The organism is Nonomuraea salmonea (assembly GCF_042428605.1).
GTDB classification, from domain to species: Bacteria; Actinomycetota; Actinomycetes; order Streptosporangiales; family Streptosporangiaceae; genus Nonomuraea; species Nonomuraea salmonea.
In genome coordinates this window covers 399,849-628,233 of the sequence record NZ_JBHMCF010000011.1, presented here as the reverse complement: position 1 = coordinate 628,233, position 228,385 = coordinate 399,849, and the positions used below count along the sequence as shown (strand labels likewise).

Sequence of the window (228,385 nt, the reverse complement as noted above, 5' to 3'; positions counted from 1 at the left end):
CAGGATCGTCGCCGGCAGCATCGCCATCCCGGCCGCGATGGGCGAGAACCCGGAGACCACCTGGAGCTGCACCACCAGCAGGAAGAACACCACGCCCATGGCGGCGTACATGACGAGCGTCACGACGTTCACCGCCGTGAACACCCGGTCGCGGAAGATGCCCACCGGCACCAGCGCGTCCGGCGACCTGCGCACCTCGACGACCACGAACGCCGCCGCCAGGACCAGCCCTGCGATCAGCGGCACCGCCGCGCCCTGCTGGATCAGCCCGTACGTGATGCCGGCCAGCGCCAGCGCCGCCAGCACGGATCCGAGCACGTCGAACCGCCCCGCGGCCTCCTCGTCCCGGCTCTCCGGCACGTGCCGCAGCGTGACGATCACGATGAGCACCGCGAACGGCAGGTTGATGAGGAACGCCCACCGCCAGCCGGCCGTCTGCACCACCCAGCCGCCCAGCAGCGGCCCGACCGCGCTCGCCACGCCGCCCAGCCCGGACCACACGCCCACCGCGCGCGGCCGGTCGTGGCGCACGAAACTGGCCTGGATGATCGCCAGCGACCCCGGCGTCAGCAGTGCCCCGCCAACACCTTGCAGGGCGCGTGCCGCGATGAGGACCTCGATGTTCGGCGACAGGCCGCACAGCGCCGAGGCGATCGCGAACCAGACGACGCCGACCAGGAAGATCCGCCGCCGGCCGTACCGATCACCGAGCGACCCGCCCAGGAGGATGAGCCCGGCGAGCGTCAGCGTGTACGCGTTGACCGTCCACTGCAGCCCGTCCATCTGCGCGTCGAGCTCGCGGCCGAGGAACGGCAGCGCCACGTTCACCACAGTGCCGTCGAGCAGCGCCAGCCCCGACCCGAGCACCGTGGCCCCGAGAATCCACCGCCCCCGAGCCGACTTGACGGCGACGTGCCCGTTGACCCGCCCGGCCGGATCACTCATGCGACCGAGGGGCCAAGGCCCTCAAGACGAACTCGGAGACCAGCTCCCCGGCCGCCTCCACCGTCACCTCACCACTGATCAGCGGCACCCGCTCAGCCCCGATGACCGCGAGCACCATCCGGGCGGTGGCCGCGACGTCGAGCACCCGGAACTCACCGGCCTCGACCCCGCTCTCCAGGATGTCCACCAGCACCCGCTGCATGGGCGCGACATGCTCGGCCAGCCGCTGATAGGCATCAGGCCCCAGAGCCGCACTGAGATCAGCGGCCCCGGGATGCGGATGAGCAACGAGCCCGGCCAACTGCAGCCGCACGAACCCTCGCAGCCGCTCGGACGGGGACGCCCCGACCGGCAGCTCCCGCTCGTAACTCTCGATGAAGTAGTGCGTCACCCGCTCGGTGAACGCCAGCAGCAGAGCCGCCTTGTCGGGAAAATAGTTGTACAGAACAGTTCGGGTGATCCCGGCCTCATGGGCGACGTCCGTCATGGAGATCGCATCGATGCCCTGCACCCGCGACAACCGCGACACGGCCTGCAGAATGCGGTCGCGCGTCTGAGCACGATGCTCACCGATGGTGGCGGCCTTGATCCGGGGCATACCCCCATCGTAGGCCGCCCCAAGCCCCGGCTCCCGCCCAACGCGGCCACCCATGACACGGGGAAACGACATAATGGATGAATCATTCATTCCTTTGGCCGAATGATTCGTTCATGCTTTCATGGCGGCATGCTCTACGGGACTCCTGCGCTTGAGGCGGCGGACAAGGTCGTGCTGGCCGAGATCGAGGACATGCGACAGGACCTTGAATACCGGTTGGCCGAGACCCACCGGTGGGATGGTCAGTTGCGCAGGCAGTTGCAGGCGCGTGCGATCCAGGGTTCCAACGCGATCGAGGGTTACCGCGCCAGCGTGGAGGACGTCCAATCCATCATGGCGGGGGAGGAGCCCCTGGACGCGTCGAATGCGGTGACCAAGGAGATCGCCGGGTACCAGCAGGCGCTGACGTACATCAGGTCGCTGTCCCGCGCCCCGGCGTTCCGCTACGACGCCGGCCTGCTGAACGCACTCAACTTCATGATGATCGGCCATCACGGCCCCCAGTCTCCGGGCGTCATCCGTTCCGGCGCCATCTACGTGCGCGACTTCTCATCCGGCCGGGTCGTCTACGAGGGCCCGGACGCCGTGCTCGTCCCCGCGCTCCTGGACGAGCTGGTCGCCTGGCTCAACGAGGGCGACCTGGAGGCGCCGAGCTACGTGCGGGCTGCGATGGCGCACCTAAACCTGGTCAACATCCACCCGTGGCGCGACGGGAACGGCCGCATGTCGCGAGCCCTCCAGACCCTGGTCCTGGGCCGTGACCAGATCATGACCCCGGAGTTCTGCTCGATCGAGGAGTGGCTCGGGCAGCAGCGCACGACCATCGAGTACTACGACGTGCTGGGCGCGGTCGGCCGGCGCCGCTGGAGCCCGCACGGCGACACGCTCGCCTGGGTGCGGTTCTGTCTCAGGGCGCACCACATGCAGGCGCAGCGGGTGGCGGCCAGGCTGGCCGAGGCGGGCGAGATCTGGACGTACCTGGAGGAGCAGGTGGACGCCGACGGGCTGAACGATCGGTGCGTGTCGGCGCTCTACGAGGCGTTCGTGAACCGGCGGCTGCGGCGCAGCCGTTACCAGGCCGACCAGGACCTCAGCCAGGGCCAGGCCGCCCGCGACCTGCGCGAGCTCGCCGCCAGGAAGTGGCTCCAGCCGTACGGGGAGACCAAGGGACGCTACTACCAGGCGGGCCCGCGCCTGAGGCGGCTGCGCGAGGAGTTCGCCGAGCGGGCCGTGCCGCTGCGGGATCCGTGCGCCTGACCGGGTCAGGCGGCGGTTTTGACGAGGTGGCGGAGGTCGCTCAGGACTTCGGTGTTGAGCTGGTAGGCCAGGCGGACCTCGGCGATCATGCGCTGTTGCTCGCGGTCGTCCAGATCCTGGCCGAGGGCGTCGAGGCGGGAGCGGTACTCCGTCTTGAAGCGGGGGAGGCTGCCCAGGTCGTCGAAGATGTAGAAGTCGACGCCTCCGCCCTTGGCGTAGCCGTAGATCTTCTGCAGTTCCATGCGGATGAACTGGCCGCCGGACAGGTCGCCGAGGTAGCGGGTGTAGTGGTGGGCGACGTAGCCGCCCGGCCAGTCGGCGACCTGGTGGATGCGGGCCACGAGGGTGCGGGTGGCCTTCGACGGGGTGATGCGCTCGCGCCAGCCGGGGCCGTAGATGGTGGCGAGGTCGCGTTCGAGCGCCTGCTCGCGGTACAGCTCGGGGAAGACGAAGCGGCCCGCCACCGGGTGGCCGGCCAGCTCGCGGGAGACGCCGTCGAGCGCGGTGTACGCGAAGTAGTGCTGGGCCACCATCTCGCCGTAGTCGTGCTCGGTCAGGCGGCCGGCCATCAGCGCGGAGAGGTAGCCGTCGGACTCGGCGGACTCGTGGTCGGCCCACGTGGCGTTCCGCAGGGTTTCTGAGAAGGACGAGGTCACGGCCCACCTCTGCTCGTGCTGACGTTTCATGACGAAGTGTCACAAACGGCGGCGGGCGGCGTCAAGCCGATGGCGACAGTGTGTCAGCAAAGCTTGCTCTCCCTCTCAGGTACCCCGGGAAAGGCCACGTCAAGACGGGCGTTCCGGGTAATGGCAGGCCGCGTAGTGCCCGGAAACGTCCTCCAGCACCGGCTCCACCTCCGCGCACCGGTCGGTGGCCTTCCAGCAGCGGGTGTGGAAGCGGCAGCCCGGGGGCGGCGCCACCGGGCTCGGCGGGTCGCCGGCCAGCATGATGCGGGAGCGGCCGCGCAGCGCCGGCTTCGGCACGGGCGCCGCCGACAGCAGCGCCATCGTGTACGGATGCGCCGGCGCCGAGTAGACGTCGGCCGCCGCGCCCAGCTCCGCCACCCGGCCCAGATACATCACGCCCACCCGGTGCGAGACGTGCCGGACCACGGCCAGGTCGTGCGCGATGAACACCAGGGCCACCCCGAGTGTCCGCTGCAGCTCGGCGAAGAGGTTGACCACCTGAGCCTGCACCGACATGTCGAGCGCCGACACCGGCTCGTCGCACACGATCACGTCGGGCTCGGTGGCCAGGGCGCGGGCGATGCCGATGCGCTGCCGCTGGCCGCCGGAGAACTCGTAAGGGAAGCGGCTCATCCGGTCGGGTGACAGGCCGACCAGGGTGAGCAGTTCGGCGACGCGGTCGCGCATGGCGCGGGAGTTCGGCGCGAGGCGGTGCACCCGCAGCGGCTCGGCCACGATGTCGTGCACGGTCATGCGCGGGTTGAGCGAGGTCAGCGGGTCCTGGAAGACCATCTGGACGCGGCGCCTGATGTCGCGCGGCACGCCGCCCCTGGTGAAGAACGGCCGGCCGCGGAAGGTGACCTCGCCCTGGTCGGGGCGTTCGAGGCCGACGAGCATGCGGGCCAGGGTGGACTTGCCGCAGCCGGACTCGCCGACGATGCCCAGCGTCTCGCCGGGGTGGAGGTCGAGGTCCACGCCGGCCACCGCGCGTACGGCGCCGCCCCTGGACAGCAGGCCGCCGCGGTACGTCTTGTGCAGGTTCGTGGCCCGCAGCACCGGCTCGCCCCGCTGTTCGAGGGGCTTGGGGGCGGCGTCAGGTGAGAGCGCCATCGAGCATCTCCTCCGCGTGGTGGCAGGCGACGGAACGGTCAGAGCCGGGTAGGACGGTCAGCGGCGGCCGGGTCGTGCCGCACACCTCGCTCGCCCGCGCGCACCGCGGCGCGAACGAGCAGCCGGGCGGCACCTCGGCGGGGCTGGGCGGCGCGCCGGGGATGGCGCGCAGCTCCGAGGCGGGGCTGTCCAGGTCGGGGATGGCGGCGAGCAGCGCCTCCGTGTACGGGTGCGCGGGCCGGTCGTACAGCTCGCCGACCTCGCCGCGCTCCACGATGCGCCCGGCGTACATGACCGCGATCCGGTCGCTGACCTCGGCCGCGACGCCGAGATCGTGCGTGATGAGCAGGACAGCGGTGCCGAGCTCGCGCCGCAGCCGGTCGATGAGCTCCAGGATCTGCGCCTGGACGGTCACGTCGAGCGCGGTCGTCGGCTCGTCGGCGATGATCAGGTCGGGTTCGAGCGCCACCGCCATGGCGACGAGGATGCGCTGCCGCATGCCGCCGGAGAACTGGTGGGGGTAGTCGTCGATGCGCTTGGCGGCGGCGGGGATGCCGACCAGGTCGAGCATCTCGATCGAGCGGGCCCGTGCCTCCTTGCGTGACAGGCCGCGGTGCACGCGGTACAGCTCGCCGATCTGGTCGCCGATGCTGAGCACGGGGTTGAGCGCGGACAGCGCGTCCTGGAAGACGAGCGTCATCTCGCTGCCGCGCAGCGCTCTGAGCTGCTCGGCGTTCATGGTGAGCAGGTCGCGCCCGCCGAGCCTGGCCGTCTCGAACCGTACGTGGGCGTTCGGCTGGTCGAGTAGCCCCATGACGGCTTTGGCGGTGACGGATTTGCCCGAGCCCGACTCGCCGAGCAGCGCGAGCGTCTGGCCGCGCTCGATGGTCAGGTCCACCCCGCGGACCGCCGGGATCTCGCGTCCCTGGGCGGTGAAGGTGACGTGGAGGCCGCGGATCTCCAGGGCCGGTGGTTCGCTCACCGCACCCCCTTCTGGATTGTGACGAATGCTGGCGCTGACTGGACGTCTGTTGCCGAAAAACAACTTGGATATTGTCTTTAGCGCCTGATCCTGGCAAACTTCCGGCAATCGGACAAGAGGGGATACCAGATGCTGGAAGCCGCGAAGAGCTACAAGGGCTACCGTTCGTACGAATACTTGGAGGAGGGCGTCGACTACCGGCACTTCGACCTGGCGCCTGAGATCGGCCGCGTCCCCGCGTACCAGGGCCCCGAGCTCACCACCGAGCAGACCGAGCGCGTCCGCCGCCTGCTCACCGACAGCCTGGTCGTCTCCCTGCACGACCACCCGTCGATCTTCCCCGACGACATCGGCCAGACCGTCGACTACAACCGCACCGCCCGCCACCGCACCGGCTACGAGGGCCTGGCCCGCTCCGGCATGACGGTCGTCTTCGACAACCTCATGGACGGCACCTGCTGCGTCACCAGCCAGGCCGGCTGGAAGTGGAACGACGTGATCGCCGACATCGGCATGCGCCTGTCGGACATCGCCCACCAGGACTACCTCATCAAGGTCGAGCGCCTGGCCGACGTGCACGAGGCGCACAGCAGCGGCCGCATGGGCCTCGTGCTCGCCCTGGAGGCGGCCACGATGATCGAGAACGAGGTCGACAGGATCGACATGCTGTACGGCTTCGGCGTACGGCAGATGGGCATCGCCTACAGCGAGGCCAACACGCTCGGCAGCGGCCTGAAGGAGCGCGGCGACGGCGGCCTGACCCTGTTCGGCGAGAGGGCCGTGCGCCGCATGAACAAGCTCGGCATCGCCATCGACGTCTCCCACTCCGGCGACCAGACCTCGCTCGACACGATCAAGCACTCCACCAAGCCGATCCTCATCACCCACGCCGGCGCCCGCTCGGTCTGGCCCACGAACCGCATGAAGCCGGACTCCGTCATCAAGGCGGCGGCCGAGCGCGGCGGCGTCATCGGCCTGGAGGCGGCCCCGCACACCACGCTGTCGCCCGACCACCCCAGGCACACCCTGGAGTCGGTCATGGACCACTTCACGTACTGTGTGGACCTGGTCGGCATCGACCACGTGGCCTTCGGCCCCGACACGTTGTTCGGCGACCACGTCGGGCTGCACGAGACGTTCGCCGACCACCTGTCGATCAGGGAGGCGCACGCCGGGATCGACTACGACAAGGTCGCGTACGTGGACGGCCTGGAGAACCCGGCCGAATGCTTCTGGAACATCATCTCCTGGCTCGTCGCCCACGGGTACTCCGACGACGAGATCACCAAGGTCGTCGGCGGCAACGTCATGCGGGTGCTGGAAGAGGTCTGGATCTGATGAGACGTGTCACCCTGGCCGCGGCGCTGGCCGCCGCACTTACCGGCATCGCCGCGTGCGCCCCGAGCGTGCCCGGCCAGTCGGGCTCCCCGTCGTCCGCCGAGCAGGGCGCCCCGGCCTCGGCCGACCGGCTGACCATCGGCACGACCGCCGACGTCGTCAACTACAACCCGCTGGTCGGCAACAGCCGGACGGACTCGTGGGTCACCAGCCTCATGTACCCGCACCTCATGCAGATGGACGAGGCCGGCAAGCGCACCCCGTACCTGGCGACCGAGTGGTCGTACGCGGAGGACGGCAAGAGCGCCACCGTCAAGCTGCGCGACGACATGAAGTGGTCCGACGGCAAGCCGGTCAGCGCCGACGACGTGGTGTTCGCGGTGACGGCCGTGCAGAAGGAGAAGTTCGGCGTCGTCGCCGGGCTCATCACCGCCCTCGACGAGGCCGAGGCCGTCTCGCCCACCGAGGTGCGCTTCAAGCTGAGCCGCCCCGACGGGACGTTCCTCGACAACGTCGGCTTCTGGCTGCCGATCGTGCCCAAGCACGTGTTCGAGAAGGCGCCGAGCGTGCAGAAGTTCGCCAACGACAAGGACTGGGTGAGCGCGGGGGCGTACAAGCTGACCAAGGTCGAGCGCGGCCAGCGCTACATCATGGACCGCGTCGACGACTTCGGGCCCGGCCAGCCGACCGTCAAGCAGGTCGTCTTCCGCGTCTTCCCCGACGTCAACACCGAGGTGCTGGCGCTGCGCAACGGCGAGATCGACATGATCGGCAACGTGCTGCCGCCCGCCACCGCGGCCGAGCTGAAGAACGACGCCCAGATCAAGCTGCAGGAGATCCCGTCGCTCGGCTGGGCGCACCTGCAGTACAACACCAAGCGCAAGCCGCTGGACGACGTCCGCGTGCGGCAGGCGCTGGCCCACGCCGTGGACTACGAGGCCATCAGGAACATCGCGCTCAAGGGCTTCGCCAAGTCCTCCAACTCCAGCGTCCTGACCCCGACGCTGCCCGACTACGCCGACCCGAGCTCGAAGGAGTACGCCTTCGACCCCGAGCAGTCCAAGAAGCTGCTGGCCGAGGCCGGGCAGACCAACCTGAAGCTCGGCATGATCTACGACCAGGCCGACCCGAACATCGCCCGCTGGGCGCCCATGGTGCGCGACGCGGCGAAGAAGGCCGGGATCACGATCGAGCTGCAGGGCCTGGAGCGCAACACGTACCTGGACAAGACGACCAAGCGGGACTTCGACATCTACGCCGGGTCGTGGGCGGTCATGGACAACCCGCCCGCCAACCTGGGGCTGGCCTTCAAGAGCGGCGGGTTCATCAACTACGCCCAGGTCGCCGACCCCAAGCTGGACGACCTCATCGACAAGGCGCAGCGCGCGCTGACCGTCGAGGAGGCCAGGACCCCGATCCAGGAGGCCGCCCGCATCATCCACGACCAGGTCTACGACAACGTCCTGTACGTGGAGACGTTCAACATCGCGTACTCCGCGAAGTGGACCGGCTTCAAGCCGATGCCGAGCGAGCTGCTGTCCATCCTCAACCCGCTCTCCCTCGCCTCGGCGAAGCCGGCGGGATGATCGCATGAGGTTCATCGGCCTCCGGCTGGCCCGCGGCCTGCTCACCCTGTGGTTCGCGGTCACGGTGACGTTCTTCCTGGTCCGCCTGCTGCCGGGCGACCCGGTGCTGGCCGTGGCCGACCCGAACATGACCGAGGAGCTGCGCCAGAAGCTGCTCGCGGACTTCGGCCTGGACAAACCCCTGGCCGCACAGTACGTCGACTACCTCGGCCAGCTCCTGCACGGCAACCTCGGCATGTCGTTCCGCCAGTCGGTCCCCGTGACGACCGTGCTGATGGAACGGCTGCCGTGGACGCTGATCCTCACCATCTCGGCCATGGCGGTGACGATCGTGCTGGGCATCCCGCTCGGCGTGCTCGCCGCCACCAGGGCCAAAGGCTGGCTCGACCGCGTCATCCAGCTCACCGGCGTCACCGCGCAGTCGCTGTTCGTGCCCAGCGTCGGCATCTTCCTCATGTACGTGCTGGGTGTCTGGCTCGGCTGGTTCCCCATCGGCGGCGCGGTGGACCTCGACGCCACCGGCATCGGCGCCACCGTCAGCATGGTGCACCACCTGGTGCTGCCCTGCCTGTCGCTGGTGCTCATCCAGCTCGGCGGCTACGTGCTGACCATGCGGACCACGCTCATCGACGCGCTCGGCGAGGACTACGTCTCGCTGGCCAAGGCCAAGGGCGTACGGCCCGGCAAGGTCGTGTGGAAGCACGCGCTGCGCAACGCGCTGCTGCCCACCACCACCATCGCCGGCCTGCAGCTCGGCACCCTGGTCGGCGGCGCGGTGCTGACCGAGACCATCTACGCCTACCCGGGCATCGGCCGCGCCATCTACGAGGCGGTCGGCCAGCTCGACTTCCCCGTGCTGCAGGGCGCGTTCGTGCTGCTGGCGGCCGCCGTCGTGGTGGCCAACCTCATCACGGACGTGGCCTACGGCATCCTCGACCCGAGAGTGCGCACCTCATGACCGCCATCGCAGCGGAGCTCACCCCCCGCGCGCGGACCTGGAGCTCCTTCCGCCGCAACCCGCTCGGCATGGCCAGCGCCGTCGTGCTGCTCCTCATGCTCCTGGTCGCGATCTTCGCGCCGCTCATCGCGCCCTTCCCCGAGGGATACGGCGCCGACACCTCCCAGCCGCCCTCCGCGGCCCACTGGTTCGGCACCGACGACATCGGCCAGGACGTGTTCGCCCAGGTCGTCTGGGGTACGCGGGTCAGCATGGCGGTCGGGGTCAGCGCCTCGGTCCTCGCCATCGTCATCGGCCTGCTCATCGGCGTCAGCGCCGCGTACTTCCGCCGCCTGGACACCCCGCTCGGCGTCCTGGTGGACCTGTCGCTGTCGCTGCCCGTGCTGCCGCTGATGATCCTGGTGGCGGCGCTGGCCGGGCCCAGCGTGCGCACGCTGGCCGTGGTGATCGCGCTGTTCAGCTGGCCCGAGGTGGCCCGCGTGGTGCGTTCGCAGGCGCTGGCCATCGTGCCCATGCCGTTCGTGTCCGCGGCCAAGGTCGTCGGCGGCTCGTCGCTGTGGATCGTGCGCAAGCACCTGCTGCCCGGCGTCGTCCCCGTCGTCGGCGTGTCCGTCGTGCTCACCACGTCCCGCGCCGTGCTGTCGGAGGCCGGGCTGTCCTTCCTCGGCCTGGGCGACCCCAACAGCTGGTCGTGGGGCACGATCCTGCACAAGGCGCAGCAGTCGGGCGCGCTCGCCTCCGCCTGGTGGACCACGCTGTTCCCGTCGCTGGCGATCCTGCTGCTGGTCCTGTCGACGACGCTGCTGTCCGTGGCCTACAACGACGCCCGCAACCACAGGAGCGACACATGACCTTCTCCCAGAAGCTGCCGGCCTCCTTCTACGCGGGCGCCCTCGACCGGGTACGCGCCCGCATGGCCGCGGACGGGCTCTCGGCGCTCCTGCTCGACGACCCGCTCGACGTCGCCTACCTCACCGGCTTTCACCACTTCCCGAACGAGCGGCCGGTCGCCTGCTGGCTGCCGCTCGACGGCGACCCGGTGCTGCTGGTGCCCGACCTCGAACGCGAGTACGCCGCCGACCAGGACGCCAGGGCCGAGATCCGCGCCTACCCCGAGTTCCCCGGCGTGCGCTCGCCGTTCGCGGTGCTCGCCGCGCACGTACCGGCCCCCGCCACGGCCGCCTACGCCTCCTCCACCTCCATCGGCCGTACGGCGGCGCTCGCGGCGGCGTTCCCCGGGACCCGGTGGAGCGTCTCCGACGCCGTCGGCCAGGTACGGCTGCGCAAGCTCCCCGAGGAGATCGCGCTGCACGAGGAGGCCGCCCGCATCGCCGACCGGATGATCGAGGCCGGCGTCGAGCTGGTCAGGCAGGCCGTCGAGGACGGCGGCGAGCTGCCCACCGAGACCGAGCTGGCCGGGCACGTCATCTCCTACGGCTCCCGCCTCATGTACGCCTCCCACGAGGATGTCGTGGTCGTCCCCATGCTGACCGGCGGCCTCGTCTACGGCGGCCCCAACTCCGCCCAGCCGCACCGCCTGCCCGGCGGCGACCGGCTGAAGGCGGGGGAGACGTTCATGCTCTCCCTCGGCTGCGCCGTCGGCGGCCGGTTCGTCGAGAGCGAGCGCACGTTCGTCATCGGCGAGCCCACCCCCGAGCAGGCCCGCTACTACGAGGCCGTACGCGAGGCGCAGGAGATCGGCACCGAGGCGCTCGTCCCCGGCGCCACCTGCGAGGAGGTCAACCGCCGCTGCCTGGCCGTCATCGAGGAGGCCGGCTACGGCGCGCACCTGCGCCACCGCCAGGGGCACGGCATCGGGCTCGGCTTCCACGAGCCGCCGTGGCTGTCCGACGGCGACGCCACCGAACTCGCCCCCGGCATGATCCTGTCCAGCGAGCCCGGCGTCTACGTGCCCGGCCACGCCGGCTACCGCATCTCCGACACCGTGCTCGTCACCGAGTCGGGGCCGCGCCGGCTCACCGCGTACCCCCGAGAGCTCACCGACATCGTCATCTGACGGCCATCTGAGAGGACCCCTGTGCACGTCGACATCAACGGCAACCGCCTCAACGTCGAGATACTCGGCGACGGCGACAACGTCGTCATCGCCCACCACGGCGCCCCCGGGCTCGGCTCACTCGCCGAGCCCAAGGCCAGCTTCGGCCGCCTCGCCGACGCCTACCGGGTGGTCGTCTTCGACGCCAGAGGCTCCGGGGCGAGCGGCCTGACCGGGCCGTTCACCCACGAGCAGTGGGTGGCCGACGTCGAGGCGCTGCGCGAGTGGATCGGCGCCGAGCAGGTCGTCATCGCCGGCGGCTCGTACGGCGGCTTCATCGCCATGGAGTACGCCGCCCGCCACCCCGACCGCGTCTCCGCCGTCGTGCTGCGCGACACCTCGGCCGACAACGGCAACCAGGACCTCGCCATCCGCAACGCCGCCGCCTCCTCCCGCGTGGCGATCGACCGCGACAAGCTCGACCGCATCATGGCGGGCACCGTGCGCGACGACGACGACCTGCGCGACTGCTGGCGCGAGATCCTCCCCCTGTACGACCACGACTACGACCCCGCCAAGGTCGAGCAGCGCGTGGCCGCCACCCCGTACCACTACGAGACGCACAACTACGCCTTCGCCCACAACCAGCCGAACTACGACATCAAGCACCTCCTGCCCGGCATCACCGCGCCGACCCTCATCACCGTCGGCCGGCACGACTGGATCACGCCGCCCGAGTGCAGCGAGACCATCGCCCGCCTCATCCCCGGCTCCGAGCTGCGGATCTTCGAGAAGTCCGGCCACTCGCCGCAGGTCGAGGAGGCCGAGCTGTGGGAGGCCACCGTCCGCGACTTCCTCGCCCGGGCCCTGACCGGTGGCTCAGGACAGGTGCGAGAACGGCCCTGATCGCGCGATGATGCCCCCGATGGAAGATCTCGACGACCTCGACCGCAAGATCCTCGCCGCGCTCCACGTGAACGGCCGGGCGAGCTGGACCGACATCGCCCAGCTCATCGGCACCTCCACCACGACGGTGGCGCGGCGGGCCCAGCACCTGTTCGGCGCCGGCCTGGCCCGGGTCGCGGTGCTGCCGCACCTGGAGCACGAAGGGCCGGTCCACGTGTTCCTCGTCCGGCTGACCTGCGCGCCCGGCAGCCAGCTCAGGGTGGCGGGGCTGCTCGCCGCCAACCCCGACATCCGGTACGTCACCATCGTCACCGGCGGCTACGACATCGTGTTCGAGCTGGTCGCGCCCAAGCACCGCGACCTCTACTCGATGCTGGTCGACTTCGTCCACACCATTCCGGGGGCGCAGCAGAGCAACGCCGACCTGGTGCTGCACACGTACAAGGTGAGCTACGACTGGAGCGCGCCCCTGCTCGGGCCCCAGGCGGCCGCGTTCGCCACGCCCAGGCCGCTCCACACCTGCGAGCGCGGGCACCTCGACGACGTCGACCGCGAGGTGCTGGCCGCCCTGCGCGACGACGGCCGGGCCAGCTTCCAGTCCGTCGGGCGCCGGCTCGGCATCAGCGAGAGCACCGCCAGGCGGCGCCTCGAAGCCATGCTCGATCGCGGCTGCGCCAGCGTCACCGCATTCATCCCGGCCGCCGCACTCGGCTACGAGGCCGAGATCCTGTTCTGGCTGTCGGTCGAGCCGAGCATGCAGGACAGCGTGGCCGAGCGGCTGTCCGGCGAGCGCGGCGTCCGCATGATCGCGTCCGTGCTCGGGCAGGCCTCGCTCATCTGCGAGGTCATCGTCCCCACCACCGCCGACCTCCACCACTTCACCTCCCGCACCCTGGCCTCCGTACCGGGCATCCAGTCGTGGACGGCCGGGGTGCAGGTGCTGACGGTCAAACGCGGCTTCCTCATGGTCCCCTGGGCCGAGAACCGCATCGCCGCCGCCCTGGTGAACTGACCCGCGCGGGTGCGCTCCGGCTGACGGCCCCACGGGTGGGCCTGCCCGCCCGGACAGGCCCCCGCACACGCCTCCTCTTGGCGGTCAGCGGGTGTAACGGTGCTTGGCGCCCGGAGGGAAGTACTCCGGGTCGCCGGCCTCCCGCAACCGGACGAACGGCCGCTGCCGATCGGCCGGCACGTAGGCGGCGAACTCGCTGTTCAGCCGCAGCAGCTGACCCAGGACCGCCCCGCCCACCGCGTCGGCGAACTCGTCCGACGGCCGCTCGCCGGGCATCAGCTCCACCGTGACCGTCAGGAACCGGTCACGCCGCTCGTCCTCGCCCACCTCCACCACGAACTTGCCGGTCACCGCCCCGCTCACCTCCGGCTGCTCCAGACCGACCGCGACGTTCTCCGGGTAGACGTTCGCGCCGTAGAAGGAGACCGTGAAGTGGCTGCGGCCGAACACGTACACGAACGGCCGCTCCGGGCCGCTCATCGACGGCGTGAACCCACGCTCCCCGACGAACGACAGGAGCCTGTCGTAGGGCAGCACGCCACCCTCATCCGCGATGTGATACCGGATCAGCGGCACACCGTTGTCCCCCGAGAACAGCAGCGTCCCCTCGTGCTCCTCGAAATACCGCACCCCGGGGTCGTACTGGACGAGGGTCGGCAGCCGCGACTCGCCGAACAACTCCCGCGCCGTCTCCGGCCTGGCCGCCAGGAACCGCCGGATCTCCGCCGACAGCGGCGTCTCGTTGCCCAGGACGCCCGCGTCGGCGGTGCCGTACAGGGAGGCGATGCCCCGCAGCGGATCGGCGATGCCCGCCCGCTCCGCCACCAGCGCCCGCCACTCCTCGCTGAACACCTCGCCCGCCGTCACCAGCTTGAGGTCCCACGCGTGCCACGGCAGGTCCTCGGTGTCGATCACGTTCTTCAGGAACGGCGGGTAGCCCAGCAGCACGACCTGGTCGAAGTGCGGGGCCAGCTCGGGCAGCACCCGCCGGATCTCCCGCCGGTCGGTCCCCGGCGCCACCACCGTGACCGGATAGCCGCGCTCGGCCAGCTGCCGGCAGCAGCTCACCGTGAACAGCCCGCCCACCCAGGTGCCTAGAGCGAAGCACACGACCGCCAGCGTCCGCCGCTCCCGCGCACTGAACGCGTCGAACACCTCCGCGAACCGATCCGCGATCACCCGCTCATCCGCCACCGACCGCGGCCAGAACGACGGCTCCCCGGTGGACCCCGACGACACCGCGATCATGTCCCCGATCACCCCGCCCCTGCACAGATCGGGGAGTGGATACCGACGGGTATAACCGTCCTTGGTCGTCATCGGCAACGCCGCGAACTCCGCCGGCGTCGTCACCTTCGCCGGATCGACGTGATGCTCGGCAAGAAACTCGCCGTAAGCAGGCACGGTGGCCGCCACCTGACGAAAAAGGTCAACAGGATCCACCCGCCGACTGTACGACCTGACTCCACCCCCAGAAAACCACCCCACCCGCCCCCTCTTCCCGGATCTCCCGCCGGTTCCCCTCAGCAGCGGCACCGGACCCAGCACCCGCCACGTGCCGACGGGCGGCATCCTGCTCACCGCGTCGATACCGCTGATCGGGACGGCCGCCCCAGGAGAAACCCGCGCTCGGCTTCGGCCGGGAGGGCCCAGCTCCTGGTGTCGTCGGGACGGCCCGCTCCGGCGTCGTCTTTCGGCGGTTGCCTCAGGTCGGTGTTGGCGCTTGGGGGTTGCGCGGTCCGGCGTCCGTCTTCGGGGGTCGTCCCCGGGTCGGTGTTGGCGCTTGGGGGTTGCGCGGTCCGGCGTCCGTCTTTCGAGAGTCGCCTCAGGACGACGTTCGCGCCTGGAGGTTGCGCTGTCCGGCGTCCGTCTTTCGGGGGTTGCCTCAGGACGACGTTCGCGCCTGGAGGTTGCGCGGTCCGGCCTCCGTCCCAGACGTTACTCGCCGGGGCGGACCAGGCCGCTTTCGTAGGCGAAGACGATGGCCTGAGCGCGGTCGCGCAGGCCCAGTTTCATCAGGACGCGGCCCACGTGGGTCTTGACCGTCTGTTCGGCCACGAAGAGCTTCTCCGCGATCTCCTGGTTGGACAGCGCCTGGGCGACCAGCAGGAGCACCTCGGTCTCCCGCTCGGTCAGCTCGTCGAGCCGCCGGCCCGGCACCGGGCGAGGGGAGCCGAGCCGGGCGAACTCGGTGATGAGCCGCTTGGTGACGGCCGGCGCGATGAGCGCCTCGCCGACGGCGACCACACGGACGGCCTCCGCGAGCTGAGTCGCCGACGCGTCCTTGAGCAGGAACCCGCTCGCCCCCGCCCGCAGCGCCTCGTAGACGTAGTCGTCGAGGTCGAACGTGGTCAGGATGAGCACCTTGGTCGCGCCGCCCCGGGCCATCAGCTCCCTGGTGGCCTCCAGGCCGTTCATGTTCGGCATGCGGACGTCCATCAGCACCACGTCGGGCTTGAGCTCGGCGGCCCGCTCGACGGCCTCGCGCCCGTCGGCCGCCTCGCCCACCACCTCGATGTCCGGCTGGCCGCTCAGGAACACCGTGAACCCGGTGCGCACCATGCCCTGGTCGTCGGCGATCAGCACCCTGATCACGCGCTCTCCCTCCCCGTGATCGGTAACGTGGCCCGCACCTCGAACCCGCCGCCGGGCACCGGACCCGCCTCCAGCGTGCCACCCAGCAGCACCGCCCGCTCCAGCATCCCCACGAGCCCTTGCCCGCTCCCGCTCACCGGCACCCGCCCCACCTCACCACCCGGCCCATCTCCGCCGTGGGCGTCGCCCGCGGCACCCGTCCGCCCCAGCCCGCCGACGTCACCCAAGCCACCCCCGCCCCCCGGTTCGCCAAGGCCGCGCGTGTCGCTGAGGCCGCGCGTGCGGCCCAGGCCGCCGGTGTCGGCCATGCCCCCCTGGCTGTCTCCGCCACCTGATCCGCCGTCACCGCGTCCGTGGCCCCCACCGAGTCCGTGGCCCCCACCGGCTGCGTCACTGAGGTCGTGGATGCGGATCGGGTCGCCGGTGTTGGCCCGGCCACTGCGTCCGCCCGGATCGTCGAGGCTGACGGCCTTGCCCGCATCGCCCCTGCTCCCCAGAAGGCCCCGGCCGCTCGCATCCTCAAGGGCGCCGGTGCCGTTCGGGGCGCTTCTGCTGCCTGACATGGCGCCGTGCGGCTCGCCTTGGCTCATGGGCTCGTGGGGCGTTCCGGCCTCGATGGCCGGTGGGTTGCGGGGTGTGGCTGCGCGGGCGGGGGTGGGGCCGTTGGCGATCGTCAGGTGGAGGGTGTCGGCGGTGCGGGTGATGTCGACGGCCACGGCGGCGCCGGGGGCGTGGCGCATGACGTTCGACAGTGACTCTTGCACGATCCGGTACGCCGACAGCTCCACCGCCGACGGCAGCCCGCTGAGCTCTCCGCTCCGCCTGACCAGCACCGCCAGCCCGGCCGCGCGGGCGTTGGCGATCAGCTCGTCGACGCGGTCGAGCCCCGGCTGCGGCGCGGTGTCGGCCCGCCCCGCGGGGTCGCGCAGGACGCCCAGCACCTGGCGGAGCTGCGCGATCGCCTCCAGGGACAGACCCCGGATCTCGGCCAGCCCCGCCTCCAGCTGGGCCGGGTCGCCCGCCGCCTTGAGCGGCACCGCCTCGGCCTGGATGGCGATCACCGACATGTGGTGGGCGACCACGTCGTGCAGCTCGCGGGCGATGCGGGCCCGCTCCTCCAGCACCGCCTGCGCGCTCTCGGCCGCCTTGACGCGCTGCTCCTCCTCGACGAGCTTGGCCGTGGCGCTGCGCCGCACGCGTACGTTGTAGCCGAACGCCGCGGCGATCGTCACGAACACGCCGGTCAGTGGCATCGAGTCGGGGTGGATGATCCACGCGGCCAGCATCGCGACCATCCACACGCCCACCGTGATCCGCCGCTCGCAGCGCACGGCGACCGAGTAGAGCACCATGAGGTAGCCGACCACCGTCGTCCACGGGTAGGGCGGCGGGCCGGAGTCGAGGCTGCCGTCGACCCACACCACGAGCGGCATCGCCCCGGCCGCCACCCGCCAGGCGGCCAGCGGCCACCGGTCGCGCAGCGCCACGGGGAGCGCGACGCCGAGCGCGGCCAGGTAGGCATAGGCGTCGAGGATGGGCACCCGGGTGCCGCCGTGCGGCCGGAGCAAGGCGGCCTCGGCGTTCCAGTCGAGCATCATGGAGACGGTCAGCCCGTAGAGAGCGAACGCCAGCACCAGGTCCGCGACCTGCACCAGGTTGACGGTGCGCGCCGGGATCACCGGCCACAGCCACTGCGGCATCCGGAAGGTCAGCCTGCGCCGGGCGGGCGGCGCATCGGCGTCGCCCCGGTAGAGGGCGAGCTTGAGCGGCCGCACCACCGCCCCCGTCGCCCGCCGCACCACCCCTTCGCTCACGACACCCCCCGCCCGGTCCGGCCCCGCCCTCCGGTGAGCAACGAAGAGGCGGGGAATACGCCTGCTCAAGAGTAGAAGAGGGGGTTGCCGGGCGTCGTCACACCAGGGTCTGATTCCGGGTCACCCTCAGGTATGGCTTACAACATTACGATCGCCGTGAGCGAACATCGGCAAGGAAGGGAACAATGCGCGGCTCCGATGAATTGAGTCGGTATAACTCAACCCTTTGGAGTTCGCATGAGTGAGAGCTTGATCCTCCCGGTCCTGCCGCTCGACGACGCCGTCGTCCTGCCGGGCATGGTGGTTCCGCTGGACCTGTCCGACTCCGAGGTGCGCGCTGCGATAGAGGCGGCCCGTGCATCCGGTGGCAACAAGCCACGGGTCCTCCTCGTTCCCCGCATAGACGGCCGCTACGGCGCGATCGGCGTCAGAGCCGTCGTCGAGCAGGTCGGGAGGCTGCCGGGCGGTGAGCCCGCCGCCGTCGTACGCGGCGTCGACCGGGTCCGCGTGGGCACCGGCACCACCGGCCCGGGCGCCGCACTGTGGGTCGAGGCCGAGAGCATCGACACCGTCGCCGCCGGCGAGCGCGCCCAGGAGCTGGCCAAGGAGTACAAGGCGCTGGCCACCACCATCCTGCAGAAGCGCGGCGCCTGGCAGGTGGTCGACCAGGTCAACCAGATCGACGACCCCTCCGTGCTGGCCGACAGCTCCGGCTACACCCCTTGGCTCACCACCGCCCAGAAGGTCGAGCTGCTGGAGCAGGCCGACCCGGCCGAGCGGCTGGCCCGGCTCATCGAGTGGTCCCGCGAGCACCTGGCCGAGCTCGACGTCGCCGAGACGATCCGCAAGGACGTCCAGGAGGGCATGGAGAAGCAGCAGCGCGAGTTCCTGCTGCGCCAGCAGATGAGCGCCATCCGCAAGGAGCTGAAGGAGCTCAACGGCGACGCCGCCGAGAGCGAGGAGGAGGACTACCGCGCCCGCGTCGAGGCCGCCGACCTGCCCGACAAGGTACGCGAGGCCGCGCTCAAGGAGGTCGACAAGCTCGAGCGCACCTCCGAGCAGTCGCCCGAGACCGGCTGGATCCGCACCTGGCTCGACACCGTCCTCGACATCCCGTGGAACGAGCGCACCGAGGACAACTACGACCTGACCGGCGCGCGCACCGTGCTCGACGCCGACCACACCGGCCTCGCCGACGTCAAGGACCGCATCATCGAGCACCTGGCCGTGCGCAAGCGCCGCCAGGACAAGGGGCTCGGCGTGGTGGGCGGCCGGCGTAGCGGCGCCGTGCTGGCGCTGGCCGGCCCTCCCGGAGTCGGCAAGACGTCGCTGGGCGAGTCCGTGGCCCGCGCGATGGGCCGCAAGTTCGTCCGGGTGGCGCTCGGCGGCGTACGCGACGAGGCCGAGATCCGCGGCCACCGCCGCACCTACGTCGGCGCCCTGCCCGGCCGCATCGTCCGCGCCATCCGCGAGGCCGGCTCGATGAACCCGGTCGTGCTGCTCGACGAGGTCGACAAGGTCGGCGCCGACTACCGCGGCGACCCCACGGCCGCGCTGCTGGAGGTCCTCGACCCGGCTCAGAACCACACGTTCCGCGACCACTACCTCGAGGTCGAGCTCGACCTGTCCGACGTGCTGTTCCTGGCCACCGCCAACGTCCTGGAGGCCATCCCCGGGCCGCTGCTCGACCGCATGGAGGTCGTCACGCTCGACGGCTACACCGAGGACGAGAAGGTCGCCATCGCCCGCGACCACCTGCTGCCCAGGCAGCGCGAGCTGGCCGGGCTGACGGCCGAGGAGGTCACGGTCGAGGAGGCGGCGCTGCGCAGGCTGGCCGCCGAGTACACGCGTGAGGCGGGCGTGCGCTCGCTGGAGCGGTCGGTGGCCCGCATCCTGCGCAAGGTCGCGGCCAAGGACGAGCTGCCCGTCACCGTCGGCGATGACGACCTGGTGGGCTACCTCGGGCGGCCGAGGTTCGTGCCCGAGTCGTCGCTGCCCGAGGCCAAGCAGCGCACGTCCGTGCCCGGCGTGGCGACCGGTCTGGCCGTCACCGGGGCCGGGGGAGACGTCCTCTACGTCGAGGCGTCGCTCGCCGACCCCGAGACCGGCGAGACGGGGCTCACGCTCACCGGCCAGCTCGGCGACGTGATGAAGGAGTCCGCCCGCATCGCGCTGTCCTACCTGCGCTCCCACGGCGCGGAGCTGGAGCTGCCGGTCACCGCGCTGAAGGACCGCTCGGTCCACGTGCACTTCCCGGCCGGCGCCGTGCCGAAGGACGGCCCGTCCGCCGGCGTGACGCTGACTACGGCGCTGGCCTCGCTGCTGTCCGGGCGGCTGGTCCGCAACGACGTCGCGATGACCGGCGAGATCTCGCTGACCGGGCGGGTGCTGCCGATCGGCGGCGTCAAGCAGAAGCTGCTCGCGGCTCACCGGGCCGGCATCACGACCGTGCTCATCCCGGCCCGCAACGAGCCCGACCTGGACGACGTGCCGCAGGAGGTCCGCGACGAGCTGACCATCCACACGGTGAGCGACGTGCGCGAGGTCCTCGACATCGCGCTCAGCCCGGCCGAGGTGGCCACCACGGTCGCCGCCTGACACCCGGCGGCGTCCCCCGCCACGAGCGGTCGTCCCGCCGTACCCGGCCTCCTGGGGTACGGCGGGACGGTCATGTTCGCAGGTCGTGACGTATCTCACTCAGAAGACGGGGAATAGCGGGAAATGTCACCATCGTTAGGACGGGCGTGAACGAGGCATACGCGACCGCTCGCCGCGTCCCCATGGGCGCCGCGTGTCGCAGCATGCGTATGGGGCGAATGCCGGCCCGCTAGAGCAGACCCACCGCCCGTTCCTCGATGTCGAAGGTCGTCATGATCACACCCGGTTTCGTGCTGCGCAGGCTGAGCCACCTGCCCTTCCACCCCGGCACGCGCTGACTCTGAAGCTGCCGGCGCCGACCCGCGCCGCCTTCCCAAGGATGTCCGTTTTCGCGGCCCGCCACGTGGCCGCCCTCAGTCGTGGGGATTCCTCCGTGATCCAGGCTTCCGGCCTGCGCAAGCAGTACGGCGAGACCGTCGCGCTCGACGGCGTCGACCTGCACGTGCGCGAAGGCGAGATCTACGGCGTGCTCGGCCAGAGCGGCGCCGGCAAGAGCACGCTGCTGCGCTGCGTCAACCTGCTCGAACGCCCCACGGCGGGCACCGTCACCGTCGCGGGACAGGACATGACCGCGCTCGGCGACCGCGACCTGAACCGCGCCAGGCAGCGCATCGGCATGATCCACCAGCACTTCGCGCTGCTGTCCTCGCGCACGGTCGCCGGGAACGTGGCCTTCCCGCTGGAGGTCATGGGCGTGCCCAGGGACGAGCGCGAGCGCCGGGTGGCCGAGCTGCTCGAGCTGGTCGGCCTGGCGGGACGCGGCAAGGACCGCCCGCACCAGCTGTCGGGCGGCCAGAAGCAGCGCGTCGGCATCGCCAGGGCCTTGGCGGGCAACCCGTCGGTGCTGCTGTCGGACGAGGCCACCTCGGCCCTGGACCCGGCCACCACGCAGTCGATCCTCGCCCTGCTCAAGCGGCTCAACACGGAGCTGGGCCTGACGATCCTGCTCATCACCCACGAGATGAACGTGGTCAAGAGCGTCTGCGACTCGGTCGCCATCATGGCGCGGGGCCGCATCGAGGAGTCCGGCGTCATCGCGGACCTCATCAGGACCCCCGGCTCCCGGCTGACCAGGGAGATCTTCCCGCTGCCCGAGCCCGCCCCGGCCGGCTCGGTGACGCTGACGTTCACCGGCGACCCGCGCCAGCCCGTGGTGTCGGAGGTCGTGCGCAAGTTCGAGGTGGACCTCAGCATCCTCGGCGGCTCCATCGAGGACCTCGCGGGCGGCTCGGTGGGCCGGCTGCGGGTGGCGCTCGACGGCGCCGACCGGCGGGCGGCGTTGGCGTACCTGAGCGACTGCGGTGTGATCGTGGAGGAAGCGGGGGAGGCCGCGTGACCTGGGAAGAGATGCTGCCGCTGCTGTGGCCGGCGACGGTGGAGACGGGCCTGATGGTCGGCTGGGCGACGCTGTTCACGCTGCTGCTCGGGCTGCCGCTGGGCGTGGCGCTGGTGGCGTTCGACCGTGACGGGCTGCGGCCGCTGCCGGCGCTGAAGAGCGCGCTCGGGTTCGTGGTGAACGTGGGGCGCTCGCTGCCGTTCATCGTGCTGATGATCGCGATCATCCCGTTCACCCGGCTCGTCGTCGGGACCACCATCGGGACGGCCGCGTTCGTGGTGCCGCTGACCGTCGGCGCGGTGCCGTTCTTCGCCCGGCTGGTCGAGACCGCGCTGCGCGAGGTCGGCTCGGACGTCGTGCAGGCCGCGCAGGCCATGGGCGCGAGCAGGACCGCGATCGTGCGCAAGGTCCTGCTGCCCGAGGCGCTGCCCGGCCTGGTCGCGGGCCTGACCGTGACCGTGGTGGCGCTCATCGGCTACAGCGCCATGGCCGGCACGCTCGGCGGCGGCGGGCTGGGCGACCTGGCCGTCCGGTACGGCTACCAGCGCTTCGAGACGCTCCTGATGATCGTCACGGTCGTGCTGCTGCTCGTCATCGTGCAACTCCTGCAGAGCCTGGGCGACTGGGTCGCTCGGCGCCTATCGCACAAGTAAGGAAAGATCATGAAAATTCACCGCTTTGTGGGTGCTGTCGCGCTGGCTCTGTCGCTCGCCGCATGCGGCACGTCGCAGTCCGCGACGAACGACACGGCCGAGTCGGCGGACACGGTGCTCAAGGTCGGCGTGAACCCGGTGCCGCACGCGGAGATCCTGAACTTCGTCAAGGACAACCTCGCCCCGGCCGCCGGGCTCAAGCTGGAAGTCGTCGAGTTCACCGACTACGTGCAGCCGAACGTGCAGCTCGAAGAGGGCAAGCTGACCGCCAACTACTTCCAGCACCGGCCGTACCTCGACGACTTCAACAAGAGCAAGGGCACGAACCTGACCTTCGTCGCGGGGGTCCACCTGGAGCCGCTCGGCCTGTACTCCCAGAAGATCACCGACGTGTCGGCGCTGGCGAGCGGGGCCACCGTGGCGCTGCCCAACGACGCCACCAACCTGGGCCGCGCGCTCAAGCTGCTCGCCGACAACGGCGTGATCACCCTCAAGGAGGGCGCAGGCACCGCAGCGACCGAGCGCGACGTCGCGCAGAACCCGAAGAACCTGCAGTTCAAGCCGCTGGAGGCGGCGCAGCTCCCGCGCTCGCTGGAGGACGTGGACGCCGCGGTCATCAACGGCAACTACGCCCTGGAGGCCGGTCTCAAGCCCGCCTCCGACGCGCTGGTGCTGGAGAAGACCGAGGGCAACCCGTACGTCAACGGTCTGGTCGTGCCGAACGGCCACGAGAAGGACGCGAACATCGTCACCCTCGGCAAGCTGCTGCAGGACCAGAAGGTCAAGGACTTCATCAAGGAGAAGTACCAGGGCTCGGTCCTCCCGGCCGAGTGACGGCCGAGTGACGGCCGAGTGACGCCCCAAGCCGGTCGCGGCCCCGAAGGACAGGGGGCCGCGCCGGTTCTGGCGCGCCGGGCGACTGACCGAATACTGTTCTGTTCATGTACCCGGGAGCCATCGCAGCAGTCACCCCCGACAAGCCCGCTGTGATCATGGCGGGCTCCGGGCAGGTCGTCACCTACCGCGAGCTGGACGAGGAGTCGAACCGGCTGGCCCACCTCTTCCGCGCCGCCGGCCTGCGTCCCGGCGACCACGTCGCCTTCATGCTGGCCAACCACCCGCTCTTCCTGGCCGTCGCCTGGGCCGCGCACCGCGCCGGCCTGTACTACACGCCGATCAGCTCCCGGCTGCAGGCCGACGAGCTGGCCTACATCATCTCCAACTGCGGCGCCCGGGTCTTCATCTCCAGCGCCGACCTGGCCGCCGTCGCCGCCTCCGCCACCGCCGGCACGCCGGGCGTCGAGCTGCGGCTCATGCTGGGCGGCGAGGCCGAGGGCTTCACCTCGTACGAGCAGGCGGTCGCCGAGCACCCCGCCACCCCCATAGAGGACGAGTGCACGGGCGCCGACATGCTCTACTCCTCCGGCACCACCGGCCGCCCCAAGGGTGTCAAGGTGCCCGCCACGCATGGCCCGCTGGAGGAGCCCGGCATGCTGCTGAGGCTCATCCAGGGCCTGTTCGCGCCGTCGGCCGACAGCGTCTACCTCTCGCCGGCGCCGCTCTACCACGCGGCGCCGCTGCGCTACTGCATGTCCTTCCAGCGGCTCGGCGCGACCGTGGTGGTCATGGAGCGCTTCGACCCCGAGCGGTACCTGGCGGCGGTCGAGCAGTACGCGGTCACGCACTCGCAGCTCGTGCCGACGATGTTCATCAAGATGCTCAAGCTGCCGCAGGAGGTCAGGGACAAGTACGACGTCTCCTCCCTCCGGTACGCCATCCACGCCGCCGCCCCCTGCCCCGTCCCGGTCAAGGAGCAGATGATGGAGTGGTGGGGCCCGATCGTCCACGAGTACTACGCGGGCACCGAGGGCAACGGCTTCCTCTACGCCGGCCCCGATGACTGGCTGGCCCACAAGGGCACGGTCGGCCGCTCGCTGCTCGGCGTCGTGCACATCTGCGACGAGAACGGCGACGACCTGCCGCCCGGCGAGCACGGCACCATCTACTTCGAGAACGGCGGCCGCTTCGAGTACCACGGCGACCCCGACAAGACCCGCTCCGCCCAGGACCCGCAGGGCAGGGGCTGGACCACGCTGGGCGACATCGGCCATCTCGACGAGGACGGCTTCCTCTACCTGACCGACCGCCGCTCGTACATGATCATCTCGGGCGGCGTGAACATCTACCCGCAGGAGGCCGAGAACGTGCTCTCGGTGCACCCGAAGGTGGCCGACGTGGCGGTGTTCGGCGTGCCGGACGAGGAGATGGGCGAGCAGGTCAAGGCCGTGGTCGAGCCGGTGTCCATGGCGGAGGCGGGGCCGGGGCTGGAGGCGGAGCTGATCGCGTACTGCCGCGAGCACCTCGCCCACTACAAGTGCCCCAGGTCGGTGGACTTCCGGGCCGAGCTGCCCCGTCATCCGACCGGCAAGCTCTACAAGCGGCTGCTGAAGGACGAGTACTGGCCGGCGAAGCGGTAGAAATCTCAAATATTTTTCCGCGAGCCCCACGCCCGGCGCGACCTCGATCGATAAGGGTCGCATCAGGGCGTGGCGCGCCTCCGGAATCCGCCCCTTAACCTGCTCTTACGAGAGTCTTGACACCCTTGAAGCAGAGGGATTCGAGGGAGATGACAGGATGAACGCGAACGAGCCTCACGAGCAGGGTCCCGAGCAGCGGGACACCGGTGGGTGGAGCCAGTTCGGCGCCACCCCACCGGCCGCCGGGGGCTTCCCCCGGCGGGAGACGATCGTCATGGAGGTGCCGCCACCGCCGGCGCAGCCCAAGAAGCAGCGCTTCACCGTCGGCCAGAAGGCCATCGCGGCGCTCGCCATGGCCGCCATGGCCGTCGGCGGCGGTGTCGTCGGGGCCGTCGTCGCCACCTCGTTCCAGCCCGAGCCGGTCGCCAGCAGCAGCCCCAGCGCTCCGAGCCCGGTCTTCAAGTCGGCGTCCGACCAGCTCACGGTGGCGGAAGTGGCGGCCAAGGTGCAGCCCACGGTCGTGATGATCCAGGGACAGTCCGGTGAGGGCTCCGGCGTGGTGCTGTCGGAGGACGGCCTGATCCTGACCAACAACCACGTGGCCGTGGGGGCGGGCCAGGGTGGTCAGATGAGCGTCAAGTTCAGCGACGGCAAGACCGCCAAGGCCACCGTCGTCGGCACCGACCCGGCCACCGACCTGGCCGTCATCAGGGCCGAGGGCGTCTCGGGGCTGACCAAGGCCACGCTGGGCGACAGCGACCAGCTCAAGGTGGGCGACCCGGTGCTGGCCATCGGCAGCCCGCTCGGCCTCGACGGGTCCGTCACGGCCGGCATCGTCAGCGCGCTCGACCGTACGCTGAACCTCGGCGACGACCAGCGCAGGCAGCTGCCGCCCGGCTGGCCGCAGGAGAACCAGAGCGCGCCCACCACGATCGGCGGCGCGATCCAGACCGACGCCTCGATCAACCCGGGCAACTCCGGCGGCGCGCTGGTCAACGCGGCCGGCGAGCTGGTCGGCATCAACACCGCCATCGCCTCCGACGCGGCGGGCGGCGGCGTCGGCTTCGCGATCCCGGTCAACACCGCCAAGCAGGTCTCCGAGCAGCTCATCAGCAGCGGCAAGGTCACCCACGCCTGGCTCGGCGTGAGCGTCACCGACGCCACCGGCGACGTGGCGGGCGCGCTGGTCAGGCAGGTCTCGCCGGGCAGCCCGGCGGAGAAGGCCGGACTGCGGCAAGGCGACCTGATCACGAAGATCGGCGACAAGACGGTTGACGGAGGCGATACGGTTGTTGGGCAGGTCAGAGGTTTCAAACCGGGCCAAGAGGTCAAGATCACATATATGAGGGACGGCGAAAGCCACGAGGTCGACGTCACCCTTGCGGAGAACGCGTAACATCAGGACCCCCTCATGAGCGGGTGTGCCGTCGAGATCGCTGCGGACTCGGCGGCACACCCCCTTCTTCGCGACATTTCCCCTTAGGCGAAGCGCCGGCCCTCGTCCCGCCGGTACGCCCACACCGCCCCCGCCGCCGCCAGCGACGTCCAGGCGGCCAGCGAGACCAGCGACACCACGCCGGGCGTGGTGCCCGCCGTCACCGCCCACAGCAGCTCGGCCACCCCGCGCGCCGGCGTGAACGGCGAGACCGCCTCCAGGAAGCCGGGCAGGATCTGGGGCGGCAGCAGCAGTCCGCCGAGGACACCCATCGGGAAGAACAGCAGCTGCGACACCGCGATCGTCGCCTTCGCGGTCAGCAGGAAGCCGATGAACAACCCCATCAGCATGAACGGCACCACGCCGGCGAGCAGCGTCACCAGGCCCGCGAGGAGCCCCAGCGGCGTGATCGTGGCCGCCGTGAACAGCGCCGCCACCAGCAGCACCGGCACCACCGCGAGCACCATCTGGGCGAGCATCGCGAGGATGCGCCCGGCGAAGCGGGGGAACGGGCCCGCGGGCAGCGTGCGGACGTAGGGGTTCCACGGCTGCTCGCGGTCCTGGGCCACCGTGACGGACAGCCCGATGATCGCCTGCGACATCGCGCCGAAGAGGGTCAGCGACGCCGTCGCCATCGTGGCGGCCCGCGGGTCATCACCCGTGAACGGCACCACGAACGCCGCCAGCGAGACCGCGGGGAACAACGCGCCGGCCGCGAGGCCGATGGGCACCCTGAGCTGTTCGAGCAGCAGGATCCTGGTGTGCGCGGCGACCAGGCTAGACATGGGCCGACTCCTTCGCGGTGATGGTGAGGAACGCCTCTTCGAGGGTGGTGGGCCTGATCTCCAGGCCGGAGAACGGCGCGCCGCTGCGTACGAGCTCGACCACCAGCCGGTCGGGGTCGGTGGTGACCAGCGTGGTGCGGCCGTCCACCAGCTCGCTGCCGAGCACGCCGGGCAGCTCCGGCAGCCGCTCGGCCACCAGCGAGACCCGGCGCACGCCCACCATGCCGCGGATCGCGCTCACGGTGTCGTCGGCGAGCACCCGGCCGCCGCCCATCACCACCACCCGCTGGGCCAGCGCCTCGATCTCCTCCAAGTAGTGGCTGGTCAGCAGCACCGTGCCGCCGCCCTCGTGGTACGCCCTGACGCCCGCCCACAGGGCGTGCCTGGCCTCCACGTCGAGCCCGGTGGTCGGCTCGTCGAGGACGACCAGCCGCGGGTCGCCCGCGAACGCCAGCGCCACCGCCAGCCGCCGCCGCTGCCCGCCAGACAGACCGCCCACCTGCCGCTTCGCCAGGTCACCGAGCCCGAAGCGGTCGAGCAGCTCGGGCCCGCCGACCGGGTCGGGATAGTGGGCGCGGACGAAGTCGACCACCTCCCCGACCCGCAGCGACTCGGGCAGCCCCGTCTCCTGCGGGGTCACGCCGATGCGGCGCCGCGTCGCCGGGTCGAGCGGCGAGCCGCCGAGCAGCTCGACCGTGCCGGACGTCGGCCGGCGCAGCCCGACCAGCAGGTTGATCAGCGTGGACTTGCCGGCGCCGTTGGGGCCCAGCAGGCCGACCAGCTCACCTGCCCCGATGCCGAGCGAGACGCGGTCGAGCGCCACCACGTCGCCGTAGCGGCGGGTGACCTCGGACGCGCGGGCCAGGACCGTCATTGCACTCCTCCAGCGTTGTCCAGCAGGGCGCGGATCGCCGCGGTGTATTCCTCGAAGGCCAGCCGTCCGCGCTTGGTCAGCGCCACGTACGTGACGGGGGTGCGGCCCTTGTGCGTCTTGGTGATGCGGACGTAGCCGGCGTCCTCCAGCTTGGTGAGGTGCACCGACAGGTTGCCCGCCGTCATGCCGAGCAGCTCCTTCATCGAGTTGAAGGCCATCTCGTCGCCGTCGGCCAGCACGTTGAGCGCGGCCACCACGCGCAGCCGTGCCTGGGCGTGGATCACCGGATCGAGTTCGGGCAGCCCGCTCACCCGCGCTGCCTCCGCCACAGCCACAGCCCGGCCGCGATGAACCCGCCGCCCAGCAGGACCGCCGTCAGCAGCGCGTGCAGGCCCGTGCCGAGCAGCACGCCGAGCGCGTTGACGCCGGCCGTCCAGCCGCCGATGAAGAACATCGGCCAGTTGAGCCAGATCGCGCCGCCGAGCATGTAGAGCAGCGCGACCACCAGCAGCGAGCCGCCCGCCCACAGCAGGCCGCGCTCCGCCGCGGGCAGCAGCGGGCTCAACCGGATCGCGATGATCGTCACCAGCACCATGCCGGCCAGCCAGGCGTAGCCGTACATCGCGCCTCTGGCCGAGGTGTCGCCGCGCACCAGCTTGTTCATCTTGACGATCCCGTACGCGGAGACCGTGCCGGCGACGAGCATGGCCGCCAGCAGCACGCCCACCGCCTGCATCTGCGTGATCGCCAGGTAGGGGCGGCCGTCGAGCCCGTAGTGCAGGAACAGGGCGGAGAAGCCGAGCAGCCAGGCGACCCCCCACGGGACGTAGAGCAGGCGCGGGTCGCCATGCAGCCACTTGGTCGTGGCGTGGCTCTGCTCCTCGATGACCCGCAGCATCTCCTCGGGGGTGAGGACGCGCTCCTCGTCGTCGACCATGCAAACTCCTCGGCTTTGTAGAGTTGTTTGCATCGTAAACCTGATTGCGTCGCCAACACAACCCGTGGGCACGGGTACGTCACCGCCGGGTGAGGACCTCCGACTCCCAGAGGTCGCGGTAATAGCCGGGCACGCGCACCAGCTCGTCGTGCCGGCCGCGCTGCGTCACCCTGCCGTCCTCCAGCACGATCACCTCGTCGACCGACTCCAGGCCCTTGAGCCGGTGGGTCACCAGGAGGGTCGTGCGGTCGCGGGTGACGTCCAGCAGGTCGTCCATCAGCCGGTCGGCCGTCTCCTCGTCGAGCGCCTCGGCGGGCTCGTCGAGCAGCAGCACGGGCGGGTCGTAGAGCAGGGCCCTGGCCAGCGCCAGCCGCTGCAGCTGGCCGCCCGACACCGTCCTGCCGTCCTCGCCCAGCTCGGTGTCCCAGCCGGTCCGCTCAACCCAGCCGTCCAGCCGGGCGTCGCGCACCGCCCGCCGCAGCCGCTCGTCGTCCGCGCCGGGGCCGGCCAGGCGCAGGTTGTCGCGCAGGCTGGCGCGGAAGATGTACGGGTCCTGGGTGAGGCCCGTCATGAGCTCCCGTACGTCGTCGCCCGCCAGCTCGCGCAGGTCCACGCCGTTGACCCGGATGCTCCCCGACTCGGGCTCGGCCAGGCGCATGAGGGCGGCCAGCAGCGTGCTCTTGCCCGCGCCGCTGGGCCCGACGATCGCCACCCGCCGCCCCGGCGCGACCCGCAGCGACACCCCGTCCAGCGCCGCCCGCTCCCTGCTCGCCGGGTGGCGGACCACGAGGTCGTCGATCTCGATGGTGAGCGGGGCCTCCGGGCGGGGCGCGGGGGCGGCGGGCTCGGTGACGGCGGGGGCCGCGGAGCGCACCTCGCGCAGGCGCCGCAGCGCGGCCGTGATGCCCGCCATCCGCTCGCCCGCCGCCGCGAGGGGCAGCACGGGTTCGAACGCCACCAGGCCGGTCAGGGCCAGCACCGCCGTGCCGACGGAGCCGACGCCCGCCGCCTGGGCCAGCAGCACCACCGCGGCCACCGTGAGGCCCTGCAGCAGGGTGCCGCCGGCCAGGGCGGCGGCGTGCACGCGGGACTGGCGGCGTTCGAGCGCGGCCAGGGCTCCGTCGGCCGCGCGCGCCCGGTCCAGGGCGGCGTCGTCGGCCCCGTACGCGGCCAGGTCGGCCGAGCCGTGCACCAGGTCGGCCACCCGGCCCGCCAGCGCCGCCCGCGCCGGGGCGATCCGCGCCGACCAGCGGCGGGCCGCGGCGGCCGTGCCGGCGGGCAGCAGCACCCCGGCCAGCACCAGGCCCGCCTCCAGCACCAGCGCCGCCACCGGCAGGATCGTCAGGCCGACGACCACGGCGGCGAGCCCGGCCATCGCCGCCGCGGCGGCCGGCAGGAGGCAGCGGACCAGCAGGTCCTGCACGGCCTCCGTGTCGTCCACCATGCGGCTCAGCAGGTCGGCGCCGCCGTGGCGGGGACGCTGGGGCGGGATGAGGGCCTCGTACAGGTCCTCCCTGGTGCCCGCCTGGGCGCGCAGGGCGACGTCGTGGCCGGTGAGGCGTTCCGCGTACCGGAAGACGCCCTTGCCGGTGGCGAACGCCCGCGTCGCCACGATCGCCACGCTCAGCGCGGCCAGCGGCGGCTGCTCGGCCGCCCGCGTGATCAGCCACGCGGCGGCGGCGATGAGCCCGAGCCCGGCGAGGTCGGCCGCCGACCCGGCCAGCACCGCCCACCACACGCGCAACCCGATGCGCCGCTTCACGGCCTGCTCCCTTCCACGCGGGCCCCAGTGTCGGACAGCACGCGCCCGTCGTGGATCCGGATGACACGGTCGGCCAGGTCGATCATGGCGGGCCGATGCGCGACGATGACGGCCGTACGGCCCTGAGCCAGCTCGGCGGTGGCCGTCACCACCGCGGCCTCGCTGCGGCCGTCGAGGCGGGCCGTGGGCTCGTCCAGGAGCAGCACGGAGGCGGCCGGGCGGCAGAAGGCGCGAGCCAGGGCGACGCGCTGGCGCTGGCCGGCGGACAGGTTCGTGCCGCGCTCGCCCAGCACCGTGCCGAACCCCTCGGGCAGGTCCTCGACGAAGTCGGCGTGCGCCGCCGCGGCGGCCTTGCGGACGTCCTGCAGGGACGCCGTGGGGGCGCCGAGCCGGATGTTGTCGGCCACCGACGTGGCGAACAGGTGCGGCCGTTGCGCCACGAACGCCAGCCGCGCCCGCCACCGCGCCAGGTCGAGTTCCCGCAGGTCGGTCCCGTCGACGAGGACCCGGCCTGAGGACGGCTGGACGAACCCGAGCACGAGGTGCAGCAGCGTGCTCTTGCCGCCGCCGCTCTCGCCGACCAGGGCGACGCGCTCGCCGGGGGAGATGGTGAGCGAGACGTCCTCCAGCGCCGGCGTTTCGCGGCCCGGATAGCGCACGGTGACGTTCTCCAGCCGGATCTCGGGCGCGCCGCCGACGGGCACCGCACGGGTGCCGCCGCCGGCGTGGTCGGGCTCGTCGTCCAGGACGGCGAAGGCGGCGTCGGCCGCCGCCACCCCCTCCATGGAGGCGTGAAAGCGGGTCCCCATGGCCCGCAGCGGCAGGTACGCCTCCGGCGCCAGCAGCAGCACCAGCAGCGCCGTGGTCAGGTCGAGCGACCCCCCGAGCAGCCGCAGCCCGATCGGCACCGCCACCAGCGCCAGCGACAGCGACGCGCACAGTTCGAGCACGAGCGACGACAGGAACGCCACCCGCAGGGTCCGCATGGTGGCGCTGCGGTGGGCGTCGGCGACCTGCTTGATGACGCCGGCCTGATAGCGGGCCCGGCCGAAGGCGCGCAGCGTGGGCAGCCCGCGGACCACGTCGAGGAAGTGGCCGCCGAGCCGCGACAGGGCGTGGAACTGCCGCTCGGTGACGGCCTTGGTGGTCATGCCGACGAGCGCGCCGAAGATGGGGATGAGCGGCAGCGTGACCAGCACGATCACGGCGCTGGCGAGGTCGGCGGCGAACAGCCGGATGAGCACCGCCACCGGCACGACCCCGGCCACGGCGATGGACGGCAGGTAGCCGGTCAAATAGTTGTCGAGCCCGTCGAGCCCGCGCCCCGCGAGCGTGACCAGCTCGCCCGAGCGGTGGGCGGCGAGCCGGGCAGGGCCCAGCTCGCGCAGCCGTTCCAGCAGCCGGTGGCGCAGCGCCGACTTGACGCCGGTCGCCGTGAACCCGGCGAAGACGCCCTGTGTCCAGGCGAGCAGCGCCCGCACCCCGACCACCGCCGCCAGCACGCCGAGCGCCGCCGCGGTGAAGCGCCCGGACAGCACGCCCGCGAGCAGCTCGGCCTGCACCAGCACGAGCAGCCCTGCGAGCACCGCGGCGGCCATGGTGACGCCGAGGTGCGTGCGGACCGCACGCTCGGCCCGCATGAGCGAAAGCAAACCCTTGTGCACAGAGCCCCTCAGATCGCGCCCAGTAAGCCCTCAGAAGAACGAAGGGAGCAACGTGGCGGTCTTGCCTGGCCGGAAAGTCCGCCATACCCATACTTGCGCCCCCACCAGGATGGGTGCGACAGGCAGGACCATGAGACTCAGCACATTCAGCGTGGCCGGGGGAGCGGTGTGCGCCAGCAGGTACGGCATCGCGCCCGCCAGCACCCCGATCGCGGGCAGCGCGGCCACCAGCCCCGACACCAGCACCGCCCGCCCCGACCTGACGGCTCCGAACGCGCCCGGCGTGCGCCAGGCCAGGAACGTCCAGCCGTGGAAGGCGAACAGCAGCGTCACCACGACGCCGAGCAGCAGGCCCAGCGGATGCACGACGGGGGCCTGGAAGCCGGTGGCGGCGGCGTACAGGGCCATGCCCCAGCCGGCGGACAGGCCGAGCGAGCCGAACGCGACGGCGCCGTCCCAGAAGCCCCGCCACAGCGGCCCGCCGAGCCTGCGGCGGAACCACAGCCCGGCGTCGCGCAGCACCCAGCTCATCAGCATGGCCACGACCAGCGGATAGAGCCCCACCAGCACCTCGCCCTCCAGCAGCGGGTAGACCCCGGCCATGGTCCCGGCGACGGCCACCAGCCACACCTCGTTGGCCAGCACGTACGGGGCGATCGCGGCCACCAGGCGGTCACGGTCGGCGCGCGTCCTGCCGAGCACCGGCAGCAGCAGCCCCACGCCGAGGTCGAAGCCCTCGAGCGCGAAGTATCCGGCGAGCAGCACGGCGAAGATGGCGAACCACAGCAGGTCCATCGTCAGCACCTCTCAGAAGGTCAGGGCGGGGGAGCGGGGCTCATCGGCGGCGGCGCCGAGGTCGAGCCCGCGCGGCCCGCGCCTGATCACCTTGGCGATGAGCACGTAGTCGACGACGGCGAGCAGGCCGAGCACGGCCGTGAAGGCGGCCAGCGAGCCCATCACCATGCCGGGGGTCAGGCCCGGCGTCATGGCGTCGGCGACGCTGAGCCGCTCCCAGATCATCCACGGCTGCCTGCCGACCTCCCTGGCGATCCAGCCGAGTATCGACAGGACGAACGGCAGCGGCGTCATCAGCATGAGGATCGGATGCGCCCAGCGGGCCCGCGGCAGCACGCGGATCAGCGGCAGCATCACGAGCAGCACCACCAGCGCCAGGAGCTGGCCGATCTCGATCATGAAGCCGAGCGCGGTGGCGGCCACCGGGTTGTGCGCGCCGAACTTGTCCTCGGCGACGCCGCCGAACTGGGCGTAGCCGAAGGCCATGGTCACGAAGATGCCGACGGCGGCGGTGAGCACGCCGGTGCGCAGCGAGCGGCCGAAGAACTCGGTCTCTGGAGCGCGCCGCCACAGCCGGTACGCGCTCGCGCCCACCAGCACCATCCCGCCGGTGAACAGCCCGGCCCCGATGACGTGCGGGAAGGAGAAGATCAGCGCCTTGTTGGCGAGCAGCGCGCCGAAGTCGGCCAGGCGCAGGCGCTCACCGTCGGCGACGGCGCCCGCCGGGTTCTGCAGGAACGAGTTGGCGACCATGATGAAGAACGCGCTGGCGTACGCGGTGAGCGTCACGACCCAGATGCAGGCCACGTGCGCCCACTTGGGCAGCCGGCCCCAGCCGAAGATCCACAGGCCGAGGAAGGTGGACTCCAGGAAGAAGGCCAGCAGCGTCTCCATGGCGAGGGGAGCCCCGAAGACGTCGCCGGCGTAGTCGGTCAGCCCGCTCCACGCCAGCCCGAACTGGAACTCCATCACGAGCCCGGTCACGATGCCGAGCGCGTAGTTGATGACGTAGATCTGCCCCCAGAAGCGCGTCATGCCTTCGTGCAGGGGCTGCCCCGACCGTGCCCACCTGGTGTGCATGATCGCGACCAGCGGCGCCAGGCCCAGCGTGAGCACCACGAACAGGAAGTGCAGGCTGCCGGTCACCGCGAACTGCGTGCGTGCCAGATCCAGGACGTCCATTCACCGCTCCGAGGTCGTCTTCATACGTAGATAGCCTACACATAGAAAGACTACATGTAGACTGGCTACACAATGAACCGGTGTCTAGGATCGATGTCATGAACCCGGATGCGCTGCGCGGCCACATGGACGCTCTCCTCCTCTCCGTGCTGGAGGAGAAGCCGCTGCACGGCTACGCCATCATCGAGGCGCTGCAGGAACGCAGCGGAGGAGCGCTCAGCGTGCCCACCGGCACCGTCTATCCGGCGCTGCGCAGGCTCGAGCGCATCGGCCACCTGTCGAGCGAGTGGGCGACCGTGGGCGGCCGCAGGCGCCGCACCTACCGGCTCACCGACTCGGGCAGGAAGCAGCTGCAGGGGGAGCGGTCGGCCTGGCGGGAGTTCTCCACCGTGATCGGCAGCGTGCTGCGGGCCGAGCCGGCGGATGCGTCCAGAGCTGTGTCATGAGCGGTGTCGTGAGCTGCGTCATGAGCGGTGCCGCGAGCGGTGCCGTGAGTGGAGCCGTGAGTGGCGCCGTGAGTGGGCTCAGGCGCGCGTCACGCGTACGCACCTGGCGGCGCCGTAGAGCTGCAGCCCCCACATCGCCGAGGTGACCAGGTTCGCCAGCAGGGCCGGCAGCGATTCGAGTGAGTTGGGTGCGTCGACGGCGAACGACAGCACCATCGCCAGCACACCCGTGAGTGGCAGCGCCGTCCACACCATGATGCCCATCGACCGGACGGCCAGCCTGGGCCGCCGGATCCAGCGGGCGCCCCTGCTCAGCGCGAAGACCACGAGGCCGCCGTACAGGCCGGTGCCGAGCTGGAGCACGTCGAGCAGCCGGGAGAGCGGGCCGTACCAGTCGGGCCTGTCGAGCCAGGCGCTCGCGTCGGCCGGATAGAGGCGCCACAACATCGACCACATCGCGACCGTGATCGGCACGCTGACGAACAGCAGCATGCCGAGCCGCCGCCCCGACGCGGCGGTCAGCTCGAGCTGGAAGCCCGGCGCGATCTCGGCGACCTCACCGAACTCCTCGACCGCGCGCCGCTCGGCCTCCGCCCGGTCGAGCCCCTCGGCCTCGAACGCCTCGGCGGTGTCGAGCAGGCTGTCACGTGCCTCGACGACCAGGTCGTGCTTGGGTCCTGGCGGCCCGCAGACGGCTCTGTCCAGCTCGGCCACGTAGTCGTCGATGAGCATGGCTCAAGTGTAAAGAGAACGGCCGCCGGTCTCATCGGGGAATCCCCTGATATCCGGCGCTGGGCCGGGGCTTGTCATGTAGGAAATTTCCTACATATAGTGTCCGACATGCCCATCTCCTCCATCCTCACCATCACCGTGCCGGTCGCCGATCAGAGCGCGGCACACGACTTCTACACGCGGGTGCTCGACTTCGAGGTACGCACCGACAATCCCTTCCCCATGGGCCGCTGGCTCACCGTGGCTCCCAAGGGCAGCGCGACGACGCTGCTGCTGGCCTCGTGGTTCCCCGGTATGGCGCCGATCGGCGGCCTGGTCGTCGGCGCGCCCGACCTCGACGCGCTGGCCGCCCGGCTGGGCGAGCACGGCGTCGCCTTCGACGGGCCGAGCGAGCAGGCGTGGGGGCGGCAGCTGCTCTTCCACGACCCCGACGGCAACGGTTTCGTGGTCAGCCAGGCGTGAGCGCCGACCACGTCTTCGCCGCGCTGGCCAGCCCCGCGCGGCGGGAGCTGCTGCGCCTGCTGCTCGACGAGGGCGCACAGCCCGCCGGCCGGCTGGCCGAGCGGTTCGACATGAGCAGGCCCAGCGTGTCCGAGCATCTCAAGGTGCTCAGGGACGCGGGGCTGGTGTCGGAGGCCCGCAAGGGCCGCGAACGCCACTACCGCCTGGAGGCGGGACCGCTGATGGAGATCCGCGACTGGCTCAGCCCGTACGAACGCTTCTGGCGAGAGCGCCTCACCGCACTGACCACCCTGCTCGACGACCTGGAGGACGACGACGATGCCGCAGACCCCACCACCCGCCGGACCACCGGAGACCGCTGAGGAGCGCACGGCCATCAGGCTCGACCAGTTCCTCGCCCACCCGCCGGCCAAGGTGTGGCGCGCGCTCACCGAGCCGGAGCTGCTGGCCCGCTGGCTCATGCCGAACGACTTCAAGCCCGAGGTCGGCCACCGCTTCACCTTCACCACCACGCCCAAGAAGGCGGTCGGCTTCGACGGGGTCGTCCACTGCGAGGTGCTGGCGATCGAGCCGGCGAAGCTGCTGCGGCTGGCCTGGAGCGACGGGCGGGTGGACTGGACCGTGACCTGGCGGCTGGAGCCCGAGGGCAAGGGCACGAGGCTCTTCCTCGACCACGAGGGCTTCGACCCGGACGACGAGGTGCAGCAGCTGTCGCGGCGCATCATGGGCGGCGGCTGGCCCCGCCACTTCGCCACCATCGAGGCGCTCGCGGCCGAACTCTGAGCCCCGCACGCCCGCCGCCCCCGGTCGGCACTGTGCTCGGCACTGTGCTCGGCACTGTGCTCGGCACTGTGCTCGGCACTGTGGTCGGCACTGTGGTCGGCACTGGGGTTGGCGGGCAGGGCGCGGGGTGTCGTCAGCGGGGGACGGCCTGGTTCGTCGGGGCGCGGTGCTGGCCGGCGTGGGAGGCCGTGCTCCACAGGAGGGCCGCCGCCGTCAGCGCCGCCACCACGGCCAGCCAGAGCGCCGCCCGGCCGAGGCGCATGCCGTACCCGCACAGCAGCCACGACACCGACAGCCACCAGCCGTGACCGGCCCGGCGGCGCATCTCCATGGCGGCGAACGCGAAGTCGGCCGAGGTGGCGCGGTCACTGGGGCGCAGGCCCGCGTAGAGGGCGGCGAGCCCGTCGGGTGTGGCGCCCGGGTCGCCGGGGTCGTCGTGGTGGCCGCTTCCGTGGCCGCTTCCGTGGCCGCTTCCGTGGCGGCCACCGAGGCGGTCGCCGCGCAGGGCGTGCTCGTCGGCCAGCGCCCGGCGGCGGGAGAACCAGCGCAGCATCGGCCAGCGCAGGCTGAGCTGCACGCCGCGCGGTGTCAGCGCGAACGTGCAGTCCTTGACCCGCACGCCCGACGGGTGCGCCAGCCCCGCGAAGCGGCACGTCGTCAGGTCGAGCCCGCGCAGCGCGAGGTCGCCGGCGTCCACCTGGCGCAGGGAGGTGAGCGTGGAGCGGCCGCGCCCTGTCACGGTGGCCGGGCCGTGCAGCACCGCGCCCTCCAGGTCGGCCTGGGAGTCGGTGAGCCGCACGGTGGTGGGGCCGGTCACCTCGACGCCGCGCAGGTTCACGCCGCAGCAGGCCACCGCGACGTCGAGCAGCCCGTCGGCGCGCGCCCTGGCCGCCGACAGCCGTCCGGTGGCCGACAGGTACGCGTCGGCGGCGAAGTGGGCGGCCTCGAACCCGGCGTGCCCCCTGACCTTGCGGAACGACAGCGTACGGCCGAAGCGCGCGCCCCTGAAGACCGCGCCGCCGCCCAGGTAGGCACCGTCGAAGGTGGCGTATCCGTCGAACCTGGCGCGCTCGCACGACAGCCCGTGCCCGAACTCGGCCTGGCTGAACAGCGCGTCGCGCGCCATCACGGCCTGGTCGAGCGAGACGTGCCCGCGCGCGGTGACGCCGTGGAAGGACAGCTCGCGGGCGAACCTGACGCCCGCCAGCGACACGTTGCCCTCGAACCTGGCGCCGAAGAACGAGGCGAGCCGGTCGAACCTGGCGCCGTCGAGCGACACGTCGCCGCAGAACCTCACCCCTGACAGCCGTACGTCGCCGGTGAAGGTGACCCGGTCGAGCCTGGCCCGTCCTGGACGGCCGCCCGTGGCGTCGAGGATGCGGGCGAGCAGGGCGCTGGTGACGGTGGTGCCGCGCAGGTCGAGCAGGCGGCCGGGGGAGAGCTCGGCGAGCGCCGCGCTCAGGTGCTCGGGATCGAGGTGGGCGAGGCAGAGGCCGGTCGGACGGCTAGCGATTCCGGTGCAAGCAGCAGAATACGCGCAGGTGACCCAGTCCATGCTCAGGTGATACCCGCCGCCGCCGATGTCAAGGTTCGGCGATTTAATGTTCTATCCATCTTTATGTGGAAATATGCGGGTCATATTGGCCGTAAAGTGCCGGACATGCACGCTTTATCACGAGCATCCCTGGCGGCCTTGGTCGCGGTGGTGATCCCGGTGGCGGTTCCGGCCGCTTCCGCCGCCGCCGTCAACACCGCCGACCCCGTTTCAGAGCCCTGCGCCACCCCGGCCTCGCACCGCATCGCGCAGGTACAGGGCGCCGGAGACGCCAGCCCCTTGGCCGGCCAGACGGTCCGCGTCGAGGGCGTCGTGACCGCCGACTTCCAGCGGACCGACCAGCTCAGCGGCTTCTTCATCCAGGACCCCAGGCCGGACGCCGACCCGGCGACGTCGGAAGGGCTGTTCGCGTACGCCCGCGAGTCGGTCAAGGACGTCAAGGCCGGCGACCGGGTCCTGGTGACCGGCACCGTGACCGAGTTCAACGGCTGGACCGAACTGTCGCCCGTCACCGCCGTGGACGTGTGCGGCAAGGGCAAGGTGGCGGCGCTGCCGTACCGGCTGCCGGTGGCCTCCGGCAAGAGCCTGGAGCCGGTCGAGAACATGCTGCTGACCTTCCCGCAGCCGCTCACCGTCAGCGAGCACTACAACCTGGGCCGCTACGGCGAGGTCACGCTCTCCTCCCAGGGCCGGCTGTTCCAGCCGACCGACCGGCGCGGCGTGGACGCCGGGCTCAACGAGCGCCGCTCCCTGCTCGTGGACGACGCCTCCACCCGTGAGAACCCCGCCACGCTGCCGCCCGTCGTGCGGACCGGCGACGTGGCGCTCGGCGTCACCGGCGTGCTCGGCTACGGCTTCGGCTCCTACCGGCTGCAGCCCACCAAGCCCATCGCGTACGCGAACGCCAACCCGCGCACGCCCAAGCCGTTCCCGGTGATCGGGAACGTCAAGGTGGCCTCGTTCAACACCCTCAACTGGTTCACCACGCTCGGCTCGCGCGGCGCGAACAACGCCGCAGAGCAGGAGCGCCAGCTCGCCAAGCTGGTGGCCGCACTCAAGGGCCTCGACGCCGACGCGGTCGCCCTCATGGAGGTCGAGAACAACGGCCAGACCGCCCTGCAGGCGCTCGTGGACGCGGTCAACGCCCAGATCGGAGCCGGTACGTACGCCGCGCTCGCGCACCCGCACCCCGGTACCGACGCCATCCAGGTCGGCCTGATCTACAAGCCCGCCAAGCTCACCCCGGTGGGCGCGGCGCAGGCGTCGGACGACCCCGTCTTCAGCCGGCCCCCGCTGATCCAGACCTTCCGCAGGAAGGGCGGCGGCCAGCCGTTCACGATGCTGGTCAACCACCTCAAGTCGAAGGGCAGCTGCCCGTCCGAAGGCCCCGACGCCGACCAGGGCGACGGCCAGAGCTGCTGGAACGCCACGCGCGTCGCCCAGGCCCAGGCCCTGCTCGGCCTCATCGAGGACCGGGACCTGCCCAACCCGATCGTGCTCGGCGACCTCAACGCCTACGGCGAGGAGGACCCCATCGGCACTCTTGAGGCGGGCGGCCTGACCAGCGTCACCAAGCGGTTCGTGCCCGCCGCGCAGCGCTACAGCTACCTGTTCGACGGGCTGGCGGGCGAGCTCGACCACGCCCTGGTCGGCAGGCAGCTGCTCAAGCGGGTCACCAGCGCCGCGATTTGGCACATCAACGCCGACGAGCCGCGCATCCGCGACTACAACACCGAGTTCAATCCGCCTGACCTCTACCGTCCCGACGCCTACCGCTCCTCCGACCACGATCCGCTGGTCATCGGCCTGACGCTGCCCGGCGGAGGGCCCGGCGGAGGGCCCGACGGAGGGCCCGACGGAGGGCCCGGGCGAGGGCCCGGCGGGCGCTGAGCCCCGGCGGGCGCGGCCGATCCGAAGGGCCGCGCCCGCCGCCGGAGCATGGAATGCTGGGTGTGGGTACGTGGTTGAGACGGATGCACTGCTAGCGACAACGAGCAAGGAGCCACTTGTGGCGACCATCGAAGTAACCGAGAAGAACTTCAACGACATCGCCGACAAGGGGATCGTGCTGCTCGACTTCTGGGCCGAGTGGTGCCCGCCGTGCAAGAAGTTCGGGCCGATCTTCGAGCAGGCGTCGGACAAGCACGAGGACATCACCTTCGGCAAGATCGACACAGACGCGGAGCAGGGCCTCGCCCAGGGGTTCGACATCACCTCGATTCCCACGCTGATGGCCATCCGCGACGGCATCGTCGTCTTCGCGCAGGCCGGCGCCATCCCGGCGCCCGCGCTCGAAGACCTCATCAGGCAGGTCAGGGCCCTCGACATGGACGCCATCAGGGCCGAGCTCAGCGAAGAGCTGAAGAACGCCCAGCAGAACTGACCGCCGACACGTCGAGGCCCCGCCGGTTCACGGCGGGGCCTTTCTCATGCACGGGTCAGAGTTTGCGCGCGACGCCGACGTACCCGAAGGTGATGTGGTCGCCCAGCATCATCTCCTGGTCAGGACGCCACCTGGCGGGGAACGTCAGCCCCGGCTCAGCCAGCTCATAGCCCTCGAAGAAGCGCTCGATCTGCTCCCGCGTACGCAGGTTCAGCGCGGCCGTCGACTTCTTGTAGATCTCCAGCGCCCGCGGGGTCTCGTCCGGCGTCGGGTCCACCGCGTGGCTGATCACGAGGTAGCTGCCCGGCACGCTCGCCGCACGCAGCTTGGCCACCAGGTCGTAGGCGTCGTCGTCGGAGACGAAGTGCAGCAGCGCCAGCATCAGGAACGCCACCGGCTGGTCGAAGTCGACCAGCCCGCCCAGCTTGCCGAGCAGCGCCTCGGGCTCGCGCACGTCCGCCTGGAGGAAGTCGACGTTCTCCTTCCTGGCCAGCAACGCCCTGCCGTGCACACACACCACCGAGTCGTAGTCCACGTAGACCACGCGCGCCTCAGGGGCGATCTCGTGCGTGTTGCCCTGGGTGGGCAGCCCGGCGCCGAGATCGACGATCTGGCGTACACCGGAGTCCACCAGATGGCGCACCGCACGGCGGAGGAAGTCCCGGTTCGCCCTGGCGCCTTCCTTGGTGTGCGGGAATTTCTGGAGGATCTGTTCGGCCGCTGCCCGGTCGGCCGCGAAGTTGTCCTTGCCGTCGAGGAAGTAGTCGTACATGCGCGCGACGTTGGGGACGTTCGGGTCGACCCCCTCCGGAGCACCAGCCACGTCATTTCTCCTGAAATATGAGAGCTTTTCCGGGCGATCATAGCTCTCACACCTCACCTTTCTCCCGAATTCAGGATTGCCCGCCGATGAGACCTGGATCACTCTTTTCCCGAAAGCGACACAGCGGACCGGAGAAGAACTCCGGCCCGCTGCGGTGTGGAAGGGGGGCAGGCGCGTCACGCCGCCCGGGCCTCGGGGGCCGGGGCGGCGCGCCGGGAACGGTCAGTCGCAGACGGCCGTCCGTGGACGGACGGACGGACGGCCGTGGCCATCGGCCGGGGACGGTCAGCCGCGGTAGAGCTCGGCGACGCGGAAGGCGAGGTCGAGGGACTGGCCGCGGTTGAGGCGCGGGTCGCAGGCCGTCTCGTAGCGGGTGGCGAGGTCGGCCTCGTTGATCTCGTGGCCGCCGCCCACGCACTCGGTCACGTCGTCACCGGTGAACTCGATGTGGATGCCGCCCGGATGGGTGCCGAGCGAGCGGTGCACCTCGAAGAAGCCGGCCACCTCGTCGAGCACGTCGTCGACCCGCCGCGTCTTGTGACCGCTCGGCGCCTCGAAGGTGTTGCCGTGCATCGGGTCGCAGATCCACGCCACCCGCGCGCCGGACGCGGTGACCTCCTTGACCAGCGCGGGCAGGTGCTCGCGGATCTTGGAGGCGCCCATCCGCGTGATGAACGTCAGCCGCCCCGCCTCGTTGGCCGGGTTGAGCTTGTCGACCAGCGCGAGCGCCTCGTCGGGCGTGGTGGTGGGCCCGAGCTTGACGCCGATCGGGTTGCGGATCTTGGCGAAGAAGTCGACATGGGCGCCGTCGAGCTGGCGGGTGCGCTCGCCGATCCAGACCATGTGGGCCGACACGTCGTACGGCAGCCCCGTACGCGAGTCGATGCGGGTGAGCGCGCGGTCGTAGTCGAGGATCAGCGCCTCGTGCGAGGAGTAGAACTCGACCGTGTGGAACTCCTCGGGCTCGGCCCGGCAGGCCCGCATGAAGGCCAGCGCCTGGTCGATCTCGCGAGCGAGCTGCTCGTAGCGGCGCCCGGCCGGCGACTCTGCCACGAAGTCCTGGTTCCAGGCATGCACCTGGCGCAGGTCGGCGTAGCCGCCCTTGGTGAAGGCGCGGGCGAGGTTGAGCGTCACGGCGGAGGAGTGGTAGGCCTTGAGCAGCCGCCACGGGTCGGGCATGCGGGCCTCGGGCGTGAAGTCGAAGCCGTTGACCATGTCGCCCCGGTAGGCCGGCAGCTCCACGCCGTTGCGGACCTCGGTGGGCTTGGACCGCGGCTTGGCGAACTGCCCCGCGACCCGGCCGATCTTCACCACCGGCACCCGGCCGGCATAGGTCAGCACGATCGCCATCTGCAGCAACGTCTTCAGCTTCTGACGCACGTTGTCGGCGGTCGCGCCGGCGAACGTCTCGGCGCAGTCGCCGCCTTGCAGGACGAACGCCTCACCACGGGCGACGGCCGCCAGCTGCTCCTTGAGCTGGTCGCACTCGCCGGCGAAGACCAACGGGGGCAGGCCGCCGAGTTCGGCGACAACCTTGTCGAGCTCGCCGCGGTCTGGCCAGTCAGGCTGCTGCGCCGCGGGGAGGGCTCGCCAGGAATCGAGATCCACTAGATTGCTGCTCACGAGATACGAGGGTATTCCACTGGCTCGGCACCACCGACCCCCTTGTCCACGTTGTGAGAATGCGGTTATACGGGTGCGAACCCAGAGGAAGTCAAACTTGCTTTGCCATGAGGTGCTCGGGCCGTACGCCGAGGCCGATCACGCGGGCCACCAGCCCATTGAGCACCGGAATCGCGGTCAGGTCGCGCGGCAGCCGCCGTGTCGGGTCGGCGTCGCCGCTGAGCGTGGGGCTGATGAACCGGTTCTGGATCACCCGCTGCAGCGCCTGGGTGATCCGGGTGGGCGGCATGCGCCGCCGCTGCACCAGGTGCAGCGCCCGCTCGGGGATCGGCCCGCCGTGCCTGAGCGGGCCGGCCAGCAGGTTGGCGGTCGCGACGGCGTCCTGGACGGCCATGTTGATGCCGACGCCGAACACCGGTGACATGGCGTGCGCGGCGTCGCCGATGCACAGCAGCCCGGGGCGGTGCCAGCGGCGCAGCCGGTCGATCCGGACGGTCAGCACGCTGACGTCGTCAAAGCTCGTGATCTGCTCCGCCCGGTCCGCCAGCCAGGGCAGCAGCTCGGTGATCGGCCGGCGCAGCGCGTCGATGCCCTCGTGCCTCAGCCGCTCGTAACCGCCCTTCAGGATCACGTACGCGAGCTGCCAGTAGTCGCCCCGGTTGATGGCGACCATCAGGCGGCCCCGCGAGACCCGCAGGAACGGATCCGCGCGGTCGGCGGGGTCGCGCGGCAGCCGGAACCACAGCACGTCGATGGGCGCGCCGAGGTCCTGCGGCGTCAGACCGGCCTTCGCGCGCAGCACCGAGGTGCGGCCGTCGGCGGCGACGGTCAGATCGGCCCTGATCTCGTGCTCGCCCGACGGGTCGCGGTAGCGCACCCCGCGGACCGCGCCGCCTTCGCGGATCAGGTCGACCGCCTCGGCGTTCATCAGCAGCCGGAAGTTCGGGTGGCGGGCCGCCGCGCGCGTGATGAGCGTGAGGAAGTCCCACTGCGGCACGAACGTGATGTAGTCGTACTTCGTCCGCAGGTTCCGCACGTTCGCCAGGCGGATGTCGCCGGCGTCCGACACGACGGTCAGGCTGTACGCCCTGCGGTGCGGCAGCTTCAGCAACTCCTCGGCCAGGCCCAGCTCGTCGAGCACCTGCATGGTCGAGGGGTGGATCGTGTCGCCCCTGAAGTCCCGCAGGAAGTCGCCGTGTTTCTCGAGCAGTGTCACCTCGGCGCCGGACCGCGCCAGAAGGAGGGCGAGCATCGCACCGGCGGGGCCGCCCCCCGCGATCACACATCCCATAATTCATCCCCCAATGAGATTGTCGCATCTTCGCCGAAATGCACAAGGGCGGGGGCCATCCGGCGTGCCGGGAGCGCCGAAGTACAGGGGTGAGCCGCCTCTCACACCTGGGAGTGGACGATGAACGACGAGCTCCACACCCTCTCGGGCGCCTACGCCGTGCACGCGCTGCCGTACGCCGAGTGGGTGCTGTTCGAGGAGCACCTGCACGTGTGCGACGGCTGCGCGGCCGAGGTCAGCCGGCTGCGCGAGACCGCGGCCCGCCTGGCGGAGACGGTCGCCGCACCCCCGCCCGCCCGCCTCCGCCACCGCCTCCTCACCGCCGCCCACCGGACCCGCCCCCCGGAGATCCCCGACGACGCGCCCACGGTGTCGCATCGACTGCCCGTGCCGCCCGGGGACGGCGATGGCGGGCGGGTGGCGCCGTTGCGGCGAAGGAGGCGGCGCGTGGAGGTGGTCGCCGGGGTGTCGGTCGCCGTGTCGGCGGCGGCGGCCGTGGCGCTCGGCGTGCTCGCCTTCGACGCCCGCCGCGACCTCGCCGACCTCACCGCCAGGAACGGCGAGCTGGCCGCCGTGCTGGCCGCGCCCGACGCCGAGACCATGCGGCGGCAGGTCACCACCGGCGGCACCGGCACGGTCGTCATCTCGCGCGAGCGGGGGCGGATGGTGTTCACCTCGTCGGGGCTGGTCGAGCTGCCGCGGGCGAAGGCGTACGAGCTGTGGCTGATGGGTCCGGAAGGCCCGCGCCCGGCCGGCCTGCTGGAGCCGGGCCCCGGCGGGGCGAGCGCCCCGGTGGTGCTGACCCCGCTGCGCGGCGACGACCGCGTGGCGCTCACCGTCGAACCGGCCGAGGGCTCCCGGCAGCCCACCACCGACCCCGTCATGCTCGCCGACCTCCCTGAGGCGTGACTTGTCAGGTCTGCACATGAGAGTTCTCCGTTTCGTCGCGCGTGAGCTGGGTCGGCGCTGCTATAAGAATCGTGTGTCTCGTCAGGTGCGTACTTCCCCGGGTGCGGCGTACGACCTCGGGTACCACGTGGTGTGGTGCCCGGGGTACCGCCGCCCGGTCCTCGGCGGCCGGGTCAAGGACCGCCTTGAGGAACGGATCCACGCCAAGGCCGACGAGCATGATGGGGAGATCGTGGCGCTGGAGGTGCTGTCCGACCACGTGCACCTGTTCGTCAAGCCACACCCGAAGCACTCACCTTCGTACGTGGCCGGCCAGTTCAAGGGGTGCACCTCCCACCACCTGCGCGCCGACTTCCCGCACCTGCGCTCCCAGCTGCCCACACTGTGGTCGCGGTCCTCCTTCGTGGCCACGGCCGGTGCGGTGTCCGCACAGACGGTGCAGCGCCACATCGAGACGCAGGACGAGCGGTCGTCCAAGGGCGGTGGCCGTGCGTAGGTCGTTCAAGTTCCTTTTGCGCCCCACCGCCAAGCAGGCCGCTGCACTCGCCGCGTGCCTGGAAGACCACCGTCAGCTCTACAACGCCGCTTTGGAGCACCGCCGCACGGCCTACCGCACGGCAGGCGTGACGGTCCGGTACGGCGATCAGTCGGGCGAACTGAAGCACATCCGGGGTGATGACCCGGATGGGCAGGGCCGCTGGTCGTTCTCCTCCCAGCAGGCCACCCTGCGACGGCTCGACAGGGCATTTCGTGCGTTCTTCGACCGCGTCAAGGCCGGGCGCACGCCCGGCTTCCCCCGGTTCAAGGGGCGCGGCTGGTTCGACACCGTCGAGTGGCCCAAGGACGGCGACGGCTGCCGGTGGAACTCCCAGCCCGAGCGCCCCACCGCGTACGTCCGGCTCCAGGGCATCGGGCACGTCCGCGTCCACCAGCACCGGCCCGCGAAAGGTCAGGTGAAGACGATCAGCGTGAAGCGCGAGGGTTCCCGCTGGTATTTGGTCTTGTCGTGTGATGGCGTGCCCGCCGATCCGTTCCCGGCCACGGGCGTGGCCGTCGGCGTGGACCTGGGCGTCGCCTCGCTGGCCACCACCAGCGACGGCCGGTACCTGGTCAACCCGCGCCGTCTGGCCGCCTCGGCCGACCGGCTGGCCGAAGCCCAGCGGGCCCTGGCCCGCAAGCGGCGCGGCTCCCGTCGCCGCCGTAAAGCGGTGGCGCAGGTCGCCGCCCTGCACGCCAAGGTCCGCCGCCAGCGGTTGGACTGCGCGCACAAGGCCGCCCTCGCACTGGTCGCCAGGTACGACATGATCGTGCACGAGGACCTGCGGATCGCGAACATGACTCGTTCGGCGTCCGGCACGATCGACCGGCCCGGCCGGAACGTGACCGCCAAGGCCGGCCTGAACCGGTCCATTCTCGACGCGGGTTGGGGGGTGTTCCTGACGGTCCTCGCGCACAAGGCTGAAAGCGCCGGTCGAGAGCTGATCGCGGTGAACCCCGCCGGCACCTCCCGCACGTGCTCGCGCTGCGGGCATGGTGCGAAGGAGAACCGCGTCAGCCAGGCCGTGTTCCGATGTCAGGGCTGCGGGCATGCCGCGCACGCCGACGTGAACGCGGCGATCAACATTCTGAGGGCAGGGCTTGCCCTTCGCCAGGCTGCGGAAGCGGCTTAGCGAGAAGCCGCTCCCCTCAGGGAGCGGAGGAGTCACGATGAAGACCCTCGGCTACGCCTACGACCAGGTGGGCCGCGAGGTCATGCCGTGGACGTTCTCCGAGCAGGGCACCGAGATCGATTCCCTGGTCTACGGCACGCTGCCGCGTGGCCGGCACACGATCGAGTACCGCTCGATGGACGCGGCGGGCAACTACGGCAGGCCGAATGTGCACCTGCTCGGCACCCGGGTCAGCGGCGCGCTCGCGGTGCACGGCGCGGCGAACCTGACCGTCGCCGGCGCCGACCTACTCGACGGGCCGCGCGGCCGCGCGTACGAGGCGGTCCAGCACGTCCGTCAGTGACGCGGTCGCGCTGACGCGGATCCTGGCGTACTCGTCCGGCGGGTACTGCCGGGGTCCGTTCTCGATGAGCAGGATCAGGTAGAGGTAGGCGCGATAGAGGTCGAGCCTGGTGCGGGCGGCCGGGGTGAGCTCCAGCGGCGTCACCTCGCGGTAGCCGGCCAGCAGCGGGTCGTCGTCGGCCAGCTCGCCGAAGATCGTCGGCGTGACGAACTCGGCCAGCGGGTCGCCCCAGAAGGCCCGCTCGTGGTCGATGATCGCCTGGATGCGGGGCGGCCCGCTCACGTCGAGGAAGACGTTGCCCGCCCACACGTCGAAGTGCACCAGCCGCGGCGTCGTCACCTCGTCCAGCACCGGCGCCGCCGCCTCGGCGATCGCCATGATCTCCGCGGCGGGCAGCGGCAGCGGCGTCGGGTAGCGCTCGGTGTCGCCGAGCAGCGCCGCCACCATCGCGAGGAACGCCGAGCGCCACGTGCGGCCGGTGATGCCCGCGTGCGGATAGCCGAACACCTCGCCGGTCACCGTGTTGAACCTGGCCAGGTGGCGGCCCAGCTCCCTGCGCAGCCCGGCCTCGCCGTCCGGCTTGACGTCGTTCCACGACACGCCGTCGAGCGCGGCCAGCAGCAGGTAGTCGCCGCCCAGCACGGGGTCGTCGAACCCGGCGCGCAGCAGCGCCGCCACCGGCACCCCCGCCTGCGCCGCCAGGCCGATCGCGGCGGCCTCCATGCGCAGCAGGTTGCGCTCGTAGCTGAGCTGGTCGAGGTCGGGCGGCGGGCTCAGCTTGAGCACCGCGTCGCGGCCGTCGGCCAGCCGCAGCCGCCACACGGCGTTGGCGTAGCCGTCGGTCAGCTCGGTGGCGGACTCGACGCCCACACCCACCGCGCGGCGGGCCAGGGCGTCGAGCTCGGCCGCCGCTAAGCGCCGCTTGGTCCTGCTGTCCATGGTCCTCGCATCCTGCTGCTCATGCGGACTCCCGGCGTACGAGGTGGGTGTCGAGGATCACCACGGGCTGGCGCAGCTCCTCGCCGTTGATGCGCGCCACCAGGAGCTGGGCCATCTGCCGCCCCATCGCCTCGGTCGGCTGGTGCACGGTCGTCAGCGGCGGGTCGGCGTGCAGCGCGGCCTTGGAGTCGTCGAACCCGATCACCGCGACGTCGTCGGGGATCGAGCGGCCCTCGGCCTTCAGCACGCGCATCGCGCCGAGCGCCATCGGGTCGGAGGCGGCGAACACCGCGTCGAGCTCGGGGTGGGCGCGCAGCAGCTCGGTCATCGCCGCGGCGCCGCTGTGCTCGGAGAAGTCACCGTAGGCCACGAGCTCGGGAAGGCCCGAGGGCAGCAGCGCGTCTCGGTAGCCCGAGAGCCGGTCGACGCCCACGCCCATGTCCTGGGAGCCGGCGATCGTGGCGATCGCGGTGCGGCCGAGGCCCAGCAGGTGTTTGACCGCCTGCCGGGCCCCTGCCCTGTTGTCCATGTCCACATAGCTGTAAGGGTCGAGGCCGACGGGGCGGCCGCCCAGCACGGTCGGCACCCCCATCGTCTCCAGCCTGCCCGGCAGCGGGTCGGCCCCGTGCAGGGACAGCAGCAGCACGCCGTCGACGTGCTGACCCGTCAGGTAGTGCTCGAGCCGCGCGTGCTCCTCCGGGGTGCGCGCCATCGCGAGGATGAGCTGCAACCCGGTCTCGGCCAGCGCCGAGCCGATGCCGCGGATCGTTCCCGCGAAGTACGGCTCGTCGAAGACCCGGAACTGGGACTCGGACACCACCAGCGCCACCGTGTCCGTGCGGCGCGTCACCAAGGCGCGCGCCGCACGGTTGGGCACGTAGCCCAGCTCGCGGATCGCCAGCTCGACGGCCTCGCGGGCCTTCGCGCTGACGTTGGGCGAGCCGTTGATGACTCTCGACACCGTGCCCCGGCCCACCCCGGCCCGAGCAGCGACTGCCTCAAGAGTCGGTCGGTTCATGGCGCCTATTCTGCCGGATGATCTCCGAGTACCAGTGCGCGCTGTCCTTCAGAACGCGCTCCTGGGTCTCGAAGTCCACCCGCACGATGCCGAATCGCTTGCCGTAACCCCAGGCCCACTCGAAGTTGTCCATCAGCGACCAGGCGAAATAGCCCTCCAGCGGCACGCCCGCGTCGATGGCCTCCTTGCAGGCGCCGAGGTGCGCCTCCACGTACGCCTGCCGCTCCCTGTCGTGGACCCGGCCGTCGTCCAGCACGTCGTCGAAGGCCGCGCCGTTCTCGGAGACCACCATCGGGATCGGCGGGTAGTCCCGCGCCACCCTGGTGAGGATCTCCACCAGGCCGCCCTCGTCGATCTCCCAGCCCATCGCGGTCACCGGGCGGCCGCCGTTGACGAACGAGACGTGCTCGCTGCCGACCCACGGAGACCCCGAGTCCGTGGGGGCCGCGGCGGCCGACTGCTTGCCGCCGGGCGCGCCCGAGACGGTGAAGCGGCTGTAGTAGTTGACCAGCAGCACGTCGAGCGGCGCGTTGATGGTCTTCATGTCGCCCGGCTGGATGAAGTCGGGCTCGACCGGCAGGTCCGCCAGCACGTCCTCGGGGTAGCGGCCGAGCAGCATCGCGTCCAGGAAGAAGCGGTTCTGCAGGCCGTCGATGCGGCGGGCCGCGTCCAGGTCGCGCTCGCTGTCGGTCTCCGGCGTGACCGCGTACAGGTTGACGCAGCCGCCGACCCGGCGGGCGTTCATCGCCTGCACGGACAGACCGTGGGCCAGGTTGAGGTGGTGCGCGCCCCTGATCGCGTTCTCCGGCTCACGACGGCCGGGGGCGTGCTCGCCCGAGGCGTAGCCGAGGAACGCGGCGCACCATGGCTCGTTGACCGTGCTCCACGTGTGGACGTAGTCCTGCAGTGCGTCGTGGACCGCGGCGGCGTACTCGGCGAAGCGGTAGGCGGTGTCGCGGTTGGGCCAGCCGCCCTCGTCCTCCAGCGCCTGGGGCAGGTCCCAGTGGTAGAGGGTCAGCCACGGGTCGATGGCGTGCTCGCGCAGTTCGTCGCAGAGCCGCCGGTAGAAGTCGAGACCCTTCTGGTTGATCCGGCCGGAGCCGTCCGGCTGGATCCGGGGCCAGGAGACCGAGAAGCGGTAGGCCGACAGGCCCAGCTCCGCCATGATGGCGACGTCTTCCCGGTAGCGGTGGTAGTGGTCGATGGCCACGTCCGCGTGGTGCCCGTTCAGCACCTTTCCCGGCGTCTTGGTGAAGGTGTCCCAGATGGACGTGCCGCGCCCGTCCTCCGCGACCGCCCCTTCGATCTGGTACGCCGAGGTCGCGGCCCCCCACGCGAAGCCCGCAGGGAAGCGCAGCCCGGAACGCGTCTGTTCCTCTTGTGTCGTCACGCTTTGACCGCACCTTCCATGAGGCCGCCGACGATCTGGCGGCCGAATGCGACGAATACTGCGATGAGCGGAATGATGGACAACGCGGTGCCCGCGAAGATCAACGAGTACTCCGTGGAGTACCTCGCGTTGAGACCGTTGATCGCGATCTGCACGGTCGGGTTGTCCTGGTTGAGCACGATCAGTGGCCACATGTAGTCGTTCCACATGAGCATGAACGTGTTGATGCCGAGCACGGCCATGCCGGGCCGCACGGCGGGCAGCACGACGTTCCACCAGATGCGCAGCGTGGCGGCGCCGTCCACCCGGGCGGCCTCGACCAGCTCCATCGGCACCGACTGCCGCGTGTACTGCGTCATCAGGAAGACACCGAACCCGTTGAGCAGGTACGGCAGGATGACCGCCTTGAGGGTGCCCGTCCACTCCAGGCTCACCATGAGCCGGTAGAGCGGCACCACCCCCATCTGCTGCAGCGGCACCGCCATCGTCAGCAGCACCAGCAGCAGCAGCGCGTTGCGGCCACGGAAGTTCAGGTTGGCGAACGCGAAGCCGGCCAGCGTCGAGATGAGGATCACCGAGATCGTCACGACGCTCGCCACGATGAACGAGTTCGTCAGGCCGGCCACGAACTTCGCCTCGGGGTGCTGGAGCACCGCGATGATGTTCTGCCCCAGGTTGCCGCCCGGCAGGAATTTCGGCGGCGACGAGACCGCGTCGGAGTTCGTCCGCGAGGCGATCACCAGCATCCAGTACAGCGGGAACGCCGACAGGAAGATGGCCAGCCCGAGCAGCACCCGCGTCAGGACGGTCGGTTTCCAGATGGTCATTTCGTGCCCCCGATCCTGCGCACGAACGCGAAGTTGATCGCCGCTCCGATGAGGATCAGCAGGAACAGCAGCCAGGCCGCGGCCGAGGCGTAGCCGTAGTCGAACTCACGGAACGCCTCCTTGTAGACGAACATGGCCACCGTCTGGAACTGGCCCTGCGAGCCGCCGTCGGGGTTGCCGTTGTAGAACGTCATCGGCTCGGAGAACAGCGTCAGGCCGCCGATCGTGGAGTTCAGCACCACGAAGATCATCGTGGGGCGCAGCATCGGCAGCGTGATCTGCCAGAACTGCCGGCGCTGCGAGGCCCCGTCGATCGAGGCGGCCTCGTACAGGTCGCGCGGGATCGTCTGCATGCCGGCCAGGAAGATGATCGCGTTGTAGCCGGTCCAGCGCCAGTCGACCATGGTCGCGATCGCGATCCACGACGGCAGGCGCTCGGCCCGCCAGTTCGTGTTGTCCACCCCGGCCATGCCGAGCAGCCAGTTCACCAGGCCCCAGTCGCGGGCGAACAGCTGCGTGAAGACCACCGCCACCGCGACCACCGAGGTGACCAGCGGCAGCAGCACGCTCATGCGCAGCGCCAGCCGGAAGCGCATGCGCTTGTTCAGCGCGTTGGCCAGGAACAGCGCCAGCAGCATCTGGGGGACGGTGGCGATGATGAACATGGCCAGGGTGTTGACCGTGGCCCGCCAGAAGTCGTCGTCGCCCAGCAGCGCGGTGTAGTTGCCCAGACCGGCCCACTCGACGGTGCCGGTCAGGTCGTAGTCGTACAGCGAGTAGTAGAGCGTGAACGCCAGCGGGAAGAGCCCGAAGGCGGCGAACAGCAGGAAGTACGGGGACACCAGGAAGTACGGCATCGCCTTGACGTCCAGACGGGAACGCCAGCGGCGGCCGGGCGGGCGGGCGCGGTGGTTGCTCCGCGCCGCCCGCGGAAGGGTGTCGAGGCTCATAACAGACCTTTCGGCGGCAACAAGCCCGGCCCGCCGCGAGGCGGGCCGGGCGGGAGATCAGCCCGCGGCCTTCACCGCGTCGTCGACCAGCTGCTGCCAGGCCTTGTCGTACGGCACCGAGCCGTCGTCCATGCCCTGCACGACCGACTCGATCGCGCTCTTCACCTGCGCGTGCTTCACGCCGAGGAAGACCGGCTGGAGGCTGGCGGCGGACTTGGCGAAGATCTCACCGACGGGCGCGTCGTTGAAGTACTCGTTCTTCGCGCCCTGCACCGCCGGGTCCTGCTGCGCCTTCGTGTTGCTCGGCATGTTGCCGAAGTCGGTGAAGATGCTCGCCTGTGTCGTCGCCTGCGTCAGGTAGTCGGCGACCATCGCCGCCTCCTTCGGGTGCTTCGACTGCTTCGGCACGGCCAGCCAGGAGCCGCCCCAGTTGCCGCCGCCGCCGGGCACCGCCGCGACGTCCCACTTGCCCTTGCCCTCGTCACCGGCGTTGCCGCTGATCGCGCCGAGCATCCAGGACGGGCAGCCGAGCGTGGCGAACGCGCCCTTCTGGGTGCCCGTCGCCCACTCGTCGGTGAAGTTGCGCAGCTTGGCGGTCAGGCCCTGCTGGCTCAGCTTCTGGGCGAAGTCGAAGGCCGTCTTGACCGCCGGGTTCTTGTCGACGATCAGGTTGTTGTCCTTGTCAAAGTAGGAGACGTTGCCGTTCTTGGCCGCCTCCTGGTAGAGCACCACCTGGTAGAGCGTGTTCGTGCCGTCGGCCCACTTGGTGTCCTTGACCTTCGACTGGAACTTCTCGCCGGTCTTCAGGAACTCGTCCCAGGTCGGCCACAGCGCCCCGACCTCCTCGCGGTCGGTCGGCAGGCCGGCCTTCTCGAACAGGTCCTTGCGGTAGCACAGGCTCATGCCGCCGATGTCGGTGCCGAGGGCGAACAGCTTGCCGTCGGCGGCGACGCCGTTCTCCCACTTCCAGGCGGGGAAATCGGCCTTGCGCGACTCCAGGCCGTGCTCCTTCAGGTCCGCCCACCACTCGGTGCGCGCCTTGGCCAGACCCATGCCGCCCTCGTCGATGCCGACGACGTCACCCGCGCCGCTGCCGGCCTGCAGCCACTGGATCATCTGGGGCCAGTACTGCTGCTCGAACTGGTCGGTCAGGTTCTCGTGCTGGATCTGGATGTCCTTGTGCTCGGCGTTCCACTTGTCGACGGCGTTCTTGTAGCCGAAGTTGGTGCCGCCGCCGAACGTCTGCACGCGGATGGTGATCGGCCCCGCCGCGGCGGAGGAGGCCGGGGCGCCGCTCTGCTCCGCGGTGCCACCGGAGCCGCACGACGCGACGGCGAGCGCCGCCGCGGCCAGGGCCGAGGCCGCGGCGAGGGTGCCGCGACGCTTCCTGATCATCATGGTGGAGCCCTTCTGGGGTGAATGTTGGGAGGGCACCGCGACACGCGCTCTGCCGCGGTGGAATCTTTGGGAGCGCTCCCACAAAGGGTGCACTTACCCGGTTCGCCCGTCAATCCCGCGAAACGCAACCGTTACCAATGGGGCGGTTTAACACTCGAAAACCGGATTTTTGGGCATGAACACCTCAAAGAGCTGATTGGGAGCGCTCCCATCACAAGAGGCATCTTTCGTGTCGCTTCGGGGCATGTCTCCCCACCTGAACGGGCCTGAGCCCGCGGGTGCCATCACGGGGCGGCACTACGGGATCAGGGAGCGGGGATGTTGCATCTGCTCTCGCTGCGGTACACGGCCTCGGAGGAGGAGGCGGGGCCGCGCGCACCCGGCACTGGCCGGTCTGCTCGGGGCACGCGCCGTCGGCTGATCACCCGGCGGGCGCGCAGGCGGCGGCGCGTTCCTCCAGAAGGGCGCGTTCGCGGGCGTTGCGGGTCATGGCGGCGGCGCGGGCGAACTCGGCACGGGCCTCGTCCCTGCGGTCCAGCTTGGCCAGCAGGTCGCCGCGCACGCTCGGCAGCAGGTGATAGCCCTTGAGCGCCGGCTGGCCGGCGATCTGATCGAGCAGCGCGAGCCCGGCCGCGGGGCCGTACGCCATCGACAGCGCCACCGCCCTGTTCAGCTCGACGACGGGGGAGCGGGACAGCTTGGCCAGCTCCTCGTACAGGCCCGCGATCTGCGCCCAGTCGGTCTCCTCGGGTGCGAGCGCACGAGCGTGACAGGCGGCGATGGCGGCCTGCAGCGTGTACGACCCCGGCGAGCCGGACAGCGCCTCGGCGCGTCCGAGTGCGGCCAGGCCGCGGCGGATGAGCAGGCGGTCCCAGCGGCCGCGATCCTGCTCCAGCAGCAGGACCGGCTCGCCGGACGGCCCCACCCTGGCCGCCGACCGGGACGCCTGGATCTCCATCAGCGCCACCAGCCCGTGCACCTCGGCCTCCGAGGGCATGAGCCCGGCGAGGACACGGCCGAGGCGGAGCGCGTCGTCGCACAGGGCGGGCCGCATCCAGTCGTCGCCCGCCGTCGCCGAGTACCCCTCGTTGAAGATGAGGTAGACGACCTCCAGCACGGACGACAGCCGCGCCGCCAGCTCCGCCCCCTGCGGCACCTCGAACGGGATCTTCTTCGCGGCGAGCGTGCGCTTGGCGCGGACGATGCGCTGCGCCGCCGTCGGCTCCGGCACCAGGAACGCCCGCGCGATCTCATCGGTGGTCAGGCCGCCGAGCACGCGCAGCGTCAGCGCCACCCGCGCCTCCATCGACAGCGCCGGATGGCAGGCCGTGAACACCAGCCGCAGCAGGTCGTCCTCGATCTCGTCCGGCTCCGGCGCCTCCTCGGTGAGGTCGATGCGACGGCCCAGCTCGGCGAGGTTGCGCTGGAGGCGTTCGTTCCTGCGGATGAGGTCGATGGCGCGGCGCTTGGACACCGTCATCAGCCACGCGCCCGGGTTGCGCGGCACCCCCGACTCCGGCCACTGCTCAAGCGCCGCCACCAGGGCGTCCTGAGCCAGCTCCTCGGCCAGCCCGACGTCGCGGACGAGCCCGGCGAGCCCGGCGATGAGCCGCGCCGCCTCGATCCGCCAGACCGCCTCGATCGTCCGCTGGACGTCAGAACCCGCCACCGGCCCATGAGACCAGTCAGCCCCACGGCCGCGCAACCCGGATCAAGGGCGAGGCTCGTCTCCCAGCAGGCGCTCGCGCAGGGCCTCGTCGTATGCCTGCTGTTCCGGCGACATCGTCCCCTCGGGCGTGTCAGAGCCGTCGAACACCTGCCACACCTCCAGGCCGACCCCGTCGTTGCCCGGCGGCACCGGCACGCGCAGCGCCCACTCGACGGCCTCCTCGCGCGACTTGACCTGGATCAGCCAGAAGCCCGCGATCAGCTCCTTGGCCTCGGTGAACGGCCCGTCGATGACGGTCGCCTTGCCGTCGCTGTAGGAGATCTGGGCGCCGTGCGAGCTGGGATAGAGGCCCTCGGCCGCCAGCAGCACGCCCGCCTTGGTCAGGGACTCGTTGTAGGCGCGCATGCCGTCCACGAGTTCCTGGCTGGGCACCGCCCCCGCCTCGGTCTCGGCGCTCGCCTTGCCCACGATCATGAATTTCATCGGTTCTCCTCGGGTCTCTTCGAACGTTGTCGGCAACGCGTCGAGCGGCTGCGTCCCGGATCGACACGCCCCGCGACTTTTCTTCGCGGCGCCGGACGTCAGGTCTGCGGCCAGGTCAGTGGGGTGGTGAGGGCGTGGAGGGCTTCGCGGGCGTTGCGGCCGGCGCCGGCGGAGACCTCTTTGCCCTCCCTGTCACGGGCGACGGCCAGGACGAGGCCCTCGGCCGGGTCGTGGGCCAGCGTGATCGTGTGGCCGCCGACCAGCAGGGCGTCGGCGGTGGCCGAGCGGTCCTGCTGGGCGTCCTTGCCGAGCAGGACGTGCGCGCCCACCAGCCCGGCGACCGGCTTGCGGTGCCGGCCGAGCAGCACGGGCTCGCCGTACGGGTCGGCGACCTGGCGTACGAGGTCGCCCAGCTTGGACCGCGCGGTCGACAGCCCCACGAGCGGCAGGCCGGTGAGCACCCCGCCCACCCTGGAGAGCGGCACGAGGGCCGCCCACTCCCAGCGCTCGCGGGTGATCATGATGGTCCTGCCGTCCTTGGCCTCCTCCACGAGCCTGCCCCAGCGGGCGCGGGCATCCTCGACCGCGAAGGGCACCCCCAGCATCGACACCATCTCGTCGTACGACGGCCGCTCACCGTGGATCATCGCCAAATGGTAAGGCGCCTTACAACTTTCCGCAATTGACCGGCTGGGCGGAACCGGGTTACCGTCCCGGATGTGGCAAACCGATGTGAGAACATTGGATTAACTAGGCTGCTGCCCCTGGCCGGGCCGCGGCTCCTCGGGGCCTACGCGCCGGCCGTCACGGGCGCGGCCGTCCTCGGGCCGGTCGGCACGTTCCCGCTCGACCGGCTGGTCACCTACGGCGGCGCAGGCCCGCTCGTCGCCCTGCTGCTCGTGCTGCTCGCCCAGGAGCTCTGCACGTCGCTGCTGGAGCCCGCAGGCGCCGCCGTGGCGCGGCGGATCGACGGGGTGCTGCGTCACCGGGTACGCGCCGCCGCCGCCGCCCTGCCACTCGCCCGGCTCGAGACCGCCCACGTGCAGGGTGACCTGCGGCTCGCCCTGCACGGCCACCGGGGCGCCACCCCCGGCACGGCGGCGGTGGCCGTGGTCGGCGAGGCGGGCCGGCTCGTCTCGGCCCTGCTCGGGGCCGCCGTCCTGGTCGTCCACATCGGCTGGCCGGCCGCCGCCGTCCTCGCGCTCGCCCTCGCCCAGAACCGGCGCATCGCGGCCATGCTCGTCGGGCCCGGGGGAGTGGAGTCACTGGCGGGCGGCCCCGCGCAGGCGCTCCTGCGGCGCCGCGCCGACTACCTGGCCGACGTCGCGGGCGGGCTCGGCGCGGCCAAGGAGGTGCGCGTGTTCGGGCTGCAGGCGTTCTTCACCGGACGCTACGCCGCCGCCATGCTTGCCTACCTCGCACCGCAGGCCCTGGTGCGGCGGGCCGTCGTGCGCGGCTACGCGTCGGTGCTCGGCCTGCAACTGCTCTCGGCCTCCGGCGCGTTCGCCGTCCTCGCCTGGCACACCGCCGCAGGGCGGCTCGAGGCGGGGGCGCTGGCGCAGTGCGTGCTGGCGGCGCTGCTGGTCTTCGCGTACGGGGCGGGCAGCCACCAGATGTTCGAGATCAGCCACGGCACCACGCCCTTCCAGGCCACCCTCCGCCTCCTCACACCGCCGTCCAGCGACGAACCGGCCGACGAAGGGGACAAGGCGCTCGCACTGGACGGCGTCACCTTCGCCTACCCCGACCGCCCGAGCCCGCTCCTGCGGAACCTGACCCTGCACGTCCGCCCGGGTGAGCGGCTGGCGGTCGTCGGGCTGAACGGCGCCGGCAAGACCACCCTGGTCAAGCTCCTCACCGGCCTCTACACCCCGTCCTCCGGCACCGTCACCACCGGCCCCGCCGCCGTCGTCTTCCAGGACTTCGCGCGTTACCCGCTGCCGCTGCGCGACAACGTCCGCCTCGGCGACGCCGCCCGCGACGGCACCGATGCCGACGTGCTCGCCGCCCTGGAGGCGGTGAACGCGCTGAACCTCGTGGCCGCGCTCCCCGCCGGCCTCGACACGCCCCTGTCGCGCGCCTTCACCGGGGGCCGCGACCTGTCCGGCGGCCAGTGGCAGAAGGTGGCGCTCGCCCGAGCCGTGTACGCCCTGCGCTCGGGACGCCGCGTCCTCATCGTGGACGAGCCCACCGCCCACCTCGACGCCCGCGCCGAACGCGACGTCTTCGACCGGCTCCTCGACCACACCAGGGGCCGCACGCTGGTGCTCGTCTCCCACCGCTTCGCCACCGTCCGCCGCGCCGACCGCATCGTGGTCCTGGACGGAGGCGTCATCGCGGAGGAGGGCGACCACGACCACCTGATGGCCCTGGGTGGCCGGTACGCCCGCTGGTACACCCTCCAATCCACTCTCACCGCCGGAGGCGCCCCATGACCGGAGTCGCGTTGGGTGCCTTGGTGCGGGTGGCGTGGCGGATCGATCGGCGCGCGGTGGTCGTACTCGCCGGGTTCCTGCTCGCGGGCGCCGTCAGTCACGGCCTGGTCGGGGTGTTCCTGCGGGAACTGACCGACGCCGCCACGCGGGGCCTGCTCGGGCCGGCCGCCGTCCAGGCCGTGGCGGCGGGGGCGGCGCTGGCGGCAGGGGTGGCGCTGGGCCGGGCCGAGCTGGCGCTGATGCAGGAGCTGGCCGAGCGGATGGGGCTGGCCGTGCAGGAGGAGATCCTCGCGCTCACGGCGAGCCTGCCCACGATCGAGCATCTGGAGCGGCCCGCGTACCTGGACAGGCTGCGCACGCTGCGCGAGGAGAGCAGGGAGCTGTACTTCGCGGTGTGGGCACTGGCCCTGGTGGCCGAGCACGCCCTGCAGATCGGGCTCGGCGTGGTGCTGCTCGCCGCCGTGCACCCGCTGCTCCCGCTCCTGCTGGGCGCCGCCGTGCTGCCCTCACTCCTGGTACGCGGCCGCGCCGCCGCCCGCATCGACGCCGCCACGTCCAGCACCGCCGAGACCGCCCGCCTGGAGCTGAGCCTGTCGGAGACGGCCACGTCCGCAGGGGCGGCCAAGGACCTGCGGCTCGGCGGCGCGGGAGAGGTCCTGGACGCGATGGCGGGACGGCACTGGGACGCGGTGTCAGACGAGCTCGGGAGGGCGCGGCTACGGGCGGGCCTGCTGACGTTCGCGGGCTCGGCCACGTTCCTCGCGGGATACGTCGCCGCGCTCGCCCACGCCGCCTGGCTGGCCGGCCGGGGTCAGGCCACGGCGGGTGACGTGGTGCTGGTGGCCACGGTCGGTGTGCAGTTCGTCACCCAGGCCGCCCGCCTCGCCTTCCACCTCGGCTCGGCCGCCGCAGGCCGGCACGCCGCCACCCGCCTCGCCTGGCTCCGCGCCTACGCGGCCGCCCGCCATCAGGATCGAGGCGCCGCAGCGCCGCCGCCGGTGCTGCGCGGCGGCATCACGCTGGCCGGGCTCTCCTTCACCTACCCGGGGACGTCCCGCGAGGTGCTCCACGATCTGGACCTGCACCTGCCCGCGGGCGCCACGGTCGCGCTGGTCGGCACGCACGGGTCGGGCAAGACGACGCTGGTGAAGCTGCTGTGCGGGCTGCATCGGCCGTCGCGTGGCACGATCCTGGTGGACGGCCGCCCGCTCGGAGACCTCGCGCAGGACGCGTGGCAGGCCAGGGTCGGCGCGGTCTTCCAGGATCACGTCCGCTTCGAGCTCACGGCCGGCGAGACGGTCGGCGTGGGGGATCTCCCCAAGCTGCGCGACCCCGCGGCCGTGGCGGGGGCGCTGGAACGAGCCGACGCCGGCCAGGTGGTCGCCGGGCTGCCTCAGGGACTGGAGACCGAGCTGGGGGAGACGTTCGAGCACGGTGTACGGCTCTCCGGCGGGCAGTGGCAGCGGCTGGCCCTGGCTCGCGGGTCGATGCGGACGGAGCCGTTGCTGCTGGTGCTGGACGAGCCGACCGCCGCGCTGGACGCACCGGCCGAGAGCGCGGTCTTCGCGCGCTACGCCGAGGCGGCCAAGGGCCATCCGGGAGCCGTCACGTTGCTGATCACGCACCGCTTCCCCACCGTGCGGATGGCGGACCTGATCGTCGTCCTCGGCGAAGGCCGGATCGTGCAGTGCGGCACCCACGACCGGCTCAGCCAGATCCCGGGGCCGTACGCCGATCTCCTGACATGACGAACGCGCGCCCCCGGGAAGGGGCGCGCGTTCCGCTGTCAGGAAGAGGGACGTGAGGGAAGGTCAGCCGGCGTACTCGGGGTAGCCGTAGCCGACGACCTGCGACTTCGGCCGGACCCGCTCTTCGACCTTGCCGTTGCCGGTGTTGCCTTCGATGGTGGAGATGGTGCCGTCGTGGTTGTCCTTGACGACGAAGCCCACGTGCTGGATGTCGCTCAGGGACTTGCCGCCCTTCCAGGAGAAGAACACCACGGCACCCGGCTTGGCCTCGTGGCCGAAGCGCTGGTTGGCGGCGAACCACTTGGCGTGGGCGACGGTCCAGGCGTCCCAGCCGACCTGCGGGCGGGCGCCGGTCTGCTCGCCGACCCAGGAGACGAACATCGAGCACCAGGCGGCGTTCAGGTAGGCGGCGCGGCTGCCGCCGTCACGGGCGACGGTTTCGGCGGCACGCTGGGAGTTGGCGTACCACTGCTGGAACTTGGTCCCGCCGCCGCTGGCGTTCTCGGAGACGCCCACCTGCGCCCTGGCGACGGCCAGGACCTGGTCGGCGGTGGCGGTGATCTTGGTTTCGTCACGCTCGCTCGCCTTGTGGGCGGCGAGCGCGGTGGCCGGGTGCTTCGCGGCGGTGGCCGCGGCGACGGCGGTGGAGGTGTCGGCGTGGGCCGCGGCGGGGACGCCGAAGGCCGAGGCCAGGACGCCGGCGCCGAGGACGGCGCGGGCGATGGTGCTCTTCGAGACAGCGGTAAGACGATGCTTGGCCATCGAGGGGGTTACTCCTTGCTTCCATGCCGCTTACCGGGTTAGCTGACGGGTTCGGGCGTGGAAGCTGCCCTACGGCACCGAAGTGCCGATTCACCCCAAAGGACATGGGTCCCCGGTTCCGCGCGTGGCGGATTCAGCGGTCACAGGACGATCCTGTGATGTGTCGTGCGATGGTCTGACATAGCCGGACAAACCGGACGTATGCCTCAAGATGCCCCATAAGGTAATACATGAGGCAAGAGGATTACAAATCCATAAAAGTAAAGTCAGCCGAGCTGACTGCGCGCCTCGGCCAGAAGCCCCATCATGGCAAGGGATTCGTCAAGCGGCATGATCGAGGATTCGGTCCTGCCTTCGGCCGTGGCGGCGCGGACTTCGCGGAGCTCTCCGGCGTAACCGTTGTCGGCCGGGTCGAGCACGTGCTCTTCCGGCTCCATCGCCGGCCCGGAGAGGACGATCCGCTGCGGTGCCCAGAACGGTGCCTGGATGTCCGCCCGCATCTGGGTACCTACAACACTGGCCCCGTTCGGGTAATTCCCGAGCAATGAGGTGGCCACGAGAGCGTGCCGCCCGCCGGGGTAACGCAAGACGCCGGCCGCCTCCGCGTCAACGCCGTTCGGGGCCAGGGAGCCGGTGACGTGCAGGCCGGTGGGCATGCCCAGGATGAGCTGGGCCAGCCCGAACGGGTAGATCCCGAGGTCGAGCAGCGCGCCGCCGCCCAGCTCCGGAGCCCACAGGCGGTGCGCCGGGTCGTACGGATGGGCGAAGCCGAAGCTCGCCTGGACCGACCGGATCTCCCCGAAGCGGGGATCCTCCTTGATGCGCCTGATGAGCGGGTTGAACCGCATCCACATGGCCTCCATCAGGAAGACCCCGGCCTCACGGGCCAGCCGCACCATCTTCTCCGCGTCGTCCACGGTCGCGGCCAGCGGCTTCTCGCACAGCACCGCCTTGCCCGCCGCGATGGCGGCGGCGGCGACCTGCAGGTGCTGGGCGTGCGGGGTGGCGACGTAGATCGCGTCCACCGCCGGGTCGGCGCACAGCTCCTCATAGGACCCGTACGCCGACTCGGCGCCCAAATCCGACGCCAGGGTCTGCGCCCTGGCCAGGTTCCTGCTTCCCACGGCGGCCACCCGCATGCCGGGCTCCGCCACGATCGCCGCACCCACGGTACGGGCGATGCCGCCGGTGGCGGCTATTCCCCAAGTGAAATCTCGCACGCCGGCGATCGTATACGGAAGGCAAATATGGGCTTATGTCGGTGGTGCCGGAAATATCAGGAATGTCGTTTTGTCACATCCGTCACTCGAACGAGTCCGGGTCGGGCCCGAGCCGCTGCCCCCGGCTGAGCGCCCCGATGGCCGCCAGGTCCTCGGCGTCCAGGATGAAGTCGAAGACGTCGATGTTCTCGGCGATCCGCGCCGGCGTCACCGACTTCGGGATCACCACGTTCCCGAGCTGCAGGTGCCAGCGCAGCACGATCTGCGCCGGCGTCTTGCAGTGCTTGTCGGCCAGCACCCGCAGCGCCGGGTCGTCGAGCAGCCCCCTGCCCTGCCCCAGCGGGCTCCACGCCTCGGTGAGGATGCCGTTGGCCTCGTGGAACTCGCGCATCTGCCGCTGCTGGAAGTAGGGGTGGAGCTCGATCTGGTTGATGGCGGGGACGATGTCGGCCTCGTCCATGAGCCTGGTGAGCGTCTCGACGGTGAAGTTCGAGACGCCGATGGCCTTGGCCCGGCCGTCCCGGTAGATCTTCTCCATGGCCCTCCACGCCTGCAGGTACTTGTCCTGCCCCGGCATCGGCCAGTGGATGAGATAGAGGTCGACGTAGTCGAGGCCGAGCCGGGCCAGCGACTCGTCGAAGGCGGCCTCGGCGCGGGCGTGCTCGCCGTTGGCCAGCTTGGTCGTGACGAACACCTTCTCCCTCGGCAGCCCGCTGTTGCGCACCGCGCGGCCCACGCCCTCCTCGTTGCCGTAGGCGGCGGCCGTGTCGATGTGCCGGTAGCCGGCCTTGAACGCGGTCGTGACCGCCTGCTCGGCCTCCTCGGCAGGTACCTGCCAGACGCCATAACCGAGCTGCGGGATCTGCACGCCGTCCGTGTTGAGCATGAGCGAGTTCATACCCTCCATTGTTCACGCCGCGTTCCTGGCGGCTTAAGCCGGGCGGGCTAGCTTGAAGCGGTCGTGAACGGCCCATCACCCGGGAGGGCAGGAGTGGTCGAACAGGCGTCGGCCTGGGTGGAGTCACCGCTCCAGATGCTGTGCGCCGTCGAGGCCCACCACGCCGGGCTCCTCGGCCCGGCCACGGCCGTCGTGCCGCGCGCCGGCCTGCGCCCGCTCAAGGCCACCCGGCGCGAGCTGCGCTCGATGGCGCTGCCCGGCGGGCTGGAGCTGGCCGAGCCGCGTGAGCGCATGCCGCGCCGCGCGCTGGCGGTGGGCGACGCCTTCTCGGGACGGGTGCAGCTGCGCTGGCTGCTGTCCAGGCCGGGACGCGTCGTCGTGGTGGACGACGGGCTGGCCACGCTGCGGCTGCTCGAACTGCTGGCCGCCGGGCCGTACCGGCCGCTGCTGCGGGCCCGCGCCGAGGGGGGACGGCTGCGTGCCGTGCTCGGCCTGGCCGCCGCGCTGCGGCTGCGGCTGAGCGAGGTGTCGGTCTTCACCGCCCTGCCCGTGGACGACCGGCTCGCCGAAGCCGTACGGGAAGCCGGCGTGCAGCTCGTCCGCCACGACTTCGCCTGGCTGCGCGCGCAGCCGCCCAGCTCCGAGGGCCCCGCCGAGCGTACGGTCGTGCTCGGCACCTCGCTCGTCCGCAACGGCCTCGTCCGCCGCGACCACTACCTGCGCTGGCTGACCGACCTGGCCGCGCGCGAGCCGCTCGCCTACTACCCGCACCGCCGCGAGGACCCCGTGGACGTCGCGCTGATCCGGGAGCGTCCCGGCATCACCGTCCACGACGGCGGCGTGCCGGCCGAGCTGACGCTGCGCGGCCTCGACGCGGGCCAGCGCGTGCTCAGCCTGCCCTCGACCGCGATCACGTCGCTGCGCGTGCTGCTCGGCCCGCGCGGCGTCGCCGTCGAGCCCGTGGATGTACCCGATGACTGGTGGACCAGCAGGGCGGCGCCCGCCCTGCGCTCGCATTTGACAGGAGTTCCCGGGTGAGAGTGCTGGCCGTCGCCGACTCCGACTCGTATCTGAAATGGGCGGCCTGCCTGCTCGACGACCTGCCTCCCGGCTGCGTGACCGACCTGGTCGTGGTGCGCACGCCGATCGCGCCCTCGCCCGAGCAGATCGCCGCCGCCGTGGGGGAGCGGGCCGTGCCGCCGGTGCCGCCGGTGCTGTCGGCGCGGTCGCTGCGGCGGCTGGCCGAGCGCACCGGGCCCGACGCGATCCTGGTGGCCTGTACGGGCCCGGTGGTGGACGTGCTGGTCGCCGAGGTGCTCGACGGCCTGCGGCCCCGGCCCGTCTTCGTCTCCGGGCTGCCCGGCATCTCCGTGCCCGCCACGGAGAAGGCGTGGACGTTCCGCAGCGGCTGCGACCTGTTCGTCGTGCACAGCGAGCGCGAGGTGGCCGAGTTCACCGCGATCGCCGGCCGGCTCGGCGGCGGTGGCGCGGTGGGCCTGGCCAGGCTGCCGTTCCTGCGGCCCCAGCGGGGCGCCGGCGGCGGCGACCGGGTGGTGTTCGCCACCCAGGCCAAGGTGCCGCGCGAGCGGCGGCAGCGCGAGCGGATCCTGCTGTCGCTGGCCGCGCTTTCGGCCGACCGGCCTGACCTGGAGGTCGTGGTCAAGCTGCGCGCCCTCGACGGCGAGCGGCAGACGCACAACGAGCGGCTGCCGTACCAGCGGTTGTGGCGCGAGATGGGGGAGCCGGGGCGGCTGACGTTCGCGGCCGGGTCGATGCGGGAGCAGCTGGAGCGGGCGGCCGGGTTCGTCACGGTCAGCTCTACGGCGGCGCTGGAGGCCATCGCGATGGGGGTGCCGTCGCTGGTGCTGCGCGACTTCGGGGTCAGCGCCGAGATGATCAACCTGGTGTTCGAGGGCAGCGACCTGCTGGGCACGCTGGACGAGCTGGCCGAAGGCGGCTTCCGTACGGCCTCGCCCGCCTGGTGCGCCGCCAACTACTTCCACCCCGCCGAGCGCGACGACTGGGCCGGGCGGCTGGCCGCTCTCGTGGAGGCGGGGCCAGACACGCCCGCGCGGTCGCTGCTCGACGGGCCCGAGCACGCGGCGGCGCGGCGCAGGGCGAGGCTCCGCGTGGAGGTGCCGCCCAAGATGCTGCGGGTGGGGTACCGCGCCAAGCGCCGCGTGCGCCGCTACCTCAGAGCGCTGACCTGATCTTCCTGCGGATGCGGGTGAGCGTGCCTGGCCGGGCCGCCGCGGGGGGCGGTTCGGCCAGGCCGAGGGCCTCCAGGCGGCGGCGCTTGAAGTAGCGCGGGTCGAGCGCGACGCCCTCGGGCCGCAGCCCGGGGTAGGCGTCGGCCTGCATGCAGTAGCCCACCGCGCGCACCAGCGCCGGCAGGTCCGTCTCCGGCGGCTGCTCGACGCCGCCGTCCGCCGACAGGCGCGGCAGCAGCGCGTCCACGATGGTGGCGGGCACGCGGTTGCTGTTCTCGTACGGGGTCAGCCGCTCCAGGACCAGCTCCGTGCCGTACGAGGCCACCGGCAGCCCGTAGTAGCGCCACGCGGTCACCAGGGCCGTGGAGAAGCAGCCCACGACCAGCTCGGGCCGCAGCGCCGCGAAGCACGCCTCGGCCGGCACGCCCTCCCCGGCCACCTCCAGCCGCACGCCCGCCGGTCCCGCGGCGGCCCGCAGCAGCTGAGCGTGCCGGCGCCCGGCGGCCGGGTGCGGCTTGAAGACGACGGAGGTGTGGCCGCGGGCGGCCAGCGCCTTCAGCATCGTCTCGTGCAGCGCGGCCTCCTCCTCGGGCGTGACGATCTCCAGCGCCGACAGGTACTGGCCGAGGACGACCGCCCGGCCTGCCGGCGGGGGCGGGGTGGCGGCGGCGACCTCGTCCACGATCGCGAGGAAACGCTCGGCGGGCAGGGTCTCGGGGGCGACGCCGTACTCGCTGAGCAGCAGCGGCGTCAGGCCCGGCACCAGGTCGAGGTGGAGCAGCCGGGTGACGCGGCGGAAGATCTCGGCGGGCAGCGGGTCGCGGGTGGGGCCGTAGCTCATCAGCCCGTCGGAGTAGACGGTGATCGGGCAGTCGCGCACCAGCCCGGCGATCGTCCGCGCGGGCGGCACCGCGATCGACTCCAGCACCAGCTCCGTCACGCCGTCCAGGCCCCAGTGGGCGCGGATGAGGCGCTCCAGCATCGGCACCTCGATGACGCGGGCCCGCCAGTCCGACGGGTGCAGCGGCGCGATCAGCTCGTTCCACGAGCGCACCTCGTCGAAGCGGGAGCGCAAGGCGGCGAAGCCGGGCGTCTCGTCCAGAGGCGTCGCCACCTCGGGCACGGCCGCGTTCGTGGAGACGATCAGCAGCCTGCGGCCGTCGCCGAAGCGGCCGTCGTCGATGGCCGCCGCCAGCGACATGGCGCCGAACAGCGTCGAGGCGTAGAAGACCCGCACGTCACAGCTCCTCGTGGTCGCGGCGGACCCGGAAACGCGTCCCGGGCGCCAGATCGGGCAGCAGGGCCCGCAGGACGGCCTCGCGCTCGGCCGGCATGCCCGCCAGCGCCTCGGACACCTGCTCCTGCGGCAGCGTGCGCAGCATGTCCCTGCCGCGCTCCTCGAAGCGGGCGCGCAGCTCGGGCATGAACCGGTCGCCGATGTTCAGGTGGTGGGCCAGCAGCGCGCAGAAGTTGCGCACCGCCTTGGGCAGGAACTCCGGCTCCAGGTCCTTCAGCACCAGCTCGAAGGCGTCGAAGAAGTGCAGCTGGCGCTCGTCGCCCACCTGCGTGAGCGAGCCCGGCACCAGGCGCCGGTAGAACAGGCCGGCCAGCGGCACCACCGCGAACGAGGCGGCCTCGCGGTGCAGCCGCCAGATCCACGGCCGGTCCTCCGCGGTGTGCAGCGAGCCGGGGAAGTGCAGCAGGTCGCCCAGCGAGCGCCGGTAGACGCCCGCCCAGGCGTACGGGTAGTCGACCATCGTGCGCACCCCCGCGGGCAGGATCGCCTCGCGGGGGTCGAGCACCGCGCCCCGCCGCGCCAGCGGGGCGCGGTGCACGACCCGCTTGCGGCCCTCCGCCTGCACGTGATCGGTGCGGACGAAGTCGCAGCCGAGCCCGTCGATCGCGGCGACGAGCCGGGCCAGGTGGCCGGGGGCCAGCCAGTCGTCGCCGTCCATGAACGTGACGTACCGGCCGGTCGCCGCAGCCAGGCCCGCGTTCCGCGCGTCCGCGAGGCCCAGCGGCTCCGGGTTGCGCAGCACGGTCAGGCCCGGCAGGTCGTCGGCGAAGCCGGCGACGACGTCCGCCGTGGCGTCCACGGAGCCGTCGTCCACGACGATGAACTCGAAGCCGGGTGCGGCGTTGCGGCACAGGGACGTGAGCGCGTCGGCGATGAAGCGCTCACCGTCCCGCACCGGCACGACGACCGAGAGCGTGATCAAAGCGGCTGGTCTCCTGCTGGGGGGTGGGAGGGGGTGGCCGTCGGTTCGGGGTCTGGGACGGCACCCGTCTGGGACGGCACCCGTCTGGGACGGCACCCGTCTGGGACGGCACCCGTCTGGGACGGCACCCGTCTGGGACGGCACCCGTGTCGGACGGCATCCGTCTCGGACGGGTGCCGGGTCAGACGGTTACGCGGCGCAGGCGGGCCTTGGGGGCCTCCTCGCCGGGGAAGACGCGCTTGACGCCGTCGCCCATGGCCTGCTCGATGATGCGAATGTCGCGGACCAGGTGCTCCAGCCCGGCCGGCTCCAGCGAGGCGGCGTGGTCGGAGCCCCACATCGTCCGGTCGAGCGTGATGTGCCGCTCCACGCAGACCGCGCCCAGCGTGACCGCCGCCAGCGAGATCTGCAGGCCGCGCTCGTGCCCCGAGTAGCCGACCGGCACGCCGTACCGCTCCTTGAGCGTGGTGATCGTGCGCAGGTTCGCCTCCTCGGGCGGCAGCGGGTACGTGGACGTCGCGTGCATCATGATCAGCTTCTCGGTGCCGAGGATCTCCACGGCCGCGTCGATCTCCGCCAGCGTGGACATGCCGGTCGACAGGATGACCGGCTTGCCGGTGGCCGCGAGCGCCCGCAGCAGCTCGTGGTCGGCCACGCCGGCCGAGGCCACCTTGTGCACCAGGACGTCCATCTCCTCCAGGAACTCCACCGACGGCACGTCCCACGGCGAGGCGAACCAGTGCAGCCCCCGCTCAGCGCAGTGCTTCGCGATCTGCGCGTACTCGTCGCGCCCGAACTCGGTGCGCTCCTTGTACTCCAGGTACGTCATCTCGCCCCACGGCGTCTGCCGGATCTGCCCCTTCTGCTCCTCGGGCACGCAGATCGCCGGGGTCCGCTTCTGGAACTTGACCGCCTGGCACCCGGCGTCGGCGGCCACGTCGATGAGTCGCCTGGCCAGGTCGAGGTCGCCGTTGTGGTTGATGCCGATCTCGCCGATCACGTACACCGGCTCGCCGTCGCCGACCAGCACGTCCCCGATCGCGACGGGCCCGAAGTGCGGCCTGACGCGCGCCTCGGCGGCGGGCGGCTCAGGCCGGGCGGCCACCACCCTGTCGCACAGCTCGCGCACCGCGCCCGACCCGCCGGGCCTGGTCAGCACGACGCGGGCGGCGGCGCGCACCCTCGGGTGCGCGTCGGGGGTGGCGATCGGCCAGCCGACCTCCGCCATCGGGCCGAGGTCGTTGACGTCGTTGCCGACGTACGCCACCCGCGCCGGGTCGAGGCCCTCGATGCTCAGCCAGTCGCGCAGCACCGTGCGCTTGTCGGCCAGGCCCTGCAGCACCGGCACGCCCAGCTTGCGGGCGCGGGCGGCCACGACCGGGTTCTGTTCGGTGGACATGACCAGCACCTTCACCCCCGACCGCTTCAGCAGCGAGACGCCCATCCCGTCGGAGCGGCTGACCAGCACCATCTCGCGGCCGTCGGAGTCGACGTAGGCACGGTCGTCGGTGTGCACGCCGTCGAAGTCGGTGATGACGCAGTCCACGTCGATCGGCTCGGGCCGGTCGATGAACGGCGCGAGCGCGCGTACCAGCTCCAGGTCCTCGGGGTCGTCGACCTCGATGGCGTGCCGGGCCGGCACCGGCTGCACGGCGACCGTGCCGAAGAAGCGGTGGCCGTGCTCGCGCAGGCCGGCGGTGCGCATGACGTAGAAGGCGCCGTTCTCGCGGAACTGCGGCTCGCGGTCCTGCCGCCGTGGCCGTACGGCCGGGTCGTGGTTGACGCCGGAGCCCGCGGCCGTCCACAGGAACTCGTGCGTGGGCAGCCCGGACACGACCGAGTCGGCCTCGCCGTCCAGCACCCTGCGCACCGCCGCCGACAGGTCGGCGGGGTCGATGAACGCGCTCGTGCACTGCACGAGCACCACCACCTCGGGCTCGGCGCCGAGCGCGTCGAGCGCGTGCAGCACCGCCGACTCGCTGGAGGCGGTGGCGCCGCTCAGCTCGGCGGGCCGCTCCACCACGACCGCCCCCGCCTGGCGGGCGGTCTCGGCGATCCCCTCGTGGTCGGTGCTCACCACCACCTGGTCGATCGACTCGGCGCGCAGGCAGGCCCGCACCGCCCTGGTGACCAGCGGAACGCCCCCGACCAGGGCGAGGTTCTTCAGGGGTACGCCCGCCGAACCTCCGCGGGCGGGAACTACGGCCAGGACTCGCAAGGTGACTCCTCAGTGCATCGGATTGCACCCAGAAGCTAGAAGGCCGGATTGAACGGGCGGCGTCACCGTCCTGAACTCTGCGTGGGGATCCGGTAGAGCAACTCTGGCCTGCCCACGCCGCCGTACTGCGGGACGCGGGCCGCCACGCCCAGCTCCACCAGGTATTCGAGGTAGCGCCGCGCGGTCACCCTGGACACCCCGATCGCGTCCGCCACGGCTTGCGCGCCCACCCCGCCCGCCTGGGCGCGCAGCTGCGTGACGACCGCGTCGAGGGTGTCCTGCGCCATGCCCTTTGGCAGCTCGGCGGACGATCCGCGCAGCGTGCCCAGCACCCGGTCCACGTCGCCCTGCCCGACCGCCAGCCCGGCCTCCTCCTTGAAGCGGGCGTAGCGGGTCAGCTTCTCGGCGAGCGCGGCGAACGTGAACGGCTTGAGCAGGTATTGGACGATGCCGAGCGACACCGCCGAGCGGACCATGGTGAGGTCGCGCGCGGACGTCACCGCGATCACATCGCACAGCAGGCCGCCCGCCCGCACCGCCCGGCACACCTCGAGGCCGTGCATGTCGGGCAGGTAGAGGTCGAGCAGGATCAGATCGACGGGCCTGCGGCGCAGGAAGCGCAATGCCTCGCCGCCCGACCTGACCACCCCGGCCACCTCGAAGCCGGGCACCCGCTCGACGTAGATGCGGTTGGCCTCGGCGGTGATCTCCTCGTCCTCGACCACGAGCACGGAGATGAGCCCGGATTCCGGCGTCGTCACGGCACCGGCTCCCGCCTCGGCGCCGGCAGCCGTACGGTGAAGACCGAGCCGGCCACGTCGATCGTGCCGCCGAGGCGCCGCACCGCCTGGCCCACCAGCGCCAGGCCGAGCCCGTGGCCGTCGCCCTTGGTGGTCCAGCCCTTCTCGAACGCGGCCCGGCCGGTCAGCCCTGGACCGTCGTCGGCCACCCTGATCAGCACGCCCCGCTCGTCGCCGCTGAGATGCACCTCCACCCGGCTCGCCGCGTCCACGGCGTTGTCGATGAGGTTGCCGACGATCGTGACCAGGTCGCGCGGGTCCAGGCCCAGGTCGTCCAGCTCGCTGTCCGCGCTGATCACCAGCTCGGCGCCGCGCTCGGCCGCCTCGGCGCTCTTGCCCAGCAGCAGCGCCGCCAGCACGGGCTCGCGCACCGCGCCCACCACCCGGTCGGTCAGCTCCTGCGCGGCCCGCAGCTCAGCCGTGCCCAGCGCCACCGCCTGCTCGGTGCGGCCCAGCTCCACCAGTGTGATCACGGTGTGCAGCCGGTTGGCCGCCTCGTGCGCGGCCGAGCGCAGCGAGTCGGCGAAGCCGCGCTCGGCGTCGAGCTGGCCGGTCAGCGCCTGCAGCTCGGTGTGGTCGCGTACGGTGACGACCGTGCCGAGCCTGCTGGCCGCGCTGTTGACCGCGAGCACCCGGTCACCGGCCAGGTGCACGCGCTCCTCGTCGTCCGTCAGCAGCTCCGCCAGGCCCAGCTCGGCGACGTGCCGCCCCTCGGCTTCGGCGGGCAGCCCCAGCAGCTGCCTGGCCGCGTCGTTGCACAGCGTCAGCGTGCCGTCCCTGCCGACCAGCAGCAGGCCCTCCCTGACCGCGTGCAGCACGGCGTCGTGGTGCTCGTGGATGCGGCCCAGCTCGACCGGGCCGAGCCCGTGCGTCTGGCGGCGCAGCCGCGCGGTCACCAGCCACGTGCCCGCCGCGCCCAGCCCGAGCGCGAGCGCGACGATGAGGCCGCCCCAGGCGAGCTGGTCGCGCAGCCTGGCGTCGATGCGGTCGATGGTGATGCCGGCGCTGACCAGGGCCCGCACCCGCCCGCCGGCCGTCACCGGCGTCACCGCCCGCTTCGAGGGGCCCAGCGTGCCGGTGTAGGTCTCGGTGAACGTCTCGCCGCGCAGCGCGGGCTCGATGTGGCCGAGGAAGCGCCCGCCGATCTCCGCCGGGTTGGGATGGGTGTAGCGGGTGCCGTCGGGGCGCATGATCGTGATGAAGTCGACGCCCGTCGCCGTGCGGACGCGCTCGGCGTACGGCTGCAGCCGCGCCGTCGGGTCGCGCTCGTCGAGCGCGGCCAGCACGTCGGGCGAGGCCGCCACGCTCATCGCCACCGCCTTCGCCGTGCTGCCCGCCTCATCGGTGAGCAGCCGGTGGGCCTGCACCAGCGCGAGCGTCGCGCCGCCCGCCGCCGTGACGGTCACCACGAGCAGCTGCAGCACCAGCATCTGCCCGGCCAGGCTCCAGCGCCGCATGTCCCACCCTCCCCGTGAACGAAACTTACGCAATGGTGACCTGCATCACTTGTGCAGCGCATAGTCGCACGGACAGAAGCTCGTTCCAAAACCGCCGGAGAGCCCCCCTATGCGCGATCGCACCCGTTATCTCTACCTGGCCGTCATCGTGGCGGTCCTGCTCGGGATCCTCGTCGGCTTCATCTGGCCCGACCTCGCCGTCCAGCTGAAACCCATCGGCACGGGGTTCGTCTCGCTCATCCAGATGGTGATCGGGCCCGTCATCTTCTGCACGATCGTGCTGGGCATCGGCTCGGTACGCCAGGCCGCCCAGGTCGGCAAGGTCGGCGGGCTCGCGCTCGGCTACTTCATCGCCATGTCCACGGTCGCGCTGATCATCGGCCTGGCCGTCGGCAACGTCATCGACCCCGGCTCCGGCCTGCAGCTCACCGACGCGGCCAGGGAGCGGGCCGAGGCGGAGGCGGCCAAGGGCGCCGACGCGAGCATGGTGGACTTCCTGCTCGGCATCATCCCCAAGACGCTGGTGTCGGCGCTCACCGAGGGCTCGGTGCTCCAGGCGCTGCTGGTGGCGCTGCTCGCCGGGTTCGCGCTGCAGGCCATGGGCCGCAAGGGCGAGCCGATCCTGCGCGGCATCGAGCACTTCCAGCGGCTGGTCTTCCGCATCCTCGCCATGATCATGTGGGCGGCGCCGGTGGGCGCGTTCGGCGCGATCGCGGCCGTCGTCGGCGACACCGGCCTCGAGGCGCTCAAGAGCCTGGCCATCATCATGATCGCCTTCTACGTGACCTGCGCGCTGTTCGTCGGCGTCGTGCTCGGCACGATCCTGTGGATGGTCGCCAGGATCAACCTGTGGTCGCTGCTGCGCTACCTCGGCAGGGAGTTCCTGCTGATCCTGTCCACCTCGTCGTCGGAGACGGCGCTGCCCCGGCTCATCGCCAAGATGGAGCACCTCGGGGTCAGCAAGACCGTGGCCGGCATCACCGTGCCGACCGGCTACTCCTTCAACCTCGACGGCACCGCGATCTACCTCACCATGGCCACCCTGTTCATCGCCACGGCCACCGGGTCGCCGCTCGGGTTCGGCGAGCAGGTCACGCTGCTGCTGTTCATGATGATCGCGTCCAAGGGCGCGGCGGGCGTCACCGGCGCGGGCCTCGCCACGCTGGCCGGCGGCCTGCAGGCGCACCGGCCCGAGCTCGTGGACGGCGTCGGCCTCATCGTCGGCATCGACCGGTTCATGTCGGAGGCCAGGGCGCTGACGAACTTCGCCGGCAACGCCGTGGCCGCCGTGCTCGTCGGCACGTGGACCGGCGAGTTCGACAGGGAGCGCGCGGGACAGGTGCTGGCCGGGCAGGCCCCGTTCGACGAGGCCACGCTCCTGGACGACGGCGACTCTGACGGGGACGAGCCCCGCGAGCCCGCCAAGGAGCTGACGACCGCCTGACGGCACGCCATCAGCGCCTCCCGCCGTCCGCGCGGCCGGGAGGCGCCGGCGTGACGTCCCCGCCTCGGTCATGCGGACGGGACACGCCGGCGTGACGTCCCCGCTTGCCGGCCCGGTCATGCGGACGGCAGGCGCAGCACGAAGCGGGCGCCGCCCGGGCGGTCCTCGACGCAGAGCGTGCCGCCGTGCGCGACGGCCACGTCGCGCGCGATGGCCAGCCCCAGCCCGGCGCCGCCGGTGTCGCGGCTGCGGGCGGTGTCGAGGCGGGTGAAGCGCTCGAAGATGCGCTCGCGGTCGTGCAGGGGGATCTCGATGCCGTCGTTCTCCACGGTCAGCACCACCAGGGCGTGGTGGTCGCAGCCGTTGGCCGTCCTGTCCGGCTCCGCGTGCACCGTGACCAGGACGGTCTGCTCGGCGTAGCGCTGGGCGTTGTCCAGCAGGTTCGTCAGCACCCTGGCGAGCTGCGTCCGCACGCCCTCCACGCACGCGCCCTCCGCCAGGTCCACCTGCACGGGGATCTTGTCGGTGCGGGTGGCCAGCTCCTGCCGTACCAGGCAGGCCAGGTCGAAGCGTTCCTTGACGATGTCCACCCGGGAGCCGATCCTGGCCAGCAGCAGCAGGTCGGTGATGATGGTCTCCAGCCGGTCGGTGTCGCGCAGCGCGCTCTCGACCAGCGCCTCCATGTCGGTGTCGTCCGGATAGAGCTGGGCGCTCTCCAGCTGGGCGCGCAGCCCGGCGATCGGGGTGCGCAGCTCGTGGGAGGCGTCGGAGGCGAACTGGCGCTGCTGCTCGGCCGAGCGTTCCAGCCGGGCGAGCGTGCCGTTGACGGAGCGGGCGAGCAGGGCCACCTCGTCGTCGCCCGGCGGCTGGGTGACGCGGCGGCTCAGGTCGCCGGCGTGCACGGCGTCCAGCTCGGCGCGCATGGCGCCGACGGGCCGCAGCGCCCGCCCGGTGACCAGCCACGTGGCCCAGCCCGCCAGGGCGATGAGCATGGCGACCTCGATGAACACGACGATCTCCATCGTGTGGGTCTGCAGCACGTCGGGCGAGCTGCGTCCGGCATAGACGATGGGGGAGTCGGGGAACACCGACACCCGCACCGCCGACACGTGGACGCATTTGGTGGGCAGGCACGTCGTGGTGTTGATGACCTGGCCGGCGCCGGTGGGCCTGACGTCATCGAGCAGCGGCAGCGCCCTGGCCCCGTCGCTGGCCCCCAGCAGCCGCCCGTCGGCGCTCACCACCTGGATCAGGTCGACGGACGGGTCGGGCACCGGGATGGCGGCGCCCAGCGGCAGAACACCGCCGCGCATCTCGGAGGCGATGCGCTCGGCGGTGTTCCTCGTGTCGTTGAAGACGCTCGCGTTCACGAGGGTCCTCGCGACCATGATCCCCGCGATGGCCACAGGGATCAGCACGAGGGCGGCTACGGCCGTCGCGATGAGAGTGACACGTCCGCGCAGGGACCTGGCCCACCAGGGTGCCATCCCCCGAGGCTACCGAGCGTGATTGCAGTGTTTTGTCGCTTATATACCGAATAAGGGAAAAGATTAGGCAAGCCTCAGCCCTGCAGCCACACCGTGGTGTCCGGCGGGACGGAGCCGTCGTCCGTCAGGGGGCCGCTGGACAGCAGCACCTCGCCCGCGACGCCGGGGCGCACCGGCTCGTCGCCGGTGTTGAGCACCACGACCAGGCCGGGCTCGCGCTCGATGACCAGCACGTCCTCGGGCGAGTCGAGCCAGGTCAGCGTGCCGCCGCCGAGCGCCGGGTGCTGCCTGCGCAGCCGCAGCGCGGCGCGGTAGAGGTTGAGCGTCGAGGCGGGGTCGTCGTGCTGCGCCTCGGCCGACAGCGCCGCCCACTCGGCCGGGATCGGCAGCCACGGGTTCCGCCAGCCGAGTCCCTCCGACGACGTCCACGGCAGCGGCACCCGGCAGCCGTCGCGGCTCTCGCCGCGCCGCAGGAACGCCGGGTCCTGGCGCAGCTCGTCCGGCAGGTCGAGCACCTCGGGCAGGCCGAGCTCCTCGCCGTTGTAGAGGTAGGCGGAGCCGGGCAGCGCCAGCATGAGCAGGGTGGCCGCGCGGGCGCGGGCAAGCGAGCCGTGCCGGGTGACGTGGCGCGGCTTGTCGTGGTTGGACAGCACCCACGTGGTGGGCGCGCCGACCAGCTCGGCCTCGGCGAGCGACTTCTCGATGACGGAACGGAACGACTTGGCGTGGAAGTCGGCCATCATGAACTCGAAGTTGAACGCCTGGTGCAGCTCGTCGGGCCCGACGTAACGGGCCAGCCGCTCGGGGGAGGACACCCACGCCTCGGCCACCGCCATGCGCCCGCCGGGGTAGGAGTCGAGGATCGGCCGCCACTCGCGGTAGATGTCGTGCACGCCGTCCTGGTCGAAGTACGGCACCTGCTCGTCGCCCAGCATCTCGGCCTGCGGGCCGTCCTTCTTGCCCACGTCGGGCAGGCCGGCGGCCTTGATCATGCCGTGCGCCACGTCGATGCGGAAGCCGTCCACGCCCCGGTCGAGCCAGAAGCGCAGGATGTCGCGGAACTCGGCGCGTACCTCGGGGTTCTCCCAGTTGAGGTCGGGCTGCTCGGGCGCGAACAGGTGGAGGTACCACGAGCCGTCCTCGACCTGCGTCCATGCGGGGCCGCCGAAGATCGACTCCCAGTCGTTGGGCGCGTCGCGGAAGATGTAGCGGTCGCGCAGCCCGGCCTTGAACCAGGGATGCTGGTCGGAGGAGTGGTTGGGGACCAGGTCCACGATGACCCTGATGCCCTTGGCGTGCGCGTCGGCCGTCAGCGCGTCGAAGTCGGCGAGCGTGCCGAACATCGGGTCCACGTCGCGGTAGTCGGCGACGTCGTAGCCGCCGTCGGCCATCGGGGAGGTGTAGAACGGGCTCAGCCAGATGGCGTCCACGCCCAGCTCCGCCAGGTAGTCGAGGCGCTCGCGGACGCCCGCGAGGTCTCCGACGCCGTCACCGTTGGCGTCGGCGAAGCTTCGGGGGTAGACCTGGTACACGACGGCGTCCCGCCACCAGTCGTCGTTGCCGAGCATGTGCGTCCTTCCCGGATGATCCGGATATCGGTGTGGTTCTGGTGAAGGATGTCCGATTCGTAGGACGAGGTCAAGTGCAAGTTTCGGAAACTTGCAGCTCCATCCTGCAACGTCGTGGCCTGGTGTCGGGCAGGTCAGGACCGATGGCGCGGGTGTTGATCAGGTAACGCTCTTGCGCAAGTTCTTCCACTTTTTGCAAAGAGCGGCTAACGTCCCGGAAACGTCGAGCCAATCTCGGCGGCGGTGCAACGACGCATCGCCGTTCCTCCGTGACCTCAGGAGGTCCCCCCATGCGCATCCGGGCTCTGGGTGTGGCAGCTCTCGCGACTCTCGCGTTCGCGGCGACCGCGTGCGGCGGATCGTCGCCGCAGGCCCCCGCCGACGGTACGGCGGCGCCGTCGTCCCCGGTCTCTTCGGCCCCCGCGGGCGCGGCCGGCACGCTCGTGATCTGGGCCGACCCCAGCAGGGTCGAGCCGCTCAAGCCGTTCGTCGAGCAGTTCGGCACCGAGAACGGCGTGACCGTCGAGGTCAAGGAGATCAGCAAGGACAACCAGACGACCTTCCTGACCGCCTCGCAGCAGGGCAGCGGCCCGGACATCATGATCGGCGCGCACGACTGGATCGGCAACCTCGTGCAGAACGGCGCCATCGACCCGGTCACGCTCACCGAGGAGCAGAAGGCCGCCTTCTCCCCGAAGGCGATCCAGGCGGTCACCTTCGACGGGCAGATCTACGGAGCCCCGTACGCGGTGGAGAACATCGCCCTGATCCGCAACACCGACCTCGCCCCCGACGCCCCCGCGACGATCGAGGACATGATCGCCAAGGGCAAGGCGCTGAAGAAGGACGGCAAGGTCAAGGAGGTGCTCTGCCTGCCGGTCGGCCAGAAGGGCGACGCCTTCCACGTCTACCCGATCTTCGCCTCGGGCGGCGGCGCGCTGTTCGGCACGACCGCCTCCGGCGACCCCGACCCCAAGCAGGTGCTGCTCGGCTCGGAGGGCTCCGTCAAGGCGTTCGGCAAGCTGAAGGACCTCGGTGAGAAGGGCGAGGGCGCGCTGCGCACGTCCCTGACCAACGAGAACTACATCCCGACCTTCGCCTCGGGCAAGTGCGCCTTCCTCGTCTCCGGCCCGTGGGCCATCAGCGAGATCAAGAAGGGCGGCGTCACCTACGACATCAGCGCCGTCCCGCCGTTCGAGGGCGGGCAGCCGGCCACCCCGTTCGTGGGCGTGCAGAGCTTCTTCGTCGCCTCGAAGGGCAAGAGCAAGGCGCTGGCGCAGGAGTTCGTCGCCAACTACGTGACCAGCAAGGACGTCGCCAAGGCGCTGTACGAGGCCGACCCCAGGCCCCCGGCGCTGACCGCCGCCCTGGAGGAGGTCCAGGCGAGCGATCCCGACGCCGCCAAGTTCATGGAGGCCGGCAAGGACGGCCTGCCGATGCCCGCCATCCCCGCCATGGCCGCCATCTGGGAGCCGTTCGGCATCGCCGAGACGGCCGTGGTCAAGGGCGGCGACGCGGCCAAGGCCGCCGCGTCGGCGCAGAAGGCCATCGACGGCGCGCTCAAGAACTGACCGCTCATGCCTTCGCACGTGCGCGCGGCGGCACGGCCGCGCGGGGAGCGGAGCACGGCGTTCGTGGTGAGCAGGATCGCGGTGCTGGCCGTGGCCGGCGCGATCCTGCTCTACGCCGTGCCGCCGCTGGTGGCCGCCGGGTCGTGGGTGTCACTGACGCTGCTCGGCGCCGCCACCGCGGTCATCGCCTGCCTCTATCTGACCCGGCGCTTCATCCCGGCCAAATACCTCATCCCCGGTACCGTCTTCCTCCTCGCCTTCCAGGTGTTCCCCGTGCTCTACACGGTGACCACGGCGTTCACGAACTTCGGTGACGGGCACCGCGGCGACAAGGCCGCCGCCATCGAGGCCGTCCAGACCGGCTCGGTCCGTCAGGCGCCCGGCTCGCCGGAGTACACGCTCACCGTCGCCCTGCGCGGCGAGGAGCTGGTGTTCCTGCTCGTGGACCCGGACACCAAGCAGGTCTCGCTGGGCACGCGGGCCGGCGTGGAACCGCTGGCCGGCGCGCGGCTCGGCGTGACCGGCAAGGTGCTCGCGGCGCCGGGGCTCACCGTGCTCAAGGCGCCCGAGGCCGCCGCGCGCGGGCCCGAGATCACGGCGCTGGCCGTGCCCACCGGTGACGGCCTCATCAAGGCGAACGGGCTCAGCCGCGCCGTCGAGGGCAAGGCCGCCCTGGTGTACGACGCCGCCTGCGACTGCGTACGCGGCGAGGGCGGCCCCTGGACGGCCGACGAGTCGCAGGGCTACTTCGTCAACGCCGAGGGCGAGCACCTGGCCCAGGGCTGGCAGGTCAACGTCGGCCTGGACAACTTCCTGCGGGTGCTCACCAACCCCACGATCTCCGGCTATTTCGCCGGCGTGCTGGGCTGGAACCTCGCCTTCGCGCTCGCCTCGGTGCTCGGCACGTTCGCGCTCGGCATATCGGTCGCCCTGGCCCTGCACCACCCGCGCATGCGCGGCACCAAGATCTACCGGATCGTGCTGATCCTGCCGTACGCGATGCCCGCCTTCGCGATGCTGATGGTCTGGCGCGACATGTTCAACCGCGACTTCGGCCTGATCAACCAGCTGCTCGGGGCCGAGATCGACTGGCTGGGCCAGACGGGGACCGCCCGGCTCGGCGTCGTGCTGGTCAACCTGTGGCTCGGCTTCCCGTACATGTTCCTCGTCACCACCGGCGCGCTGCAGGCCATCCCGCGCGAGCTGACCGAGGCCGCCGCCATCGACGGCGCCACCCCGTGGAAGGCGTTCCGCCGGGTCACGCTGCCGCTGCTGCTCGTCGCGCTCACGCCGCTGCTGATCTCGTCGTTCGCCTTCAACTTCAACAACTTCAACGTCATCGCCCTGACCACCGACGGCGGGCCGTTCCCCGCGGAGAACCCGCAGGTCGGCGGCACCGACCTGCTCATCACCTACACCTTCAGACTGGCGTTCGGGCCGAGCGGCGCGCAGTTCGGCTTCGCGGCGGCGATCTCGGTCTTCATCTTCGCCATCGTGGCCGTCATCTCGGCCGTGGCCTTCCGGCGTACCCGCAAGCAGGAGGAGGTCTACGCGTGAAGCTCGCCCTGCGGCACGTCTTCGTGCTGGCCGTGTGCGTGTTCGCGGTGTTCCCGATCCTGTTCGTGATCTCGGCCGCGATCAACCCGCTGGGCACGCTGGCCTCGACCGAGCTGTTCCCCACCGGGGCAAGCCTGGACAACTTCGGCGACCTGCTGACCTCCGACGCCTACCCCTTCAAGCGCTGGTTCTTCAACTCGGTGTTCATCGCGCTCGCCTCGTCGTTCGCCAGTCTGGTGCTGTCGATGATGGCCGCGTACGCCTTCAGCCGCATGCGCTTCGCCGGCCGCAGGACCGGGCTGCTGGCGCTGCTGCTCATCCAGATGTTCCCGCAGTTCCTGGCCATCGTGACGATCTTCATGATCTTCACGAGCGTGACCGAGCTGTACCCGGCCCTCGGCTTCGACACCGTGTGGGGCCTGCTGCTGCTCTACCTCGGCGGCGCGCTCGGCGTGAACACCTGGCTGATGAAGGGCTTCCTCGACACCGTCCCCAAGGAGCTGGACGAGGCCGCCACCATGGACGGCGCCACCCACGCCCAGATCTTCTGGCGCATCATCATGCCGCTGGTCACGCCGATCCTCGCGGTCACCGCGCTGCTGGCGTTCATCGGCACGATGAGCGAGTTCCTGATGGCGAGCGTGTTCCTGCGCGATCCGGAGAGCAAGACGCTCGCGGTCGGCATGTACGGCATGATCGCGGGGGATCACCGGAACACGAACTTCGGCATGTTCGCCGCGGCCACGCTGATCACCGCCGTGCCCACGGTCGGCGTGTTCCTGTGGTTGCAGAAGTACATCGTCTCCGGCCTGACCGCCGGCGCCGTCAAGGGATAGATGAGCACAGTGCGTCACCTCGGGGAGCCTCACCACGACGGGTCCGCCCTCTACGTCTCCGACCAGCGACCCGAGCTCGGCGCGCGGGTCACGCTCTGGCTGCGCGCGCCGGTGGCCGCCGGGGTCGCCGGCGTGCACGTCCGCGCCGTGCACGACGGCGAGCCCCGCTACGCCGAGGCCCGCGTGGACCCCGCGCGCCGGGGCGCCGGCGGCTACGGCCGCGGCGACGTGTGGTGGCGGGCCGAGATCACCGCGGTCAACCCGGTCACCCCGTACCGCTTCCTGCTGCACACCCGTACCGGCCAGAAATGGCTGACCGCGGCCGGGCTCGCCGCGCACGACCTCACCGACGCGGGCGACTTCCGGCTCGTCTGCCACGAGCCGCCGCCGTCGTGGCTGGCCGGCGCGATCGTCTACCAGATCTTCCCCGACCGCTTCGACCGCTCCGGCGCCAGGCCGGAGCCGCCCGGCTGGGCGCTGCCCCGCGACTGGGACCGCGACCCCGTCATCCCCAGCGGCCCCGGCACCTCCACCCAGTTCTACGGCGGCGACCTCGACGGCCTCACCCGGCGTCTCGACCACATCAGCGGACTCGGCGCCGACACCGTCTACCTCACGCCGTTCTTCCCCGCCCGCTCCAACCACCGCTACGACGCCTCGACCTTCGAGCACGTGGACCCGCTGCTCGGCGGCGACGCCGCGCTGCACCGCCTGTCGGGCGCGCTGCACGCGCGCGGCATGCGGCTCATCGGCGACATCACCACCAACCACTGCGGCGACGCCCACGAGTGGTTCACCACGGCCGTGTCCAACGTGCGCGCCCCCGAGCGCGAGATGTTCTACTTCGACCCCGCCACCGGCGACTACGAGTCCTGGTGGGGCGTCAAGACGCTGCCCAAGCTCAACTGGGGCAGCGCACTGGTGCGGGAACGGATGACGGCGGTGCTGAAGCGGTGGCTCGGCCCGCTCGACGGCTGGCGGGTCGACGTCGCCAACATGACCGGGCGCCGCGCGGCCGACGACCACCTGCACGAGGTCGCCGCCCTGCTGCGGGCCGAGCTCGGCCCCGGCGCCGCGCTCATCGCCGAGCACAACCACGACGCCTCGCCCGACCTCGACCGCGACGGCTGGCACGGCACCATGAACTACGGCGGCTTCACCCGCCCGGTCTGGGCCTGGCTGCGCGGCCCCGAGACGGATCTCGAGCACTTCCTCGGCGTGCCGGGCGGCATCCCCGAGCGCGACGGCCTGGCCACGCTGGCCACGTTCCGGTCCTTCGCCGCGCACCTGTCGTGGCGCTCGTACGTGCACTCCTGGCAGCTGCTCGACTCCCACGACTCGCCGCGCGTGCGCACGGTCACCGGCTCGCGCGAGCGCCACCTGCTGGCCGCCGGCCTGCAGGCCACGCTGCCGGGCACGCCGATGATCTTCGCGGGCAGCGAGTTCGGCCTGACCGGCGTCAACGGCGAGCACTCCCGCACCCCCATGCCGTGGAACCGCCCCGGCGACCGGGACCAGGCGACGCTGGCCGCCTACCGCGAGCTGTTCGGGCTGCGCAGGGCCGAGCCCGCCCTGCGGCACGGCGGCCTGCGCTGGCTGCACGCCGACGCCGACTGCCTGGTGTTCGCGCGGGAGACGTACGGGGAGTCGATCGTGGTGTGCGTACGGCGGGCGCCGGGCGAGCCGCTCACGCTCGGCGAGCACCTCACCGGCCTCTACCACGCGCCCGACGGCGACGTGATACCGGGTGACGGACCTTCGCTGAGCGTATGGCGAACCAGCGGCTGATCACGCTACGGTGGCCTCTGCTGATTTTCCGTACCTCCCAGCTCGTTAGTGGTGTGCCCCGTATGAGGTTGCTGTCCGTAGCCGTCATGGCTTCGCTCCTGCCCGCCGTACCCGCCGCCGCGGCGGCGGAGACCCGGAGCGCGGAGAGCAGAGCGCGGGCGGGCACCACCTACTACGTCGATTCCAAGGCGGGCGACGACGCGGCCGACGGCACCAGCGAGCGCACCGCGTGGAAGTCGCTGGAGAAGGTCGGCGCCGCCGAGCTCAAGCCGGGCGACACGGTCGCGGTCAAGCGCGGCAGTGGCTTCACCGGCCCGCTCACCCTCGAGGCCGACGGCACCGCCGCCCGGCCCATCGTGGTCCGCGCCTACGGCAAGGGCCCGCTCGCGAGGATCAGCGGCACCGAGGACGACTGCGTGATCGTCAAGGGCGACTACTGGCGCATCAGCGGGCTGCGCGCCTCCGGCTGCCGATGGGCCGGCTTCCAGCTCGCCGGCCGCCGCGTCGAGCTGTCGGGCGTGCAGGCCGACCGCAACATCGCCGGCGTGCTGGTCACCCCGTCCGGCTCGCACAACACCATCCGCGACAGCGTGCTGACCGACAACAACCGGATGAGCGTCAACGACTCGGGCGGCGACAACGACTCCGGCGCCTTCGGCGTGCTGCTCAACGGCGACGACAACCTCGTCACCGGCAACACCATCACCGGCAGCTACGCCAAGAGCAGCGACTACGGCACCGACGGCGCCGCCGTCGAGATCTTCGGCGGCGACCGCAACCGCGTCACCCACAACGTCGCCCGCGACAACGACACCTTCACCGAGCTCGGCGCGAAGAAGGGCACGACCGCGACCGGCAACGTGTTCGCCTTCAACGTCGTCACCTCCAAGCGCAGCCGCGGCTCGTTCCTCATCACCCGCGGCCCGCGCCACATCGTCGGCCCGGTCAAGGGCACGATCGCGGTGCACAACTCCGTCTACCTGCCGGCCAGGAACACCATCGGCTGGTCCTGCCACGACGGGTGCTCGCCGTCGATACTCAAGCTGCGCAACAACGCCGTCCACGTCGGCGGCGAGGCCGGCTTCGAGGACGGCAAGGGCGCCGACGAGGCGGGCGGCGTCTACAAGGGGCGCAAAGCCCGCTTCAAGCCGGGGCCGAAGACGGTCATGGCCGACCCGAAGTTCGTCTCCCGCACCGACCTGCGGCTGCGTCCCGGCTCTCCGGCGATCGGGCGCGGGGTGCGGCTGAGCTCCACGTGGTACGGCGGCAAGGCGATCTTCAAGGACGCCGCGGGCAAGGTCCTCAAGGCTTCGCCCACCGCGGGCGCCTACCAGCACTGACGCCGTGAGCATCGACTCCGCCCACCTCGAAGCGCGCCGCGAGCTGGTGAAGAGGCTCGCCGACTCCGAGGCCCCCAGGCACTACTGGCACCTGGGGGACGAGGACGGGCGGGCCTGGCTGTTCGAGAGCGTCGAGGGCGACGGCGAGCACTGGGCGGTCCGCCAGGTCGAGGTGGGCGCCGACGGCGCCGACGGTGCCGATCGCGCCGCCCGCCGCTACTGGTGGCGTCACCTCCAGGACGGCCAGGGCTTCCTGTCCGACCAGCCGCTGGAGATCTGGGAGCTGACCGAGATCACCCCCGAGGCGTTCGAGGCGGTCTGGGCCGCCGTCGGCTGACCCCTTCGCACGACCGCCGCCGCCCGCCGGCCCGCCTACTGGCCGGCCAGCGCCGGATAGAGCAGCTCCAGGCCGCCGGACAGCCCCGACCTGGCCTGCCTGCTGACGTCGTCGGCCAGCACCTCGTACGCCCCCGACTCCAGCCCGTCGAGCGTGGCCGCGACCACGTCCTCGGGGGCGATCTTGGGGCCGGTGATGCTCGCGGCCATGTCGGTGTCGATGTAGCCGGCGTGCACGCCCACCACCTGCGTGCCCTGCTCCAGCAGCTCCAGCCGCAGCGCGTTGGTCAGCGACCAGGCCGCGGCCTTCGACGCCGCGTACGTGGTGACGCGCGGGAACGTGAGGTACGACAGCACCGACAGGACGTTGACCAGCGCGCCGCCGCCGTTGCGGGCCAGCACGGGCGCGAAGGCGCCGCTCATGGCCAGCGTGCCGAAGTAGTTGACCTCCATCTCGGCCCTGGCCGCCGCCGGGCCCGGGTTTTGGCTGTGGGAGACGCCCGCGTTGTTGATCAGCAGGCTCACGTCGCCGCAGAGCTCGGCGGCGGCGGCCACGGCGGCCTGGTCGGTCACGTCGAGCGCGATCGGCGTCAGGTCCGGGTCGGTGATCGAGGCGGGGTTCCTGGCGGCGGCGTACACCTTGCGCGCGCCGCGCTCCAGCAGGGCGCGGGCGAACGTGGCGCCCAGGCCGCGGTTGGCGCCGGTGACGAGGGCGACGCTGTCGGTGATCTTCATGAGGTTCGCTCCAGGGTGAGTGGCTCGGTGGCCGGGAGGACGCCGGTGCGCATGGGGGTGCGTACGGCCTGCACGATGACGGCATCACGCATCGCGGCACCGTCCGCTTGGGTTGGATTTTCCAACCCACCATAAGTGAGTTGGAAAATCCAACGCAACCCCTACCAGGAAAATCAGGCCGGCCCGTGGATGATCACCCGGATCTCGCGGTGTCGAAGCCGCGCTCAGCCCCCTCCGGATCGTCGTGGCAGGAGCCCCTGCGCCTCGGCGATGACGACACCGGAGACGAACGCGTTTCAGCACGTCGTGACCAGGCCCAGGAAGGCGGACGAGCTCAGGAAGGCGGACGAGCGCTCCTGCCGGCGCGACATCGCCACGATGCGGTCGCTCGTGGACGACGTGATCAAGCGGCCCAGGGCCGAGGGCGCACGAGACGATCATGAAGCTGGACGTCATCCCGCGCGTTCTGGACGAGCATCCCGAGCATGACCTGCCCTGCGGGGGCGGGCTGGCCGCCTGGGAGCAGGGCGGGCACGTGTACGTCTGCGGCGACGGCCTCCGGATGGCGCCGGCCGTCCGGCAGGTCCTGCTCGGCCTTCACCGCGACAGGACCGGCGAGGACGGGGCCGCGTGGCCGGCGGAGCTGGAGGAGCGGGGCCGCTACCAGCAGGAGGTGTTCGCCTGAGCGTTTCGAGCGGCGCTTTGTCCGGGGATGCGGCGGGGCAGACAGTCCCTTTATCGACAATCCGGACTTAACACTGCAATGTTGGAAATAACCGCAGCGTGCACGACATATCCGTGGAACATGCTCGAAACTTGTCCACGGCACTGTGAGAGCCTCTGCGGAAAGGGGGCGGACATGCTGCTGCGTCTGAGGGTGTCACTGCCCGACAGGCCCGGCGGACTCGGCCAGGTGGCCAAGGCCCTGGGTACGTTGGGCGCCGACATCCTGCAGGTCACCGTGCTCGAACGCGAGGCGGGACGGGCGGTGGACGACTTCACCGTCTCCTGGCCCGCGCCGGTGACCACAGAAGAGGCGCGCGAGCGGCTCTCCGCCCTGCCGGGGGTCCGGGTCGAAGGGGTGTGGCCCACCAAGGAGGTGCCCGGCTCCGCCCTCGACTACGACCTGCTCATGCACGTCGCCAGCGAGCCCGCCCGGGGCTTCGCCACGCTCGTGGACGCGCTGCCCGGCCTGTGCGGGGCCGAGTGGTCATTGGCGGTGGCCGACGGCGTCGTCCAGCACGCCTCGCACGCCGCGCCCGCCTCGTTCGACCTGCCGGAGCCGCCCCCGAGGGCGGTCGCCAGGGACGCCGAGAAGCTGCGCCTCATGCTGCTGCCCGTCGTGGCCGCCGGGCTGCACGTGGTGGTGGCGCGGGCCGACGGGCCCGACTTCCACCGCGCCGAGGTGGAGCGCGCCGCCCGCATCGTGGACGTGGTGTCCAAGCTGGCGGCCCGCGCGTAACCGTTGACCGAATAATGATCTGGTCACTAACGTGGGCGGTCACGACGGTGTGAACAGGAGCCGCCCTTGACCGTCCACGAGCCCGCCATCGGCCGCTACTACGAGGACTTCACCGTCGGGGACGTCTACCAGCACCCCATGGGCCGCACCATCAGCGAGGCCGACAACACCTGGTTCACGCTCCTGACGATGAACACCAACCAGAACCACTTCAACGCCCACTTCGCCGCCAAGGCCCCCACCGGGAAGATCATCGTGAACTCGGGGCTGACCGTGGCCATCGTGCTCGGCCTGTCCGTCATCGACGTCAGCCAGACCGCGATCATGAACCTCGGCTGGACCGACATCAAGCTCACCCACCCCGTCTTCGTCGGCGACACCCTCTACGCCGAGTCGAAGGTGACCGCCAAGCGGGAGTCGAAGTCGCGGCCGTACGCCGGGATCGTCACCGCGTACACGCGCGGGCTCAACCAGGACGGCGACGAGATCATGTCCTGGACCCGCACCGTCATGGTCTACAAGCGCGACGCACCCCACGACAAGGGCTACTTCCCCCAGGCCAGGACCGGCCCGCTCTGAGGAGTTGAGTCACATGGACTTCGAGCTGACCGACGAGCAGAAGGCGTTCCGCGAGACCCTGCGCGCGTTCGTGGACAAGGAGATCATGCCGGTCGCCACCGAATGGGAGCACTCCGGGCGCTACCCGGCCGAGATCATCGACAAGATGAAGCAGATGGGGCTGTTCGGGCTGTCCGTCCCCGAGGAGTACGGCGGGCTCGCCGCCGACATGGTCTCCTTCGCGCTCGTCTTCGAGGAGATCGCGCGCGGCTGGATGGGCGTCGCCGGCACGATCGGCTCCCACTCGCTGGCCTGCTGGATGATCGCCCGCCATGGCACCGACGAGCAGAAACGCCGCCACCTGCCCGACCTCGCCACCGGCGCGCGGCGCACCGCCATCGCGCTCACCGAGCCGGGCGCCGGCACCGACCTGCAGGGCATCCAGACCCGCGCGGTCCGCGACGGCGACCACTACGTCGTCACCGGCACCAAGACCTGGATCACCAACGCCCGCCACGCCGACCCGCTGCCCGTCCTGGTCAAGACCTCCATCGAGGAGCCCGCCCACAAGGGCATGTCCGTGCTGCTCGTCGACCCCGATCTGCCCGGCTTCTCCGTCAGCCGCGACCTGCCCAAGCTCGGCTACAAGGGCACCGAGACCTGCGAGGTCGTGCTCGACGAGGTGCGGGTGCCGGTCTCGTGCCTGCTCGGCGGCGCCGAGGGGCGCGGCATGCAGCAGGTGCTCGGCGGGCTGGAGATGGGCCGCATCAACATCGCCGCCCGCGCCGTCGGGGTCGCCCAGGCCGCGTACGACGCCGCGCTCGCCTACTCCCGCGACCGCACCGCCTTCGGGCAGCCCATCGCCGGCTTCCAGGCCATCCAGCTCAAGCTGGCCGACATGGCGACCGAGATCCAGGCGGCCCGGCTGCTCACGTACTGGGCGGCCTCCCAGGCCGACGGAGGCCGGCGGGTGGACATGGAGGCCGGCATGGCCAAGTACTTCGCCTCCGAGGTGGCGCTGAAGGCGTCCCTCGACGCGATGCGCATCCACGGCGGGTACGGCTACTCCCAGGAGTACGTGGTCGAGCGGCTCTACCGCGACGCGCCGCTCATGGCGATCGGCGAGGGCACCAACGACGTGCAGCGCATGGTCATCGCGCGCTCGCTCATCTCGGGAAAGGGCAAGGTCGGCTGGTGACGCCGCCGCTCCCTGGGCCGCTGCTTATCCTGAGCGCGGAGGGACTGCGGGAGCGAGGAACACCATGTCCGACGACGAGGACACCGCCCACGAGCACGGGCATGGGCACGGGCATGGGCCCGAACATGGGCCCGAACATGGGCATGGGCATGGGCGTTCGGGCCGGTGGCGGGGGATCCGAGGTGTGGTGCAGCGGATCACGCACGCCGTCACCCCGCACAGCCACGACACCGCCGGCAAGACCGACACCGCCCTGGAGACCAGCAGCAGGGGCATGCGCGTGCTGGCCGTCTCGTTCGCCGTCCTCATGGTCACCGCCGCCGTCCAGGCCGTCATCGTGGCGGCGTCCGGCTCGGTCGCGCTGCTCGGTGACACGCTGCACAACCTGGCCGACGCCCTCACCGCCGTCCCGCTGGCCATCGCGTTCTCGCTCGGCCGCCGCGCCGCCACCCGCCGCTACACCTACGGCTACGGCAGGGCCGAGGACCTCGCGGGCATCGTCATCGTCGCGCTCATCGCCGTATCCGCCGCCCTGGCCGGGTACGAGGCCGTCACGCGCCTCCTCGACCCCCAGGAGATCAGGGCGGTCGGCTGGGTGGCCGGGGCGGCGCTGATCGGGTTCGCGGGGAACGAGTGGGTCGCCCGCTACCGCATCAAGGTCGGCAAGGAGATCGGCTCGGCCGCCCTCGTCGCCGACGGCCTGCACGCCAGGACCGACGGCTTCACCTCCCTGGCCGTCCTTTTGGGCGCCGGCGGCGCCGCGCTCGGCCTGCCGCTGGCCGACCCCGTCGTGGGCCTGCTCATCACCGTCGCGATCTGCTTCGTGCTGCGCGACGCGGCCCGCGAGATCTACCGCCGCCTCATGGACGCCGTCGACCCCGCCCTCGTGGACGCCGCGGAACGCATCCTCACCTCGGTGAACGGCGTCCGCCGCGTGGGCTCCGTACGTCTGCGCTGGATCGGGCACGCCCTCCACGCCGAGGTAGAGATCCTCGTCCCCCACGACATGTCCGTCATCACCGCTCATGGGGTCGCGGTCGAAGCCGAACACCGCCTCATCCACGAACTCCCACGCCTACGGGCCGCCACGGTCCACACCGACCCCGACGGCCCCGCCGACGCCGACCACCACGCCACCCTCACCACCCACCGCCCCCACTGACCCACCCCGCTCCGTCGACTGTGAACGATATGGCGAGTGACGGAAGGTGACTCTGCGTTGAAGTGCACGGGTGAATGCGGAGGAGCGGACGCTCGGCGGAGACAGTGAACCGCGCGTGCACCACAGCGGTCCGGCGGTGGCGACCGCTATGCAGGACCTGCCTTGAAGGTCACCCAGGCGTACCGATACGCGCTGGACCCCACTACGGAGCAAGCCGAGGGGTTGGCCTCGCACTGCGGCGCGGCGCGGTTCGCGTTCAATTGGGGCTTGGCCCGCGTCAGGGCCGCTCTTGCGCAGCGGGCAGCCGAGCAGTCTTACGGCATTTCCGCAGAGTCACTGACCGAAGTCCCCTGGAACCTGTACGCGCTGCGCCGAGCGTGGAACCTGGCGAAACGCACAGACGCGCCATGGTGGGCAGAAAATTCCAAAGAGGCGTACAGTTCCGGCCTGGGCGGGTTGGCGCGTGCCTTGCAGAATTGGTCGGCTTCCCGTAGGGGCAAGCGGGCGGGTGAACGGGTCGGGTTTCCGCGTTTCAAGGCGAAACACCGAGCCATGCCGTCGTGCCGGTTCACCACCGGTCCCCTTCGGGTGGAGGCCGACCGGCGGCATGTGACGCTGCCTCGGCTGGGCACGATCCGCCTCTGCGAGTCCGCCCGCAAATTGGCCCGCCACATCGAGCGCGGCACCGGCCGGATCCTTTCGGCCACGGTCCGGCTCGACGGCCGCCGTTGGTTCGTCTCGTTCACTTGCGAGATCGTCCGGCCCGACCGCTCGCCGGCCCGGCCGGACGCGGTCGTCGCTCTTGACCTCGGCGTCAAGGTGCTGGCGGTGTTGTCCACCGGTGAAGTGATCAACAACCCCCGGCATCATCGGTCTGCGCTACGGAAACTGCGCCGGTTGAACAAGCAACTGGCCCGCCGCCGAGGCCCGCGCGCCCCAGACGGGAGCAGGCGGAACGCCTCCGCCCGCTGGCACCAGACCCGAGCGGCTCTCACCAAGACACACGCCCATGTCGCCGCCCAACGGCGCGACGGTCTGAACAAGCTGACCACCCGCCTGGCGTCCACCTACGGCACCGTCGTGACCGAGGACCTGAACGTGGCCGGGATGCTCGCCAACCGCCACCTCGCCCGGGCCGTCGCCGATGTCGCCATGGGCGAGACCCGACGACAGCTGTCATACAAGACCACCTGGAACAAGGGCAGGCTGGTCGTTGCCGATCGCTGGTTCCCCTCTTCGAAGACGTGCTCTGCATGTGGCGCGGTGAAAGCCAAGCTCGCCCTATCGGAGCGCACCTATTCATGCACCGAGTGCGGTTTGCTCCTGGACCGGGACGTCAACGCCGCACGCAATCTGGCCGCGCTCGCGGTCGACGTCGCCCAGAGTTGCGGGGAGACGGAAAACGCCCCTCGGGATACCGGGCAGGACGGCTCCGATCGTCCTGGCAGAGCTGGTGTAAGACCCGCCTCGGTGGGCGGTCGGCGATGAAGCGGGAACCCCTTCGCGGGGGAACGCCAGGCCGTAAGGTCATGGCTGCCGGCGCGCGCTTCGGTAGTGCTCGCTCACTGGCAACGGTAGGTTGGTGCGGGTGTCCGCAGCCGCTTCATCCCCCGCGTCCCCGGCCGCCCTCACCTCATCCTCCCGGCTCGCCTGGCTCGACGCTTTGCGGGGGATCGGTGCGCTCGCGGTGGTGGCCGAGCACATGTTGCCGTGGTTCGTGCCCAGTCTGAGGCCCTACTGGTTCAGTCTCGGCGTTTACGGGATTTTCGTGTTCTTCCTGGTCAGCGGCTACATCATCCCGGCGTCGCTGGAGCGGCACGGTGATGTGCGGGCGTTCTGGATCAGCCGGTTCTTCCGGCTCTACCCGCTCTACCTCGCGATCATCGTGCTCGTGCTGGCGCTCGCCTGGTGGGTGCCGGTGCGGGAGGCGGTGGTGCGGGACGGCAGCGCGGTGGCGGCGCACGCGACGATGCTGCTCGACGTCGTGGGCATCGGCGGGGTGGCCGACACCATGTGGACGCTGTCGTACGAGATGGTGTTCTACCTGGTGGTCACGGCGCTGTTCCTGACGCGCGGGCATGAGCGCAGCGGGACGTGGGCGATCGTGTTCGCGGTGGCGGCGGTGCTGGTGGGGCTGGTGGCGTCGGGGGCGGTGTTCGGGGGCGGGTGGCCGGCGTACGTGTCGTGCGCGGTGTTCGTCCTCGGACTGACGGGCGTGGTGCTGGGCCGCCTGCGCACGGTCTCGGCGTGCCTGCTGGGCGTGATGGCGGTGGCCTGCCTGCTGCTGAGCAGCCGGGTGCCGTGGCTGGGGGCGGCGGTGCTGGCGGTGATGTTCGCGGGGACGGCGATCTACCGGTGGGAGCGCGGCACCGGGCCGCTGTGGCCGGTGGCGGTGACGGCGGCGCTGGTGGTGGTCGCGCCCGTCTGGGCCATCGAGAGCGGCTGGTGGTGGGTGCGGGCCGACGTCTGGCTGACGACCATCGCGCTGGCGGCGGCCACGTTCGCGGGCGGGATGGCGTTGCGGGGGCGGCGGCTGCCGCGGGTGCTGGTGTGGTTCGGGCTGATCAGTTACTCGCTCTATCTGGTGCACCATCCGCTGCTGAAGTACTTTGTGCAGGTCAGCGGGGATCTGCGGCAGGCGGCGCTGCCGTACCAGCTGCTGATGACCGCCGTGGCGCTGGCAGTGATCATCGGGGCGAGCGCGCTGACGTACCGGTTCGTGGAGAAGCCGATGCAGGACCTCGGCCGGCGGGTCTCACGCCGGTGCCGCGGCGGGCTCCAGGGCGGCGGCGAGGCGCGGGTGCCGGGCGAGGACGCGGGCGACGACCGGGTCCTCGGCCATCAGGAACGCCAGGTGCCGCACGGCGTGGGCGACCACGTTGGCCAGGGCGACACGGTCGGGTGACGGCGCGGCGGGAGCCCGGCCGCGGGCGATCTCCAGCACCGGCACCTCGACGGCGGGCAGCCACGGCTCGGGGTCGGGGCAGATCGCGTAGGTGAGGACGACTCCTCCGTCGGGTTCGTAGCGCCAGCTCGTGGAGTGGACGACGGTGCCCGAGTCGCCGGCGGCCACGCCGGCCAGCCGCCGGGCCGCCGCGTCGGGGCTCTCGCCGGGTCGTGGGCTGGTCAAGGCCGACCGGTACGACCAGCGGCGCCGCGCGTCCACCCGTAGCATGAGCGTCTCGACCGAGACCACGTGTCCTGCCGTCACCGTCACCAACTTACTGCCAGTCATGTGCAGGTGCGTTCCACGGGCATGTCCCTTTTCGCTCTTGAAACAGCAGGGCGGCCGGGTTGTGATCGAGGGCGTGCGAGAGAGAGGCCGACAGCCATGCCCGGTTTGCTGGTGTTGATGGGGTCGGGCGAGACGAGCCCGACCATGGTCGAGGTCCACCGCGCCGCGGCGCGGACGCTGCGCGCGGGGGCGCGGGCCGTGCTGCTCGACACTCCCTACGCCTTCCAGGAGAACTGCGCCGACATCTCCGCCCGCGCCCGCCGCTACTTCGCCCGCAGCGTCGGGCTCGAGGTGGAGGTCTCGCCGGCGATCACGGGCGCCGACTGGGTGTTCTCGGGGCCCGGCAGTCCCACGTACGCGCTCGACCGCTGGGCCGGCTCGGGTGTCGCGGGTGATCTGCGGGCTCGCGTACGCGCCCGCTCGGGCGTGACCGTGCTGGCGTCGGCGGCGGCCTGCACGGCGGGCCTGGCGACCGTGCCGGTCTACGAGATCTACAAGGTAGGCGCGGAGCCGCACTGGCGCGAGGGGCTCGACCTGCTGGAGCCGCTGGGCCTGCGGGCGGTGCTGATCCCGCACTTCGACAACGCCGAGGGCGGCACCCACGACACGCGCTTCTGCTACCTGGGGGAGCGGCGGTTGTCCCGCATGGAACGCGAGCTGCCGCCCGGCACCGCCGTGCTCGGCATCGACGAGCACACCGCGCTGGTCATCGACCTGCACAGCGAGGAGGTGCGGGTGGCGGGGCGCGGCGGGCTGACCGTGCGGCTGCCCGGGTCGGTGACGGTGCTGCCGGCCGGCACCCGTACGGACCTGGCCGGGCTGCGCCGCCTGGCCGAGGGGAAGACGGCGGGCGCCGCACCCGCCCCTGCCGCACCGGAGCCGCGGGCCGTGCCCGCGGAGGTGACGCTGGAGGAGTCGATCCGGTCGTGCGAGGAGGCGTTCAACGCCGCAGCGGCCAGGCACGATCCGGTGGCGGCCGCGGGGGCGGTGCTCGACCTGGAGGCGGAGATGGTCAAGTGGGCGGCCGACACCGAGGAGGACTCGGGCGGCGTGGAGCAGGCCAGGGAGCTGGTGCGGCTGCTGATCGCCCGGCTCGGCGAGCTGGCCGCCGCGTCGGGACGGCGCTCGGAGGGCCTGACCGCCCTGCTGGAGCCGCTGCTCGAGCTGCGGGCCTCGCTGCGGGAGAGCGGCCGGTACGACGTCGCCGACGCCCTGCGCGCGGCCCTGGTCAGAGGCGGCGTCGCCGTCGAGGACACCCCCGAGGGCTCCCGCTGGAGCCTCGCCTAGAACACGGGTGATGACGGCCGGCACGCGTGCCCGTGAAGCCGCCGTCGGCACACGGGCCCGGCAGAAGGCGGGGTCTCCGTCTTCGGGGGGCGTCGCGGGTCAGCGGCGGGGCGGATCGATGCGGGCGCCGTCCGAGGTGAAGATCATGATGCGGGAGAGGTCGACGGCCACCTTGGCCGCGTCCCCCTGGCGCCAGATCGGCCGGTTGCCCAGGCGGACGATCAGGTCGGAGCGGCGGTGGATGCCGCTGCCGTTGGGGTGCTGCCCGACCTGCTCCTGCTCCTGCCACTCCGCTTCCTCGCGGGAGAACAGCCGCCGCACCAGCCCGGTCAGCTTGCCCGTGCCGTTCGCGCCGCCGCCGGAGCGCCGCCGCTGCCGCGGGTCGGGCGGCTCAGGCACCGGTACGGCCGGCATCCCGCACTCCAGGTACGCCAGCCACTCGTGCCCGTGGTACTCCAGCGCCCGCACCCGCCCGTAGAAGGCCGGCCCCTCGTACGACTCCGGCACCGGCGCGAGCCCGTCCGGCCGCAGCCCGACGAGCACCTGCCCGCCGGTGTGCTGCGAGATCGCGTACGCCCTGGGATCGCTCCACGGCATCGTCAGCCGGTGCGGCCCGAAGTCGAGCATGACGTACTGGTTCTGCGGCGTCCTGACACCGGCCGCCAACAGGTTCAACTGCTGGGAGTTGAGGAACGCGGCCACGAACGCGGTCGCTGGATCGTTGTAAATCTGGGCCGGAGTGCCGACGTCCTGGAGGACCCCGCGATTCAGGATCGCGATGCGGTCGGCCAGGGTGAGCGCCTCGACCTGGTCGTGGGTGACGTAGATGGTGGTGACGCCGAGCGACCTGACCAGCGCGGAGATCTCCATGCGCAGCTCGGTGCGCATGCCGGCGTCGAGGTTGGACAGCGGCTCGTCCATGAGGAACAGCTTGGGCTGGCGGACGATGGCCCGTCCCATGGCCACCCGCTGCCGCTGGCCGCCGGACAGGGTGCCGGGGCGGCGTTCGAGCGTCTCGTCGATGTGCAGCGCCTTGGACAGTTCGGTGACGCGCTCGCGGACCATCGCGGGGTCGGCCTTGGCGATCTCCAAGGGGAAGGCGATGTTCCCTCTGACCGTTCTGTGGGGGTAGAGGGCGCCGTTCTGGAAGACCATCGCCACGTCGCGGTCGCGCGGCGCGAGGTGGTTGGCCAGCTCGCCGTCCAGCCACAGGTCGCCCTCGGTGATGTCCTCCAGTCCCGCGATCATGCGGAGGAGGGTGGACTTGCCGCAGCCCGATGGGCCGAGCAGCACGAGGAACTCACCGTCTTGCGCTTGAAGGCTCAGCCGGTCGACCGCGAGATAGTCGCCCGGATACACCTTTGACACTTTGTCGAGAACGACCGAGCTCATGGGCCCACACCTTGCGCGCGTGTCACCTGTGACGGGGCTTATTGGAGAGGTAGTACATCGCGCCTTAACGGTACATGTCCACCCTTGACATAAAGAATCTCGTTCGGCGGGCGTTTCGGACGGGGGTTTTGGGCATCCGAACGCCTAGATTTCCGGATCTGATGGGCGTGGAAGGAGTTGCGTAAACTTGCGGAAAGGGATTTCATGGTCCGAACGTGCTGGGGAGACCGCGGGGGAGATCGATGACCGACTGGTGGCGAAATGCCGTGATTTACCAGGTCTACGTGCGCAGCTTCGCCGACGGCAACGGCGACGGCGTGGGTGACCTGATCGGCGTTCGCGATCGCCTGCCGTACCTCGCCGGTCTCGGCGTCGACGCCCTCTGGCTGACGCCCTTCTACCCCTCGCCGATGGCCGACTTCGGCTACGACGTGGCCGACCACTGCGACGTCGACCCGCTGTTCGGCACCCTCGCCGACGCCAAGGCGCTCATCGACGAGGCGCACGGCCACGGGCTGCGGATCATCGTCGACCTCGTCCCCAACCACACCTCCGCCGCCCACCCCTGGTTCCAGCAGGCGCTGCGCGGCGAGCGCCGCGAGCGCTACATCTTCCGCGACACGCCCAACGACTGGGAGTCGATCTTCGGCGGTTCCGCCTGGACGCAGGTCGAGGACGGCCAGTGGTACCTCCACCTGTTCGACCCCTCCCAGCCCGACCTCAACTGGGACGACCAGGAGGTGCGCGGCGAGTTCGAGTCGATCCTGCGCTTCTGGCTCGACCTGGGCGTGGACGGCTTCCGGGTGGACGTCGCGCACGGCATGGTCAAGCCGCGCGGCCTGCCCGACATCGGGCGCGGCGACCAGGCCACGATGGTCGGCAGGGAGCCGGTGCCGTTCTTCGACAACGACGAGGTGCACGAGATCCACCGCTCCTGGCGGCGGGTGCTCGACTCGTACCCGGGAGAGCGCATCGGGGTGGCAGAGGCGTGGGCGCCCACGCCCGAGCGGCTGGCGAACTACGTGCGCCCCGACGAGCTGCACCAGGCGTTCAACTTCCACTACCTGTTCGCCTCCTGGGACGCCGCCGAGCTGCGCGCGGTGATCGACGCCTCGCTCGCGACGTCCGCCTCGGCCGGCGCCCCCACCACCTGGGTGCTGTCGAACCACGACGTCAAGCGGCACGTCACCCGCTACGGCAGCCTGGCGAGGGCGCGCGCCGCCGCGCTGCTCACGCTCGCGCTGCCCGGCTCGGCCTACGTCTACAACGGCGAGGAGCTGGGCCTGCCCGAGGTGCTCGACCTGCCGCCCGAGCTGTGCCAGGACCCGCAGCGGCTGCGCGACCCCGGCAGCGGCCGCGACGGCTGCCGCGTGCCGCTGCCCTGGACGCGCGACGGCGGCTGGCGCGACCCCTGGCTGCCCATTCCCGCCGGCTGGGCGGAGCTCAGCGTGCAGGCCCAGGAAGGTGTGCCCGGCTCGACCTTGGAGCTGTACCGTGCGGCGCTGCGGCTGCGCCGCGACCTCACCGGCGACCTGGTCTGGCACGACTCTCCCGAGGGCACGCTGATGTTCTCCAGGGGGCCGGTCGTGTGCGCCGTCAACCTCACCGCCGCGCCCGTCGACTTCGGCGTGGACGGCACGCTGCTCGTCGCCTCGGATGTCCCTGGAGCAGGGGATTCCGCGGCCTGGTGGAAAGTAAAGTGTCAGCCATGAACGGTCACGCTCGCCTCGCCGACATCGCCGCCCAGGCCGGGGTGAGCGAGGCCACCGTCAGCAGGGTGCTCAACGGCAAGCCGGGAGTCTCGGCGAGCACCCGGCAGTCGGTGATGGCCGCACTGGACCTCATGGGCTACGAACGCCCGCCCCGCCTGCGGCAGCGCAGCAACGGGCTGGTCGGCCTCGTGACCCCTGAGCTGGACAACCCGATCTTCCCCGCCTTCGCCCAGGCCATCGAGAAGGCGCTGACGCAACACGGCTACACCCCCGTGCTCTGCACCCAGCTGCCCGGCGGCGCGCCGGAGGACGAGTTCACCGAGCTGCTCGTCGACCGCGGCGTGAGCGGCATCGTGTTCGTCTCGGGGCTGCACGCCGACACCACCGCCCGCATGGACCGCTACACCCGGCTGACCGACCGCGGCCTGCCGATCGTGCTGGTCGACGGCTACAGCGAGCACATCGCCGCGCCCTTCATCTCGCCCGACGACCGCATGGCCGCCAGGCTCGCCGTGCAGCACCTCGTCGACCTCGGCCACGAGCGCATCGGCCTCGCGCTCGGGCCGCGCAGGTTCGTCCCCGTGATCAGGAAGATCGAGGGCTACCGGCAGGCCATGGCGCAGCTGCTCGGCTCGGCCGACGTCGAAGAGCTGATCGCCCACTCGCTGTTCTCCGTCGAGGGCGGCCAGGCCGCCGCCGCGCAGCTGCTCAGCCGGGGCTGCACCGGCATCGTGTGCGCCAGCGACCTCATGGCGCTCGGCGCGATCAGGGCGTGCAGGGAGAAGGGGATGTCGGTGCCGGGGGAGGTGTCGGTGGTCGGGTTCGACGACTCGCCGCTCATCGCGTTCACCGATCCGCCGCTGACCACCGTACGCAAGCCGATCGGCGCCATGGCGTCGGCCGCCGTGCAGACGTTGCTCGAAGAGGTCAACGGCGCGCCCGCGAAGAACGTGGAGCTGATCTTCCAGCCCGAGCTGGTCGTGCGCGGCTCCACCGGATCAGGCCCGCTGGTCAACCGGTGAGCGACCTGCTCGTGCTCGGCGGCTCCGGCGTCGACACCACCGTCTACGTCCCCGAGCTGCCGCTGCCCTACCGCGACACCCACCACGTGCCGCCCGTCACCGACCGCATCGGCAACACCGGCGCCGGCGTCGCGCTCGGCTGCCACGCGCTCGGCCTCGGCGTCGTCTTCGCCGACCTCATCGGCGACGACCCGCAGGGCGCGCTCATCCGCGACGCGCTGCGCGACCTCGACTGCCGCTTCGGCCGCGCAGCGGCGGGCACCCGGCGCAGCGTCCTGCTCGTGGACCCTGACGGCCGCCGCACCTCGCTGCACGACGCGCGGGTCACGCCGGGAGAGCGGCTGCCCCGCGAGCTCTACGCCGGCGTGCCGGTCAGGCACGCGCACGTGTCGATCATCGACGCCTGCCGCGACGTCTTCGCCGATCTCGGCGGTGTGCCCGTCTCCACCGACCTGCACGACTGGGACGGCGTCAACGACTACCACCGCGACTTCGCCCATCAGGCCGACCTGGTGTTCCTGTCCGCCGCCGCGCTGCCCGACCCGGCCGTCACCATGCGCGAGGTCATCGGGCGCGGGCGGGCCCACACCGTCGTGTGCACGCGCGGGGCGCTCGGCTGCCTGGTGCTGACGCGCGGCTCCGCCGTCCGCGCCTTCCCCGCCGCGCCGCTGCCGGGGCCGATCGCCGACACCAACGGCGCCGGCGACGCGTTCGTCTCCGGCTTCCTGTACGGCACCCTGCGCGGCAGGCCCCTGGAGGAGTGCGTACGCCTCGGCGCCGTCGCAGGGGCCCACGCCTGCACCGTGCCGGGCACCCACGAGTCCCCGATCACCGAGGCGGTGCTGCTCGCCCGCTCACCGTGAGCGGTCCAGCTCGCGCCAGGCGCGGAAGACGAAGGGCGGCGCCGAGATCAGCACGTAGACGCTGGTGAACATGAGCAGCGTCACGTCCAGGCCGGTCAGCGTGCTCAGCGAGCCCGCCAGCAGGCCGCCGACCGGCATGCCGGCGTACGCGGCGGCCGTCATCGCGCCGATCACCCTGGCCCGCAGCCGGACGGGGATCCTGTCGTACTGCAGGATGCCCAGGATGGGGTTGATCGCGCCGGCGGCGAACCCCGACAGCGCCGTCACCGCCAGCGCCACCGGGAACGGCGCGTCCAGGGCCAGCACCAGCACCCTCGGCACCCCGGCCAGCAGGAAGCACAGCCCGTACGTCAGCCGCATCGGTAATCGTTCGCCGGCCGCCCCGTACACGATGGTCCCGGCCACCGCGCCCGCCCCCAGCACACCCGTGAGCAGGCCGAAGGCGCGCGGGTCGCCCACCACCTCGCGCGCGTAGAGCGCGAGCAGCACCTGCGTGACGCCCGTGTCGAGCAGGTTGACCACGACGACCATGGCGGTGGCGCTGAGCTGCAGCCGGTCCTGCCAGAGGAAGCTCAGCCCGGCCCGCAGGTCGCCGAGGTAGCCGGCCGAGTCGCGGGCGTTCCGCCGTACGCGCGGCACGCCCGCCCCGATGAGCAGCGCCGACAGCAGGAACGACACGCCGTCCACGAACAGCAGCAGGTGCGGGCCGATCCACAGGATCAGCACCCCGGCCAGCGGCGCCCCGACCATGGCCGCGCCCCGGCAGACGCCGTCGTACGCCGCCGTGGCCCGCTCGATGCGCACCCCGGCCGCCAGCGACAGGTCGGGCAGCATGGCCTTGCGCGCGGTCTCGCCCGGCGTGGTCACCAGCCAGCGCAGGAAGAGCATCAGCAGCAGCAGCGGATAGCTGAGCCCTGTCGTCAGGAACAACGCCGGGACGGCCAGCGCGATCAGCCCGCTGACCAGGTCGGACACCACGCTCGTCAGCCGGTAGCCGAACCGGTCGACCAGCGTGCCGCCGAAGGCCGCGGAGATCACGATGGGGAACGTGGTCGCGAACGAGGCCAGCCCCGTCAGCACCGCGCTGCCGGTCGTCTCCAGCACGAACCAGGGGACGGCGAGGATGGAGAATATGTTGCCGGTGACGGATAAGGCGTTGGCGGCCAGGAAGGTGATGAATGGACGCCTCACGCGATGCCCCCGGCAACGGTTGTCGCTTCAGCGTTGCTCATGGGCGCCTTATGGTCAAGCGCCCCCTTTTGAGAGTCATAGTCCGATAAGTCAGATGATCACGCCGCTTATGCGCCCGAAAGCCTATAAGTCGGGAAATGTGCGATGGCGGGAGCGAGGCGACGAACGGGGGCGGATAGGCTCATGGCCCTGACATGCGTGTCCTTGCATACCTCCGGGAGGCTGCCCCGATGACCGTTGCCGTTCACGTCGGTCCCGAACCCGTCCCCGCGCTCATCGACGCCGTCGAACGCGGCGGCGGCCGGGTCGTGCCTCTTGAGCAGGCCGAGGCGATCGTCTACTTCGGCAGCGACGACCCCGCCGAGCTGCGCGGCATGCTGCACGAGGGCATCCGCTGGGTGCAGCTGCCGCACGCCGGCATCGAGCGGTGGGCCGACGCCGGCGTCATCACCGAGCACCCCGTCTTCACCGCCGCCACCGGCTCCTACGGCCCCGCCGTCGCCGAGCAGGCGCTGGCCCTCATGCTGGCCGCCGCCCGCGACCTGCACCGCCACGCCAGGGCCACCACCTGGGGCCGCAACGACTCCCGGATGCTGGCCGGCTCGACGGTCGCCATCGTCGGCGCCGGCGGCATCGGGCGGGCGCTGACCCGGCTGCTCGAGCCGTTCGGCTGCCGGGTGGTGGCGGTCAGCGACCGCGGCGAGGTGCCGGGCGCCGACGCCATCCTGCCGCGCGCCCGCTACCGCGAGGCGCTGCCCGGCGCCGGCTACGTCGTCGTCGCCGCGCCCGCCACTCCCGAGACCAGGGGCATGTTCGGTACGCGCGAGTTCGAGCTGATGGAGAAGGACGCCTGGCTGGTGAACGTCGCCAGAGGCAGCCTCGTCGTCACCGGCGAGCTGGTCGAGGCGCTGCGCGCGGGCGTCATCGGCGGCGCCGCCCTCGACGTCACCGACCCCGAGCCGCTGCCCGCCGGCCACCCGCTGTGGACCATGGAGAACGTCCTCGTCACCCCCCACAGCGCCAACCCCCGCCCCGCTTACTGGCGCGGCCTGGCCGACCGGGTCACCGCCAACGTCCGCCACTTCGGCGCCGGCGAGCCCCTCGAAGGCGTGGCCTCTCCCAAGCAGGGCTTCTGACGCACCTGCCGCAGCGGGGGGTGCTCAGCCGAGGTTGAGGCGGGCGCCCTTGCTCTGGCCGGAGTCGTGGACCTCCAGGCCCAGCGGGTCGAGGTCCTTCGGCAGCTCGAACACCAGCGAGCCCCTGAACGTCCGGCCCGCCTCGACGCGGACCGGGGTGATCTCCTTGCCGTCGGCGTCGAGCAGCCTGGTGCCGCCGTGCAGGGCTTCGTCCTCGTCGATCAGCTTCTGCCGGCCGGGGTCGAGGACGCGGGCCTCCTGGCCGACGTTCCTGACCTGGACGCCGACCTCGCACGTGCGCACGGTCGCCGCTCTGCCCGGCTTGGGGCACTTCGTACTGGTGACCGCGAACCGCAGCTTGCCGTCCTGCACCGGCCCGTCCGCGCCGACGCCCGTCGAGCGGAGGAACCACGACACCGCTGTCACCAGCAGCACCAGCAGCACGATGACGATCACCGCGGCCATCAGGCAGCCGGACAGCACCCCGCGCTTGGGCCGCGCCGGGTAGCCGGGGAGCGGGCCCTGCCCGGTCGTCGAGTGGTGCGGCCCCGCCTGATGAGGCATCGGCCCCTGCCCGCCCTGAGGCGGCATGGGCACCCGCGGCATCGGCCCGGTCCGCTCGACCAGCGGCGGCAGCTGCGCACCCTGCGGCTGCGGCTGATGTGACGCCCCAGGCCGAGGTCCGGTGCGCTCAGCCGGTGGCGGCAGTTGCGCACCCTGCGGCTGTGGTTGATGTGACGCCCCAGGCCGAGGTCCGGTGCGTTCAGCCGGCGGCGGCTGATGCGACGCCCCGGGCAGCGGCCCGGTGCGCTCGGCGGGCGGTGGCAACGGCGAGCCGCCCTGCCGGGGGCCGGTGCGCTCGGCGGGCGGCGGCAGTTGGGCGCCCTGCGGCTGCGGTTGATGTGACGCCCCAGGCCGAGGCCCCGTGCGTTCGGCGGGCGACGGCTGCTGCGAGACGCCGGGACGCGGTCCGGTGCGTTCGGCCGGCGGCGGTTGCGGCACCCCGTGCCCGCCTCCCGGCACGACCTGTTGCGGCGACCGCGCCGCCTCGGGTTGCGGCGCGTGCGAGGAGCCGGGTCCGGGCTGGGGCGCCCGCGCGGCATTCGGCCCGGGATGGGGTGCGTGTGCGGGACCTGGGCCGGCGTGCGAGGAGCCGGGAGCCGGCTGCGGCGCGTGCCCAGGGCCGGGAGTGCCATGAGGAGCCGGGCCCGCGCGGTCGTGCCGGGGCGGCATGAGGGGGCCGAACTCCGACGGGTTCCACGCGCTGGTCAGATGCTTGGTGGCGGCGAGCTGCGCGGCCGGCTCGTCGGCCGCCCCCACGAGCTCCAGCAGCAGCTGCCGGGCGGCGGGCCGCCGCGCGGGGTCGGGGTGGATGGCCGCGGCGACCAGCCGGTCGAGCGGCGCGGGCAGCCCCCGCAGGTCGGGCGGCGCCTGCCGGGCCCTGGCCGCCATCACGTACGCGTCGCCCTCGCCGAACGGATGCCCGCCGAGCCCCGCGTAAGCGATGAGCGACCCCCAAGCGAACACGTCGCCCGCCGGGCTGGTCTGGCCCTCGAAGACCTGCTCGGGAGCGATCCAGCCGGGTGTGCCCATGACCATGCCGGCGTTGGTGTGGCGGGAGTGCACGTGGGTGGAGCGGGCCAGACCGAAGTCGATCACCCGCGGCCCGGCCAGCGTCAGCATCACGTTGGCCGGCTTGAGGTCGCGGTGGACGAGCCCGGCGGCGTGGATGGCGGTGAGCGCGGCGGCCACGCCGACGGCGGCGGCGTGGAGCACGGACGGCGACAGCGCGCCGTGCTCGATGAGGTGGTCTTCGAGCGAGATGCCGTCGATGTACTCGGTGACGAGGTACAGCCGCCCGCGGTCCTCGCCGTGGTCGAGCACCCGGGCGGTGCAGAACGAGGCGACCTTGCGCGCGTTGGACACCTCTTCGTGGAAGCGCGCGCGGTAGACGGGGTCGGCGGTGAAGTCGCGCCGGATCGCCTTGACCGCGACCTTGGAGCCGTCGGCGGCCCTGGCGAGATAGACCACACCCATGCCGCCGGAACCGAGACGGCTGATCAGCTCATAGGGGCCGATCGCCGGCGGGTCTTCCGGCTCAAGAGGAGTGCCTGCGGAGCGCCCCAACGTCGCCGTCCTCTCGCCGTCGTCATCCCGTCGCAACCCGAACCGTTCCTCCCGCCGGTTCGTTTCGTGTGACAACCCGAACTGTCCCGCGCCCGGCATCCCGTTTGTACCCCAGACTCTAACGGAGGAAGGCGATGCCCGGTGGCGAGTAGTCCGCGCATGGCCGCATCGGGCTGTCCCGTCGTCAGCCCCTGGCGGGGTCGCGGCGCAGGGGACGCATGGAGACCCGCAACCGGGCGAGATCGATGGCGTGCGGCAGCGGCCGGTGGGGCGAGAGCAGCCGCCCGACGGGCTTGGGACGGGCGGTGCGCAGGATGGCGCCGAGGAACGCGGTGCCGACGGCGAGCGTCAGGTTCACGCCGTCGCAGCCGGGCCGCGCCCACCACTCGGTGGCGGCGGTGCCGTCCAGCCAGATCTCGGGGGCGAAGGTGTCGGCGTACGGCAGGCGCGGGCTGCGCTGGTGGGCGGCGACCGGCACGAGGACGGGGGTGCCGGCGGGCACGGCGCTGCCGTACCAGGAGGTCTCGGTGGTCGTGACCCGCGCGAGCGCCGGCACGGACGGCCACAGGCGCAGGCCCTCGCGCAGGCAGGCGCGCAGGTGGTCGGGATCGGAGCGGGCGGTCTTGCGGTGGCCGGGGTGCGCGGCGAGCAGCGCCAGCGTCTGCGTCAGCCCGGCGGCGGCGCAGCCGAACCCCATGAGCCAGTACGCCGCCTGCATGAGCCCGCGCGCCTCCGGCTCGGGGGTCTCGGCGATGAGCCCGGCCAGGCTGCCCGGCTCGGCCCTGCGCAGGTGGTCGATGATGCGGGCGTCGTAGCGGCCGGACAGGATCTCCTGCCGGCGGCTCGCCCGCCACCGCCCGGCCCGCGTGAGGCCCTCCAGCAGCCGGGTCAGCTCCTCGTCGCGGGTGGCGCCGTCGCCGTAGACGCAGCGCCTGGCCACCCGCTGCCAGCAGGCGTTGAGCCTGGAGTGGTCGACCACGCCGCTGGCCAGGTCCGCGGCCTCCTCCTTGGCGATCTCGATGAAGCGCGGCCGCAGCACGTCGGTGGGCAGGCCGAAGGGGCGCTCGTCGAGCGCGGGCGCGTAGGAGGTGTCGTTCCCGGCCAGCACGCGCACGGCGTCGCGCTTGGACAGCACCAGCAGCGCGGGGCGGCGCGGCCGGCGGACGAGGACGGGACGGCCGCCGTAGCGGGTCTCGAGGGCGGCCAGCAGGGGGCGGGAGCGCAGCAGGTCGCGGCCGTGCGTGACGTGCGGGATGCTGCCCGGGGGGAGGAGCAGGGCGGTCAGGCGCAGGCTCTCCAGCACGGTCGTCCTGGGCAGCCCCCTAGGCACGCGCTGCCTGCCGCGGAGCGGGTGGGTAGGTCATGGATCGATGTGATCGCCCCCGGGGCGGCGCCGCAATGCGGGGTTTCGGCCAATGGAACACATCCGGCTGCGAGATCGGTCGGTGTTCCGGTGGCCGGAACGCTCACCGGCCGAGGAGGGCGGCGGAGATGGCCTGGGCGGCGCCGCGTACGGAGATGCCGAGCGGCCCCAGCGGCACCACCTGGGCCGGCGCCGCCACCGACACCGCCATGCACACCCGCCCGCCGGGCCCGAACACCGGCGCCGCCACGCAGGCCACGCCCTCGGTGTACTCCTCCTGCGAGCAGGCCAGGCCCTGCCTGCGCACCTGGGCCAGCTCGCGGTCGAGCGCCGCGAGGCTCGTGACCGTGCGGCGGGTCAGCCGCTCGAACGGGCCGTGCGCCGGCAGGTCGTGGCGCAGCTTGGGGTCGAAGGCCAGCAGCGCCTTGCCCGCCGCCGTGCAGTGCAGCGGCGCCCGGTCGTCGCCGTCGGAGCGCGAGCGGACCCGGTCGTGGCCGTAGACGCGCTCGACGTAACGGACCTCGGGCCCGGCGGGCACGGCCAGGTTGACCGTCTGCCGGGTGGCCTCGTACAGGTGAAGGAGGTAGGGCAGCACGCGCCTGCGGGAGCCGGGGATGCGCGGCCTGGTCGCCCCGCCCATCGACGCCGGCAGCTCACCGGGCAGGTACGCGCTCCCCACCCGCCTGGCCAGCTCCCGCGAGCAGAGCACGCCGAGTATGCGGTGGGCCGTCGACTTCGGCAGGCCGGTGCTGCGGCACAGCTGCGACAGCGTGACGGGCCCGGTGGCCGCGCTGAGCGCGAGCAGGATGTCGATGCCCCGCTCCAGGCTGCCCGGCTGGGACGCGGGCCGCTCGCGCCGCACCATGCGCGCTTGACTGATCGTTTCCGTCGGCATCGATGTCCCTTTCGCTCTCCGAGGAGCAGAAGGGGCTTCCCGGGGGGCTGCGGTGTGGACTGCGGTCTTTGGCTGCTGTTGGGGCTGCTGTTTCCAACCGCTGACCTACCCGGCCGCCGCCCGGTGATACCACGCTCAGTGAAGAGCGATGATCTCCGCGTACACGGAGACCGCCACCTCGCCCGGCGTCCGCGCGCCGATGTCCAGGCCGGCGGGGGCGTGCACGCGCTCACCTCCCTCCAGGCCGGCCAGCACCGCCGCGCCCCGCCTGCGGCTGGCGATCAGCCCGACGTACGGCACCCCGCGCCGCAGCGCCTCCCGCAGCACCGGCTCCTCGCCCACGCCGTGCGAGGCGACCAGCACCGCCGTGGTGTCGTCGGCGAGCGGCCCTGCGCCGGTGTCCACGTTGCAGCCCATCGCCGTCCCCACGGCGGCGAGCGCCCGCGCGATGGGGCCGTCGCCGTGCACGCGGACCAGCGCGGGCGGCAGCACCGCCTCCAGGAAGATCTCCAGCGTGCCGCCCGACAGGCAGGGCTGGCCGACCGCGACCAGCCCCTCCTCCTCGTGCGGCGCGGCCTGCTCCGGCGTGATGCGCAGCAGGGTCGTGCCGCCGGCGCTCAGCAGGCGCAGGCTCTGGGCGCGTACGGTGCCGGTCGCGCACACCCCGCCCACGAAGCCCTCGATCGTCCCGTCAGGCAGCACCACCGCGCGGTCGCCCGCCTTCGCGCTGGTCGGCCGCTGCGCGCGGACGACGGTGGCCAGCACGTACGGCTCCCGCCCCGACCGCAGCCCGGCCACCCGCGCGTCCAGATCCCTGGCCGCCGGCGCCCGCGAGGTTCCAGGCCGGGGCGGGGGCGCCGGCATGCCGAGGAACTCGCTCACGGGATCGCCAGGTCGGTGCGGAACGGCTCGCCCCTGGTGACCCGCCACACGTTCGCCGGGGTCAGCGGCATGTCGGCGTGCCGCACCCCGTACGGGCGCAGCGCGTCCACCACGGCGTTGACCACGGCGGCGGGCGAGCCCACCGTGGCCGACTCGCCGACGCCCTTCGCGCCGATCGGATGCGTCGGCGACGGCGTCACGGTCTCGCCAAGCTCCCACGACGGGCACTCCATCGAGGTCGGCAGCAGGTAGTCCATGAACGAGGCGCCCAGGTGGTTGCCGTCCTCGTCGAACGCCATCACCTGCATGAGCGCCATGCCGACCCCGTCGGCCAGGCCGCCGTGGATCTGCCCCTCGACGATCATCGGGTTGATCCGCACCCCGCAGTCGTCCACGGCCACGAACCTGCGCACCTTCACCTGCCCGGTGCCGGGATCGACGTCCACGACGCAGATGTAGGCGCCGAACGGATAGGTGAGGTTGGGCGGGTTGTAGACGGTGACGGCGTCCAGGTGGCCTTCGACGCCGTCCGGCAGCTCCAGGTTCGAGTGGGCGGCCAGCGCGATCTCGGCCATCGACCTGCCGGTGGCCGGGTCGCCCACCACCGACCACTTCCCGTCGGCCCACTCCAGGTCGTCCGGCGACGCCTCCAGCATGGCCGCCGCGACGATCTTGGCCCGGTCGCGCACCTTGCGCGCCACGATCGCGGTGGCGGCGCCGGAGACGGGGGTGGAGCGGGAGCCGTACGTGCCGAGGCCGAACGGCGTCTGGTCGGTGTCGCCGTGCACCACCTCCACGTCGTCGGCCGGGATGCCCAGCTCCTGCCCGACGATCTGCGCGAACGTGGTCTCGTGCCCCTGGCCCTGCGACTGGCACGACACCCGCAGCACCGCCTTGCCGGTCGGGTGCACGCGCAGCTCGGCGCCGTCGGCCATGCCGAGGCCGAGGATGTCCATGTGCTTGCGCGGGCCCGCGCCGACCGCCTCGGTGAAGAAGCTGATGCCGATGCCCATCAGCTCGCCCCTGGCCCGCCGGTCGGCCTGCTCGGCGCGCAGCTTGTCGTAGCCGGCCAGGTCCATGGCCAGGCGCAGCGCCTTCGGGTAGTCGCCCGAGTCGTACTCCCAGCCGGTGGGGGAGTGGTACGGGAACTGCTCGGGTTTGAGCAGGTTGCGCATGCGCAGGTCGGCGGGGTCCAGGCCGAGCTCGGCGGCCAGCACGTCCACCAGGCGCTCGACCAGGTAGACCGCCTCGGTGATGCGGAAGGAGCAGGCGTAGGCGACGCCGCCGGGCGCCTTGTTGGTGTAGACGCCGGTGACCTCGCAGTGGGCGGCCTCGATGTCGTACGAGCCGGAGAAGACGTGGAAGAAGCCGGCCGGGAACTTGGTCGGCTGCGCGGTGCCGTTGAAGGCGCCGTGGTCGGCGAGCACCTTGACGCGGATCGCCTGGATCCGCCCGTCGCGGGTCGCGGCGATCTCGCCGCGCATGTGGTAGTCGCGGGCGAAGGCGGTGCTCATGAGGTTCTCGGAGCGGTCCTCCATCCACTTGACCGGGCGGCCGGTGACGATCGAGCCGACGATCGCGCAGACGTATCCCGGATAGATCCCGACCTTGCCGCCGAAGCCGCCGCCGATGTCCGGCGAGATCACCCGGATCTTGTGCTCGGGCAGCCCCGCGACCATCGCGTACAGCGTCCGGTGCGCGTGCGGCGCCTGCGTCGGGCACCAGACCGTCAGCTTGCCCGTCACCTTGTCGAAGTCCGCCACCGCGCCGCACGTCTCCAGCGGCGCGGGATGCACGCGCGGGTAGAGCATGTCCTGCGCGACCGTGACCTCCGCGCCGGCGAAGATCTCCTCCGTACGCGCCCGGTCCCCGGCCTCCCAGTCGAAGATGTGGTTGTCGGTACGCCCTTCGAGGTCGTCCCTGATCACCGGGGCGGCCGCGTCGAGCGCCTTCCTGGCGTCGATGACCGCGTCGAGCGGCTCGTACTCGACGTCGATGAGCTCCAGCGCGTCGCGGGCCGAGTACGCGTCCTCCGCCACCACGAACGCCACCTCCTGCCCCTGGAAGCGCACCTTGTCGGTGGCCAGCACGGCCTGGGTGTCCTGCGACAGCGTCGGCATCCAGGCCAGGTTCAGCCCCGCCAGCGTCTCGCCGGTGATGACCGCCTTCACCTTGGGATGCGCCTCGGCCGCGCTCGTGTCCACCGAGACGATGCGCGCGTGGGCGTGCGGGCTGCGCAGGACCGCGCCGTACAGCATGCCGGGCAGCCGCACGTCGTCGGTGTAATTGCCGCGCCCCCGGATGAACCTGGCGTCCTCCTTGCGGTGCATGCGCCCGTAGCTCATGACCTCGCCTCCCTCTCGGCGGCCCACCTGATCGAGCGGACGATGTTCTCGTAGCCCGTGCACCGGCACAGCTGGCCCGAGATGGCCTCCCTGATCCGGCCCTCGTCGGGGTCGGGGTCGCGATCGAGCAGCGCGCGGGCGGTCAGCAGCATGCCCGGTGTGCAGAACCCGCACTGCAGGCCGTGGCACTCCACGAAGCCCTTCTGCACGACGTCCAGCTCGCCGTCCCGCTCCAGGCCCTCGACGGTGGTCACCTCGTGGCCGTCGGCCATGACGGCCAGCACCGTGCACGACTTGACCGGCACCCCGTCGAGCCGCACCGTGCAGACGCCGCAGTTGGAGGTGTCACAGCCCCAGTGGGTGCCGGTCAGGCCCAGCTCGTCGCGCAGGAAGTGCACGAGCAGCAGCCTCGGCTCGACGTCCCTGGTGTACGGCTGCCCGTTCACCGTGACCGTGATCCGCATGTCAGATCCTCCCCGCGGCGGCGGCCAGCGCGCGCCTGGTCAGCTCGGCGGCCAGATGGCGCTTGTAGTCGGCGGGCCCGCGCTGGTCGGCGTGCGGCTCGCAGTGCTCGGCGGCGATCCGTCCCGCCTCGGCGAACACCTCGTCGCCGGGTGCCCGGCTCAGCAGGTACTCCTCGGCCTCCGGAGCGCAGAAGTGGTCGGCTCCGACGGCGGTCAGCCCGATCCCGGCCTGCCTGATGACGCCGTCCGCGACCGTGAGCACCGCGCCCGCCGCCGCCACCGGCCAGTCGCCGACGCGCCGCTCGACCTTCTCGTACGCGCTGCCGGTGCCCGCCGTGATCGGCACGCGGAGCTGGACGAGGAGTTCGTGGGGTTCGACGGCGGTCTCGTAAGGACCTCGGTGGAATTGCCTGACCGGCACCGTACGGGTGCCGCCTGGGCCCTGGATGACGGCCGTCGCGCGCAATGCGGTGAACACCGCCGACAAATCCTCCGACGGATCTCCCTGACATAAGGAACCGCCAACGGTCCCCCGATTTCGGACGATCGGGTCGGCAATAACCCGCTCCGCATCCCGAAATATCGGGAAAAGGTCGGTGGCGGTGCCGCTCTCCAGCAACTCCGTGTGCCGCACCAGCGCCCCGATCGCCAGCTCGTCGCCCTCGACCGCGATCCGCCCCAGCTCAGCGGCCAGGCCGTTGATGTCGATCAGCGCCTCGGGCTGGGCCAGGCGCAGCTTCATCATGGGGATCAGGCTGTGGCCGCCGGCCACGATCCTGGCCTCGGGGCCGTAGCGCGCCAGAAGTTCGAGCGCGTGCGTGACGCTGTCGGCTCTCTCGTATTCGAACGTCGCGGGAACCTGCATGAGAGCACAGTGCTGTTACCGATTTGTCGCATCAATCGCGAAATAAGGGATTCCTTAATGCGGGGGCGCGAACTATGAAGAGGAGGTGACACTCAGCCAGCTCGGCGCGTTCGTCTTCGTCGCCCGCCTCGGCTCGGTCAAGGCCGCCGCCCGCGCCCTGGGCGTCAGCGAGCCCGCCGTCTCCCAGTCGCTCGCCCAGCTGCGCCGGCACCTCGGCGACCCCCTCGTCACCCGCAGCGGCGACCGCATGGAGCTCACCGAGGGCGGCCGCCGGTTGCTCGGCATCGCCGCCAGGATCGTCGCGCTCGGCGCCGAGGCCGTCGCCGCCGTCCAGCCGGGCCGCCCGGCCCGCCTGCACGTCGTCATGGACGCAGGACTCGCCGAGTACGTCGCCGGCCCGCTGCTCTGCCTGTTCACCCAGCGCAAGCCCGTGGACGCCACCACCGGCGTCGCCGACGCCGCCGAGATCCCGCTGCTGCTCACCAGCCGGCTCGCCGACGTCGCGCTCGGCGCCCAGGTCACCGGCGACGGCCTGACCTGCCGGCCGGTGCTGCGCTGCCGCCTCATCGTGGTCGGCTCGCCGCGCGGCCGCCGCGACCACTGGCTGGTCGGCCCCTCGGCCGCCGACCCGGCCAGCGACACCAGCCGCCTGCTGCGCCTCCTCCGCGTCCAGGAGTCCCAGGTACGCGTCTTCGCCAACCAGACCGCCGCCTGGAAGGCCGCCGCGGAAGGCGCCGGCGTCGCCCCCGCGACCGCTCATCTGGTGGCGGCGGCATTACGCAAGGGCGAGCTGACCACCATAGACACGCCCGCCACCCCACTGGCCACCTATTGGTACGCCACCACCCTCGACCAGGGGACCCGCTCCACGGCCGCCGACACCTTCCTCCACTTCCTGACCACCCCGGCCGCCACCCAGGTCATGCGCACCCCAGACGAAGGCGTCCCGAGAAGCCGCTTCCGCCCAGCCGTGCACGTCTCCATCTGGAGCTGATCACCGCCGCAACCGTCTCCCGAACAGGTGCCCGTTGCGGACCTTCTGACCTTGGAAGAGATGCACCTCCAGACGGACGTTGCCGGCGAGGGGAGCGAGGTCGAGATCAGGAGAGCAGTCGGACAGATAGAGGAAGCGCAACTCCGGCAGGTGCGCCAGCGGTGAGAGGTCATGCACCGCGGTGTCCACGAGTTGCAGCGTTCGCAGCGACCGGCAGCCCGCGAGCGGCGAGAGGTCCTCCAGCAGAGGGATGCGCCACAGGACGAGCGAGGTGAGGCCGATCTCGCTGAGCGCGTCCAGATCGGTGACGTGGTCGTTGTCCCCGACCATGAGGAATTCCAGGCGGGGAGCACGGCGGACGATCTCGCGCGCGGAGGTCGCCAGCGGCGTGCGGGTCAGCGACAGGTCGCGCAGCCGATCGAGCGGAGGCAGCGAGTCCCATGAGGTCAGAGAAGTGGCTTTCCTGAGGTGCAGGGCCCGCAGTTCCGTGGCCCCGCCGAGGGCGTTGAAGTCCGGGAACCGGGATGTGTCGGCGACTTCGACGAGGGAGAGATGAGGCAGGGCCGTCAGGAATTCGAAGGAGTGAACACTGTCCACGCTGAGTTCCTTCAGAGCGCTGAGCCGGCGCACGACGGAGCCGGCCGCCTCGTCGATCGCGCCGGCCAGGTTGAGGTCGGTCAGGGACTCGCGATGGGCGAGGAGCGGGCTGAGATCCCGCACCGCCGCCGAGATGATCAATATGTCCCGCTGCGGAGGCAGCGCGCGTAGGGCCTCCATCTGCCCCGCCGTGGTCACGAAGAGCCGCGGCGGAGTCGTCATGACGGAGAGCACCCGCTGGGCGTAGGTGTGCGGCTCGAAGTACCGCCAGCTTCGCACCAGCTCGTCCTGCAGCCGGTCATCACTGGCATATCCCGCCAGGAGGTCGAGCGCCGCAGGGCCGTTGATCAGCTGGGCGGTTCTGGCACATGCTTTGGCGGCGGCGGGGGAGAGGGCGCTCAGCTGTCTTGGGAGGCGGTCGAGGACCACCTGGCCGGCCAAGGCAAGAGTGCCGGCCGCTGCCATGTCCCTCGGCGGGATGAGGTCGTCCAGGCACTGGTCCACGGCGTCGCGGAGGCGTTCAGGGACCGACGGGAGGGTCTCCAGGCAGGCGCAGACCAGGATCTTGAGGCGGCGGGCGCGGCGGGGTTCGCCGGCCATGCGGGACAGCAACCCGTCCAGGAGGGCTTCGCGGGTGGGGCCGTTGGCGTGGCCGGCGGCCATGACCACCACCTCGCGCCACTGGTCGCGGTGGGCGTTCGAGACGAGGGGCTCGACGTCGCCGACCTCGGCCGCCGCGCGGGCCGTCAGGTACTCCTGGACGGTCCTGTGCACGAAGTCGATGCGGCCCTCCACAGGCTCGCGGAGGACGCCGCTGCGGGCGAGCAGGTAGTCGAGCACCTGGCCGCCGTCCGCGTGCACCCGGGGCATCGTGGCCACGACCCGGTCCACCCAGGCCCGCGCCGCCGACTTGGGCAGCTCGACCCGGTTCGTCACGGACAGCTGCCAGGCCAGCTCCTGCAGAACCTGGAGCTTCTGCGCGCGGTTGAGGTGGATCTCGCCGTAGCTGGGAATGACCCGCTCGGCGTCCCTGCGTTCGAGCAGCATCTCCAGCGCCGCCGCGTACAGGCCCATGCGGTCGGGCGGCAGCTGCGAGGTGCGGTCGAGGTTGAGCGCGCACAGCATGGCGGCGAGCAGCGGGGTGGCGGCGAGGGCGCGCAGGTGGGGCGCGTTCTCCAGGTGCGACAGCAGGCGCTCGCGCACCACGGGCAGCTGCTCGGGCGAGCAGGGCAGGCCGGCGCTGCTCCTGATGGCCTCGTGCCAGTGCTCGACCAGCGCCCGCGTGTCGGCGGGCGTCATGCGTTCGAGGAACGCGGGCGCGAAGCCGTCCTCCTCCAGCCACGACGCGGACGCGGCCGACGGGCGGCTGGTGACGAGGACCCGCACGGCGGGGAACTCGGCGAGCAGCCCGCTCAGCCACGGCTTGATCGCCCTGCGCTGCGCGCCGGTCAGCTCGTCCACGCCGTCGATGAGCAGCAGCGCCTGACCGGAGGCGAGCTGCCGGTGCGCCCAGCCGGCCGGCATCAGCCCGGCCAGCGCTCCCGCGGTCAGGTCGAGGAACTGCTCGGGCCGCGGCAGCTCGCGGTCGGCGTAGCTGCGCAGCTTCACCAGGAACGGCACACAGCCGTTCCAGCCGGCCAGCTCGCCCTCGAACCCGCTCTTGGCGGCGGTGATCGCGAGCCAGCGCAGCAGCGTGCTCTTGCCGCCGCCGGCCTCGCCGCGCAGCAGGATGCGGCGGCCCTGCCCGAGCGCGCTCTCCACGCGCATGGCGGCCGGCTCGTCGGGGACGTCGTGCCAGGCGGCGTGCAGGCCGCTCGCGGCCCGGGACGCGGTCACCGACAGGCTGATGTAGGCGACGCTGAGGGACATCCTGGGCCGGAACCGCTCGACCCGTACGCCCAGCAGCTCCAGGTTGTCGAGCGTGCGGGCGACGTGTTCGAGGTAGCGGCGGCGGAAGTCGGCGTCGAGGTCGGACCCTTCTGGCGCCAGCAGCGTGCGCGCGGGTAACCGGGCCAGCATCGCGGCGAGCTGGTCGCCGAGCCCGGTCAGCCGGGACAGCGTCTCGGCCGCGGCGCGCGGCTGGAACTCGGGCAGGTGCCGCACCACCCTGACCAGGCAGTCGCAGCACTCGTCGAGCACGACCTCGTACAGCCGCGCCTGCGCCTCACCCAGGTCCCTGGACGCGGGCAGCGCCCTGCGCAGCTCGCGCGCCAGGCGTACGGGGTCGGCGTCGGCGGCGAACAGCGCACGGTCGGACAGGTCGGCCCGCGCCAGCGCGTCGGTCACCTCGGCCAGCACGACCAGCCGGTCGTCGTCGCCGAGCCCGGGGAACTCGTGACCGCACAGCTTGGTGACGCGTGCGGTCACGGCGTCGGCGATGTCGTCGATCTGCCGCCGCGCCTTGCGGCGGACGAGCTGGTCGGGAAAGTGCGTACGCATCAGCTCGACGAGCGGCAGGCGGCTGCTCTCGCCGGTCGATCGGGCGGTCAGCCAGGCGCGCACGGCACGCTCGCCGACCGCCATGCCCACCTTCAGGGCGGCCGTCTCCAAAGCCACCCCGCCATTATCCCGGTGATCTCGCCCCGGGAAGCCGGGTCAGCGGAGCGCGGCGGCCTCCGCGGCCAGCTTCTCGACGCGGCCCCAGTCGCCGGCCGCGAGCGCGTCGGCCGGGGTGAGCCAGGTGCCGCCGACGCAGCCCACGTTGGGCAGCGCCAGGTAGTCGGGGGCGGTGGCCAGGCGGATGCCGCCGGTCGGGCAGAACCGCACGTCGGGCAGCGGCCCGCCGATCGCCTTGAGGTACGGCACGCCGCCCGCCGCCTCGGCGGGGAAGAACTTCAGCTCCTTGATGCCGCGCTCGGCCAGCGCCATCACCTCGGAGACGGTGGCCGCGCCGGGCAGGTACGGCACCCCGCTCGAGTCGAGCGCCTCCACCAGCGACGACGTGGTGCCGGGCGAGACGAGGAACTTCGCGCCGGCCGACACCGACGCCGCGATGTCGTCGGTCGTCCTGACCGTCCCCGCGCCCACCGTGGCGTCGGGCACCTCGGCCGCGATGCGGGCGATGGCCTCGCGGGCGGCGGGCGTGCGCAGGGTCACCTCGATGACCGGCAGCCCGCCGGCCACCAGCGCCCGCGCCAGCGGGACGGCGGTCGCCGCGTCGTCGATCACCACGACGGGGACCACGGGGGCGAGATCGAGCAAGCTCATGGAATTTTCTCTCTCCTCATCGGCACTCCCGCAGGAGAGCCGTGTCAATGTGCCGGAACCATGCCGATGCCGTGCCGATGCCGTGCCGACGCCGACGTCGTGGTCAGCCCACCAGCTCCCGGCGGGCCCGCTGACTCAGCCAGGCGGCCGCGCCGGTCATGCCCGGCTGGGCGGCCACGATGAGCGACGTCCCGATGCCGGCCAGGTAGGCGGCCATGTCGGGGTTGGCCTCGAACCGCGCGCGGAAGGCGCTGCCGCACACGCGCTCCACGATACGGGGCAGCACGCCCCCGGCGAGGTAGACCCCTCCCCGGGCGCCGAGCGTCAGCGCCACGTTCCCGGCGAAGCCGCCCAGCAGCGCGCAGAACATCTCGATCGTCTCGGCGCACAGCGAGTCGTCGACCCTGGCCACGATGTCGGCGGCGGTCAGGCCGGGCGCGGTGACGCCGTTCACCAGGGCCAGCGCCCGGTGCAGCCGGACCAGGCCAGGCCCCGACAGCAGGTGCTCGGCCACGACGTGCGGCACCCCCTGCGAGCGCAGCGCGCGGACCACCTCGAACTCGCGCGGCTCCACCACCGGCACCGTGACGTGCCCGCCCTCGCCGGGGACGGGGATCCAGCCGTGCTCGGACGGCGCGAGCGCGCCCACGCCGAGCCCCGTTCCAGGACCGAGCACCGCCTTGACGCCGTCGCCGGGCGGCGGGCCGCCCAGCGAGACCAGGTCGCCGCCCTCCAGGTGGGGCAGCGACACGGCCAGCGCCTCGAAGTCGTTGAGCAGCCGGACGTACGGGATGCCGAGATCGCGGACGGAGCCGGCCCACGCTGAGTTCGTGAGCCGGTAGTGCTCGCCCTCGATCGGCCCCGCCAGCGCCAGGCACGCCGCGCCCGGCCGCACCCCGCCCGCATGCTGGGCGAGGTAGGCCGTCACGGCGTCGGGCAGCGTCGGGTGGTCGGCGCCGGCCAGCACCGCCACGTGCGACGGGCCTGCTCCGAGCGAGGTGACCAGACCGAACCTGGCGTTGGTCCCCCCGATGTCGGCGACGAGCCACGGAAGGTCAAAGGCACTCACGCATACCTCCGGCGTTCAGGGCGGCGTCAAGATCGCAGCCGTTCCCCCGAAGGATGCCACGGGAGCTCACGGCGCCCCAGAGGGGGTCGTGAGCGCACCGGCGGACGGCGGGAGGAACGGTCACCGGGCCAGTCCAGCGGGCCGCGCGCCGACCGGCGCGCCCGTCTCCAGGTGCGAGGAGCCCGCCTGGGCGGGGAAGCCCAGCCCGGGGCCGTGGTCGGGCGACTCGGCGCCGCTGACGCCGAAGATGCCGGCGCCCTGCTCGGCGTGGCCGGCCATGCGGCGGAACGTGGCGAACAGCTCGCGGCCGGTGCCGACCCACTGCGCGTCGCTCAGCGGCCGGCCCTCGGGCGTCCGCCTGGCCAGCTCTTCGGCCGGCACCAGCAGCTCCAGCGTGCCCTGCGCGGAGTCCAGCCTGATCACGTCGCCGTCGCGGACCAGCGCGATCGGACCGCCGTCGGCGGCCTCGGGCGACAGGTGGATGGCGGCGGGCACCTTGCCGGACGCGCCCGACATGCGGCCGTCGGTGACGATCGCCACCCGCTGCCCCCTGTCGAGCAGCACGGCCAGCGGCGGGGTGAGCTTGTGCAGCTCCGGCATGCCGTTCGCGCTCGGGCCCTGGTAGCGGATGACCGCCACGAAGTCCTGGCCGTCCAGCTCGCCGGCCTCGAACGCCTTCAGCAGGTCGAGCTGGTCGTCGAACACCTTGGCCGGCGCCTCGATCACCAGGTGCTCCGGCTTGACCGCCGACACCTTGCTGACCGCGCGGCCCAGGTTGCCCTCCAGCATGTGGATGCCGCCGTCGGCGGAGAACGGGTCGGCGACCGGGCGCAGCACGTCGCGGTCCTTGCTGCCGCCGGCGACCGGCGCCCACACCAGCTCGCCGTCCACCAGCTCGGGCGCCTCGCGGTAGCGGTCGAGGCCGGGGCCCGCGACGGTCATCACGTCGCCGTGCAGCAGGCCCTCGTCGAGCAGGTCACCGATGAGCACCTGCATGCCGCCGGCCTCGCGGAAGTGGTTCACATCCGCCTGGCCGTTGGGGTAGATCTTGGTCAGCGACGGCACGACCTTCGACAGGCAGGCCAGGTCGTCCCAGGTCAGCACGATGCCCGCGGCGGCGGCCATGGCCACCAGGTGCAGCGTGTGGTTCGTGGAGCCGCCGGTGGCCAGCAGCGCCACGCAGGCGTTCACGATCGACTTCTCGTCCACCAGCTCGCCGATCGGCGTGTACGCCGCGCCGTGCGCGGTGATCTCCACCGCTCGCCGCCCGGCCGCCTCGGTGAGCGCGTGCCGCAGCTCGGTGTGCGGGTTGACGAACGTCGAGCCAGGCAGGTGCAGGCCCATGACCTCCATCAGCGCCTGGTTGGAGTTGGCGGTGCCGTAGAAGGTGCAGGTGCCGGGGGAGTGGTACGACTTCGCCTCGGCGTCGAGCAGCTCGTCCCTGCCGACCTTGCCCTCGGCGAACAGCTGCCGGGTGCGCGCCTTGACCTTGTTCGGCAGGCCCGAGGTCATCGGCCCGGCCGGCACGAAGATCGCCGGCAGGTGCCCGAAGTGCAGCGCGCCGATGAACAGGCCCGGCACGATCTTGTCGCACACGCCCAGCAGCAGCGTGGCGTCGAACATGTCGTGCGACAGCGCGATCGCGGTCGCCATGGCGATCACGTCACGGCTGTAGAGCGACAGCTCCATGCCCGCGCGGCCCTGCGTGATGCCGTCGCACATGGCCGGCACGCCGCCCGCGACCTGCGCGACGCCGCCCGCCTGGCGCACGGCCCGCTTCAGCTCCGGCGGGTAGGTCTCGTACGGCTGGTGCGCGGACAGCATGTCGTTGTAGCTGGTCACGATGGCCACACCCGGCTTGGCCGTGCCGCGCAGGGCCGGCTTGTCCTCGGCGGACGCGCCGGCGAAGCCGTGGGCGAGGTTCGCGCAGCCGAGGTGGGCCCGCGCCGGGCCCTTGGCGCGCGCGGCCTCGCCGTCGCGGCGGATCCGCTCCAGGTAGGCGGCCCGGCTGGCGGCGCTCCGCGCGGCGATGCGGTCGGTGATCTCCTGAATGACGGGGTTCACAGTTCCTCCTCGTGCCAGGCGCGACCGCTGCGGCCGAGCAGTTCGTGGGCTCCGGCGGGGCCGGTGGTTCCTGCGGGGTAGGGCTCGGGTAGCGCGGGGTCGGCCTTCCACGCCTCCAGAATCGGATCGATCCAGCGCCAGGCCGCCTCGACCTCGTCGCGCCGCATGAACAGCGTCGGGTTCCCGGCCAGCACGTCGGTCAGCAGCCGCTCGTACGCCTCAGGCACCCGCGCCGTGAACGTCTTGCCGAAGCTCAGCGACAGCGGCACCGGCTTCAGCGTCACCTCGCCCGCGCCCGGCTCCTTGGCCATGATGTGCAGCTCGATGCCCTCCTCCGGCTGCAGCCGCAGCACCAGCCGGTTCGGCGAGCCGCCGGGGAAGATGGAGTGCGGCACGTCCTTGAACTGCACCACGATCTCCGAGCGCCGGTACGGCATGCGCTTGCCGGTGCGCAGGTAGAACGGCACCCCGGCCCAGCGCCAGTTCTTGATCTCGGCCCTGATCGCGGTGAACGTCTCCACCCTGCGCGACTCCTCGGTCGGCGGCGTGGAGGCGGGCTCGTCCAGGTAGCCCGGCATCTCACCGGCCCCGGTGTACTGCCCGCGCACGGTGAAACGGTCCACTTCGCCGCCCGCGATCGGCCGCAGCGACTGCAGCACCTTGACCTTCTCGTCGCGGATGGCCTCGCGGTCGTTGCGGGCCGGCGGCTCCATCGCGGTCAGCGTGAGGAGCTGGAGCAGGTGGTTCTGCACCATGTCGCGCAGCGCGCCCGCGTGGTCGTAGTAGCCGCGCCGGCCGGGCGTGCCGACGGTCTCGGCGGCGGTGATCTGGACGTGGTCGATCCACAGCGAGTTCCAGATCGGCTCCAGGAAGGCGTTGGCGAAGCGCAGCACCAGCAGGTTCTGCACCGTCTCCTTGCCCAGGTAGTGGTCGATGCGGAAGATCTGGTGCTCGTCGAAGATGGCGCCGACCTCGTCGTTGATGCGCTGGGCGCTGGCCAGGTCGTTGCCGAGCGGCTTCTCCAGCACCACCCGCGAGCGCGGCGTCACCAGGCCGGCGTCCCGCAGCTCGCGGCAGAAGGGGCCGAACGTGCGCGGCGGGCTGGCCAGGTAGAAGACGCGGTCGCGCTGCTCGTACCCGGCGAGCAGGCGGCTCAGCGCGCTCCAGCCGGAGCGGTTCTGGCCGCCGACGTCCACCGAGACGTGGTGCAGGCGGCCCAGGAAGCGCTGCCAGCCGTCGGGGTCGTCGTCGGGCACCTGGCCGCGTACCTCGGCGTCCACCTTGCCGCGGAAGTCGGCGTCGGTCAGCCCGCCCCTGGACATGGCGATGATCCGGGTCTCCGGGGCCAGGCGGCCGTCACGGTCGCTGTGGTAGAGCGCGGGGATCAGTTTGCGCATGGACAGGTCGCCGGTGCCGCCGAACACGACGAGATCGGCGGTGTAGGCGGTGGCTTCCGCAGATGCGAGGGCTTCTGGGACGGAGGGGGACACGGTAGGGACTCCGAACGATCTACCAAGCAGGGACAGAACGGACACTAACGAGAGTTTGGGTCGTACACAAGCGGAGTTTTGGCATTTGAGATAAAAAAGTCACGACTTTTCATGACAGAACCCTGTGTGGTTCACTTGGGCGATGCCTCGACGTACCGCCTCCGCCCTCGCCACGAGCGGCGAGGTGCTCCGCCTCATCCGCACCGGAGAGGCCGTGACACGGGCCGACCTCGGCAGGGTGACCGGCCTGTCGCGGCCCGCGGTGCAGCTGCGCGTCGGCGAGCTGCTCGAACGCGGGCTCGTCGTCGAGCGCACCGACGCCCCCTCCACCGGCGGGCGCCCGCCGGTCCGGCTGGAGTTCAACGCCTCGGGCGGCGTCGTGCTGGTGGCGGCGCTCGGCGCCAGCCGCACCAGGGTCGCCGTCTGCGACCTCGCCGGCGAGGAGCTGGCGGGGCGCGAGTTCGCCATGGACGTCGAGCAGGGGCCCGACAGCGTGCTGCCGCTGCTCATGGACACCTGGGACGACCTGCTCGGCGACCGGCCGCGCTCGATGATCCGCGGCGTCGGCATGGGCGTGCCCGCCACCGTCGAGTTCGCGCAGGGCCGCACCGAGAGCGCCCGCGTCATGGCCTCGTGGACCGGCGTGGTCATCCCGCCGATCATCCGCGAGCGCTTCCCCGTGCCCGTGCTCGTGGACAACGACGTGAACGTGCTGGCCATCGGCGAGCACCGCGGCGTCTACCCCGACCTCGACGACCTGATGTTCATCAAGATCTCCACCAGGATCGGCGCGGGCGTGATCGCCGGCGGCGGCATCCTGCGCGGCGCGCTCGGCGCGGCCGGCGAGATCGGCCACATTCCGGTGATCGACGGGGGCGGCGTGCTGTGCCGCTGCGGCAACCACGACTGCGTCGACTCCGTCGCCAGCGGCACCGCCCTGCTGCGCGACCTGCGCGCCATCGGCAAGGACGTCGCGACCATCGCCGACGTCACGGCGCTGGTGCGGGCCGGCGACGCCGAGACCATGGCCACCGTGCGCGAGGCCGGCCGGCGCATCGGCGAGGTCCTCGCGGGCGCGGTCAACATACTCAACCCGTCGGTCGTCGTGCTCGGCGGCGACGTCGCCGAGGCGTTCGGGCCCCTGGTGTCCAGCATCCGCGAGGTCGTCTACCGCCGCTCCACCGCCCTCGCCACCCGCCGCCTGCGCATCGAGCCCAGCAGGCTCGGCGCCGGGGCCGGCATCAGCGGATGCGCGGTGATGGTGCTCGACCACGTGCTCTCGCCCGAGGCCGTGGACGAGACCATGACGCTCACCTCCCTGCGCCGCGACCGCGCCACCGCGACCGCCGGCTGATCACACGTCCCAGCGGGGCTCGGCGCTCTCCCGTACGAGGCCGTCCGCGCCGAAGATCAGATACCGGTCGAGGTCGTCGGCGAACCAGCGGTCGTGCGTGACGGTCAGCACCGTCCCCTCGAACCCGGCGAGCCCGCGCTGCAACGCCTCCGCGCTGTGCAGGTCGAGGTTGTCGGTCGGCTCGTCGAGCAGCAGCAGCGTCGCGCCCGACAGCTCCAGCAGCAGGATCTGCAGTCTGGCCTGCTGGCCGCCCGACAGCGTCTCGAAGGGCTGAGCGCCGGCCGGCGCCAGCTCGTACCTGGCGAGGGCGGCCATGGCCTCGTTCCTCGTCATCGGGCGGGCGGCCATGACCACCTCGGCCGCCGGGCGCCCGCGCAGGTCGGGCCGCAGATGCGTCTGGGCGAACGCGCCGGGACGCACCCGCGCGCCCAGGCGGGCCACGCCCGTGTGCGCGATCGGCTCGCCGGCGAGCAGGCGCAGGAAGTGGGACTTGCCGGTGCCGTTCATCCCGAGCACGCCGACCCGCTCGCCGTAGTGGATCTCCGTCGAGAACGGCCGCAGCAGCCCGGTCAGCTCCAGTTCCTCGCACACCACCGCGCGCTTGCCGGTACGCCCGCCGCGCAGCCGCATGCGGACGTTCTGCTCCTTCGGCGCCCGCTGCGGCGGCCCCTCGCGTTCGAAGCGCTCAAGCCGGGTCACCGCCGACTTGTACGCCCCCGCCAGCGCGTCGTTGTGCGCCGAGCGCTGCCGCAGGGTGTGCACCAGCCGCCGCAGCCGGTCGCGCTCCTCCTCCCAGCGCTGCCGGCGCTCCTCCAGGCGCTCTCTGCGCCGCGCGCGGGCCTCGGCGTAGCCGGCGAACCCGCCGCCGTGCACCCACACCGTGCGCCCCTCGACGGTGACGATCCGGTCGGCGGTCTCGGCCAGCAGCCGCCGGTCGTGCGAGACGAGCAGCACGGTCTTGCCCGATGCGCTGATCGCACGTTCGAGCCACTGCTTGCCCCGCACGTCGAGGAAGTTGTCCGGCTCGTCGAGCAGCAGCACCTCGTCGGGGCCGCGCAGCAGCGCCTCCAGCATCAGCCGCTTCTGCTCGCCGCCGGACAGCGTGGCCAGGCTCCGCCCCTTCACCTCGTCGTACGGGAGGCCGAGCGCCTCGGTCGTGCACACGTCCCACACGACTTCGAGGTCGTAGCCGCCCGCCTCGGCGTGGTCGGCGACGGCCTGGGCGTAGGCGAGCTGGTGCGGCTCGTCGTCGTGCGCGGCCAGCGCCGCCTCGGTCTCCTCGACGGCGGCGACCGCCGCACGGACGCGCTGCGGCGCGACGCCGAGCAGCAGGTCGCGTACCGTGCCCGAACCTAGGAACTGCCGCATCACGCCCACCCCGCCGCCGGTCGTCACCCGGCCGTCGGCGGGCGTCAGCTCCCCGGCGATCAGCCGCAGCAGGGTGCTCTTGCCGGCCCCGTTCGGCCCCACCAGCGCCGCCTTGACGCCCGGCCCGGCCTTGAACGACACCTCCAGCAGCAGCGGCCGCCCATCGGGCAGCAGGTACGTCACCCCGCTCACGTCCACGTGCCCCACGAGACCTCCCGCTCGATCGTTGTTCTTCTACTAGACCAACGATCCGGTTCTCGTACAACGTAATATCGCCGGATGGACACCGTGTGGTCACGCCGCAGGACGGAGCCCAAGCCGCGGCTCACGCTCGACCGGATCGTGGCGGAGGCGCTCGCCCTGCTGGACGAGGAGGGCGTCGCCCGCCTCACCATGCGCCGGCTCGCCGAGCGCCTGGGCACCGGCTCGACCACCCTCTACTGGCACGTCAAGACCAAGGACGACGTCCTCGACCTGGCCATGGACGCGGTCTTCGGCGAGGTCGGCCTGCCTGACGGCGGCGCGGGGGAGGACTGGCGGGCGGGGGTGCGCGCGCTGATGGGCGGCTGGCGGGCGGCGCTGCTGCGGCATCCGTGGTCGGCCACGCTGCTCGACCGCCCGCTGCTCGGGCCGAACGCGCTCTCACGCACGGAGTTCCTGTACGAGACGCTGATCGCGGCCGGGTTCGCCGCGCCGACGACGGCCGCGTACAGCCTGTCCAACTACGTGATGGGGTCGGTCATCATGCAGGTGACCTGGGCGCGGAGTGACGCCGACGTCGGCGGCTACCTGCGCGAGCGGGCCGGCGACTATCCCGCCCTGGCCGCGCACGGCCTGGAGCACGACTGGGACGCGACGTTCGAGGAGGGTCTCGGCTACCTGCTCGCCGGCATGTCCTGATGTCAGCAGGTGCAGAGCAGGCCGCGCAGCGCGGTCTCCAGGCACACCCCGGACCGCGCGGGCGTCGGCCAGGGAAAGCGGATCAGCGACTCGTCCGCCCGTACGGTCGCGCCGTGGCTGTCCAGCTCCCACAGCCACACCTCCCCGGCCGGCTCGCCGAGCTGGCGGGACACGCCCGCGGCGAGCTGGGCCCGGTGCGAGGAGTTGACGTGGGCGAGCACCCGCTCGGCGACGTCGGTGAGCGGGTCGGGCGCGGCCCCGAGGTAGTCGTCGGCGTCGAGCAGCCCCGACTCCTGCCCGGTCAGGTAGACGACCTGGCCCACGTCCAGGCGCAGCAGCCGGGCCGCGTCGGGCGCGCCGAAGCGTTCGAGCGCGTCGAACAGGTTCTCGTCCGGGCAGTGCGCCGCGACGGCGATCGCCGCCGCGCGGGCCTCGTCCCGCGGCACCGGCTCCGCCCATCCCTGCACCTCGATCAGCCCGCGCGGATGCGTCACGGTGCCGAGCTGCCGCATCGCCGTCAGGTTCACCGCGGCGACGGCGTCCTCGCGCACCCCGTGCAGGGTCTCGCCGGGCAGCACCAGCAGCACCGGACGCCCGCGCTCGTCCACACCGCCGCGCGCCGGCGAGGGGGCGCCGTCCACGGACAGCTTGGCGACGTTCGAGGTCGCGGCGAGGGTGCGGACCCGCTCGGGGATCGGGAGCATGGGCGTCTCCTTGAGGGCGGCAGCGTCTATAGGTTAGCCTTACCTAAGTAAGGATTACCTAACCACATTGAGGTGAACGTGCGCTACACCGGCCCGAAGGTGCGACTGTCGCGTCGCGCGGGCGTCCCGCTGACCAGGAAAGCCGTCCGCTACTTCGAGCAGCGCCCCTACCCGCCGGGCGAGCACGGCCGCAAGACCAACCGTCGCACCACCGGCGACTATGGGCTGCGGCTGATGGAGAAGCAGAAGCTGCGCTGGTACTACGACGTCTCGGAACGCCAGCTCCGCCGCTACTGGGACCTCGCCGTGCGCAAGCCGGGCGCGTCGGGCACCGAGCTGGTGACGCTGCTGGAGAGCCGCCTCGCCTCGCTCGTGCTGCGTGCCGGCCTGGCCCCGTCGATCTACGCGGCCCGCCAGTACATCGCCCACGGGCACATCGCCGTGGACGGCCGCAAGGTGGACATCCCCAGCTACCTGGTCAAGCCCGGCCAGGTCGTCTCGGTACGCGAGCGCTCCCGCAGGATGCAGCCCTTCGTGGCCGCCGCGGAAGGCGTGTACGCCGACGAGCGCACCGCCGCGTACCTGTCGGTCGAGCTGCCCGACCTGCGCTTCACCCTCACCCACCGGCCGGAGCGCGAGCAGATCGCGGTTCCCGTGGACGAGCAGCTCGTGGTGGAGTTCTACTCCCGTTGACCGGGCTTTCGTGCAAGGGCCGCCGGCGTCACCGGCGGCCCTTCTTGGTGCGGTGGCCGTTGCCGTTCTGGCCGTTGCGGTTCTGGCCGTTGCGGTTCTGGCCGTTGCGGTTCTGGTCGTCGCGCCTGGGCGGCGCGGCGCCCGCCGGCACCGCCGTCTGGAGCGCCCGCAGTTCGGCCACCTCCTGGCGCAGCGCGGTCAGCTCGGCCAGGATGCGCTCGGAATGCGCGGCCGCGTCCTGCTCAAGGGCCGCCCGCTCCTCGGCGTTCTCCTCGTCCATGGCGCTCACCACGACGGCGAGGAACAGGTTCAGCACCACGAAGGTGCACACCAGGATGAACGAGGCGAAGAAGATCCACGCCGTGGGGTGGCGGGTCATCACCTCGCGGGCGATGTTGCCCCAGTCGTCGCCCGTCATCGTCTGGTAGAGGGTGAACAGCGAGTCCGGCAGGCTGCCGAAGCGGTCGGGGGCGGTCTCTCCGTACAGTTTGGTGGCCATCACGGCGGCCACGTACAGGACGAGGGAGAGCAGCACCACGATCGAGCTCATGCCCGGCATCGCCCGCAGCAGCGCCGAGACCACCCGGCGCAGGCTCGGCACGACCGACAGCAGCCGCAGCACCCGCAGGATGCGCAGCGAGCGCAGCACCGACAGGCCGCCGTTGGTGCTGGCGAAGGCGATGGCGACGATGACGGTGTCGAAGATGTTCCAGGGGTCGCGCGCGAAGGCGGTGCGCTCGACGTAGAGCTTGCCGGCCAGCTCGGCGGCGAAGATGTAGAGCGCGACGTGGTCGACCACGGTCAGCAGCGTTCCGTAGCTCTCGACCACGGCGGGGACGGTCTCCAGACCCAGGGTGGCGGCGTTGATCAGGATGACGCCGACGATGAAGCGCTGGAAATACGGGTGCGCGAGGAAGGCGCGAATGCTGTCACGCACGGGGGAGACTCCTCAGGGGTGGACATGTGCCTCACCATGATGACGCAACATGATCAAGAGGCGGACTGTGGTATAAACCCACCTGACCTTGTCCACGTGAGGGGACCATTACCAGCATGTCCTACAGCGATTACGGCCCCGGCTATTACGGCCCGCCGCCGCAGAGCCACCCCAACGGCACGACCATCCTCGTGCTGGGCATCCTCAGCCTGGTGGTGTGCGGCGTCCTGGGCCCGTTCGCGTGGGTGATGGGCAACAAGGCGCTCAAGGAGATCGACTCCAGCGGCTACGTCTACGAGAACCGCGGCCAGATCCAGGCCGGGCGCATCTGCGGCATCATCGGCTCGATCTGGCTCATCCTCCTCGTCGTGCTCTTCGCCCTCGCCCTCGTCCTCGGCCTCGTCGCGAGCTTCAGCAGTTACTGACGTTCATGCGGAGCCCGGCCGCGCAGGTCACCGCCTGCCGCGCCGGGCTCTCGTCATTCCCGCGGCCCTGAGCCGACGGCCTCCAAGCCCTTCTCCAGCAGGCCGAAGGCGAGCTCGGCCTGCTCGCGCAGCATGGGGGCGATGCGCTCCCACCCCTCGCCCGCCGTCATCATGGCCATCGCGCGCTCGCTGAGTATGCGCGTGGTGCCGAGCAGGTGCGCCGCCACCAGGCGGGGCGTGAGGTCGTCGGCGCCGGCGTCGAGCTCGTCGGCCAGCGCCCGCGCCAGCGCCTCCTCCCGCTCGACGTGCACCTGCCGCATGCGCGCCGTCAGCGCCGGGCTGTCCGCGACGATCTTGGCGAAGACGTCGGCGCCCTCGTTGAGTCCGTGCCGCCAGTGGCGGGTGTCGATCGCGTCGAGGTAGTCGCGCAGGAACGCGCGCACGGCGCTCTCGCCCGGCCGCCGCTCGCGCAGCACCGTCGGCGGCAGCTCCACCACCGCGTCCTGCCGGTCGGCGAACAGGTCCTCCTTCGTGCTGAAGTAGTTGAAGACCGTGTTGACCGAGACGTCGGCGGCCCGCGCCACCTCGGCCACCGTCACGTTGTCGAACCCCCTGGCCATGAACAGGCCCGTCGCGACGTCGGAGATGCGCTCCCGCGTCTCGCGCTTCTTCCGCTCCCGCAGCCCTTCCGTCATGCCCGCCATCGTACCAAGTTTGCAGTGACACCAAAATTGTGGTTACTTAAATTTTGTGATCGAAACCAGAAGTCTGAGCAAGACCTTCGACAACGGCGTCCACGCCGTCGACGGCGTGGACATGACCGTGCGGCCCGGCGAGATCGTCGGCTTCCTCGGCCCCAACGGCGCCGGCAAGACCACGACCATGCGCATGCTGACCACCCTGCTGCGCCCTACCGGGGGGACCGCCACCGTGGCCGGCCACGACCTCGTACGCGAGCCGCGCGAGGTGCGCCGCCGCATCGGCTACGTCGCCCAGGGCAGCGGCCTGCCACCCGTCACCCCCATCAGGGGCGAGCTGGAGGTGCAGGGCATGCTCTACGGCCTCAGCCGCGCCGACGCCGCCGCCCGCATCCCCGGCGTGCTGGAGCGGCTCGACCTGGCCGGGCTCGCCGACCAGGCGCCCGCCACCCTCTCCGGCGGCCGGCGCCGCCGCTTCGACATCGCCTTCGCCCTGCTGCACGACCCCGTGCTGCTCTTCCTCGACGAGCCCACCACCGGCCTCGACCCGCAGAGCCGCGCCAACCTCTGGGACCACATCCGCTCCCTGCGCGACCGGCAGGGCATGACCGTGTTCCTGACCACCCACTACCTGGACGAGGCCGACGCGCTCTGCGACCGCGTCATGATCATCGACCGGGGCCGCATCGTCGCCCAGGGCGCGCCCGCCGAGCTCAAGACCGGCGGCCGCACGCTGGACGACGTCTTCCTCGACATCACCGGCAGGTCGCTGCGCGAGGAGAACGCGACGATCGGGCAGGGGGCATGATGCTGCGCGACACCTGGGTGCTGTTCCGCCACGGACTGGGCGTGACGCTGGGACAGCGGATCGGCATCGTCATCGGGGCGATCCAGCCGCTGCTGTTCCTCGTGCTGTTCGGGCCCGTCTTCGTCACCATCGGCACCTGGGAGACGCTGGTCCCCGGGCTGATCGTGCAGCTCGGGCTGATGAGCGCGGGCATGGCCGGGTTCGGGATCGTCTTCGACAAGCGCGGGGGTGTGCTCGAACGGCTGCGCGTCACGCCGGCCAGCCGGCTGGCGCTGCTGCTCGGGCGGGTGCTCAACAACGTGGTGACGCTGGTCCTGCAGACCGTGCTGCTGCTCGCCGTGGCCTACGCCTTCGGCCTGCGGGCGCCGCTCGCGGGCGTGCTCGGCTCGTTCGTGCTGGTCGTGGTGCTGGGCGCGAGCCTAGCCGCGCTCTCGTACGCGATCGCGCTGACCATCGACGAGCACCTGTTCCCGCCCGTCATGACGACGGCGGTGGTGCCGCTGGTGCTGCTGTCGGGCTCGTTCCTGCCGATGTCGATGGCGCCGGGCTGGCTCGACGCGCTCTCGCACGTCAGCCCGTTCAGGTACGTCCTGGAGGCGCTGCGCGACCTGTTCCACGGCCACTACCTGACCGGCACCGTGGCGGCCGGCGCGGCGGTCACCGTCGCCTTCGCCGTCTTCAGCCTCACGATCGGCACCCGCGTGTTCAACCGCGAGCAGGCGTGAGCCGCCTCAGGGCAGGCGGACTCAGGGCAGGCGGACTCAGGGCAGGCGGACTCAGGGCAGGCGGACTCAGGGCAGGCGGACTCAGGGCGGGCGGACTCTGGGCGAGCAGTGAAATGAAACGATCGCCGTAACATTCCTGCCCTGCCCCTTAAGCACGCCGGCCATTCTGCGGCTTTTGACCTGCGCAAATATGGCATACCGGGCATATCCCTAGACATCGCCCCGGCGGCGTCAGGCTTCCGTGTTCCCCATCCGTTCACTACGGTGAGGGCTTATGACGCTGCAGGCGCAAAAGCCCGTTCACGACGGTGAGAAAGCCCACTGGCTGGCGGTGCGGCCGAGGCTCGTCCTCGCCAGCGCCTTCATGCTCTTCCTCGAACTGGCACTGATCCGGTGGACCGGCTCCAACATCGTCCATCTGAGCTATTTCACCAATTTCGTGCTGCTGGGCTCTTTCCTCGGCATCGGGCTCGGCTTCCTGCGCGTCGGTCGGTCACAACGGCAGCCCTACTACTCGCCCGTCGTGCTCGCACTGCTGGTCATCGTCGTGCTGGCCTTCCCCGTCACGGTGGACAGGAACACCGAGGGCGTCCTCTACTGGACGAGCCTGTCCACCAGCGGGCCGCCCGCCTGGGCGATCCTGCCGGTCATCTTCTGCGCCGCCGCGGTCATCCTCATGGGCCCCGCCGAGCTCGTCGGCCGGTGCTTCCCCGAGCTGCCCCGCCTCGAGGCCTACCGCTACGACCTCATCGGCAGCCTCACCGGCATCGCGGTGTTCACGCTGCTGTCGTTCGTCAGCGCGCCGCCCGTCTTCTGGGGGCTGATCGCGGCCGGCTGCTACGCCGTGCTGCTGGTGCCCAAGCCGCCCGCCCTCTACGCGGGCCTCGTCGTCGTGCCCGCCGTGGCCGTCGTCGGGCTGCTGCTGGCCGAGACGCTCACCGCCGGCGCCATCTGGTCGCCCTACTACAAGGTCACCACCAAGCAACTCGTGCAGCTCGGCATCCCCGTCACCGACATCGCCGTCAACGGCATCCCCCACCAGCAGGCCGTGCCCGCCGCCGCCCGCCTGCAGTGGGAGGCCCAGTACGGGCTCCCGTACGAGCGCACCACCAAGCCGCCGAAGGACGTGCTCATCGTCGGCGCGGGCAGCGGCACCGACGTGGCCATCGCGCTGTCCAAGGGCGCCACCCGCGTCGACGCCGTCGAGATCGACCCCAAGCTGCGCGAGCTGGGCGGCTCCACCCACCCCGACCGCCCCTACGACGACCCGCGCGTGACCACCCACGTCACCGACGGCCGCGCCTTCCTTGAGCGCAGCGGCGACCGCTACGACCTGATCCTCTTCGCGCTGCCCGACTCGCTCACCCTCGTCTCCGGCGCCAGCTCGCTGCGGCTGGAGAGCTACCTGTTCACCGAAGAGGCCATGCGGGCCGCCCGCGCCCACCTCAAGCCGGGCGGCACGTTCTCGATGTACAACTACTACCGCGAGAGCTGGCTCGTCGACCGCCTGGCCGCCACCATGCAGCGGGCCTTCGGTCACCGGCCGTGCGTCGACGTCGTCAGCACCGCCGGGCAGCAGGCCGTCATCACCGCCGGGGTGACCGCCGCCGACCAGCGCTGCGCGAGCGAGTGGCCGGGCGCCGCGCCGGGCACGCCCGAGCCCGCCGGCGACGACCGGCCGTTCCTCTACCTCAAGGACGCCACGATCCCGCCGATCTACGTGATCACGCTCGGCCTGATCCTCCTCGTCAGCCTGCTCGCCGTGCGCGCCGTGGCGGGGCCGTACCGGCGGATGCGGCCGTACGCCGACCTGTTCCTGCTCGGCGTCGGCTTCATGCTGCTGGAGACCAAGAGCATCACCGGGTTCGCGCTGCTGTTCGGCACCACGTGGGTGGTCAACGCGATCGTCTTCGCCGGCGTTCTCGTCGCGGTGCTCGCCGCCGTCGAGGTGACCCGCCGCTTCCGCACCCCGCCGCTGCCCGTCATGTACGCCGTGCTCTTCGCCGGCCTGCTGCTGGCCTGGCTGGTGCCCAACGATTGGCTGCTGGCCCTGCCGGTGCCGCTGCGCGCGGTGGCCGCCGTCACGGTGGCGTTCCTGCCGATCTTCGCCGCGAACGTGGTCTTCGCCAAGCGCTTCGCCGACACCGCCGACGCCACCACCTCCTTCGGCGCGAACCTGCTGGGCGCCATGGTCGGCGGCTGCCTCGAATACGTCGCGCTCGTCGTCGGCTACAAGGGCCTGCTCATCGTGGCCGCCGTGCTCTACCTCGGCGCTCTCGCCCTGCTGCCGCGCCGTAACTCCGTCGCCGCCTGACAATCGCCGGACAGCGTTTCTGCTTTTCCTCGACCGGTGGACGGAGGAATGGCTTGCTGTGTCGTGAAATGCGAGGTGAGGTGGAGGTATCAGCCTGGCCGTGACCGGCCGGAAAGGTGAATCTGGAAACGGAAATCCGGCCGTTCGGAAACGGAGGTTGAGAGATCGGGGGTGACGTCCGGTAAACCCGCGAGAAAAGGTGTGAATCGTGGCGGCACGAGGGGCGGCGAGAATCGACGTCGAGCTCGCCCGCCGCCGTCCACTACGGCGCAGGACACGACCGGCTCGTCCGGCCGCTGATCCTCGCCGACGACCTCGGTCACGGGCCGAGCGACCCGCGCGGGCTCCGGCGGCGGCTCGACGCCCGCTTCCGCTCGGCCTGCTTCGTGCCGTCGGTGAGCGCCGTCGCCCTGCACCGCGACCCGGTGGAGTGGCCGGTGGACCTGTACACGGACATCACCTCGCTGTCGCCCGAGCACAGCCAGCTCGACGACTGCCACTGCGACGCCCACAACACCGAACACGGCCAGGTGACCGGCGCACTGGCCGACTGGATCGTGGGCCGGCTCGGCAAGCAGGCCCGTCCGGCGGCAGGATGAGGACGTACCTCGACCCGGGGGAGCCGCATGATCGAGCGACGACCGACACCCGAGACGCCGGAGAGCTGGGCGTCGATGCCCGACCCGTACCCGGCCTATGCCCGGTTGCGGGAGGAGGGGGCGCCGCGGCTCGTGCGGTTGCGCAGCGGTCTGTACGGGTGGCTCGTCACCCGGTACGACGACGCCCGCGCCGCGCTGGCCGACCCCCGGCTGAGCAAGGACCCCCGTAACGCGCCCCGCGACTGGCAGGAGGCGGGGCGCGGCCGGCCGCTCGAGGACCGGTCGGGGCTGGGCACGCACCTGCTCACCACCGACCCGCCCGAGCACACCCGCCTGCGCCGCCTGGTCTCCCGCTACTTCACCGCCCGGCGGCTGGCCGGCCTGCGCGAGGGCATCGAGGCCCAGGCCCGCACCCTCGCCCTCGGCCTGACCCCCGGGGACGACCTGGTCGCCGCCTTCGCCTCACCGCTGCAAGCGGGCGTCATCTGCGACGTGCTCGGGATCCCTCCTGGGGACCGTACGGACTTCCGGAGGTGGACGACGGCCGTGGTGTCGTCCGAGCCGGGGGAACGGGAGGCGAGGCCGGCCGCGATGCGGGAGCTGGCCGCGTACGCGCGCGACCTGGTGGCCGCCAAGCTCAAGGCGCCGGGCGACGACGTGATCGGCGCCGTCGCCGCTGCGGCCGTGGACGGCGACCGGATCAGCGAGGACGAGCTGCTGTCGATGCTGTTCCTGCTGCTCGTCGCCGGTTACGAGACCACCGTCGGGCTCATCGCGCTCGGCACGTACACGCTGCTGCGCCACCCCGACCGGCTGGAGCGGCTGCGCGCGCGACCCGAGCTGATGGAGCAGGCCGTGGAGGAACTGCTCCGCTTCGACAGCCCCGTCGAGCTGGCCACCTGGCGTTTCGCGCTGGAGCCCGTGGAGCTGGGCGGCGTACGCCTGGCACCCGGCCAGCCCGTTTTGGTGGCCCTGGCCGCCGCCAACCGCGATCCGCACCGCTTCGCCTGTCCAGACCTGCCGGACCTGACCCGCGACGACAACCTCCACCTCAGCTTCGGCCACGGCCCCCACCACTGCCTCGGGGCCCAGCTGGCCCGCCTGGTGGCCCGCGCCGCCCTGACCGAGATCGTCGGCCTGCCCGGCCTCGCCCTGGCCGTCCCCCCGGAAACCCTCCACTGGCGCGGCAGCATCACCGTCCGCGGCCCCCGCACCCTCCCCATCACCTTCACCCGCTGAGAGGAAGGGCGCGAGCCTCCCGCCGCTCCCGAGGTGGGTCCGCTCCCGAGGTGGGTCAGAGGCCGCAGAGGTCGTCGATGGACTGGGCGCCCTTCTGGGGGTTCTTGGTGGGGGTCTGGGTGGGGGACATGGCACGCGTACGCGTCGGGCTGGGGCGGGTGCCGCTGGGGGAGGCGGTGACGTTCGCGGTCTGGGCGCGGCGGGCCGGGCGCATCGAGTCGGTGATCGCCTTCTTGGTGGCCTGGCGGATCTTGACCCAGTCGGGACGTCCCGAGTAGAACTCCGGCGGCACGAACTGCAGGCTGGTGATCTTGGCGTTCTTGACCTTGAGCCCCAGCTCGACCAGCGGCTGCACCAGGTGGCGCGGGATGTTGGTCTGCGCCAGCCGCTTGGCCGCGCTGGCGATCTTCTCGAACCTGGTGAGGATCACGGTCGGGGTGGCCTGCTGGGCGAAGGCGCCGATGACGCAGCGCTGGCGGGCCATCCGGGAGAAGTCGTCGCTGCCGACGCGCGAGCGGCCGTACCAGAGGGCCTCCTCGCCGCTCAGCTTCCGGTAGCCGGCCTTGATGGTGCCGGCGGTGCCGTACAGGCCGCCCCACTTGACGTCCTGCTCGACCCGGATCTTCAGCCCGCCGATGGCGTCCACGAGGTCGGCGAAGCCGTACATGTTCATCAGCATGTAGTAGTCGATCTTCAGGCCGAGCGTGTAGCCGATGGCGTCCATCAGGGCGCGGGGGCCCTTGTTGCGGCCGCCCATGAGCTGCGGGTTGTCGTTGGCGTACTGCCAGACCTCGTTGAGCAGGCCGCCGTTCGGCAGCTCGGCCATGAAGCCGTTCGGGAACTGCTTGTGCAGCGGCGAGCCGGCCGGGAAGCGGACGTGCTGGAGGTTGCGCGGCAGGCTGAACAGGACGGTGGCGCCGGTCTTCAGGTCGACGCTGGCCACGTTCATGCTGTCGGTACGCACACCGGTACGGTTGCCCGCCGCGTCACCGCCGATCAGCAGGAAGTTCACCCGCTCCTTGTCGCCCCACGGGTTCTCGGGGTCCTTGGCGGCGGCGGGCACCTCGGCGTCCGGGTGCGAGGGGAAGATGGCCCCGATGGAGTCGCGGGCGGCGACCACGTAGTTGGCGGTCAGCGCGAACGGCGACATCACCGCCACGCACAGCACGCCCACCACGATGCCGGTCAGCACCTGGCCCTGCTGCGGCAGCCGGCTGGGCCCGAGCGCGATGTACGAGGTCACCAGCAGCGCGAACCACGCCAGCGCGAACACGGCGGCGAGCACGATCACCGTGCCCATCGCCGCGTCGTCGGCCAGGAACGTCGCGTTCGACAGGTCGCCGGCCACGCTCAGGCCGTAGGCGAGCAGGGCGAGCAGCAGCACCGCGTACACGCTGATCAGCACCAGCCCGGTACGGCGATGCCCGGCCCGCAGGTGAGCGGCGCCGGGCAGGATGGCGGAGAGAGCGGTCCAGCCGAGGAAGGAGGCGGGGGTCAGCGGCTTGGCGAAGCGCGGCGCGGCGGACCCGGCGCCGGGCTTACGGCCGGGACGGCCCTTCTTGCCGGACGGACGGGCCGCGCCGGGACGCGTCCCCGACGGTGCGCCGGCGGGGCTTCCCGAGCGGCCCCTGGACCCCGGCCCCGCACCTTCCGAGGAGCGATTCCGGGAGCCGGAGGGAGCCTCCGAGCGGCTCCGGGCTCCGGCGGGACGCTCCGAGCGGTCCCTGTCCCCTGCGGGCGCTCCTGAGCGGCTCCTGGCTCCGGCGGGACCCTCCGAGCGACCTCGGGATCCGGCGGGACCCTCCGAGCGGCCTCGGGATCCGGCGGGACCTTCGGAGCGGCTCTCTGTCCCTGCGCCTTCCGAGCGGCTCCTGGAGCCCGACCGGGGCTGTGACGACCGGGGCTGGGACGACCGGGGCTGGGACGACCCGGATCCGGCCGCCCCCGGCCCGGACGAGCGCGACGGAGCCGGGCCCGCCACGTGCTTGTCCTGGCTCGCCGCCCCCGGCTCCCCCTTGCCGCTCGTGCGCGACCGTCGCTGGGGGCGCCGTTTCCTGCCTTCTGGCACGGTGTCTTCCCCATCGCGATTGCTCACACCCGGCTCCTTTGACCGCCTACCAGGCAAAACTGACGTTTGCCCCCCGTTGGGCACAAGATTGCCAGGATTCTAGTCCCCATATCTGGACAACCGAGACATGTGCTCAACCTGAGATGAACGTCAGGGGGCTGTCAGGAGACGGTCGAAGAGGGCGCCATCCACGTGTTGCACTGGTATGCCTTGCTCTTCTCCCACCCCTGGCGGAACCAGCGATTGTTGTTCACGGGTTTGCCATGGTCCGGCGGCCGGCCCGGGTAGTCGCCCACCTGTCCGTAGAACCAGAAGAGCCGGTTCCGGTTGGCCGTGCTGACCGGGTACGACGCCGCCACCGACCGCATCCACATGGCCCCGAAACAGGTGGCCTGCAGCTCAAGCCGCCGGCTGAGCGCGAGCTTGGTGTTCTGGCTGCTGGAGTCGAGGGTCTGGCGCCACCAGGAGTCCATCAGGCCGGTGATGTTCTGGACGTGGTGCCCGTACTCGTGGGCCATCATGCTGATGATGCCGCCGTGCCAGTTCAGGAGCTGGCCGTAGCCCATCGACCTGCCGTTCCCCCTGGCCATGGCCGAGGTGGAGGCGTAGATCGTGTTGTTGCGCGGGCAGTAGTACGGCACGATGTTGCCCGGCTGCGGATAGTCGCCGCACGCGCCGCGACCGCGTCCGGCCACGATGGCCCAGCGCGGCGCACTGAACCGGATGCCCTGCTTCTCCAGGATCGACTCCCACGCCCGGTCCATGCACTTCCCGGTCTTCAGGATCAGCGCCTTGGTCTGGCTGTGGTTGTAGATGTTGACGTTCCCGCTGCGGCAGTTCAGGCGCGGCAGGATGCCGGCCTTGTACATCGTGTTGCTCTTCAGGCTCGTGTTGAGCTGCACCCGGGCGGGCGGCGTGACCGTGGTGTCAGGCCGCTCCGTCGGCTCCCTGCTGGTGGTGGGCCGCTCCGACGGCGGGTCCGAGCGGTCGTACGAGGGTTGCGCAGAGGGATCCGCGGAGGGTTCCTCGGACGGCTCGTACGTCGGGATCGCCACCGGCCTCGTCGTCTCCGTGCTCGACTTCCCGCCGAGCAGCACCGCGCCCACCACGATCAGCACGAACAGCGCCGCCAGCGACCCGAACACCACACCGAGCACGCCCCCCACGCCCATGCCCTGCTTCTTGGGCGGCGGCCGGTGCCACTGCTGCGGCGGCATCGGCGGCGGCGGGGGCGGCGGGGGAGGAGGAGGCGGCTGCTGCCGGTACGGTTGCTGCCCGTACGGCGGCTGCTGCATCGGTTGCGGCATCGGCTGCGTGTAGGGCCGCGTATGAGGCGGCGCCTGCGGCGGCGCGGGGGGCTGCTGCGGATGCGCCTGGGGATGCGCCTGGGGATGCGCCTGGGGATGCGGCTGAGGGTACTGCGGGGGCGGCGGAGCCTGCTGCGGGTACGGGCTGCCCTGCGGCGGCGGCTGCCGGTAGCCCGGCGGCGGCCAGGGCCGCGAGGGTGGCCTCTGGGGCTGCCCTGGCCCTTGAGGCGGGGGTGGATAATGCCCGTTCCCTGTCAACCTGTCTCCCCGTTCAGCTTGATGTCTGCATTGCCATGGTTTGTCGCACGGCTTGACGGACCCTTGCCAAATTTGGGGCAAAAGCATACTGACGTATCACCCGTCACGGATGTAGCAGCGCTCGGTTACAGTCCGAAATCATTCGAGGTGATCTCCGCTATCTCCCGGTCCCGACGGCGGGCGGTGTCCTAGCTTCTTTGGCATGAATCTCCAGCAGCTCCGCTATGTGGTCGCGACTGCGGAGCACCGCACCATGACCGATGCGGCCAGATCGCTCTATATCGCGCAGCCTGCGCTGTCCCGCGCGATCCGCGATCTCGAGCGGGAGCTCGGCATGACGCTCTTCGCTCGTTCCGGACGCGGGGTGGTCGTCACCGCGCAGGGACGCCGGGTGGTCAAGCTGGCCCAGGAGGCACTCGACGCCGTTCACGAGATCGAGGGCCTGGCCAACCAGGGTACGGTCACCGAGGCGGAGCTCCGCATCGCCGCCACCCCCAGCCTCGAGCCCGGCCTCGCAGGGCGGTTGTTGCCCGCCTACGCGGCCGAGCATCCGGGCGTACGCGTCCACATCGTGCGCTGCGACGGCCGTGACGGCGTCGTCAGCGCCATCCGGGATCAGCGTGCCGACCTGGGTCTCACCGACCTGCCGGTGCCCACTGATCTCATCACCCATCCACTCGAACGCCAGGAGATCGTCCTGATCTCCCCGCCGGGGCTCGAACTTCCCAACCCGGTGCCCATGGGCAAGCTGCACGGCATGCGGCTGGCCCTGCCCGCACGGGGAAGCCTGCGACGCAGGGAGCTCGACGCGATGTTCGGCAAGTACGCGGTCACCCCGGTGGTCGTGGTCGAGACCGACGAACGCAACGGCTGGCTCAACGCCGTACGCGCCGGGCAGGCCTCCCTGCTGTGGTACCGCGGCATGGCCGAGCAGGCCGCACGCGCGGGCCTGGTGGTGCGTTCGCTCGAACCCGCGGTGCGTCGCGTCATCGCCGTCGTGCACGCCCGCCGCCGGCTCCCGCTCATCGCGCAGGACTTCCTGACGACCGCGGAGAAAGGAACCGCCGCCTGACACACACATCTGGAACGATCCATTTCCGCCTGACGAGCCACGCCGTCCCGGTGACGCCGCCCGCCCCTGAGGTGACGGCACCACGAGCGCGGGAGCCCCGTCAGCGGACGATCCCCACCCCCCGATGAATCCCGGAACTCCCGGAACCCCCTGCTGATCCCCGCGAGGACGTCATACGCGCATGCTCCGGCGGCATGCGCGGATCCTGATCTGTGCTCAGGTACGCCCTCGGATCGCGGCGCGGGCACGGGCGAGGAAGCGAGCGCCGCCATGGAGGCGGCGCTCGGGACGAGCCCGGCGAGCCGGTCGCGTGCCGCACGCATGACCCGTGCGTAACACGCGGAGCCCCGCGTTGAGAAGGGCCCCGGCCCCTCATGCATGACAACGGGTATGGCTAGCGGGCCGGCGGCAGCGAGACGACCGCCCGCAGCCCCGGTGACGCGTCCTCCAGCCGGACGGTCCCGCCGTGCGCCCGCACGGTCTCCCGGACGATCGCGAGGCCCAGCCCGGCCCCGCCCTCGTCGCGGCTGCGGCCGGAGTCGAGCCGGGTGAACCGGTTGAAGACCCGTTCGCGGTCCTGCTCCGGAATGCCGGGCCCGTCGTCGGTGACGGTCAGCACGCCGTCGCCGCTCAGCGCCACCTCGACCTTGGAGGTGGTGTGGCGTACGGCGTTGTCCATGAGGTTCGTCAGCACCCGGCTCAGGTCGAGGGCGTCGCCGGTCACCACGACCGGCTCGCAGGCGGCCAGCCGGGCCTCGGGATAGCGGTCGACGGTCTGGCGTACGACCTCGCCGAGGTCCACCGGCTCGCGCCGGGCCGGCACGCCGCCGCGCTCGTCCAGCCTGGCCAGCGCCAGCAGGTCCTCGGCCAGCCGGGACAGCCGCAGGGTGTCCTCCAGGACGCCCTCGGCGGTCTCCTGCCAGTGCTGCCCGTCGGGGTGGCCGAGCGCCACCTCCAGCTGCAGCCGGATGCTGGCCAGCGGGCTGCGCAGCTCGTGGGCGGCGTCGGAGACCAGCGCCCGCTGGCGCTGCTCGGCCTCCTCCAGCCGGGCCAGCATGTCGTTGAGCGTGGTGGCCAGCGAGTGCACCTCGTCACGCGACTGCGGCACCGGCAGCCGCCGCGACCGCGCCGTGTGCGTGATCTCCGCGGCGCCCCTGCGCAGCGCGGTGATGGGCCGCAGCGTACGGCCGATCATCAGCCAGCTGGCCACCGCCAGCAGCACGATCAGCGCGGGGGTGCCGACGAACAGCACGCGCCCGGCCGTGGCCAGGCTCGTCTGGATCTCGCCGATCGGCCTGGCCGCCACCACGGTCTGCCCGCGGTCCGCGCTGAGCACGACGACGCGCAGGAACCCGGGCATGGCGTACGGCCGCCCGTCCAGCAGCGCAGCCTGCCCGCTCGCCAGCACCTTGGCCCTGGAGGGCGCGTCGAGCAGCGGGACCAGCCGGTCGGTGCCGTACGTGACGTGCGTGATCCGCCCGCGCGCGTCGATGACCTGCACGATCGTGCCGTCGTTCGTGGTGATCGGGCTGGTCAGCGTGCCCGCGTCGGCCGCCACCCGCACGGCCTGGGCGTGCTGCATGGTCGTGTCGTCGACGGTGGAGATCAGCGCCCGGTCCAGCACGCTGAGCAGCACCGACGCCGAGAGCGCGAGGGCCAGCGCGAGCACCGCCGCGGCCGCCGCCGTGAGCCGGAAACGCAGCCCCTGCCGCCGCCACCAGACCAGCGGCGACTCAGCCACCGTCGCCCGCCAGCCGGTAGCCCGCGCCGCGCACGGTCTGCAGCGCGTTCCTGCCGAACGGGGCGTCGATCTTGCGGCGGAGGTAGCCGACGTAGACCTCGACCACGTTGGGATCGGTGTCGAAGGTGTCCCACACGTGTTCCAGGATCTCCGACTTCGACACCACCTCGTCCCGCCGCCGCATCAGGTACTCCAGCAGCGCGAACTCCCTGGGCGTCAGCTCGATCGCCTGCTGCCCCCGCTCCACCCTGCGCCTGGCCGGGTCCAGCGACAGGTCGCCGGCCAGCAGCACCGACGGCCGCCGCCCGGCGCCGCGCCGCATCAGCGCCCGCAGCCTGGCCACCAGCACCACGTACGAGAACGGCTTGGTCAGGTAGTCGTCGGCCCCCAGGTCGAGCCCGTCGGCCATGTCGTACTCGCCGTCCTTGGCCGAGAGCATCAGGATCGGCACCCAGTTCTCCTCCGCGCGCAGCTGCTTGCACACGTTGTAGCCGGACAGCCTGGGCAGCATGATGTCGAGCACGATGACGTCGTAGTCGCCCTGCCTGGCCGCGTGCAGCCCGTCCTCGCCGTCGTGCGCGAGGTCGACGGCGAACCCCTCTGCCTGCAGCCCGCGCTGGAGCGCGGCGGCCATCCGGCGCTCGTCCTCGACGACAAGTACTCTCATGTGGCGATTCTCCCGTTCCTGCGCTGAGACGACGCTGAGAAGGCTGAGAGCCGTCTCAGACTGTCTCAGGTCCACCACAGGATCCGTGACGCAGGCTCTGAGCATCGACATACCGTTAAGGAGTGAGATGCGAAGAGGCACGTTCGTGAGGTGGGGGGTCCCGGTCGCGGCGGCCGCCGTGATCGGAGCCGCGATCGGCGCCGGCCCCGTCATCGCCGCGGTGAGCGGCGAACCCGTGCTCCCCGAGCGCTCGGCCGAGCAGCTGCTCGCCGACGCCGTGGCGGCCACGCACAAGGAGGGCGGCATCCCGCCCATGTCGGGCACCGTGCAGCAGACGGCCTCGCTCGGCATCCCCGCGCTGCCGGCGACCGGCGGCTCCTCGCCGCTGAGCCTGCTGTCGGGCTCGCACGAGGTCAAGGTCTGGTACGGCGCCGCCGACAAGCTGCGCGTGGCCATGCCGACCCAGCTCAACGAGACCAACCTGGTCATCAACGGCGGCCAGGCGTGGTACTGGGACAGCGCCACCAACACCGCCACCAAGCTGAAGATCAAGGAGGGCGCCCCCGAGCGGCCCGCCACGCCCGTCCCGCAGCAGACCGACCTGACGCCGCAGCAGCTGGCCCAGCGGCTGCTGGACGCGGCCGGCGAGCACACCGCGATCCGGGTGATCAACACGGCGGAGGTGGCCGGTCGCCCGGTCTACCAGCTCGTGCTCTCGCCCAAGGAGGAGGGCTCGCTGGTGCAGGAGGTGCGCATCGCCCTCGACGGCGAGACGTACGTCCCGCTCCAGGTTCAGGTCTACGCCAAGGGCTCGGCAGAGCCTGCGTACCAGGTGGGCTTCACGCAGGTGACGTTCACGCCGCCGGCTGCCGAGAACTTCACCTTCACCCCGCCCGCGGGCGCGAAGGTCGAGGAGCAGGAGATCGGCTTCGAGAACGGCAAGGACCAGCGGGCCGAGCACGCCGAGCACGCCGAGGACGTCGCGGGCGACGCGAAGGTCGTCGGCGAGGGCTGGGCGACGGTGGCGGTGCTGCCGTTCGACGCCGACACCTTCGCCAAGGACGCCCAGAAGGACGCCGCGAAGGCTTCCGGGAACGAGTCCGGAGACCAGCACGGTCCTGACGGGTTCGGCGCCGACGCCGACCCGCAGGCGCTGATCGACGGCGTGCTGCAGAGCGCCACCCCGGTCAGCGGCACGTGGGGCTCCGGCAAGCTGATCAAGACGAAGCTCGTCACCGCCCTGCTGACCGACGACGGCCGCCTGCTGGTCGGCGCGGTCACCCCGGAGGAGATCACCAAGGCGGCGGGCCTCAAGTGACCGCAGTCATGCACGAAGCGGGGGCGCCCTCCGGGGCGGCCCCGCCCTCCGGGGCGGACGCGGCCATCGTGACCCGGGGGCTCACCAAGCGCTTCAAGGGCGGCCAGGTCGCCGTGGACGCCCTCGACCTGACCGTGCCGCGCGGCTCGGTGTTCGGCTTCCTCGGGCCCAACGGCTCGGGCAAGACCACCACCATCCGCATGCTGCTCGGCCTCGTGGCGCCCACCGCGGGCGCGCACACCGTGCTCGGGATGCCGCCCGTGCAGGCGCTGCCCAGGGTGGGGGCGGTGGTCGAAGGGCCGGCCTTCTACCCGTACCTGTCGGGCGCCGCCAACCTCATGCGCTTCGACGCGGCCGACCCGACCGCGCCGCGCGCCACCGCCCGGCGGCGGGTCGCCGACGCGCTGGACCGGGTCGGGCTGTCGGGCGCCGCCGGCAAGCGCTACCGCAACTACTCGCTCGGCATGCGCCAGCGCCTCGCCATCGCCGCCGCCCTGCTCGGGCCGCGCGAGCTGCTCGTGCTCGACGAGCCCACCAACGGGCTCGACCCGCAGGGCACCCGCGAGGTGCGCGCCCTGGTCAAGGAGATCGCCGCCGACGGCACCACCGTGTTCGTCTCCTCCCATCTGCTGGCCGAGGTCGAGCAGATGTGCACGCACGCGGCGATCATGCGTACCGGGCGGCTGGTGGCGCAGGGCACGATCGCCTCGCTCAGCGCCGGGCTCGCTGTCCGCATCCAGATCGAGACGCCGGACGCGGCGGGGGCCGCGCGGGTGCTCGACCGGCTGGGGCTCACCGACGTGCGGGACGAGGGCGCGCAGGTCACCGCGGAGCTGGGCGGGCACGCGCCGGAGCGGGTCAACGCCGCCCTGGTCGAGGACGGCATCGCCGTACGCGGGCTGGCCGTCGTACGGCCGAGCCTGGAGGACGTGTTCGTGGGACTGACAGGGGAGGGCTTCGATGTCGACGGCTGAGAACGGAGGACCGGCCGGCACCTCCACACTGGGCGGCCGCGCCCGCCGCACCCCCGGCCTGGTCCCGGTGACCGAAACCCTCCGCACCACCGAACGCACCGGGCCGAATGGGGCAGGCGAGGCGTCCGAGGCCGCCGCGGGGACCGGAGCCACCGCGCCCACCGGCACCGCGCCCACCGGCACCGCGCCCACCGGCACCGCGCCCACCGGCACCGCGCCCACCGGCACCGCGCCGACGGGGTCCGCAGGTGGCGGGGCGTCCACCGGCACCGCGGGGAGGGCCACCGCTGCTACGGGGGCGGCTGGGGCGGGACGCGCCGTCGGGGCGTTCTGGCGGTTGCTGGGGTCTGAGCTGGGGTTGACCTTCAGGCGGCCGCGGAATCTGGTGATCCTGGCCGTGCTGGCTGTCGTGCCGGTGGTCATCGGGGTCACGCTGCGCGCCGTCGGCGGCGATGAAGGCATGGGCGGCATCGTGCAGGATGTCGCCGGGAACAGCCTGATGCTGACGTTCCTGTCGTTCTCGTTCCTGACGCTGCTGCTGATGCCGGTGGCCGTGAGCGTCGTGGCGGGGGACGCGATGGCGGGGGAGGCGGGGGCCGGCACGCTGCGGTACCTGCTGGCCGCCCCCGCGGGGCGGACCAGGCTGCTGGTGGTCAAGTTTCTCAACGCGGCCGTCTACTCCTACGCCGTGACCGCCGTGGTGGCGCTGTCGGCGCTGGTGACGGGGCTGCTGTTGTTCCCGGCGGGGCCGGTGACCCTGCTGTCGGGGACCACCATCAGCATGGCCGAGGGGCTGCTGCGGATCGCGATCTGCGTCGGGTACGTCGGCGCCGGGATGGCCGCGCTGGCCGCGGTCGCGCTGGCGCTGTCGGTGTTCACCGAGGTGTCCATCGGCGCCATCGCCGGCACGATGGTGCTCATCATCGTCTGCCAGGTGCTGCGCGCGATCCCCGAGCTGGACGCGGTCGCGCCCTACCTGCTGCCGACCAGGTTCACCGACTTCGACGCGGTGCTGCGCAGCCCCATCGACGTGGCCGTGCTGCGCGACGGGCTGCTGGCGTTCGGGGCGTACATCCTGCTGTTCGGGTCGATCGCCTGGGCGCGCTTCTCGGGCAAGGACATCACCTCCTGAGTGCGCGCGGCGCTCCGGGAGAGCCTCCCGGAGCGCCGCAGGGTCAGGAGATCAGGCGGACGGGCGGCGGCGCAGGCCGAGGAAGCCGACCACGAGGCCGATCGCGCCGACCACCAGCCCGGCCCCGCCGAGCAGCCGCGCCGTCCCGTCGGACGTCGCGCCGGAGCCCGCCACCGCCGCCACCGACGGCGCGGCGGCGGCCGGAGCGGTGGCGGGGGCGGTGGCGGGAGTGGTGGTGCCGGCCGTGCCGTTCGCAGCGGCGGCGGCGGGCGTCAGCTTGAGCAGCGGCGCCGGGTGCTCGGCCTCGGAGCCGTCCGCCTTCGGCGCCTCCGACCAGTCGACGACCTCACCGTTGGAGTACGTCTGCTTCGTCGGGAACATCAGCGAGTCGACGCCCTCGGGCAGCTTGCCCATGGACACCTCGAACTCCTGGAACTGCCCGGGCTCGACCTTGCCCCCGGACCAGACGACCTTGGTGACGGCCTCGTCCAGCTCGCCGTACTCGGTGGTGACCGGCTTGGGCAGCTTGCCCTCGGTGACCTTGACGTCCCACCCGGGCACCGGCTTGACCGACACGAACGCCAGCGGATGGTCGGTGGGGAAGGACACCTCGATCTTGGTGGTCGAGGCGTTGTCGCGCTCGTTCGGCACCCGGAAGGCGACCTTGGTGAATCCGCCCTGTTCGGCCGAGCCTGGCTGGATGGTGACGTGGGCCAGCGCGGGCAAGGCCAGGCCGGCGGTGAGGGCGGTGGCGGCGGCGAGCACGGTGACGGAACGGCGTACGAAGGACATGCGGGAACTCCACTTGTATCGGGGGGATGAAACAGGGGTGTCAGACGGTCAGGCGGGAAGTGGAGGACCGCGCCTGCCCACGCTGTGCCGGAAGGCGGGGCACAGCGGGATCACCCTGGTGACGACGGGCGGCGCGCACCGCGGCCGCACCGGCGGTGCGGGCGGGACGAGCAGCGTGAACCGGCGGCCGAGCCGGTGCAGCACCGACCAGAGCGCGGCCTCGCCGCGCGCCAGCCACAGCCCCGTGATGACGGTCGCCGTCAGGTGCGTGAGCAGCATGCCGGCGTTGACGGCGAGCCCGCCCTGCGCGTGCCCGTGGACGGACACGTAGGAGGCGCCCTCGCCGGCGAACAGCTCGTGCAGCCCGATCTGCGCCCCGACCAGCGTGAGGTTGATCGTGCCCGCCGAGCGTTCCCTGCCGCACAGCGCCAGCCCCAGCAGGGAGACCCCGGCGAGGCCGAGCGCCGCGGCCCACGGAGCCGGCGCGGAACCGCCGCCGAGCACGTGGGCGAACGCGGCCAGCGCCACGCAGACGGCGGCGAAGGCGGCCGTCCGCGCGATCCTCAACGGGAGTTGCGCACGCATGGGTGTGCTCATGGTCTCACGGGGCAGGCTCTCGTGAGACCTCCGATTCCAAGCTGCCCGATGGCTGGGCCGAAAATGGCATTTGTCGCTAGGGTCGTGCCGACCACGTCGACATAGAGGTGAGAACGTTGCGGCACTTAGCTGGATTGCTCGTCGGTTTAGTGGTGACGGCGGCCGTGCTCGGAGGCGGCGGGTGGGCGGTGCGGCACGCGCTCGACGTGGCGGCGGCGACCACGGCCGACGAGAAGACGATGTGGATCGCCTTGAGCTCGATGGCCGCCGTGGGGCTGGTCGTGGGTCTCGTGACCGCGGGCCGCATCTCGCCGCTCGCGACGTTCGTGCCGTCGATGGTGCTGCTGGCCTGGACGGTCGTGTACGCGCTCGACGTCAACAGGGCGCTCTCCCTCATCCCCACCGGGCAGTCGGTGAACCAGATCGTGCTCGAAGCAGGAGTGGGCGCCAAGACGCTGCTGACCAGCGGCGTGTACGCGCTGCTCGGCGTCGCCCTGTTCATCCCCGTGCTGATGCCGTCCAGATGGTCCAGGCGCCAGGACGATCTGGACGACGACTACGAGACCAGCCCCGAGGGCGGCTACTACTGACCCGCGCCCGTGTAGAGGCGGGTGACGACGTCCTCCAGTGACGACTGGCCGGGCGCGGTGGCCATCAGGTCGTCGAGCGTCCCGTCGAAGGCCAGCCGCCCGTGATCGATGAGCATCACCCGCCGGCACAACCGCTCGATGTCGCCGAGATCGTGCGTGGTCAGCAGCACGGTGGTGCCGCGCTCGGCGTTCAGCCGCAGCAGGAAGTCGCGGATGCCGGCCTTGCTGACCACGTCGAGCCCGATCGTCGGCTCGTCGAGCACCAGCACGTCGGGCGCGTGCAGCAGCGCCGCCGCGAGGTCGCCGCGCATGCGCTGGCCCAGGCTGAGCTGGCGCACCGGCGTGCCCAGGAACGCGCCCAGGTCGAGCGTGTCGGTCAGCTCGGCCAGCCGGGCCCTGAACGCCGTGCGATCTACTTTGTAAAGGTGCCGGATCAGCTCGAAGCTGTCCTTGAGCGGCAGGTCCCACCACAGCGTCGTGCGCTGCCCGAACACCACGCCGATGCGCCGCGCCAGCGTCGTACGCCGCCGCGACGGCTCCAGCCCGGCCACCCGGACCGTGCCCGAGGTGGGGGTGAGGATGCCGCAGAGCATCTTGATCGTGGTGGACTTGCCCGCGCCGTTGGGCCCGAGGTAGCCGACGAACTCGCCGGCCGACACGGTGAACGACAGGTCGCGTACGGCGTGCACGACGTTCCTGCGCACCTTGAACGAGCGCCCGGCCCGATCGAGCTCGATCATCGTCAACTCCCCGTGGATCGGTAGTGGCGGACGCCCTGCCGCCAGGCCAGCGCGGCCAGCAGGGCGAGGGCCAGCGCGGCGGCCGGCCCGATGAAGCGCATGAACTCGGGCGTGCCGAAGGGGTCGGCACGGCCCAGCACGTACAGGCCCGGCTGCCAGTTGACGAACGCCAGCGGCAGCACGTACGTCACGCCCGCCACCAGGTCGCGGGCGTAGATGCTGAGCGGATACTGGTTGAGCTGCTGGCTGCCGTAGGTGAAGGCGTTGACCACCTCGGGCGCGTCGGTCAGCACGAACTGCAGGGCGCCGGCCAGCGTCCACAGCGCCGCGAAGATGACGATGCCGGTGACCACCATGACGGGGATCATCCAGGCCCGCCGCACGTCGACGCCGAGTGCGGCGATCGCGTAGCCGAGCACCAGCGCGGCCTGCAGGATGCGGCCGATCCTGGTGGCGTTGAAGCGGTCGGTGGCCAGTTGCAGCCACGCGCCGACCGGCCTGATCAGGATCGTGTCGAGGGTGCCCGCCTTGATGTGCTGGCTGACCCGGTCGAGGTTGCTGACGAACGTGTCGCAGATCGTGAAGGAGAGGCTCGCGGCGCCGTACAGGAACAGCACCTCGTCGCGGGAGAAGCCGGCGAGGCTGGTGGTGTTGGCGAAGACGACCAGGATGACGCCCACGTCGATCGCGGCCGTGACGAAGCCGAGCAGGGTCATCATGGCGAACGAGGCGGGGTAGGCCGCGGCGGCGCGGGTCCACGTCCAGATGAGCAGCAGGTACGTCCTAACCACCCTGGATCACCACCTTGTGGCGGATCGCCCGGGTGCCGAGCGCGCCGAGCCCGAGCAGGACGGCCGCCCAGAACGCCTGGAAGGCCAGCGCCTGCGCGGGGTCGGTCTTGCCGAGATAGAGGTCGGCGGGCACCTGCACCATGGCGGCCCAGGGGAGCGCGGCGGCGATGTCGCCGAGCAGGCCGGGGAAGAGGGGCAGCGGCACCATCATCCCGGAGAAGAAGGTCATCAGGACCATCGACAGCACGGCGACGCCGCGGTCGTCGAGGAGCCAGCAGACCGACAGGGCGAGCAGGTAGCGCCAGGCGAAGCTGGCGACGACGGCGATGGACAGGCCGGCCAGCACCACGGCCCAGCGTCCTGCGTCGGTGGGGACCTTGATGCCGAACAGGGCCGCGCCGAGCAGCATCGGCGGGATGCCGCGGACGAGGAACAGGTAGGAGGCCCTGCCGAGGTCCTCGGCGAGCGACCACAGTTGCAGGGAGGCCGGGCGGACGAGGTCGAGCGCGATGTCGCCGCTGCGGATGCGCTCGGGGATGGCCAGGCCGCCGCCGAAGAGCTGCATAGGTGCGATGAACGCCTGGGTGAGGAAGCAGTAGGTGACGGCGTCGGCCACGTCGTAGCCGGCCAGCCCGGGGCGGGCCTGCCAGAGCGCGATGAGGATGTAGGCGCGCAGGACGCCGAACACGCTGTTGGTGAAGGCGCCGGCGAGTGCGGCCCAGACGTAGGTGGCGTGCTTGCGGAAGCCGTAGCGGACGAGCCGGGCGTAGAGCGGGAAGGTTTGGCACCTCCGGGGGGTGATGGCACGGTGACGGTCCGTGCCTGGACCCGCGCACGGGTCTGCGGTCGGGAAGCACGGAATTATCCGTTGCGGCGGCGTGGGCGCGCAACGCGTTTTCTGTGCCCGGATGCCGGGCCGAAATGTGCCGGTAAGAGATGAGTTACTTACTGGCCGGTAGGAACGCGATCTCCAGGGAAGGACTTCCTTGGAGGGTCACACAATGCGGATCGATACGGACGTGGTTCCCGACTACCCCCTGAGCTGGCAGGCCCGCGCGCTCACCGGCCTGATGTGGGGCACCGTCAAACCGGTCTCCAGCCTGCTCATGCGCCACCCGCTAGCGCTGGCCGGCGCCGCTCGGCTGGGCGAGCTCGGACGGGTCGTGCGGGTGCCGTGCCCCGAGCACGTCGCGCTCGCGCCCGCGGCGTTCTCGGCGTGCGGGGGCGAGTGGGTGCGCGCGGGGGAGGGGCTCGACGAGCGCAAGATGGTCCTCTACTTCCACGGGGGCGGCTATTTCTCGTGCTCGCCGCGTACGCACCGGTCCATCACCTGGCGGCTGTCGGCGGCGGCCGGGCGTCCCGTGCTCGCGCTCGACTACCGCCAGGGGCCGGTGCACAAGCTGGCCGACTCGCTGGCCGACGCCCTCGACGCCTACGACTGCGTGCTGCGCCAGGGGTACGCGCCCGAGGACGTCGTGCTGGCGGGCGACTCGGCGGGCGGTCACCTGACGCTGGCGACGCTGCTGGCGCTGCGCGACGCGGGCCGCCCGCTGCCCGCCGCGGCGATCTGCCTGTCGCCGTGGGCCGACCTGACCGACATCCCGCGCAGGGAGAACCGCTGGCAGGACCCGATGCTGCCGGCCGGCCGGGTGCGCTGGCTGGCCCGCCGGTGGACCTCGGGGCTCGACCCGTGGGACCCGCTGGTCTCGCCGGTGCACGGGGACTTCACGGGGCTGCCGCCGCTGATGATCGTGACGGGGTCGACGGAGGTGCTGCGCGACGAGGCGCACCGGGTGGCCGCGCGGGCGCGGGAGTCCGGGGTGCCCGTGCGGTACGAGGAGTGGCCCAGGATGCCGCACGTCTTCCCGATCCTGGCCGACGTGCTGCCGGAGGCGCGGCAGGCGTTCCGTCACATGGCGCGCTTCCTGAAGGAGGTGGCGACGACGGGTTCCGCCACGGGGGACACGGCGGCGGCCTGATTTTTACCCGTCCTATTTGGGGGCAATGGCATACGCAGGAGAAAGAGAGCAGTGTAAGGTTAGGTATACCTAACTTGCTCAGGGGGACAGCTCATGCCGGATACCAGGGTCGACCATCACCAGGGGATCGTCCAGCGCACCGAGCGCATCTCGCGTCACATGGTGCGCGTCGTGGTGGGGGGCGAAGGGCTGGCGCACTTCTCGACCGACGGGTGCACCGACCACTACGTCAAGCTCGTGTTCCCGTACGAGGACGTCGACTATCCGCGCCCGTTCAGCATGAAGACCTGCCGCGAGACGATGCCGCGCGCGCACTGGCCGCGGCTGCGCACCTACACCGTGCGCGCGTGGGACCCCGACGCGCTTGAGCTCACCCTCGACTTCGTCGTGCACGGCGACGAGGGCCTGGCCGGTCCGTGGGCCGCGCAGGCCGCGCCCGGCGACGAGCTGATCATGCTGGGCCCTGGGGGCGGCTACGCGCCCGACCCCGACGCCGCCTGGCACCTCCTGGTGGGCGACGAGAGCGCGCTGCCGGCCATCGCCGCCGCGCTGGAGGCGCTGCCCGAGGGCGCGCCCGCGCACGTGTTCGTCGAGGTGGACGCCCCCGAGGACGAGCTGAAGCTGGAGACCGCCGCCGACGCCCACATCACCTGGCTCTACCGGGGCGGCCGGCCGGTGGGCGAGCCGCTGGTCGCGGCCGTGCGGGCGCTGGAGTTCCCCGGCGGTGACGTGCACGCGTTCGTGCACGGCGAGGCCGGGTTCGTCAAGGAACTGCGCCGCTTCCTGCGGCTGGAGCGGGGCGTCGGCCTCGACCGGCTGTCGATCTCCGGCTACTGGCGGCTCGGCGTGGACGACGAGGCGTGGCGCGCGGTCAAGAGCGACTGGAACCGGCAGGTCGAGGCCGAGGAGGCGGCGGCCATCGCGTCCTGACCCCCGGGATGCGCTGTGCCACTTCAGACCGCTATGTCACTGCACTTACTCACCTAGAGGGTACGACCGCCTTACCTCCAATACCCCTTATGTAAGACATGCGGAAAGCCCCCGCGGATGCCGCCACAGTGTGCTGTGCCAGGACACCGATCAGGGGAAGGCGGCCCGGATGGCGCGTGGTGCGAGCGGCATGCCTCCCGGCGTGCGACCGCTTACGGTGGGGGACCCGGTCATCATCGGCCGCTACCTGCTACTCGGCCGCCTGGGAACGGGCGGGATGGGGATCGTCTACCTGGCCGAACACCCACAAGGTGGCCTGGTCGCCCTCAAAACCCCGCATCCGGTGCATCTCAACGATGCCACGTTACGCGCCCGCTTCGCAGAGGAAGTCGCTTTCTCCCGCAGATTGCTGCCCTTCTGCACGGCCGCCGTCATCGAGGACGACGCCGAGGGGGAGCGCCCCTACCTCGTCACCGAGTACATCCCCGGCCCCGCGCTCTCCCAGGTCGTCCTGGCAGGCGGGCCGCTGACGCCCGACCTGGCGTACGGCGTCGCGCTCGGCGCCGCCGCCGCGCTGGTGGCCGTGCACGAGGCCGGTCTCGTGCATCGCGACCTCAAGCCGGCGAACGTCCTGCTGTCCCCCGGCGGGCCGCGGGTCATCGACTTCGGCATCGCCCGCGACGTGGACGTCTCCGCCGCGCACACCCAGGCCGGGCAGGTCATGGGCAGCCCAGGATGGGTCGCGCCCGAGCGGCTGACCGGCGGGGCCGCGCTGCCCGCGTCCGACGTCTTCGCCTGGGGCTGCGTGGTGGCCTTCGCCGCCACCGGGCACCACCCGTTCGGCGGCGGCGACGACGACGTGATCACCCGCCGCATCCTCTTCGAGCCGCCCCGCCTCGACGGTGTCCCCGCGCTGCTGCGCCCGGCCGTCGCCGCCGCCCTGGCCAAGGATCCCGCGGCACGCCCCGACTCCGCCGCCCTGCTCCGTGCGCTGCTGGCGTCCGGCGGCGTCGGCGCCCCCTGGGACCTGCGCCAGGCGGTGGCCGAGGTGCTCTCCAAGATCTGGACCCCGCTCCCGCACCGGCTCGGGGACGACCACGCGGAAGGCGGCGGTCCTGCCGCCCTCCCGGACGGGGGCGAGCCGGCCCTGACTCCCGCCGGGGACGGGCTCGCGGGGCCTACGGCCGGGGTGGACCGTTCCCGGCCGGCCAGGCACGGCCGGCGGGCCCGGCAGCGCGCGCACCTCGGTCACGCGGGCTTCGCCGCGCTGGCGACCGTCTCCATCGCGGCGGTCACCGTCATCGCGGCCGCCGGCGGCGACGGCAGGAGCGCCGAGGGCGGCGCGCTGCCGCCCGGCGACCTGCCCGCCGTGGTGCAGACCTCGGGCAGCGCCCACTCCACCATCAGGCCCACCGCGTCGGCCGGGCGCGGGGTGCCGGTCGTGCGCCCGGCGACGACGGCTCCGCCGCCGGGCACGTCCACGGTGATCGTCACGCAGACGATGACGAAGGGCCCGGTCAGAACGCTCATGCCGTCCTCCGGCAGCCCGTTCAGGCAACCCCGCACCCGCACCTTCGGCCCCGGCGGCCGGGACGGCGACGGCGGCAGGGACGGCGGCAGGGGCGGGGGCGGCGACGGCGGCAGCGCCGACGAGCCGCAGACCTGCGCAGGCCCTGGCCGCCGCCCGGTCCCTCGCCGCGCCTGCCCCACTCCGTCGTCCTCGATCAGCACCATCCCTCAGGACGGCCCCGGCGAGCAGGAAAGCCCGTCCCCGACCCCCTCGGAGACCCCGGCGACCAGCACCCCCACCCCGTGACGCCGAAGGGGTGAGGGCCGCGCCGGTGGTGGGGCCGGCGCGGCCCGGTCGCCGGGGAACCGTCCCATGCCCAAGGACGTGTGCCGGCGAGCCTGTGCGGGGTCAGCGGGCGAACTGCTCCTCTTCCGTCGACCCCTTGAGCGCCGTCGTCGAGGAGTCGGGCGCCACGGCGGTGCTGACCAGGTCGAAGTAGCCGGTGCCGACCTCGCGCTGGTGCCGGGTGGCGGTGTAGCCGCGCGCCTCGGCCGCGAACTCGGCCTCCTGCAGCTCGACGTACGCGCTCATGCCGTCGGTCGCGTACCCCTGGGCCAGGTCGAACATGCCGTAGTTCAGCGCGTGGAACCCGGCCAGCGTGATGAACTGGAACTTGTACCCCATGTGCCCCAGCTCGCGCTGGAACTTGGCGATGGTGGAGTCGTCCAGGTGCGCCTTCCAGTTGAAGGACGGCGAGCAGTTGTAGGCGAGCATCTGGTCGGGGTACTCGGCCTTGATCGCCTCGGCGAACGCGCGGGCCACGTCGAGGTCGGGCGTGCCGGTCTCCATCCAGAGCAGGTCGGAGTAGGGCGCGTACGCCAGGCCGCGCGCCACGCACGCCTCCAGCCCGTTCCTGACCCGGTAGAAGCCCTCGGCGGTGCGCTCGCCGGTGACGAACGCCTGGTCGCGCGGGTCCACGTCGCTGGTCAGCAGGGTCGCGGCCTGAGCGTCGGTCCGCGCGATGACCAGGGTGGGCACGCCCGCCACGTCGGCGGCGAGCCGGGCGGCGTTGAGCGTCTTGATGTGCTGGCCGGTCGGGATGAGCACCTTGCCGCCGAGGTGGCCGCACTTCTTCTCGGAGGCGAGCTGGTCCTCCCAGTGCACGCCGGCGGCGCCGGCCGCGATCATGGCCTTCATCAGCTCGAACGCGTTGAGCACGCCGCCGAAGCCGGCCTCGGCGTCGGCCACGATGGGCGCGAGCCAGTGGGGCGCGTCGTCCACGCCCTCCGACCAGGTGATCTGGTCGGCGCGCAGCAGCGCGTTGTTGATGCGGCGCACGACGGACGGCACGGAGTCGGCCGGGTACAGGCTCTGGTCCGGATAGGTCTGCCCGCTCAGGTTCGCGTCGGCGGCCACCTGCCAGCCGGACAGGTAGATGGCCTTCAGGCCGGCCCGCACCTGCTGCACCGCCTGGTTGCCGGTCAGCGCGCCGAGGCTGTTGACGTAGTCCTCGGTGTGCAGGAGGCTCCACAGCCGCTCGGCGCCGAGCCGGGCCAGCGTGTGCTCCTCCTGGACGCTGCCCCGCAGCCTGATCACGTCATCGGCGCTGTAGGTGCGCTCGATGCCGGCCCAGCGAGGGTCGTTCTCCCATTCGTCCCGCAGCTGCTCAGCAGCTCCCTTGAGGCGATCGTTCACCGTTCACTCCTTCGGTCGTCCCCTGGGGCTCACGCCGAGTCTCTGCCCTCGCAAGCACCGCCAAATAGGGCAAACCACCGAGAAGAATCGCGAATCTTTCGTCTCCATGCATTACTCGCGCGTATTCAGCAGTGAAGAATTCGCAACTTTTACCTTTGGCCTAGACCAATCCGGCGGGCCTGCCGAGGCGGCGCCCGAACCCGAATCGGCATCGCGTTGAGGCTAGAAAATGGCTGGAAATTCTGTCTAAGATCCCAGTATGGCGTCCGTGCTGAGCGAAGAACCGCTGTCTTTGACGCAGGAGCTCGATCTGATCGCGTTCGGCCAGCGCCTGCGCCACCTGCGGAAACAGCGCGGGCTCACGCTGTCCGACCTCGGCTCGCGCGTCGGCCGGGCGCCGAGCCAGCTCTCCCTGCTCGAGAACGGCAAGCGCGAGCCCAAGCTCTCCCTGCTCAAGTCGCTCGCGACCGCGCTCGGCGTGCCCGTCGAAGAGCTGCTGCGCCGCCAGCCGCCCAACCGCCGCGCCCAGCTGGAGATCGCGCTGGAGGAGGCCCAGCGCGACCCCGTCTACGCCGGCCTCGGCCTGCCCCGGCTCAAGGTCTCCGCCCGCGTGCCCAACGACGTGCTCGAACACATACTCGGCCTGTACGGCGAGCTACGCGCCCGCCAGGCCAGAGGCACCGCCACGCCCGAGGAGGCCAGGGTCGCCAACGCCGAGCTGCGCCGCCGCCAGCGCGAGGTGGGCAACTACTTCCCCGAGATCGAGAAGGCCGCAGCCGAGGCGCTCGACGCGGTCGGCTACCGTACGGGCGCGCTGTCACAGAGCATGATCCAGAGTGTGGTCACGCACTTCGGCTACACCGTGCACACCGCCCAGGACCTGCCGCGATCGGTGCGTTCCATCACCGACCTGCGCCACCGCCGCATCTACGTCAAGCACGAGCAGCTCGGCATGCACACCCCGCGCACGATCCTGCTCCAGACGCTCGGCCACCTCGCGCTCGGCCACGACAAGCCGCGCGACTTCGCCGACTTCCTGCGCCAGCGCACCGAGGCCAACTACTTCGCCGCCGCCGTCCTGGTGCCCGAGAAGGCCGCCGCGCTCTACCTCCAGGAGGCCAAGTCCGACCGGGCGCTGTCGGTGGAGGACCTGCGCGACGTCTTCGCCGTGTCGTACGAGATGGCCGCCCACCGCTTCACCAACCTCGCCACCCACCACCTCGGCCTGGTCTGCCACTTCGTGCGCAACGACGCGGGCGGCACCATCTACAAGGCGTACGAGAACGACGGCATCGTCTTCCCCGCCGACGAGCAGGGCGCCATCGAGGGGCAGCGGATGTGCCTGCAGTGGTCGGGGCGGCAGGTGTTCGCCTCGCCCGACCGGTTCTCCGTCTACTACCAATACTCCGACTCGCCCACCGGCACCTACTTCTGCGTGGCGCACGTCGATCCGTCGCGCGAGCGGGACTTCGCGATCACGCTCGGGGTGCCGTACAAGGAGTCGCGCTGGTTCCGCGGGCGCGAGACGACCAGCCGCACCCGCTCCAACTGCCCCAACGGCGACTGCTGCCGCCGCCCGCCGGCCGAGCTGGCCGAGCGCTGGGAGGGCTACGCCTGGCCGTCGGCCCGCGCCAACAGCCACGTGCTGGCCGCGCTGCCGCCCGGGTCGTTCCCCGGCGTGGACGAGGCCGACGTCTACACGTTCCTGGAGCGGCACGCGGCGGGCGGCTGAGGCTTCAGGCCCGGCCCCTGATCCGCGACCACCACGTCGCCGCCCGGTCGAGCACCTGGTCGCAGCGGTAGTACAGGCCCGGCGGCACGTGCGGGAGCACGGTCGAGTGCCGCCGGCCGAGCAGGGTGAGCAGCTGCTCGGGCGGCAGCTTCGCGTAGCGCGGCAGGTTCTCGTACCAGCGGGCGCTGTAGCGCGCCGCCTTCTGGGCGCGCCGGATCGTCGCCTGCCGGCCCCGCTCGTAGCCGGCCAGCGCCGCGGCGAGGTCCTTCTCGGTGGTGAGCGAGTGCACCAGGTGGGCGGCGTCGCCGAGGGCGAGCGCGGTGCCCGCGCCGATGGAGTAGTGGGTGGTGTGCGCGGCGTCGCCCATGAGCACGAGGTTGCCGTGGTGCCAGCGCTCGTTGGTCACCGTACGGAAGTTCAGCCAGCGGGCCCGCTCACCGGCGTCGTCGCGGCCGATCAGCGGATGGCCGTCGAGGATGTCGGCGAACAGCTTCTCCAGCAGCGCCAGGCCCTCGGCGTCGGTGGCCCGGTCGAGGCCGAGCCCCTCCCACGTCTCGGGCGAGCACTCGATGACGCAGGTGCTGTGGCCGGCGTCGTAGCCGTAGCCGTAACACCAGATCCAGCCGTGCGGGGTTTCGGCGAAGGAGAACGTGAACGGCCCGAACACCTTGGTCGTGGCCAGCCACAGGTAGGCGTTGCGGCCGAGCGCGACGGCGGTGCCGAAATGCCCGGAGTGCCGCTCGCGCAGCGCGCTGTGGACGCCGTCGCAGGCCACGATCAGGTCGGCGTCCGACAGCTCCTCCTCGCCGGTGATCTCCCGCCCGTACTCGATGTGCACGCCGAGCGAGCGGGCCCGGTCGGCGAGGATGCCGAGCAGCAGGTTGCGGCCGATGCCGAAGCCGCCGTCCCAGTGGCCGACGCGGGCGGGCGGATGCTCGCCGACCCGCGCCACCCACGACTTCCAGCGCACCGAGCCGTCACGGATGGCCCGCGCGGACTCGGGGTCGATGGCGCGCAGCTTGGCGTACAGCTCGTCCCAGTACGTCACGCCCCACCCGTACGTCGAGCCCTCCGGATAGCGCTCGTAGACGGTGACCTCGTGCGCCGGGTCGGTGCGCTTCAGCAGCAGCGCGAAGTAGAGACCGGCGGGACCACCACCGACGCACGCGACCTTCACCCGAAACCCCCGATGTTGCGCAATGTCATCAAGTCGTTGCAGAGAGTATCAGAGGGGTGCGTCCGAGCCGGGGAGGCGGGTTCACGATGGCTTGTCGAGCACCTCGTGCAGCCAGGCCCGCTCGGCGCGGCTGGTCGCGGCGGCGACGACGAGCATGCCGCGCCGGTAGGGGTCGGCCACGTCGGCGGCGCGCAGCGGGCGGTCACCGTCGTGGAAGAAGCTCGCCGGCTGCTCCAGGAAGGCCAGCCGGCGGCGGAGCACGGCATCCCGCTCGGCGGGATCGGGCAGCAGGGACAGGAACGCCAGGATCGTGAAGAAGCGGGAGCCGTCGGTGATGTCGTGCTCGGCCGGCTCGCGCAGGCGCCGCAGCAGGTCGGCACGGCCCTGCGCGGTGAGCGTGAGCGTCTGGCGCCGGGCCGCCACCGCGCCCGGCTCCGCGCGGCGGTCGAGCAGCCCCGCCTCGACCAGGCGGTTGATCGCCGGATAGAGGCTGCCGTCGCTGACCGGCCGGGCGTGGCCGGACAGAGTGGCGACCTTGCGGCGCAGCTCGTAGCCGTGCAGCGGCCCTTCGGCCAGGAACCCCAGGATCGCCAGCTCCAGCATGCTGTTATCCTGCCACATCGAAACGAGGTATATCGAATCGAGGTATGGCACATGATGTACACCGAGGAGTGGGTCGGGGCGCGGGCCCGCGAGGCGTACGAGCGGGGGCGGGCGAGCTTCGAGGTGCGCCCCGAGCGGTCGGCGCTGCTGGTCATCGACATGCAGGACGAGTTCGTCCGGCCCGGGTGGAGCCCTTTCTGGGTGCCCGCCGCCACCCGGATGGCCCCGCGGCTGCGGCATCTGGCCGAGCGCTGCCGGGCCGCCGGCGTACCGGTGATCTGGACCATCTTCGACGACACCCACCTCGGGCTCGACCGGCCGCGCGCCCTGCGTCACCTGCCGCACGCCGAGACGGACTGGCGGCGGCCAGGACCGGCCGAGGTGTGGGCGGAGATGGGCTACCGCGAGGACGAGGTGCTGCTCCGCAAGCCCTCCTACGGCGCCTTCCACGAGACGCCGCTCGACACCATCCTGCGCAACCTCGGCCGCGACACCGTCATCGTGACCGGAACGCTGACCAACTACTGCTGCGGCACCACCGCCAGGCAGGCGTACGAGCGGGGCTATCAGGTCGTCTTCGGCGCCGACGTGACCGCCACCGACGACGAGTCGCGCCAGGAGCCCGAGCTCGCCGTACTGCGCAAGGGCTTCGCGATGGTGCTGACGGCCGAGGAGATCCTGGGCCTCCTGCCCGCTCAGAGCGCCGGCTCGACCCGGTAGCGCTCCAGCCAGTGGTGCAGCTGGACGAACCGCTCCAGTGCCGCCCGGCTTCCCGGCGAGGCCGGTTCGTCGACGGTCGCGCGGGCCTTGGCCCAGTCGACCAGCCGCCCCGCCGGCGAGTCCCGCAGCTCCAGCAGCTCGCGGGCCCGTTCGCGCAGCGCCTCGTCGTACGACGGGTCCTGGGTGGCCGGGTACGGGCTCTTGACCCGCTGCAGGATGCTGTCCGGCAGCAGGTCGGTCGAGGCCGCGCGCAGCAGGCTCTTCTCCCGCCCGTCGAACGTCTTGATCGCCCACGGCGCGTTGAAGACGTACTCGACCAGGCGGTGGTCGCAGAACGGCACGCGCACCTCCAGCCCCACGGCCATGCTCATCCGGTCCTTCCTGTCGAGCAGGATCTGCACGAACCGGGTCAGATGCAGGTAGCTGATCTCGCGCATGCGCCGCTCGTGCCCGCTCTCGCCCGGCAGCCGCGGCACCTCTTCCAGCGCCTGGCGGTAGCGTTCGGCGCGGTAGGCGGGCAGGTCGAGCAGGCGCAGCAGGTCGTCGTGGAACAGCCGCTCGGCCCCGGCGTGCGCGGCGGTGGCCGGGCTGGCCAGCCACGGGAACGTCTCGGCCGCCACCGACTCCGGGTCGTGGAACCACCGGTAGCCGCCGAACACCTCATCGGCCGACTCGCCTGACAGGGCCACCGTCGAGTGCCCCCTGATGGCCTTGAACAGCAGGTACAGCGACGTGTCCATGTCGCCGATGCCCATCGGCAGGTCGCGCGCCCGCAGCACCGCCGAGCGCACGGCCGGGTCCATCAGCGCGGCCGAGTCGAGCACGATGTCGCTGTGGTCCGCGCCGGCGTAACGGGCCAGCTCGTGCACGTACGGCGTGTCGGGGGTAGAGCGGGTCAGATCGGGCTTGAAGTTCTCGCTGTAGCCGGTGAAGTCCACCGAGAACGAGCGCACGGTGCCGAGACCCTGCTCGCGCAGCAGCTTGGCGGCCAGCGCGGTGACCATGCTGGAGTCGAGGCCGCCGGACAGCAGCGTGCACAACGGCACGTCGCTGATGAGCTGCCGGGTGACGATGTCGTCGAGCAGCTCGCGCACGGTCTTGACGGTCGAGCTCACGTCGTCGGGGTGCTCGCGGGAGGAGAGCCGCCAGTAGCGGCGCTTGACGATGCCGTCCCTGGAGACGCGGACGACCTGGCCGGGGCGCACCTCGTACAGGCCGGACAGGATGCCGTGCTCGGGCGTCTTCACGAACGCCAGCAGCTCGCGCAGCCCGTCCATCTCCAGCACGCGCCGGGCCAGCGGGTTGGCCAGGATCGCCTTCGGCTCCGAGCCGAACAGCACGCCGTGCGCGGTCGGGTAGTAGTAGAGCGGCTTGATGCCCATGCGGTCGCGCACCATGAGCAGCCGTTCGGCGCGCGGGTCCCAGACGGCGAAGGCGAACATGCCGTTGAGGTGCTCGGCCAGGTCCTCGCCCCACTGCAGGTAGGAGCGCAGCAGGACCTCGGTGTCGCTGCGGGTGCGGAAGACGTGCCCGTGGCCCTCCAGCTCGGTGCGCAGCTCCTCGAAGTTGTAGATCTCCCCGCTGTACGTCAGGACCGCCGCCTCCCGGCCCTCCTGCCCGGCTGTCATCGGCTGCCGTCCGCCGGCCAGGTCGATGATGGCGAGCCTGCGGTGCCCGATGGCGGCGTGCGGAGCCAGCCACAGCCCTTCGTCGTCGGGCCCCCGGCAGGCCATCGTGCCGGTCATCTCCTGCGCGATCCGCCGCTCCTGTCGCAGGTCACGCTCGAAGTCCACCCAGCCGGCTATGCCACACACGTCGATCTCCCGTCGTCCCAGGATCCGGGTTGTGCCCGCCATCGGGTAGAGCGTTGGGCAAAACCCGTACAAACCTGGTCAACGCGGGCGGGCGATCACCCGGCAGCCCGCACCGGGCGAGTTCGAGACCGCCTTCCACCTGACCGGCTCGTCGCCTGGCCAGGCCGGCGACAGCGCCAGCTCGCGGGTGAAGACCTGCAGGAACGTGCGCATCTGCACCATCGCCAGCCGATCACCCAGGCAGGTGTGCGCGCCGCCGCCGAACGGCATCCACCCATAACCGGCGGGCCGGCCGTCGAGCCAGCGTTCGGGGCGGAACGTGGCCGCGCCGGGATAGAGGGCCGGGTCGTGGTGCAGCGTCCGCAGGTGCACGATGATCGTGGTGCCCGGCGACAGCAGCCGGCCGCCCAGCTCGAACGGCCGCCTGACCACCCGGCCGAAGAACGCCACCGGCGGGCGCACCCGCAGCGCCTCGTACGTCACCGCGCTCGCGTACGCGTCACCCTCGCCCAGTTCGCTCTCGCCGGTCACCCGCCGTAGCACCTCGGGATGGCGCACCACCCGCTCGAACACCCACGCCAGACCGTTGGCCGTGGTCGTCCGCGCCCCCGCGATCATGCTCATCACCTGGTCACGCACCACCGAACGGGGCAGCGGCAGGTCGTCGTCGTCGCGCGCCCGCAGCAGCGCGCCGAGCAGGTCGTCGCCCTCGTCGCCGTCCCGACGCCGGTCGATCTCGGCGTGGATCAGCCGGTCGCAGGCGTCCTTCGCCCGGTGGTAGGACGGCCACCAGTCCAGCGCCCCCACGTGCCGCAACGCGTAGCGGACGGTGATCTCGTAGGAGTCGGCCCGCCTGAACAGCTCGCGCAGCGGCACCCGCCAGGCCCGCTGCCGCTCCGGGCTGAGACCCATGGTGAGCTCCAGGACCGCCTCCATCAGCGCCCCGTGCAGCAGGGGCCGCAGCGGGAACGGCACGCCGGAAGGACACCGGGCCGCCGCCCGCAGCGCGAGCCGCTCCGTGGCCGCGCGCAGCCGCTCGGGCACCCGGTCGCGGACCGACGGCGCCATGAGCGTACGGATCTCGCGATGCTCGGCCCCCTCCAGCCTGGCCAGCCCGCTCGGCCCGATGACCGGCTCCTGCACCCGGTTGGCCGGGCCCGCCGCCACCACGCCGGCGGGCGCCCGCATCACCGCCCTGACCAGCGCGGGATCCGACACCAGCACCGCCCTGCCGATGCCGGGGAACCACAGGCCGGACATGCCGCCCGTACGGCGCAGCCTGCGCTCGACCACGCCGTCGCCGGTCAGCAGCGCGGCAGGCAGCACGCCGCTGCCCAAGAAGGTTTCCCAGAACCGGGGGCTCCTGCGGCAGGCCGTCACGAGAGAGTAACTTACCGTCATGCGACAATCGCGCAGTGTGATTCCGGATACTCCCGTGGCCGGCGCGACCGCCCGGCCGGTACGCGACCGGCGCGGGCTGCGGGCGTTCGTCGAGCTGCCCTACCTGCTGCACGGCGACGACCCGCACTTCGTGCCGCCGCTGCGCGGCGAGTGCCGGTGGCTGCTCGACCGGCGCCGCAACCCGTTCTTCGCCTACGGCGACGCCGAGCTGTTCACCGTCACCGCCGGCGGGCGGGTGGCCGGCCGCGTCGCCGCCGTGCACAACCCGCGGCACAACGCCGCCCACGGCGGCCGCGACGGCTTCTTCGGGCAGTTCGCCTGCGCCGACGATCCCGCCGTCGCCGCAGCGCTGCTCGGCGCCGCCGCCCGGTGGGCGCGCGAGCGGGGGCTGACGAGCCTCGCCGGGCCGGTCAACTTCACCATGAACGACGAGTGCGGGCTGCTCGTCGACGGCTTCGGCGAGCGGCCGGCCGTGATGATGCCGTACAACCCGCCCTACTACCGCGACCTGCTCGAAGGGTGCGGGCTGCGCAAGGCCAAGGACCTGTGGGCGTGGCGGCGCGGCCCCCATCCCCTCGGCGAGCGGCTCGCCCGCGTCGCCGAGCGCGCGCGGCGGCGGCACGGGCTGACCGTACGCCCGCTCGACGGCCGCCGCTTCACCGCCGACATCGACCGGGTCAAACACATCTACAACGACGTCTGGCGCCACAACTGGGGCTTCACCCCGATGACCGACGCCGAGTTCGCCGCCACCGCGCGGCGCCTGCGCTCCGTCATCGACCCCCGCCTCATCCAGCTCGCCGAAGCCGGCGGCGAGCCGGTGGGCGTCGCCCTGGTGCTGCCCGACCTCAACGAGGCCCTGCCCGCCGCCCGCGGCCGCCTCACCACGTGGGGCCTGCCGATCGGCCTGCTCCGGCTGGCGCGCGCCGCCCGCCACGTCCGCCGCACCCGCGCGGTGCTGTTCGGCGTCGTGGAACGCCTGCGCGGCCAGGGCGTCGAAGCCGTCCTGTACGCCGCCGCGTACGACGCGATCCGCGCCCGCGGGCCGGTCGACTGCGAGCTGAGCTGGACGCTGGAGGACAACGACGCCGTCAACCGCTACCTGGCGGCCGACGGCTGCGTGCGCACGAAGACGTACCGCATCTACCGGCGCGACCTGTGACGCGCGTACTCGTCACCGGCGCCACCGGTTTCGTGGGCGGTCACCTGGTCAGGGCGGCGCTCGCCCGGGGGCACGCGGTCACCGCGCTGGCCCGGCCGTCTGCGAGGGTCGTCGCGCTGCGCGCTCAGGGCGTGCACGTGGTGGAAGGCGACCTGGTCACCGGACGGGGCGTGAAGGAGGCGGTACGCGACGCCGCCGTGGTCGTCCATCTGGCCGCCGCCGTCAAGGCCAGGAGCGCGGCCGAGCTGTGGGCGGTCAACCGCGACGGCACCGCCCGGCTCGTCGAGGCGCTGGCGGCGCGGCGCGTACCGCCCCGGCTGGTGCACTGCTCGTCGCTGGCCGCCGCCGGTCCAGGAGGCAGGGGGCCGGTGTCGGCGTACGGTGCGAGCAAGCGCGCCGCCGAGGACGCGATCCGCGCGCACGCCCACCGCGTGCCGTCGGTCATCCTGCGCCCCGGCATCGTGCACGGCCCCGGCGAGCCCGCGCTGCTGCCCGCCCTGCTCCCGCTGGTCCGGCTCGGTCTGGTGCCCCGGCCGGGCCGTGCCGCGGGCCGCTACAGCATGATCCACGTGACCGACCTGTGCGCCGCGCTCCTCGCCGCCACAGAACGCGGCGCCACCGTACGCCACGACGACCCGTTGACCGGCGTCTACCCGCTCAGCGACGGCATCGTCCACCACTGGCCCGGCATCTGCGCCGCCGTCGCCACCGCCCTCGGCCGCCGCACCCCTACGGTCCTGCCGATCCCCCTCCCCGTCATGACCGCCATCGCCACGCTGGCCGAGCTGCTGGGCCGCACCCGCCACACGGTGCCCGCCCTCAACCGCGACAAGGTACGCGAGATGCGCCACCCCGACTGGACCTGCACCTACGACGCCGCCGCCCGCGACCTTGGCTTCACCCCGTCCCTCACCTTCGCGGACGGCCTGAGAGCAGCACTCGCCCCTGAAGGATCCGACCTGCCGTGACCTCTCCTCCTCGTGCCGTGCCGCTGACCCTGGGCGACCACTACGTGCTGAGCCTGGCGCGGGCGGCGGCGGCCGACTCTCGCATGCACATGGCCGTCGCCGCCCACCTGCCCGGCGGCCCGCCCGCGCCGCCGGACCTGCACGAACGGATCGCCGCCACGGCAGGACGGGCGCCCGTCCTGCGGTACCGCCTGACCGGCGCGGGACGGCACGCCGCATGGGCGCCCGATCCGGGCTTCGACCCGGCCCGCCACGTCACCCACCACCACCTGAGACCGGGGCAGGACGTCGCCCAGGCGGCCCTCGACCTCATCGCCGACCGCCCGCTGCCCCGCGACCGCCCGCTGTGGGATCTGCTGGTGCTGCACGGCCACACGCCGGGCGAGCACGTCCTGGTGCACCGCGTGCACCACGCGTTCCAGGACGCCCTGGGCCTGCTCAGCGGCATCAGGGCGCTGACCGGCGACGAGCGCCTGCCGCATCCGGCGCCCGAGCCGCCCGCCAGGGACGCGCCCGCGATCCGCGGGACGCTCGCCGACCTCGCCAGACTGGCCGCACCGCTGCCACGCTGGCACCCGTCGAAGCCGCCCGGCGGCCAGGGCCCGCGCCTGCTGGCCGTGCCGCTGGACGCCGGGGCGCTGCGCGCGGTCGTCCAGCGCACCGGCGCCACCGTCACCCAGGTCATGCTGGCGCTGCTCGCCGGCGCCCTGCGGTCGTGGCGCCCGCAGGTGTGGCGCTCGCGTCCGGGGATCACGGTGAACCTGCCGGTGAGCGTCCGGGGACCGCGCAACCACGCGGCGCTGGGCAACCACGTCGGCGTCTTCCCGGTCACGCTGCCGTGCGGCGAGCCGGCACCGTACGCACGGCTGCGCGCGATCGCCGATCAGACCACGCTCGCCCTCATCAGCCGGCAGCGCCGCCGCATCCGCGCCCTCTACCGGCTGCCCGCCGCCGTGTCCAGGACGGCGTTCGGCGCCGCCATGCCGCTGGTGGCGCGCGGCGCGCCGTGCCGGCTCGACGTCGGCACCATCCGCATCACCGGCGAGTTCCCCGCCGCCCGCGAGCTGTTCCTGTGCCCGCCACTGGCCCCGGGCGTCTCCGCCATGATCACCCTCCTGTACGGCAGGGGCGCCGCGTCGGTGTGCGGCGTGTTCGACGCCTCCGTCGACGGCCCCCACGAGGTGCTCGCCCTGGTCGCCCACGCCTTGGCCGAACTGCACGCCGACGTCGGGAAAGGCCACCGGTGACCGCGGTCAGGCGTTGGTGCGGGCGTCGCGCCTGGGGCGGTGGCCGGTCACCTCGTGGCCGGCGTCGGGGCGCAGGAGCAGCATCAGCAGGGCGCCGGCCAGCGCGATCGCGCCGCTGACGTAGAAGGCCAGGGAGAAGTCGCTCTGCGTGAGGGGCGTGGCGGCGGGACCGTGGGCGACCTGGAGGGCGATCGCCGCGACCGCCACCCCGAGCGCCACGGAGATCTGCTGCGTCATGCTGAACAGCGTCGAGGCCGAGGCCCGGTCGGCGGAGCCGATGTCGGCGAACGACAGCGTGTTGATCCCGGTGAACTCGATCGACCGGGTGGCCCCCGCCACGAACGCGACCGCGGCCCCCACGACGAACCCGGTGCGCGCGTCCAGCAGCCCGAACGCCGCGATCGACAGCCCCACCCCGATCCCGTTGCACACCAGCACCGTACGGAAGCCGAGCCACCGCATCAGCGGCGTCGTGATCACCTTGATGACGAGGTTGCCGAGGAAGTACACGAGCACGAGCTGCCCTGCCTCCAGCGGCGTCAGCCCCCACGCCTCCTGGAGCATGAGCGGCAGCAGGAACGGGGTGGCGCTGATCGCCAGCCGGATCAGGTTGCCCGCGTGCAGGCTCGCCGCCGCGAACGTGGGCACCCGCAGCGGCCCCAGCCCGACCAGGGGGTACGCGGCCCGCCGGAACCACCGCACGGCCCCCACGCCCACCAGCAGCCCGACGGCCGGCAGGGCGAGGTCCAGCCCGATCAGGGACGGCTGCGCCAGCTCGGACAGGCCGTAGATGGTCAGGCTCAGCGACGTGACGATGAGGACGGTGCCGACGCGGTCGAGGGGCTTGGGCTCGCTGTCGCGCACGCTCGGCACGTACGCCAGCACGAGGACGGTGCCGGTCAGAGCGAGCGGCGCGTTCAGCAGGAAGATCCACTCCCAGCCGTACCAGGTGGTCAGGGCGCCGCCGAGCACCGGGGCGATGACGGGTGCGAGCAGCGCCGGCCAGGTGATCAGCGCGGTGGCGCGCATCAGGTCCTGCTTGCCGGCGTTCTTGAGCACGATGATGCGGCCGACCGGCACCATCAGCGCGCCACCGGCCCCCTGGACGACGCGGGCGAGGACGAACTGCCATAAAGCCGTGCAGGCCGCGCAGGCGATCGAGGCCAGGCCGAACACCACGATCGCGATCGCGAAAATCCGCTTGGCGCCGTACCGGTCCGACAGCCAGCCGCCCAGCGGGATGAAGGCGGCGCCGGCGACGACGTAGGCGGTGATGCCGATGTTGACGCTGACCGCGTCCACGCCGAACGTCTCGGCCATCTGGGGGAGCGAGGTGTTGATGATCGTGGTGTCGAGGTTCTGCATGAACCACGCCATGGCCACGATCAGGGCCACTCGCAGGGGAGCCCTTCCCTCTGCCGCCGCCTGGTCGTCCCGAGACACCTCCGCCAAGTCCTCCCCGTGGTACGCCGCGGCGGGGCCCGAGCGCCGCCCCGGGGGCACAACTCTAACCATGCCTCTCATGACGGAAATGTCCGCCCACCCCTACGGCTTGGTGCTGGTCAGCCGAACGGCTGAGCGTTGCGGGCGACGGCCGTGCCCCTCGGCATCGCGCTCCCGCAGGAAGGCGCGGGACGTCAGCCGGCGCGCAGGTCGCGAAGAGCCGTCCGGTACGCGGAGCCGACCATCGCGAACACCTCCAGCATCATCGGCATCCGCTCGACCCCATGACGCAGCGCGAGCGCTTCGAGATGTTTCCTGGTGGACGCGCACGCGGCCTCGTACACCTCGAGGCCCTCGGGCACCAGCTCAACGGTCACCATGCGGCGGTCGCGCGCGCCGCGCACGCGCCGCGCGTAGCCGCCCTTCTCCAGCCGGTCGATGAGCCGGGTCGTCGACGCGGACGGCAGCCCCAGCTCCTCGGCGATCGTGCCCACGGGCAGCGGTCCGCGCGTCTCCAGCAGCATGATCGCGGCCACGTCGGCGGGCCGCAGGCCGAGCTGGTCGGCGAGCGCGTCGTTGTGCAGCAGGATCGCGATCACGAACTCGCGGAAGACGTCTTCTGGCTGCTGCGCGGAACCCACTTCGTCACCCTACTCCCCATCGATGTATCTTCGAAGTGAAGATTTATCGAAGTGGAGAAATCATGGACGTCCTCGTCATCGGTGCGGGAGTCGGCGGGCTCGCCATCGCCCACGTGTTACTGGCCGGAGGGCACCGCGTCCGCGTGTACGAGCAGGCGCCGGAACGCCGTACCGGCGGCAAGGCGCTGCTGGTGTGGAGCAACGGCAACGCCATACTCGACGACCTCGGCCTCTCCCTGGCCGACGTCGGAGCCCGCATCGACAGGATCGACGCGCTCACCTCGACCGGCAGGCTGCGCACCACCATGGACCTGGCCCACGCCGCCGCCCGCTACGGCTTCCCGACCAGGGCCGTGCCGCGCCGCCACCTGCTCGATCGGCTGGCCGCCGGGCTGCCGGACGGCGTCGTCCGCCACGGCATGGCCTGCCGGGACGTGCGCCAGGACGCGGACGGCGTCACCGCCACGTTCGCCGACGGCTCCACCGCCACCGGTGACGTGCTCGTCGGCGCCGACGGGCACCACTCCGTCGTACGCCGGCGCCTGTGGGGCGAGGGGACCGTGCGGCCGGCCACGTTCGGGACGTGGCAGGGGCTGAGCCCCATCGACATCGAGATCACCGACACCACCAGGCACCTCATGATCAGCGGGCCGGAGGGCGCGTGCGGCCTCATGCCGGCGGGGGACGGGCTGCTGCAGTGGTGGTTCGACGTGCGCTGGTCGCCCGCCGACCCGCGGCCCGCCGCACCGCTGGCCGAGCTGCGCCGGAGGTTCGGGCACTGGCGCTCGCCGGTCTCCGACGTGCTGGCCGCCGCCGAGGAGGAGGACCTGGAGTTCTTCGGCCACCACTGGAACAAGGTGCCCGCCGTGTGGGGCGCGGGACGGATCACGCTGGCCGGCGACGCCGCCCACACCATGCCGCCCACCCTCGGCCAGGGCGCCAACCAGACCTTGGAGGACGCCTGGGTGCTCGGGCGGGCGCTGGCCGGCGAGGGCGACCCGGCGGCGCGGCTGCGCGCGTACGAGCGGGCCCGCTACCCGCACATCTCCCTGGTCTCCCGGCTCGCCAGGCGCAACCCGGCGAACTGGCGCACCCCGCCCATGCTCGCCCGCCTGATCCCGGAGACGGTGCAGACCCGGATGCTGGCCCGCTTCAGCAACCGCCTCACCACCGCAACCGGCTGACCCACCGTTGGTTCGTCTCCTTTCCGCCGCCCCCGGGCATGAGCGCGCACCTCGCCCCACGAGCACAGAGGAGCGGCGGATGTGTCGAAATAGGGGCCGGACAGTGAGAAGCCCCTTACTAACCGTGTTCGAATGATGACGTTGCGTATAGCGTCCCGTGATGTTCCAGCAAGTACGACAGAAGGAGCATCATGAGAGTCCTCAGCATGATCGCCGCCCCCGCGCTCGCCGCCGGCCTCCTGGCGGTGCCCGCCGCGACCGCGCAGGCCGCCGCGCCCGCCTGCCACGCCCACGTGTGCCTGTGGACGGGCGCCAACTACACGGGTGCCGTCTACACCTGGTGGGAGGCCAACGGCAACAGGTTCATCGGCGGCACGCACGCCGACAACGTGGGCTCGTTCGTCGCCACGAGCGGAGCCTGCTTCGTCGACACGGCCGACACCGAGTGGACCTGGCGGGCCAAGCGCCTGGCGTCGCGGGGCGACTACAGCTCCAACTACCGGGGCAGGTTCGGCGGCGTGATGGACCGCATCGCGCCCGCCCGTTACTGCTGACCGGCGATCCGCCGGCGGCCGGGGCACCCGCACCCGGCCGCGCGCGCGGTCAGGCGGTGTAGAGGGCGGCGACGGCCGCGAGGACGCGGTCGCGGGCGACCTGGCCGGGGGTGACGCCGGTCAGCACGTACGCGGCCAGCCCCTCCGCCAGCGCCACCAGGGAGAGCGCCGCCGCGTGCGGATCGAGCCCGGCGTCGATGCGCCCGCCCTGCTGGTCCCTGCGGATCAGGTCGGCCATCTGGCCGTGGAACTCGGCGTACAGGACCCGCATCCGGGCCGCGATGGCCTCCTCGGCGAAGGCGAAGGCGTGGAACGACTGCCGCACCCGCATGTGGGCCTCGCTGACGGCGTCGTACGGCACCAGCTCGGTCAGCACGGTCGTCAGCACGAGGCGGGGGTCGGCGGCGTCGAGGTCGGCCCCGGCCTTGTCCCTGATGCGGGCGGCCGACAGCGCGTTGCCCCGCTCGAACGCCGCCTCGATGAGCTGCCGCTTGGCGGGAAAGTAATGCTGCACCCGTCCAGGGGAGATGCCGGCCTGCGCGGCCACCTCGGTCAGCGAGACCGCGCCGAGACCGCGTTCGGCGACGATCGCGAGCACGGCGTCGGCGATCTCGGCCCGCCGCTGCTCGTGGTGGGCGCCAGGCCCACGAGTGCGCCGATGTGATCGCATCGATCAGAGTCTAGCGCGGCGGGGCCGTGCTGGATCGGACGACCAGGCGGGTCGGCACCAGGTCCGTGCCCGAGGGAGTGGTGCCGCCCTCGCGGATCCGCCGCAGCACCAGCTCCACGCACCGCCGCCCCACCTCGGCGAAGTCCTGGTGCACGGTCGTCAGCGGCGGGACGAAGCAGGCCGAGTCGGGAATGTCGTCGAACCCGACCACGCTGACGTCGCCCGGGACCGCCCGCCCCCGCTCGTGCAGCGCCCGCAGCACGCCCAGCGCCATCTGGTCGTTGGCGACGAACACCGCCGTGCAGTCCGGCTCACCGGCGAGTTCGAGCCCGGCGGCGTACCCGGACTCGGCCGACCAGTCGCCGTGCAGCGGCGGCGGCACCGGCCGGCCCGCCTCCTCCAGCGCCAGCCGCCACGCCTGGGCGCGGCGCTGCGCGGCGAACGACGTCTGCGGCCCGGTGACGTGCCACACCGTACGGTGGCCGAGGCCGAGCAGGTGGCGTACGGCCGAGCGCGCGCCCTCCGCCTGGTCGGTGTCCACCACGCTGTAGCGGTCGCCGGCGTCGGAGTCGACGACCACCGCGTGCACGCCCGGCGGCAGCGTCACGGTGCCGGCGTCGAGCAGGTGCACCTCGATGATCACGATGACCGCGTCCACGGCCAGCTCGCCCATCCGGGTGAAGGCGCCCAGCACGTTGTCCTGGGTCGGGACGTCGATGGGGATGAGCGTGATGGCGTAGCCCTCGGCGGCGGCGTGGGTGGCGATGGCCTCGACCGTACGGCTGTTGCCGATCGTGGACAGGTTGAACAGGATCACGCCGATGGTGTTGAACTGGCCGTAGCGCAGGGCGCGGGCGGCGCTGTTGGGCCGGTAGCCCAGCTCGCGCATGGCGGCCAGCACCTGCTCGCGGGTGGAGCCGATGACGCCGGGGTGGCCGTTGGCGACCCGGGAGACGGTCTGGGAGGAGACACCGGCGAGCCTCGCGACGTCGGCCATGGAGACCCGCTGCCTGCGGCGCCCGCCCGGCACGCCGGATCCGCCGCGCTGCGCGCCCCCCGTGGGCCGCGCGCCGCCGTCCGGCGCCTGCCGCTCCAGATCCATGCCCGTTCCGCTCCTGCCTGCCGCCTGTTTCCGTAGCCCCGTTCGTCGCCGTCCGTCACGGGCCGGGGAAATCTTTCGGCCTGGTCCCGGCCGGTGTCAATGCGCAACCGCCTCTTGACCGCAGGTGGGACGGGTGCCACGATACCGCAGCAGAAGTTAACGTAAACATCGCCCATGGCGATCCAGCTCATCACTCTCCGCGACCTCTGTCCGTGGCCGATGTTCACGTGAACATGTCGGTTGAGAGGAGTGACCGGTGGTCACCGAAGACGCGCGCGGGCGCCCGCCCTCGGCGGCCCGGCACGCCCGGGGGAGCAGCGGGCGCAGGTCCTGGCTCGGCTGGCGGTTCGTGGCGCCGTTCATGACGGTGTTCGCGCTCGTCTTCCTGGCGCCGATCGGCTACTCGATCTACCTCAGCCTCTACCGCACCCAGCTCATCGGCGGCACCGCGTTCGTCGGCCTGGACAACTACGTCAAGGCGCTGCAGGACCCGCAGTTCTGGTCGGCGTTCGGCCGGGTGTCGCTGTTCCTGGTCGTGCAGGTGCCGATCATGTTGTTCCTCGCGCTGCTGGTCGCCCTCGCGATCGACAGCGGCCGGCTCTACGGGGCGGCGTTCTTCCGCATCTCGGTGTTCCTGCCGTACGCGGTGCCCGCCGTCGTGGCGACGCTGATGTGGGGCTTCATGTACGGCACCAGGTTCGGCCTCATCGGCAACCTCAACGAGGCGTTCGGCCTGTCGCTGCCCGACCCGCTCTCGCCCGGCCTCATCCTGGCCTCCATCGGCAACATCGTGACCTGGGAGTTCGTCGGGTACAACATGCTGATCCTCTACTCGGCGCTGCGCGTGGTGAACCCCTCGCTGTACGAGGCCGCCGAGATCGACGGCGCCGACCAGTTCCGCATCATCTGGTCGATCAAGCTGCCCGCCCTGCGCGGCGCGCTGGTGATCGCCACGATCTTCTCGATCATCGGCAGCTTCCAGCTGTTCAACGAGCCCAGCATCCTCAAGGCGCTGGCGCCGAACTCGATCACCACCTACTTCACGCCCAACCTGTACGCCTATTCGCTGTCCTTCGCCGGCCAGCAGTTCAACTACTCGGCGGCGGTCGCCATCATCATGGGCGTCATCACGATGATCATCGCGTACGTGGTCCAGCTGCGCGGCATGCGGAAGGCGGTCTGAGCCATGGCCGTCACCGCACACCGCCCGCTCGTCATCCGCCACCGGCGCCCGCACCGGCGGCGCCGCAGCCGCACGCTCACCGCGCTGACCACGATCATGCTGGTCTACACGCTGCTCCCGCTGGCCTGGTTGCTGATCAACGCCACCAAGACCCAGGAGCGCCTGCTGTCCTCCTTCGGGCTCTGGTTCTCCGGCGACTTCGCCCTGTTCGACAACATCGCGCGGACCTTCACCTACGACGACGGCGTCTACCTGCGCTGGCTGCTCAACACGCTCCTGTACGTGGTCGCCGGGGCGGGCGGCGCGACCCTGCTGGCCACGCTCGCCGGCTACGGCCTGGCCAAGTTCGACTTCCCCGGCAGGAAGGCCGTCTTCGCGGTCGTGATCGGCGCGGTGGCGGTGCCGGGCACGGCGCTGGCCGTACCGATCTTCCTGCTCTTCTCCGACCTGGGGATCACCAACACCCCGTGGGCGATCATCATCCCGTCGCTGATCTCGCCGTTCGGCCTCTACCTCATCTGGACGTACGCCACCGACGCCGTCCCGAAGGAGATCCTGGAGTCGGCGCGGGTGGACGGCGCGGGCGAGTTCCGTACGTTCTTCCGGATCAGCCTGCCGCTGCTCGGCCCCGGCATCGTCACGGTCCTGCTCTTCAACGTGGTCGCGACCTGGAACAACTTCTTCCTGCCGCTGATCATGCTCAAGGACCCCGACTGGTATCCGCTCACCCTCGGCCTGCACAGCTGGAACCAGCAGGCCGGCACGGCGGGCGGCGAGGCCGTCTTCAACCTGGTGATCACCGGATCACTGCTCACCATCGTCCCGCTGATGGCGGCGTTCCTGCTGCTGCAGCGGTACTGGCAGTCAGGCCTCGCCACGGGGAGCGTCAAGGGCTGACCGGCGCATCGGGGGCCGAGCGACAAGCCACGACACCACGCGTACACCAGGACAGACCATCAGAAAGGCACCGCCCATGACGATCAACCGTCGTCACGCCCTCCTGCTGGGCGCGGCACTGACCGTGTCACTCGCCGCCACCGCGTGCGGCTCGTCCGGCGGCTCGGGCGACAGCGGTGGCGGCGGCGCCACCGCCACCGCCGCCGCGTCGCAGGCCGTCTCCGACGCCGACCTGCAGAAGGCGCTCGACGCCGGCGGCACCCTCACCGTCTGGGCGTGGGAGCCGACGCTCAAGCAGGTCGTCGCCGACTTCCAGCAGAAGTACCCCAAGGTCAAGGTGGACCTGGTCAACGCCGGCACCGGCAACGACCAGTACACCGCGCTGCAGAACGCGATCAAGGCCGGCTCCGGCGTGCCCGACGTGGCGCAGATCGAGTACTACGCGCTGCCGCAGTTCGCGCTGTCGAAGGCGGTGAGCGACCTGAGCGCGTACGGCGCGGGGACGCTGGAAAGCACCTTCACCCCGGGCCCGTGGAACTCCGTGCACGCCGGCGGCCCCGCCGTCTACGGGCTGCCCATGGACTCGGGCCCGATGGCGCTGTTCTACAACAAGGACGTCTTCGACAAGCACGACATCGAGGTCCCCACCACCTGGGACGAGTACGTCGTCGCCGCCGAGAAGCTGCACAAGGCCGACCCGAAGGCGTACATCGGCAGCGACAGCGGCGACGCCGGCTTCACCACCAGCATGATCTGGCAGGCGGGCGGCAAGCCGTACACGGTGGACGGCACCGACGTCACCGTCGACTTCGCCGACCCCGGCACCCAGAAGTTCACCGCGACCTGGCAGAAGCTCATCGACGGCAAGCTGCTCGCCTCCGTCCCCGGCTGGACCGACGCCTGGTACAAGGGCCTGGCCGACGGCACCATCGCCACGCTGGTGACCGGCGCCTGGATGCCGGCCAACTTCGAGTCGGGCGTGAAGGCCGCGTCCGGCAAGTGGCGGGTGGCGCCCATGCCGCAGTGGGAGGCCGGCGGCAAGGCCACCGCCGAGAACGGCGGCAGCTCCCTCGCCGTCCCCGAGGCCGGCGCGAACAAGACCCTCGCCTACGCCTTCGTCAAGTACGCCACCGTGGACGAGGGCGTGCGGACCAGGATCGACGGCGGCGCCTTCCCCGCCACCACCGCCCAGCTGCAGGACCCAGCGTTCAAGGACAAGGAGTTCCCCTACTTCGGCGGCCAGAAGGTCAACCAGGTGCTCGCCGAGTCGGCCGGGCAGGTCGCGCCGGGCTGGTCGTACCTGCCGTTCCAGGTCTACGCCAACAGCATCTTCAACGACACGGTCGGCAAGGCGTACACCTCCGCCACCACCCTCCAGGACGGGCTGAAGGCGTGGCAGGACGCCTCCATCAAGTACGGCCAGGAGCAGGGCTTCACCGTCAAGTAGCACGACCAGCAGGACAGGAGCAGACGTTGCAGGTGGAACACGGCCGCCGGTGGGTGCGCTGGCCCTCGGAGCCGGACAGGGCCAGGCTGGGGTTCGGCGCGGACTACAACCCGGAGCAATGGCCCCGGGAGGTGTGGGACGCCGACATGCGCGCGATGCGGGCGGCCGGGGTGAACATCGTCTCCCTGGCCATCTTCTCCTGGGCGCACCTCCAGCCCGCCGCCGACACGTGGGACTTCACCTGGCTCGACGAGGTGATGGACCTCCTGCACGCCAACGGCATCGCGGCCGACCTGGCCACGGCGACGGCCTCACCGCCGCCGTGGCTGACGGCCGCGCACCCGGAGATCCTCCCGGTGGACCAGCAGGGCCACACCGTGTGGCCGGGCGCCCGCCAGCACTGGCGCCCCACCTCGCCGATCTTCCGCCGGTACGCGCTGAGCCTCGTCGAGGCCCTGGCCGTCCGCTACGCCGAGCACCCGGCGCTGGCCGCCTGGCACGTGTCGAACGAGCTGGGCTGCCACAACGTCTACGACTACTCCGAGGACGCCGCCACCGCCTTCCGCGACTGGCTGCGCGCCCGCTACGGCACCCTCGACGAGCTGAACCGCGCCTGGGCCACCGCGTTCTGGTCCCAGCGCTACGGTGACTGGGCGGAGATCCTGCCCCCGCGCCTGGCCGCGTCCTACCCGAACCCGACGCAGCAGCTCGACTTCAAGCGCTTCTCCTCCGACGCGCTCAAGGACCACCTGCGCGCCGAACGCGACCTGCTGCGCCGCCTGAGCCCCGGCGTCCCGATCACCACCAACTTCATGGTGATGGGGGAGACCAAGGGGATGAACTACGCCGACTGGGCGGGCGAGGTCGACTTCGTCTCCAACGACCACTACGTGCTGACCGGGCCGCGGGCCCAGGACGAGCTGTCGTTCTCGGCCAACCTCACCGGCTCGCTGGCCGGCGGCCGGCCCTGGTTCCTCATGGAGCACTCCACCAGCGCCGTCAACTGGCAGCCGGTCAACCTGGCCAAGCGGCCCGGCGGGATGGCCCGCGACTCGCTCACCCACGTCGCCTACGGCGCCGACGCCGTCTGCTTCTTCCAGTGGCGGCAGTCGGCCGGCGGGGCCGAGAAGTACCACTCGGCGATGGTGCCGCACGCGGGCGAGGACAGCGACGTGTTCAGGTCGGTGACCGACCTCGGCGCCACGCTGGCCGCCCTCGCCCCCGTCGCCGGCAGCCACCGCTCGCCCGCCCGCGCCGCGATCCTGTTCGACTGGGAGTCGTGGTGGGCGTCCGAGCTCGACTCCCACCCCACCTCGCTGCTGCGCTACCGGCAGGAGGCGCTCGACTGGTACTCGGCGTTCCTGGGGGCGGGCGTGCGGGCCGACGTGGTGCCGGTCGCCGCCGACTTCTCCGGCTACGACCTGGTGGTGGCGCCCATCCTGCACCTGGTGCCCGCCGCGCTGGCCGGGCGGCTGGAGTCGTACGTGGCGGGCGGCGGGCACCTCGTCACCACGTACTTCTCCGGCATCGTGAACGAGGACGACCGCGTCTGGCTCGGCGGCTACCCCGGCGCGCTCCGGGACCTCCTGGGCATCCGCATCCAGGAGTTCGGCCCCCTGCTGGACGGCGACACCGTGGACCTCGATCTCGGCGTCACCGGCACGTTGTGGACCGACCGCATCGACCTGGCGGGCGCTTCGGTGCTGGCGTCGTACAAGACGGGCGACCACGCCGGCCGCCCCGCGATCACCCGCCACCGCACGGGGCCGGGAACGGCGACCTACGTCTCGACCCGCCTCGGCCCCGACGGACTCACCGCCCTGCTCCCCACCCTCCTGGAAACCGCCGGCATCACCTCAGAACTGCCTGCCGGCCTGCCCGGCCAGATCGAACTGGCCATCCGCACCGACGGAACACACTCCTACTGGTTCCTCATCAACCGAGGAGACCGCCCGGTGGACGTGTCGGCAGTGCCCGGCGACCCCCTGACCGGCCCTTCACTGGCCCTCGACGCGACCCTGGCGCCGGGCCAGGTCCGCATCCTGCTGCGCCGGTGATGTCACCTTTCGTACGGTCTTCCCAGAGTCAAGCGGGCGCCGTCCTCGATCGAGCCCAGCGGTGGAGAGGGGCGGCGGAACGGCGCGAATAGATTACCGCCCGAATCGTCGGGTGGGAATGCGCGAAAAAAGCCCGGATGGTTCTCGAACCGGTTATGGGCGGCACTTATAGCCCTGTGTCGATCGAGAAATAGCGAAAAGCTGTCATTTATCTTGTCAAAGTTGCATGGTGCGCAGAAAGTGAGGGGTGACCAGGAACAACTACGACCGATGGAGGAACGGTGAACCGACCCGTCAGCGGGCTCCGGCGTGTCCGGCCGACGATCCGGCGCGCGTTATCCGTGGCTCTGGCAATTGTCACCCTGGCATTTGTCGCCGTACCGTCGGCCGCCGCGCTGACGCTGCCCACGCCCAAGGAATTCGTGTCGTACCTCGACCTCGAGTGCTTCAAGACCGACTCGTACCAGCCGCCGGCCGTCGAGCTGACGCTGCGGCACCTCAACCCGGTCCTCGACGGTCTGCCGATCGAGCAGGTCACCCTGGGCGCGCGCGAGCAGCTGTGCGTGCCGGTCGCCAAGAACAACGTCATCCCGCCGTCCGGGGCGCTGGACTTCATCAGATTCGTCGACCTGGCCTGCTACCGGGTCGTCACCCCGGCAACCGGCAAAGGGCTGGTGCTCAGCCACCTCAACCCGGTGCTGCAGGACCTGCCTCGTACGCAGGTCGCGCTGAGCAGAGCACAGCAGATGTGCGTCCCTGTGGCGAAGAACGGCGTCGTTCCGCCAGATGAGGTCCTGCGACTGGTCCAGCACATCGACCTGCTCTGCTACGGAATCACCCCGAACGCCCCGATGAACCGGGCACTCAACCTCAGACAGCTGAACCCGGTGCTGACCGACCAGATCCCCCCGGCGACGGTACGGGTGACCGACGCCCGCCAGTTGTGCGTACCGATGCTGAAGCGCGGAGACAACATTCCGCCGGAAGTGCTTGAGGTCGTGCGCTGGGTGGACCTGGAGAAGTTCGACACGATCGCTCCGGCCATCACGCCGGTAACGCTGAGCCTGCGGCACCTGAACCCGGTGCTGGGGTCGCTGCCGCCGGAGCGCGCGACCCTCACCGGCGCCGTGCAGTTGGGTGTGCCCGTGGCGAAGAACGGACAGCTACCGCCGGGGTGAGCGCGCCGCCGGTGAGGTAGGTTCTGGCCGGGCACCTACGGGGGTCCGGCCAGGCATACGGGGCCGGTCAGGTGCCCCGGACCATCGAGCGATCACTCATCATGCGGCATCGACCGGCCAGGCCACGGCGCGTTCGACCACGGCCCCGCCAGCGCCGTTAGGCGTCTTGTCGGGCGGGCCGAGGGCGGCCACCTGCCGCGGCCCACGGGCGGTGTACCGGTGGTCCGCAGGTCATTTCGCTGGCGGTGCAGCCCGGCATGAGCGCGCACGCCACCGAACTGAGGAGAGACCGCGCGGCAGGCGTCACCTCCGGAATCGTCAATGACTTCGCCGGCGGACGGCGACGACCGACCGCCACCCACCATGGCAGCTGTGATGCGCCGGCCATCAACGCGCCGGCGGCGGATCCGCACCTCGTCCAAGGGCCATCGGCTGCGGTCATCACTTTCGCGTCACCAACGCCCGGTCAACCCGGCACGCGCCCGCATCCGCGCCTGCGGGAAACGCGCCGTCGCCACCTTGCAGACCTGGAAAGTCCTGACCCGGCTGTGCTGCTCTCCCCTCAGGGCCGATGCGTTCTCGGCCCATGGAACGCGCGGCGCGTTGGGGCAGGGCGCTTGAGGGGGGCCGCCGTCGCCGAGCTCGGAGTCCTGGAATGCCGATCTGGGTGAGTGCCCCCGGCAGGATTCGAACATGCGGCACCCGCTGTCGGAGAGAGGAGGTTTCTTCGCCTGTACCGGCATCTTGGGCTGCGCAATTATAGTTCATACCATTGTCCTCAGCGATTCCTAAGATGCGCCGATTCGACCAGTACACGTATCTCCCGATGTCACCGTTGCGCAACTGGCAGCTCCTCGCTCTGATCCGCCGATCTCAGCACCTCTTGATCGAGGGCAGAACAGTAGAGTACGCGTCGATACTCATGGTGTGCGTTCGCCGCTCGGGCGGTGGGCGCTCAGTAGATAGCCGCATGCCTGCTGACCTTTTATTCACATCCGCCGAAGGCAATTCAAGCACGGCACATCTTCGATGCCGTTCCAAAGTAGATCGCAAGCGGGTCCCTGATTCATAGCGGTAGGGATCTCGGTGTAAGGCATGCCTGTACAGCACTGATACAGTCCTTCGTCTGCCGCATCAGTACGGACGGTCCGGGTGAGCACGGTTGTACGCCATGAACATGCGCAGGGATTCGGCCGTCCTCCATCTCGTAGCGGTTGCCCTGGGCCCATTCACGAACCTCAGCGGGTCCCCGCCGACCACTCGGTGGGGTCGCGATCCCCTGGACGAGAACGCTTATCACGGCGGTCCTTGATTGGCAGTTCTTTCGGTAGATTCGGCATCCCATCGTCCCTGACGCTGATGCCGCCGGCAGGCTGCGTGACCGCAGGCGTGGCTGCGACCGAGCAAGCAGATGGATGACTCCGAGGGGGCCCGCCCGCTCATGTTCAACCCCGAGAGGATGCACTATGATTTGTAGACGCTCTGCTCGATTCGCTATTACAGCGATAGTACTGGCAATCCTCATCGCCGAGATCGTCCATTATATCGCCGACGAACCTGGGCGATTTCGCGAAGTTTACAGGGGTGCCGTTCAAACGGCATATCCCGAATATTCCATCGAGCAAAGTTCATATGCCAGAATTGATCCAATCTCAACCGAATTCTCAATGGTAGCGTTCCCCTATGGAAGTGGAAGGAACGATCAAACGCCACACAATATCTTTGGCGAAGTATCCGTAAATGCGATGAGGCGCGTCCACACACCATCGCTTCCCGACACGAACATGACAGCCCTGCTCAGATCATTCAACGGCGGGAACGGAACCGACGAGGCCGCAAAAGCTCACGCTAAGAATGCGTTGGACGACCTATCGGAAAACGCTTATGCGAACGCGATAATTGAGCTGACCATCCCTATGGGCGAGCAGCAATTAACGGACAGTTTCGGTGAATTTTTGAGATTCGCAGTGACGCAGTCTTTCTTTTTCTTTCCAGTCGTGCAGAGGGAATGAAGAAGCCCGTCTACTGGCGGGCGTGCGCGGTTTACGCAGTTGATTGCAAAAAGCTCTCCAGCATCGAGTTGTATCGCCGATGGGTGTCCCGCATCATATGGCTGGACCGAATTGGTTTTAGGCAACTGGGTCTGAACGTCGACCAGTTGCAGCGGTCGGCGCAGGAGGGACGCATCTACGGCCTGCTCACATACGGCTTCCCCAAGCCGGCATTGTTAGAAATATTGAGCCACCCAGAAGTCCGCGCCATACGAATCGCCAGAGCCTGGGAACTCGACGACTGACCTCGAAGTACACGTGAGCACGGTCCTGGACCGGCTGCCGTTGCGGGTGTTACCCGTCTCGTTGCCGGAGCGTTCGTGCTCGTCGTGCTCGAGATGATCGGTGATCTGGCCCTCCAGCACCAGCTTGGCCAGCCGGCCCAGCAGCCCCGTTCTCACCCACCAGCTCCACTCCTTCGGCTCGCGCCTGGTTAACCAGCTCCCGATCCGTCGAGTTTGTCCGGCTTCTTGCGCGCCACCGCGGCGTCCTCCGCGACGCCGTGTTCATGAAGGCGAAGGGGCGTCAGAGAAGCAGCTCGTGTCCGAGCGAGAGGTCTTCGTCGTCGATGACGTTGCGCTTGATCCATGTGGAGTAGAGGACCCCGTCGGCCGTGCACTTGTTGTAGAACCCGTTGGTCGTCAGGGTGTGTTCGGTGGTGTGCTTCTTCGGGTTGTGGCCGCAGTCGGTGAGGAAGAAGTTGTAGTGAAGGCCGGACCGGCTGAGGCGTGCGATCGATGCCTTGGTGTTGGCTGCCCAGTCGTCGATGAACGCGTCGGTCTTGGTTGATGTGCGGTTCAGTGCGGCGCCGAAGCGGGTGAGGGTGTCGTCGTAGAGCGTGTTGGCGTGCAGGTACTTGATATTGCGCGCGGCCTCGTCGGAGCGGTGAAGGAGCGCGTCCTCGTAGAGGTCGGTGCCGATGTCGAAGCCCAGGGTTTTTGCGCTGTCGGCTTTCCAGATCGTGTCCACGATGTCGCGCCAGCGCTCGGTGACGACTCCGACGCCGTCCGAGAGGCAGTAGAGCTTCGAGTCTGTGTAGTGGTCGGCGATCTGCGGGGCGTAGAAGGCGGAGGCCCATGCGCCGGCGCTTTCGCCGGAGACCAGAACCTTGTCGGCTTCCGGGAAGTTGGCGTAGACCCAGTCGAGGACGGCCGTTGCGTTGTTGCGCCCGTTGTGGTGGACCGTGATGGTCTTGCCATTGTGGGAGTAGGTGTTGCTGGTGTCACCGACGTGCAGGTCCCCGGTGCTGTAGGGGACGAAGACGAAGTTCCAGTCACGGAAGGCGTTGGTGGTGTCGCGGCGGTCGGCCATTCCGGCGAGCACGGCGGGGAACAGTCGGGTCAGCGAGTTGAAGTAGAACATCTGCAGCTCTCGCGTGTAGCCGCGCACGACGCCGAGGAGCGTGATCGGACGGGCGGCGGTTTCACCGTCCCAGCAGGCTCCGCCACCGTAGAAGTGGATCACGAGGTTGCTGGACGTGCCGCGCCGGACGAACATCCGGTACGCGGAGCCGTCGGCGCTCACGGTTGTCCTCCCCAGGTCGACGGTGTGCCATTTGGTGTCCGCGACCTCGTTGAGGCTGGCCACGTGGCTCGGGCGGCCGAAGTAGATGAAGTACACGTAGAGGAGTCCCAGTACGAGTACGGCACCGATCGTGGCCGCGGTCGCCGCCGCGTTCGTGTAGAGGCCGAGGGCGACCGAGGCGCAGATGACTGCGGTGACAGTCCACTTCGCTGCTTTCATGCGTTTACCGCCTGTCCGTGTCGTGGGGGTGTGTGTTCGGTGAGGTCTTGGCAGAAGGTCGGTCGAAGAGGGTGAGGTCGATGGACTGGGCGAGGGCGGCGTAGCCGGCGTCGTTACCGTGGAGGTTGTCGCCCATGTGCAGGTCGTCGCGGATGTGGCTGGGGTCGGCGGGGTCGCGCCAGACGGCGTCGAAGTCGAGGACGGCGTCGAAGTCGAGGACGGCGTCGAAGGCGCCGCTGGTGCGGATCCAGGTGTTGATCTGCTCGCGGGCCTTGTCGCCTTCGGGGCTGTACATGTCGGAGTCGCCGTAGGGGGCGATGGTCGCGGCGTACACCTTCGCGCCGTGGGTGCGGGAGCGGGCTGCGGCCTGGAGGTGGGGGGCGATGATGTCGTCGACGCAGACGGGCTCGCCGGGGAACATGGAGAGGAAGGCGGCGTTCTCCTCGGTGCGCGGGGCGTAGGAGAAGACGAGGTCGTTGCCGACGGCGATCACGACATGAGCCAGCCCCGGTGTGGCGAGAATGTCGCGGTCGAAGCGGGCGAGGGCAGCGGTTCCGATGCCGTGGGCGAGCAGGCGGTTGCCGCCGATGCCCTGACTGACCACGCACCGGGTCGGGCTGTTGTGGGCGTGCAGGCGCGCGGCGAGCAGGTCGGTCCAGCGCCGGTCGGTGCCGGGTGTGGAGCCGATGCCGTCGACGCGGGAGTCGCCGAGCACGGCGATGGCCCGGGTGGGGTCTCGGGCTGGACTTCCACGGCCGTGAGCAGGGCCTGCGCCGCAAGAGGCGTGGCGTCGGCAGGCAGCGCGACGTGTTCGGTGGTGTCGCCGGGCGCGAGCCGGCCGAGGGTGTGGAAGGTGCCGTGGCAGGTGGCGGTGTCGACACGGCCGGGCAGGTAGAGGCTGATGGCCAGCTGCGCCAGGTCGTCCACGGCCAGGTCGACGGGGTCGCTCAGGACTGGGGCGCCGGCCGCCGCCGCTGATACGGACGAGCTGGCGCAGGGTGGCGTCGGCGAAGGGCTCCAGGGAACTGACGGAGTTGTCCGGGGCCTGCGGTGAAGCACCCCAGGTACGCACCCACGCGGGGGTGTGAGGGGCGGCGGTATGGATGGTGGTGTTCATGGTCGTTTCCCTTGGCTGGACGGTTGCATGGCGGTGTTCAAGGCCGCCTGTGACAGGTGAGTCCGGCGGCCGGGTTGATGTCCTTGGGTGCGGCAGTCGTCGTGTCCGCGTCGGGCGGGCCGCGGGGTACGTGCGCTGCCGCCGGCGGAACAGAGCAGCCGCTGTCAACGGCACAGGACTCGTGAGGGCAGCAGCGTTAGCTTCACTCGCATTCTTACTATACCGGGACTACTTTTACCGTCAAGGTAGAAAGAGTCCGAGGTTATGATGGGGAGATGGTGGATGCAGAACCCCTAGGGCGGCGTGAGCGCAAGAAGGCGGCGACGCGGGCGACGATCCTGGAAGCGGCGACGGCGCTGTTCCTGGAGCGGGGTTTCGATGCGGTGACGGTGCGTGAGATCGCGGACCGGGCCGACGTGACGCCCAAGACGGTCTTCGCGCACTTCCCGCACAAGGAAGCGCTCGTCTTCGCGGACGAGAAGGAGCGGCACGACCGGTTGGTGGCCGCCGTCCGGGACCGCCGCCGGGGTGTCTCGGTCTCTGACGCGCTCAAGGCGCACTACTTGGCGGAGATCGCCGCGCTGAGGACGGAGCCGCAAAGCCGGATCCTCGCGCTGATGGACGGCACGCCGGCGCTGATCGACTACGCGGAGAAGATGTGGCTGCGTCACGAGGATGCGCTGATCGCCACGCTCACCGAGGAGTTCGGTCTCGCCGAGCCGAGCGAGGAGATCCGCTTCTACGTGCGCTTCGCGCTGCAGATCCAGCTCATGGCGGTTCGCGAACCTGATCCGGAGGCGTTCGTCGAGACCGGTTTCCGGTTCCTCGACCAGGGCTGGGCCCACTACGGCAAGGGCGGGCGCTAGCTCAGCCCGTGTCGGTGCCTTCCTGTGCTGGTGCACTGTGGCTCACCGGCCTTCGGCTCGGGAGCCCCCCTGTGTGGTGCGGAGTGCTCGGTTGCGGCACCGCCTTGTTCTCGGGGCGGCGCCGCAGCCTGTGCGCAGGGGATGCCGTGGGCTCTACCGGTTCGTGGCGCCGAACCAGCGTGCGGCCGCGTTCTCGAACTCCGCAGGGGCCGGGGCGTGTTCGCGGGCCCAGGCCACGACGCCGTCCGGGCGCACGAGCAGGGCGGTGAAGCCGAGGTTGTTGCGCACCGGGCCGGCGGCGTACTGGATGCGGCCCTGCCACTGCTGCGCCGTAGGGCACAGTGCCTGATCGACGGTGAAGTCCAGCACGACGCCGTGGCCCGTCCGCAGGAGCTCACCGAGCCGGGTGCCGTCCTCGAAGCAGAAGTCCGGGGCGCTGCTGCCGACCAGCGGGTGACCGTCGCCCAGGTCGTAGTGGTGGAACAGGCCGGAGGTGCGGCGATAGACGTGCGTGGTGCCGTCGGTGGTGCGCATCAGGTCGTGGATCAGCCGGCGCAGGGCGGGGGCGTTGGGGCCCGGGTCCATGGTCGCCACCTGAGCGCGGGACCAGTCCAGGATGGCGGCGCCGATGGGGTGGCGCTCGGTGGTGTAGGTGTCGAGGAGGCCTTCGGGCGCGGTGCCGTGCAGGGTGGCGGCGAGCTTCCAGCCGAGGTTCATGGCGTCGCCGATACCGAGGTTGAGTCCCTGGCCGCCCAGCGGTGAGTGGATGTGGGCGGCGTCGCCGGCGAGCAGGACGCGGCCGTTGCGGTAGGTCGTCACCTGCATGGCGCGGTCGGTGAAGCTGGAGGCGAGGTGCACCTCGTCCAGGGTCACGTCGGTGCCGGAGACGCGGCGCAGCACGCTCTGCAGGTGTTCGCGGGTCAGCGGCTTGGAGCGGTCGAAGGTGCCGCCGTCGAAGTCCATCATGCCCAGGTGCCCTTCGAGGGGCGTGCGCAGGAACATCCCGGTCTCGGTCAGGTTGAAGCCCATGGGCAGCCGGTCGGGGTCGGCGAAGGTGACCTTGGCGACGTAGCCGGTGAACAGGGGGTCGGTGCCGACGAAGTCGAACCCGGCCAGCCGGCGCACCGCGCTGCGGCCGCCGTCGCAGCCCACCAGGTACTGCGCCTGGTACTGCTGCCCGCCCGCGGTGACGACGACGCACTCGTCGTCCTGGCTCACCACGGTGACCGGGGCATCCCGGACGATCTCCACACCGAGGACGGAAGCCTGCTCGGCCAGCACGGTGACGACCGCGTCCAGGCTCGTCATGAAACCTTCCATCGCCGGGCTGGGCAGCCGGTAGGGCAGGACGGCGGTATCGACATCGGCCGCGTCCAGCGTCATGCCCGCGAAGTGGCTCAGTTCCCGCGGATCGGGCGCCTCGACCGCCTCCGGTTCCGCGCCGACCTTTTGCGGATCGGCGCCGGACACCTTCATGACCGCTTGGAGCAGGCCGCGCCGGTAGAACGTCTCGGCGGATCCGGCGTTCAGGCCCCGCAGCCCCAGCGGAAGCTCCTTCAACGGCGGGTGCGGGTCCTGGTCCCGCTCGAGGACGAGGACGGAACAGCCGGCCAGGGCCAGCTCGCTGGCGGTGAACAGCCCGACCGGGCCGGCCCCCGCGACGATGACGTCATGCATGGGAGGTGTCCTTTCTCAGAACCCTGCCTGGGACTGCCCGGCGAGGGCGTCAGCGCAGACGGGTGAGGCCGTCGAGGATGACGGCGATGCCCGTGAGGAACTGCTCGCGGTCGTCGTGATCCCTCATCTGGCCGACGATGGCGTGCATGAACGGATGGGTCTCGGGCGCTAGCTCCTGCCAGCCCGCTGAAGCCGCGCCGAGGTGCTCTTCGCGGCCGGCATCGCCGTCGATGCCGGAGGCGTCCCCTTCGATGCGAACCTTCTGGCTGACCGCGCCGAGGATGTAGTCCCTGAGCGTGGAGGCCGCGTCGAACCAGCGCTCCTGCGGCACGCCGAGTGCCTGCACCTGCCGGCCGATGCGCTCGAAGATGCCGACCGTGACCGGCCCGGCGGGGTTGCGGACGATCTGCAGGGTCAGCCGCGTGGCCAGCCACGGGTGAGCGGTGATCGCGTCGAACAGGGCCAGGGCGGCCACGCGGATCTCCTCGGCCGGTGTGGACGCCGCGGGAGCGGGCGCCGCGGCCAGCGCCGCCGTCACGACCGTCTCGGTCGCCGCGTCCAGCAGATCGTCCCGCTTGCCCACGTGGTACGCGATCGCCCCCGCCCCCGTCGACAGGCGCTCACTGAGCGCCCGCACGGTCAACGCACCCTCGCCGCCCCCGTCGAGCAGCTCGATGGCGGCGGCAATGATCTGATCCCTGGAAAGCACCTGATTACGCCGCCCTGGGCGGCGGGTTGGCGTTGTCATGCCTCCATGGTGACACATTTAGTGCGCTGTGCCAATTTGGTGCGACGCACCAAAATGGTATAGCGTGCCATTTTGGCACGCCGCACCAAGTAAGGGGTGCGCGGCTGCATCCATCCAGTTCAGAGGGAATCGTCATGAAAACTGTCACGATCATCGGCGCCGGGCTCGGCGGCCTCACCCTGGCCCGCGTCCTGCACGTACACGGCATACCGGTCCAGGTCTACGAATCCGAAGCCTCGCCCGATGCGCGGGCACAGGGCGGCATGCTCGACATCCACGACTACAACGGCCAGCTCGCGATCGAAGCCGCCGGGCTCGGTGACGCCTTCCGCGCCATCGTGCTGGAGGGCCGCCAGGCGATGCGGGCACTGAGCCCGGACGGAGCCGTGCTGTTCGAGAAGGCCGACGACGGGCAGGGCGGCAGGCCCGAAGTCCAGCGCGCGGACCTGCGGCGGATGCTGCTCGACGCACTTCCCACTGGCACGGTGAGCTGGGGCGCCAAGGTCACCGGTGCCCGCAGCCTCGGCGAGGGCCGCCACGAGGTCACCTTCGCCGACGGCCGCACGCTCGTCACCGACCTGCTCGTCGGCGCGGACGGCGCCTGGTCGAAGATCCGCCCACTGCTGTCGGCGGCAACCCCGGCGTACGCCGGCGAGTCGTTCGTCGAGACGTACCTGTACGAGGCCGACACGCGGCACCCGGGCGCCGCGAAGGCGGTCGGCGGCGGCTCGATGTTCGTCCCCGCACCCGACCGTGCCATCACCGCGCACCGCGAACGCGGCGACACCCTGCACGCCTACATATCCCTCACCAAACCGCTGGACTGGTTCGACCAGATCGACTTCACCGACCCCGCCGCGGCCGCCACCCGCGTCGCCGCCGAATTCGACGGCTGGGCCCCGGAGATCACCGCACTGATCACCGGCAGCGACACCCCGCCCGTCCTGCGCCCGCACTTCGCCCTGCCCGACGGACACCGCTGGCAGCGCACGCCAGGGGTGACCCTGATCGGCGACGCCGCACACCTGCAGGCCCCCAACGGCGAGGGAGCCAACTGGGCCATGTGCGACGGCGCCGAACTCGCCGACGCCCTCGCCGCTCACCCCGACGACTTCGAAGCCGGCCTCGAAGCCTACGAACAGGCCCTGTTCGCCCGCATGAGCCAGGCCGACGACGTGATGAACCAGCACCTCGAGGAGACCTTCGGCGATGACATCCCGGAAGCCCTGCGGGCGCTGATGCCCGAACACCAGCAGGACAACTGAGCAGGACCAGGCTGATGGGGCCGCATCTTCGGCACCGACGTGGCGCTGACCGGCGTCGTGCTCGCCTCCATCCTCACCGAGCGGTGGCGACGGTGAGCCCGAGGCCGATCAGCGCGATGCCGCCCGCACCGCCGATCATCGACGGGCGCCGGTCCCAGCCGACGAACCAGGCGCGGGCCGCCGAGGCGCCCAGGCCCTTGGGTTCGTGGCACCGACCAGCAGGCCGTCCAGGACGGTACGCAGATCACCGCGCCGCTCGTCTTCCCGGTCGTCAGGTCGGCGCGCAGCCGGCCGCGGTGACGCAACGCGTGGACGCCCAGGTATACGAGGTAGACGGCGCCGGCCAGCTTCACGGCGGTGAACACGGTGGCCGAGCTCTGGACCAGGGCGCCGATGCCGAGGGCGACGGCGAGGACGAGGGCGTAGCAGCCCAGGAGGTTGCCCAGGACGGTGGCGAGCGCGGTGCGGCGGCCCGTGGGCGAGGGCGCGGCCGAAACGAACAGGACGCTCGGGCCGGGTATCGCGATCACGACGAGGGACGTCGCGGCGAATGCCAGAAGACTGTCGGCACTCCCCATGGGCCTGGACTTCCTCGACTGCGCAGCCCAGCCGGTGAAAGACTGCCCGTGCGAGCTCGCGGAGGAGGTGATCACCTTTGCAGCCTCGGAGAGTTCTTCGCAACCGTCGCCTGAACTCACCTATCTACTGGCCGGACCACCCAGCAAGGTTCTCAACCTCAGCGCGCAGGCGGGAGACGCCAGCGCTGTCGCCGGCATAATAGGCCAGTTCCAGCTCGCCCTTGGCGTTCGGGGGCAGACTGCACTGGGCCACCGGCCAACGCCGATAACCGGGCTTGACCTCCAAACGCATCTGCCCCAGCGCCCAGTCATACAACCGCTCGCCCTTGGCGCCGTGGCAGCAGGAGAGGCACTTTCACGCCTCGGCGGGGGCCTGAGCGATGACGGTGCCAGCGCGTTCCCCGTCCCAGCCCGCGGAGACCGACTGGCTCTTGGACACGGCCACCGCGTAATTGAAATGGTGTTCTTCCGGAAACGGCGGAACGGGAAGCTCGTCGCTGCGACAAGCTTGGATCAGCGGTCGATGGCGGCCATGTTATCTGCGTCGTAGCGTTCTCCGGTGGCCGGGGGCAGGGCGTTCAGGCGAGCGAGGTGGCCGGCGGTGAGGTTGATGTGGTCGGCGGCGGTGTTCTCCTCCAGCCGGGCGACTCGCTTGGTGCCGGGGATGGGCGCGATGTCGTCGCTCTGGGCGAGCAGCCATGCCAGGGCGACCTGTGCGGGGGTGGCGTCGATCTCGGCGGCCACGGCGCGGACCTCGTCGACGATGCGCAGGTTGCGTTCCAGGTTGCCGTCGGCGAAGCGGTGGTTGGTGCGGCGCCAGTCGTCGGTGTCGAGGTCGTTCAGGGAGCGGATGCCGCCGGTCAGGAAGCCGCGGCCGAGTGGGGAGTACGGTACGAAGCCGATGCCCAGTTCGCGTAGGACGGGCAGGATGTCGGCCTCGGGGTCGCGGGTCCACAGGGAGTATTCGGATTGGACCGCGGCGATCGGGTGCACGCTGTGAGCGCGGCGGATCGTGGCGGGGCTGGCCTCCGACAGGCCGATGTGGCGGATCTTGCCTTCGGTGACCAGGTCGGCCAGCGCGCCGACGGTCTCTTCGATGGGTGTTCCGGGGTCCACCCGGTGCTGGTAGTAGAGGTCGATGTAGTCGGTACGCAGGCGCTTGAGTGATCCCTCCACGGCCAGGCGGATGGTGGCCGGTGTGCTGTCCGGAGCCGTGCCACCGGTGTGGGAGATCAGTCCGAACTTGGTCGCCAGCACGACCTCGTCTCGGCGCCCTTGTACGGCCCGGCCGACCAGCTCCTCGTTGATGAAGGGTCCGTACGCCTCTGCGGTGTCGATATGGGTGACCCCGAGGTCCAGAGCGCGGTGGATCGTGCGGATGGACTCGTCGTCGAACTGGCCGGCTCCGGTGTAGAACGCCGACATCCCCATGGCTCCGAGGCCGATGCGCGAGACTTCGAGGCTGCCGAGCGAGACGGTTTTCATGGCGCGGACTTCCCTTCCCATCAGTTAAGTACCGATTGGTCCAGAACTCTATCGCACATCAAGACCGAGCGGTACTTAACTGCCCTCGTCGAAGAGGACCACTGGTCGGCGGAGATCTGTACCGACAGGTACGCTTATGGCATGGGTGACTCCAGCAGGGCCGTCATGGGCCGGCCTCGGGAATTCGACATCGACCAGGCGCTGGAACGCGCGATGCGGGTGTTCTGGGCCCGAGGGTACGAAGGCGCGAGCCTCGCCGAACTGACCCGCGCCATGGGGATCACCAAGACGAGCATGTACGCGGCCTACGGCAACAAGGAGCAGTTGTTCCGCAAGGCCCTCCAGCGCTACGGCGCGGGACCGGCCGCCTATGTCACGCGCGCCCTGGAGGAGCCCACCGCACGGGCCGTGGCCTTGGCGTTTCTGCGCGGAGCGGTCTGCACCACGACCTCTCCTGACGGCCCCTCCGGATGCCTGGCCGTACAGGGTGCGCTGGCGTCGAGCGACGAGAGCCGGCCTATCCACGACCTGCTCGTCGACTGGCGCAACGACGCGGGCGTCCGCCTTGAGGGGCGCTTCCGGCGTGCCGTCGACGAAGGTGATCTTCCGCGTGACGCCGACCCTCGGCGGCTTGCCCGGTTCGTCATGACGGTGGGTTTCGGCATCGCCGTGCAGGCCGCCAACGGCCTCGGTCCTGCTGAGCTCGATGAGATCGTCGACGCGGCGATGCTCGGCTGGCCCGTATAGCGGCCACACCCCTTCGCTGGACGAGTGGTGACGGTACGAAGAAAACTTCGGTACCGTCTGGAACAGAAGTGGTGGAGCAGCGGTTCCTCCCCCTGCCGACGTACCGCGGCAGAAGAGTCGAGAGCCGTCGCGAAAAACCAAGTCCGGCCCTGGCTCCAGGAGGCTGAAGAAGGAGATCATGTCCGACACCGACCTGCGCGCGTTCTACCTGCGCTACATCGGGGCGCTCAACGCACACGAGATCTCCCGCATGGACGAGTTCATCAACGACGAGACCACCCTGAACGGCGAGCCCGGCACTCGCGACCAGGCCATAGCTGTGCTGAACGACGACACCGACGCGGTACCGGACTTCCACTGGGAGCCCCGGGACACCGCGGTCGATGGTGATCGCCTGGCCGCCCGTCTGATCAACACCGGCACGCGGGCCAAGGAGTGGCTCGGCGTGGTTCCCACCGGCGCCTCGTTCGAGATCGTCGAGTACGCCATCCACCAGGTTCGTGACGGGCGGTTCGTGCACATGACGGCCCTGCACGACGCCGAGACCCTGAGGCGGCAGCTCGGTGCCTGACCCCCGTAAGCCGATCGGCGTCGGCATCGTCGGCCTGAGCGCCACCGGAGGCTGGGCGGCCGGGGCTCACCTGCCCGCACTGAGAACCGTCGACGGGATCGAGCTTCGCGCGCTGGCGGCGAGCTCTGAAGCCTCCGCCCAGACCGCGGGAGCGGCGTACGGCGTACCCGCGTACACGTCGGTCGAGCAGCTCGCCGGCGACACGAACGTCGACCTCGTCGTCGTCGCCGTCAAAGTGCCCCGGCATCGCGAACTCGTGCTGCCCGTGCTGAAGACGGGAGTGCCGGTGCTCTGCGAGTGGCCGCTCGCCGTCGACCTGCACGAGGCCGAGGAGATGGAGCGTGCCGCCGGGACGACCCGTACTTTCGTCGGTCTCCAGGGACGCTCCTCGCCGACCTTCCGCTGGCTGGCCGACCTCGTGTCCGAAGGATTCGTGGGGGACGTGCTCTCCGCCACCGTCGTGGCGTCTTCGACCGAATGGGGCACTCCGGTGTCCCCGGACATGGTCTACACGCTCGACCGCAAGCTCGGGGCCACGATGCTGACCATCGCCTTCGGACATGCGATCGATCTGGTGTCGATGGTCGTCGGCGAGCTTCAGGACGTGGTCGCGACGACCGCGACCCGCCGCCGCCAGGTTCCCCTGGGGCGAACCGGGCAGGTCGTTCCGATGAGCGCCGAGGACCAGATCGCGATCTCGGGCACCGTGGCGGGCGGGGCCATCCTGTCCGTCCACCACCGTGGCGGCGCGGCATCGGGTGCCGGCTTCTCTCTGATCATCGACGGCACGGAGGGGAGACTCGACGTCACCAGCGCCGAGTTCCCCCACATCGGTCCGGTCACGGTACGTGTCGCACGCAGCGGCGGCCGGCCTACGACGGTCACGCCGCCCAGCGGCTACGACGGCTACCCCGCCCTGACCGGCACCGTGATCCACAACCTGGCGCACGCCTACGCCGCGATCCGGGACGACCTCGTCCACGGAACGACTGTCGCCCCAGACTTCACCCACGCCGTCAAGCGCCACCGGCTCTTGGACGCGATCGCACGCTCCGCCACCACAGGCCAACGCCAAACCCTCCACTCTTTCGACAAGTAGAAGAGCCCCTAGTAGAAGGGTTGTCACGCAACCGCCTGGCGCCACATCCGCGAGGCCTAACCGGCGATCGTCAGGCCGGTCAGCCGCTCCACGTGGTCGACGTACGCTGACGGAAGCCCGTACAGCAAGGTCGCCGTCTCCGGGTCGTGGATCACGGGCAGTGCGGCCACCGCGTCCGCGGCCAGGCCCCGGCAGTAAGCGATGGTGTCGGCCGTCATGCGGCTCTCCCGCACCTCGCGCAGCACCTCCGTGACCTGCTCGTCGGTCATGCTCGGGCCCAGCCCGCCTAGGTCGATCCCCGACATGAGCAGCGGCAGGCTGTAGACGCCCTGCCGCAAGTCGTTCCCGGTCGGCTTACCGAGCTGCGCGCTGGTGGCGGTCAGGTCGAGCAGGTCGTCCAGCACCTGGAAGATCAGCCCGAACTTCTCACCATACGTCGCCATCCGCGCCCTGTCCTCGGCCGGCGCGTGCGCGCACACCGCCGCGACCAGGCAGCTCGCCCGGAAGAGCGCGGCGGTCTTGCCGGTGATCGACCGCAACGCGCTTTCCCGGGTACGGCCCGTATCGAACAGGCCGACCGTCTCCAGGTACTGCCCCTCGGCCAGCTGCACCACCGCCGCCGCCAGCACCTCCGCCACCGGCCTGGACAGGTTCACGATCGCCGCCAGCCCGGCCCTGGCCAGCATGAAGTCCCCGATCACCAGCGCCTTGCCGTCCCCCAGTTCGGCGTTGAGCGTCCTGGCGCCGCGTCGCTCGCTCGCGCGGTCTATGAGGTCGTCGTGCACGAGCGAGCCCGCGTGGATGAGCTCGATGCACGCGGCGGCCGTGATCACCCGGCGGTCGGGAGTCTTGCCGAGGGCTAGGGAGGCGGCCAGCGTCATGGCGGGCCGCAGCCGCTTGCCGCCGGCCGCGACGACATGCCCGGCGCCCGCGTTGATGGCGGGCAGCGCGGAGGAGCCGCTCAGCCGCCGGATCCTGGCTTCGACCTTGGTCAGCCCGGCGGCGATGGCAGGGCTGCACAGGAGTTGATCCATACGCTCCAGCCTGCGTCGCGGTGGCTGTGTGACACCTGAGAGACCCTGAGGAGCCTCTCAGCACGGCCTTCTCGGCGCGTTGTCAGTGCGCAGTGATGCCTGGTGTGAGCGAGGACCTTATGTCGTCGTCTGCGGGAAACGCCGGCGACGGGGCGATCAAGGCAAGTCACCGTCCAGGAAGCGGCTGGAGCTGGCCAGATGAAAACGCTCCTCCACGAGGAGCTGCTCCGCCTGGCCGACGCCGGCCTGGTCAAAACCCACGACGGATGGCGGGTCACCGACCGCCGGTGCCTGCCCGAAAGCTCAATGGACCTCATCACGGCATCCAGCACCAGGCGCCGCGCACGTGCGCTGGTGGGCTCTCGATGGGCCCGACGACGTGGCGAACGGGCTGTGCCTGTGCGCCATCCACCACAAACTGTTCGACAAGGGCGTCATCGGACTGACCGCTGAGCGCCCCATCGCCGTCTCGGCCAGGTTCGTCGGCCGCTCGCGAGTCGTCCCGGGACATGGTGCTCTCCCTGGCGGGCACGCCCGCCCGACAGCCCTAGCCCGGCCTGGACCAAGTCGAGCAGGGCCACATCGGCTGGCACAACCACCAGGTGTTCCGCACGTCAGCCCCAAGCCGCGCGAAGGGATGGCGATCGCGGACCTGTGCGGACTCGTCCGGCTCGTCAAACGCAAGCTGAATAACCAGGGCCGAGGGCATCTTGCCTCATTTCACAGCACATGCATCGCTTTTCAGCCGTGGATTCAGGCTCAGGACCTTGGTGTGCGATTTCTTCTACTGAGACTCCGTGCTATTGAATGTCCGTACTGCCTGGTCGTCATGGGGATTTGCGGCGGATGGCATGATGGAGCGCGACGATACGGCCCAGGGAGTGGAACACTTGACAGTGGACTTTTCCGTGGTTGATGGCGTCTGCACCACGTTCACCACCCACGACGACATTGGTTGTCGTGTCGCTGGTCGGCGCAGTTTCTCTCACGGTGGGCTACCGTTCGCTGGAGGCTCTCACCTCTAGTACTCCAGTGACATTCTGGTGTCTTGGGGCGTTGAGATCGCATGGCGACGGCCACCGCGTGATCATTCGGAGTTTGTGAAGACGATCAAAGATCGTGCGGTGGCCGCGAACCGCAGCGTAGACCCTGACGGCTGGATGGTCATCTGCACCAAGTTGCCGATTGACGCACGGTCTGGGTGGACGCGGTTTTCGGCTCGGCCGGTGGCCGGCAGTGGCGAGACTGCCATGTGGAGCAGAAACAGCCACGGGGGGCCTGAAGCCTGAATGAGGCCGGGCGGAGCTATGGTGCCCCGCCCGGTCCCGGGGTTTGGTCAGGTGGGTTGGTTATGGGCAGTTGCCGATATCGCTTTCGGAGGAGGCCAGGACGACGTTGGTCTTGGCCAGGCCGAGGGCGTTGACGGTGAGGTGGACGGCGTTGACGGTCAGGCCTGCGTCGGGGGTGGTGAAGGGGATCTGCTCGTTGAGGACGAGCTTGACGACGCCGACGTTGACGGTGGTGTTGGGTGCGATCTCGGTAGGTTCTGCGATGACCACCGTGTTGCCGACCTTGAGGAAGGCGATCGTGGTGGTTCCGCTGGATCCAGCGCAGGTGGTGGTGGAGCTGGAGTTGATGGTCTTGACGGTGATCACGGGAATGCCGGTGATCCCGATGGTGGTGTCGTCGATGGAGGCGGTGGCCACGGACTTGCCGGGGAATGCCGTGGTGGCGACCTGGGCGCACAGAGCGTGCCCGGTGATCAGTCCGCTGAGGGTGGCGGTGCAGGGCACCGAGGTGGTTTCGGTTGAGGTGGTGGAGATGTGGCCGGTGTCTGGGGTGGGCGCGATGTTGACCAATTGGATGCCGGCCAGAGAGGCGTCAGCGGCCAGGCCGTAGGCCCGTCCGGTGAGCTGCTGCGGCGTGACGATGACTTCTTCGTCGCCGCACGGTGAGGTCACAGAGTTGTTGTGGGCGTCGCCGCTGTAGGTGGCGGTCCACCGGTAGGTGCCGGCCGCGCCGATGGTCACGTCGCCGGATGCGGCGGTGCCGGTGCCGGACACCGTCCCTGTACGAGTCTCGATCGGCTCCGCACAGTCGGTGTCACCGGGCGCGAACAGCTGGAACGTGACGGTGCCTGTCGGGTGGTACCCGCCGGACAGGGTCGCGGTATCGGAGACCTTTCCGCCCGCGGGCACCGTGTCCGATGGCGTCGTGGCGATCGACGGAGTCGCCTTCGGGACGTGTTCGGTGATCGTTTCAGTGAAGCCTAGTGACAGGACGCCGTTGAGCAGGAAGTCCACCTTGCAGGTGATGGTGCTTCCCGGTACGGCTCCGGCGCCGATGGAGACGGTCTCGGTGAAGGCGGCATCTTCGCCGCTGGTCACCGTCCGGCTGTCCGGGGTCAGGGACACCGACAGGTTCGGGTCGCAGTCGCGCAACTGGTGGGTGACCGTGACCGGCAGGTTGCTCAGGGCCGCCAGGATGGTGTCGCTGACCTCCGAGGAGTCGATGCCGGAGAACAGCTGTCCACCCGTGGCGTTGGTGATCGCGGTCGCTTGCCCGGTCGAGTCCATCCCGGCCAGGTCGAACGCGAGCACGGTGATGTCGGCTGCCTGCAGGGCGCTGATCGCGTCCGCCAGCGTATGGCCGTCGCTGGGATCATGGCTGGGGGCGTCCCCGATCAGCAGCACGATCCGAGAGCTGTTCGGCCTGAAGTCGACAGCCCCGGACGCGACCTCGAACAGGCCATTGATGCCGTCCTCGGGGAAGTCGCCGCCGCCCGACGCGACCAGCGAGTTGAGACCGTTGGTGACGTCGGTGTCGTCGTCGGTGAGGTTCTGCGCCACCCGGAACGACGTCGCGTCCGCCACGTCCTTGTACTCGGCGACCGCGAACTGCGCGTCCGGCTGCGCCGAAGCCACGTTGGACAGGATCGCGTTCGCATTGGTCTGCACGTTCGAGATGACCCCGCCCATGCTCCCTGTCGTGTCGATCAGGAAGGTTATATCCGGTTTGGGTGGGATCACCGGAGTCGAGACGGTCTTGTCGATCTTCGTCGATTCGCCCGGGTCCAGGTTCAGCGTCACGTCCGCCGGGGTGACCCCAGGATCGGCGGACGCCGTCCCTGCCCCGGCCACCAGCATTGCACCGGCCATCGCCACGCACACGGCAGCCTTTAATCGTCGCGTCATTCTCACGGTGTGATTCCTTCTGTGTGGCGTTATGCCATAACGGATTTTGGGATCGCTGGCCGTGCAGAATTCCTGTGACTACGTCATACGGAATGCCCTCTCCTCACGTATTGGCGCGACAGGATACGATGTCGCATTGGTTGACACCCTCGGTGACTTTTCAGCGCCGGCCGTGATCAACGAGGCGAGGTGTGGCCACGGTCATAGGGTGACTGGTTGGCGAATCGTTGTAAATAGGACACTTACGGAAAGTCCCCCGGGTGGCCGCAGTCGGCCACTCCTTGCCGATGGGAGACTCCCACGAGAAGTGAGCTTCGCCAAGATCCTTTGGGTGTGCCCGATGAAATGAATAATTCTCAGATTGTCGCCTTCAAAGGGCGGCCGTTTTCGGTTCCTCCGGACTGTGTCCCGCACGAAAATACGGTCTCGCGCTCTTGACTGCGCCTTTTGCTGCATGAATCGGGGCAGCGGCTGCGACCGGACCTGCGCGAGCACAACTGCACCCTGGCCACGTCCGGATGGGGGCTGATCGTGCTGGAACGGGCGCGTCCCCAAGGGACGAAGGGCTGGACCGACAACGGCCGGACCCACGAGTCACCGCCCGCTCAAGCACCGGGCAGACAAGGAGACCCGCGAGGTACCGATCCCGCCGGTGCTGGTGGCCAATCTGCGCAAGCACATTGCGGCGTACGGCGTGGCAGACGACGGCAGGCTCTTCCGCACGACGACCGAAGGCTCGTACTCCAGCAGTGAGGCTTTTGCGTGCGCCCGGCAGGGCAGGAGGTGAAGCCGTGGCATAGCGGCTGATCTTTTGTTCGTAAGCTCGTCGTCGCTTGCCGGTGGAGGTCCGGTCCGGGTAGCCGCCAGGAGGCCCGGTAGCAGGCTGGCGGCTTCGTCCGGAAACGGGCGGGGTCGAAGCCCAGCGTCAAAAGCCCTGTAAGGGGGAGCGACGGTGCGGTCCGTAGCATGAAGCGAAGCCTGCGGCGTCGTTACTCAGCCCGCCCCCGTCGGGGTGGGACGAGGGAGTGCCGAGCCTCTCGAAATCGGGGCGAAGGCCGTGGACGCGGTGAAGAGCCTGGAAGCGCAGCCGTAAGGGACTCCCCGGCGTATGGGGCGCGGAACGCACCGATAGTGGCGGCGGGAACTGGGAGGCCCTCCCCGGCCCGGCAACCTGCGGATGATCGTGTTGCCGGAGCGTCGCGTCCTATAACCGATGGTCTCGGGAAGTGGACGTGTGCCGGGTGGGCGTCGGAGGCGGGCCGTAGTACCGCTATCAGCCGGCCGGACAACACAACCGGCGGCGATGGGAAGGGCCGCTGCTTCGTCGATGCGCAGCGACTGACAGGGAGGGACCCGGTGAGTGCCGGCCAGGCTAGTCCCGCCGCTTTGGGATCACGGGATCCACGGGTTCCGCGTGATCCGGTCCGTGCCCTGCAGCATGCGCTCTACCGGGCGGCCAAGGCCGATCCCGGGCGTCGGTTCCACGCGCTGTTCGACAAGGTCTTCCGCAGAGACGTGTTGCGGCGTGCGTGGGTGGCGGTGCGCCGGAACAACGGCGCGCCGGGCATCGACAAGACCACCCTGGCCGAGGTCGAGGAGTACGGCATCGACCGGCTGCTCGGCGAGTTGGCTGAACAGGTGCGGCAGCGGCGTTATCGGCCGTTGCCCGCGCAGCGGGTGCTCATCCCGAAGCAGGGCAGCGGCGAGATACGGCCGTTGTCGATCCCCGCAGTTCGTGACCGCATCGTGCAGGCGGCATTGAAGATCGTGCTCGAGCCGGTCTTCGAGGCCGACATGGCAACGCATCTGCGATCGGCCGGTGCTGTCACTGCTGCGGCAGATTCTGCGCAGCGGGGTGCTGGCCGCCGATGGGTAGGCGCGGCGCGAGGCCACCGGGACACCACAGGGCGGCGTGATCTCGCCGCAGCCATGCTCTCTATCATGGACATCCTCCCGGGGGCGAACCCCTGATCTCGGATGTCCGTCAAACCGGATCAAGCCCAGTTCTGGAGAGGGCGCGCCCGCAGGCTACGAAGCGCTGCACCGACTCGGGGCAGACTCACGAGTCCCGCAGTCTTAGGCATCGCGCGGACAAGGAGACGCGCGAGATCCCGATCCCGCCCGTCCTGGTGGCCATGCTGCGCGAGCACGTCGCGGCGTTCGGCACCGCCGAGGACGGGAGGATCTTCAGCACCGGAACCGGCGGCACCTACTCCAGCTCAGCGCACTCGTACGTCTGGCAGGAAGCCCGCAAACTCGCCCTCACTCCGGCTCAGGTCGCCTCGTCGCTGGCCGCTCGCCCGTACGACCTCCGCCACGCCGTGGTGTCGCTCTGGCTGAACGCCGGCGTCCCGGCTCCCGTGGATCGCTGCGACTTGTTACCGACTGTTCCCGCCCACCCGATCAAGTTCCTCGTCCAGAATCGGGCGCGCCACCTTTTCTACCGACAGTGCGGTTACGGGGCCGGTGCCAGGAGAAGGGGGCGGAGCTGACGGGCGAACTCGACGGCATCGGCTTGATGATCCCGTCCCGCTGCTCCCTTGACGATCTGGATGGCCAACATTTTGCTGCCGTCCGGTGTCCAGGCGAAGACCTTGCCCCCGACGAGGTTCCCGTTCGTGTCCTTTACTGGCGCGCTGTAACCTGGGCCGACGCCGTCAGGCAGGGCCACTCCACTATCTCTGGCTTTGCCGTTCTCCAGGCTCTGCAAGATTGACGGGTACGGGTCGTGCAGCTCGACGGTCATCAGCGCTTTATCGGTGATGCTCGGTGATTTACTGACGACGCAGTGCGAGAAGTCGCTCGCCGAGGTGGACCCGCTCGCGTAGAAGTCGCTCAATCCGATGGCCCGGCCAATGGCCTGGCTTGAGATCAGGCCACACTCCACAGGAGGTGCCGTCGCGCTGCCGAGCGGGCGGCTGTCCGTAGGAGGAGGCGATGAACAGGCTGCCAAGCCGATGAGGATGACAGCCCCGCAGGCTAGGGTCGACCCTTTTCTCATTCCTCTGCTTCCGGGTAGATGGGAACGTCCAGCTGGAACCCTTCCCAGACGGACCGGTCGACGTCGCGGAACACTGCTGAGCACAGACTTCGGGGACTTCGATGTCTCCTATCTCTGGGACGATACCGATCCGACGACGGCGCAGGCGGCAAGCGATCAGGGGGGCAAGAACGCACAGCGACTCGCTGGAGTCGCTGGCGTTCCGCCGCCTTCTGCCAACGACAAGTTCTGGCAGTACGGCTGGGACTTGCAGCCCCTCAAGAAGGACTGGAATGTGGGCATCGCCACCGCTTCACACTGGGACCCGCCCGCTAGATGCGAGAATCCTTGTTATCAGCTTCAGTGGCCAATCAGTCCCGTCAGGAATGCCATGAAATTCTTTCCGCGGGGCCGCACTTGGGGCACTGGCCCAAACGCGCCGAAAGCGAGTTGGACAACTGATCTCGCCAAGTACATCGTGAAGAATTCCAGAGCGTCAATTTCGTTCAACAGCTGCTTCAAGGTGGTAAAGCTGACGACCACGAACAGTATCGGTTTCACGATAGGCTTCGAAGGAAGTCAAGGGACCGGAGGCTTGAGCGGAAGCTATACGTCTTCGGCTGAGACGAAGGACATCTGCCACTCGGTGAAGCGCAATTGGGCCCACGGCTATGCGAACAAGCCGGTAACCTTCGATCCCGATACGGGAATGGGTGAGTGCGAGGACCTTGCGGGAAAGTTTGGCATACTCGCCTACCGCAGCGAGTTGACAGGAAGGCTCACCTTCAAGTTCTACAATTCCAACAAGGTCAAAGATATACAGGAGGTTGACAAGATCACGATCCGCTGCGACTGGGCTCGAGCCGACGGAAAGCTCCCTGATCTCGCGACGCATAATTGCATCAGAAGTAGTTAATCGTCGAAGTCCAGGAGGGGTTCGAGTCACCCCTCCTGGGCTTCGGCCACACCGAGTGGATGGTCGTGACAGTTCGTATTATGGCATTGATGGGCTTACTCATGACTCTGCTTGTCGCGTGCACTACTGTTCGCGGTAATGATGAGTATCAGCGTCGAAATATTACTTACACGGAAATCGATCACTTCGGCTACGTGATGGCTAATGCTTTTCGGGCCACTCATCCCGAGTACGCAGTGACCTTAGGAGAGCCCCTCTGGGGACGCCGTCCAAAGGAGATGGCCATCGAATTGAGGATAGTAGCGAATTGGGAGCCCGAGTCGAAGTCTGGCCGCACGGCCGCTCTCGCTATACGCCAGGACGAGTTTTCGGGCCGCATTTACTACTCCGCCCCCGAAGACCGCACGGCGGTGCCGGAGAGAGCCCTTCTCAATTCACTTGCTTCACGATCCCGGCAAGCAGTCGAACTCCGCACTACATTCGGGTCCCTCGGCCAAGGCGGCACGGATGAGCTTGTCGACAAGGGTGCCGTGGATGAGCAGTTGAAACAGGCAGGCCAGACCAAGGTAATAACTGTCGTTGTCGAACTCAGGGAACCTCTGACCGTGGCCGATGTTCGGCGTAAAGGATATCTGTCGCTCAACAAGGTGATCTTCGCTTCCGCAAAAGGCGAACCTCCCGTGTACTGGGACGGATTCACTACCTTCTGCGGAGACTGCTATGGCGACAGCGAGCGGATTACCAACGATTTTCGTTCGTGGGTATCCGCCTTGAGCCCGTCCGACGGGGATGCTCTAAGTCACTTCGGTCTCCGTCTCGAACGGCTCAGGGAAACCGCTCGTGCCGGGAAGATAGCTGGCTATCTCGTAAAGGAAGCGAACCCTGGCCTTCTTCGCCGGCTACTGCAGAAGGACTATGTCAGGACTCTGCATATAGTTCGCATCGACGAATACTGCGCGGACTATGAACTCGGCGAGTGTGTGCCGGGTCGTTGGCCCAAAGAGAACAGACTGGAGGGTGAACGGCTGCCCGGTTGACACCGCTCCAGCAACCTCGACAGGACCACCCGCCTGCTCGGCACCACTCCGCGCATGTTCGCCAGTGCGCGGCGCTACGTTATGGGCGGCCGCCCAGATAGCAGTCACACAGCAACCGCAGGATCTCCATATGGCCGCCACGTCCTACACCTGGTAGATCGTCATAGCGACTTCGATTCTGTGCTCCTTGAGCAAAACATAAAAGCGATCACTATTGATGCAGGCGAGGTGTTTACGACCTTCCTGTGAGGTTCGGCTGGCAATCAACCTCAGCGCGGATGGTGAACAGTTGCAGCAGGGCATCGGCTCATACTCATCAGTCGCTGCTGACGAGGCAGCCGTGAAGCGGCGGATGAGAACCTGAACGCGGACTTCCATAAGCGATCCACCGTTGTGTAGGCGTTGGCATTCCGCCTGCGACTTGTACGCGCAACTGCGGACTAGGGGTTCATGTCGTTAATGAGATCGCATAACGCGTTTACCCGGCATATCAGGCGTGCTTGACTTCAGCTTGGTAGGCACACCCTCTGGGAGGGTTTATGGGGGAGTTTGTCGGGATCGATCCCCTCGGCGCGGACAAGCTGATCCGCCAGATGGAGAAGGGGAAGGACATCCTCGGCAGGACGCGGCCAGGGCTCGAAGCGGCGATCTCCGACGCCGGTGCCGACTGGGCGGGCCGCGGGGGCGTAACCGCGATGCACCGCACGTGGGCGTTCTTCCACGAGTCGCAGCAAGACCTCAAGTGGCGTATCGACACTCTCAAACGACTGGTGCCGACACAGCAGAAGGGCATATTGACCGCCACACTGCCCTTCGACAGCCGGACGGAGGCGGAGCAGACGGCCAAGAAGGACGCTGCGACGATCCTTGGGGCACTCAAACGGCACGATGAGTTCCTCACCAGGGAGAGTTGGACCCAGGTGGAGAAGGCAGCGGAGGCGCTGAAAGGCCGTGTCGATGATCCGGCCTACGCTGCGGCGTTGTTATCTGCGCTTGGCCCTAAGGCTTTGCAGAAGCTGTTCCGCGACTGGATGAACACGCAAGCCCCTGGGGATCGCCGAGGACTGAGTACAGCGGCGGGTGAGCGGGCGCGCGACGGTTCACCGGGCCTCCTTGCGAAAGCCTTCGCGAGCGCCGAGGGATCTGGCCGGCTCGGCCCGGAGTGGAAAGAACTCGTCGAGACCGCACCGTCGGACATCCTGACGGCCCTGGTCACGTTGACCCCGCAGTCGAGTACCTTCCTCACCCGTGTGGCGACCAATCTGCTGAACCGACCGCCGAGCTCGGACTCATTCCCCACAGATCCCAACCGGAACCTGTACAACCTGGCCAAAGCATTCGCGGCGAGTCCCGAGGTGTTTCAGCGGTTCCTCGTCGAGCACCCGAAGGAAGGCGCGACGCTGCTTGACGCCTACACCATTAAGTCAAGCGGTGTCCCTGCTTATCAGGAAGCGCTGGCACAAGCGTTAGATGGAGCCCTCAAGCCGGGGTTCGGGGCGGATGATGTGCGTGAACGTGCCTGGTTGAACGTCATCAACATCGTCGGCGGCAAGGATTCTTCCTGGCTCGGCGGCGGTCTTGGCACTTTCCCCGATTCCCCGATCAGTCGCGCTCTGGCTAGGAACATGGGACCTATACTCGACGCACTTGCGAGGGGTGAGGCGGACAAGAGGGCGCGGGATGCCTACAAGCAGGCGGTTGCCGATAAGGCGTTGCACCCACCGCTACCGCCTCCCTATTTAGCCGCCCGAGCTCCTTGGAACACGCTCGACCCAGCTTCCAGCGCCCGATTCTTCGGCGCGTTGATGCAGGACCGGACCGCAGCCGACATATTGACGAAGTCAGCCAGAGAGTACATCGAGAGCATGGACATGGGCCAGTTTTCCCCTAGCGCTCGCGACAGTTACAGTTCGGCGGCGTTCTACAACTATGCGGCCAGGGCGGGAGGGATCTCCAGTCTGTTGATGTCTGGATCAACGTACGCAGAGTGGAGCGACGACGAATACGCGGATTGGCTTGCCGGCACGATCTTGATGCCGGTCGACTACGCCGACCAGTTCCTACCGCCAGTAGGTAGAATCGCTGGAACAGGCAAAGCAAAACTGCTCGACGAAATGAAAGAAAGATTGAAGAAGATCATCACAGACTACTTGGACGCGAAGACGCCAGATGAAGCAGGGGACGTTGCCAGCAGGTTAACGAACTTGCAGGTAGATGTGATGATCGAGTCACTCGAGGCGGCTGGGCACGGTCCTCTGTCATCGGATGAGCACGCCACGTTGCGAGATGCGGCGATGGGTCGGCTGGCCGGTGCTTTGACCAATGCCCTCGTGTTGAGAGGTGGTTGACCGTGCCTACAAGGGAACAACTGCTTCGCGAGGCAGCGGAGAGGGAGATGCTCGCCTCAAAATTCACCGACTACGCCGCCAGGCTCGCAGGCACTTTCGACGGAGTACCGTCGCGGCCAGGCGAGAGCGACTCCTTTTGGAAAGGAACGGCTGCGGACCGCTACCTCGCAGATGCTGTTCGGCTCAAGCGCGAGATGGACGATCTTGAAAGCTCATGCTTGGCGACGGCCAAGGCTCTCCGTCACCGAGCCGCTCAGCTCCGAGAGGCGGCTGCGCACGTGCCCGACGCGCTGTGATCGCAGTCAGCCGCCGCGGGGGTAGCACTCGGTCTTGCCGACGATCACAACGTTAGGTGCCGAATCAAGGCGCGTGAAGAGTATGTAGGTCAACCCGGCCTCCGGATTGACCAATACGGCCACACTCGTCTTGTCTTCCCGCAGGTCGAGATTGTCCACGATCTCGTCGTGATAGCCCCTACTGAAAAGTTCGCCCTTCAGTATCCCTACAAGGCTAGACGGGTTCTCCTTGGTCGCATCCACGAAGCTGGCCTTAGCCACGTAGGAACGTCGCTGCATGTCGGTTCCACAGGCGGAGATTCTGTCTGGACCGTCCGCCCGCTCCTGCGTCAGTCCCGTAACGCGGTCTTTCAACGAGGACACCACGGCGTCCCCGTCGCTCACCAGTGTTCTAGCCGCCTCCGCCAACGGCGGCGGCTCCGGCTCTCCTGAGCAGCTCGTTAAGGCCGCGAGACAGGCCAATATCGCGGCCACTACCTTCAAAGACGCACCATGGCGCACGATCGGACCTTATCCGAGCAAACTACGCTCGTACATCCCATTCGCCCCGTCCATAGCGAGCTTCGATAGAGGAGAGATCCGCTCGCGCATCGCAGAGCGACATGCTAATGGCGGCCCCATTCGGTCGGTGCCAGGCGTACAGCTAATCCAAGCAGGGTGTCGACGAGGTCATCGTGGGCCTGCTGATCGGGACAGACTCGCGCGCTGTCTGGTGTCCGACTGCGGAAAGCAGCGGTCATACGGGCCGCAAGGTGCCCGTCCCACTTCCGGGGAGCGGATACCCGGAAGCTCCGACAGGATCGCACAGAACCCGCTGAGACCGACGCCTCTCACCCGGGCCTGGCCCGGGAAGAACGCGGGCGACGTCGAACACGAGATCAGGCGGGTCGTCGGCAGGACGTGCGCGGAGCGTTTCGGCCCCAAATGGTACGAGGCCAACAAGGAACACTGCGACGAGTATCCTTTCGCCAGCACGTTGGAAGGGGCGGCCAATGACGACTTTGACTTCTCGGTCAAGCTGATCCCGGAATGCGCGAGCTGCACGGCCGATTCGACTCAGAGCATCTTCTGGATGCGGTACAAAGTGCTCCCTGGAGACACGTTCTATGTGAAGATCTATGACGGGCAGTAAGCGCTGAGCCGGCGGGCGTTCCAGGACGCCCGCCGGCCCCCCACGATGGAGACCGCGGCATGAGGGAAGACGACTTTGCCCATTACGAGGGGCTCGTCTCTGAGTGGTTCTCGTTCTCCGATCCGACCTGTCTGACCTGGTGCGAGGTATCGGGGCTGGACGACGTGGCGCGGGCTTTCGGCGCCGACCTCGCCGCGGCCGAGTCGATGAGCTTCGAGGACGCCCAGCTCGAGCAGTACAACGCGGACATTCCCGGCCTCCTGCCCATTCTGGTGGCCGGGACGATCGGTGACTGGATGCTGGTCGTCGAACCGAACGGGTGCCAGGGCGCACGGCCCGAAGTGCTGAAGGCGTTGTCGGCCCGGGGGCGGGTGGTGAACGTGCTGCTCGACGGAGGCCGGTACGACCGGCTCAGCTACGCCGCCGCCGGGCGGCTGCTCGCCGTCCGGCTGACGTCCTCCCCGTCCGGCTCCGGCCGGCTTCCGGGTGACGCCGACGCGGTCATCGACGCGGTCATCGACGCGGTCGGCACCGATGATGTCATCGGGCTCCAAGTCGCCACGCTTCTGGCGGCGGAGCACATCACCGGTGCCCGCCTCACGGAGGAGTGGCTGCTGGACGGCGGTCTCACGCGCCTGCTCGTCGAAACGCCGCTGCCCGCCGACATCGTTCCCGATCAGTTACGCGACCACCGAGTCCTGGACCGGCCCGACGTACGGGCCATCCTCGATGATCTGTCGCCTGGCAAGGTGGCTTCCATCCGCTATCTGATGACGGAGGCGGTGGTGCAGGGTTCGCAGCTGTCGCACCCGGCAGTGGATGAGGCGCTGGAGTTCCTGCGCGGCGACGACGATGCCACTCGGCGGTGGGAGGTTCGCCGCCAGGTGGCCCTGTTGCGCGAGGAGGTCTCACGTGAACCCGGCCCGGACTGGACGCCGCGCCGTGCGGCCGTGAAGGTGCTGCTGGACGCGCTGGGAGACGACCTCGCCGCATCCGCGGACGCGGTCGCGGGCCGCGCCTACATGGGACATCTCACCGACGATCAGAAAGCCGTCATCGTCATCATGAAGCGGTGCCTGCAGCGCATCGGCCGCACCGCGCCCTGAATGCGCGTCAGAGCTGGTGGCAAGCGGCAGGGCTGGTCATCGACGCGATGTGCTTCTGATCACTTGTCCCGTCGCTCAGGGTGTGAGCCGGGCGGCGGTCGATGCGGCGACGGACCTCGTCCGGTGCCGAAGTGATAGTCGATGCGCCGGGTGGCCTCGGCCCAGTCCTCCATCGAGCGGACCGCTGACAGAGCCTCCACGACGAACGGTTCGCTCCATCGTTCCTGGACGCGCTCCCCCAGCGTGCCGGCGTCCTCAGTGAGGAGACTGCCGACGATGCCCTCGTAGATGGGCGATGGTCCGCGGCCAAGGCGTTGCCCAGGGGAGCGACGACGCCCTCGATGGCGATGGCCGGTTGCCGTTCCGGGTTGTACGCACGTATTTGGCACGATCGACGGTTGCGTCGCCCGCGGCGCGGAGGCGCCCGTAGTGGGTTGTCGCTGCGTGGATGACCCGGAATCAGGGGTTGACCTGGGGGAATACCCCCAAGATCATCCCCCGTATGTCCCCTGATCATGGTCGTACGGCTGCGTACGGGCACTGCCCGCTGCCTATCGAGGGTGATCAAACGAAAGACCTGCGGCTGTGAAACCGCAGGTCAGGGGCCATATATGGCGATCTAGGTGAGTGCCCCCGGCAGGACTCGAACCTGCGGCACCCGCTTTAGGAGAGCTCGAGTCATTACTAGTCCAATATATCTATAAACGGACGATATGCGGTTGCTGCTCGACGTCTGTTGGACTCCTCGGCGAGGACCTTCCGACGCTTACCCCCGACGGATGTTTGGCCTGGTCGAAGCCCCTGAATGTGGCAGGAGGCACGCAAGGCGTTCCCGCTCCTCAGATGCGGGTGTTCATGCGGAATTAGTGCTGCTGCAGTCGGCTCAGTTTGCGGTGGCCTTGGCGTAATGGAACCCCGTGGGCGGGCGCAGGTGGTTTAGGCGCAGGCGGTTTAGACCCCAACCGAAGCGGAAATCGATCGCCCGGTCGTGGTAGAGCGTGGTGGGGGAGTAGTGATCCTCGGACTTATCGATGGACGAAGAGCAGGTCCGCCTGGTGCTCCTGTACGCATTTGACCCCTCCCTCATATGAGCGGGCCTGTCGACTCCGAAGGCGGCTGGCTCTTTGTTTTGCCGTAGCGGGCGTGGACATGCAAGGGCATCGATCCTCGGACATAAGGGGATGCGCTGTCGGGACATGTCTTGCGCTGACCACTGCTCTGATGTGTTCTGATCTCGAGCACAGAATCCCATGTCGCAACGTCGTCCTGGATCCTCAACAGTATCGGCGGTGAAGCGATCCGGTGGATTCCGAGGGCCTACCAGGGGAGATCCATGCGAAACCCGAGCGGAAGCTTGTTGCTCTTACCCACCCGGGCGTTACGCCGTGCCGTACTGACGGCGAGCGCTCTGCTCCTCACCCTCGCCGCCACGATTTTCGCCCTCGCCGTTCCGGCACACGCGGCTACGGAACTGCGTGTCTTGCAGTGGAACATTGCCGGAAACTCCTTCTCGCTGCTGCAAGACCCCAATGAGCCTGACAACGAGGGCACGATGCAGGTCGTCAGGCGCCTGCTCGAGGTCGCGGCCGGCAAGCAGCCGCGCCTGATCAGCATGAACGAGTCCTGCTGGCTTCAGGCCAAGTACGCGCGCCAGCAGCTTGCCAATAACTTCGGCGACGCCCAGGTGCAGTTCACCGACACCACGGGGTTCGACCCGCTCTGCGGCGCGGACAGCGGAAGCATCGGCGAATCCGGGCCCGCCCTCATCGCCGTGAACGCCGACGGTGTGTGGGACCGCCGCAACATCTACTTCAGCAACGATGACGGCTCGATCTCCCAGGAGGAGACGGGCAGAGCCGCCGCCTGCATGGTCGTATCGTTCGCCTCGACGCTCGGCCAGGTGGTTCAGGCCTGCTCCGTCCACCTGGAACCACAGCCGGAAGAACTCGCGCGAGCACAGGCCCAGGCACTGGTCCAGGAATTCGCCGACAGCCCCTATCCGGTCGTGCTGGGCGGAGACTTCAACACCACTCCGGAGTTCCTGCAAGGCGTGTACGCGCCCGAACAAGGCGGCCAGGGCGAATACCTGGATGTCGACCATCCCGCGAACCGGCCGACGGACTCCCATAACACGAAGATCGACTATATCTTCGGGGACCGAGACCATTTCTCGCCCACGCTGAGCGGCGAGGTGATCGAGCCGGGAGACTGCCCGACCTTCCCGTTCTTCCACCATCCTTGCTCGGACCACCGGATGGTGTTCGGCACGCTCACCTTCCGGGACGACGTGCCGGTGCAGCCCGAGCCCGGCGAGCCGCCCGCCAACGAGGATCCGGTGCCGGTGGACACCCCGCCGTTCGTCACCGCCGGAGCCGACATCTCGGGTGACGAGGGGGCGGCCATCGCCCTGCGGGGCGCGGCGGACGACGACCACGGCGCTCCCTCAGTGAGCTGGAGTTATCAGGCGGCCTCGGGAGTGGACGCGGGGGCGACCTGCCAGATCTCCGACGTTCACCAGGCTCGGACCACTATGACCTGCACTGACGACGGCACCTACACGGTGAGACTCTCGGCCGATGACGGCGTCAACGACCCGGTCTCCGCCACCGCCACGGTCACCGTGGAGAACGCCCCGCCGGTGCTGACGCTCGACGACCCCGCGCCCTGGGCGGTGTATCGGGCGGGAACGCAGGTGGACCTGGCGGCCTCCTTCACCGACTCCGGCGCGAACGACACCCACACGTGCAAGGTGACGTGGGACGACGGTGCACAGGAAAGCTACGCGCCTATCTCCGGCTCGTGCGACCGCCCGCACACGTTCGAGCATCCCGGCATGTACACGATTGACGTGACAGTGACGGATGACGACGGCGCGAGCGACAACGCCGAGGTGATGGTGGTGGTGTACGACCCGGACGCCGGGTTCGTCACCGCGGGCTCCACCATCCAGTCCCCCGCCGGCGCGCTGAGCGAGGACCCGGCCCACACTGGGAAGGGATCCTTCCAGTTCAACCCGAAGTACAAGCCACATGACGATGGCCCGGTGCCGGGAGGCGGCAAGGTGAGCTTCGGGCTTGCCGGCAGCGACCTGGACCTCGACGCCACTGGCCTGGAGTGGCTGGTGGTGACCCCGGACGGTAAGGCAGCCGTGAAGGGCACCGCCAAGGTCGGGGGCGACAGCGGGTACGGGTTCGTCCTGTACGGCTACGACGATCCGGACAAACTGCGCATGGTCGTCTGGCGGTCGTCCGACGGCCCCGTGCCGGGGAACAACCTGGTCTACGACAGCAACCGGGGCACCTCCTACGACCTGGACCAGGCGGAACCGCAGGCGATCACCTCGGGCAGCGTCCAGGTCCACCACTGATCCATAGGGCGCGCACGGGCAAGCCCGTGCGCGCCCCGCAGTTGGTTGCCATCCAGGAGTCTATTGGCGAGCGGCCAGGCGGCCCCCGGCGACAGGCTCCCCTCGGCGCGCAACGTTGCCGCCTCCCTCGGCATCAACCTGCACACCGTGCTGCGCGGCTGCCAACAACTGCGACGAGGGCCTGGGCGAGCTGCGCCGGGGCCGCGCGGCGGTCATCACCGGCACAGCCGACGCGTTCCGGCCGCGGCTCGTGGCAGCGGCCGAGGAGTACGTGCGGACCGCCCTGTAGGTCGGTGCCTCCGACGAGGACCTGCCAGAACCCGCAGTCGTCGACGCGACTGGCCGCCGGGCAGCCGCACTCCGCGCACGCGAGGTTCGAACCGTGCCGGCCGTCCCAGCCACGACAGCACCCGCCCAACCGCTCTGGGATGAAGACGGTTCCCCGGACGTCACCCGGCGCGATCCCGATCCTGTCCGGGGGTCCGGTGATGCAGTACATCTGCAGCCGGACGCGACGCTCTTCCGGCTCGGGCCGCAGGGTGGCCGGCCGTTTCCAGGGTCCACCACGTACGTTCCTGGCTCCAGAAGACCCATGCCCGGGCGGTCATAGCGGGTTGCCGGAGGCCGGAATAGCTCAGAATCAGGGTCTGGCCTGGGGAAACGACATCAAGATCATCCTGTGTTCGTCCCCTGATCATGATCTTACGGCTGCGTGCGGGCACCACTGGCGCCTATCAAGGTCGGCAAGCAAAGACCTGCGGCTGTGAAACCGCAGGTCAGAAACCATATATGACGATCTAGGTGAGGGCCCCCGGCAGGGTTCGAACCTGCGGCACCCGCTTCAGGAGAGCCGTTCTGGGTTGTCGAAGTGGGTGCGGGCGGACTCGATGTGGTTGAGGAAGCGCTGCGTCCAGTCGCACATGGCGTCCACCGTCGCCTGCAGGCCGCGTCCCGCCTCCGTCAGGGTGTACTCGACGCGTGGCGGCACCGTCGGGTACACGCGCCGTTCGACCAGGCCGTTGCGTTCCAGCATGCGCAGGTTCTGGGTGAGCATCTTGTGGCTGATGCCCTGGACCTGCGTGCGCAGCTCGCTGAAGCGCAGGGTGCGGTCGCCGAGTGCCTCGATGATCAGCAGGGCCCATTTGTTGGCGACGTCCGAGAAGATCTCGCGCGCCAGGGAGTCGGCCCGGCGCAGATCAGCCGCTGCCGGGCCGTCGAACTGCTTGCTCACCATTTGGTGCCCCAGTCACGGAAAAGTGCGTTCTTCCACGTCAGGGGACACTCTCCTACAGTTCCTCAGTAACCACAAGAGAGCTGAATCGAGGAGAAAGTCATGGCCGTCACATTGCTGAACCCGGACGGGCTGATCGAGTCGCCCGCCTACCGGCAGGTCGCGGTCGCGTCCGGGTCGCGGCTCGTCTTCATCGCCGGTCAGGTCGCCTGGGACGCCGAAGGGAAGACCGTGGGCGCGGGGGATCTCGCGGCGCAGGTCGAGCAGTGCTACCGCAACGTCGCCACTGCTCTGGCGGGGGCCGGGGCCACGTTCGAGGACGTGACGAAGCTGACCGTGTACGTCGCGGGCTGGAGTCCCGAGCAGATGCCGCTGTTCATGGAGGGGGTGTCGCGGGCCATGGCGGGGCTGGGGGTGACGGCGGCGCCGCCGGCCACGTTGCTGGGGGTGGCGGCCCTGCACGTACCGGAGCATCTGGTGGAGGTGGAGGCGATCGCCGTCCTCGACTGACCGAAGGCCCGTCCCCTCGTCGGACGGGTCACCACCACCACCGGTGAATGCTATTCCTGACGCCCGGAAAGCTTGTCCCGCTTCCGGCTGTCCCTTTGTGGCGGCGTTGCCCGGCCCGCGGATCCCTTCAAGCCGGCTTGACCTGGGAGGGCGACAGATCCAGAGGCCGGATCGGCACTTCGCTTACGCTGATTAATTGGGATACGGAGGGAGGGGTCGCATGCTTCCTGAAGTGCACGGATGGTTGCGACGCCGCACTTCGTCCGCCGGGGACTGGCCGGTCCGGGACCTGGTGGCCGCCAAGGGGGAGACCACGGTCAGCGTGGTGCTCCCGGCCCGCGACGAGCGGGAGACCGTGGGAGAGATCGTCGGAGTGATCCGGCGGGAGCTGGCTCCGCTCGTGGACGAGCTCGTGGTCATCGACTCGCGTTCGACCGACGACACCGCCCGGGTGGCCGCCCGGGCCGGAGCCAGGGTGCACGCTCAGGACGAGATCCTGCCGCAGCTCAAGCCGATGGACGGCAAGGGGGAGGCGCTGTGGAAGTCGCTGGCGGTCACGTCGGGGGACGTGCTCGTCTTCGCCGACGCCGATATCCGGAATTTCCGTGCATCATTCATCCTCGGAGTCTTGGGGCCGCTCCTCGCGGACCCGAGCGTCATGTACACGAAAGGGTGCTATGACCGCCCGCTGCACGGCACCCCCAACGGCGGCGGCCGCGTCACGGAGCTGGTCGCCCGCCCCCTCATCAACCTGCACTGGCCGGAACTCGCCGGTTTCGTCCAGCCCCTGGCCGGGGAGTACGCGGGCCGCCGCTCCGCGCTCGAACGCGTCCCCTTCCTCACCGGGTACGCCGTGGAGCTGGGCCTGCTCATCGACCTGCTGGAGCTGGCCGGGCTCGACGGGTTCGCGCAGGTGGACCTGGGCTCGCGCGAGCACGCGCCGCAGTGCACCGAGGCGCTGGGGCGGATGTCGTCCCAGATCATGCTCGCCGCCTGGTCACGGCTGGAACGCCAGGGCCGCATCACCGCGGCCGCCGCGCCGTCCTTGCGGCTCTCCCAGTTCAGGAGGGGGCCGGAGGGGCACGAGGTGCTCGTCCGCGACATCGGCATCGGCGAACGCCCACCCATGATCACCGTGTCCGCCTGATGGCCGCGTGACCCTACTCGCCGGTAAGGTGTTACCTCCGGTAACGGCGACGCGGTTCGAGAGGTGCGGCACATGGCGGGTTTCTGCCCGGAGCTCAGCGACGACGTCAAGGAGGTCCGCGACTGGGTGCACGCCTTCGCCCGGGACGTGATCCGCCCCGCCGGCGCCGAATGGGACGAACGCGAAGAAACCCCATGGCCGGTGATCCAGGAGGCCGCCAAGGTCGGTCTGTACTCGCTCGACTTCTTCGCCACCCAGTGGTTCGAGGAGAGCGGGCTGGCGCTGCCCGTGGCGTTCGAGGAGCTGTTCTGGGGCGACGCCGGCATCGGCCTGTCGATCACCGGCACCGGCCTGGCCGCCGCCGCCCTCGCCTCCAACGGCACCCCCGAGCAGGTGGGGGAGTGGCTGCCGCAGATGTTCGGCACCGAGAACGACGTCAAGCTCGGCGCGTTCTGCGCCTCCGAGCCGGACGCCGGCTCAGACGTCGGCGCCATCCGTACGCGCGCCGTCCGCGACGGCGGCGACTGGGTGCTGAACGGCGTCAAGACCTGGGCCACCAACGGCGGCATCGCGAACGTCCACGTCGTCGTGGCCTCCGTGGACCCCTCGCTCGGCACCCGCGGCCAGGCGTCCTTCATCATCCCGCCCGGCACGCCCGGATTGTCCATGGGACAGAAGTTCCGCAAGCACGGCATCCGCGCCTCGCACACGGCCGAGGTCGTCCTGGAGGACGTACGGGTGCCCGCCTCGTGCCTGGTCGGGGGCGAGGAGAAGCTGGAGGCGCGGCTGGCGCGCGTACGGAAGGGGGAGCGGGCCGGCGAGCAGGCCGCGATGCGCACCTTCGAGACCACCCGCCCCGTGGTCGCCGCCATGGCGGTCGGCATCGCCCGCGCCGCCTTCGAGTACGCCAGGGACTACGCCCGCGAACGCACCCAGTTCGGCCGCAGGATCGGCGAGAACCAGGCCATCGCCTTCCTCCTCGCCGACATGGCCACCCGCGTCGACGTGGCGCGCCTGCTCACCTGGCGCGCCGCCTGGATGGCCCGTAACGCCCGCCCCTTCGAACAGGCCGAAGGCTCGATGTCGAAACTGGTGGCGGGAGAGACGGCGGTCTGGGTGACGGAACAGGCCATCCAGATCCTGGGCGGCGCGGGTTACACCCGGGAACACCCGGTGGAACGCTTCCACCGCGACGCCAAGATCTACACCATCTTCGAGGGCACGTCGGAGATCCAGCGCCTCATCATCGGCCGCGCGGTAACCGGCTTGCCCGTCCGCTGACAAGTTCGCACGTCAGAGTGGCTACGACCAGGACACTCTGCTCGGCGATCAGACGGACCGCGGTCTGCCACACTGCTGGAGCCGGCGATCGGCGCCGTCGGGGGTCACGGACGGCCGGTCGACTTCATCACGCGTTGACCGGCATGACGGTGAACGCCTCACCGGCGGTGCGGTTGATCGCAAGGGACCACCTGGCCCCGCGGGCTCCAGCCGGCCGGCCGTCGCGTCAGTGCTTGAGAGATAGGCATCCCAGGTGCTTCTGCAGGTGCGGCGCATGAACCTGGTGGGCTTTTCCTTCTGCTCCAGCTCGGGACCCCTTCACACGCGAAGCGGAGCCGAGAAGACAGCGGCGTGCGCGGGGCCTCGATCAGGTATCAGGGCCCGGACGGAGGGCAGCGCGCCGAACTGATCTTCGAGCCGGAAACCTACCGTTTCCTCGGCTCCGTGCCGAAGACCCCGGCCGGCACGCCCGATGCGGTGACCTGCTGAGGGCCGGACGCCGCGTCGCACACTCCCCAGGCACAACGGGAGGAGGTCAGGCAGGGCCACGGCGCCGGTGATAGGCCCAGGCCAGGGCGAGCGTGATCGGGCCCCACAACGCCATCGGGGTGAGGCACACCATGCTCAGCACCTCCCACCAGCCGTTCTCGTACGCGATGCGGTCGGAGACGCCGGCCCACGTGAGCGCCATCCAGACGGTGAGAGCGGCCAGGAGCAGCCCGCCTCCCGTGGCGGGGACGACCGCCGCCATGGGCGGCACGCGTCGCCCGCCGATGGCCGGGATCCAGCCGGGGACCACCTCTCCCCAGCGCCGCACCAGGCCGATGCAGAGCAGCGCCGCCGCCTCGGTGAGCACGCTGAGCCCGAAGACGTACGGGATGGTGATCCACAACGGCGACGGGGGCGTGTCGTTGAGCTGGCCCATGTCGAAGTGAAAGGCGAACGGCAACCTCCACAGGCATGAGGGGAGCAGCAGCCAGGGCAGCGCGTACGCGGCCCGGAGCGCCCAGCGCGGGACGGGTCGTTCGGTGTCGCTGGTGGCCGGGGCCGTATGGAGGTGCTTGATCGCCATGGCCGTACCCTCTCCGGTCCTCGAGGAGGACGGATCACCTGTAGAGGTGACGCGCCCTCCCCCGAACGAGCCAGACGAGTCCCGCGCCGCCGGCCGCAGCCAGCCATCGGGCGGCGGGCGGGCCGGCGTCCTCCGGCTCCGGGGCATGGACGGGCAAGTGTGGCGTTATTTCCTGAAGCCCCGGATGACCACGCCTGCCACGCTCACGATCAGTCCGGCGGCGAGGACGCCGAATCCCTCCATCGCCGTGGGAGGTGGCCAGCCTTTCGCCGCCGGCTCGGTGATCGACATCTCCCCGTTCCACAGGGGGAACGCCGGGGAGAAGAACATGTCGAGGCCGGCGAACGCGGGGGACATGCCGCCGCGCGACGATCCGCCCCCGGCGGCCACCATCATCATGGAGATCCCGACGCTTCCGAATATCCATACTGGTGCGCGCTTCTCGGCTGAAGCCGCGGATCGCCGGGCGTCCGCGGCCGGCCGTACCGGACGAAAGGGTCACCAGCGGCGGTAAACCTCCTCGGCCCAGCCGTACAGACCGTCGATCTCCACCGTCTCCCCGTCGTCGGCCACCACCGTCCCCTTGTAGTGGCCGAAGGCCTGGGCTTCGCGGCTGCGCATGTACAGGGCGCGGCGGACGTCGGACTCGCGGACGTGTTCCGGGGTGAACGACAGGTCCACACGGTCGCCGGTCACGTGCCAGGGCGCGTGCCAGTCCGTCGTGTCGTAGCGCCACACCAGCTCTTCGCTGATCTTGTGCAGGCGGCCGTCCAGGAACAGGCCGTTCTCGACGCTGCCGGTGCCGTCCGTCCACTTGCCGCCGATCTGCAGGGCCACGTCGCGCCCGCCGGGGCGGCCGGCGGCGGCGCCCCAGTTCCAGATGATGGGGGAGGGCCAGCGGCCGCGGCCGAGGTCGAGGGTGGCCAGGGCTGAGCCGGCCGAGAAGGTACGGGTGCGCCCCTCCACGCGTACGGTGCCCTCGGCCGGCCGCCCCACGTCCTTGACCGTGTACTGGAAACGGCGCGGCGACCACGGCACCACGAGCGAGAGGCTCTCGCGGCCCGGCACCCGGTGCACGAGCAGGTCGGCCTCCAGGGAGGCGGAGCGGAGCCGCAGGCGGGTGCCGGCGGCCGTCTCGTCCACGTTGATGCGGACGGCCCCGGCCCCGATGCGGACGCTGCCCTCCCCGCTGCGCTGCGAGAACGACACCCCGTGCGCGGGCACGAGCAGCCCCCGGGCACCTACCTGCCGGCCGGTGCGCCGGTCGAGGAAGAAGGCCGACTCGCCGGCCAGGTAGTCGAGGCTGCTGGCGCTGAACGCGAACACCATCTCGGGGCTGGTCACGCACCAGTAGTCCCAGCGCATGGTGCGGCCCCAGCCGCGGATGTTGGCCCGGTGCAGCGGTGTGCGGCTCCAGCCGACGGCGTCGGGGTTGAGCCGTCCGTCGGGCCGGCACAGGTCCACCCGGGCGGTGATCTCCCGCTCGCGTACGGCGCGCGGACTCGTCGTCTGCATGGTGCTCCCCGTCATCGCCCCAGCCCCACGCTGAGGTACTTGTAGTCCAGGTAGTCGGAGACGCCGAGGCTGCCGCCCTCCCGGCCGTACCCGCTGTTCTTGATGCCGCCGAACGGCGCCTGCGGCGGCGCGACCGGCCCGCCGTTGACCGTGACCATGCCGAACTCCAGTGCCTCCGCGACCCGCAGCGTCCTGGTCAGGTCGGCGGTCCACACGTAGGCGGTCAGCCCGTACGGGGTGGCGTTGGCGCGGGCGACGACGTCGTCCTCGCCGGTGAACTCGAGGACGGGCGCGATGGGCCCGAACGTCTCCTCGCGGCAGATCAGCATGTCGTCGCGCACCCCGGTGAGCACGGTCGGCGGGTAGAAGGTGCCGGGACGGTCGAGCCGCCGCCCGCCGGTCACCGCCTGGGCACCGGCGGCCAGCGCGTCCTCGACGTGCCGCTCGACCTTGGCCAGCGCGCGGGCGTCGATCAGCGGCCCCATGTCCAGGCCGGGCGTGATGGCCTCGGCCCGCTTCACCAGGGCGGCGGTGAAGCGGGCGGCGACGTCGCGGTGCACGTAGATGCGGTTGGGCGAGGTGCACGCCTGACCCGCGTTGAGGAACTTGCTGCGCGCGACGGCCGCGGCGGCGGCCTCGGGGTCGGCGTCGGGGAAGACCAGCACGGGGGCGTGCCCGCCCAGCTCGACGCTCAGCCGCTTGACGTCCTGCGCGCTCTGCCTGATCAGGTAGCGGCCGACCTCGGTCGAGCCGGTGAAGGAGACCTTGCGGACGCGCGGGTCGGCCATCACGGTCTCGGCGAAGTCGGCCGGGCGCGAGGTCGGCACCACGTTGAACACCCCGGCGGGCAGCCCGGCCGCGGTGAACGCCTCGCCGACGGCGATCGCCGACAGGGGGGTCAGCTCGGCCGGCTTGAGCACGACCGTGCAGCCGGCGGCGAGCGCGGGCCCCAGCTTGCGGGTGATCATCGAGACGGGGAAGTTCCACGGCGTGATGCCGGCCACCACGCCCACGGGCTCGGGCAGCAGCCAGATCCGGTTGTCGGGACCGGCGCCCGGCACGGTCTGCCCGTAGACACGGCGGGTCTCCTCTGCCGCCCACACCAGGTGATCGGCGCCGGAACGCACCTCGGCGACGGACTCGGCGAGCGGCTTGCCCTGCTCCGACGTCATCGTCGCGCCGATCGACTCCGCCCGCGCGGCCAGCTCGGCGGCGGCGCGGCGCATCAGCTCGGCCCGCTCGTCGGCGGCGAGCGCCCGCCAGCCGGGGAACGCCGCCGCGGCGGCGTCCACCGCCCGACGGGTCAGCTCCGCGCCGCCGTCGGTGACGTGCGCGATCGGCTCGCCGGTCGCGGGGTCGGCGACGGTGAACGTCCCACCGCCCGGGTCGGTGTGCCAGGTGCCGCCGATCAGTGCCTCAGCCTCGTGCATCGTTCTCCTGCATCTTGTCGACCAGCGCTTGCATGGCCGCCATCTCGTGATCGTGCTGCAGCTCGCTGGCCCGGTCGAGGTCGCCGGCCACCAGCGCGTCCCTTATGGCGACGTGCTCGCGGTGCGACTCGGGCAGCCGCCAGGGCACCAGCCGGAAGCCGCGCTGCGCGGTCTCCGTACGCGCCCACAGGCCCTGCAGCATGCGGTGGGTGAGCCTGCTGTGCTCGGTGTCGCACAGCAGCGAGTGGAAACGCCGGTTGAGCGCCGCGAACGTGGCCACGTCGCCCTCGCGCACGGCCACCTCGCTGCGGGCGAGCACGTCGTCCACGGCGGCGAGCCGCTCACCGGCCAGCGGCTCGCCGCTCAGCCTCAGCGCCAGCGCCGTCAGCGCGGCCCGCACGCTGTAGAGCTCGCGGACGTTGTCCACTGTGAACGCGGCCACCACGGCGCCCACGTGTGGCCGCTCGACCAGCCACTCCTCGGAGCAGAGCTGCTTGATGGCCTCGCGTACCGGTGTCTCGCTGATCCCGACGGCCTCGGCCACCACCCGGGTGATGATCTTCGTTCCGGGAGGCGCCTCACCCGTCATGATCAGGTGCTTGATGTGCTCCACTGCCAGGTCGGCCTTGGTGCGGAAAGGGGAACGCGGTTCGGCCATGATGTCAGCCCTTCAGACCTGCAGGACGGTCAGCGACTCGATCGCCTCGCGGTCCAGCTCGACGCCCAGCCCGGGACCGTCGGGCACCTTCACCTCGCCGGTGGGGTCCGGCAGCAACGGCTCGGTCAGCATCGAGTGGAACACCCGCGGCACGATCACGGGAGGATCGTAGGGGTATTCGAGCCAGTCGCAGTTCGGCAGCGAGGCGCACAGCTGAAGATTGCCCGCCACGCCCAGCCCGGTGGCCCACGCGTGCGGGATCACCCGGCGCTGCCGGGCCGCGGCCATCGCGCCGAAGTCGCGCAGCGCGCCGATCTCCTCGCTCTCATTGGCGTCGGGCTGGAAGATGTCGAAGCAGCCGTCCTCCAGCATCCGTACGAGCTGGCCGATGCCCCGGTTGTGCTCGCAGCCCGCGATCGGGATGGGCGAGGCGGCGGTCAGCTCGCACAGCGCCCGGTAGTCGTGCCGCGGCAGCGGCTCCTCCAGCCACGCCACGCCTAGCCCGGCCAGCTCCTTGGCGGTGGCGAGCGCCCGGTCGTAGTCCCAGATGAGCCTGCTGCCGTCGGGGGCGTAGCGCCAGCGGGAGGCGGCCTGGTTGGCGTCCACCATGATGGCCACGTCCGGCCCGACCGCCTCGCGTACGGCGGCGACCTGGGCCACGTCCTCGGCGATCGTGGCGGAGTGCACGCGCAGCTTGATGCCGCGGAAGCCCTCCTCGGCCACCCGTACGGCGTCCTCGGCCCGCTGGGCGGGGTCGCGCACCTCGCCGAAGCTCGCGTACGCGCGGACCGAGCCCGCGTGCCCGCCCCACAGCTTGTACAGCGGCTGCCCGCACGCCTTGCCGACGGCGTCCCACACGGCGACGCCCACCACCCACGGGCGGGGGAAGACGTACTCGGCGACGTAGCGCAGCCGGTTGGCGACGTGGGTGGTGGCGAAGGCGTCGAGGCCGACGAGCTGCGGCCGGATCCAGCCCTTGAGCGCCTCCAGCAGCATCGGCCCGGTGCCGTGCCCCATGTCGCCGCCCGCCACGCCGACCACGCCCGCGTCGGTCTCGACCTCGACGATCACCGCCGACATCGCGCGGTGCGCCCCCTCAGGCGCCCAGGACGGGATGAACGGCCGCGGATAGGGCATCTCGATGACGCGCCCGCGCACGTCAGTGATCTTCATTCGCCTCACCCCTTGGTCGCGCCGTCGGCGAGACCCTTGATCAGATACTTCTGCACGGCCAGCGCGAAGATCACCACGGGCAGCACGGTGAGCACGCCGACCGCCGCCAGCGGCCCCCACAGGCCGCCCTTCTCGGTGTCCGCGGCGATGCCCGCGATCGCGACCGGGATGGTGACGGCCTTGTCGTTGGTCAGGATCAGCGCGAACAGCAGCTCTTCCCAGGCCAGGATGATGCAGAAGATCAACGTCGAGATCAGCCCGGTCAGGCTGGTCGGCACGATGATCCGGAAGAACGCCCCGAACCTGGTGCAGCCGTCGAGCATCGCCGCCTCCTCCAGCTCGGGCGGCAGGCTGCGGAAGAACGCCCGCATCAGCCACACCACGTACGGCACCAGGAAGGTGACGTAGGCCAGGATCACGGTGATGTACTGGTCGGTCAGCCCCAGCTTGCGCGCCACCAGGAACAACGGCACCACCAGCGCGATCGGCGGCACCGCCCGGGAGGCCAGGATCAGCCCGCCGACCACGCCCGCGCCGCGCATCTTCATCCGCGACAGCGCGTAGCCGGCCATGGAGCCGGCCACCATCGAGATGATCGAGGCGCCGGCCGCCACGATCACCGTGTTGATCATGCGCGGCAGGATGCGGGCCTGCTCGAAGTAGCTGGTGTAGTTGTCGAACGTCAGCTCGCTCAGCCAGCGCGGCGGGACCGTGAAGATGTCCTTGGGCAGCTTGAACGAGACGTTCACCATGTAGAGCACGGGCAGCAGGAACAGCAGCGTCACCAGGCAGGCTCCGGCGATCGCCGCGTAGCGGCCCGCCCGCGACCTCACCATCGGTTCTCCAGGCGGTTGCTCACGCGGAACAGGACGAAGGTCAGGAGCATGGTGATCACCAGCACGATCGTGGCCATCGAGGAGGCCGAGCCGAACTCGAGGCTGCGGAAGCCCTTCTCGTAGATGTAGAGGTTGAGCACGTTCGTGGCGTTGCCCGGCCCGCCCTTGGTCGCGGCCAGCGCGATGTCGAACATCTTCACCGCGCCCAGCCAGCGCACGATGAACGCCGCCGCCATCACCGGCACCAGCAGCGGCAGCGTGACGCGGCGCAGCGTCTGCCGGCGGCCCGCGCCGTCCACCCGCGCGGCCTCGTACACCTCGCCGGGCAGCGCCATGATGCCGGCCGCGGCGATCAGCACGACGAACGGCGTCCAGCGCCACGTGTCGATGACGATCACGCTCACCATGGCGAGCACCGGGTCGCCGATCCACTCGACCGGGCCGACGCCGACGAGGCCGAGCAGGTAGTTGACCACGCCCCACAGCGGGTCGAGCAGCATCCGCCACACGCCGCCCGCCACGACCGGCGCGACCACCATCGGGATCAGGAACAGCGCGCGCAGCACGCCGCGGCCCCGCCACTCCACGTTGAGCAGGAACGCGATCGCGAACCCGAGCACCATCTGCAGCGGCAGCGCGACCACCAGGTAGATCCCGGTGACCTTGAACGACTCCAGGAAACCGGGGTCGTTCAGCACGGCCGTGTAGTTGCGCAGGCCCACCCAGCCCGACGGCTGGAACGTGGCCAGGTCGAAGTCCGACATGCTCACCCAGACCGTGTAGATGATCGGGTAGAGCAGCATGCCGGCCAGCAGCACCAGGGCCGGGGTCAGGAAGAGCCAGGCGGTGCCGGGCTCTCCCAGCCTCAGACGCCTCACTGCGGGTAGCCCTTGGACTTCAGCAGCTCGGTGATCTCCTTGGCGGCCTGCTCGATCGCCTGCTGCGCGGTGGCCTGGCCGGACATGGCGCGGCTGGTCTGCAGCGCCAGCACCTGCTGCACGGCGTCCGACTCGGGCAGACGGGGCCGCCACATCTCGTTCTCGCTGACGACCTTGTAGCCGTCCTTGAGCGCCTGGTAGACCGGCTTCGCCCAGGCGTCGGGCGGGGTGCCGTCCAGCGTCGAGGTACGCGCGGGGAAGGTGCCGAACGCCTTGGCGGTGAACTTCTCACCCTCCTTGGAGGTGACCCACTGCAGCCACGTCCAGGCGGCGGCCGGGTGCTCCGACCGCTTCGAGATGCCCGCCGACCAGATGCCGCGATGCGCGCCGGGACCCGCCGTGCCGGCCGGCATCGTGGTGATGCCGACCTCGTCAGGGGTCAGCGTCGTGGTGTCCTTGTCGACCGCGGTGCCCTTGTAGACGCTGCCCCACATGAACATGGTGGCCGTCTTGCCCTGGCGGAACGCCTCCAGCGGCTCGTTGAACTGGTACGTGCTCGCCCCGGGCGGCGCGTACTTCAGCATGTCCACCTGCGTCTGCAGCGCCTTGACGCCGTTGGCGTCGTTGAAGGCCACCTTCGTGTTCTCGTCCAGCAGCCGGCCGCCGTTGGAGTTGAGCACGGTCTGCCAGATGGTCGGCGTCAGCGGGTCCTTGGTGAAGTACGTGCCCACCGCCCACGAGTCGGTCTTGCCGTCGCCGTCGGTGTCCTGCACCAGCTTCTTGGCGTCGGCGAAGTACTGCTCCCAGGTCGTCTCCTGGGTCGGCTCCTTCACCCCCGCCTTCTTGTAGAGGCTCTTGTTGTAGAACATGAGCAGCAGGTTCGACCGGACCGGCACCGCGTACTGCTTGCCGTCCCACTGCCCGGCCGCCAGCGGCGTCGCGTCGAAGTCGGCCCAGTCGTAGCCGGGGTCGTTCCACTTGGCCAGCTCGGGGCCCTTGAGGTCGTACAGCGCGCCGGTCTTGGCGAGCTGCGGCAGCCAGTTGTCGTCGGCGAGCACCGCGTCGTACGTGGCGGTCGTCCCGGTCAGCTCCAGCATCGTCTTGGCGAGCTGGTCGTTGTACGGCACGCCGTCCACGGTGACCTTGATGTTCGGATACTTCTTGGTGAACTCGGGGACGAGCTGGTCCTGCCACTGCTTGGCGAACGCGTCGTTGGCGATGACCCGGATCGAGACCGGGCTGCCCGCGGTGCCGAGACCGCCGCCGTCGGCCGGGACCTCCTCGGCCGCCGAGCCGCAGGCGGCCAGCGCCAGTCCCATCGCGGACACCGCCGCGGCCAGCCGGAAGTTTCTGGGCATGGGGAACTGCTCCTTCAGGGGGATTGAGGGGAGTTACAGAGCGGGGTCGATCGCCAGCTTCACGACGTCGGCGCCGTCGAGGGTGTAGCCGCCGTCCAGCGCCTCCAGGGCGCGCCTGACCCCCGACAGCGGCACGCGGTGGCTGACCAGCCGCTCGTACGGCAGGCCGCCCCGCTCCAGCACGGTCAGTGCGGCGTGGTAGCGGCGCTGCATGTCGGGGCCCGCGCCATAGACGCCGGCGATCGTGATGTCCCGCTTCAGCAGGTCGGTGTACGGGTTGAAGGCGACGGCGCCGCGGTCGGTGAAGTTGCCCAGCTCGGCCAGCACGCCGCCGTCGGCCACCAGCCCGACCGCCTCCATGAACGCCTGCGGCGACCCGGCCGTGCCGATCACCGCGTCCGCGCCCCGGGGGTCTCCGAGCGCGTCGAGCACGGCGCTCCTGCGTCCGGCGGGGTCGTCGTGCCGCAGGTCCACGGTCGCGTCCGCGCCGAGCGCCGACGCCAGCTCCAGCCGGGCGTCAGGGCCGCCCACGGCGACGATCCGCGCCGCTCCGGCGGCCCTGGCCGCCACCACCGCCATCAGCCCGATCGCGCCGACGCCCTGGACGACCACCGTGGAGCCGACGCGGACGCCCGCCCGCTCCAGGCCGTGCAGCGCCACCGACAGCGGCTCCTGCAGCACGGCCGTGGCCGGGGGCAGGTCGGTGCGGTAGAAGACGGTGCCGGCGTTGGAGGCGTACAGGTGGGTGGCGAAGCCGCCGGTCAGGTAGGGCGGCCGGTCGGCGGGGGAGGCGAAGCCGTAGGAGGGGCGCCGGTCAGGGCAACTCCCCGGCCGTCTGCGGACCGTGCACTCGTAGCACCGGCCGCAGCTCAGAGCGGGGAAGACGCCGACCCGGTCGCCCACGCGCACCGGCCGGCCGGCGTGGTCGGCGGTGACGCCCTCGCCGAGCGCCGCCAGCCGGCCCACGATCTCGTGGCCGAGCAACGCGGGGAAGCGTACGCTCGCCAGCCGGCCGCGGTAGATGTGGGCGTCGGTGCCGCACATCCCGCACAGCTCGACCTCCAGCAGGAACTCGCCGGGGCCCGGCCGGGGCAGGTCGTACCCGCGGATCTCGACCTCGCCGGCGACGCTCGTGACGATCGCCGCACGCGCCGTCTCGGTCATCCCCGCCTCCGCATTCTGGATTCTATAGAATGCAGTGGACGCTAGTTTGTCCGGTTTTAGCGGGTCAAGTCCCGTTACCGGAATGTTTCCTGCCCAGGTCGCCCGGTCAGTAGAGCCAGCGGTAGCGCCGGATCACCTCGTCAGGGTCGAGATCGGCGGCCCGCGCCGCGTCCGACAGGCGCACCACCCGGAAGGCGTCCGTCAGCTCCTCGCCCAGCGCCGCGCGGATGCGCCCGTTGCCCAGCAGGGCGCCCAGCTGCTGCTCCACCGTGGAGGGCAGGCGGCGGATGCCGTGCTCGGCGCGGCGGGTCTCGCTCCACTCGCCCGGGTTCTCCTGCACGGGGGCGGGCGGCGTCAGCGCGTCCTCGATGCCGCCGAGGCCGGCGGCGATCACCGCGGCCAGCGCCAGGTAGGGGTTGGCCGCGGCGTCGGACGGCTTGAGCTCGACGTTCGCGTGGCCAGGGCCCAGCAGCGGGGTCGCGGGGACCAGGCGGAGCGCCGCCTCGCGGTTCTCCACGCCCCAGAACGCGTACGCGCCGCACCAGTAGCCGGGGCGCAGCCGCTGCAGCGACGACAGGCTGGGCGCGGTGACCGCCACCACGGCGTGCAGGTCGCGCAGCAGGCCCGCGAGGTAGGCCGCCCCCTCGGCGGTCGTCCCGGCCGGGCCGTCGCCACCCGACAGCAGGTTGACCCCGGCCCGCGAGACCGAGGTGTGCAGGTGCCAGCCGTTGCCGACCTGCCCTGGCGTGACCAGGGGAGCGAAGCTCGCCCGCAGCCCGTGCGCCCTGGCCGCCGCGTGGATGGTCTGGCGGGCCAGCAGCTGACGGTCGGCCGCCGTCACCGGGTCGGCGGGCGCCAGAGAGAGCTCGAACTGGCCCGGGCCGTATTCGCCGTGGAACTGGCCGATGGGCACGCCGTTGCCGTGCAGGTCGCGCAGCAGTTGCTCGGCGAAGCCGTCGACGGCCAGCAGCTTGGCCGGGCCGTAGGAGGGGCCGTCGTAGACCGGGCGGCCCTCGCCGTCGTCGGCCCTGCTGAGGTGGAACTCGATCTCGTAACCGGCCAGGAACTCAAGGCCCAGCGCCGCCGCCCGCTCGACCTGCCGCTCCAGCGCGCCACGCTGGTCGTACGGCCACGGCGACCCGTCGGCCGCCACCTGCCGCCCCGGCACCCAGGCGAACCCCGGCTGCCCCGCCAGCCGGACCATCCGGCCGGCCACCGGCACCAGCCGGATGTCGCCGGAAGGGGTGCCCAAGGGCGCGTGGCCGAAGCAGATGCCGTCGTGGGAGTCGAACACCGCGAACAGCGGCGTCACCCCCACCCCACGCTCGGCCACGGCGTCGAACGCGGCGGCGGGGACCGTTCGGGAGCGCGGGATGCCGTTGTTGTCGGCCCACACGATCGTGACCCCGGCGACGCCGAGTGGGCCGAGACCGCCCGCTTCGTCCTGTGCCGCACCGGCGATGGCTTGGTCGAGCATCGGACGCCCCCTCGTGACCCTGAGTGATTGTCTGATCACTCTACTGTCTGCGGGGGTCACCTGGTCACCCCCGACGGTCCCTGGTGCGACACTGGCCGTATGTCGGAGAGCGAGCATCGTCCGGTGCTGCCGCACATGCGGCTCGACGAGCTGCTGGCGGAGCTGCAGACCAGGCTGAACGCCGTGCTGGCCACCCGCGACCGGGTGCACGCGCTGCTCGACGCCGTGGTGTCCGTGGGCAGCGACCTCGACCTCGAGACCGTGCTGCGCCGCATCGTCGAGACCGCAACGAAGCTGGTCGACGCCGGTTACGGCGCGCTCGGCGTGGTGGGCGAGGACCACACGCTCATCCAGTTCATCCCGGTCGGGCTGAGCGAGGAGGAGATCGCCCGCATCGAGCACTGGCCGCACGGCCTCGGCCTGCTCGGCCTGCTCATCAAGGACGCCAGGCCGCTGCGCCTGGCCCGCATCTCCGATCACCCCGAGTCCTACGGCTTTCCGCCCGGCCACCCGCCCATGGGCAGCTTCCTCGGCGTCCCGGTGCGGGTGCGCGACGAGGTGTTCGGCAACCTCTACCTCACCGAGAAGCGCGGCGGCGGCGAGTTCGACGAGGACGACGAGGCCGTGGTGATCGCGCTGGCCAGCGCCGCCGGCGTGGCCGTCGAGAACGCCCGCCTGTACGAGGAGTCGCGCCGCCGCGAGACCTGGCTGCAGGCGTCCGCCGAGGTGACCACCAGCCTGCTGTCCGGCGCCGGCACCCGGGTGGTGCTGACCACCATGGCCGCCCGCGCCCGCGAGATGTGCGACGCCGACGTGGTGCTGGTCATGCTGCCCGACCCGGCGGGCACCACGCTGACCGTCGAGGTGGCCGAGGGCGACAGGGCCGAGGACCTGCTGGGCAACACGTACGCGATGTCCGGCACCGCGGCCGGCGAGGTGTTCACCCGGGGCGAGCCGCGCGCCGAGCGCGACCTGCGCGAGGCGTCCGACACGGCCGCCGACGCCCGGCGGGTCGGCCACGGACCGGGGCTGTTCATCCCCCTTGGTACCCCCCGCGTACGCGGCGTGCTGACGCTGGCCAAGCGGAGCGGGCGGCTGCCGTTCAGCGACGCCGACCAGCGCATGCTGGAGTCGTTCGCCGGGCAGGCCGCGATCGCGCTGGAGCTCGCCGAGGTGCGCCGCGACGCCGAGCGCCTCGGGCTGCTCGAAGACCGCGACCGCATCGCGAAGGACCTGCACGACGTGGTCATCCAGCGGTTGTTCGCGACCGCGATGACGCTGATGAGCACCGTCCGCCTGGTCGACAGGCCCGAGGCGGCCAAGCGGCTGCAGCACGCCATCGACGAGCTGGACGAGACCATCAGGCAGATCCGCTCGTCCATCTTCGCCCTCCAGGGGCCGCGCGAGGACGCCGCGCCGGGCCTGCGCGCCCGCATCGTCGGCCTGGTCGAGGGCGCGGGCGCCCACCTGGGTTTCACGCCCGGCCTGCGCATGGAGGGCCAGCTCGACACGCTCGTGCCGGAGCCGGTCGCCGAGCATCTGCTCGCCGTGCTGCGCGAGGCCCTGTCCAACGTCGTACGCCACTCCCACGCCAAGCGGGCGGAGGTGCGGGCCGAGGTCGCGGACGGGCGGCTCACCCTCGTCGTCGCCGACGACGGCGTCGGCCTGGGCGGCAGCGGGCGCCGCAGCGGCCTGCGCAACATCGAGGAACGCGCGGCCCGGCTGGGCGGGGCGGCCGAGCTGGAGACGCCGGCCGAGGGCGGCACCCGGCTGGCCTGGCACGTCCCCCTCGACGGCTGATCAGGCAGGACCGCACACCGCCTGCGCCGGCACCAGCACGAACCCGGTGACGATCTCCGGCTGGATGCGGATCACCTGGTCCATCTCGCCCGTCACCCACGGGCGTACCAGGTCCTTGAGCCTGGCCGCCTCCCCGGGGTCGGCCACCGTCGTCGCCACCCCCGTCACGATGACGCTCCAGCCGAGCCGCTCGTCACTGTCCAGCTCGTCGGCCTCGTACGCCACCACCGCCTCCGTCGCCTGGTCGCCGACGACCATGCCGGGGCTCGACCTGATGACGATGCCGCCGTCCAGCACCACGTGGTTCACCGGCCTGACCGCCGGCAGGGCGTGGCGGGTGAAGACGATGCGGCCGTACGGCACCCCCGCCAGCAGCCGCATCGCCTCCGACACGGGCAGCTCGCGCAGGCGCCGCTCGTCTTCCTGGTACGTCATCCCGCCAGCCTGCCTTTTCCGCCGCTCGCACAGGTAGGGACGAAAGTCCCTTTCCGCTGCGGGAGGAGGTCATCTCACCGCGCATCGCGGACGCGAGCACCGGCGTCCGCTCCGCTCATGAGGTCAGTGGCCGGGGCGGTGGAGGAGGAGCATGGCGGCGTCGTCCAGGAGGGGGCCGCCCGTGTGTGACACCAGGTCGGCGCGCAGGGCGTCGAGCGCCACCTGAGGGTCCTCGCGCCGCAGCAGCCCCGCCCGCTCCTCCAGCGGGTAGAACTCGCCCGCCGCGTTCCTGGCCTCGATGACGCCGTCGGTGAAGAACAGGATGCGGTCGCCCCGGTGGAACGGCACCCGGTGCGCCTTGGTCTGCGAGGCGTCGAAGACGCCGAGCCCGAGCGGCAGCCCCTGCTCGGGCGGCTCGGCAGTGGCGATGCCGCCGTCGGCGTGGATGAGCAGCGGCGGCGGATGACCGAAGTTCACCAGCGACACCTCGGTGTCGTGGATCTCGGCGATGATGGCCGTGACGAACTGCTCGCTGCCGAGATGGCGGGCCAGGCTCGCCTCCAGGCGCTCGCCGATGTCGGCGAGGTCGGTCTCGTCGTAGGCCGCCTCGCGGAAGGCGCCGAGCACCCACGCCGCCGTCTCGACCGCCGCGAGGCCCTTGCCCTGGACGTCGCCGATCAGCAGCCGGACGCCCTGCGGGGTGGTGACCACCTCGTACAGGTCGCCGCCGATGCGCGCCTCGGCCGCCGCGGACGTGTACGACAGCCCCACCCGCAGATCCCCGGCCCGCCGCGGCACCGGCCGCAGCAGCACCCGCTGCGCCGCCTCCGCCACCTGCCGGACGCTGGCCAGCTCGCGCTCACGCTGCAACCGCAGGCCGGCGGCCAGCATGCTCGCGCCCGTCACGCCCGCGATGCCGATGACGGTGAGGTTGTTCTCCCAGGTGAACAGCAGGTCGTTGTAGATCGCCATGGGCACGCAGATGCCCAGCGCGACCGCGCCCACGAAGGCGGTGCGGCGCACGCCGCCGGACACCGAGGCGAACGCCGGCCCGAGGGTGAGCAGCGGCAGGAAGACCAGGGAACGGCCGGCCAGCATGTCCATCACCGCGACGCCCGCCATGACGACGAAGGGCAGCCAGCGCAGGACCCGCAGAGAGCTCATCCCACCCCCGACATCGACCATGGAGCGCTGCTGACGTACCAGCATCGCGCAGGGCGCGGGCGGTTCTCAAGCGGGGCTCACCGGAGAACCACCACAGATGGCCATTTATCCCAGCAATTCATTCTGTTACGTGTTCATCACAGCACCCTGTGTGGGAATCGCGCCCGAATATCGGGGCGCGCCATTTCGGAAAAGGACGCTAGATTCTTGGGGGGAGAAAGGAGCCGCAAGGTGGCCATGGCCGACGCCGGCATTCGGCGATTACTGGTGGATTCAGGTGAGCCGCGATCGTGGGTGTCCCCGCGGACCGACCTGATCACAGCCCTGTTCGGCGTCTGGTTCGGCGTCGGGCTGATGATCGACGCGTGGGCCCACACCAACCTGTCCGAGCTGGAGACGTTCTTCACGCCGTGGCACGCGGTGTTCTACACCGGATTCGCGGTGGTGGCGGGCTGGATCATCTGGCAGGTGTGGCGCAACGTGCGCGCCGGGCGTCAGGGGCTGGCCGCCGTGCCGGCCGGATATCTCGCCGGGCTGCTCGCGATACCCGCGTTCGCCGCGTTCGGATTCGCCGACATGATGTGGCACACCATTCTCGGCATCGAGACGAACATCGACATTCTCTTCAGCCCATCACATCTCGGGCTGATCGTCACGATGTTGCTCATCATCACCACTCCGCTGCGTTCCGCCTGGAACGCCCCCGACATCGGCGCGAGCCCCACGCTCGGCCGCCTGCTGCCCGCGCTGATCGGGCTCGCGTTCGCCGCCACGCTGGTCTCGCTCTTCCTGTCGTACGCCGACGCCATGCAATGGCGCCCCACGTCCATCGTGGAGGCGTTCTCCGCCGTCGAGAACTCCGGCGCCGGCGGCCTGGCCGCCGCCATCGTGGTCAGCAACGTCATCCTGCTCGCCCCCGTGCTGCTGCTCGCCCGGCGCTGGCGGCTGCCGTTCGGCGCCATCACGATCATGTACGCCATCGTCGTCCTCATGCCAGGCGCCCAGACCGAGTTCGAGAACGTGCCCGTCCTGCTCTCCATCGTGGCCGGCGGCCTCGTCGGCGACGTGCTGATGAGCCGGCTGCGCCCGTCGGCCGAACGGCGCGGCGCCTACTGGGCCTTCGCCGGGCTCTCGGCGTTCGCCACCTGGTCGCTCTACATCGCCTCCGCCTCGGTCGCCGCCGGGGGCCTGCCGCTCGTGGCCGAGCTGTGGACCGGCGCGCCGATCGTCGCCGGGCTCGTCGGGCTGGCGCTCGGCGCGCTGTTCCTGCCCGACGCCCGCCCAGCGCGGGCATGATCCGAGCGCTGTGCCTGGCCGCCCTCCTGGTGCTGGCGATGGCCGCGCCCGCCGCCGCACACAACGTCACGGCGGGCGTGGACCTGCGGTTCGCGCAGACCATCGCGGGGGCCGAGGTCACGGTGGTGATCAAGGGGGCGTCCCGGGTGCCGGGGCCGCTGCGGATCGGGGTCATCGCGTACGAGCCGGTCGCCGGGCCGTCCATCGCCCTTGAGGTCCGCTCGGTCGAGGACGGCCGTACGGTCACCGGCACCGCCCGTGCCGCCGCCGACCCGGCGTACACCGCGCTGCGGGTCGAGCGCACCGGGCCGCACGAGCTGAAGCTGAGCGCGGGGGACGAGGTCGCCGTGCTGCCGTTCCGCGTGCTCGTCGAGCGCGGCTCCCCGGGTGACTTCCTCATCTACGGCGGGTTGTTCGTGGCCGCGCTGCTGCTGGTGGGTGGCCTGCTCACCGGGGCGCTGACCCGGCCAGGCCCGGCGATGGGGCTGGCCGCCGTCTCCGCCGCCGGGGTGACGGTGGCGGCCATGGTGATCGTGTTCGAGCCGCAGCTGCCGCCCGCCCCGCCGGACGGTGCGGCGCCCGCCGTCACGAGCGCCGTCACGAGCGCCGGCGGGCGGCCGTACGTGCAGGCCAGGGTCGCCACGGAGCCGGCGCGGCCCGGGACGGGGGAGGAGTTCACGCTCCGCATCGACCTCGTGGACGGCTCCACCGGGCGGCCCGTGGACGACCTCGTCGTCCATCACGAGGCGCTCGCCCACGTGATCGTCACCTCCGAGGACGGGCGGTTCTTCCGTCACGTCCACCCCTTGCGCACCGCTCCCGGCCGTCTGGAGGTCCGTCTGCGGGCCGACCGTCCCGGCCGTTACCTCGCCCACGCCGAGCTGGAACGCGAGGACTCCGGCGGCCAGCTCGCCACCACGTCCTTCGAGATCGGCCCAGGAAAGATCGGCCCAGGAAAGATCGACCCAGGAGAGATCGACCCAGGAGAGATCGACCGAGGAAAGATCGGCACAGGAGAGATCGGCACAGGGGGAGAGGTGACCACCACGAGCCCGGACGCGGTGGTGGCCCCGGTGCTGCGCCCGGCGGTCCCCGTCGCGGGGCGCCCGGCCACGATCGAGCTGACCGCCCCCGCCGGCGTACGGCCGTGGCTCGGCATGACGGGTCACCTGATCGTCCGCAACCAGGACGGCTCCTTCCTCGGCCACATCCACGAGATGGGCACCCCGGGTCCCCGCCTGCGCTTCACCTTCA

The 228,385-nt window shown here is 70.9% G+C and carries 201 protein-coding genes, 5 pseudogenes and 1 riboswitch (2 of these 207 only partly in view); of the genes and pseudogenes, 103 read left to right on the top strand and 103 right to left on the bottom strand.

Features of this window, described 5'->3' with window-relative positions:
- Together ACFFR3_RS13250 and ACFFR3_RS13245 are read right to left on the bottom strand one after the other, a co-directional pair.
- Positions 1–945: the 5' portion of an MFS transporter gene (locus tag ACFFR3_RS13250; protein ID WP_345402026.1), read on the bottom strand. 459 nt of this gene lie to the left of the window's left edge; 945 of the gene's 1,404 nt are visible here — the first part of the coding sequence; the start codon lies at positions 943–945; its stop codon lies beyond the left edge, outside the window.
- Entirely contained in the window at positions 938–1,543 is a 606-nt protein-coding gene (locus ACFFR3_RS13245; protein WP_345402029.1) for a TetR/AcrR family transcriptional regulator, read from the bottom strand. Before ACFFR3_RS13245 ends, ACFFR3_RS13250 begins: the two co-directional genes overlap by 8 nt.
- Before the next feature lie 129 nt (positions 1,544–1,672).
- Between ACFFR3_RS13245 and ACFFR3_RS13240 the strand changes: the two genes are divergently transcribed.
- Complete coding sequence (locus ACFFR3_RS13240) at positions 1,673–2,800, top strand: Fic family protein (protein WP_379483197.1); 1,128 nt, start codon at positions 1,673–1,675, stop codon at positions 2,798–2,800.
- A 5-nt stretch (positions 2,801–2,805) separates the two neighbouring features.
- Here the strand turns inward: ACFFR3_RS13240 and ACFFR3_RS13235 are convergent, their stop codons facing one another.
- The 3 genes from ACFFR3_RS13235 to ACFFR3_RS13225 all read right to left on the bottom strand — a co-directional run bounded on the left by ACFFR3_RS13235 (position 2,806) and on the right by ACFFR3_RS13225 (position 5,578).
- The gene (locus ACFFR3_RS13235) at positions 2,806–3,486 is read right to left on the bottom strand and encodes a biliverdin-producing heme oxygenase (RefSeq protein WP_379483196.1); all 681 of its coding nucleotides are present in this window, start codon (positions 3,484–3,486) and stop codon (positions 2,806–2,808) included.
- 99 nt (positions 3,487–3,585) lie between these two features.
- Entirely contained in the window at positions 3,586–4,596 is a 1,011-nt protein-coding gene (locus ACFFR3_RS13230; RefSeq protein WP_364366573.1) for an ABC transporter ATP-binding protein, read from the bottom strand.
- Positions 4,580–5,578 carry an ABC transporter ATP-binding protein gene (locus tag ACFFR3_RS13225; RefSeq protein ID WP_364914745.1) on the bottom strand — a complete coding sequence of 333 codons (999 nt, stop codon included), beginning with the start codon at positions 5,576–5,578 and terminating at the stop codon, positions 4,580–4,582. Before ACFFR3_RS13225 ends, ACFFR3_RS13230 begins: the two co-directional genes overlap by 17 nt.
- Before the next feature lie 129 nt (positions 5,579–5,707).
- Between ACFFR3_RS13225 and ACFFR3_RS13220 the strand changes: the two genes are divergently transcribed.
- Genes ACFFR3_RS13220 through ACFFR3_RS13190 form a run of 7 tightly spaced genes read left to right on the top strand, consistent with a single transcriptional unit; the run spans position 5,708 to position 13,374 of the window.
- On the top strand, positions 5,708–6,916 hold the full coding sequence (locus tag ACFFR3_RS13220) for a dipeptidase (RefSeq protein WP_345402042.1): 1,209 nt from the start codon (positions 5,708–5,710) through the stop codon (positions 6,914–6,916).
- Entirely contained in the window at positions 6,916–8,502 is a 1,587-nt protein-coding gene (locus tag ACFFR3_RS13215; protein ID WP_379483195.1) for an ABC transporter substrate-binding protein, read from the top strand. The genes ACFFR3_RS13220 and ACFFR3_RS13215 overlap by 1 nt, the downstream gene beginning before the upstream one ends.
- A gap of 4 nt (positions 8,503–8,506) precedes the next feature.
- Entirely contained in the window at positions 8,507–9,460 is a 954-nt protein-coding gene (locus tag ACFFR3_RS13210) for an ABC transporter permease (RefSeq protein ID WP_345402048.1), read from the top strand.
- Positions 9,457–10,311, top strand: a complete 855-nt coding sequence (locus ACFFR3_RS13205; RefSeq protein ID WP_345402051.1) for an ABC transporter permease — start codon at positions 9,457–9,459, stop codon at positions 10,309–10,311. The genes ACFFR3_RS13210 and ACFFR3_RS13205 overlap by 4 nt, the downstream gene beginning before the upstream one ends.
- On the top strand, positions 10,308–11,477 hold the full coding sequence (locus ACFFR3_RS13200; protein ID WP_379483194.1) for a M24 family metallopeptidase: 1,170 nt from the start codon (positions 10,308–10,310) through the stop codon (positions 11,475–11,477). Before ACFFR3_RS13205 ends, ACFFR3_RS13200 begins: the two co-directional genes overlap by 4 nt.
- Positions 11,478–11,498: 21 nt before the next feature.
- Positions 11,499–12,362, top strand: a complete 864-nt coding sequence (locus tag ACFFR3_RS13195; protein WP_345402060.1) for an alpha/beta fold hydrolase — start codon at positions 11,499–11,501, stop codon at positions 12,360–12,362.
- A gap of 19 nt (positions 12,363–12,381) precedes the next feature.
- On the top strand, positions 12,382–13,374 hold the full coding sequence (locus ACFFR3_RS13190; protein ID WP_345402063.1) for an Lrp/AsnC family transcriptional regulator: 993 nt from the start codon (positions 12,382–12,384) through the stop codon (positions 13,372–13,374).
- 84 nt (positions 13,375–13,458) lie between these two features.
- Here the strand turns inward: ACFFR3_RS13190 and ACFFR3_RS13185 are convergent, their stop codons facing one another.
- The 3 genes from ACFFR3_RS13185 to ACFFR3_RS13175 form a co-directional block, all read right to left on the bottom strand.
- Entirely contained in the window at positions 13,459–14,817 is a 1,359-nt protein-coding gene (locus ACFFR3_RS13185) for a phenylacetate--CoA ligase family protein (protein WP_379483193.1), read from the bottom strand.
- 495 nt (positions 14,818–15,312) lie between these two features.
- Positions 15,313–15,969, bottom strand: coding sequence for a response regulator (locus ACFFR3_RS13180; RefSeq protein WP_379483192.1), 657 nt, complete (start codon positions 15,967–15,969; stop codon positions 15,313–15,315).
- Positions 15,966–17,783 carry a histidine kinase gene (locus ACFFR3_RS13175; protein WP_379483191.1) on the bottom strand — a complete coding sequence of 606 codons (1,818 nt, stop codon included), beginning with the start codon at positions 17,781–17,783 and terminating at the stop codon, positions 15,966–15,968. Before ACFFR3_RS13175 ends, ACFFR3_RS13180 begins: the two co-directional genes overlap by 4 nt.
- A gap of 237 nt (positions 17,784–18,020) precedes the next feature.
- Between ACFFR3_RS13175 and lon the strand changes: the two genes are divergently transcribed.
- The 6 genes from lon to ACFFR3_RS13145 all read left to right on the top strand — a co-directional run bounded on the left by lon (position 18,021) and on the right by ACFFR3_RS13145 (position 26,303).
- A complete protein-coding gene (gene lon / locus ACFFR3_RS13170) occupies positions 18,021–20,381 on the top strand; it encodes an endopeptidase La (RefSeq protein ID WP_345402072.1) in 2,361 nt (786 codons plus the stop codon).
- A 433-nt stretch (positions 20,382–20,814) separates the two neighbouring features.
- Positions 20,815–21,777 carry a methionine ABC transporter ATP-binding protein gene (locus ACFFR3_RS13165; protein ID WP_379483190.1) on the top strand — a complete coding sequence of 321 codons (963 nt, stop codon included), beginning with the start codon at positions 20,815–20,817 and terminating at the stop codon, positions 21,775–21,777.
- Entirely contained in the window at positions 21,774–22,430 is a 657-nt protein-coding gene (locus tag ACFFR3_RS13160) for a methionine ABC transporter permease (protein WP_345402075.1), read from the top strand. Before ACFFR3_RS13165 ends, ACFFR3_RS13160 begins: the two co-directional genes overlap by 4 nt.
- 9 nt (positions 22,431–22,439) lie before the next feature.
- Positions 22,440–23,264: a MetQ/NlpA family ABC transporter substrate-binding protein gene (locus ACFFR3_RS13155; RefSeq protein WP_379483189.1), complete on the top strand. Its 825-nt coding sequence runs from the start codon at positions 22,440–22,442 to the stop codon at positions 23,262–23,264.
- Between the two features lie 107 nt (positions 23,265–23,371).
- Positions 23,372–24,907: an acyl-CoA synthetase gene (locus tag ACFFR3_RS13150; protein WP_379483188.1), complete on the top strand. Its 1,536-nt coding sequence runs from the start codon at positions 23,372–23,374 to the stop codon at positions 24,905–24,907.
- Positions 24,908–25,064: 157 nt separating this feature from the next.
- The gene (locus ACFFR3_RS13145; protein ID WP_379483187.1) at positions 25,065–26,303 is read left to right on the top strand and encodes a S1C family serine protease; all 1,239 of its coding nucleotides are present in this window, start codon (positions 25,065–25,067) and stop codon (positions 26,301–26,303) included.
- 83 nt (positions 26,304–26,386) lie between these two features.
- Here the strand turns inward: ACFFR3_RS13145 and ACFFR3_RS13140 are convergent, their stop codons facing one another.
- The 8 genes from ACFFR3_RS13140 to ACFFR3_RS13105 all read right to left on the bottom strand — a co-directional run bounded on the left by ACFFR3_RS13140 (position 26,387) and on the right by ACFFR3_RS13105 (position 34,341).
- Entirely contained in the window at positions 26,387–27,127 is a 741-nt protein-coding gene (locus ACFFR3_RS13140; RefSeq protein ID WP_345402092.1) for an ABC transporter permease, read from the bottom strand.
- Positions 27,120–28,001, bottom strand: a complete 882-nt coding sequence (locus tag ACFFR3_RS13135; protein WP_345402095.1) for an ABC transporter ATP-binding protein — start codon at positions 27,999–28,001, stop codon at positions 27,120–27,122. Before ACFFR3_RS13135 ends, ACFFR3_RS13140 begins: the two co-directional genes overlap by 8 nt.
- Positions 27,998–28,312, bottom strand: a complete 315-nt coding sequence (locus ACFFR3_RS13130; RefSeq protein WP_345402097.1) for a transcriptional regulator — start codon at positions 28,310–28,312, stop codon at positions 27,998–28,000. Before ACFFR3_RS13130 ends, ACFFR3_RS13135 begins: the two co-directional genes overlap by 4 nt.
- The gene (locus ACFFR3_RS13125) at positions 28,309–28,938 is read right to left on the bottom strand and encodes a hypothetical protein (protein ID WP_364366613.1); all 630 of its coding nucleotides are present in this window, start codon (positions 28,936–28,938) and stop codon (positions 28,309–28,311) included. Before ACFFR3_RS13125 ends, ACFFR3_RS13130 begins: the two co-directional genes overlap by 4 nt.
- Before the next feature lie 79 nt (positions 28,939–29,017).
- Positions 29,018–30,700, bottom strand: a complete 1,683-nt coding sequence (gene cydC / locus ACFFR3_RS13120; RefSeq protein ID WP_379483186.1) for a thiol reductant ABC exporter subunit CydC — start codon at positions 30,698–30,700, stop codon at positions 29,018–29,020.
- Positions 30,697–32,340 carry a thiol reductant ABC exporter subunit CydD gene (cydD, locus tag ACFFR3_RS13115; RefSeq protein ID WP_345402106.1) on the bottom strand — a complete coding sequence of 548 codons (1,644 nt, stop codon included), beginning with the start codon at positions 32,338–32,340 and terminating at the stop codon, positions 30,697–30,699. Before cydD ends, cydC begins: the two co-directional genes overlap by 4 nt.
- A 54-nt stretch (positions 32,341–32,394) precedes the next feature.
- Positions 32,395–33,159 carry a cytochrome d ubiquinol oxidase subunit II gene (locus ACFFR3_RS13110; protein ID WP_364366622.1) on the bottom strand — a complete coding sequence of 255 codons (765 nt, stop codon included), beginning with the start codon at positions 33,157–33,159 and terminating at the stop codon, positions 32,395–32,397.
- 12 nt (positions 33,160–33,171) lie between these two features.
- Positions 33,172–34,341 (bottom strand): cytochrome ubiquinol oxidase subunit I, encoded by a 1,170-nt coding sequence (locus ACFFR3_RS13105; RefSeq protein WP_379483185.1) that lies wholly within the window; start codon positions 34,339–34,341, stop codon positions 33,172–33,174.
- Between the two features lie 98 nt (positions 34,342–34,439).
- Between ACFFR3_RS13105 and ACFFR3_RS13100 the strand changes: the two genes are divergently transcribed.
- Positions 34,440–34,787 (top strand): PadR family transcriptional regulator, encoded by a 348-nt coding sequence (locus ACFFR3_RS13100; RefSeq protein ID WP_364366984.1) that lies wholly within the window; start codon positions 34,440–34,442, stop codon positions 34,785–34,787.
- Positions 34,788–34,865: 78 nt separating this feature from the next.
- Here the strand turns inward: ACFFR3_RS13100 and ACFFR3_RS13095 are convergent, their stop codons facing one another.
- Positions 34,866–35,519, bottom strand: a complete 654-nt coding sequence (locus ACFFR3_RS13095) for a permease prefix domain 1-containing protein (protein ID WP_364366628.1) — start codon at positions 35,517–35,519, stop codon at positions 34,866–34,868.
- 108 nt (positions 35,520–35,627) lie between these two features.
- On the opposite strand from ACFFR3_RS13095, the gene ACFFR3_RS13090 reads away from it, so the two are divergent.
- The 3 genes from ACFFR3_RS13090 to ACFFR3_RS13080 are packed head-to-tail and all read left to right on the top strand — an operon-like array spanning position 35,628 to position 36,764.
- On the top strand, positions 35,628–35,981 hold the full coding sequence (locus ACFFR3_RS13090; protein WP_364366631.1) for a VOC family protein: 354 nt from the start codon (positions 35,628–35,630) through the stop codon (positions 35,979–35,981).
- Positions 35,978–36,343, top strand: coding sequence for an ArsR/SmtB family transcription factor (locus ACFFR3_RS13085; protein WP_364366634.1), 366 nt, complete (start codon positions 35,978–35,980; stop codon positions 36,341–36,343). The genes ACFFR3_RS13090 and ACFFR3_RS13085 overlap by 4 nt, the downstream gene beginning before the upstream one ends.
- Positions 36,300–36,764 (top strand): SRPBCC family protein, encoded by a 465-nt coding sequence (locus ACFFR3_RS13080; protein ID WP_345402123.1) that lies wholly within the window; start codon positions 36,300–36,302, stop codon positions 36,762–36,764. The genes ACFFR3_RS13085 and ACFFR3_RS13080 overlap by 44 nt, the downstream gene beginning before the upstream one ends.
- 133 nt (positions 36,765–36,897) lie before the next feature.
- Here the strand turns inward: ACFFR3_RS13080 and ACFFR3_RS13075 are convergent, their stop codons facing one another.
- Positions 36,898–38,319 carry a pentapeptide repeat-containing protein gene (locus ACFFR3_RS13075; protein ID WP_345402131.1) on the bottom strand — a complete coding sequence of 474 codons (1,422 nt, stop codon included), beginning with the start codon at positions 38,317–38,319 and terminating at the stop codon, positions 36,898–36,900.
- Between the two features lie 105 nt (positions 38,320–38,424).
- Here ACFFR3_RS13075 and ACFFR3_RS13070 point away from each other — a divergent pair, with 105 nt between their 5' ends.
- Together ACFFR3_RS13070 and ACFFR3_RS13065 are read left to right on the top strand one after the other, a co-directional pair.
- Positions 38,425–40,209, top strand: coding sequence for an ExeM/NucH family extracellular endonuclease (locus tag ACFFR3_RS13070; protein ID WP_379483184.1), 1,785 nt, complete (start codon positions 38,425–38,427; stop codon positions 40,207–40,209).
- Positions 40,210–40,327: 118 nt separating this feature from the next.
- Positions 40,328–40,702 (top strand): thioredoxin family protein, encoded by a 375-nt coding sequence (locus ACFFR3_RS13065; protein WP_345402140.1) that lies wholly within the window; start codon positions 40,328–40,330, stop codon positions 40,700–40,702.
- 55 nt (positions 40,703–40,757) lie between these two features.
- On the opposite strand, the gene ACFFR3_RS13060 is transcribed toward ACFFR3_RS13065, so the two are convergent.
- The 3 genes from ACFFR3_RS13060 to ACFFR3_RS13050 all read right to left on the bottom strand — a co-directional run bounded on the left by ACFFR3_RS13060 (position 40,758) and on the right by ACFFR3_RS13050 (position 44,439).
- Positions 40,758–41,525, bottom strand: a complete 768-nt coding sequence (locus tag ACFFR3_RS13060) for an SAM-dependent methyltransferase (protein WP_345402143.1) — start codon at positions 41,523–41,525, stop codon at positions 40,758–40,760.
- A 285-nt stretch (positions 41,526–41,810) separates the two neighbouring features.
- Positions 41,811–43,148, bottom strand: coding sequence for a class II 3-deoxy-7-phosphoheptulonate synthase (locus tag ACFFR3_RS13055; RefSeq protein WP_345402146.1), 1,338 nt, complete (start codon positions 43,146–43,148; stop codon positions 41,811–41,813).
- Positions 43,149–43,239: 91 nt separating this feature from the next.
- On the bottom strand, positions 43,240–44,439 hold the full coding sequence (locus tag ACFFR3_RS13050; RefSeq protein WP_379483183.1) for an FAD-dependent oxidoreductase: 1,200 nt from the start codon (positions 44,437–44,439) through the stop codon (positions 43,240–43,242).
- A gap of 120 nt (positions 44,440–44,559) precedes the next feature.
- On the opposite strand from ACFFR3_RS13050, the gene ACFFR3_RS13045 reads away from it, so the two are divergent.
- From ACFFR3_RS13045 to ACFFR3_RS13030, 4 genes are all read left to right on the top strand, one after another.
- Entirely contained in the window at positions 44,560–45,348 is a 789-nt protein-coding gene (locus ACFFR3_RS13045) for an anti-sigma factor (RefSeq protein ID WP_345402149.1), read from the top strand.
- 85 nt (positions 45,349–45,433) lie between these two features.
- Complete coding sequence (tnpA, locus tag ACFFR3_RS13040) at positions 45,434–45,844, top strand: IS200/IS605 family transposase (protein ID WP_345402152.1); 411 nt, start codon at positions 45,434–45,436, stop codon at positions 45,842–45,844.
- 16 nt (positions 45,845–45,860) lie between these two features.
- Positions 45,861–47,018, top strand: coding sequence for an RNA-guided endonuclease InsQ/TnpB family protein (locus tag ACFFR3_RS13035; RefSeq protein ID WP_379483182.1), 1,158 nt, complete (start codon positions 45,861–45,863; stop codon positions 47,016–47,018).
- A gap of 37 nt (positions 47,019–47,055) precedes the next feature.
- Complete coding sequence (locus tag ACFFR3_RS13030) at positions 47,056–47,361, top strand: hypothetical protein (RefSeq protein ID WP_345402161.1); 306 nt, start codon at positions 47,056–47,058, stop codon at positions 47,359–47,361.
- Here the strand turns inward: ACFFR3_RS13030 and ACFFR3_RS13025 are convergent.
- The 9 genes from ACFFR3_RS13025 to ACFFR3_RS12985 all read right to left on the bottom strand — a co-directional run bounded on the left by ACFFR3_RS13025 (position 47,305) and on the right by ACFFR3_RS12985 (position 56,682).
- The gene (locus tag ACFFR3_RS13025; protein WP_345402164.1) at positions 47,305–48,300 is read right to left on the bottom strand and encodes a phosphotransferase family protein; all 996 of its coding nucleotides are present in this window, start codon (positions 48,298–48,300) and stop codon (positions 47,305–47,307) included. The genes ACFFR3_RS13030 and ACFFR3_RS13025 overlap by 57 nt on opposite strands.
- Before the next feature lie 19 nt (positions 48,301–48,319).
- Positions 48,320–49,318 (bottom strand): LacI family DNA-binding transcriptional regulator, encoded by a 999-nt coding sequence (locus ACFFR3_RS13020; RefSeq protein WP_364366657.1) that lies wholly within the window; start codon positions 49,316–49,318, stop codon positions 48,320–48,322.
- Complete coding sequence (locus ACFFR3_RS13015; RefSeq protein WP_345402167.1) at positions 49,299–50,708, bottom strand: GH1 family beta-glucosidase; 1,410 nt, start codon at positions 50,706–50,708, stop codon at positions 49,299–49,301. Before ACFFR3_RS13015 ends, ACFFR3_RS13020 begins: the two co-directional genes overlap by 20 nt.
- The gene (locus ACFFR3_RS13010; RefSeq protein WP_345402170.1) at positions 50,705–51,535 is read right to left on the bottom strand and encodes a carbohydrate ABC transporter permease; all 831 of its coding nucleotides are present in this window, start codon (positions 51,533–51,535) and stop codon (positions 50,705–50,707) included. The genes ACFFR3_RS13015 and ACFFR3_RS13010 overlap by 4 nt, the downstream gene beginning before the upstream one ends.
- On the bottom strand, positions 51,532–52,485 hold the full coding sequence (locus ACFFR3_RS13005) for a carbohydrate ABC transporter permease (RefSeq protein ID WP_364366661.1): 954 nt from the start codon (positions 52,483–52,485) through the stop codon (positions 51,532–51,534). Before ACFFR3_RS13005 ends, ACFFR3_RS13010 begins: the two co-directional genes overlap by 4 nt.
- Before the next feature lie 57 nt (positions 52,486–52,542).
- On the bottom strand, positions 52,543–53,883 hold the full coding sequence (locus tag ACFFR3_RS13000) for an ABC transporter substrate-binding protein (RefSeq protein WP_345402178.1): 1,341 nt from the start codon (positions 53,881–53,883) through the stop codon (positions 52,543–52,545).
- A gap of 421 nt (positions 53,884–54,304) precedes the next feature.
- The gene (locus tag ACFFR3_RS12995; protein WP_345402181.1) at positions 54,305–55,552 is read right to left on the bottom strand and encodes an RNA polymerase sigma factor; all 1,248 of its coding nucleotides are present in this window, start codon (positions 55,550–55,552) and stop codon (positions 54,305–54,307) included.
- Between the two features lie 42 nt (positions 55,553–55,594).
- Entirely contained in the window at positions 55,595–56,035 is a 441-nt protein-coding gene (locus ACFFR3_RS12990) for a YciI family protein (RefSeq protein ID WP_364366669.1), read from the bottom strand.
- Between the two features lie 98 nt (positions 56,036–56,133).
- The gene (locus ACFFR3_RS12985; protein WP_345402187.1) at positions 56,134–56,682 is read right to left on the bottom strand and encodes a type II toxin-antitoxin system Phd/YefM family antitoxin; all 549 of its coding nucleotides are present in this window, start codon (positions 56,680–56,682) and stop codon (positions 56,134–56,136) included.
- Between the two features lie 72 nt (positions 56,683–56,754).
- Here ACFFR3_RS12985 and ACFFR3_RS12980 point away from each other — a divergent pair, with 72 nt between their 5' ends.
- Positions 56,755–58,470: an ATP-binding cassette domain-containing protein gene (locus tag ACFFR3_RS12980; RefSeq protein ID WP_379483181.1), complete on the top strand. Its 1,716-nt coding sequence runs from the start codon at positions 56,755–56,757 to the stop codon at positions 58,468–58,470.
- Positions 58,467–60,218, top strand: a complete 1,752-nt coding sequence (locus ACFFR3_RS12975; RefSeq protein ID WP_379483180.1) for an ATP-binding cassette domain-containing protein — start codon at positions 58,467–58,469, stop codon at positions 60,216–60,218. Before ACFFR3_RS12980 ends, ACFFR3_RS12975 begins: the two co-directional genes overlap by 4 nt.
- Before the next feature lie 63 nt (positions 60,219–60,281).
- Here the strand turns inward: ACFFR3_RS12975 and ACFFR3_RS12970 are convergent, their stop codons facing one another.
- The 3 genes from ACFFR3_RS12970 to ACFFR3_RS12960 all read right to left on the bottom strand — a co-directional run bounded on the left by ACFFR3_RS12970 (position 60,282) and on the right by ACFFR3_RS12960 (position 63,098).
- The gene (locus ACFFR3_RS12970; RefSeq protein ID WP_345402194.1) at positions 60,282–60,980 is read right to left on the bottom strand and encodes a CHAP domain-containing protein; all 699 of its coding nucleotides are present in this window, start codon (positions 60,978–60,980) and stop codon (positions 60,282–60,284) included.
- A gap of 12 nt (positions 60,981–60,992) precedes the next feature.
- Positions 60,993–61,129: riboswitch (cyclic di-AMP (ydaO/yuaA leader) on the bottom strand.
- Positions 61,130–61,246: 117 nt separating this feature from the next.
- Positions 61,247–62,200, bottom strand: a complete 954-nt coding sequence (locus tag ACFFR3_RS12965) for a Gfo/Idh/MocA family protein (RefSeq protein WP_345402197.1) — start codon at positions 62,198–62,200, stop codon at positions 61,247–61,249.
- 82 nt (positions 62,201–62,282) lie between these two features.
- Positions 62,283–63,098 (bottom strand): aldo/keto reductase, encoded by an 816-nt coding sequence (locus ACFFR3_RS12960; protein WP_345402199.1) that lies wholly within the window; start codon positions 63,096–63,098, stop codon positions 62,283–62,285.
- Between the two features lie 93 nt (positions 63,099–63,191).
- On the opposite strand from ACFFR3_RS12960, the gene ACFFR3_RS12955 reads away from it, so the two are divergent.
- Together ACFFR3_RS12955 and ACFFR3_RS12950 are read left to right on the top strand one after the other, a co-directional pair.
- Entirely contained in the window at positions 63,192–64,136 is a 945-nt protein-coding gene (locus ACFFR3_RS12955; protein WP_379483179.1) for a hypothetical protein, read from the top strand.
- Positions 64,133–65,308 (top strand): DUF6716 putative glycosyltransferase, encoded by a 1,176-nt coding sequence (locus ACFFR3_RS12950; RefSeq protein WP_364366684.1) that lies wholly within the window; start codon positions 64,133–64,135, stop codon positions 65,306–65,308. The genes ACFFR3_RS12955 and ACFFR3_RS12950 overlap by 4 nt, the downstream gene beginning before the upstream one ends.
- Here ACFFR3_RS12950 and ACFFR3_RS12945 read toward each other — a convergent pair.
- From ACFFR3_RS12945 to ACFFR3_RS12925, 5 genes are all read right to left on the bottom strand, one after another.
- A complete protein-coding gene (locus ACFFR3_RS12945; protein WP_345402212.1) occupies positions 65,292–66,545 on the bottom strand; it encodes a polysialyltransferase family glycosyltransferase in 1,254 nt (417 codons plus the stop codon). The genes ACFFR3_RS12950 and ACFFR3_RS12945 overlap by 17 nt on opposite strands.
- A 1-nt stretch (position 66,546) precedes the next feature.
- Positions 66,547–67,527, bottom strand: coding sequence for a glycosyltransferase family 2 protein (locus ACFFR3_RS12940; protein ID WP_379483178.1), 981 nt, complete (start codon positions 67,525–67,527; stop codon positions 66,547–66,549).
- A 181-nt stretch (positions 67,528–67,708) separates the two neighbouring features.
- A complete protein-coding gene (locus tag ACFFR3_RS12935; protein WP_364366690.1) occupies positions 67,709–69,745 on the bottom strand; it encodes an N-acetylneuraminate synthase family protein in 2,037 nt (678 codons plus the stop codon).
- Between the two features lie 62 nt (positions 69,746–69,807).
- Positions 69,808–70,506: a response regulator gene (locus ACFFR3_RS12930; RefSeq protein ID WP_345402220.1), complete on the bottom strand. Its 699-nt coding sequence runs from the start codon at positions 70,504–70,506 to the stop codon at positions 69,808–69,810.
- Entirely contained in the window at positions 70,503–72,002 is a 1,500-nt protein-coding gene (locus ACFFR3_RS12925; protein WP_345402223.1) for a sensor histidine kinase, read from the bottom strand. The genes ACFFR3_RS12930 and ACFFR3_RS12925 overlap by 4 nt, the downstream gene beginning before the upstream one ends.
- A gap of 109 nt (positions 72,003–72,111) precedes the next feature.
- Between ACFFR3_RS12925 and ACFFR3_RS12920 the strand changes: the two genes are divergently transcribed.
- Positions 72,112–73,446, top strand: coding sequence for a cation:dicarboxylate symporter family transporter (locus ACFFR3_RS12920; RefSeq protein WP_345402226.1), 1,335 nt, complete (start codon positions 72,112–72,114; stop codon positions 73,444–73,446).
- Between the two features lie 116 nt (positions 73,447–73,562).
- Here ACFFR3_RS12920 and ACFFR3_RS12915 read toward each other — a convergent pair whose 3' ends face one another.
- Positions 73,563–74,933, bottom strand: a complete 1,371-nt coding sequence (locus ACFFR3_RS12915) for a sensor histidine kinase (protein ID WP_379483177.1) — start codon at positions 74,931–74,933, stop codon at positions 73,563–73,565.
- Between the two features lie 74 nt (positions 74,934–75,007).
- Positions 75,008–76,501 (bottom strand): glycoside hydrolase family 13 protein, encoded by a 1,494-nt coding sequence (locus ACFFR3_RS12910; protein WP_379483176.1) that lies wholly within the window; start codon positions 76,499–76,501, stop codon positions 75,008–75,010.
- A gap of 290 nt (positions 76,502–76,791) precedes the next feature.
- On the opposite strand from ACFFR3_RS12910, the gene ACFFR3_RS12905 reads away from it, so the two are divergent.
- The 6 genes from ACFFR3_RS12905 to ACFFR3_RS12880 all read left to right on the top strand — a co-directional run bounded on the left by ACFFR3_RS12905 (position 76,792) and on the right by ACFFR3_RS12880 (position 83,930).
- Positions 76,792–78,072, top strand: coding sequence for a sugar ABC transporter substrate-binding protein (locus tag ACFFR3_RS12905; RefSeq protein ID WP_379483175.1), 1,281 nt, complete (start codon positions 76,792–76,794; stop codon positions 78,070–78,072).
- A 6-nt stretch (positions 78,073–78,078) separates the two neighbouring features.
- Positions 78,079–79,629 carry an ABC transporter permease subunit gene (locus ACFFR3_RS12900; RefSeq protein WP_379483174.1) on the top strand — a complete coding sequence of 517 codons (1,551 nt, stop codon included), beginning with the start codon at positions 78,079–78,081 and terminating at the stop codon, positions 79,627–79,629.
- A complete protein-coding gene (locus tag ACFFR3_RS12895; protein ID WP_345402232.1) occupies positions 79,626–80,465 on the top strand; it encodes a sugar ABC transporter permease in 840 nt (279 codons plus the stop codon). Before ACFFR3_RS12900 ends, ACFFR3_RS12895 begins: the two co-directional genes overlap by 4 nt.
- Complete coding sequence (locus tag ACFFR3_RS12890; RefSeq protein WP_379483173.1) at positions 80,466–82,253, top strand: glycoside hydrolase family 13 protein; 1,788 nt, start codon at positions 80,466–80,468, stop codon at positions 82,251–82,253.
- Between the two features lie 86 nt (positions 82,254–82,339).
- A complete protein-coding gene (locus tag ACFFR3_RS12885; protein ID WP_345402235.1) occupies positions 82,340–83,593 on the top strand; it encodes a right-handed parallel beta-helix repeat-containing protein in 1,254 nt (417 codons plus the stop codon).
- A gap of 4 nt (positions 83,594–83,597) precedes the next feature.
- On the top strand, positions 83,598–83,930 hold the full coding sequence (locus ACFFR3_RS12880; RefSeq protein WP_364366720.1) for a hypothetical protein: 333 nt from the start codon (positions 83,598–83,600) through the stop codon (positions 83,928–83,930).
- A 35-nt stretch (positions 83,931–83,965) separates the two neighbouring features.
- On the opposite strand, the gene ACFFR3_RS12875 is transcribed toward ACFFR3_RS12880, so the two are convergent.
- Positions 83,966–84,664, bottom strand: coding sequence for an SDR family oxidoreductase (locus ACFFR3_RS12875; protein WP_364366722.1), 699 nt, complete (start codon positions 84,662–84,664; stop codon positions 83,966–83,968).
- A 439-nt stretch (positions 84,665–85,103) separates the two neighbouring features.
- Between ACFFR3_RS12875 and ACFFR3_RS12870 the strand changes: the two genes are divergently transcribed.
- The 8 genes from ACFFR3_RS12870 (at position 85,104) to ACFFR3_RS12835 (ending at position 93,566) form a co-directional block, all read left to right on the top strand.
- Entirely contained in the window at positions 85,104–85,349 is a 246-nt protein-coding gene (locus tag ACFFR3_RS12870) for a hypothetical protein (protein ID WP_345402241.1), read from the top strand.
- 174 nt (positions 85,350–85,523) lie between these two features.
- Positions 85,524–86,126, top strand: coding sequence for an ACT domain-containing protein (locus ACFFR3_RS12865; protein WP_364366731.1), 603 nt, complete (start codon positions 85,524–85,526; stop codon positions 86,124–86,126).
- A 66-nt stretch (positions 86,127–86,192) separates the two neighbouring features.
- Complete coding sequence (locus ACFFR3_RS12860) at positions 86,193–86,705, top strand: MaoC family dehydratase (protein ID WP_364366734.1); 513 nt, start codon at positions 86,193–86,195, stop codon at positions 86,703–86,705.
- 13 nt (positions 86,706–86,718) lie between these two features.
- Positions 86,719–87,882: an acyl-CoA dehydrogenase family protein gene (locus tag ACFFR3_RS12855; RefSeq protein WP_345402250.1), complete on the top strand. Its 1,164-nt coding sequence runs from the start codon at positions 86,719–86,721 to the stop codon at positions 87,880–87,882.
- Positions 87,883–88,066: 184 nt separating this feature from the next.
- The gene (locus ACFFR3_RS12850; RefSeq protein ID WP_379483172.1) at positions 88,067–89,044 is read left to right on the top strand and encodes a cation diffusion facilitator family transporter; all 978 of its coding nucleotides are present in this window, start codon (positions 88,067–88,069) and stop codon (positions 89,042–89,044) included.
- A 162-nt stretch (positions 89,045–89,206) separates the two neighbouring features.
- Entirely contained in the window at positions 89,207–90,532 is a 1,326-nt protein-coding gene (gene tnpB / locus ACFFR3_RS12845; RefSeq protein WP_379483171.1) for an IS607 family element RNA-guided endonuclease TnpB, read from the top strand.
- Between the two features lie 100 nt (positions 90,533–90,632).
- Entirely contained in the window at positions 90,633–91,949 is a 1,317-nt protein-coding gene (locus ACFFR3_RS12840) for an acyltransferase family protein (protein WP_364366743.1), read from the top strand.
- A 426-nt stretch (positions 91,950–92,375) separates the two neighbouring features.
- On the top strand, positions 92,376–93,566 hold the full coding sequence (locus ACFFR3_RS12835; protein ID WP_379483170.1) for a hypothetical protein: 1,191 nt from the start codon (positions 92,376–92,378) through the stop codon (positions 93,564–93,566).
- A gap of 99 nt (positions 93,567–93,665) precedes the next feature.
- Here the strand turns inward: ACFFR3_RS12835 and ACFFR3_RS12830 are convergent, their stop codons facing one another.
- Positions 93,666–94,958 carry an ABC transporter ATP-binding protein gene (locus ACFFR3_RS12830; RefSeq protein ID WP_364366749.1) on the bottom strand — a complete coding sequence of 431 codons (1,293 nt, stop codon included), beginning with the start codon at positions 94,956–94,958 and terminating at the stop codon, positions 93,666–93,668.
- A 242-nt stretch (positions 94,959–95,200) separates the two neighbouring features.
- Here ACFFR3_RS12830 and ACFFR3_RS12825 point away from each other — a divergent pair, with 242 nt between their 5' ends.
- The 3 genes from ACFFR3_RS12825 to ACFFR3_RS12815 are packed head-to-tail and all read left to right on the top strand — an operon-like array spanning position 95,201 to position 98,555.
- A complete protein-coding gene (locus ACFFR3_RS12825; RefSeq protein WP_379483169.1) occupies positions 95,201–96,670 on the top strand; it encodes a glycoside hydrolase family 13 protein in 1,470 nt (489 codons plus the stop codon).
- Complete coding sequence (locus ACFFR3_RS12820) at positions 96,667–97,692, top strand: LacI family DNA-binding transcriptional regulator (protein WP_364366755.1); 1,026 nt, start codon at positions 96,667–96,669, stop codon at positions 97,690–97,692. Before ACFFR3_RS12825 ends, ACFFR3_RS12820 begins: the two co-directional genes overlap by 4 nt.
- The gene (locus ACFFR3_RS12815; RefSeq protein WP_345402262.1) at positions 97,689–98,555 is read left to right on the top strand and encodes a carbohydrate kinase family protein; all 867 of its coding nucleotides are present in this window, start codon (positions 97,689–97,691) and stop codon (positions 98,553–98,555) included. The genes ACFFR3_RS12820 and ACFFR3_RS12815 overlap by 4 nt, the downstream gene beginning before the upstream one ends.
- Here the strand turns inward: ACFFR3_RS12815 and ACFFR3_RS12810 are convergent.
- Positions 98,547–99,746, bottom strand: a complete 1,200-nt coding sequence (locus ACFFR3_RS12810) for an MFS transporter (protein WP_364366761.1) — start codon at positions 99,744–99,746, stop codon at positions 98,547–98,549. The two genes, ACFFR3_RS12815 and ACFFR3_RS12810, sit on opposite strands and share 9 nt — an antisense overlap.
- A gap of 230 nt (positions 99,747–99,976) precedes the next feature.
- On the opposite strand from ACFFR3_RS12810, the gene ACFFR3_RS12805 reads away from it, so the two are divergent.
- A complete protein-coding gene (locus tag ACFFR3_RS12805; protein WP_345402268.1) occupies positions 99,977–100,882 on the top strand; it encodes a D-isomer specific 2-hydroxyacid dehydrogenase family protein in 906 nt (301 codons plus the stop codon).
- A gap of 24 nt (positions 100,883–100,906) precedes the next feature.
- On the opposite strand, the gene ACFFR3_RS12800 is transcribed toward ACFFR3_RS12805, so the two are convergent.
- The 7 genes from ACFFR3_RS12800 to ACFFR3_RS12770 all read right to left on the bottom strand — a co-directional run bounded on the left by ACFFR3_RS12800 (position 100,907) and on the right by ACFFR3_RS12770 (position 109,823).
- Positions 100,907–103,009, bottom strand: coding sequence for a protein kinase domain-containing protein (locus tag ACFFR3_RS12800; RefSeq protein ID WP_379483168.1), 2,103 nt, complete (start codon positions 103,007–103,009; stop codon positions 100,907–100,909).
- 184 nt (positions 103,010–103,193) lie between these two features.
- Positions 103,194–104,339, bottom strand: coding sequence for a cytochrome P450 (locus ACFFR3_RS12795; RefSeq protein WP_379483167.1), 1,146 nt, complete (start codon positions 104,337–104,339; stop codon positions 103,194–103,196).
- Positions 104,340–104,475: 136 nt separating this feature from the next.
- Entirely contained in the window at positions 104,476–105,267 is a 792-nt protein-coding gene (locus ACFFR3_RS12790; RefSeq protein WP_364366773.1) for an IclR family transcriptional regulator, read from the bottom strand.
- 135 nt (positions 105,268–105,402) lie between these two features.
- Entirely contained in the window at positions 105,403–106,149 is a 747-nt protein-coding gene (locus ACFFR3_RS12785; protein WP_364366775.1) for an XdhC family protein, read from the bottom strand.
- On the bottom strand, positions 106,146–108,494 hold the full coding sequence (locus ACFFR3_RS12780) for an aerobic carbon-monoxide dehydrogenase large subunit (RefSeq protein ID WP_345402291.1): 2,349 nt from the start codon (positions 108,492–108,494) through the stop codon (positions 106,146–106,148). Before ACFFR3_RS12780 ends, ACFFR3_RS12785 begins: the two co-directional genes overlap by 4 nt.
- A complete protein-coding gene (locus tag ACFFR3_RS12775; protein ID WP_345402294.1) occupies positions 108,491–108,958 on the bottom strand; it encodes a (2Fe-2S)-binding protein in 468 nt (155 codons plus the stop codon). Before ACFFR3_RS12775 ends, ACFFR3_RS12780 begins: the two co-directional genes overlap by 4 nt.
- A 1-nt stretch (position 108,959) precedes the next feature.
- Positions 108,960–109,823 (bottom strand): FAD binding domain-containing protein, encoded by an 864-nt coding sequence (locus ACFFR3_RS12770; protein ID WP_345402297.1) that lies wholly within the window; start codon positions 109,821–109,823, stop codon positions 108,960–108,962.
- A gap of 85 nt (positions 109,824–109,908) precedes the next feature.
- On the opposite strand from ACFFR3_RS12770, the gene ACFFR3_RS12765 reads away from it, so the two are divergent.
- Positions 109,909–110,817 (top strand): LysR family transcriptional regulator, encoded by a 909-nt coding sequence (locus tag ACFFR3_RS12765; RefSeq protein WP_345402300.1) that lies wholly within the window; start codon positions 109,909–109,911, stop codon positions 110,815–110,817.
- On the opposite strand, the gene ACFFR3_RS12760 is transcribed toward ACFFR3_RS12765, so the two are convergent.
- The 5 genes from ACFFR3_RS12760 to zwf all read right to left on the bottom strand — a co-directional run bounded on the left by ACFFR3_RS12760 (position 110,818) and on the right by zwf (position 119,151).
- Positions 110,818–113,970, bottom strand: a complete 3,153-nt coding sequence (locus tag ACFFR3_RS12760; protein WP_379483166.1) for an NACHT domain-containing protein — start codon at positions 113,968–113,970, stop codon at positions 110,818–110,820.
- Positions 113,971–114,009: 39 nt separating this feature from the next.
- Positions 114,010–114,621, bottom strand: a complete 612-nt coding sequence (gene eda, locus ACFFR3_RS12755) for a bifunctional 4-hydroxy-2-oxoglutarate aldolase/2-dehydro-3-deoxy-phosphogluconate aldolase (protein WP_379483165.1) — start codon at positions 114,619–114,621, stop codon at positions 114,010–114,012.
- A 103-nt stretch (positions 114,622–114,724) separates the two neighbouring features.
- A complete protein-coding gene (glk, locus tag ACFFR3_RS12750) occupies positions 114,725–115,690 on the bottom strand; it encodes a glucokinase (RefSeq protein WP_379483164.1) in 966 nt (321 codons plus the stop codon).
- A gap of 120 nt (positions 115,691–115,810) precedes the next feature.
- Entirely contained in the window at positions 115,811–117,754 is a 1,944-nt protein-coding gene (edd, locus tag ACFFR3_RS12745) for a phosphogluconate dehydratase (RefSeq protein ID WP_364366791.1), read from the bottom strand.
- Positions 117,751–119,151 carry a glucose-6-phosphate dehydrogenase gene (gene zwf, locus ACFFR3_RS12740; RefSeq protein WP_379483381.1) on the bottom strand — a complete coding sequence of 467 codons (1,401 nt, stop codon included), beginning with the start codon at positions 119,149–119,151 and terminating at the stop codon, positions 117,751–117,753. The genes edd and zwf overlap by 4 nt, the downstream gene beginning before the upstream one ends.
- Positions 119,152–119,386: 235 nt before the next feature.
- Here zwf and ACFFR3_RS12735 point away from each other — a divergent pair, with 235 nt between their 5' ends.
- A complete protein-coding gene (locus ACFFR3_RS12735) occupies positions 119,387–120,598 on the top strand; it encodes an ROK family transcriptional regulator (RefSeq protein ID WP_364366797.1) in 1,212 nt (403 codons plus the stop codon).
- Here the strand turns inward: ACFFR3_RS12735 and ACFFR3_RS12730 are convergent, their stop codons facing one another.
- Positions 120,599–122,173, bottom strand: coding sequence for an ATP-binding cassette domain-containing protein (locus tag ACFFR3_RS12730; RefSeq protein ID WP_364366799.1), 1,575 nt, complete (start codon positions 122,171–122,173; stop codon positions 120,599–120,601).
- Positions 122,174–122,245: 72 nt separating this feature from the next.
- Here ACFFR3_RS12730 and ACFFR3_RS12725 point away from each other — a divergent pair, with 72 nt between their 5' ends.
- Entirely contained in the window at positions 122,246–122,866 is a 621-nt protein-coding gene (locus tag ACFFR3_RS12725) for a TetR/AcrR family transcriptional regulator (protein ID WP_364366802.1), read from the top strand.
- A gap of 2 nt (positions 122,867–122,868) precedes the next feature.
- Here ACFFR3_RS12725 and ACFFR3_RS12720 read toward each other — a convergent pair whose 3' ends face one another.
- The gene (locus ACFFR3_RS12720; protein WP_345402321.1) at positions 122,869–123,570 is read right to left on the bottom strand and encodes a DUF2470 domain-containing protein; all 702 of its coding nucleotides are present in this window, start codon (positions 123,568–123,570) and stop codon (positions 122,869–122,871) included.
- Between the two features lie 78 nt (positions 123,571–123,648).
- On the opposite strand from ACFFR3_RS12720, the gene rpsD reads away from it, so the two are divergent.
- Positions 123,649–124,263: a 30S ribosomal protein S4 gene (gene rpsD / locus ACFFR3_RS12715; protein ID WP_345409737.1), complete on the top strand. Its 615-nt coding sequence runs from the start codon at positions 123,649–123,651 to the stop codon at positions 124,261–124,263.
- Between the two features lie 28 nt (positions 124,264–124,291).
- Here rpsD and ACFFR3_RS12710 read toward each other — a convergent pair whose 3' ends face one another.
- A complete protein-coding gene (locus tag ACFFR3_RS12710) occupies positions 124,292–125,200 on the bottom strand; it encodes an ion transporter (RefSeq protein WP_345402324.1) in 909 nt (302 codons plus the stop codon).
- 116 nt (positions 125,201–125,316) lie between these two features.
- Between ACFFR3_RS12710 and ACFFR3_RS12705 the strand changes: the two genes are divergently transcribed.
- Positions 125,317–125,625, top strand: a complete 309-nt coding sequence (locus ACFFR3_RS12705; RefSeq protein ID WP_345402327.1) for a DUF4190 domain-containing protein — start codon at positions 125,317–125,319, stop codon at positions 125,623–125,625.
- Positions 125,626–125,678: 53 nt separating this feature from the next.
- Here ACFFR3_RS12705 and ACFFR3_RS12700 read toward each other — a convergent pair whose 3' ends face one another.
- On the bottom strand, positions 125,679–126,320 hold the full coding sequence (locus ACFFR3_RS12700) for a TetR/AcrR family transcriptional regulator (protein ID WP_379483163.1): 642 nt from the start codon (positions 126,318–126,320) through the stop codon (positions 125,679–125,681).
- Between the two features lie 55 nt (positions 126,321–126,375).
- Between ACFFR3_RS12700 and ACFFR3_RS12695 the strand changes: the two genes are divergently transcribed.
- From ACFFR3_RS12695 to ACFFR3_RS12675, 5 genes are all read left to right on the top strand, one after another.
- Positions 126,376–127,131, top strand: a complete 756-nt coding sequence (locus tag ACFFR3_RS12695; RefSeq protein WP_379483162.1) for an ABC transporter ATP-binding protein — start codon at positions 126,376–126,378, stop codon at positions 127,129–127,131.
- Positions 127,128–127,856, top strand: a complete 729-nt coding sequence (locus ACFFR3_RS12690) for an ABC transporter permease (protein WP_364366814.1) — start codon at positions 127,128–127,130, stop codon at positions 127,854–127,856. Before ACFFR3_RS12695 ends, ACFFR3_RS12690 begins: the two co-directional genes overlap by 4 nt.
- Before the next feature lie 274 nt (positions 127,857–128,130).
- On the top strand, positions 128,131–130,170 hold the full coding sequence (locus ACFFR3_RS12685; RefSeq protein ID WP_345402336.1) for a spermidine synthase: 2,040 nt from the start codon (positions 128,131–128,133) through the stop codon (positions 130,168–130,170).
- A gap of 395 nt (positions 130,171–130,565) precedes the next feature.
- Positions 130,566–130,769 (top strand): hypothetical protein, encoded by a 204-nt coding sequence (locus tag ACFFR3_RS12680; protein WP_345402339.1) that lies wholly within the window; start codon positions 130,566–130,568, stop codon positions 130,767–130,769.
- Positions 130,770–130,796: 27 nt separating this feature from the next.
- Positions 130,797–132,008: a cytochrome P450 family protein gene (locus tag ACFFR3_RS12675; protein WP_379483161.1), complete on the top strand. Its 1,212-nt coding sequence runs from the start codon at positions 130,797–130,799 to the stop codon at positions 132,006–132,008.
- A gap of 55 nt (positions 132,009–132,063) precedes the next feature.
- Here ACFFR3_RS12675 and ACFFR3_RS12670 read toward each other — a convergent pair whose 3' ends face one another.
- Positions 132,064–133,413, bottom strand: a complete 1,350-nt coding sequence (locus ACFFR3_RS12670; protein ID WP_379483160.1) for an LCP family protein — start codon at positions 133,411–133,413, stop codon at positions 132,064–132,066.
- A gap of 824 nt (positions 133,414–134,237) precedes the next feature.
- A complete protein-coding gene (locus ACFFR3_RS12665) occupies positions 134,238–135,383 on the bottom strand; it encodes a neutral zinc metallopeptidase (protein ID WP_379483159.1) in 1,146 nt (381 codons plus the stop codon).
- Between the two features lie 460 nt (positions 135,384–135,843).
- Between ACFFR3_RS12665 and ACFFR3_RS12660 the strand changes: the two genes are divergently transcribed.
- Positions 135,844–136,713 carry a LysR family transcriptional regulator gene (locus tag ACFFR3_RS12660; protein WP_364366831.1) on the top strand — a complete coding sequence of 290 codons (870 nt, stop codon included), beginning with the start codon at positions 135,844–135,846 and terminating at the stop codon, positions 136,711–136,713.
- 394 nt (positions 136,714–137,107) lie between these two features.
- On the opposite strand, the gene ACFFR3_RS12655 is transcribed toward ACFFR3_RS12660, so the two are convergent.
- A complete protein-coding gene (locus tag ACFFR3_RS12655) occupies positions 137,108–138,454 on the bottom strand; it encodes a sensor histidine kinase (RefSeq protein WP_345402360.1) in 1,347 nt (448 codons plus the stop codon).
- On the bottom strand, positions 138,447–139,121 hold the full coding sequence (locus tag ACFFR3_RS12650) for a response regulator transcription factor (RefSeq protein ID WP_364366836.1): 675 nt from the start codon (positions 139,119–139,121) through the stop codon (positions 138,447–138,449). The genes ACFFR3_RS12655 and ACFFR3_RS12650 overlap by 8 nt, the downstream gene beginning before the upstream one ends.
- Positions 139,122–139,266: 145 nt before the next feature.
- On the opposite strand from ACFFR3_RS12650, the gene ACFFR3_RS12645 reads away from it, so the two are divergent.
- The 3 genes from ACFFR3_RS12645 to ACFFR3_RS12635 are packed head-to-tail and all read left to right on the top strand — an operon-like array spanning position 139,267 to position 142,545.
- Positions 139,267–140,439: a LolA family protein gene (locus tag ACFFR3_RS12645; protein ID WP_379483158.1), complete on the top strand. Its 1,173-nt coding sequence runs from the start codon at positions 139,267–139,269 to the stop codon at positions 140,437–140,439.
- Positions 140,436–141,413, top strand: coding sequence for an ABC transporter ATP-binding protein (locus ACFFR3_RS12640; RefSeq protein WP_364366841.1), 978 nt, complete (start codon positions 140,436–140,438; stop codon positions 141,411–141,413). Before ACFFR3_RS12645 ends, ACFFR3_RS12640 begins: the two co-directional genes overlap by 4 nt.
- Complete coding sequence (locus ACFFR3_RS12635) at positions 141,400–142,545, top strand: DUF2705 family protein (protein WP_379483157.1); 1,146 nt, start codon at positions 141,400–141,402, stop codon at positions 142,543–142,545. Before ACFFR3_RS12640 ends, ACFFR3_RS12635 begins: the two co-directional genes overlap by 14 nt.
- A gap of 51 nt (positions 142,546–142,596) precedes the next feature.
- On the opposite strand, the gene ACFFR3_RS12630 is transcribed toward ACFFR3_RS12635, so the two are convergent.
- Complete coding sequence (locus ACFFR3_RS12630) at positions 142,597–143,337, bottom strand: YcnI family copper-binding membrane protein (RefSeq protein ID WP_379483156.1); 741 nt, start codon at positions 143,335–143,337, stop codon at positions 142,597–142,599.
- A 48-nt stretch (positions 143,338–143,385) separates the two neighbouring features.
- Positions 143,386–143,922 (bottom strand): MFS transporter, encoded by a 537-nt coding sequence (locus ACFFR3_RS12625; protein WP_345402385.1) that lies wholly within the window; start codon positions 143,920–143,922, stop codon positions 143,386–143,388.
- 128 nt (positions 143,923–144,050) lie between these two features.
- Here ACFFR3_RS12625 and ACFFR3_RS12620 point away from each other — a divergent pair, with 128 nt between their 5' ends.
- Positions 144,051–144,524 carry a hypothetical protein gene (locus tag ACFFR3_RS12620; protein WP_379483155.1) on the top strand — a complete coding sequence of 158 codons (474 nt, stop codon included), beginning with the start codon at positions 144,051–144,053 and terminating at the stop codon, positions 144,522–144,524.
- Here the strand turns inward: ACFFR3_RS12620 and ACFFR3_RS12615 are convergent.
- The 3 genes from ACFFR3_RS12615 to ACFFR3_RS12605 are packed head-to-tail and all read right to left on the bottom strand — an operon-like array spanning position 144,518 to position 146,743.
- Complete coding sequence (locus tag ACFFR3_RS12615; protein WP_364366853.1) at positions 144,518–145,264, bottom strand: ABC transporter ATP-binding protein; 747 nt, start codon at positions 145,262–145,264, stop codon at positions 144,518–144,520. The two genes, ACFFR3_RS12620 and ACFFR3_RS12615, sit on opposite strands and share 7 nt — an antisense overlap.
- Before the next feature lie 2 nt (positions 145,265–145,266).
- Entirely contained in the window at positions 145,267–146,055 is a 789-nt protein-coding gene (locus ACFFR3_RS12610) for an ABC transporter permease (RefSeq protein WP_345402391.1), read from the bottom strand.
- Positions 146,048–146,743 carry an ABC transporter permease gene (locus tag ACFFR3_RS12605; RefSeq protein WP_364366859.1) on the bottom strand — a complete coding sequence of 232 codons (696 nt, stop codon included), beginning with the start codon at positions 146,741–146,743 and terminating at the stop codon, positions 146,048–146,050. Before ACFFR3_RS12605 ends, ACFFR3_RS12610 begins: the two co-directional genes overlap by 8 nt.
- 313 nt (positions 146,744–147,056) lie before the next feature.
- On the opposite strand from ACFFR3_RS12605, the gene ACFFR3_RS12600 reads away from it, so the two are divergent.
- The 3 genes from ACFFR3_RS12600 to ACFFR3_RS12590 all read left to right on the top strand — a co-directional run bounded on the left by ACFFR3_RS12600 (position 147,057) and on the right by ACFFR3_RS12590 (position 150,780).
- Positions 147,057–148,034, top strand: a complete 978-nt coding sequence (locus tag ACFFR3_RS12600; protein ID WP_364366862.1) for an alpha/beta hydrolase — start codon at positions 147,057–147,059, stop codon at positions 148,032–148,034.
- 93 nt (positions 148,035–148,127) lie between these two features.
- Positions 148,128–148,964 carry a siderophore-interacting protein gene (locus tag ACFFR3_RS12595; RefSeq protein ID WP_364366865.1) on the top strand — a complete coding sequence of 279 codons (837 nt, stop codon included), beginning with the start codon at positions 148,128–148,130 and terminating at the stop codon, positions 148,962–148,964.
- A gap of 202 nt (positions 148,965–149,166) precedes the next feature.
- Positions 149,167–150,780, top strand: a complete 1,614-nt coding sequence (locus tag ACFFR3_RS12590) for a protein kinase domain-containing protein (protein ID WP_364366868.1) — start codon at positions 149,167–149,169, stop codon at positions 150,778–150,780.
- A gap of 102 nt (positions 150,781–150,882) precedes the next feature.
- Here the strand turns inward: ACFFR3_RS12590 and aceA are convergent, their stop codons facing one another.
- Positions 150,883–152,169 carry an isocitrate lyase gene (gene aceA, locus ACFFR3_RS12585; RefSeq protein ID WP_345402404.1) on the bottom strand — a complete coding sequence of 429 codons (1,287 nt, stop codon included), beginning with the start codon at positions 152,167–152,169 and terminating at the stop codon, positions 150,883–150,885.
- A 259-nt stretch (positions 152,170–152,428) separates the two neighbouring features.
- Here aceA and ACFFR3_RS12580 point away from each other — a divergent pair, with 259 nt between their 5' ends.
- Complete coding sequence (locus tag ACFFR3_RS12580; RefSeq protein WP_379483154.1) at positions 152,429–153,901, top strand: helix-turn-helix domain-containing protein; 1,473 nt, start codon at positions 152,429–152,431, stop codon at positions 153,899–153,901.
- Between the two features lie 4 nt (positions 153,902–153,905).
- On the opposite strand, the gene ACFFR3_RS12575 is transcribed toward ACFFR3_RS12580, so the two are convergent.
- Complete coding sequence (locus ACFFR3_RS12575) at positions 153,906–155,078, bottom strand: FAD-dependent monooxygenase (RefSeq protein WP_345402407.1); 1,173 nt, start codon at positions 155,076–155,078, stop codon at positions 153,906–153,908.
- Between the two features lie 81 nt (positions 155,079–155,159).
- Complete coding sequence (locus tag ACFFR3_RS12570) at positions 155,160–155,681, bottom strand: PadR family transcriptional regulator (RefSeq protein WP_345402410.1); 522 nt, start codon at positions 155,679–155,681, stop codon at positions 155,160–155,162.
- A 51-nt stretch (positions 155,682–155,732) separates the two neighbouring features.
- Here ACFFR3_RS12570 and ACFFR3_RS12565 point away from each other — a divergent pair, with 51 nt between their 5' ends.
- Complete coding sequence (locus ACFFR3_RS12565; RefSeq protein ID WP_345402415.1) at positions 155,733–156,401, top strand: cysteine hydrolase family protein; 669 nt, start codon at positions 155,733–155,735, stop codon at positions 156,399–156,401.
- Here ACFFR3_RS12565 and asnB read toward each other — a convergent pair.
- Together asnB and ACFFR3_RS12555 are read right to left on the bottom strand one after the other, a co-directional pair.
- A complete protein-coding gene (asnB, locus tag ACFFR3_RS12560) occupies positions 156,377–158,257 on the bottom strand; it encodes an asparagine synthase (glutamine-hydrolyzing) (protein WP_379483153.1) in 1,881 nt (626 codons plus the stop codon). The genes ACFFR3_RS12565 and asnB overlap by 25 nt on opposite strands.
- A 36-nt stretch (positions 158,258–158,293) precedes the next feature.
- A complete protein-coding gene (locus tag ACFFR3_RS12555; protein WP_379483152.1) occupies positions 158,294–159,553 on the bottom strand; it encodes a cytochrome P450 in 1,260 nt (419 codons plus the stop codon).
- 79 nt (positions 159,554–159,632) lie between these two features.
- Between ACFFR3_RS12555 and ACFFR3_RS12550 the strand changes: the two genes are divergently transcribed.
- The 3 genes from ACFFR3_RS12550 to ACFFR3_RS12540 are packed head-to-tail and all read left to right on the top strand — an operon-like array spanning position 159,633 to position 162,993.
- Positions 159,633–160,778, top strand: coding sequence for a GNAT family N-acetyltransferase (locus ACFFR3_RS12550; RefSeq protein ID WP_379483151.1), 1,146 nt, complete (start codon positions 159,633–159,635; stop codon positions 160,776–160,778).
- Positions 160,775–161,746 (top strand): NAD-dependent epimerase/dehydratase family protein, encoded by a 972-nt coding sequence (locus ACFFR3_RS12545; RefSeq protein ID WP_379483150.1) that lies wholly within the window; start codon positions 160,775–160,777, stop codon positions 161,744–161,746. Before ACFFR3_RS12550 ends, ACFFR3_RS12545 begins: the two co-directional genes overlap by 4 nt.
- Positions 161,743–162,993, top strand: a complete 1,251-nt coding sequence (locus ACFFR3_RS12540) for a wax ester/triacylglycerol synthase domain-containing protein (protein ID WP_379483149.1) — start codon at positions 161,743–161,745, stop codon at positions 162,991–162,993. Before ACFFR3_RS12545 ends, ACFFR3_RS12540 begins: the two co-directional genes overlap by 4 nt.
- Positions 162,994–162,999: 6 nt before the next feature.
- On the opposite strand, the gene ACFFR3_RS12535 is transcribed toward ACFFR3_RS12540, so the two are convergent.
- Positions 163,000–164,388 carry an MFS transporter gene (locus ACFFR3_RS12535; RefSeq protein ID WP_379483148.1) on the bottom strand — a complete coding sequence of 463 codons (1,389 nt, stop codon included), beginning with the start codon at positions 164,386–164,388 and terminating at the stop codon, positions 163,000–163,002.
- 242 nt (positions 164,389–164,630) lie between these two features.
- Positions 164,631–165,077: a MarR family transcriptional regulator gene (locus tag ACFFR3_RS12530; RefSeq protein ID WP_345402447.1), complete on the bottom strand. Its 447-nt coding sequence runs from the start codon at positions 165,075–165,077 to the stop codon at positions 164,631–164,633.
- A gap of 62 nt (positions 165,078–165,139) precedes the next feature.
- On the opposite strand from ACFFR3_RS12530, the gene ACFFR3_RS12525 reads away from it, so the two are divergent.
- Positions 165,140–166,261 (top strand): FAD-dependent oxidoreductase, encoded by a 1,122-nt coding sequence (locus ACFFR3_RS12525; protein WP_345402450.1) that lies wholly within the window; start codon positions 165,140–165,142, stop codon positions 166,259–166,261.
- A gap of 191 nt (positions 166,262–166,452) precedes the next feature.
- Positions 166,453–166,815: a peptidase inhibitor family I36 protein gene (locus tag ACFFR3_RS12520; RefSeq protein ID WP_364366901.1), complete on the top strand. Its 363-nt coding sequence runs from the start codon at positions 166,453–166,455 to the stop codon at positions 166,813–166,815.
- 49 nt (positions 166,816–166,864) lie between these two features.
- Here the strand turns inward: ACFFR3_RS12520 and ACFFR3_RS12515 are convergent, their stop codons facing one another.
- Entirely contained in the window at positions 166,865–167,485 is a 621-nt protein-coding gene (locus tag ACFFR3_RS12515) for a TetR/AcrR family transcriptional regulator (protein ID WP_345402456.1), read from the bottom strand.
- 10 nt (positions 167,486–167,495) lie between these two features.
- Positions 167,496–168,587 carry a LacI family DNA-binding transcriptional regulator gene (locus ACFFR3_RS12510; protein ID WP_364366904.1) on the bottom strand — a complete coding sequence of 364 codons (1,092 nt, stop codon included), beginning with the start codon at positions 168,585–168,587 and terminating at the stop codon, positions 167,496–167,498.
- A 256-nt stretch (positions 168,588–168,843) separates the two neighbouring features.
- On the opposite strand from ACFFR3_RS12510, the gene ACFFR3_RS12505 reads away from it, so the two are divergent.
- The 8 genes and pseudogenes from ACFFR3_RS12505 (at position 168,844) to ACFFR3_RS12470 (ending at position 177,645) form a co-directional block, all read left to right on the top strand.
- The gene (locus ACFFR3_RS12505; protein WP_345402462.1) at positions 168,844–169,770 is read left to right on the top strand and encodes a carbohydrate ABC transporter permease; all 927 of its coding nucleotides are present in this window, start codon (positions 168,844–168,846) and stop codon (positions 169,768–169,770) included.
- 3 nt (positions 169,771–169,773) lie between these two features.
- The gene (locus ACFFR3_RS12500) at positions 169,774–170,667 is read left to right on the top strand and encodes a carbohydrate ABC transporter permease (protein WP_345402465.1); all 894 of its coding nucleotides are present in this window, start codon (positions 169,774–169,776) and stop codon (positions 170,665–170,667) included.
- Positions 170,668–170,743: 76 nt separating this feature from the next.
- A complete protein-coding gene (locus ACFFR3_RS12495) occupies positions 170,744–172,114 on the top strand; it encodes an ABC transporter substrate-binding protein (RefSeq protein ID WP_345402468.1) in 1,371 nt (456 codons plus the stop codon).
- A 32-nt stretch (positions 172,115–172,146) separates the two neighbouring features.
- Positions 172,147–174,171: a beta-galactosidase gene (locus ACFFR3_RS12490; protein WP_364366992.1), complete on the top strand. Its 2,025-nt coding sequence runs from the start codon at positions 172,147–172,149 to the stop codon at positions 174,169–174,171.
- A gap of 281 nt (positions 174,172–174,452) precedes the next feature.
- Entirely contained in the window at positions 174,453–175,349 is an 897-nt protein-coding gene (locus tag ACFFR3_RS12485) for a hypothetical protein (protein ID WP_364366910.1), read from the top strand.
- A gap of 405 nt (positions 175,350–175,754) precedes the next feature.
- Positions 175,755–175,970: pseudogene (locus ACFFR3_RS12480) on the top strand (hypothetical protein); the annotation flags it as partial.
- An 845-nt stretch (positions 175,971–176,815) separates the two neighbouring features.
- The gene (locus ACFFR3_RS12475) at positions 176,816–177,361 is read left to right on the top strand and encodes a hypothetical protein (protein WP_379483147.1); all 546 of its coding nucleotides are present in this window, start codon (positions 176,816–176,818) and stop codon (positions 177,359–177,361) included.
- Positions 177,358–177,645 carry a hypothetical protein gene (locus tag ACFFR3_RS12470; protein WP_379483391.1) on the top strand — a complete coding sequence of 96 codons (288 nt, stop codon included), beginning with the start codon at positions 177,358–177,360 and terminating at the stop codon, positions 177,643–177,645. The genes ACFFR3_RS12475 and ACFFR3_RS12470 overlap by 4 nt, the downstream gene beginning before the upstream one ends.
- Here ACFFR3_RS12470 and ACFFR3_RS12465 read toward each other — a convergent pair.
- From ACFFR3_RS12465 to ACFFR3_RS12455, 3 genes are all read right to left on the bottom strand, one after another.
- Positions 177,577–177,765 carry a transposase gene (locus ACFFR3_RS12465; protein WP_379483380.1) on the bottom strand — a complete coding sequence of 63 codons (189 nt, stop codon included), beginning with the start codon at positions 177,763–177,765 and terminating at the stop codon, positions 177,577–177,579. The genes ACFFR3_RS12470 and ACFFR3_RS12465 overlap by 69 nt on opposite strands.
- A gap of 160 nt (positions 177,766–177,925) precedes the next feature.
- Entirely contained in the window at positions 177,926–179,143 is a 1,218-nt protein-coding gene (locus ACFFR3_RS12460; RefSeq protein ID WP_379483146.1) for a pectin acetylesterase-family hydrolase, read from the bottom strand.
- Positions 179,144–179,147: 4 nt separating this feature from the next.
- Entirely contained in the window at positions 179,148–179,858 is a 711-nt protein-coding gene (locus ACFFR3_RS12455; RefSeq protein WP_379483145.1) for a GDSL-type esterase/lipase family protein, read from the bottom strand.
- Between the two features lie 677 nt (positions 179,859–180,535).
- On the opposite strand from ACFFR3_RS12455, the gene ACFFR3_RS12450 reads away from it, so the two are divergent.
- Positions 180,536–181,126, top strand: coding sequence for a TetR/AcrR family transcriptional regulator (locus tag ACFFR3_RS12450; protein WP_345402489.1), 591 nt, complete (start codon positions 180,536–180,538; stop codon positions 181,124–181,126).
- 153 nt (positions 181,127–181,279) lie between these two features.
- Here ACFFR3_RS12450 and ACFFR3_RS12445 read toward each other — a convergent pair whose 3' ends face one another.
- Complete coding sequence (locus tag ACFFR3_RS12445) at positions 181,280–182,803, bottom strand: FAD-dependent monooxygenase (RefSeq protein ID WP_379483144.1); 1,524 nt, start codon at positions 182,801–182,803, stop codon at positions 181,280–181,282.
- A 49-nt stretch (positions 182,804–182,852) separates the two neighbouring features.
- On the bottom strand, positions 182,853–183,551 hold the full coding sequence (locus ACFFR3_RS12440; RefSeq protein ID WP_379483143.1) for a TetR/AcrR family transcriptional regulator: 699 nt from the start codon (positions 183,549–183,551) through the stop codon (positions 182,853–182,855).
- Positions 183,552–183,685: 134 nt separating this feature from the next.
- On the opposite strand from ACFFR3_RS12440, the gene ACFFR3_RS12435 reads away from it, so the two are divergent.
- Positions 183,686–184,816 (top strand): FAD-dependent oxidoreductase, encoded by a 1,131-nt coding sequence (locus ACFFR3_RS12435; protein WP_379483142.1) that lies wholly within the window; start codon positions 183,686–183,688, stop codon positions 184,814–184,816.
- A 353-nt stretch (positions 184,817–185,169) separates the two neighbouring features.
- Here the strand turns inward: ACFFR3_RS12435 and ACFFR3_RS12430 are convergent.
- Positions 185,170–185,394, bottom strand: a pseudogene (locus tag ACFFR3_RS12430) (LysE family translocator); the annotation flags it as partial.
- Here ACFFR3_RS12430 and ACFFR3_RS12425 point away from each other — a divergent pair.
- Entirely contained in the window at positions 185,291–185,944 is a 654-nt protein-coding gene (locus ACFFR3_RS12425; protein ID WP_379483390.1) for a hypothetical protein, read from the top strand. The pseudogene ACFFR3_RS12430 and the gene ACFFR3_RS12425 sit on opposite strands and share 104 nt — an antisense overlap.
- Here the strand turns inward: ACFFR3_RS12425 and ACFFR3_RS12420 are convergent.
- Positions 185,908–186,879 (bottom strand): aldo/keto reductase, encoded by a 972-nt coding sequence (locus tag ACFFR3_RS12420; protein WP_379483141.1) that lies wholly within the window; start codon positions 186,877–186,879, stop codon positions 185,908–185,910. The genes ACFFR3_RS12425 and ACFFR3_RS12420 overlap by 37 nt on opposite strands.
- Positions 186,880–187,020: 141 nt before the next feature.
- Here ACFFR3_RS12420 and ACFFR3_RS12415 point away from each other — a divergent pair, with 141 nt between their 5' ends.
- The 3 genes from ACFFR3_RS12415 (at position 187,021) to ACFFR3_RS12405 (ending at position 189,296) form a co-directional block, all read left to right on the top strand.
- Positions 187,021–187,626, top strand: coding sequence for a TetR/AcrR family transcriptional regulator (locus ACFFR3_RS12415; RefSeq protein WP_379483140.1), 606 nt, complete (start codon positions 187,021–187,023; stop codon positions 187,624–187,626).
- Positions 187,627–187,804: 178 nt separating this feature from the next.
- Complete coding sequence (locus ACFFR3_RS12410) at positions 187,805–188,197, top strand: ester cyclase (RefSeq protein ID WP_345402511.1); 393 nt, start codon at positions 187,805–187,807, stop codon at positions 188,195–188,197.
- Entirely contained in the window at positions 188,190–189,296 is a 1,107-nt protein-coding gene (locus tag ACFFR3_RS12405) for a Gfo/Idh/MocA family protein (RefSeq protein WP_379483139.1), read from the top strand. Before ACFFR3_RS12410 ends, ACFFR3_RS12405 begins: the two co-directional genes overlap by 8 nt.
- Positions 189,297–189,352: 56 nt before the next feature.
- Here the strand turns inward: ACFFR3_RS12405 and ACFFR3_RS12400 are convergent, their stop codons facing one another.
- On the bottom strand, positions 189,353–190,330 hold the full coding sequence (locus ACFFR3_RS12400) for a polyprenyl synthetase family protein (protein WP_379483138.1): 978 nt from the start codon (positions 190,328–190,330) through the stop codon (positions 189,353–189,355).
- 334 nt (positions 190,331–190,664) lie between these two features.
- Between ACFFR3_RS12400 and ACFFR3_RS12395 the strand changes: the two are divergent.
- Positions 190,665–191,019, top strand: a pseudogene (locus tag ACFFR3_RS12395) (HNH endonuclease); the annotation flags it as partial.
- A gap of 660 nt (positions 191,020–191,679) precedes the next feature.
- On the opposite strand, the gene ACFFR3_RS12390 reads toward ACFFR3_RS12395, so the two are convergent.
- Complete coding sequence (locus ACFFR3_RS12390; protein WP_379483379.1) at positions 191,680–193,488, bottom strand: choice-of-anchor P domain-containing protein; 1,809 nt, start codon at positions 193,486–193,488, stop codon at positions 191,680–191,682.
- A 1,392-nt stretch (positions 193,489–194,880) separates the two neighbouring features.
- On the opposite strand from ACFFR3_RS12390, the gene ACFFR3_RS12385 reads away from it, so the two are divergent.
- Positions 194,881–195,495 carry a hypothetical protein gene (locus tag ACFFR3_RS12385; protein WP_379483137.1) on the top strand — a complete coding sequence of 205 codons (615 nt, stop codon included), beginning with the start codon at positions 194,881–194,883 and terminating at the stop codon, positions 195,493–195,495.
- Positions 195,496–195,659: 164 nt separating this feature from the next.
- Positions 195,660–196,016 (top strand): site-specific integrase, encoded by a 357-nt coding sequence (locus ACFFR3_RS12380; protein WP_379483136.1) that lies wholly within the window; start codon positions 195,660–195,662, stop codon positions 196,014–196,016.
- On the opposite strand, the gene ACFFR3_RS12375 is transcribed toward ACFFR3_RS12380, so the two are convergent.
- Positions 195,980–196,363, bottom strand: a complete 384-nt coding sequence (locus ACFFR3_RS12375; RefSeq protein WP_379483135.1) for a hypothetical protein — start codon at positions 196,361–196,363, stop codon at positions 195,980–195,982. The two genes, ACFFR3_RS12380 and ACFFR3_RS12375, sit on opposite strands and share 37 nt — an antisense overlap.
- Before the next feature lie 16 nt (positions 196,364–196,379).
- On the opposite strand from ACFFR3_RS12375, the gene ACFFR3_RS12370 reads away from it, so the two are divergent.
- The 3 genes from ACFFR3_RS12370 (at position 196,380) to ACFFR3_RS12360 (ending at position 200,805) form a co-directional block, all read left to right on the top strand.
- Positions 196,380–197,420, top strand: coding sequence for a hypothetical protein (locus ACFFR3_RS12370; RefSeq protein ID WP_379483134.1), 1,041 nt, complete (start codon positions 196,380–196,382; stop codon positions 197,418–197,420).
- Positions 197,421–197,698: 278 nt separating this feature from the next.
- Positions 197,699–198,457, top strand: a complete 759-nt coding sequence (locus ACFFR3_RS12365) for a hypothetical protein (RefSeq protein WP_379483133.1) — start codon at positions 197,699–197,701, stop codon at positions 198,455–198,457.
- A 539-nt stretch (positions 198,458–198,996) separates the two neighbouring features.
- Positions 198,997–200,805 (top strand): hypothetical protein, encoded by a 1,809-nt coding sequence (locus ACFFR3_RS12360; RefSeq protein WP_379483132.1) that lies wholly within the window; start codon positions 198,997–198,999, stop codon positions 200,803–200,805.
- 302 nt (positions 200,806–201,107) lie between these two features.
- Here the strand turns inward: ACFFR3_RS12360 and ACFFR3_RS12355 are convergent, their stop codons facing one another.
- Positions 201,108–201,584 (bottom strand): hypothetical protein, encoded by a 477-nt coding sequence (locus ACFFR3_RS12355; protein WP_345402541.1) that lies wholly within the window; start codon positions 201,582–201,584, stop codon positions 201,108–201,110.
- Positions 201,585–201,729: 145 nt separating this feature from the next.
- On the opposite strand from ACFFR3_RS12355, the gene ACFFR3_RS50245 reads away from it, so the two are divergent.
- The 3 genes from ACFFR3_RS50245 (at position 201,730) to ACFFR3_RS12345 (ending at position 206,706) form a co-directional block, all read left to right on the top strand.
- Positions 201,730–202,233: a NucA/NucB deoxyribonuclease domain-containing protein gene (locus tag ACFFR3_RS50245; protein WP_446686040.1), complete on the top strand. Its 504-nt coding sequence runs from the start codon at positions 201,730–201,732 to the stop codon at positions 202,231–202,233.
- A gap of 59 nt (positions 202,234–202,292) precedes the next feature.
- On the top strand, positions 202,293–203,339 hold the full coding sequence (locus ACFFR3_RS12350; protein ID WP_345402544.1) for a DUF6461 domain-containing protein: 1,047 nt from the start codon (positions 202,293–202,295) through the stop codon (positions 203,337–203,339).
- 1,333 nt (positions 203,340–204,672) lie between these two features.
- Entirely contained in the window at positions 204,673–206,706 is a 2,034-nt protein-coding gene (locus ACFFR3_RS12345) for a PKD domain-containing protein (RefSeq protein WP_379483131.1), read from the top strand.
- A gap of 841 nt (positions 206,707–207,547) precedes the next feature.
- On the opposite strand, the gene ACFFR3_RS12340 is transcribed toward ACFFR3_RS12345, so the two are convergent.
- Positions 207,548–207,940: a winged helix-turn-helix transcriptional regulator gene (locus ACFFR3_RS12340; protein WP_345402562.1), complete on the bottom strand. Its 393-nt coding sequence runs from the start codon at positions 207,938–207,940 to the stop codon at positions 207,548–207,550.
- 99 nt (positions 207,941–208,039) lie between these two features.
- On the opposite strand from ACFFR3_RS12340, the gene ACFFR3_RS12335 reads away from it, so the two are divergent.
- The 4 genes from ACFFR3_RS12335 (at position 208,040) to ACFFR3_RS12320 (ending at position 211,364) form a co-directional block, all read left to right on the top strand.
- Entirely contained in the window at positions 208,040–208,447 is a 408-nt protein-coding gene (locus tag ACFFR3_RS12335; protein ID WP_364376903.1) for a RidA family protein, read from the top strand.
- Between the two features lie 220 nt (positions 208,448–208,667).
- Complete coding sequence (locus tag ACFFR3_RS12330; RefSeq protein WP_364376906.1) at positions 208,668–209,594, top strand: glucosyl-3-phosphoglycerate synthase; 927 nt, start codon at positions 208,668–208,670, stop codon at positions 209,592–209,594.
- A gap of 72 nt (positions 209,595–209,666) precedes the next feature.
- Positions 209,667–210,875, top strand: coding sequence for an acyl-CoA dehydrogenase family protein (locus ACFFR3_RS12325; RefSeq protein WP_364376909.1), 1,209 nt, complete (start codon positions 209,667–209,669; stop codon positions 210,873–210,875).
- A gap of 351 nt (positions 210,876–211,226) precedes the next feature.
- Positions 211,227–211,364: a hypothetical protein gene (locus tag ACFFR3_RS12320; protein ID WP_345402568.1), complete on the top strand. Its 138-nt coding sequence runs from the start codon at positions 211,227–211,229 to the stop codon at positions 211,362–211,364.
- 46 nt (positions 211,365–211,410) lie between these two features.
- Here ACFFR3_RS12320 and ACFFR3_RS12315 read toward each other — a convergent pair whose 3' ends face one another.
- The 11 genes from ACFFR3_RS12315 to ACFFR3_RS12265 all read right to left on the bottom strand — a co-directional run bounded on the left by ACFFR3_RS12315 (position 211,411) and on the right by ACFFR3_RS12265 (position 222,436).
- Complete coding sequence (locus tag ACFFR3_RS12315) at positions 211,411–211,947, bottom strand: hypothetical protein (protein WP_364376912.1); 537 nt, start codon at positions 211,945–211,947, stop codon at positions 211,411–211,413.
- Positions 211,948–212,112: 165 nt separating this feature from the next.
- Positions 212,113–212,346 (bottom strand): hypothetical protein, encoded by a 234-nt coding sequence (locus ACFFR3_RS12310; protein WP_364376915.1) that lies wholly within the window; start codon positions 212,344–212,346, stop codon positions 212,113–212,115.
- A gap of 99 nt (positions 212,347–212,445) precedes the next feature.
- A complete protein-coding gene (locus tag ACFFR3_RS12305) occupies positions 212,446–213,462 on the bottom strand; it encodes a DUF2804 domain-containing protein (RefSeq protein WP_379483130.1) in 1,017 nt (338 codons plus the stop codon).
- Between the two features lie 11 nt (positions 213,463–213,473).
- Positions 213,474–214,892, bottom strand: a complete 1,419-nt coding sequence (locus ACFFR3_RS12300) for an NAD-dependent succinate-semialdehyde dehydrogenase (RefSeq protein WP_364376921.1) — start codon at positions 214,890–214,892, stop codon at positions 213,474–213,476.
- Entirely contained in the window at positions 214,879–215,550 is a 672-nt protein-coding gene (locus ACFFR3_RS12295; RefSeq protein ID WP_345402586.1) for a GntR family transcriptional regulator, read from the bottom strand. The genes ACFFR3_RS12300 and ACFFR3_RS12295 overlap by 14 nt, the downstream gene beginning before the upstream one ends.
- A gap of 12 nt (positions 215,551–215,562) precedes the next feature.
- On the bottom strand, positions 215,563–216,723 hold the full coding sequence (locus ACFFR3_RS12290) for a mandelate racemase/muconate lactonizing enzyme family protein (protein WP_379483129.1): 1,161 nt from the start codon (positions 216,721–216,723) through the stop codon (positions 215,563–215,565).
- Positions 216,724–216,728: 5 nt separating this feature from the next.
- Entirely contained in the window at positions 216,729–217,559 is an 831-nt protein-coding gene (locus tag ACFFR3_RS12285) for a carbohydrate ABC transporter permease (protein WP_345402592.1), read from the bottom strand.
- Entirely contained in the window at positions 217,553–218,437 is an 885-nt protein-coding gene (locus ACFFR3_RS12280) for a carbohydrate ABC transporter permease (protein ID WP_345402595.1), read from the bottom strand. Before ACFFR3_RS12280 ends, ACFFR3_RS12285 begins: the two co-directional genes overlap by 7 nt.
- The gene (locus tag ACFFR3_RS12275) at positions 218,434–219,795 is read right to left on the bottom strand and encodes an ABC transporter substrate-binding protein (RefSeq protein ID WP_379483128.1); all 1,362 of its coding nucleotides are present in this window, start codon (positions 219,793–219,795) and stop codon (positions 218,434–218,436) included. Before ACFFR3_RS12275 ends, ACFFR3_RS12280 begins: the two co-directional genes overlap by 4 nt.
- A 33-nt stretch (positions 219,796–219,828) precedes the next feature.
- Positions 219,829–220,959, bottom strand: coding sequence for a zinc-binding dehydrogenase (locus tag ACFFR3_RS12270; RefSeq protein ID WP_379483127.1), 1,131 nt, complete (start codon positions 220,957–220,959; stop codon positions 219,829–219,831).
- 106 nt (positions 220,960–221,065) lie between these two features.
- Positions 221,066–222,436 carry a type I glutamate--ammonia ligase gene (locus ACFFR3_RS12265; RefSeq protein ID WP_379483126.1) on the bottom strand — a complete coding sequence of 457 codons (1,371 nt, stop codon included), beginning with the start codon at positions 222,434–222,436 and terminating at the stop codon, positions 221,066–221,068.
- 99 nt (positions 222,437–222,535) lie between these two features.
- Here ACFFR3_RS12265 and ACFFR3_RS12260 point away from each other — a divergent pair, with 99 nt between their 5' ends.
- A complete protein-coding gene (locus ACFFR3_RS12260; RefSeq protein ID WP_379483125.1) occupies positions 222,536–224,236 on the top strand; it encodes a GAF domain-containing sensor histidine kinase in 1,701 nt (566 codons plus the stop codon).
- Here ACFFR3_RS12260 and ACFFR3_RS12255 read toward each other — a convergent pair whose 3' ends face one another.
- Positions 224,237–224,671, bottom strand: a complete 435-nt coding sequence (locus ACFFR3_RS12255) for a pyridoxamine 5'-phosphate oxidase family protein (protein ID WP_364376939.1) — start codon at positions 224,669–224,671, stop codon at positions 224,237–224,239.
- Positions 224,672–224,794: 123 nt separating this feature from the next.
- Complete coding sequence (locus ACFFR3_RS12250) at positions 224,795–225,835, bottom strand: PP2C family protein-serine/threonine phosphatase (protein WP_345402613.1); 1,041 nt, start codon at positions 225,833–225,835, stop codon at positions 224,795–224,797.
- Positions 225,836–226,129: 294 nt separating this feature from the next.
- Between ACFFR3_RS12250 and ACFFR3_RS12245 the strand changes: the two genes are divergently transcribed.
- Complete coding sequence (locus ACFFR3_RS12245) at positions 226,130–227,131, top strand: hypothetical protein (protein WP_364376943.1); 1,002 nt, start codon at positions 226,130–226,132, stop codon at positions 227,129–227,131.
- A pseudogene (locus ACFFR3_RS50315) lies at positions 227,128–228,045 on the top strand (DUF8832 domain-containing protein); the annotation flags it as partial. The gene ACFFR3_RS12245 and the pseudogene ACFFR3_RS50315, both read left to right, overlap by 4 nt.
- Before the next feature lie 54 nt (positions 228,046–228,099).
- Here the strand turns inward: ACFFR3_RS50315 and ACFFR3_RS12240 are convergent.
- Positions 228,100–228,300: pseudogene (locus tag ACFFR3_RS12240) on the bottom strand (hypothetical protein); the annotation flags it as partial.
- Here ACFFR3_RS12240 and ACFFR3_RS50310 point away from each other — a divergent pair.
- A protein-coding gene (locus ACFFR3_RS50310; RefSeq protein ID WP_512699777.1) for a DUF8832 domain-containing protein crosses the window boundary here: on the top strand, positions 228,205–228,385 show its 5' portion. Its footprint extends 119 nt past the window's final position; 181 of the gene's 300 nt are visible here — the first part of the coding sequence; the start codon lies at positions 228,205–228,207; the stop codon falls past the right edge of the window. The pseudogene ACFFR3_RS12240 and the gene ACFFR3_RS50310 overlap by 96 nt on opposite strands.

Coding starts and splice junctions, on each gene's coding strand:
- ACFFR3_RS13245 (WP_345402029.1), bottom strand. CDS start 1,543: ATGCCCCGGATCAAGGCCGCCACCATCGGTGAGCATCGTGCTCAGACG.
- ACFFR3_RS13240 (WP_379483197.1), top strand. CDS start 1,673: ATGCTCTACGGGACTCCTGCGCTTGAGGCGGCGGACAAGGTCGTGCTG.
- ACFFR3_RS13235 (WP_379483196.1), bottom strand. CDS start 3,486: ATGAAACGTCAGCACGAGCAGAGGTGGGCCGTGACCTCGTCCTTCTCA.
- ACFFR3_RS13230 (WP_364366573.1), bottom strand. CDS start 4,596: ATGGCGCTCTCACCTGACGCCGCCCCCAAGCCCCTCGAACAGCGGGGC.
- ACFFR3_RS13220 (WP_345402042.1), top strand. CDS start 5,708: ATGCTGGAAGCCGCGAAGAGCTACAAGGGCTACCGTTCGTACGAATAC.
- ACFFR3_RS13215 (WP_379483195.1), top strand. CDS start 6,916: ATGAGACGTGTCACCCTGGCCGCGGCGCTGGCCGCCGCACTTACCGGC.
- ACFFR3_RS13210 (WP_345402048.1), top strand. CDS start 8,507: ATGAGGTTCATCGGCCTCCGGCTGGCCCGCGGCCTGCTCACCCTGTGG.
- ACFFR3_RS13205 (WP_345402051.1), top strand. CDS start 9,457: ATGACCGCCATCGCAGCGGAGCTCACCCCCCGCGCGCGGACCTGGAGC.
- ACFFR3_RS13200 (WP_379483194.1), top strand. CDS start 10,308: ATGACCTTCTCCCAGAAGCTGCCGGCCTCCTTCTACGCGGGCGCCCTC.
- ACFFR3_RS13190 (WP_345402063.1), top strand. CDS start 12,382: ATGGAAGATCTCGACGACCTCGACCGCAAGATCCTCGCCGCGCTCCAC.
- lon (WP_345402072.1), top strand. CDS start 18,021: ATGAGTGAGAGCTTGATCCTCCCGGTCCTGCCGCTCGACGACGCCGTC.
- ACFFR3_RS13155 (WP_379483189.1), top strand. CDS start 22,440: ATGAAAATTCACCGCTTTGTGGGTGCTGTCGCGCTGGCTCTGTCGCTC.
- ACFFR3_RS13150 (WP_379483188.1), top strand. CDS start 23,372: ATGTACCCGGGAGCCATCGCAGCAGTCACCCCCGACAAGCCCGCTGTG.
- ACFFR3_RS13145 (WP_379483187.1), top strand. CDS start 25,065: ATGAACGCGAACGAGCCTCACGAGCAGGGTCCCGAGCAGCGGGACACC.
- ACFFR3_RS13140 (WP_345402092.1), bottom strand. CDS start 27,127: ATGTCTAGCCTGGTCGCCGCGCACACCAGGATCCTGCTGCTCGAACAG.
- ACFFR3_RS13135 (WP_345402095.1), bottom strand. CDS start 28,001: ATGACGGTCCTGGCCCGCGCGTCCGAGGTCACCCGCCGCTACGGCGAC.
- ACFFR3_RS13125 (WP_364366613.1), bottom strand. CDS start 28,938: ATGGTCGACGACGAGGAGCGCGTCCTCACCCCCGAGGAGATGCTGCGG.
- cydD (WP_345402106.1), bottom strand. CDS start 32,340: ATGCGGGCCGAGCGTGCGGTCCGCACGCACCTCGGCGTCACCATGGCC.
- ACFFR3_RS13110 (WP_364366622.1), bottom strand. CDS start 33,159: ATGGACCTGCTGTGGTTCGCCATCTTCGCCGTGCTGCTCGCCGGATAC.
- ACFFR3_RS13105 (WP_379483185.1), bottom strand. CDS start 34,341: ATGGACGTCCTGGATCTGGCACGCACGCAGTTCGCGGTGACCGGCAGC.
- ACFFR3_RS13100 (WP_364366984.1), top strand. CDS start 34,440: ATGAACCCGGATGCGCTGCGCGGCCACATGGACGCTCTCCTCCTCTCC.
- ACFFR3_RS13095 (WP_364366628.1), bottom strand. CDS start 35,519: ATGCTCATCGACGACTACGTGGCCGAGCTGGACAGAGCCGTCTGCGGG.
- ACFFR3_RS13090 (WP_364366631.1), top strand. CDS start 35,628: ATGCCCATCTCCTCCATCCTCACCATCACCGTGCCGGTCGCCGATCAG.
- ACFFR3_RS13080 (WP_345402123.1), top strand. CDS start 36,300: ATGCCGCAGACCCCACCACCCGCCGGACCACCGGAGACCGCTGAGGAG.
- ACFFR3_RS13075 (WP_345402131.1), bottom strand. CDS start 38,319: ATGGACTGGGTCACCTGCGCGTATTCTGCTGCTTGCACCGGAATCGCT.
- ACFFR3_RS13070 (WP_379483184.1), top strand. CDS start 38,425: ATGCACGCTTTATCACGAGCATCCCTGGCGGCCTTGGTCGCGGTGGTG.
- ACFFR3_RS13050 (WP_379483183.1), bottom strand. CDS start 44,439: ATGGGATGTGTGATCGCGGGGGGCGGCCCCGCCGGTGCGATGCTCGCC.
- ACFFR3_RS13045 (WP_345402149.1), top strand. CDS start 44,560: ATGAACGACGAGCTCCACACCCTCTCGGGCGCCTACGCCGTGCACGCG.
- ACFFR3_RS13030 (WP_345402161.1), top strand. CDS start 47,056: ATGAAGACCCTCGGCTACGCCTACGACCAGGTGGGCCGCGAGGTCATG.
- ACFFR3_RS13025 (WP_345402164.1), bottom strand. CDS start 48,300: ATGGACAGCAGGACCAAGCGGCGCTTAGCGGCGGCCGAGCTCGACGCC.
- ACFFR3_RS13020 (WP_364366657.1), bottom strand. CDS start 49,318: ATGAACCGACCGACTCTTGAGGCAGTCGCTGCTCGGGCCGGGGTGGGC.
- ACFFR3_RS13010 (WP_345402170.1), bottom strand. CDS start 51,535: ATGACCATCTGGAAACCGACCGTCCTGACGCGGGTGCTGCTCGGGCTG.
- ACFFR3_RS13005 (WP_364366661.1), bottom strand. CDS start 52,485: ATGAGCCTCGACACCCTTCCGCGGGCGGCGCGGAGCAACCACCGCGCC.
- ACFFR3_RS13000 (WP_345402178.1), bottom strand. CDS start 53,883: ATGATGATCAGGAAGCGTCGCGGCACCCTCGCCGCGGCCTCGGCCCTG.
- ACFFR3_RS12990 (WP_364366669.1), bottom strand. CDS start 56,035: ATGAAATTCATGATCGTGGGCAAGGCGAGCGCCGAGACCGAGGCGGGG.
- ACFFR3_RS12985 (WP_345402187.1), bottom strand. CDS start 56,682: ATGATCCACGGTGAGCGGCCGTCGTACGACGAGATGGTGTCGATGCTG.
- ACFFR3_RS12975 (WP_379483180.1), top strand. CDS start 58,467: ATGACCGGAGTCGCGTTGGGTGCCTTGGTGCGGGTGGCGTGGCGGATC.
- ACFFR3_RS12970 (WP_345402194.1), bottom strand. CDS start 60,980: ATGGCCAAGCATCGTCTTACCGCTGTCTCGAAGAGCACCATCGCCCGC.
- ACFFR3_RS12960 (WP_345402199.1), bottom strand. CDS start 63,098: ATGAACTCGCTCATGCTCAACACGGACGGCGTGCAGATCCCGCAGCTC.
- ACFFR3_RS12925 (WP_345402223.1), bottom strand. CDS start 72,002: ATGCGGCGCTGGAGCCTGGCCGGGCAGATGCTGGTGCTGCAGCTGCTC.
- ACFFR3_RS12920 (WP_345402226.1), top strand. CDS start 72,112: ATGCGCGATCGCACCCGTTATCTCTACCTGGCCGTCATCGTGGCGGTC.
- ACFFR3_RS12915 (WP_379483177.1), bottom strand. CDS start 74,933: ATGGCACCCTGGTGGGCCAGGTCCCTGCGCGGACGTGTCACTCTCATC.
- ACFFR3_RS12910 (WP_379483176.1), bottom strand. CDS start 76,501: ATGCTCGGCAACGACGACTGGTGGCGGGACGCCGTCGTGTACCAGGTC.
- ACFFR3_RS12905 (WP_379483175.1), top strand. CDS start 76,792: ATGCGCATCCGGGCTCTGGGTGTGGCAGCTCTCGCGACTCTCGCGTTC.
- ACFFR3_RS12900 (WP_379483174.1), top strand. CDS start 78,079: ATGCCTTCGCACGTGCGCGCGGCGGCACGGCCGCGCGGGGAGCGGAGC.
- ACFFR3_RS12890 (WP_379483173.1), top strand. CDS start 80,466: ATGAGCACAGTGCGTCACCTCGGGGAGCCTCACCACGACGGGTCCGCC.
- ACFFR3_RS12885 (WP_345402235.1), top strand. CDS start 82,340: ATGGCTTCGCTCCTGCCCGCCGTACCCGCCGCCGCGGCGGCGGAGACC.
- ACFFR3_RS12875 (WP_364366722.1), bottom strand. CDS start 84,664: ATGAAGATCACCGACAGCGTCGCCCTCGTCACCGGCGCCAACCGCGGC.
- ACFFR3_RS12870 (WP_345402241.1), top strand. CDS start 85,104: ATGAAGCTGGACGTCATCCCGCGCGTTCTGGACGAGCATCCCGAGCAT.
- ACFFR3_RS12865 (WP_364366731.1), top strand. CDS start 85,524: ATGCTGCTGCGTCTGAGGGTGTCACTGCCCGACAGGCCCGGCGGACTC.
- ACFFR3_RS12855 (WP_345402250.1), top strand. CDS start 86,719: ATGGACTTCGAGCTGACCGACGAGCAGAAGGCGTTCCGCGAGACCCTG.
- ACFFR3_RS12835 (WP_379483170.1), top strand. CDS start 92,376: ATGCCCGGTTTGCTGGTGTTGATGGGGTCGGGCGAGACGAGCCCGACC.
- ACFFR3_RS12830 (WP_364366749.1), bottom strand. CDS start 94,958: ATGAGCTCGGTCGTTCTCGACAAAGTGTCAAAGGTGTATCCGGGCGAC.
- ACFFR3_RS12825 (WP_379483169.1), top strand. CDS start 95,201: ATGACCGACTGGTGGCGAAATGCCGTGATTTACCAGGTCTACGTGCGC.
- ACFFR3_RS12820 (WP_364366755.1), top strand. CDS start 96,667: ATGAACGGTCACGCTCGCCTCGCCGACATCGCCGCCCAGGCCGGGGTG.
- ACFFR3_RS12805 (WP_345402268.1), top strand. CDS start 99,977: ATGACCGTTGCCGTTCACGTCGGTCCCGAACCCGTCCCCGCGCTCATC.
- ACFFR3_RS12790 (WP_364366773.1), bottom strand. CDS start 105,267: ATGCCGACGGAAACGATCAGTCAAGCGCGCATGGTGCGGCGCGAGCGG.
- ACFFR3_RS12780 (WP_345402291.1), bottom strand. CDS start 108,494: ATGAGCTACGGGCGCATGCACCGCAAGGAGGACGCCAGGTTCATCCGG.
- ACFFR3_RS12775 (WP_345402294.1), bottom strand. CDS start 108,958: ATGCGGATCACGGTCACGGTGAACGGGCAGCCGTACACCAGGGACGTC.
- ACFFR3_RS12770 (WP_345402297.1), bottom strand. CDS start 109,823: ATGCAGGTTCCCGCGACGTTCGAATACGAGAGAGCCGACAGCGTCACG.
- eda (WP_379483165.1), bottom strand. CDS start 114,621: ATGAGCTTGCTCGATCTCGCCCCCGTGGTCCCCGTCGTGGTGATCGAC.
- zwf (WP_379483381.1), bottom strand. CDS start 119,151: ATGCGCAAACTGATCCCCGCGCTCTACCACAGCGACCGTGACGGCCGC.
- ACFFR3_RS12735 (WP_364366797.1), top strand. CDS start 119,387: ATGCCTCGACGTACCGCCTCCGCCCTCGCCACGAGCGGCGAGGTGCTC.
- ACFFR3_RS12725 (WP_364366802.1), top strand. CDS start 122,246: ATGGACACCGTGTGGTCACGCCGCAGGACGGAGCCCAAGCCGCGGCTC.
- ACFFR3_RS12720 (WP_345402321.1), bottom strand. CDS start 123,570: ATGCTCCCGATCCCCGAGCGGGTCCGCACCCTCGCCGCGACCTCGAAC.
- ACFFR3_RS12705 (WP_345402327.1), top strand. CDS start 125,317: ATGTCCTACAGCGATTACGGCCCCGGCTATTACGGCCCGCCGCCGCAG.
- ACFFR3_RS12700 (WP_379483163.1), bottom strand. CDS start 126,320: ATGACGGAAGGGCTGCGGGAGCGGAAGAAGCGCGAGACGCGGGAGCGC.
- ACFFR3_RS12690 (WP_364366814.1), top strand. CDS start 127,128: ATGATGCTGCGCGACACCTGGGTGCTGTTCCGCCACGGACTGGGCGTG.
- ACFFR3_RS12685 (WP_345402336.1), top strand. CDS start 128,131: ATGACGCTGCAGGCGCAAAAGCCCGTTCACGACGGTGAGAAAGCCCAC.
- ACFFR3_RS12675 (WP_379483161.1), top strand. CDS start 130,797: ATGATCGAGCGACGACCGACACCCGAGACGCCGGAGAGCTGGGCGTCG.
- ACFFR3_RS12665 (WP_379483159.1), bottom strand. CDS start 135,383: ATGCCGCAACCGATGCAGCAGCCGCCGTACGGGCAGCAACCGTACCGG.
- ACFFR3_RS12660 (WP_364366831.1), top strand. CDS start 135,844: ATGAATCTCCAGCAGCTCCGCTATGTGGTCGCGACTGCGGAGCACCGC.
- ACFFR3_RS12650 (WP_364366836.1), bottom strand. CDS start 139,121: ATGAGAGTACTTGTCGTCGAGGACGAGCGCCGGATGGCCGCCGCGCTC.
- ACFFR3_RS12635 (WP_379483157.1), top strand. CDS start 141,400: ATGTCGACGGCTGAGAACGGAGGACCGGCCGGCACCTCCACACTGGGC.
- ACFFR3_RS12630 (WP_379483156.1), bottom strand. CDS start 143,337: ATGTCCTTCGTACGCCGTTCCGTCACCGTGCTCGCCGCCGCCACCGCC.
- ACFFR3_RS12625 (WP_345402385.1), bottom strand. CDS start 143,922: ATGCGTGCGCAACTCCCGTTGAGGATCGCGCGGACGGCCGCCTTCGCC.
- ACFFR3_RS12615 (WP_364366853.1), bottom strand. CDS start 145,264: ATGATCGAGCTCGATCGGGCCGGGCGCTCGTTCAAGGTGCGCAGGAAC.
- ACFFR3_RS12600 (WP_364366862.1), top strand. CDS start 147,057: ATGCGGATCGATACGGACGTGGTTCCCGACTACCCCCTGAGCTGGCAG.
- ACFFR3_RS12595 (WP_364366865.1), top strand. CDS start 148,128: ATGCCGGATACCAGGGTCGACCATCACCAGGGGATCGTCCAGCGCACC.
- ACFFR3_RS12580 (WP_379483154.1), top strand. CDS start 152,429: ATGGCGTCCGTGCTGAGCGAAGAACCGCTGTCTTTGACGCAGGAGCTC.
- ACFFR3_RS12570 (WP_345402410.1), bottom strand. CDS start 155,681: ATGCTGGAGCTGGCGATCCTGGGGTTCCTGGCCGAAGGGCCGCTGCAC.
- ACFFR3_RS12565 (WP_345402415.1), top strand. CDS start 155,733: ATGATGTACACCGAGGAGTGGGTCGGGGCGCGGGCCCGCGAGGCGTAC.
- asnB (WP_379483153.1), bottom strand. CDS start 158,257: ATGGCGGGCACAACCCGGATCCTGGGACGACGGGAGATCGACGTGTGT.
- ACFFR3_RS12525 (WP_345402450.1), top strand. CDS start 165,140: ATGGACGTCCTCGTCATCGGTGCGGGAGTCGGCGGGCTCGCCATCGCC.
- ACFFR3_RS12520 (WP_364366901.1), top strand. CDS start 166,453: ATGAGAGTCCTCAGCATGATCGCCGCCCCCGCGCTCGCCGCCGGCCTC.
- ACFFR3_RS12515 (WP_345402456.1), bottom strand. CDS start 167,485: ATGCGATCACATCGGCGCACTCGTGGGCCTGGCGCCCACCACGAGCAG.
- ACFFR3_RS12510 (WP_364366904.1), bottom strand. CDS start 168,587: ATGGATCTGGAGCGGCAGGCGCCGGACGGCGGCGCGCGGCCCACGGGG.
- ACFFR3_RS12500 (WP_345402465.1), top strand. CDS start 169,774: ATGGCCGTCACCGCACACCGCCCGCTCGTCATCCGCCACCGGCGCCCG.
- ACFFR3_RS12495 (WP_345402468.1), top strand. CDS start 170,744: ATGACGATCAACCGTCGTCACGCCCTCCTGCTGGGCGCGGCACTGACC.
- ACFFR3_RS12475 (WP_379483147.1), top strand. CDS start 176,816: ATGATTTGTAGACGCTCTGCTCGATTCGCTATTACAGCGATAGTACTG.
- ACFFR3_RS12470 (WP_379483391.1), top strand. CDS start 177,358: ATGAAGAAGCCCGTCTACTGGCGGGCGTGCGCGGTTTACGCAGTTGAT.
- ACFFR3_RS12460 (WP_379483146.1), bottom strand. CDS start 179,143: ATGAAAGCAGCGAAGTGGACTGTCACCGCAGTCATCTGCGCCTCGGTC.
- ACFFR3_RS12450 (WP_345402489.1), top strand. CDS start 180,536: ATGGTGGATGCAGAACCCCTAGGGCGGCGTGAGCGCAAGAAGGCGGCG.
- ACFFR3_RS12445 (WP_379483144.1), bottom strand. CDS start 182,803: ATGCATGACGTCATCGTCGCGGGGGCCGGCCCGGTCGGGCTGTTCACC.
- ACFFR3_RS12440 (WP_379483143.1), bottom strand. CDS start 183,551: ATGACAACGCCAACCCGCCGCCCAGGGCGGCGTAATCAGGTGCTTTCC.
- ACFFR3_RS12435 (WP_379483142.1), top strand. CDS start 183,686: ATGAAAACTGTCACGATCATCGGCGCCGGGCTCGGCGGCCTCACCCTG.
- ACFFR3_RS12420 (WP_379483141.1), bottom strand. CDS start 186,879: ATGAAAACCGTCTCGCTCGGCAGCCTCGAAGTCTCGCGCATCGGCCTC.
- ACFFR3_RS12415 (WP_379483140.1), top strand. CDS start 187,021: ATGGGTGACTCCAGCAGGGCCGTCATGGGCCGGCCTCGGGAATTCGAC.
- ACFFR3_RS12410 (WP_345402511.1), top strand. CDS start 187,805: ATGTCCGACACCGACCTGCGCGCGTTCTACCTGCGCTACATCGGGGCG.
- ACFFR3_RS12400 (WP_379483138.1), bottom strand. CDS start 190,330: ATGGATCAACTCCTGTGCAGCCCTGCCATCGCCGCCGGGCTGACCAAG.
- ACFFR3_RS12390 (WP_379483379.1), bottom strand. CDS start 193,488: ATGGCCGGTGCAATGCTGGTGGCCGGGGCAGGGACGGCGTCCGCCGAT.
- ACFFR3_RS12380 (WP_379483136.1), top strand. CDS start 195,660: ATGCTGCGCGAGCACGTCGCGGCGTTCGGCACCGCCGAGGACGGGAGG.
- ACFFR3_RS12370 (WP_379483134.1), top strand. CDS start 196,380: ATGGCCTGGCTTGAGATCAGGCCACACTCCACAGGAGGTGCCGTCGCG.
- ACFFR3_RS12365 (WP_379483133.1), top strand. CDS start 197,699: ATGGCCATCGAATTGAGGATAGTAGCGAATTGGGAGCCCGAGTCGAAG.
- ACFFR3_RS12360 (WP_379483132.1), top strand. CDS start 198,997: ATGGGGGAGTTTGTCGGGATCGATCCCCTCGGCGCGGACAAGCTGATC.
- ACFFR3_RS12350 (WP_345402544.1), top strand. CDS start 202,293: ATGAGGGAAGACGACTTTGCCCATTACGAGGGGCTCGTCTCTGAGTGG.
- ACFFR3_RS12345 (WP_379483131.1), top strand. CDS start 204,673: ATGCGAAACCCGAGCGGAAGCTTGTTGCTCTTACCCACCCGGGCGTTA.
- ACFFR3_RS12340 (WP_345402562.1), bottom strand. CDS start 207,940: ATGGTGAGCAAGCAGTTCGACGGCCCGGCAGCGGCTGATCTGCGCCGG.
- ACFFR3_RS12335 (WP_364376903.1), top strand. CDS start 208,040: ATGGCCGTCACATTGCTGAACCCGGACGGGCTGATCGAGTCGCCCGCC.
- ACFFR3_RS12330 (WP_364376906.1), top strand. CDS start 208,668: ATGCTTCCTGAAGTGCACGGATGGTTGCGACGCCGCACTTCGTCCGCC.
- ACFFR3_RS12325 (WP_364376909.1), top strand. CDS start 209,667: ATGGCGGGTTTCTGCCCGGAGCTCAGCGACGACGTCAAGGAGGTCCGC.
- ACFFR3_RS12315 (WP_364376912.1), bottom strand. CDS start 211,947: ATGGCGATCAAGCACCTCCATACGGCCCCGGCCACCAGCGACACCGAA.
- ACFFR3_RS12310 (WP_364376915.1), bottom strand. CDS start 212,346: ATGATGATGGTGGCCGCCGGGGGCGGATCGTCGCGCGGCGGCATGTCC.
- ACFFR3_RS12305 (WP_379483130.1), bottom strand. CDS start 213,462: ATGCAGACGACGAGTCCGCGCGCCGTACGCGAGCGGGAGATCACCGCC.
- ACFFR3_RS12300 (WP_364376921.1), bottom strand. CDS start 214,892: ATGCACGAGGCTGAGGCACTGATCGGCGGCACCTGGCACACCGACCCG.
- ACFFR3_RS12295 (WP_345402586.1), bottom strand. CDS start 215,550: ATGGCCGAACCGCGTTCCCCTTTCCGCACCAAGGCCGACCTGGCAGTG.
- ACFFR3_RS12290 (WP_379483129.1), bottom strand. CDS start 216,723: ATGAAGATCACTGACGTGCGCGGGCGCGTCATCGAGATGCCCTATCCG.
- ACFFR3_RS12285 (WP_345402592.1), bottom strand. CDS start 217,559: ATGGTGAGGTCGCGGGCGGGCCGCTACGCGGCGATCGCCGGAGCCTGC.
- ACFFR3_RS12275 (WP_379483128.1), bottom strand. CDS start 219,795: ATGCCCAGAAACTTCCGGCTGGCCGCGGCGGTGTCCGCGATGGGACTG.
- ACFFR3_RS12270 (WP_379483127.1), bottom strand. CDS start 220,959: ATGACCGAGACGGCGCGTGCGGCGATCGTCACGAGCGTCGCCGGCGAG.
- ACFFR3_RS12265 (WP_379483126.1), bottom strand. CDS start 222,436: ATGCTCGACCAAGCCATCGCCGGTGCGGCACAGGACGAAGCGGGCGGT.
- ACFFR3_RS12260 (WP_379483125.1), top strand. CDS start 222,536: ATGTCGGAGAGCGAGCATCGTCCGGTGCTGCCGCACATGCGGCTCGAC.
- ACFFR3_RS12255 (WP_364376939.1), bottom strand. CDS start 224,671: ATGACGTACCAGGAAGACGAGCGGCGCCTGCGCGAGCTGCCCGTGTCG.
- ACFFR3_RS12250 (WP_345402613.1), bottom strand. CDS start 225,835: ATGAGCTCTCTGCGGGTCCTGCGCTGGCTGCCCTTCGTCGTCATGGCG.